This window comes from Bradyrhizobium sp. ISRA430 (genome assembly GCF_029909975.1).
In the GTDB taxonomy this organism is placed as follows: Bacteria; Pseudomonadota; Alphaproteobacteria; order Rhizobiales; family Xanthobacteraceae; genus Bradyrhizobium.
In genome coordinates, this window is record NZ_CP094516.1 from 3,387,215 (window position 1) to 3,615,739 (window position 228,525).

202 protein-coding genes, 1 other RNA gene, 1 pseudogene and 1 riboswitch (2 of these 205 only partly in view) are annotated in these 228,525 nt (G+C 64.5%); of the genes and pseudogenes, 108 read left to right on the plus strand and 96 right to left on the minus strand.

Features of this window, described 5'->3' with window-relative positions; all coding sequences use genetic code 11:
- Positions 1 to 562 carry the 5' portion of a winged helix-turn-helix domain-containing tetratricopeptide repeat protein gene (locus MTX21_RS16235; protein ID WP_280971074.1) on the minus strand. 1,013 nt of this gene lie to the left of the window's left edge, so the window shows 562 of its 1,575 coding nt (coding positions 1-562); the start codon lies at positions 560 to 562; its stop codon lies beyond the left edge, outside the window.
- 160 nt (positions 563 to 722) lie between these two features.
- On the opposite strand from MTX21_RS16235, the gene MTX21_RS16240 reads away from it, so the two are divergent.
- Positions 723 to 1,700, plus strand: coding sequence for a tripartite tricarboxylate transporter substrate binding protein (locus tag MTX21_RS16240; RefSeq protein WP_280965782.1), 978 nt, complete (start codon positions 723 to 725; stop codon positions 1,698 to 1,700).
- A 14-nt stretch (positions 1,701 to 1,714) separates the two neighbouring features.
- A complete protein-coding gene (locus tag MTX21_RS16245; RefSeq protein WP_280965783.1) occupies positions 1,715 to 2,719 on the plus strand; it encodes a methyltransferase in 1,005 nt (334 codons plus the stop codon).
- A 191-nt stretch (positions 2,720 to 2,910) separates the two neighbouring features.
- On the opposite strand, the gene MTX21_RS16250 is transcribed toward MTX21_RS16245, so the two are convergent.
- The 4 genes from MTX21_RS16250 to MTX21_RS16265 all read right to left on the minus strand — a co-directional run bounded on the left by MTX21_RS16250 (position 2,911) and on the right by MTX21_RS16265 (position 8,184).
- Positions 2,911 to 4,209 (minus strand): MFS transporter, encoded by a 1,299-nt coding sequence (locus MTX21_RS16250; RefSeq protein WP_280965784.1) that lies wholly within the window; start codon positions 4,207 to 4,209, stop codon positions 2,911 to 2,913.
- Positions 4,210 to 4,295: 86 nt separating this feature from the next.
- A complete protein-coding gene (locus tag MTX21_RS16255; RefSeq protein WP_280965785.1) occupies positions 4,296 to 5,273 on the minus strand; it encodes an NAD(P)-dependent oxidoreductase in 978 nt (325 codons plus the stop codon).
- 12 nt (positions 5,274 to 5,285) lie between these two features.
- The gene (locus tag MTX21_RS16260; RefSeq protein WP_280965786.1) at positions 5,286 to 7,145 is read right to left on the minus strand and encodes a TRAP transporter large permease subunit; all 1,860 of its coding nucleotides are present in this window, start codon (positions 7,143 to 7,145) and stop codon (positions 5,286 to 5,288) included.
- Between the two features lie 7 nt (positions 7,146 to 7,152).
- The gene (locus MTX21_RS16265; protein WP_280965787.1) at positions 7,153 to 8,184 is read right to left on the minus strand and encodes a TRAP transporter substrate-binding protein; all 1,032 of its coding nucleotides are present in this window, start codon (positions 8,182 to 8,184) and stop codon (positions 7,153 to 7,155) included.
- A gap of 527 nt (positions 8,185 to 8,711) precedes the next feature.
- On the opposite strand from MTX21_RS16265, the gene MTX21_RS16270 reads away from it, so the two are divergent.
- Positions 8,712 to 10,409 (plus strand): SulP family inorganic anion transporter, encoded by a 1,698-nt coding sequence (locus MTX21_RS16270; RefSeq protein WP_280965788.1) that lies wholly within the window; start codon positions 8,712 to 8,714, stop codon positions 10,407 to 10,409.
- Here the strand turns inward: MTX21_RS16270 and MTX21_RS16275 are convergent.
- The 3 genes from MTX21_RS16275 to MTX21_RS16285 all read right to left on the minus strand — a co-directional run bounded on the left by MTX21_RS16275 (position 10,388) and on the right by MTX21_RS16285 (position 13,750).
- On the minus strand, positions 10,388 to 10,762 hold the full coding sequence (locus MTX21_RS16275) for a hypothetical protein (protein WP_280965789.1): 375 nt from the start codon (positions 10,760 to 10,762) through the stop codon (positions 10,388 to 10,390). The two genes, MTX21_RS16270 and MTX21_RS16275, sit on opposite strands and share 22 nt — an antisense overlap.
- 121 nt (positions 10,763 to 10,883) lie before the next feature.
- Complete coding sequence (locus MTX21_RS16280; RefSeq protein WP_280965790.1) at positions 10,884 to 12,200, minus strand: Spy/CpxP family protein refolding chaperone; 1,317 nt, start codon at positions 12,198 to 12,200, stop codon at positions 10,884 to 10,886.
- Positions 12,201 to 12,325: 125 nt separating this feature from the next.
- Positions 12,326 to 13,750, minus strand: coding sequence for an FAD-linked oxidase C-terminal domain-containing protein (locus MTX21_RS16285; protein ID WP_280965791.1), 1,425 nt, complete (start codon positions 13,748 to 13,750; stop codon positions 12,326 to 12,328).
- A gap of 95 nt (positions 13,751 to 13,845) precedes the next feature.
- Between MTX21_RS16285 and MTX21_RS16290 the strand changes: the two genes are divergently transcribed.
- The gene (locus MTX21_RS16290; protein ID WP_280965792.1) at positions 13,846 to 14,352 is read left to right on the plus strand and encodes a thioesterase family protein; all 507 of its coding nucleotides are present in this window, start codon (positions 13,846 to 13,848) and stop codon (positions 14,350 to 14,352) included.
- 132 nt (positions 14,353 to 14,484) lie between these two features.
- Here MTX21_RS16290 and MTX21_RS16295 read toward each other — a convergent pair whose 3' ends face one another.
- The gene (locus MTX21_RS16295) at positions 14,485 to 14,658 is read right to left on the minus strand and encodes a DUF1328 domain-containing protein (RefSeq protein WP_280965793.1); all 174 of its coding nucleotides are present in this window, start codon (positions 14,656 to 14,658) and stop codon (positions 14,485 to 14,487) included.
- A gap of 236 nt (positions 14,659 to 14,894) precedes the next feature.
- Here MTX21_RS16295 and MTX21_RS16300 point away from each other — a divergent pair, with 236 nt between their 5' ends.
- Positions 14,895 to 17,477, plus strand: coding sequence for a UvrD-helicase domain-containing protein (locus MTX21_RS16300; RefSeq protein ID WP_280965794.1), 2,583 nt, complete (start codon positions 14,895 to 14,897; stop codon positions 17,475 to 17,477).
- Between the two features lie 13 nt (positions 17,478 to 17,490).
- Here MTX21_RS16300 and MTX21_RS16305 read toward each other — a convergent pair whose 3' ends face one another.
- Positions 17,491 to 18,579, minus strand: a complete 1,089-nt coding sequence (locus tag MTX21_RS16305) for a hypothetical protein (RefSeq protein ID WP_280965795.1) — start codon at positions 18,577 to 18,579, stop codon at positions 17,491 to 17,493.
- A gap of 136 nt (positions 18,580 to 18,715) precedes the next feature.
- Between MTX21_RS16305 and MTX21_RS16310 the strand changes: the two genes are divergently transcribed.
- The 8 genes from MTX21_RS16310 to MTX21_RS16345 all read left to right on the plus strand — a co-directional run bounded on the left by MTX21_RS16310 (position 18,716) and on the right by MTX21_RS16345 (position 24,632).
- Positions 18,716 to 19,006, plus strand: a complete 291-nt coding sequence (locus MTX21_RS16310) for a type II toxin-antitoxin system HicB family antitoxin (protein ID WP_280965796.1) — start codon at positions 18,716 to 18,718, stop codon at positions 19,004 to 19,006.
- Positions 19,007 to 19,094: 88 nt separating this feature from the next.
- Positions 19,095 to 19,511, plus strand: a complete 417-nt coding sequence (locus MTX21_RS16315) for a hypothetical protein (protein ID WP_280965797.1) — start codon at positions 19,095 to 19,097, stop codon at positions 19,509 to 19,511.
- The gene (locus MTX21_RS16320; RefSeq protein WP_280965798.1) at positions 19,511 to 20,185 is read left to right on the plus strand and encodes an OmpA family protein; all 675 of its coding nucleotides are present in this window, start codon (positions 19,511 to 19,513) and stop codon (positions 20,183 to 20,185) included. Before MTX21_RS16315 ends, MTX21_RS16320 begins: the two co-directional genes overlap by 1 nt.
- 169 nt (positions 20,186 to 20,354) lie before the next feature.
- On the plus strand, positions 20,355 to 20,873 hold the full coding sequence (locus tag MTX21_RS16325) for an Mpo1-like protein (RefSeq protein ID WP_280965799.1): 519 nt from the start codon (positions 20,355 to 20,357) through the stop codon (positions 20,871 to 20,873).
- A gap of 30 nt (positions 20,874 to 20,903) precedes the next feature.
- Complete coding sequence (locus MTX21_RS16330) at positions 20,904 to 21,935, plus strand: NAD-dependent epimerase/dehydratase family protein (protein ID WP_280965800.1); 1,032 nt, start codon at positions 20,904 to 20,906, stop codon at positions 21,933 to 21,935.
- 30 nt (positions 21,936 to 21,965) lie between these two features.
- Positions 21,966 to 22,592: an isoprenylcysteine carboxylmethyltransferase family protein gene (locus MTX21_RS16335; protein ID WP_280965801.1), complete on the plus strand. Its 627-nt coding sequence runs from the start codon at positions 21,966 to 21,968 to the stop codon at positions 22,590 to 22,592.
- A gap of 330 nt (positions 22,593 to 22,922) precedes the next feature.
- Complete coding sequence (locus MTX21_RS16340; protein WP_280965802.1) at positions 22,923 to 23,132, plus strand: hypothetical protein; 210 nt, start codon at positions 22,923 to 22,925, stop codon at positions 23,130 to 23,132.
- 198 nt (positions 23,133 to 23,330) lie between these two features.
- The gene (locus tag MTX21_RS16345) at positions 23,331 to 24,632 is read left to right on the plus strand and encodes a sorbosone dehydrogenase family protein (RefSeq protein ID WP_280965803.1); all 1,302 of its coding nucleotides are present in this window, start codon (positions 23,331 to 23,333) and stop codon (positions 24,630 to 24,632) included.
- A gap of 3 nt (positions 24,633 to 24,635) precedes the next feature.
- On the opposite strand, the gene MTX21_RS16350 is transcribed toward MTX21_RS16345, so the two are convergent.
- The gene (locus MTX21_RS16350; RefSeq protein ID WP_280965804.1) at positions 24,636 to 25,460 is read right to left on the minus strand and encodes an aspartate dehydrogenase; all 825 of its coding nucleotides are present in this window, start codon (positions 25,458 to 25,460) and stop codon (positions 24,636 to 24,638) included.
- Positions 25,461 to 25,498: 38 nt separating this feature from the next.
- The gene (locus tag MTX21_RS16355; protein ID WP_280965805.1) at positions 25,499 to 26,416 is read right to left on the minus strand and encodes a LysR family transcriptional regulator; all 918 of its coding nucleotides are present in this window, start codon (positions 26,414 to 26,416) and stop codon (positions 25,499 to 25,501) included.
- 165 nt (positions 26,417 to 26,581) lie between these two features.
- On the opposite strand from MTX21_RS16355, the gene MTX21_RS16360 reads away from it, so the two are divergent.
- On the plus strand, positions 26,582 to 27,880 hold the full coding sequence (locus tag MTX21_RS16360; protein ID WP_280965806.1) for an MFS transporter: 1,299 nt from the start codon (positions 26,582 to 26,584) through the stop codon (positions 27,878 to 27,880).
- A 21-nt stretch (positions 27,881 to 27,901) separates the two neighbouring features.
- Positions 27,902 to 28,975: a tartrate dehydrogenase gene (locus MTX21_RS16365; RefSeq protein ID WP_280965807.1), complete on the plus strand. Its 1,074-nt coding sequence runs from the start codon at positions 27,902 to 27,904 to the stop codon at positions 28,973 to 28,975.
- 95 nt (positions 28,976 to 29,070) lie between these two features.
- Here MTX21_RS16365 and MTX21_RS16370 read toward each other — a convergent pair whose 3' ends face one another.
- From MTX21_RS16370 to MTX21_RS16380, 3 genes are all read right to left on the minus strand, one after another.
- A complete protein-coding gene (locus MTX21_RS16370; protein ID WP_280965808.1) occupies positions 29,071 to 29,313 on the minus strand; it encodes a PilZ domain-containing protein in 243 nt (80 codons plus the stop codon).
- A 232-nt stretch (positions 29,314 to 29,545) separates the two neighbouring features.
- Positions 29,546 to 30,400 (minus strand): tetratricopeptide repeat protein, encoded by an 855-nt coding sequence (locus MTX21_RS16375; protein WP_280965809.1) that lies wholly within the window; start codon positions 30,398 to 30,400, stop codon positions 29,546 to 29,548.
- Between the two features lie 48 nt (positions 30,401 to 30,448).
- A complete protein-coding gene (locus MTX21_RS16380; protein WP_280965810.1) occupies positions 30,449 to 30,910 on the minus strand; it encodes a FecR family protein in 462 nt (153 codons plus the stop codon).
- Between the two features lie 608 nt (positions 30,911 to 31,518).
- On the opposite strand from MTX21_RS16380, the gene MTX21_RS16385 reads away from it, so the two are divergent.
- Positions 31,519 to 35,604 (plus strand): VCBS domain-containing protein, encoded by a 4,086-nt coding sequence (locus tag MTX21_RS16385; protein ID WP_280965811.1) that lies wholly within the window; start codon positions 31,519 to 31,521, stop codon positions 35,602 to 35,604.
- Here MTX21_RS16385 and MTX21_RS16390 read toward each other — a convergent pair.
- Positions 35,594 to 36,556, minus strand: coding sequence for a LysM peptidoglycan-binding domain-containing protein (locus tag MTX21_RS16390; RefSeq protein WP_280965812.1), 963 nt, complete (start codon positions 36,554 to 36,556; stop codon positions 35,594 to 35,596). The two genes, MTX21_RS16385 and MTX21_RS16390, sit on opposite strands and share 11 nt — an antisense overlap.
- 163 nt (positions 36,557 to 36,719) lie before the next feature.
- Positions 36,720 to 37,343, minus strand: a complete 624-nt coding sequence (locus tag MTX21_RS16395) for an ABATE domain-containing protein (RefSeq protein WP_280965813.1) — start codon at positions 37,341 to 37,343, stop codon at positions 36,720 to 36,722.
- Positions 37,344 to 37,591: 248 nt separating this feature from the next.
- On the opposite strand from MTX21_RS16395, the gene MTX21_RS16400 reads away from it, so the two are divergent.
- Together MTX21_RS16400 and MTX21_RS16405 are read left to right on the plus strand one after the other, a co-directional pair.
- Positions 37,592 to 38,443: an alpha/beta hydrolase gene (locus tag MTX21_RS16400; RefSeq protein WP_280965814.1), complete on the plus strand. Its 852-nt coding sequence runs from the start codon at positions 37,592 to 37,594 to the stop codon at positions 38,441 to 38,443.
- Positions 38,444 to 38,457: 14 nt separating this feature from the next.
- On the plus strand, positions 38,458 to 39,060 hold the full coding sequence (locus MTX21_RS16405; RefSeq protein WP_280965815.1) for a TMEM175 family protein: 603 nt from the start codon (positions 38,458 to 38,460) through the stop codon (positions 39,058 to 39,060).
- Between the two features lie 110 nt (positions 39,061 to 39,170).
- Here MTX21_RS16405 and MTX21_RS16410 read toward each other — a convergent pair whose 3' ends face one another.
- Entirely contained in the window at positions 39,171 to 39,887 is a 717-nt protein-coding gene (locus MTX21_RS16410) for a hypothetical protein (RefSeq protein ID WP_280965816.1), read from the minus strand.
- 273 nt (positions 39,888 to 40,160) lie between these two features.
- Between MTX21_RS16410 and MTX21_RS16415 the strand changes: the two genes are divergently transcribed.
- The 4 genes from MTX21_RS16415 to MTX21_RS16430 all read left to right on the plus strand — a co-directional run bounded on the left by MTX21_RS16415 (position 40,161) and on the right by MTX21_RS16430 (position 44,034).
- Positions 40,161 to 41,084, plus strand: coding sequence for an ABC transporter ATP-binding protein (locus MTX21_RS16415; RefSeq protein WP_280965817.1), 924 nt, complete (start codon positions 40,161 to 40,163; stop codon positions 41,082 to 41,084).
- Entirely contained in the window at positions 41,081 to 41,842 is a 762-nt protein-coding gene (locus MTX21_RS16420; protein ID WP_280965818.1) for an ABC transporter permease, read from the plus strand. Before MTX21_RS16415 ends, MTX21_RS16420 begins: the two co-directional genes overlap by 4 nt.
- A 257-nt stretch (positions 41,843 to 42,099) precedes the next feature.
- A complete protein-coding gene (locus tag MTX21_RS16425; protein WP_280965819.1) occupies positions 42,100 to 42,888 on the plus strand; it encodes a L,D-transpeptidase in 789 nt (262 codons plus the stop codon).
- Positions 42,889 to 43,041: 153 nt separating this feature from the next.
- Positions 43,042 to 44,034 carry a glycerophosphodiester phosphodiesterase gene (locus tag MTX21_RS16430; protein ID WP_280965820.1) on the plus strand — a complete coding sequence of 331 codons (993 nt, stop codon included), beginning with the start codon at positions 43,042 to 43,044 and terminating at the stop codon, positions 44,032 to 44,034.
- A 166-nt stretch (positions 44,035 to 44,200) separates the two neighbouring features.
- Here the strand turns inward: MTX21_RS16430 and MTX21_RS16435 are convergent, their stop codons facing one another.
- Entirely contained in the window at positions 44,201 to 46,480 is a 2,280-nt protein-coding gene (locus MTX21_RS16435; protein ID WP_280965821.1) for a fused MFS/spermidine synthase, read from the minus strand.
- Positions 46,481 to 46,665: 185 nt separating this feature from the next.
- On the opposite strand from MTX21_RS16435, the gene MTX21_RS16440 reads away from it, so the two are divergent.
- Complete coding sequence (locus MTX21_RS16440) at positions 46,666 to 48,276, plus strand: NAD(P)/FAD-dependent oxidoreductase (RefSeq protein ID WP_280965822.1); 1,611 nt, start codon at positions 46,666 to 46,668, stop codon at positions 48,274 to 48,276.
- Positions 48,277 to 48,716: 440 nt separating this feature from the next.
- On the opposite strand, the gene MTX21_RS16445 is transcribed toward MTX21_RS16440, so the two are convergent.
- A complete protein-coding gene (locus MTX21_RS16445; protein ID WP_280965823.1) occupies positions 48,717 to 48,881 on the minus strand; it encodes a Flp family type IVb pilin in 165 nt (54 codons plus the stop codon).
- Positions 48,882 to 49,036: 155 nt separating this feature from the next.
- Here MTX21_RS16445 and MTX21_RS16450 point away from each other — a divergent pair, with 155 nt between their 5' ends.
- Positions 49,037 to 49,924, plus strand: coding sequence for a 50S ribosomal protein L11 methyltransferase (locus MTX21_RS16450; RefSeq protein WP_280965824.1), 888 nt, complete (start codon positions 49,037 to 49,039; stop codon positions 49,922 to 49,924).
- Positions 49,925 to 50,037: 113 nt separating this feature from the next.
- Here the strand turns inward: MTX21_RS16450 and MTX21_RS16455 are convergent, their stop codons facing one another.
- Complete coding sequence (locus MTX21_RS16455) at positions 50,038 to 50,220, minus strand: hypothetical protein (protein ID WP_280965825.1); 183 nt, start codon at positions 50,218 to 50,220, stop codon at positions 50,038 to 50,040.
- 188 nt (positions 50,221 to 50,408) lie between these two features.
- Between MTX21_RS16455 and MTX21_RS16460 the strand changes: the two genes are divergently transcribed.
- Both MTX21_RS16460 and MTX21_RS16465 read left to right on the plus strand, forming a co-directional pair.
- Positions 50,409 to 52,238: an aminopeptidase P family protein gene (locus tag MTX21_RS16460; protein ID WP_280965826.1), complete on the plus strand. Its 1,830-nt coding sequence runs from the start codon at positions 50,409 to 50,411 to the stop codon at positions 52,236 to 52,238.
- Between the two features lie 340 nt (positions 52,239 to 52,578).
- Positions 52,579 to 53,859: a multidrug effflux MFS transporter gene (locus MTX21_RS16465; protein WP_280971075.1), complete on the plus strand. Its 1,281-nt coding sequence runs from the start codon at positions 52,579 to 52,581 to the stop codon at positions 53,857 to 53,859.
- A gap of 170 nt (positions 53,860 to 54,029) precedes the next feature.
- On the opposite strand, the gene ligA is transcribed toward MTX21_RS16465, so the two are convergent.
- The 19 genes from ligA to rsmH form a co-directional block, all read right to left on the minus strand.
- Positions 54,030 to 56,183 (minus strand): NAD-dependent DNA ligase LigA, encoded by a 2,154-nt coding sequence (ligA, locus tag MTX21_RS16470; RefSeq protein ID WP_280965827.1) that lies wholly within the window; start codon positions 56,181 to 56,183, stop codon positions 54,030 to 54,032.
- Positions 56,184 to 56,358: 175 nt separating this feature from the next.
- Positions 56,359 to 58,032 (minus strand): DNA repair protein RecN, encoded by a 1,674-nt coding sequence (gene recN / locus MTX21_RS16475; protein ID WP_280965828.1) that lies wholly within the window; start codon positions 58,030 to 58,032, stop codon positions 56,359 to 56,361.
- 15 nt (positions 58,033 to 58,047) lie between these two features.
- Positions 58,048 to 58,950, minus strand: coding sequence for an outer membrane protein assembly factor BamD (locus MTX21_RS16480; RefSeq protein WP_280965829.1), 903 nt, complete (start codon positions 58,948 to 58,950; stop codon positions 58,048 to 58,050).
- 255 nt (positions 58,951 to 59,205) lie between these two features.
- Positions 59,206 to 60,168, minus strand: a complete 963-nt coding sequence (lpxC, locus tag MTX21_RS16485) for a UDP-3-O-acyl-N-acetylglucosamine deacetylase (RefSeq protein WP_280965830.1) — start codon at positions 60,166 to 60,168, stop codon at positions 59,206 to 59,208.
- Positions 60,169 to 60,531: 363 nt separating this feature from the next.
- Positions 60,532 to 62,328 (minus strand): cell division protein FtsZ, encoded by a 1,797-nt coding sequence (gene ftsZ, locus MTX21_RS16490; protein WP_280965831.1) that lies wholly within the window; start codon positions 62,326 to 62,328, stop codon positions 60,532 to 60,534.
- An 87-nt stretch (positions 62,329 to 62,415) separates the two neighbouring features.
- Positions 62,416 to 63,738, minus strand: a complete 1,323-nt coding sequence (gene ftsA / locus MTX21_RS16495; RefSeq protein WP_280965832.1) for a cell division protein FtsA — start codon at positions 63,736 to 63,738, stop codon at positions 62,416 to 62,418.
- On the minus strand, positions 63,735 to 64,748 hold the full coding sequence (locus tag MTX21_RS16500) for a cell division protein FtsQ/DivIB (protein ID WP_280965833.1): 1,014 nt from the start codon (positions 64,746 to 64,748) through the stop codon (positions 63,735 to 63,737). Before MTX21_RS16500 ends, ftsA begins: the two co-directional genes overlap by 4 nt.
- 348 nt (positions 64,749 to 65,096) lie before the next feature.
- The gene (locus tag MTX21_RS16505; RefSeq protein ID WP_280965834.1) at positions 65,097 to 66,083 is read right to left on the minus strand and encodes a D-alanine--D-alanine ligase; all 987 of its coding nucleotides are present in this window, start codon (positions 66,081 to 66,083) and stop codon (positions 65,097 to 65,099) included.
- 89 nt (positions 66,084 to 66,172) lie between these two features.
- Positions 66,173 to 67,090 (minus strand): UDP-N-acetylmuramate dehydrogenase, encoded by a 918-nt coding sequence (gene murB, locus MTX21_RS16510; protein ID WP_280965835.1) that lies wholly within the window; start codon positions 67,088 to 67,090, stop codon positions 66,173 to 66,175.
- A 208-nt stretch (positions 67,091 to 67,298) separates the two neighbouring features.
- On the minus strand, positions 67,299 to 68,702 hold the full coding sequence (gene murC, locus MTX21_RS16515) for a UDP-N-acetylmuramate--L-alanine ligase (RefSeq protein WP_280965836.1): 1,404 nt from the start codon (positions 68,700 to 68,702) through the stop codon (positions 67,299 to 67,301).
- 170 nt (positions 68,703 to 68,872) lie between these two features.
- Positions 68,873 to 69,973 carry an undecaprenyldiphospho-muramoylpentapeptide beta-N-acetylglucosaminyltransferase gene (murG, locus tag MTX21_RS16520; protein WP_280965837.1) on the minus strand — a complete coding sequence of 367 codons (1,101 nt, stop codon included), beginning with the start codon at positions 69,971 to 69,973 and terminating at the stop codon, positions 68,873 to 68,875.
- Positions 69,974 to 70,086: 113 nt separating this feature from the next.
- Complete coding sequence (ftsW, locus tag MTX21_RS16525; RefSeq protein WP_280965838.1) at positions 70,087 to 71,238, minus strand: putative lipid II flippase FtsW; 1,152 nt, start codon at positions 71,236 to 71,238, stop codon at positions 70,087 to 70,089.
- A gap of 236 nt (positions 71,239 to 71,474) precedes the next feature.
- Positions 71,475 to 72,875, minus strand: coding sequence for a UDP-N-acetylmuramoyl-L-alanine--D-glutamate ligase (gene murD, locus MTX21_RS16530; RefSeq protein WP_280965839.1), 1,401 nt, complete (start codon positions 72,873 to 72,875; stop codon positions 71,475 to 71,477).
- A gap of 10 nt (positions 72,876 to 72,885) precedes the next feature.
- Positions 72,886 to 73,989 carry a phospho-N-acetylmuramoyl-pentapeptide-transferase gene (mraY, locus tag MTX21_RS16535; protein WP_280965840.1) on the minus strand — a complete coding sequence of 368 codons (1,104 nt, stop codon included), beginning with the start codon at positions 73,987 to 73,989 and terminating at the stop codon, positions 72,886 to 72,888.
- A 132-nt stretch (positions 73,990 to 74,121) separates the two neighbouring features.
- Positions 74,122 to 75,501 (minus strand): UDP-N-acetylmuramoyl-tripeptide--D-alanyl-D-alanine ligase, encoded by a 1,380-nt coding sequence (gene murF / locus MTX21_RS16540; protein ID WP_280965841.1) that lies wholly within the window; start codon positions 75,499 to 75,501, stop codon positions 74,122 to 74,124.
- Complete coding sequence (locus MTX21_RS16545) at positions 75,498 to 76,955, minus strand: UDP-N-acetylmuramoyl-L-alanyl-D-glutamate--2,6-diaminopimelate ligase (protein WP_280965842.1); 1,458 nt, start codon at positions 76,953 to 76,955, stop codon at positions 75,498 to 75,500. Before MTX21_RS16545 ends, murF begins: the two co-directional genes overlap by 4 nt.
- An 83-nt stretch (positions 76,956 to 77,038) precedes the next feature.
- Positions 77,039 to 78,793, minus strand: coding sequence for a penicillin-binding protein 2 (locus tag MTX21_RS16550; protein ID WP_280965843.1), 1,755 nt, complete (start codon positions 78,791 to 78,793; stop codon positions 77,039 to 77,041).
- Complete coding sequence (locus tag MTX21_RS16555) at positions 78,790 to 79,182, minus strand: hypothetical protein (protein WP_280965844.1); 393 nt, start codon at positions 79,180 to 79,182, stop codon at positions 78,790 to 78,792. The genes MTX21_RS16550 and MTX21_RS16555 overlap by 4 nt, the downstream gene beginning before the upstream one ends.
- Positions 79,183 to 79,185: 3 nt before the next feature.
- Positions 79,186 to 80,175 (minus strand): 16S rRNA (cytosine(1402)-N(4))-methyltransferase RsmH, encoded by a 990-nt coding sequence (rsmH, locus tag MTX21_RS16560; protein ID WP_280965845.1) that lies wholly within the window; start codon positions 80,173 to 80,175, stop codon positions 79,186 to 79,188.
- A 431-nt stretch (positions 80,176 to 80,606) separates the two neighbouring features.
- Between rsmH and MTX21_RS16565 the strand changes: the two genes are divergently transcribed.
- Positions 80,607 to 81,470, plus strand: coding sequence for an N-acetylmuramoyl-L-alanine amidase (locus MTX21_RS16565; protein WP_280965846.1), 864 nt, complete (start codon positions 80,607 to 80,609; stop codon positions 81,468 to 81,470).
- A gap of 111 nt (positions 81,471 to 81,581) precedes the next feature.
- On the opposite strand, the gene MTX21_RS16570 is transcribed toward MTX21_RS16565, so the two are convergent.
- Together MTX21_RS16570 and MTX21_RS16575 are read right to left on the minus strand one after the other, a co-directional pair.
- On the minus strand, positions 81,582 to 82,814 hold the full coding sequence (locus tag MTX21_RS16570; protein WP_280965847.1) for an RNA polymerase sigma factor: 1,233 nt from the start codon (positions 82,812 to 82,814) through the stop codon (positions 81,582 to 81,584).
- 23 nt (positions 82,815 to 82,837) lie between these two features.
- Positions 82,838 to 83,191, minus strand: coding sequence for a YciI family protein (locus MTX21_RS16575; RefSeq protein ID WP_280965848.1), 354 nt, complete (start codon positions 83,189 to 83,191; stop codon positions 82,838 to 82,840).
- Positions 83,192 to 83,340: 149 nt separating this feature from the next.
- On the opposite strand from MTX21_RS16575, the gene rnpB reads away from it, so the two are divergent.
- Positions 83,341 to 83,767, plus strand: an RNA gene (rnpB, locus tag MTX21_RS16580) — RNase P RNA component class A.
- Between the two features lie 199 nt (positions 83,768 to 83,966).
- On the opposite strand, the gene MTX21_RS16585 is transcribed toward rnpB, so the two are convergent.
- Entirely contained in the window at positions 83,967 to 84,428 is a 462-nt protein-coding gene (locus tag MTX21_RS16585) for a DUF983 domain-containing protein (protein WP_280971389.1), read from the minus strand.
- Positions 84,429 to 84,476: 48 nt separating this feature from the next.
- On the opposite strand from MTX21_RS16585, the gene MTX21_RS16590 reads away from it, so the two are divergent.
- Positions 84,477 to 85,853 carry a PLP-dependent aminotransferase family protein gene (locus MTX21_RS16590; RefSeq protein ID WP_280965850.1) on the plus strand — a complete coding sequence of 459 codons (1,377 nt, stop codon included), beginning with the start codon at positions 84,477 to 84,479 and terminating at the stop codon, positions 85,851 to 85,853.
- A gap of 5 nt (positions 85,854 to 85,858) precedes the next feature.
- On the opposite strand, the gene MTX21_RS16595 is transcribed toward MTX21_RS16590, so the two are convergent.
- Positions 85,859 to 86,122 (minus strand): hypothetical protein, encoded by a 264-nt coding sequence (locus tag MTX21_RS16595; RefSeq protein WP_280965851.1) that lies wholly within the window; start codon positions 86,120 to 86,122, stop codon positions 85,859 to 85,861.
- Positions 86,123 to 86,353: 231 nt separating this feature from the next.
- Between MTX21_RS16595 and MTX21_RS16600 the strand changes: the two genes are divergently transcribed.
- The gene (locus MTX21_RS16600) at positions 86,354 to 87,097 is read left to right on the plus strand and encodes a sulfite exporter TauE/SafE family protein (protein WP_280965852.1); all 744 of its coding nucleotides are present in this window, start codon (positions 86,354 to 86,356) and stop codon (positions 87,095 to 87,097) included.
- Between the two features lie 74 nt (positions 87,098 to 87,171).
- Here MTX21_RS16600 and MTX21_RS16605 read toward each other — a convergent pair whose 3' ends face one another.
- The 3 genes from MTX21_RS16605 to MTX21_RS16615 form a co-directional block, all read right to left on the minus strand.
- On the minus strand, positions 87,172 to 88,974 hold the full coding sequence (locus tag MTX21_RS16605; protein WP_280965853.1) for an ABC transporter ATP-binding protein: 1,803 nt from the start codon (positions 88,972 to 88,974) through the stop codon (positions 87,172 to 87,174).
- 549 nt (positions 88,975 to 89,523) lie between these two features.
- Positions 89,524 to 91,110 carry a DHA2 family efflux MFS transporter permease subunit gene (locus MTX21_RS16610; protein WP_280965854.1) on the minus strand — a complete coding sequence of 529 codons (1,587 nt, stop codon included), beginning with the start codon at positions 91,108 to 91,110 and terminating at the stop codon, positions 89,524 to 89,526.
- A gap of 25 nt (positions 91,111 to 91,135) precedes the next feature.
- Positions 91,136 to 92,473: an HlyD family secretion protein gene (locus MTX21_RS16615; protein ID WP_280965855.1), complete on the minus strand. Its 1,338-nt coding sequence runs from the start codon at positions 92,471 to 92,473 to the stop codon at positions 91,136 to 91,138.
- A gap of 197 nt (positions 92,474 to 92,670) precedes the next feature.
- Here MTX21_RS16615 and MTX21_RS16620 point away from each other — a divergent pair, with 197 nt between their 5' ends.
- Together MTX21_RS16620 and MTX21_RS16625 are read left to right on the plus strand one after the other, a co-directional pair.
- Complete coding sequence (locus MTX21_RS16620; protein WP_280965856.1) at positions 92,671 to 93,306, plus strand: TetR/AcrR family transcriptional regulator; 636 nt, start codon at positions 92,671 to 92,673, stop codon at positions 93,304 to 93,306.
- 79 nt (positions 93,307 to 93,385) lie between these two features.
- Positions 93,386 to 93,736, plus strand: a complete 351-nt coding sequence (locus MTX21_RS16625) for a DUF6665 family protein (RefSeq protein WP_280965857.1) — start codon at positions 93,386 to 93,388, stop codon at positions 93,734 to 93,736.
- Between the two features lie 36 nt (positions 93,737 to 93,772).
- Here the strand turns inward: MTX21_RS16625 and MTX21_RS16630 are convergent, their stop codons facing one another.
- Positions 93,773 to 94,981 (minus strand): extensin family protein, encoded by a 1,209-nt coding sequence (locus MTX21_RS16630; protein WP_280965858.1) that lies wholly within the window; start codon positions 94,979 to 94,981, stop codon positions 93,773 to 93,775.
- A 507-nt stretch (positions 94,982 to 95,488) separates the two neighbouring features.
- On the opposite strand from MTX21_RS16630, the gene MTX21_RS16635 reads away from it, so the two are divergent.
- Positions 95,489 to 96,907, plus strand: a complete 1,419-nt coding sequence (locus MTX21_RS16635; RefSeq protein WP_280971076.1) for a FecR domain-containing protein — start codon at positions 95,489 to 95,491, stop codon at positions 96,905 to 96,907.
- A 175-nt stretch (positions 96,908 to 97,082) separates the two neighbouring features.
- Here the strand turns inward: MTX21_RS16635 and MTX21_RS16640 are convergent, their stop codons facing one another.
- Together MTX21_RS16640 and asd are read right to left on the minus strand one after the other, a co-directional pair.
- Positions 97,083 to 97,649, minus strand: coding sequence for an NUDIX hydrolase (locus tag MTX21_RS16640; protein WP_280965859.1), 567 nt, complete (start codon positions 97,647 to 97,649; stop codon positions 97,083 to 97,085).
- A gap of 71 nt (positions 97,650 to 97,720) precedes the next feature.
- Positions 97,721 to 98,584: an archaetidylserine decarboxylase gene (asd, locus tag MTX21_RS16645; protein WP_280965860.1), complete on the minus strand. Its 864-nt coding sequence runs from the start codon at positions 98,582 to 98,584 to the stop codon at positions 97,721 to 97,723.
- Positions 98,585 to 98,619: 35 nt separating this feature from the next.
- On the opposite strand from asd, the gene MTX21_RS16650 reads away from it, so the two are divergent.
- On the plus strand, positions 98,620 to 100,284 hold the full coding sequence (locus MTX21_RS16650; protein WP_280965861.1) for an aminotransferase class III-fold pyridoxal phosphate-dependent enzyme: 1,665 nt from the start codon (positions 98,620 to 98,622) through the stop codon (positions 100,282 to 100,284).
- A gap of 311 nt (positions 100,285 to 100,595) precedes the next feature.
- On the opposite strand, the gene MTX21_RS16655 is transcribed toward MTX21_RS16650, so the two are convergent.
- From MTX21_RS16655 to MTX21_RS16665, 3 genes are all read right to left on the minus strand, one after another.
- Positions 100,596 to 101,255 carry a hypothetical protein gene (locus tag MTX21_RS16655; protein ID WP_280965862.1) on the minus strand — a complete coding sequence of 220 codons (660 nt, stop codon included), beginning with the start codon at positions 101,253 to 101,255 and terminating at the stop codon, positions 100,596 to 100,598.
- 127 nt (positions 101,256 to 101,382) lie between these two features.
- Entirely contained in the window at positions 101,383 to 102,072 is a 690-nt protein-coding gene (locus MTX21_RS16660; protein WP_280965863.1) for a methyltransferase domain-containing protein, read from the minus strand.
- Between the two features lie 35 nt (positions 102,073 to 102,107).
- The gene (locus MTX21_RS16665) at positions 102,108 to 103,160 is read right to left on the minus strand and encodes a glycosyltransferase family 1 protein (protein ID WP_280965864.1); all 1,053 of its coding nucleotides are present in this window, start codon (positions 103,158 to 103,160) and stop codon (positions 102,108 to 102,110) included.
- Positions 103,161 to 103,434: 274 nt separating this feature from the next.
- On the opposite strand from MTX21_RS16665, the gene MTX21_RS16670 reads away from it, so the two are divergent.
- The 3 genes from MTX21_RS16670 (at position 103,435) to MTX21_RS16680 (ending at position 105,077) form a co-directional block, all read left to right on the plus strand.
- A complete protein-coding gene (locus MTX21_RS16670; RefSeq protein WP_280965865.1) occupies positions 103,435 to 104,151 on the plus strand; it encodes a L,D-transpeptidase in 717 nt (238 codons plus the stop codon).
- Between the two features lie 180 nt (positions 104,152 to 104,331).
- Positions 104,332 to 104,691 carry a c-type cytochrome gene (locus tag MTX21_RS16675; RefSeq protein WP_280971077.1) on the plus strand — a complete coding sequence of 120 codons (360 nt, stop codon included), beginning with the start codon at positions 104,332 to 104,334 and terminating at the stop codon, positions 104,689 to 104,691.
- A 110-nt stretch (positions 104,692 to 104,801) separates the two neighbouring features.
- Complete coding sequence (locus MTX21_RS16680) at positions 104,802 to 105,077, plus strand: GIY-YIG nuclease family protein (RefSeq protein WP_280965866.1); 276 nt, start codon at positions 104,802 to 104,804, stop codon at positions 105,075 to 105,077.
- A 225-nt stretch (positions 105,078 to 105,302) separates the two neighbouring features.
- Here MTX21_RS16680 and MTX21_RS16685 read toward each other — a convergent pair whose 3' ends face one another.
- On the minus strand, positions 105,303 to 105,590 hold the full coding sequence (locus tag MTX21_RS16685; RefSeq protein ID WP_280965867.1) for a hypothetical protein: 288 nt from the start codon (positions 105,588 to 105,590) through the stop codon (positions 105,303 to 105,305).
- The gene (locus MTX21_RS16690; protein ID WP_280965868.1) at positions 105,587 to 106,378 is read right to left on the minus strand and encodes a DUF899 domain-containing protein; all 792 of its coding nucleotides are present in this window, start codon (positions 106,376 to 106,378) and stop codon (positions 105,587 to 105,589) included. The genes MTX21_RS16685 and MTX21_RS16690 overlap by 4 nt, the downstream gene beginning before the upstream one ends.
- Before the next feature lie 150 nt (positions 106,379 to 106,528).
- Here MTX21_RS16690 and MTX21_RS16695 point away from each other — a divergent pair, with 150 nt between their 5' ends.
- The 4 genes from MTX21_RS16695 (at position 106,529) to MTX21_RS16710 (ending at position 111,562) form a co-directional block, all read left to right on the plus strand.
- On the plus strand, positions 106,529 to 107,749 hold the full coding sequence (locus tag MTX21_RS16695) for a helix-turn-helix domain-containing protein (RefSeq protein ID WP_280965869.1): 1,221 nt from the start codon (positions 106,529 to 106,531) through the stop codon (positions 107,747 to 107,749).
- A gap of 28 nt (positions 107,750 to 107,777) precedes the next feature.
- Positions 107,778 to 108,425: a glutamine cyclotransferase gene (locus MTX21_RS16700; protein WP_280965870.1), complete on the plus strand. Its 648-nt coding sequence runs from the start codon at positions 107,778 to 107,780 to the stop codon at positions 108,423 to 108,425.
- A 124-nt stretch (positions 108,426 to 108,549) separates the two neighbouring features.
- Complete coding sequence (locus MTX21_RS16705; protein ID WP_280965871.1) at positions 108,550 to 110,112, plus strand: DUF4403 family protein; 1,563 nt, start codon at positions 108,550 to 108,552, stop codon at positions 110,110 to 110,112.
- 235 nt (positions 110,113 to 110,347) lie between these two features.
- Positions 110,348 to 111,562 carry an ABC transporter substrate-binding protein gene (locus tag MTX21_RS16710; RefSeq protein ID WP_280965872.1) on the plus strand — a complete coding sequence of 405 codons (1,215 nt, stop codon included), beginning with the start codon at positions 110,348 to 110,350 and terminating at the stop codon, positions 111,560 to 111,562.
- A 169-nt stretch (positions 111,563 to 111,731) separates the two neighbouring features.
- On the opposite strand, the gene MTX21_RS16715 is transcribed toward MTX21_RS16710, so the two are convergent.
- Together MTX21_RS16715 and MTX21_RS16720 are read right to left on the minus strand one after the other, a co-directional pair.
- Positions 111,732 to 112,256, minus strand: a complete 525-nt coding sequence (locus tag MTX21_RS16715; RefSeq protein WP_280965873.1) for a PRC-barrel domain-containing protein — start codon at positions 112,254 to 112,256, stop codon at positions 111,732 to 111,734.
- A gap of 220 nt (positions 112,257 to 112,476) precedes the next feature.
- The gene (locus MTX21_RS16720) at positions 112,477 to 113,043 is read right to left on the minus strand and encodes a hypothetical protein (RefSeq protein WP_280965874.1); all 567 of its coding nucleotides are present in this window, start codon (positions 113,041 to 113,043) and stop codon (positions 112,477 to 112,479) included.
- 179 nt (positions 113,044 to 113,222) lie between these two features.
- Here MTX21_RS16720 and MTX21_RS16725 point away from each other — a divergent pair, with 179 nt between their 5' ends.
- Together MTX21_RS16725 and MTX21_RS16730 are read left to right on the plus strand one after the other, a co-directional pair.
- Positions 113,223 to 113,993 (plus strand): response regulator, encoded by a 771-nt coding sequence (locus MTX21_RS16725; protein WP_280965875.1) that lies wholly within the window; start codon positions 113,223 to 113,225, stop codon positions 113,991 to 113,993.
- 14 nt (positions 113,994 to 114,007) lie between these two features.
- On the plus strand, positions 114,008 to 115,333 hold the full coding sequence (locus tag MTX21_RS16730) for an ATP-binding protein (RefSeq protein ID WP_280965876.1): 1,326 nt from the start codon (positions 114,008 to 114,010) through the stop codon (positions 115,331 to 115,333).
- Positions 115,334 to 115,341: 8 nt separating this feature from the next.
- Here MTX21_RS16730 and MTX21_RS16735 read toward each other — a convergent pair whose 3' ends face one another.
- Positions 115,342 to 115,542, minus strand: a complete 201-nt coding sequence (locus MTX21_RS16735) for a hypothetical protein (protein ID WP_280965877.1) — start codon at positions 115,540 to 115,542, stop codon at positions 115,342 to 115,344.
- A gap of 254 nt (positions 115,543 to 115,796) precedes the next feature.
- Here MTX21_RS16735 and MTX21_RS16740 point away from each other — a divergent pair, with 254 nt between their 5' ends.
- From MTX21_RS16740 to MTX21_RS16770, 7 genes are all read left to right on the plus strand, one after another.
- Positions 115,797 to 116,339 carry a transglycosylase SLT domain-containing protein gene (locus tag MTX21_RS16740; RefSeq protein ID WP_280965878.1) on the plus strand — a complete coding sequence of 181 codons (543 nt, stop codon included), beginning with the start codon at positions 115,797 to 115,799 and terminating at the stop codon, positions 116,337 to 116,339.
- A 197-nt stretch (positions 116,340 to 116,536) separates the two neighbouring features.
- Positions 116,537 to 116,665: riboswitch (TPP riboswitch) on the plus strand.
- Positions 116,653 to 117,663, plus strand: coding sequence for an FAD-dependent oxidoreductase (locus MTX21_RS16745; RefSeq protein ID WP_280965879.1), 1,011 nt, complete (start codon positions 116,653 to 116,655; stop codon positions 117,661 to 117,663). It overlaps the preceding riboswitch by 13 nt.
- A gap of 7 nt (positions 117,664 to 117,670) precedes the next feature.
- Positions 117,671 to 117,868 (plus strand): sulfur carrier protein ThiS, encoded by a 198-nt coding sequence (gene thiS / locus MTX21_RS16750; RefSeq protein ID WP_280965880.1) that lies wholly within the window; start codon positions 117,671 to 117,673, stop codon positions 117,866 to 117,868.
- A 228-nt stretch (positions 117,869 to 118,096) separates the two neighbouring features.
- Positions 118,097 to 118,879 carry a thiazole synthase gene (locus MTX21_RS16755; protein WP_280965881.1) on the plus strand — a complete coding sequence of 261 codons (783 nt, stop codon included), beginning with the start codon at positions 118,097 to 118,099 and terminating at the stop codon, positions 118,877 to 118,879.
- Positions 118,866 to 119,474 (plus strand): thiamine phosphate synthase, encoded by a 609-nt coding sequence (locus MTX21_RS16760; protein ID WP_280965882.1) that lies wholly within the window; start codon positions 118,866 to 118,868, stop codon positions 119,472 to 119,474. The genes MTX21_RS16755 and MTX21_RS16760 overlap by 14 nt, the downstream gene beginning before the upstream one ends.
- 178 nt (positions 119,475 to 119,652) lie before the next feature.
- Positions 119,653 to 121,551 (plus strand): phosphomethylpyrimidine synthase ThiC, encoded by a 1,899-nt coding sequence (gene thiC, locus MTX21_RS16765; RefSeq protein ID WP_280965883.1) that lies wholly within the window; start codon positions 119,653 to 119,655, stop codon positions 121,549 to 121,551.
- 1 nt (position 121,552) lies between these two features.
- The gene (locus tag MTX21_RS16770; protein ID WP_280965884.1) at positions 121,553 to 122,065 is read left to right on the plus strand and encodes a mismatch-specific DNA-glycosylase; all 513 of its coding nucleotides are present in this window, start codon (positions 121,553 to 121,555) and stop codon (positions 122,063 to 122,065) included.
- A gap of 242 nt (positions 122,066 to 122,307) precedes the next feature.
- On the opposite strand, the gene MTX21_RS16775 is transcribed toward MTX21_RS16770, so the two are convergent.
- Positions 122,308 to 122,745 carry a VOC family protein gene (locus MTX21_RS16775; RefSeq protein WP_280965885.1) on the minus strand — a complete coding sequence of 146 codons (438 nt, stop codon included), beginning with the start codon at positions 122,743 to 122,745 and terminating at the stop codon, positions 122,308 to 122,310.
- 152 nt (positions 122,746 to 122,897) lie between these two features.
- Between MTX21_RS16775 and MTX21_RS16780 the strand changes: the two genes are divergently transcribed.
- Positions 122,898 to 123,593, plus strand: a complete 696-nt coding sequence (locus MTX21_RS16780) for a glutathione S-transferase family protein (RefSeq protein WP_280965886.1) — start codon at positions 122,898 to 122,900, stop codon at positions 123,591 to 123,593.
- Positions 123,594 to 123,734: 141 nt separating this feature from the next.
- Here the strand turns inward: MTX21_RS16780 and MTX21_RS16785 are convergent, their stop codons facing one another.
- Complete coding sequence (locus MTX21_RS16785; protein WP_280965887.1) at positions 123,735 to 124,169, minus strand: hypothetical protein; 435 nt, start codon at positions 124,167 to 124,169, stop codon at positions 123,735 to 123,737.
- Between the two features lie 631 nt (positions 124,170 to 124,800).
- Here MTX21_RS16785 and MTX21_RS16790 point away from each other — a divergent pair.
- The 3 genes from MTX21_RS16790 to MTX21_RS16800 all read left to right on the plus strand — a co-directional run bounded on the left by MTX21_RS16790 (position 124,801) and on the right by MTX21_RS16800 (position 126,150).
- On the plus strand, positions 124,801 to 125,184 hold the full coding sequence (locus MTX21_RS16790; RefSeq protein WP_280965888.1) for a RidA family protein: 384 nt from the start codon (positions 124,801 to 124,803) through the stop codon (positions 125,182 to 125,184).
- Between the two features lie 154 nt (positions 125,185 to 125,338).
- Positions 125,339 to 125,599 (plus strand): hypothetical protein, encoded by a 261-nt coding sequence (locus MTX21_RS16795; RefSeq protein ID WP_280965889.1) that lies wholly within the window; start codon positions 125,339 to 125,341, stop codon positions 125,597 to 125,599.
- Between the two features lie 299 nt (positions 125,600 to 125,898).
- Positions 125,899 to 126,150: a hypothetical protein gene (locus MTX21_RS16800; RefSeq protein WP_280965890.1), complete on the plus strand. Its 252-nt coding sequence runs from the start codon at positions 125,899 to 125,901 to the stop codon at positions 126,148 to 126,150.
- Between the two features lie 140 nt (positions 126,151 to 126,290).
- Here the strand turns inward: MTX21_RS16800 and MTX21_RS16805 are convergent, their stop codons facing one another.
- Positions 126,291 to 126,779 carry a J domain-containing protein gene (locus MTX21_RS16805; RefSeq protein ID WP_280965891.1) on the minus strand — a complete coding sequence of 163 codons (489 nt, stop codon included), beginning with the start codon at positions 126,777 to 126,779 and terminating at the stop codon, positions 126,291 to 126,293.
- A 111-nt stretch (positions 126,780 to 126,890) separates the two neighbouring features.
- Here MTX21_RS16805 and fabG point away from each other — a divergent pair, with 111 nt between their 5' ends.
- The 3 genes from fabG (at position 126,891) to MTX21_RS16820 (ending at position 128,871) form a co-directional block, all read left to right on the plus strand.
- Complete coding sequence (gene fabG / locus MTX21_RS16810) at positions 126,891 to 127,658, plus strand: 3-oxoacyl-ACP reductase FabG (RefSeq protein ID WP_280965892.1); 768 nt, start codon at positions 126,891 to 126,893, stop codon at positions 127,656 to 127,658.
- Between the two features lie 338 nt (positions 127,659 to 127,996).
- Positions 127,997 to 128,242: a helix-turn-helix domain-containing protein gene (locus tag MTX21_RS16815; protein ID WP_280965893.1), complete on the plus strand. Its 246-nt coding sequence runs from the start codon at positions 127,997 to 127,999 to the stop codon at positions 128,240 to 128,242.
- Positions 128,243 to 128,373: 131 nt separating this feature from the next.
- Positions 128,374 to 128,871: a collagen-like protein gene (locus MTX21_RS16820; protein WP_280965894.1), complete on the plus strand. Its 498-nt coding sequence runs from the start codon at positions 128,374 to 128,376 to the stop codon at positions 128,869 to 128,871.
- Positions 128,872 to 128,962: 91 nt separating this feature from the next.
- On the opposite strand, the gene MTX21_RS16825 is transcribed toward MTX21_RS16820, so the two are convergent.
- Both MTX21_RS16825 and MTX21_RS16830 read right to left on the minus strand, forming a co-directional pair.
- Positions 128,963 to 129,229, minus strand: a complete 267-nt coding sequence (locus MTX21_RS16825) for a DUF2277 domain-containing protein (RefSeq protein ID WP_279375615.1) — start codon at positions 129,227 to 129,229, stop codon at positions 128,963 to 128,965.
- Positions 129,230 to 129,347: 118 nt separating this feature from the next.
- Positions 129,348 to 130,040 (minus strand): metalloregulator ArsR/SmtB family transcription factor, encoded by a 693-nt coding sequence (locus tag MTX21_RS16830; RefSeq protein ID WP_280965895.1) that lies wholly within the window; start codon positions 130,038 to 130,040, stop codon positions 129,348 to 129,350.
- Between the two features lie 143 nt (positions 130,041 to 130,183).
- On the opposite strand from MTX21_RS16830, the gene MTX21_RS16835 reads away from it, so the two are divergent.
- The 4 genes from MTX21_RS16835 to MTX21_RS16850 all read left to right on the plus strand — a co-directional run bounded on the left by MTX21_RS16835 (position 130,184) and on the right by MTX21_RS16850 (position 132,878).
- Entirely contained in the window at positions 130,184 to 130,591 is a 408-nt protein-coding gene (locus MTX21_RS16835) for a nuclear transport factor 2 family protein (RefSeq protein ID WP_280965896.1), read from the plus strand.
- Positions 130,592 to 130,761: 170 nt separating this feature from the next.
- The gene (locus MTX21_RS16840; RefSeq protein ID WP_280965897.1) at positions 130,762 to 131,823 is read left to right on the plus strand and encodes an alpha/beta fold hydrolase; all 1,062 of its coding nucleotides are present in this window, start codon (positions 130,762 to 130,764) and stop codon (positions 131,821 to 131,823) included.
- A gap of 18 nt (positions 131,824 to 131,841) precedes the next feature.
- Positions 131,842 to 132,189: an MmcQ/YjbR family DNA-binding protein gene (locus tag MTX21_RS16845; RefSeq protein ID WP_280965898.1), complete on the plus strand. Its 348-nt coding sequence runs from the start codon at positions 131,842 to 131,844 to the stop codon at positions 132,187 to 132,189.
- Positions 132,190 to 132,272: 83 nt separating this feature from the next.
- Entirely contained in the window at positions 132,273 to 132,878 is a 606-nt protein-coding gene (locus MTX21_RS16850; protein WP_280965899.1) for a pyridoxamine 5'-phosphate oxidase family protein, read from the plus strand.
- Positions 132,879 to 133,092: 214 nt separating this feature from the next.
- Here MTX21_RS16850 and bfr read toward each other — a convergent pair whose 3' ends face one another.
- Both bfr and MTX21_RS16860 read right to left on the minus strand, forming a co-directional pair.
- The gene (bfr, locus tag MTX21_RS16855) at positions 133,093 to 133,581 is read right to left on the minus strand and encodes a bacterioferritin (protein ID WP_280965900.1); all 489 of its coding nucleotides are present in this window, start codon (positions 133,579 to 133,581) and stop codon (positions 133,093 to 133,095) included.
- 132 nt (positions 133,582 to 133,713) lie between these two features.
- Positions 133,714 to 133,986, minus strand: a complete 273-nt coding sequence (locus MTX21_RS16860) for a (2Fe-2S)-binding protein (RefSeq protein WP_280971078.1) — start codon at positions 133,984 to 133,986, stop codon at positions 133,714 to 133,716.
- 580 nt (positions 133,987 to 134,566) lie between these two features.
- Between MTX21_RS16860 and MTX21_RS16865 the strand changes: the two genes are divergently transcribed.
- On the plus strand, positions 134,567 to 134,896 hold the full coding sequence (locus MTX21_RS16865) for a hypothetical protein (protein WP_280965901.1): 330 nt from the start codon (positions 134,567 to 134,569) through the stop codon (positions 134,894 to 134,896).
- Between the two features lie 211 nt (positions 134,897 to 135,107).
- On the plus strand, positions 135,108 to 135,389 hold the full coding sequence (locus MTX21_RS16870) for a hypothetical protein (protein ID WP_279375605.1): 282 nt from the start codon (positions 135,108 to 135,110) through the stop codon (positions 135,387 to 135,389).
- Between the two features lie 89 nt (positions 135,390 to 135,478).
- Here the strand turns inward: MTX21_RS16870 and MTX21_RS16875 are convergent, their stop codons facing one another.
- Together MTX21_RS16875 and ettA are read right to left on the minus strand one after the other, a co-directional pair.
- Complete coding sequence (locus tag MTX21_RS16875) at positions 135,479 to 136,705, minus strand: lytic murein transglycosylase (RefSeq protein WP_280965902.1); 1,227 nt, start codon at positions 136,703 to 136,705, stop codon at positions 135,479 to 135,481.
- 7 nt (positions 136,706 to 136,712) lie between these two features.
- A complete protein-coding gene (gene ettA, locus MTX21_RS16880; RefSeq protein ID WP_280965903.1) occupies positions 136,713 to 138,362 on the minus strand; it encodes an energy-dependent translational throttle protein EttA in 1,650 nt (549 codons plus the stop codon).
- Positions 138,363 to 138,596: 234 nt separating this feature from the next.
- Between ettA and MTX21_RS16885 the strand changes: the two genes are divergently transcribed.
- Positions 138,597 to 138,812, plus strand: a complete 216-nt coding sequence (locus MTX21_RS16885; RefSeq protein ID WP_280965904.1) for a hypothetical protein — start codon at positions 138,597 to 138,599, stop codon at positions 138,810 to 138,812.
- Positions 138,813 to 138,948: 136 nt separating this feature from the next.
- On the plus strand, positions 138,949 to 139,911 hold the full coding sequence (locus tag MTX21_RS16890; protein ID WP_280965905.1) for a D-2-hydroxyacid dehydrogenase family protein: 963 nt from the start codon (positions 138,949 to 138,951) through the stop codon (positions 139,909 to 139,911).
- Between the two features lie 12 nt (positions 139,912 to 139,923).
- On the opposite strand, the gene MTX21_RS16895 is transcribed toward MTX21_RS16890, so the two are convergent.
- A complete protein-coding gene (locus MTX21_RS16895) occupies positions 139,924 to 140,892 on the minus strand; it encodes an NAD-dependent epimerase/dehydratase family protein (protein WP_280965906.1) in 969 nt (322 codons plus the stop codon).
- A 157-nt stretch (positions 140,893 to 141,049) separates the two neighbouring features.
- A complete protein-coding gene (locus MTX21_RS16900; protein WP_280965907.1) occupies positions 141,050 to 142,264 on the minus strand; it encodes a L,D-transpeptidase in 1,215 nt (404 codons plus the stop codon).
- 361 nt (positions 142,265 to 142,625) lie between these two features.
- Between MTX21_RS16900 and MTX21_RS16905 the strand changes: the two genes are divergently transcribed.
- Positions 142,626 to 143,447 (plus strand): hypothetical protein, encoded by an 822-nt coding sequence (locus MTX21_RS16905; protein WP_280965908.1) that lies wholly within the window; start codon positions 142,626 to 142,628, stop codon positions 143,445 to 143,447.
- A 3-nt stretch (positions 143,448 to 143,450) separates the two neighbouring features.
- Here MTX21_RS16905 and sseA read toward each other — a convergent pair whose 3' ends face one another.
- The 3 genes from sseA to MTX21_RS16920 all read right to left on the minus strand — a co-directional run bounded on the left by sseA (position 143,451) and on the right by MTX21_RS16920 (position 146,204).
- Entirely contained in the window at positions 143,451 to 144,308 is an 858-nt protein-coding gene (gene sseA, locus MTX21_RS16910; protein ID WP_280965909.1) for a 3-mercaptopyruvate sulfurtransferase, read from the minus strand.
- 149 nt (positions 144,309 to 144,457) lie between these two features.
- On the minus strand, positions 144,458 to 144,871 hold the full coding sequence (locus MTX21_RS16915; RefSeq protein ID WP_280965910.1) for a rhodanese-like domain-containing protein: 414 nt from the start codon (positions 144,869 to 144,871) through the stop codon (positions 144,458 to 144,460).
- 157 nt (positions 144,872 to 145,028) lie between these two features.
- A complete protein-coding gene (locus MTX21_RS16920; RefSeq protein ID WP_280971079.1) occupies positions 145,029 to 146,204 on the minus strand; it encodes a VWA domain-containing protein in 1,176 nt (391 codons plus the stop codon).
- A 123-nt stretch (positions 146,205 to 146,327) separates the two neighbouring features.
- On the opposite strand from MTX21_RS16920, the gene MTX21_RS16925 reads away from it, so the two are divergent.
- Positions 146,328 to 146,573 (plus strand): GlsB/YeaQ/YmgE family stress response membrane protein, encoded by a 246-nt coding sequence (locus tag MTX21_RS16925; RefSeq protein ID WP_280965911.1) that lies wholly within the window; start codon positions 146,328 to 146,330, stop codon positions 146,571 to 146,573.
- Positions 146,574 to 146,671: 98 nt separating this feature from the next.
- Positions 146,672 to 147,514: a MoxR family ATPase gene (locus MTX21_RS16930; RefSeq protein ID WP_280965912.1), complete on the plus strand. Its 843-nt coding sequence runs from the start codon at positions 146,672 to 146,674 to the stop codon at positions 147,512 to 147,514.
- 265 nt (positions 147,515 to 147,779) lie between these two features.
- Here the strand turns inward: MTX21_RS16930 and MTX21_RS16935 are convergent, their stop codons facing one another.
- The 4 genes and pseudogenes from MTX21_RS16935 to MTX21_RS16950 form a co-directional block, all read right to left on the minus strand.
- Positions 147,780 to 149,426: a GMC family oxidoreductase N-terminal domain-containing protein gene (locus tag MTX21_RS16935; RefSeq protein WP_280965913.1), complete on the minus strand. Its 1,647-nt coding sequence runs from the start codon at positions 149,424 to 149,426 to the stop codon at positions 147,780 to 147,782.
- A 19-nt stretch (positions 149,427 to 149,445) separates the two neighbouring features.
- A complete protein-coding gene (locus MTX21_RS16940; RefSeq protein ID WP_280965914.1) occupies positions 149,446 to 150,039 on the minus strand; it encodes a GNAT family protein in 594 nt (197 codons plus the stop codon).
- A 123-nt stretch (positions 150,040 to 150,162) separates the two neighbouring features.
- The gene (locus MTX21_RS16945) at positions 150,163 to 151,089 is read right to left on the minus strand and encodes an SMP-30/gluconolactonase/LRE family protein (RefSeq protein WP_280965915.1); all 927 of its coding nucleotides are present in this window, start codon (positions 151,087 to 151,089) and stop codon (positions 150,163 to 150,165) included.
- Between the two features lie 204 nt (positions 151,090 to 151,293).
- Positions 151,294 to 152,140, minus strand: a pseudogene (locus MTX21_RS16950) (AraC family transcriptional regulator).
- Between the two features lie 183 nt (positions 152,141 to 152,323).
- On the opposite strand from MTX21_RS16950, the gene MTX21_RS16955 reads away from it, so the two are divergent.
- Complete coding sequence (locus tag MTX21_RS16955) at positions 152,324 to 153,427, plus strand: mandelate racemase/muconate lactonizing enzyme family protein (protein ID WP_280965916.1); 1,104 nt, start codon at positions 152,324 to 152,326, stop codon at positions 153,425 to 153,427.
- A 146-nt stretch (positions 153,428 to 153,573) separates the two neighbouring features.
- Here MTX21_RS16955 and MTX21_RS16960 read toward each other — a convergent pair whose 3' ends face one another.
- The gene (locus MTX21_RS16960; protein ID WP_280965917.1) at positions 153,574 to 153,963 is read right to left on the minus strand and encodes a hypothetical protein; all 390 of its coding nucleotides are present in this window, start codon (positions 153,961 to 153,963) and stop codon (positions 153,574 to 153,576) included.
- Positions 153,964 to 154,146: 183 nt separating this feature from the next.
- On the opposite strand from MTX21_RS16960, the gene MTX21_RS16965 reads away from it, so the two are divergent.
- Complete coding sequence (locus MTX21_RS16965) at positions 154,147 to 154,365, plus strand: hypothetical protein (protein WP_280965918.1); 219 nt, start codon at positions 154,147 to 154,149, stop codon at positions 154,363 to 154,365.
- Between the two features lie 314 nt (positions 154,366 to 154,679).
- Here the strand turns inward: MTX21_RS16965 and MTX21_RS16970 are convergent, their stop codons facing one another.
- Positions 154,680 to 155,336, minus strand: a complete 657-nt coding sequence (locus tag MTX21_RS16970) for a glutathione S-transferase family protein (RefSeq protein ID WP_280965919.1) — start codon at positions 155,334 to 155,336, stop codon at positions 154,680 to 154,682.
- A gap of 166 nt (positions 155,337 to 155,502) precedes the next feature.
- On the opposite strand from MTX21_RS16970, the gene phaZ reads away from it, so the two are divergent.
- Both phaZ and MTX21_RS16980 read left to right on the plus strand, forming a co-directional pair.
- Positions 155,503 to 156,726 carry a polyhydroxyalkanoate depolymerase gene (phaZ, locus tag MTX21_RS16975; RefSeq protein ID WP_280965920.1) on the plus strand — a complete coding sequence of 408 codons (1,224 nt, stop codon included), beginning with the start codon at positions 155,503 to 155,505 and terminating at the stop codon, positions 156,724 to 156,726.
- A 252-nt stretch (positions 156,727 to 156,978) separates the two neighbouring features.
- Entirely contained in the window at positions 156,979 to 158,865 is a 1,887-nt protein-coding gene (locus MTX21_RS16980) for a PAS domain S-box protein (RefSeq protein ID WP_280965921.1), read from the plus strand.
- A gap of 8 nt (positions 158,866 to 158,873) precedes the next feature.
- Here the strand turns inward: MTX21_RS16980 and MTX21_RS16985 are convergent, their stop codons facing one another.
- A complete protein-coding gene (locus tag MTX21_RS16985) occupies positions 158,874 to 159,899 on the minus strand; it encodes an AraC family transcriptional regulator (protein WP_280965922.1) in 1,026 nt (341 codons plus the stop codon).
- Between the two features lie 198 nt (positions 159,900 to 160,097).
- Here MTX21_RS16985 and MTX21_RS16990 point away from each other — a divergent pair, with 198 nt between their 5' ends.
- The 3 genes from MTX21_RS16990 (at position 160,098) to MTX21_RS17000 (ending at position 163,320) form a co-directional block, all read left to right on the plus strand.
- Positions 160,098 to 160,547 carry a cupin domain-containing protein gene (locus MTX21_RS16990; RefSeq protein WP_063698171.1) on the plus strand — a complete coding sequence of 150 codons (450 nt, stop codon included), beginning with the start codon at positions 160,098 to 160,100 and terminating at the stop codon, positions 160,545 to 160,547.
- 109 nt (positions 160,548 to 160,656) lie between these two features.
- On the plus strand, positions 160,657 to 162,150 hold the full coding sequence (locus MTX21_RS16995) for an NAD(P)/FAD-dependent oxidoreductase (protein WP_280965923.1): 1,494 nt from the start codon (positions 160,657 to 160,659) through the stop codon (positions 162,148 to 162,150).
- A 96-nt stretch (positions 162,151 to 162,246) separates the two neighbouring features.
- Positions 162,247 to 163,320, plus strand: coding sequence for a hypothetical protein (locus tag MTX21_RS17000; protein ID WP_280965924.1), 1,074 nt, complete (start codon positions 162,247 to 162,249; stop codon positions 163,318 to 163,320).
- A gap of 62 nt (positions 163,321 to 163,382) precedes the next feature.
- On the opposite strand, the gene MTX21_RS17005 is transcribed toward MTX21_RS17000, so the two are convergent.
- Entirely contained in the window at positions 163,383 to 164,174 is a 792-nt protein-coding gene (locus MTX21_RS17005) for an ABC transporter substrate-binding protein (protein ID WP_280965925.1), read from the minus strand.
- Positions 164,175 to 164,417: 243 nt separating this feature from the next.
- Between MTX21_RS17005 and MTX21_RS17010 the strand changes: the two genes are divergently transcribed.
- Both MTX21_RS17010 and MTX21_RS17015 read left to right on the plus strand, forming a co-directional pair.
- A complete protein-coding gene (locus MTX21_RS17010; RefSeq protein ID WP_280965926.1) occupies positions 164,418 to 165,602 on the plus strand; it encodes an efflux RND transporter periplasmic adaptor subunit in 1,185 nt (394 codons plus the stop codon).
- Between the two features lie 11 nt (positions 165,603 to 165,613).
- The gene (locus MTX21_RS17015; protein ID WP_280965927.1) at positions 165,614 to 168,772 is read left to right on the plus strand and encodes a multidrug efflux RND transporter permease subunit; all 3,159 of its coding nucleotides are present in this window, start codon (positions 165,614 to 165,616) and stop codon (positions 168,770 to 168,772) included.
- On the opposite strand, the gene MTX21_RS17020 is transcribed toward MTX21_RS17015, so the two are convergent.
- Together MTX21_RS17020 and MTX21_RS17025 are read right to left on the minus strand one after the other, a co-directional pair.
- Positions 168,769 to 171,036 carry a cation:proton antiporter gene (locus MTX21_RS17020; protein WP_280965928.1) on the minus strand — a complete coding sequence of 756 codons (2,268 nt, stop codon included), beginning with the start codon at positions 171,034 to 171,036 and terminating at the stop codon, positions 168,769 to 168,771. The two genes, MTX21_RS17015 and MTX21_RS17020, sit on opposite strands and share 4 nt — an antisense overlap.
- Positions 171,037 to 171,388: 352 nt before the next feature.
- Positions 171,389 to 172,561, minus strand: a complete 1,173-nt coding sequence (locus tag MTX21_RS17025; RefSeq protein WP_280965929.1) for an MFS transporter — start codon at positions 172,559 to 172,561, stop codon at positions 171,389 to 171,391.
- A 61-nt stretch (positions 172,562 to 172,622) separates the two neighbouring features.
- Here MTX21_RS17025 and MTX21_RS17030 point away from each other — a divergent pair, with 61 nt between their 5' ends.
- Both MTX21_RS17030 and MTX21_RS17035 read left to right on the plus strand, forming a co-directional pair.
- Entirely contained in the window at positions 172,623 to 173,420 is a 798-nt protein-coding gene (locus MTX21_RS17030; RefSeq protein WP_280965930.1) for a helix-turn-helix transcriptional regulator, read from the plus strand.
- Positions 173,421 to 173,728: 308 nt separating this feature from the next.
- Positions 173,729 to 175,081: a malonyl-CoA decarboxylase gene (locus MTX21_RS17035; protein WP_280965931.1), complete on the plus strand. Its 1,353-nt coding sequence runs from the start codon at positions 173,729 to 173,731 to the stop codon at positions 175,079 to 175,081.
- Positions 175,082 to 175,205: 124 nt separating this feature from the next.
- Here MTX21_RS17035 and tarD read toward each other — a convergent pair whose 3' ends face one another.
- From tarD to MTX21_RS17060, 5 genes are all read right to left on the minus strand, one after another.
- Positions 175,206 to 176,375, minus strand: a complete 1,170-nt coding sequence (gene tarD, locus MTX21_RS17040) for a D(-)-tartrate dehydratase (protein WP_280965932.1) — start codon at positions 176,373 to 176,375, stop codon at positions 175,206 to 175,208.
- 224 nt (positions 176,376 to 176,599) lie between these two features.
- On the minus strand, positions 176,600 to 176,842 hold the full coding sequence (locus tag MTX21_RS17045; protein WP_280965933.1) for a DUF3297 family protein: 243 nt from the start codon (positions 176,840 to 176,842) through the stop codon (positions 176,600 to 176,602).
- Positions 176,843 to 176,853: 11 nt separating this feature from the next.
- Positions 176,854 to 177,330, minus strand: a complete 477-nt coding sequence (locus MTX21_RS17050; RefSeq protein WP_280965934.1) for a glutathione peroxidase — start codon at positions 177,328 to 177,330, stop codon at positions 176,854 to 176,856.
- Positions 177,331 to 177,332: 2 nt separating this feature from the next.
- Positions 177,333 to 178,733, minus strand: coding sequence for an amidase family protein (locus MTX21_RS17055; protein ID WP_280965935.1), 1,401 nt, complete (start codon positions 178,731 to 178,733; stop codon positions 177,333 to 177,335).
- 180 nt (positions 178,734 to 178,913) lie between these two features.
- Positions 178,914 to 179,171 (minus strand): hypothetical protein, encoded by a 258-nt coding sequence (locus MTX21_RS17060; RefSeq protein ID WP_280965936.1) that lies wholly within the window; start codon positions 179,169 to 179,171, stop codon positions 178,914 to 178,916.
- 280 nt (positions 179,172 to 179,451) lie between these two features.
- Between MTX21_RS17060 and pqqA the strand changes: the two genes are divergently transcribed.
- The 10 genes from pqqA (at position 179,452) to MTX21_RS17110 (ending at position 189,538) form a co-directional block, all read left to right on the plus strand.
- Positions 179,452 to 179,532, plus strand: coding sequence for a pyrroloquinoline quinone precursor peptide PqqA (gene pqqA / locus MTX21_RS17065; RefSeq protein ID WP_280971080.1), 81 nt, complete (start codon positions 179,452 to 179,454; stop codon positions 179,530 to 179,532).
- Between the two features lie 116 nt (positions 179,533 to 179,648).
- Entirely contained in the window at positions 179,649 to 180,578 is a 930-nt protein-coding gene (gene pqqB, locus MTX21_RS17070) for a pyrroloquinoline quinone biosynthesis protein PqqB (RefSeq protein WP_280965937.1), read from the plus strand.
- Positions 180,575 to 181,354 carry a pyrroloquinoline-quinone synthase PqqC gene (gene pqqC / locus MTX21_RS17075; RefSeq protein ID WP_280965938.1) on the plus strand — a complete coding sequence of 260 codons (780 nt, stop codon included), beginning with the start codon at positions 180,575 to 180,577 and terminating at the stop codon, positions 181,352 to 181,354. Before pqqB ends, pqqC begins: the two co-directional genes overlap by 4 nt.
- Before the next feature lie 12 nt (positions 181,355 to 181,366).
- Positions 181,367 to 181,678 carry a pyrroloquinoline quinone biosynthesis peptide chaperone PqqD gene (gene pqqD / locus MTX21_RS17080; protein WP_280965939.1) on the plus strand — a complete coding sequence of 104 codons (312 nt, stop codon included), beginning with the start codon at positions 181,367 to 181,369 and terminating at the stop codon, positions 181,676 to 181,678.
- Positions 181,675 to 182,892, plus strand: coding sequence for a pyrroloquinoline quinone biosynthesis protein PqqE (gene pqqE / locus MTX21_RS17085; RefSeq protein WP_280965940.1), 1,218 nt, complete (start codon positions 181,675 to 181,677; stop codon positions 182,890 to 182,892). The genes pqqD and pqqE overlap by 4 nt, the downstream gene beginning before the upstream one ends.
- Entirely contained in the window at positions 182,882 to 183,868 is a 987-nt protein-coding gene (pip, locus tag MTX21_RS17090; RefSeq protein WP_280965941.1) for a prolyl aminopeptidase, read from the plus strand. The genes pqqE and pip overlap by 11 nt, the downstream gene beginning before the upstream one ends.
- A gap of 94 nt (positions 183,869 to 183,962) precedes the next feature.
- Positions 183,963 to 184,640 (plus strand): DUF4286 family protein, encoded by a 678-nt coding sequence (locus MTX21_RS17095; protein WP_280965942.1) that lies wholly within the window; start codon positions 183,963 to 183,965, stop codon positions 184,638 to 184,640.
- A 229-nt stretch (positions 184,641 to 184,869) separates the two neighbouring features.
- Entirely contained in the window at positions 184,870 to 186,669 is a 1,800-nt protein-coding gene (locus MTX21_RS17100; protein ID WP_280965943.1) for an FAD-dependent oxidoreductase, read from the plus strand.
- Positions 186,639 to 188,486 carry a 2-oxoacid:acceptor oxidoreductase subunit alpha gene (locus tag MTX21_RS17105; RefSeq protein WP_280965944.1) on the plus strand — a complete coding sequence of 616 codons (1,848 nt, stop codon included), beginning with the start codon at positions 186,639 to 186,641 and terminating at the stop codon, positions 188,484 to 188,486. Before MTX21_RS17100 ends, MTX21_RS17105 begins: the two co-directional genes overlap by 31 nt.
- Positions 188,483 to 189,538 (plus strand): 2-oxoacid:ferredoxin oxidoreductase subunit beta, encoded by a 1,056-nt coding sequence (locus MTX21_RS17110; RefSeq protein ID WP_280965945.1) that lies wholly within the window; start codon positions 188,483 to 188,485, stop codon positions 189,536 to 189,538. The genes MTX21_RS17105 and MTX21_RS17110 overlap by 4 nt, the downstream gene beginning before the upstream one ends.
- Here the strand turns inward: MTX21_RS17110 and MTX21_RS17115 are convergent, their stop codons facing one another.
- Positions 189,539 to 189,985: a DUF4399 domain-containing protein gene (locus MTX21_RS17115; RefSeq protein WP_280965946.1), complete on the minus strand. Its 447-nt coding sequence runs from the start codon at positions 189,983 to 189,985 to the stop codon at positions 189,539 to 189,541.
- A 17-nt stretch (positions 189,986 to 190,002) separates the two neighbouring features.
- The gene (locus MTX21_RS17120) at positions 190,003 to 191,508 is read right to left on the minus strand and encodes an SUMF1/EgtB/PvdO family nonheme iron enzyme (protein WP_280965947.1); all 1,506 of its coding nucleotides are present in this window, start codon (positions 191,506 to 191,508) and stop codon (positions 190,003 to 190,005) included.
- A gap of 316 nt (positions 191,509 to 191,824) precedes the next feature.
- Between MTX21_RS17120 and MTX21_RS17125 the strand changes: the two genes are divergently transcribed.
- The 6 genes from MTX21_RS17125 to MTX21_RS17150 all read left to right on the plus strand — a co-directional run bounded on the left by MTX21_RS17125 (position 191,825) and on the right by MTX21_RS17150 (position 194,663).
- Complete coding sequence (locus MTX21_RS17125; protein WP_280965948.1) at positions 191,825 to 192,445, plus strand: hypothetical protein; 621 nt, start codon at positions 191,825 to 191,827, stop codon at positions 192,443 to 192,445.
- An 82-nt stretch (positions 192,446 to 192,527) separates the two neighbouring features.
- A complete protein-coding gene (locus MTX21_RS17130) occupies positions 192,528 to 192,977 on the plus strand; it encodes a DsrE family protein (protein WP_280965949.1) in 450 nt (149 codons plus the stop codon).
- Positions 192,978 to 193,140: 163 nt separating this feature from the next.
- Positions 193,141 to 193,464: a metalloregulator ArsR/SmtB family transcription factor gene (locus MTX21_RS17135; protein ID WP_280965950.1), complete on the plus strand. Its 324-nt coding sequence runs from the start codon at positions 193,141 to 193,143 to the stop codon at positions 193,462 to 193,464.
- Positions 193,461 to 193,892 (plus strand): SRPBCC domain-containing protein, encoded by a 432-nt coding sequence (locus tag MTX21_RS17140; RefSeq protein WP_280965951.1) that lies wholly within the window; start codon positions 193,461 to 193,463, stop codon positions 193,890 to 193,892. Before MTX21_RS17135 ends, MTX21_RS17140 begins: the two co-directional genes overlap by 4 nt.
- A 53-nt stretch (positions 193,893 to 193,945) precedes the next feature.
- Positions 193,946 to 194,167 carry a hypothetical protein gene (locus tag MTX21_RS17145; protein WP_280965952.1) on the plus strand — a complete coding sequence of 74 codons (222 nt, stop codon included), beginning with the start codon at positions 193,946 to 193,948 and terminating at the stop codon, positions 194,165 to 194,167.
- A gap of 34 nt (positions 194,168 to 194,201) precedes the next feature.
- The gene (locus MTX21_RS17150) at positions 194,202 to 194,663 is read left to right on the plus strand and encodes a DUF1801 domain-containing protein (protein WP_280965953.1); all 462 of its coding nucleotides are present in this window, start codon (positions 194,202 to 194,204) and stop codon (positions 194,661 to 194,663) included.
- Positions 194,664 to 194,712: 49 nt separating this feature from the next.
- On the opposite strand, the gene MTX21_RS17155 is transcribed toward MTX21_RS17150, so the two are convergent.
- The 3 genes from MTX21_RS17155 to MTX21_RS17165 are packed head-to-tail and all read right to left on the minus strand — an operon-like array spanning position 194,713 to position 199,482.
- Complete coding sequence (locus MTX21_RS17155; protein ID WP_280965954.1) at positions 194,713 to 196,248, minus strand: SpoVR family protein; 1,536 nt, start codon at positions 196,246 to 196,248, stop codon at positions 194,713 to 194,715.
- Positions 196,245 to 197,519, minus strand: a complete 1,275-nt coding sequence (locus MTX21_RS17160) for a YeaH/YhbH family protein (RefSeq protein WP_280971081.1) — start codon at positions 197,517 to 197,519, stop codon at positions 196,245 to 196,247. The genes MTX21_RS17155 and MTX21_RS17160 overlap by 4 nt, the downstream gene beginning before the upstream one ends.
- Before the next feature lie 19 nt (positions 197,520 to 197,538).
- Positions 197,539 to 199,482: a PrkA family serine protein kinase gene (locus MTX21_RS17165; RefSeq protein ID WP_280965955.1), complete on the minus strand. Its 1,944-nt coding sequence runs from the start codon at positions 199,480 to 199,482 to the stop codon at positions 197,539 to 197,541.
- Between the two features lie 1,089 nt (positions 199,483 to 200,571).
- On the opposite strand from MTX21_RS17165, the gene MTX21_RS17170 reads away from it, so the two are divergent.
- Genes MTX21_RS17170 through MTX21_RS17195 form a run of 6 tightly spaced genes read left to right on the plus strand, consistent with a single transcriptional unit; the run spans position 200,572 to position 208,071 of the window.
- The gene (locus MTX21_RS17170) at positions 200,572 to 203,421 is read left to right on the plus strand and encodes a bifunctional transaldolase/phosoglucose isomerase (RefSeq protein ID WP_280965956.1); all 2,850 of its coding nucleotides are present in this window, start codon (positions 200,572 to 200,574) and stop codon (positions 203,419 to 203,421) included.
- Positions 203,422 to 203,432: 11 nt separating this feature from the next.
- Positions 203,433 to 204,431, plus strand: coding sequence for a phosphogluconate dehydrogenase (NAD(+)-dependent, decarboxylating) (gnd, locus tag MTX21_RS17175; RefSeq protein WP_280965957.1), 999 nt, complete (start codon positions 203,433 to 203,435; stop codon positions 204,429 to 204,431).
- Between the two features lie 41 nt (positions 204,432 to 204,472).
- Complete coding sequence (gene zwf / locus MTX21_RS17180) at positions 204,473 to 205,984, plus strand: glucose-6-phosphate dehydrogenase (RefSeq protein ID WP_280965958.1); 1,512 nt, start codon at positions 204,473 to 204,475, stop codon at positions 205,982 to 205,984.
- A complete protein-coding gene (gene pgl / locus MTX21_RS17185; protein WP_280965959.1) occupies positions 205,984 to 206,733 on the plus strand; it encodes a 6-phosphogluconolactonase in 750 nt (249 codons plus the stop codon). The genes zwf and pgl overlap by 1 nt, the downstream gene beginning before the upstream one ends.
- The gene (locus MTX21_RS17190; protein WP_280965960.1) at positions 206,720 to 207,262 is read left to right on the plus strand and encodes a gluconokinase; all 543 of its coding nucleotides are present in this window, start codon (positions 206,720 to 206,722) and stop codon (positions 207,260 to 207,262) included. Before pgl ends, MTX21_RS17190 begins: the two co-directional genes overlap by 14 nt.
- A complete protein-coding gene (locus tag MTX21_RS17195; RefSeq protein ID WP_280965961.1) occupies positions 207,259 to 208,071 on the plus strand; it encodes an HAD family hydrolase in 813 nt (270 codons plus the stop codon). Before MTX21_RS17190 ends, MTX21_RS17195 begins: the two co-directional genes overlap by 4 nt.
- Before the next feature lie 4 nt (positions 208,072 to 208,075).
- Here the strand turns inward: MTX21_RS17195 and MTX21_RS17200 are convergent, their stop codons facing one another.
- Together MTX21_RS17200 and malQ are read right to left on the minus strand one after the other, a co-directional pair.
- Positions 208,076 to 209,878 carry a glycoside hydrolase family 15 protein gene (locus tag MTX21_RS17200; RefSeq protein ID WP_280965962.1) on the minus strand — a complete coding sequence of 601 codons (1,803 nt, stop codon included), beginning with the start codon at positions 209,876 to 209,878 and terminating at the stop codon, positions 208,076 to 208,078.
- Positions 209,879 to 209,908: 30 nt separating this feature from the next.
- Positions 209,909 to 211,870, minus strand: coding sequence for a 4-alpha-glucanotransferase (gene malQ, locus MTX21_RS17205; protein ID WP_280965963.1), 1,962 nt, complete (start codon positions 211,868 to 211,870; stop codon positions 209,909 to 209,911).
- Between the two features lie 205 nt (positions 211,871 to 212,075).
- Between malQ and MTX21_RS17210 the strand changes: the two genes are divergently transcribed.
- Genes MTX21_RS17210 through treY form a run of 6 tightly spaced genes read left to right on the plus strand, consistent with a single transcriptional unit; the run spans position 212,076 to position 226,088 of the window.
- Entirely contained in the window at positions 212,076 to 214,022 is a 1,947-nt protein-coding gene (locus tag MTX21_RS17210) for a maltotransferase domain-containing protein (RefSeq protein WP_280965964.1), read from the plus strand.
- Between the two features lie 11 nt (positions 214,023 to 214,033).
- Positions 214,034 to 217,330, plus strand: coding sequence for a maltose alpha-D-glucosyltransferase (treS, locus tag MTX21_RS17215; RefSeq protein WP_280965965.1), 3,297 nt, complete (start codon positions 214,034 to 214,036; stop codon positions 217,328 to 217,330).
- Positions 217,323 to 219,470, plus strand: coding sequence for a 1,4-alpha-glucan branching protein GlgB (gene glgB, locus MTX21_RS17220; RefSeq protein ID WP_280965966.1), 2,148 nt, complete (start codon positions 217,323 to 217,325; stop codon positions 219,468 to 219,470). Before treS ends, glgB begins: the two co-directional genes overlap by 8 nt.
- 3 nt (positions 219,471 to 219,473) lie before the next feature.
- A complete protein-coding gene (gene glgX / locus MTX21_RS17225; protein ID WP_280965967.1) occupies positions 219,474 to 221,552 on the plus strand; it encodes a glycogen debranching protein GlgX in 2,079 nt (692 codons plus the stop codon).
- On the plus strand, positions 221,549 to 223,303 hold the full coding sequence (gene treZ, locus MTX21_RS17230; RefSeq protein ID WP_280965968.1) for a malto-oligosyltrehalose trehalohydrolase: 1,755 nt from the start codon (positions 221,549 to 221,551) through the stop codon (positions 223,301 to 223,303). Before glgX ends, treZ begins: the two co-directional genes overlap by 4 nt.
- 1 nt (position 223,304) lies before the next feature.
- Positions 223,305 to 226,088 carry a malto-oligosyltrehalose synthase gene (gene treY, locus MTX21_RS17235; RefSeq protein ID WP_280965969.1) on the plus strand — a complete coding sequence of 928 codons (2,784 nt, stop codon included), beginning with the start codon at positions 223,305 to 223,307 and terminating at the stop codon, positions 226,086 to 226,088.
- A gap of 3 nt (positions 226,089 to 226,091) precedes the next feature.
- Here treY and MTX21_RS17240 read toward each other — a convergent pair whose 3' ends face one another.
- Complete coding sequence (locus MTX21_RS17240; protein WP_280965970.1) at positions 226,092 to 226,409, minus strand: polyhydroxyalkanoic acid system family protein; 318 nt, start codon at positions 226,407 to 226,409, stop codon at positions 226,092 to 226,094.
- 180 nt (positions 226,410 to 226,589) lie between these two features.
- On the opposite strand from MTX21_RS17240, the gene MTX21_RS17245 reads away from it, so the two are divergent.
- The gene (locus MTX21_RS17245; protein WP_280965971.1) at positions 226,590 to 226,754 is read left to right on the plus strand and encodes a DUF3309 family protein; all 165 of its coding nucleotides are present in this window, start codon (positions 226,590 to 226,592) and stop codon (positions 226,752 to 226,754) included.
- 91 nt (positions 226,755 to 226,845) lie between these two features.
- Here the strand turns inward: MTX21_RS17245 and ligD are convergent, their stop codons facing one another.
- Positions 226,846 to 228,525, minus strand: the 3' portion of a protein-coding gene (gene ligD, locus MTX21_RS17250) for a DNA ligase D (RefSeq protein WP_280965972.1). Its footprint extends 1,014 nt past the window's final position; 1,680 of the gene's 2,694 nt are visible here — the last part of the coding sequence; its start codon lies off the right edge, out of view; it ends in the stop codon at positions 226,846 to 226,848.

Below are 228,525 nucleotides of genomic sequence, written 5' to 3' on the forward strand. Positions count from 1 at the left end.
GCCCGATCTGCTTCACATCGACCGCGCGCCCCTTGTAAGTGAAGCTGGAGTTCCGAGCAATGACGACCAATGCCTTGAAGTGAGATAGCGCCGTTATGATGTCATCGACCATTCCGTCAGCAAGATATTCCTGCTCCGGATCGGCGCTCAGGTTGACGAAGGGGAGAACGGCGATTGAAGCCTTATCGGGCCTGAGAGCCGGCTGAGGCGGTTCTATCGGACGACCGGCGATGATTGGATCTGCGCCCTCCTGTGCCTCCTGCACGCGTCCGATGAAGCGGTAGCCCTTCCGCGGCAGTGTCTTGATGAGGCGCTGCTCATCGCCGGAATCGCCGATCGCGTTCCGAGCAGCATTCAACCGGGTCGTCAGCGCGGCATCAGATACGATACGGCCGTTCCAGACAGCCTTGATAATCTCTTCCTTGCTGAGGACGCGTTCCCTGTTGCAAATCAAAAAGTCGAGCAGATCGAATACTCGTGGCGGGACGGAAACTAAGTCCGTCCCGCGGTGCAGTTCGCGTCGTTCAGCGTCAAACACGAACTCATCAAAGAAATAGCGCAAGCTGCCATGATCCGGGTTACGCGCGAGGGTGCTGGTGCCGAAAGATAATCCAACGGTGAACAAATAGTAAGCCGGAGGTTAAGCGCGCACGGACGTGGCCTGGTACGGTCTTCGCGAGAGAATTCAAATCGTTGAGCACAGGTCGCTGAAGGGGGATGCCATGAGCATTTTCAGTCGCTCGGCCGCTGTCATCAGTATCCTTCTGGGCGCCATCTTTTCCTGGAGTTCTGCTGTCATTGCCGCCGACTGGCCGCATCGAACTGTTCGTTTAATTCTGCCCGTGCCGGCGGGAGCCGCGGCGGATTTCACCGCCCGGCTCTTTGCCGAACGACTCTCCCAACGCTGGGGACAGCCCGTCATCGTGGAAAACCGGCCAGGAGCCGACGGGATTGTCGGAGTCTCTGCCTTTCTCGGCACCGATGACGACCATACCCTGCTGTATGCAATCTCGGCGGTTTTTACCGTCCATCCAATTACGCAACAAAAGTTGCCCTATGATCCGGTTCGCGACCTCGTCCCGATCTCCCCGACTTCGGATGTTGTCCTTGCAATCGCGGCCTCCGAAAAGAGTTCAATCCGCTCGCTCGACGACCTGGTCCGAACGGCTCGCGCTCAACCGGGCAAGCTGAACTGGGCCGCTTCGCCTGGTCTTCCGCCCTTCATTGCAGGCGGGTTCTTCAAGCGTTCGAAACTGGATCTCGCTTTTGTCTCCTATCGCGACATTGGTCCTGCTCTCCAGGATCTTGGCGAGGGCCGCATAGATGTATTCGTTCACGCGCTGGGTGTGATCATGTCGCAGGTGCAGTCAGGCAGAGCGCGGCTCCTTGCAGTCGCCAGCGACGTTCGCGTGCCGATTGCTCCTGATGTGCCGACCGTAACCGAAGCCGGATTCCCCGAGCTTCGAATGGATGGCGTGGTGGGATTTTACGGCAAACGTGGAATGCCCGACACACTGCGCGATCGGATTGCATCTGATGTCCGCGCCGTCGCGAGCGATCCCGGCGTTGGTGAACGACTGGCTGCCGTTGGACAGACCGCCCGTCCGGGCACCGCGGCCGAGTTCGCCGGTTTGCTGGATCAATACCGTCGACGCCTTGCCGATCTCGCGAAAACCATAGATTTCGAAGCGCCCCAGTGACGGAGGCCCGGCAAATGACATCCTGCCCTCGGCTGGATCTGCTCGACCTGATCAATGGTTTTCAGATTACGCAGGCGATCCATGTCGCGTCAGCCCTGCGGGTCGCCGATCATCTAAGCGGCGGGGCTCGTTCTGCCGGCGAACTCGCGGCGCTGACAAAAAGCCATCCCGATTCGCTATACCGATTGTTGCGCGCGCTCGCGGCGGTGGGTGTTTTTCTGGAAGAGGAAGGCCGAAGGTTCACGCTCACTCCCATGGGCGATTGTTTGCGTACGGATTCAGTGACGCCGCTCGGAGCGTGGGCGGAAGTCGTCGGAAGCCCCTATTTCTGGCAAACTTGGGGCCACCTGTTGCATAGCGTCCAAACCGGCGAGAACGCATTTCAAAATCTAAATGGCAAGAACGTGTGGCAATTCCGCGCCGAGCACCCCGAATACGGTGCAGCGTTCGATCGAGCGATGACTCAACTTTCGCGCGGCAGCGCCGAAGCGGCGATCCGCGCTTATGATTTCTCCTCGTTTCGTCATATCGTTGATGTCGGCGGCGGCCAGGGTTTGATGTTGGCCGAGATCCTGCTCGCTCACCGTGACATGCGCGGCACGCTGTTCGATCAGCCGGACGTCGTAGCGGGAGCAAAGGCTATATTGATGGAACGTGGCGTCATCGAGCGATGCAATGTCGTCGGCGGAAGTTTCTTCGAAACGGTGCCTGAAGGCGCTGATGCTTATCTAATGCGAGTGGTAATTCACGATTGGGAAGACGACGAAGCCATCGCTATATTGAAAGTGTGCCGGCGCGCAATGCGGGAAAGTGCAAAATTGCTTCTCATCGAGCGGCTCGTCGCGCCCCCAAATGAAATGCCGGCAACCAAGTTCAGCGATCTTAATATGCTGGTCTCGCCGGGCGGACGAGAGCGAACGCGCGCGGAATTTTCAGAGCTCTTTGGCAAGTCCGGCTTCGAGTTGACGCTCGTTTTTCCGGCGGGCGTCCACAACGTGATTGAGGCTCGCCCGCGCTAAGCCTCCGGCATCGCCCATCCGCGTCGGGCGGGACGAACCAAAGAAATTCTGGTTCCGCATCCAGCTTTCGAGGACCGCAGACGCCCGCTTCGAGTCCAAAAGCGGCGGTGGACGCAAGCGCGGGTCGATGACCGATTTACCACTGAGAACTGACGTGACAACGACCTGAACGTGAGCCACAAGGCGACGTATCAAGTGCCGGTTTCCGCTTGAATCCTGTGCAACCGGCCGGCCACGGCCCGTACCTTGCGCGGCGCGGCCTGCCAGATTGCGACCGCCGACAATCCGCTCACGAAAATCGCGATGGCGAAGGCGAGCGTATAGTCGCCGGCGCGATCATAGAGCAAGCCGGTCAGCCACGGGCCGGCCGCGCCGCCTGCCAGCGCCGCCAGCATGATCGTGCCGAAGATGCTGCCCTGGTGCCTGCCCTGAAAAATCTCGAACACCACCGCGCCCATGACCGAGGTGAGGCCGTAGCCGAGTGCGCCTTGCGTGAACACCATCAGATAGATGAGCCACAATGAGGGCTGGAATTTCAGCGCCATCAACGCCGCAAAGCAGATCGCAAAACCCGCGCAGCTTATCGCCCAAACCCATTCCCGCCCGACCCGGTCGGAGAGATGGCCGAGCAGGATCTGGCCGGGAATGCCGAGCAGGCTGACGACCCCGAGCGCCCACACCGCGACGTTCGCGCTGAAGCCGATGTCGAGCAGGAATTTGGTCTGGTGCACCTGCACCGCGTACCAGATGTACAGGCCGCAGAAATAGCCGAGCGCGATCCACCAGAAGCGTGCGGTCGCAAGCGCACGCTTGAGCGTCCAGTCGGTGCCAGCCCAGGCGGGATCGACGATGTTGGAGACGGGCTTTGCCGCGCCCTCGGCCGGCGCTCCATCACCGTCGGGTTGAAGACCAATGTCCTCAGGGCGCTTGCGCAGGAACAGGTTGATCGGCGCCAGCACGATCAGGATGAGCAGGCCCATCACGGTGCAGGCGGTGCGCCAGCCGGTCTGCTCGATCAGATGCTGTACCCATGGCAGCAGCGTCACCGAGCCGATGCCGACGCCGGCAAAGGCGATGCCGATGGCGAAGCCGCGCTTGCGGATGAACCAGTTCGGCAGAAACAGCGATTGGCCGGAATAGCCTAGGCAGACGCTGCCGGCGCCGACCATGACGCCGATCGTGACATAGAGATGCCAGGGCTGGCTCGTGAGCGGCGCGAGCAACATCCCGCCGCCCATCAGCGCAACGCCGAGCTCCATCACCGCGCGCGGACCGGCGCGGTCCATCAACCGGCCGATCAGCGGGCTGACAAAACCCGAGACCACGAAGCCGAAGGAGAAGGCGCCAGCCGTGACGCCGCGCTCCCAGCCGAATTCGGAGATGATCGGCGGAAAGAACAGCGAGAACGCGGTGCGCGCGTTGACGCCGATCGCCATGGTGACGAAGGTCACGGCGACCACGATCCAGCCGTAGAAGAACGGAAGCCGCATGTTGCGTTTGTTTCATCCCTAGACGATCCTTCCGACCATCTGGGGATGCCAGGGTCAAGCGCTATTCGCGCATGCCCGTTGGGCGATCACGGCCGCCTCGTCCAGCGGTCGGCATTGACGGCGCCGATGGGTATCTCACCTTTGATGATCGCGTCGACCTGCCGTACCGTTTCCAGCGACTGATATTCGATCGCCTGCGGCGTCAGCCCACCGACATGGGGCGTCGCGATGACGTTGGCAAGCGCGGCCAGCTCCGGCGTCGGCATCTGGTCGGGCGCGCGGCCGACATCCATCGCCGCGCCGGCGATGCTGTTCTCGCGCAGCGCTCGCGCAAGCGCGGCCTCATCGACGAGATTGCCGCGCGAGAGATTGATGAACACGGCATGCTTCTGCATTCGCGCGAGCACCGCCTCCCCGATCAGGTTCTCGGTCTCTTCGTTCGCGATAGCGAGACAGACGACATAATCCGATGCAGACAGGAGCTCGTCGAGCCCGACCTGCCGGATGGCGCTGTCGCTGACGGTCACGAAGGGATCCGACACCAGGATCTCCATCTGCAGCACCTTGGCGATTTCGGCGAGATAGCGTCCGATGCTGCCATAGCCGATGATGCCGATCCTGCTGCCGGCGAGCTGGCGGCCCATCCGCGCTTCCGGCTTGCGGCCGGCCTGATAATCGGCCGTCGTCCGCGATATGCCGCGCGACAGATCGACCATAAAGCCGAGCGCGAGCTCGGCGACCGCCTGCACAAAGCCGGGGCCGGCGCGGGTCACGAGCACGCCGGCCTCAGATGCCGCCTCGACGTTGACGTTGCGGATGTCGACGGCACAGCGGACGAAGGCGGAGAGGCGCGGCAATTGCGGAAAGATCTCGCCGCAGCCTTCGGTCATGCGGTCGGCCACGATGATGTCGGCGCCTTTCGCGGCGCGAACGAGGCCAGCAGCGTCGAGCGGCTGGTCGCCCTCGTGCAGGATCACCTCGGCTATCGCTTGCAAGCCGCTCAGGCTGCGCGCGCCATAATAGTTCCGGCGCATCTCCGGCGTGTGAGCCAACAGGACTTTCACGGCAACGCTCCTTCAGTAGCCGAACGCGCGCGGCAGCGCCGTGCTGAGCCATGGCACGAACGCGATCACCAGCAGGCAGAGCATCAAAAGCCCAAGATATCCCAAGATCGGCTTCACCGTCTGTTCGATCGGCACGTTCCCGATCAGGCAGGCGCCGTAGAGGCCAAGCCCCAGCGGCGGCGCGAACAGGCCGATACCCATGGCGATCACCAGCACGACGCCGAAATGCAGGGGATCGATGCCGAGCTGCACCGCGACCGGCAGCAGCAGCGGGCCGAAGATGATGAGCGCAGCGGCGCCTTCCAGTACCGAGCCCATCACGATCAGCACCGCGATCGCCAGCAGGATGAACAGCCACACCCCGCTGGTCTTGGACAAGCCAAGCATGAAATCGCCAACGGCATGCGGCACCTGCTGCAGGGTCAGCGTGAAGGCGAGCGATTGCGCGGCGGCGACGATGAACAGCACCAGGCCCGCGCGCGTCGCCGCCTGGACGAAACTGTGCCCGGCCGATTTCAGGCTGAGCTCGCGGAACACCAGACTGCCGACGACGAGGGCATAGGCCACCGCGAAAGCCGAGATCTCGGTGGCGGTGGCAAAGCCGCTCTTGAAGCCGAAGAAGATCATGAAGATCAGTCCGAACGAAGCGACCGCGCCGGTCCAGACGCCGGATACCGGCATCTGAGGCTCGGCCTCCTCGGCTGCGGCCGGCCGCTTGCCGAAGATGACGGAGACGACGATCAGCACCAGCGCCATCAGCGCCGACGGCAACAGGCCGGCGACGAACAGGCCACCGATCGACAGGTTCGCGACGAAGCCCAGGATGATCAGGTTGATGCAGGGCGGAATGGTCTCGGCCATGACCGCGGACGCCGCGAGCAGCGCCACTGCACCGCCGGGATTCTGCCTCGAGCGGCGCGCCGCCGGGATCAGCACCGATCCCACCGCGGCGACGTCGGCCATCTTCGAGCCCGAGATGCCCGAGAACAACACCATCGAGGCCACCATCACGACGTTCAGCCCGCCGCGCATGCGCCCCACCGCGCGCTGCAGCAGCTCGATCAGCCGCACCGACATGCCGTTGGCTTCCATGAGATAGCCGACGAGGATGAAGAACGGGATCGCCAGCAGCACGAAATTGTCGATGCCGCGCGCCATCTGCTGGGCGAAGATGACCCCGGGCAGCGCGCCCTCCACCCAGATGAAAATCAGCGCGGCGAGCGCCAGCGCGAAGCCGATCGGCAGACCGGCGAACAGCGTCACGAAAAATCCGATCAGCATCAGCGTGCCCGCTGACGGCACCGACGACGGCGACAGATAATCCCAGGCGAAATAGAGGGCGGTCACCAAGACGACCGCGATCAGGCCCCTCCCGATATCGGGGAGCGGCCGCGCGCAGAGAAGATCGATCGCGAACACCGTCATGAACAGCGCGCCGACGCCCATCGGATAGAACGTCAGCTCCAGCGGCAGGCCGGAGCCGGTGGTCTGGCCCGCCGTCAGCGAGCCCAGCTTGATCGCGTTATAGGCAACGTAGCCGGAGATCAGCACGATGAGCAGCGCGCTCGCGGCATCGACCAGGGTGCGCAGCCGCAACGGCAGCATGTCGCGGAAGAAGGACACGCCGACATTCTCGCCGCGCGCCAGCGCGCTCGCCGCGCCGAAGAAGGCCGATCCGACCATCAACCCGCGCGCGACGTCGTCAGACCATTCGACCGGCGCATTGAAGAAGAAACGCAGCAGCACGGAGCCGCAGACCACGACGAGATCGGCCGCCAGGAAGATGGCCGCGATCGCATCGCTCACGCGAAGAAGTAAGCTGATGCTCCTGTGGCGGCCGCCCGAGAGGGACAGGGACGCAGCGCCTGTCATCGCTGCCTCAGGCCTGGGTCGCGCGGATCATGTCGATGACCGGCTTGGCCTCGGGCCGCGCCTTGATGAAATTCTCAGTCTGCGGCATGACGCGCTTCCTAAACGCCTCACGATCGCATTCGGCCACCGCCACGCCCTTGTCGGTGAGCGCTGCCAGCGCTTCCTTCTCCACCGCAAGCCCGTGCGCGCGCGTATCGGCTGCGGCCTTCCTGGCGGCGTCGAGAAAACCCTCACGCAGCTTCGAATTCATGCGATTGAAGGTCATGTCACTGAAATAGATCGCGAGCGGCGAGAAGTTGTGCTGCGTCAGCGCATAGAACTTCGCCGTTTCGAAGAACTTGCTGGCGAGGATGGTCGGCGGATCGTGCTCGAGCCCGTCCAGCACGCCAGCCTGCAACGCCGTGTAGATCTCGCCGAACGCCAGCGGCGTTGCGGCCGCGCCCATCAGGCGCAGACATTCGGTGATGACGGGATTGGGCAGCGTCCTGATCTTCAGGCCAGCGAGGTCCTCGGGCGTCTTGACCGGCTTCTTCGCCAGCACGCTGCGCGAGCCGAAATTATAGGCCCAGGCAATGATCCGGATGTTGCCGCCCTTGAGCAGCGCGTCTTCGATTGGCTTGGCCGCGCCAGCATCGAACGCCTTGGTCTGCTGCGGGAAGCTGTTGAAGAGGTAGCCGAGATCGAAGGTGCCGACGAGCGGCACCAGATTGGCCGAGATCGACGAGCCCGACACCATGAGGTCGATGACGCCGAGCTTCACCGAATTGATGACGTCGATTTCCTGACCGAGCTGGTTGTCGGGGAAGAACGAAACGTCGATCTGCTCGCCGAGCCCGTTCGCCTTCAGGTTCTTGACTAGGTTGTCATAGTAGACGCGGCCATTGGCAAATTTGGGATCGTTCGGCAGCGAGGAAGAGCATTTCAGCTTCATCGTCGCGGCTTCGGCGCGGCCGATGATCGCGGGAGAGAGCACGAGGCCGGCGGTCAGCGCCGTCGACGATTTGATGAACGCGCGACGGCTCACAGGCACGATTGTCATGGTAGCTGTCTCTCCCAAGTCGTTTTTTGTTCGCGCCCTCGATCGTTGTCGCGGCGTGTTGCCTGGACTGTATGGCCAAAGCGACGGCGCAGGCAAGGGTAGCGCCTGTTGTCGCGGAGCGGCGCGACCTGCACATCATTGGATCGGATGTGCGATGAAACGACTATGGTTTGCCGGATTCTCGACGACGATCCGGCTGCGCCTGACGTTCGAAGCATCGCGCCCGCACATCAATCCAATTGATGCATGGATCAATGCGCAATTCACATGGATGGCGTGCGGACGATGCTTGAGCCCGGCAGGTCCCCTGCCCCATTTTGTCGCGCCGCCTTGATGCGTGACCCAGCGCACAGACCGGGACGTGGCGGCGGCGACTGACCTCCGCTCCCGATCGAATGAATGTCCGCAGGCCCGTGGCGCCTCGCGGACATTCCTGTTGATGGAGCAGAGTCTCTCTGCCGCCTTGCGATCCGGAAATGCTGTAGTCTGATCGTCCGGCCCAAGCATTTTCCGGGGACTGCACGTCGATGCCGCACGACGCTCTCACGAAGACATCATGGCCGCTGTTCGGCTCGCTCGCCTCCTATTCCTTGCCGCGCGATCTGATGGCGGGGCTGACGCTCGCCGCCATTGCCATCCCCGAGCAGATGGCCACCGCGCGGCTCGGCGGCTTTGAGCCGCAGATCGGCTTCTTCGCCTTCATGGCGGGTTCGCTCGGTTTCGCCCTGCTTGGCGGCAACCGCTTCCTGTCTTGCGGCGCGGACTCCACGATCACGCCGATCTTTGCCGGCGGGCTCGCGGCCCTCGCCGCCACCGGCTCGCCGGAATACCAGGGGCTCGCCATCGCCCTGGCGCTGATGGTCGGCGCGATGCTGCTCGCGGGCGGCGCCTTCCGCCTCGGCGGCATCGCCAATCTGCTGTCGGTGCCGGTGATGGTCGGTTTTCTCGCCGGCATCTCCGTCCACATCATCGTCTCGCAGCTCCCGGGCGTGCTCGGCGTCGAGACCCCGAGCGGACCGACTCTCGATCGCATCGGCGTGCTGGCCGGCGAGCTCGGCCGGACCAATCCCTACACGCTTTGCATCGGCTTCGGTGTGCTGGCCGTGGTCTTCGCCTCCGAGAAAGTGAGCACGAAGATTCCCGGCGCCCTGATCGGCCTCGCCGGCGCGACGCTGGCCGTGATCGGGCTCGGCCTCGAGAGCAAAGGCGTCAATGTCGTCGGCACAGTGCCGGGCACGCTGCCGCGGCCGACCTTGCCCGAGCTCGCGCCGGAGCTGTGGGTACGCCTGGTGCCGCTTGCCTTTGTCATCACCGTTGTGGTGATGGTGCAGACTGCGGCCACGACGCGATCATTCCCGTCCGATCCCGACAAGCCCGCCGATGTCGATCGCGATTTTCTCGGCGCGGGGGCCGGCAGCGTACTGGCAGGCCTCCTCAGTGCGTTTCCGGTCAATGCCAGCCCGCCACGGACGGGGATCGTCGCGGAGACCGGCGGGCAATCGCAGCTCGCCGGCCTTGCCGCGGCGGCAATCGTGCTGGCGCTGCTCGCCTTTGGCACCGGGTTGTTGCGGCACGTGCCCGACGCAGCGCTCGGCGGCATCCTGTTGTTCGTCGCGCTGCGGATCATCCGCGCGAAGCAGATCGTCACGATCTATCGGCAGTCCTTCAGCGAGTTCCTGCTGATCGTTGCCACCGCCGCGCTGATCATCGTGCTGCCGATCCAGCAGGGCGCGTCTCTCGGCATCGTGCTGTCGCTGTTGCACGGCATCTGGAGCACGACCCGCGCGAGGCTCGTCGAGTTCGAGCGCGTGCCGGGCACCACGATCTGGTGGCCGGCCCATCCGCACATCACCGGCGAACGCATTGCCGGGGTCGCAGTGATCGGGCTGCAGGCGCCGCTGTCGTTCCTGAACGCGCCCGGCTTCCGCAACGACGTGACGAAGGTCCTCAGCACCTCGGCGCCGCGGCTCCTGGTGCTGGAGGCGAGCGGCATGGTCGAGATCGATTTCACCGCCGCTCAGATCCTGCTCGACGTCTTCAAGCTGTGTCACGAGCAGAACGTCACGGTCGCGCTGGCGCGGCTCGAGTCGGTGCGCGCACAGGATGCCTTCGAACGCTTCAAGCTGTTCGAGGCGTTGCCGAAGGAGCACGTGTTCCACAGTGTGGACGAGGCCGTCCGCAAGCTGGCCCAGACAGGCTCGCGTCAGTCCGACAGCACAGGATAGTCGCGCTGCACGGCCTCCCGGATCCAGCCCGCCTGGATCGCGCGCGACAGGATCCGCGCGGTCTTGGCGTCGTTGGCCTTCATGCAGAGAGCGACGATGCGACTGACCGCATCGTCGCGCATCAGATCGTCGGAAATCTTCATCGCGATCTCCATGGCGGCACGCGCCGCCCGTTCATAGCGTTCGCCTTCACCCTTGTCGGCGCGCATCCCGGAGCCTCCGAGCGCCTCTGCGCTCGCGGTCGCAGCCAGGCAGATGGCGCGGATCCGCTCGGCGGCCGCGATATCGCCGATCGGCCCCTCGATCGCTTCGTCCCAGACGTCCTCCGGCTTCTTCCTTGCGAACCACTTCATCACCCCGCCACCCGTGGTCTTCCTGCCACCGCATTGTCGTGCTTCTGCGCCACCCAGCATAGAGAAGCGCAGTAAGATCGGCGAGGCGGTTTTTTCCGCCACGCCATGTTGCTCAACGCGCTCAGGACGTCCGGCGTGGCCCGATCGCCTCGAACTGCGCCTTCTGCTCGTCGTTCAACGTGGCATAGAAATCCTCGAGCGCAGCGCGCACCGATTTGACGCCATCCAGCATCAGATCGAGCCGCTTGTGGACCGCGGCCATGCGCGCCGGCGGCGTCATCACGTCGCTCGGCTGGCACGCCGCCTTGAGCGCATCATTGACCCTGGCACTGGTATCCTGAAGCACTTGCAGAGCGGCACGCTGGGTCTCACTGGGATGGAGCCGCGCGTCGATCTCCGCGCCTGGCCAATCGAGCCCGACAGGCGCACCGCAATTCTGCACCAGCGACGCATCGGCGTTGCTGGAAGCGACTGCGCGGCGCTGGTCCTCGGCCAACGCATTGAAACGGGCCTTTTGCTCGTCGGTGAGCGAACCATAGAATTTGTCGAGCGCGGGTTGCACCAGCTCGACGGCCTTCACCATCGCATCGACACGCTGCTGCATCGCCGCCAAACGACCGGGCGCCGTGGCCGCGACTTGCGTTGGGCATGACACGCGGATGATTGCTGCCGCCTGGATCGAGGCATTGCCGAGGTCGTCGAGATTCGCGCCCTGTGCATCCGTCGGCTGCACCGCCGCTGCGATCTGATCGATCGGCAGGCCGGTGATCTCGCGACGGTCGCTGCCGCAAAGCTGATCGAGCGGAATGCTCCTGGCCCGTCGCCGTCCGGAGGGACGTTGCGGCAGGTAGGTCGCAAGACCGTCATAGCCATAGGGGCCGAAGATGCCGGCATAGATGTCCGGATAGCCGTAGCCCCAGAAGCCCAGACCGTCGCCCCAGATGGTGTAGTCGTAGAGATCGTTGTAGGCGAAGGGCCAGAACAGCGGTCCGACCCAGCCATAGAAGCCGCCGGGGTGCTGCCACCATCCGTTGCCCGCACCGTGCCAGCCGACCAGCGCGGCCGCGGCCGCAATCTGGGCTCGCGCCGCCGGATTGCCGATCAGGCGGCCGTTCCGAAATGCGCCGGCGTGCAGCTTCAGCGCGCGAAGGTTGGCGGGACGCACGGCGGCACCGCGGATCTGGCCGAAATTCGGACCGCCATGCCGCGCGACGGCTCCGAACCTTCCCCCGCCGTGATGCCAGCCGCCGACATGCGCATGGCCGAAGCCATGACCGCCGAAGTGCCCGCCACCATGATGACCACCGCCATGACCACCGCCGTGACCGCCGCCATGACCACCACCGTGACCACCGCCATGGCCGCCTTTTGCCACTGCCGCGCCTGCCAGCATGCAAGCCAGTGCCACCGCAGCAATTCCAACGACTGGTCGCAACATCTTACGCTCCCGCAGATCCGCACCAGTGAGGCACCGGAACGTGTCGGGATTTGGAACCGGCCGGCCGATCGAAGGTTCCCGTGCCGGCCGCGTCGCGCGGCCGATCGCAGCGCAACAGGCCGGTGCTAGGCCTCCGGCACGATCTTGCCGGGGTTGAAGATATTCTGCGGATCGAGCGCCTTCTTCAGCGCCCGCATCGCATCCAGCGCCTCCGGACCAAGTTCGGCCTTGAGGTACTTCTGCTTGCCTTGGCCGATGCCGTGCTCGCCGGTGCAGGTGCCGTCCATCGCCTGCGCGCGCTCGACCAGGCGATGCATGAACTCCTCGCCGCGCGCCATCTCGTCGGGATCGTTGACGTCGCAGACCAGCGAGCAATGGAAATTGCCGTCACCGACATGGCCGACGATGGGCGATAGGAGGTTAAGCCGCTTGAGGTCGTCCTCGGTCTCGCTGACGCAGTCGGCAAGGCGCGAGATCGGCACGCAGACGTCGGTCGCGACCACGCCGACGCTATCGCCCGTCCGCAGCGCCTTCACTGACCAGTAGGCATCGTGCCGCGCCTGCCACAGCTTGGTGCGATCCTCGGGCTTGGTGGTCCAGGAGAAGTCGCCGCCGCCGCATTCCTTCGCGATCTCGCCGAAGGCCTTGGACTGCTCGGCGACCTCGATCTCGCTGCCATGGAATTCCATGAGCAGCAGCGGCGTCTCCGGCAGCGTCAGCTTCGAATAGGCGTTGCAGGCCTTCACCTGCGCCGCATTGAGAAGCTCGATGCGGGCCACGGGAATGCCGGTCTGGATCGCCAGGATCACCGCCTGGCAGGCGCCATGCACGGTTTCGAACGAGACCGCGCCGGCCGCGATCATCTCGGGAATGCCGCGCAGGCGGATGGTCAACTCCGAGATGATGCCGAGCGTGCCTTCGGCACCGACGAAGAGATGCGTCAGGTCATAGCCGGCCGAGGACTTCTTCGCGCGCGTGCCGGTCGTGATGATCTCGCCATCGCCGCGCACGACTTTCAGCGCCAGCACGCTTTCGCGCATGGTGCCGTAGCGCACCGCATTGGTGCCGGAAGCGCGCGTCGAGGCCATGCCGCCGAGGGAGGCATCGGCGCCGGGATCGATCGGGAAGAACAGGCCCTGATCGCGCAGATGCTCGTTGAGCGCCTTGCGGGTGACGCCGGGCTGGATCACGCAATCGAGGTCCTCGGCATGCACCGCGAGCACCTTGTTCATGTCGCGCAGGTCGACGCAGATGCCGCCCGCCGGCGCATTGACCTGGCCTTCGAGCGAGGTGCCGGTGCCGAAGGCGATGACCGGCACGCGATTTTTGGCGCAGATCCGCACCACGTCCTGGATGTCGGCGGTCTCCTGCGCCATCACGACGCCGTCCGGCGGCTGGTTGGCGATCCATGTCGTGGTGTGGCCGTGCTGCTCGCGTACGGCTTGCGAGGTGACGAGCCGGTTGCCGAAGCGTGCGGCAAGCTGCTCAAGCGCGCTCGCAAGGGCTTTCGGCTCCGGCCGCGGCGGATTATTGGTGATGGTCGTACCCACGGACATTCCTCCCGACAGAAGAAACCGTGGCAAAGGACATATGACCGGTCAAGTCAAGGGACCGGACGCATGGCAGGAAGAAATTGGAAGGAAACATGCCGGAGAGTGCCGCCGCAGCGCCGAACGCCGAACCGTTCCGCGCCTCGATCATGCAGATCGAGCCGCAATGGATCGACTATAACGGCCATCTTAACATGGCCTATTACAACGTGATGTTCGACCGGGCGATCGACCAGATGTGGCTGAAGCTCGGGATCGGGCCGACCTACACGAAGGAGCGCAACGGCTCGACCTTCACCGCCGAATGCCATGTGAGGTACTTGCGCGAGATCCATCTCGGCGATCCCGTGCAGGTTTCGGTCTGGCTCTTGGAAGCCGACGACAAGCGGCTGCACACATTCGAGGAGCTCCGGCACGCGACCGAGGGCTGGCTGTCGGCGACCTCCGAGAACATGTCGCTCCACATCGACATGGGCTCGCGAAAAGTAGCACCATTCCCGCCTGACATCCGTGAGCGCATCGAAGCCGTCGTCAGGGCCCACAGCGCCATAGAGCGCCCCGAGGGCATCGGCCGGAACGTGGCGATGCCCTCGAAGCGGTGAGTGAGCCGGCCCGCTGCATCTCCTCATCCTGAGGAGCCTGCGAAGCGGGCGTCTCGAAGGATGTGGGCCACAGGCGGGGGCCTCACGGTTCGAGACGCGCTTCGCGCTCCTCACCATGAGGGGCCCGTGGCGCTAGACCCTGGTGCGGCCGCGGGCCAATCCGACGACGGCCGAGACCAGGAACAGCACGACCGCGATGAAGAAGATGACCTTGGCGATCTCGATCGAGGCGCCAGCGATTCCGCCGAAGCCCAGAATACCGGCGATCAGCGCGATAATCAGAAACGTCACAACCCAGCCAAGCATGGTCCAAACCTCTGTCTGTCTGCAATCGACGCGGCTGACCACCGCGCCTTACCTGTCCAGACAATCTCGACCGCGAAATGATGGTTCCGGCCCACCCAGGGTCGAAATTCGAAGCCCCCGCAGGAACAAATCTCGCTCCTGCGTACGTGGAAAACCTCTCCCCACCGCCCCATATAGGCGGTAATCCCTGTTATGAAGGCTCCCTTCCGTCACCCCGCGGTGCCATCGTGGGGCCAATGATTCGCATGACCGAGCCGAGCAAGATCACGTCCCACAGCGTTCCCGACCACCAGCCCGCGGCCGGCGGCATTGCCGCACGCGCGCGGGCTTCGGTGGGGCCAAAGTACCTCTCAGGTCTCAATCCCGAGCAGCGCGAGGCGGTGGAGACGCTGGACGGCCCGGTGCTGGTGCTGGCCGGCGCGGGCACCGGCAAGACACGGGTTCTGACCACGCGTATCGCCCACATCCTGAGCCAGGGCCGCGCGCGCCCGGGCGAGATCCTGTCGGTGACCTTCACCAACAAGGCCGCCCGCGAGATGAAGCACCGGCTCGGCCAGATGCTCGGCCATGCCGTCGAAGGCATGCCGTGGCTCGGCACCTTCCATTCGATCGGCGGCCGCATCCTGCGCACCCACGCCGAGCTGGCGCAGCTCAAGTCGAACTTCACCGTGCTCGACGTCGACGACCAGGTGCGGCTCTTGAAGCAGCTCCTGCAAGCCGAGAACATCGACGACAAGCGCTGGCCGGCGCGCATGCTGGCCGGCCTGATCGACGGCTGGAAGAACCGCGGCCTGATGCCGTCGCAGGTGCCGAGCGGCGAAGCCGCGATGTTCGCCAACGGCAAGGGCGGCAAGCTCTATGCGAGCTACCAGGAGCGGCTGAAGATTTTGAACGCGGCCGATTTCGGCGATCTTCTGCTGGAGAACATCCGCATCTTCCGCGAGCACCCGGATATCCTCCGCCAGTACCAGCAGCGCTTCAAATTCATCCTGGTCGACGAATATCAGGACACCAACGTCGCGCAGTATCTGTGGCTGCGGCTATTGTCGCAGGCGTCTTCATCTTTCACCTCTCCCCGCTTGCGGGGTGAGGTCGATTTGCGAAGCAAATCGGGTGAGGGGGACTCTCCGCAGACTGAGCTCTTGGAGACTCCCCCTCACCCCAACCCTCTCCCCGCAAGCGGGGAGAGGGAGAAGCCCCCCACCAAAAACATCTGCTGCGTCGGCGACGACGACCAATCGATCTATGGCTGGCGCGGCGCCGAGGTCGACAACATCTTGCGCTTCGAGCACGACTTTCCCGGCGCCAAGGTCATCCGCCTCGAGCGCAACTACCGCTCGACCGGCCACATCCTCGCCGCCGCCTCGCATCTGATCGCACACAATGAGGGCCGGCTCGGCAAGACGCTGCGCACCGAGGATCAGGACGGCGAGAAGGTCACGGTCACGGGCTCGTGGGATTCGGAAGAGGAAGCGCGCGGCATCGGCGAGGAGATCGAGCAGCTCCAGCGCATCGGCGAGAGGCTTAACGAGATCGCGATCCTCGTGCGCGCCTCCTACCAGATGCGCGAGTTCGAAGACCGCTTCGTCACGCTCGGCCTGCCCTATCGTGTGATCGGCGGCCCGCGCTTCTACGAGCGGGCCGAAATCCGTGACGCGCTGGCTTATTTGCGCGTGATCAACTCGCCCGCCGACGACCTCGCCTTCGAGCGCATCGTCAACACGCCCAAGCGCGGGCTCGGCGATGCCACGGTGCAGATGCTGCACGATCATGCCCGCAAGCGCCGCATTCCGCTGTTCGAGGCGGCGCGCGCCGTGGTCGAGACCGACGAGCTGAAGCCGAAGGCGCGTGGCTCCCTGCGCGACCTCGTCACCCAGTTCGACCGCTGGCGCGCCCAGCGCGAGGTCACCGCGCACACCGATCTCGCCCAGATCGTGCTCGACGAGAGCGGTTACACCGAGATGTGGCAGAAGGACCGCTCGGCGGACGCCGCGGGCCGGCTGGAGAACCTGAAAGAGCTGGTGCGCTCGATGGAGGAGTTCGAGAACCTGCAAGGGTTCCTCGAGCACATCGCGCTGGTGATGGACCGCGACGGCGAGGCCGAGGAGGACGCGGTATCGCTGATGACGCTGCATTCGGCCAAGGGGCTCGAATTCGACAACGTGTTCCTGCCCGGCTGGGAGGAAGGCCTGTTCCCGAGCCAGCGCACGCTGGACGAGCAGGGCCGCGCGGGCCTCGAGGAAGAGCGCCGCCTCGGCCATGTCGGCCTGACCCGCGCAAGGCGTCGTGCAAAGATCTATTTTGCGACCAACCGCCGGATCCATGGCACCTGGTCGACCACGATCCCGTCGCGCTTCCTCGACGAATTGCCGGCAGCAAACGTCGAGATCACGGAATCCAAGGGCGGTTCGGCCTGGGGCGGCACCGGCGGCTATGGCGCCTCGCGCTTCGACGACATGGAGGCGTTCGGCTCCAGCTACTCGACGCCGGGCTGGCAGCGCGCCCAGGCCAACCGCAACCGGGGCCAGGGCGGCCGAGGCGGCGGCGGGCGCGGCGGCTTCGAGGAAGAGACCTCGTCGTTTTCGTCCTCGCCCGACTTCGGCAGCTTCTCCTCCCGCCGCCGCGGACCCCTGACGATCGAGGGCGAACTGGTCGCCAAATCCACCGGCACGACCTCGGAATTCTCGCTCTCCGACCGCGTCTTCCACCAGAAATTCGGCTACGGCCACGTCACCAAGATCGACGGCAACAAGCTCACCATCGCCTTCGACAAGGCCGGCGAGAAGAAGGTCGTCGACAGCTTTGTGCAGCGGGCGTGATGTGCCTTGTACGCTAAGTATATGTTTCTTCGGATTGAACGATCAGCCCTTTCGCGATCGCGCCGTTCAGCAGCGAAGAAATACCGCCAGCATCTTGCGCCGCGAAGATGAGTAGCCGTTGCTCTGCCCTACTGATACCCAAATAGAGTTCCGAAAGTATTCTACGCACCATATATCCTGCGTTGGGAGCGTCAGGCACAAGGTCCTTGTTCGCGTCGACTAAGACTACCGTATCAAACTGCAACCCGGCCACGTACTCGGGTGTGCTCAAAAGAATCTTCCGGCCTGAGTATCGGACGCGCTCTGTATCGTCCCTTGATGCAATTACAAAAACATCCGCCTCGTATTGGCTCGCGGCCGCTTTATAGGGCGCATTGATTCGAGCGACTCGGCGCGCTAACGCCGCTCCCCATCGAAGCTCCTCCGGCTTAATGGCAACATCCTCGATCTTGCATTGAGTAATGTGCCTGAGCATGATGAAAAGACCGTAGCTCTCAAAGCCCTCTACACCTGAGCTGAAGAACACATCCCCTGGCAGACTCGATACTTTGCTCTGAATATCACGCGCTAGATCCGCGAAATCAGCAGCGGGAGCTTTTCCGCGATGTACGGCGTGGCACCTGTTTAACAACGGGAGGTCTGGGGTCTCTGCTTGTAAGAGTTGGTCAATAGAGAGGAAGTCCTCTATTGTGGAACAAAAGTCGCGAAGCTGCCCAGGATCAGTCAGGCCGATCTCTTGAGCCAACTGCCCGGGGGCGGTCCGCTTAATCCAAGCCAGGCCGGCCTCCTCCGATATTGGTTTTCGGCTCGGATTGAAGCGCAGAATAGTCTTGTTCAAACGATCGACGGCCTTGATACGGAGCCTATCTAGCAGTGGCACAAACCTTTCAGGTCGCCAGAAAGACCAAACGTAGTCCTCAAAAGTGAGGGCCGGCAGGTAGGAAAGCAGTCCCTTGGTCTTGTTTTGCGCTAGATCGCAGTCTGCGGTAATTACAACGCCAAACGTTCGCCAAGGTCGCTGGTAGGCGCGATCCACCCAAACAAAAACATCCCCCTGTCGAAGGGGCGCATCATCTTGAGCCAAAGAGCAATCAAATTCCATAGTCTGTAAATACCGATTACCCCGCTCGTGTTAGTAGACGGGTCAACTAGAATTCCGCTTTAGTTGATTCGATTGAACTGAAACAGGTCTTGGCCGGTCAAGTAGCCTTAGGTCTAGGAGTAGGATTGCGGCGACTATGGCGCACTACATTGCCATCATTGAGGATGCCGGCCCGGACCATCCCGTTGGCGTATGGTTTCCGGACCTGCCCGGCTGCATTTCCGGCGGCGACGACATCGACGAGGCCTTGCACAATGCGCCTGAAGCGCTCGAGCTCTACGCACGGGATCTGATTGAGGATGGCCACCAGCTTCCCCCGCCTAGAACGCTGACCGAGCTCAAGGCCGATCCGGAGGTTGCCGACGACCTCAGGAACTACATGGTCGCTCTGATCGAATTGCCGGCCCGTGCTCAAGCTGCGGAGTGAGGACTGTTCGCCGCACCGTCGGGCTGTCGACAGTTCTGACCCGATCAGCCCTTGACCATCGCGAACTTCCCCGTATCAGATGCTAACCATGGTCCGGGGCTCCATCACACTCATCGTGCTGGCATTAGGGATGCCGTCGCTTGCCGCGGCGGAGACCATGAGCTTTGGCGATTCGATCGGGATGCTGGCCAAGAGCTGCGGCGCGGAAATCGTCGCCAATTGCCGCGGCGTCAATCCGGACTCGACCCGCCTGAAGGAGTGCCTGTCGCGCAACCGCGACGTGCTGTCGCCGCAGTGCCAGAGCGACTACCTCAAAGCCTTCGATGCCATCCAGAAGCGTGTCGCCGCGCGCGTCACGGTGGCAAACGCCTGCCAGCGCGAGATCGTCAAGGTCTGCGGCGGCTCGACCAAGGAGACCAGCAAGTCCATCCCCTGCCTGGTCTCGACGCCCAAGGGCATCAGCAACAACTGCCTGAAGGCCGTGGACGACGCGGGGTACCGGTGATGCGCGCGAACAGGTTGTGCAACACCGGAATTGGCATCGCGCTCGGCCTGGCCTTGCTCGCAGGTGCCGCCGGCGCGCAGACGGCGCCGACGCGCGACGATATCGTCGGCAAGCTCAACCATTTCGAAGAGGCCGCGGATGTCGATATTCCTGCGCTGAAGCAGCAGGTGATGGAGCGCGCGAAGACGCGCATCAAGAACGATCCGGGTCCCGTGAACCGGCCACTGATCGCGCCCGACCTCGCGAAGCAGCCTGCCTTCAACGCGCAGATCCAGTTCGACGCCGACACGCCGATCATCCAGCCGGAGTCCTACCAGACCGTCGGCCGCATCGCGGACGCGCTGGTTCACGCGTCGCTGCTGCCCTACACGTTCCTGATCGTCGGCCACGTCGAATCCAATCAGAAGACACGGGAAGCGAATGCGATCCTCAGCCAACGCCGCGCCGATGCGATCCGTGACGTCTTGGTGAACACGTTCAAGATCTCGACCAAACGGCTGCAGCCGATCGGGCTCGGCGAGGAGCAGTTTCTCGACCGCGCAAGGCCGACTTCGGCGGTCAACGGGCAATTGCAGATTCTCACCTTCGCCAAGCTGCCTGAGAACGAGCCGGCACGGCCCGCGGCCGCCGCGGCGACGCCTGCGACGAAAAAGCCGGCCAAGAAACACCACTAGAGCGCGTCCCGCTGCCTCACGGAACCCCTTGAAGTCCGGACCGTTTTGAAGCCTGTCCCAAGGCGCGACAGCGCGGTTTTGCGCGACAAAAGCGCCGGTTTGTGCACTGCCCGGTCAGGTGGTATAGGCTCATTTCGTCCTTCCCCGCCCTTATGCGCATGAGACCGAGATGGCTGGCTATTTTCAACGCCAACTGGCCGATTACGTCGAATATCACCGCGATCCCTGGAACTGCGCGATGCACGTGGTCGGCATCCTCCTGCTGTTCACCGGCGCGGTGCTGCCGCTGACGCTCGTGCAGATTCCCGTGTTCGGCGTCGAGGTGAGCCTGGCGGTGATCCTGGCCCTGCCGGTGCTGGTATACTGGCTGATGCTCGATGCCGGGATCGGGCTCGGCATTCTCGCCGCCGCGGTGGTGCTGCTTTCGGTCGCAACCACGATCGGCAATCAGGTCTCAACCGTCATGATGTGGTCGATTTTTGCCGTGCTGATCGTGCTCGGCGTCGGCGCGCAGATCGTCGGCCACAAGGTTTTTGAAGAGCGAAAGCCGTCGATGGCCGATCATCCGACTCATTTCCTGCTTGGACCTATGTTCGTCATGGCAAAATTGTTTATTGCATTGGGCTTTCGTCGCGACCTTGCCGCGATTCTCGCGCCTCTTTCGACCAATTCACTTTCAACCCGATAGCTTCCAGAAGCGGAACAGCAAACCTTCTTCATGGCTCTCGTACTGGTTACCGGTGGCAGCGGTTTCATCGGACAACATCTCGTAGAGGCGCTCCGCGGCCGCGGCCAGCGGGTACGCGTGCTCGATCTCCGGCCGCCGGCCACGGCAAGCTCTGACGTCGACTACGCCCACGGCTCGGTGCTGGATGGCGCCGCGGTCGATGCCGCACTCACGGGTGTCGATCAGGTCTATCATCTGGCCGGCCTGCCCGGGATGTGGGTCGCGAACAAGCAGGACTTCCACGACGTCAATTGCCGCGGCACCGAAGTGGTGCTGGCGGCCGCGCGGAAGCGCGGCGTCTCCCGCTTCCTGCACTGCTCGACCGAATCGATCCTGTTTCCCTATTCGAACCTCAACGGCGTTGCCGCCGAAGAGGCGCTGCAGCCGGCCGATGCAATGCCCGGCGCCTATACACGGTCAAAGTCGCTCGCCGAGCATCACGCCGCCAAGGCCGCGGCCGAAGGCTTCCCGCTTGTCATCGGCACGCCGACCATGCCGATCGGCGCCGCCGACCACAATCTGACGCCGCCGACGGCGATGCTGTGGTACTTCCTCCAGAAGAAGGTGCAGCCGCACCTCAACTTCCTGGTCAACCTCGTCGATGTTCGCGACGTCGCCACGGGCCTCGTGCTGACGATGGAGCGCGGCCGCTGCGGCCAGCGCTACATCCTCGGCGGCGATTGCGTGCGCCTCGGCCAGATCCTGCGCATGATGTCCGCGATGAGCGGCCGCCGGCAGCTTCCGATCGCGGTTCCCGGCAAGCTCGCAGAGGCCTCCGCCACCATGCTCGAATACATCTCCGATCGCATCACGCACCGGCCGCCCAATGGCACCGCCGAGGGCGTGCGCATCGCGCTCGCCGCGAGCGACCTCTCGATCGGCAAGGCGCGCACCGAACTCGGCTATTCGCCGCGCCCGATCGAACCGGTCCTGCGCGAAACCATCACCCATCTGCTCGCACGCGGCGGCCGGCACGCGTCCGGCGCTATCGAACACCACGCGCTCAGCTCGCGCGCGAGCTGAGCGGCCGCCCAACCCAAAGAACCTTTCCGCATGTCCTTTGATTTCAGCAAGCTTCTCTCTGTCGCCTGGGGTGGCTGGACCACGACCTGGCCGACGCAACTGCTGGCCTTGATCTGGCTCGCCTGGCTCGCAAGCTGGGTCGGCGCCTCGTTCTGGCAGGGCCGCACACAGAAGCAGGTGATGACGCTGGAGTCCGGCCGCTATCGTATCCCGATCCTGGTCGGCGGCATCCTGTTTACGCCGTGGACGGCGGAAGTGCTGAACGAGAAGCCGCTGTGGGTGTTCAGCAATACCGGTGTCTACATCACGGCTCTCGTAGTGCTCGCGGGCATCTCCTTCACGTGGTGGGGACGTCTGCACCTCGGCAAGTTCTGGTCGAACACCATCACCCACAAGGAAGATCACCGCGTCATCGACACCGGACCGTATGGCATCGTCCGTCATCCGATCTACACCGGCTTGATCGCCGGCATGCTCGCGACCGGCATCGCGGTCGGCACGGTCACCGCGATTCTCGGCGCGATCCTGATCTCGCTCGGCATGTGGCAGAAGGGACGGATGGAAGAGGTGTTCCTGTCGAAGGAGCTCGGCGAAGACGCCTACGGCGCCTATTGCCGCCGCGTTCCGATGATCATCCCGTTCCTGTCGCCGCGCTGAGGCGGGCGAACTCTTCAGTGCTGTCGCCGCGAGCATAGCGCGCGGCCGCATCCTCCAATGTCGTCCCGGCGAAAGCCAGGACCCATAGTCATCGGTTGTGATGGATGATGGCGGCCATCTCCCGCCCAGACAACACTGACCGGGGTAATGGGTCCTGGCTTTCGTCAGGACGACGCTGGAGAAGCAGCGTGCGCAACGGCTTTGGCGTCGTCGTTGCGAGCATGGATCGCCAACATAACTCCGCATAATCACGGTGCATTTTCCTGCCCGGAACCGCCCCCGCACCACGCCGTTATCGCCCGAACACGCAATTCGACTGAGCGTTGAACCATGTCGGATGCCTACGATTATTTCCGCGCGCACGCGATCGCCGCCGCCCGCAAGGCGCGGAGCTTGCCGCCCGGGCGGACGAAGCAAAAGCAGCGTACGGTCGCGCGCGTCTATCACCTCTTGTCCAAGGAGGCCGCGCTCGGGCCCAACGTCCAGCATCTCGACGATTTCCGCGCGGCGCGGCGCCTGGAGCGGCAGATCGGCCGGTGATCCCCAGCGGCGTCACGCCCGCCCGCCGTGATCTCTCCCATGCAAATTCGATCGGCTGCCATTCCGTCGCGACGGACGCCCGCGAGGCACCCCACAGGTTGACGTTTGGGCCGCCACCACGTTGGATGCGCGCGCAAAGCGCGGGGGCATTGGGCAATCCGGCGTTGGACAGTGCCGCACGTTCGACAGGGGATTTTTATGACCTTTTCCAGCATTTTCGCGCAGTTCGTTGCGCTGGTCGGCGGCATCGCGCTGCAATGGCGACGCCTGTCCGGCTCGGCGCCGACGCCGGCCTGGGGAGAGAAGCCGGCGATCCCCGAAGCCAAGCCGCAAGGCGCGATCCCGACGTTGAAGATGCCGACCGCGCGCGGCTGGCGCGAGGGACACAAGCCGACCGTTGCGCCAGGGCTGAAAGTCAATGCGTTCGCGACAGGCCTCGACCATCCGCGCTGGATCGAGGTGCTGCCCAACGGCGACGTCCTCATTGCCGAGGCGACGCAGATCGCGGGCCCGCCACGCACCGTGTTTCACTATGCCATGCAGGCGACGATGCGGCGCGCCGCGGCGCTCGGCGTCAGTGCCAACCGCATCACGCTGCTGCGCGACAAGGACGGCGATGGCGTCGCCGAGCAGCGCGGCGCCTTCATGGAAAATCTGAGCCAGCCGTTCGGCATGGCGCTGGTCGGCGACACCTTCTATGTCGGCAACACCGACGGCGTGATGGCCTTTCCCTATGTCGCGGGCGCCGACCGCATCACCGTACCGGGCAAGCGGCTCGCCACATTCAAGCCGAGCGGGCACTGGACACGGAGCCTGCTCGCGAGCCCCGACGGCAAGAAGCTCTATGCCGGCGTAGGCTCGCTCAGCAATATCGCCGAACTCGGCATGGACGTCGAGGAAGGCCGCGCCGCGGTCTACGAGCTCGATCTCGTCGCCGGCACGCATCGCATCTTCGCCAGCGGCCTGCGCAATCCGGTCGGCCTTGCCTGGGAGCCAACAACGTCCATGCTCTGGACCGTCGTCAACGAGCGCGACGGCCTCGGCGACGAGACGCCGCCGGACTATCTCACCTCGGTCCGCGACGGCGGCTTCTACGGCTGGCCCTATTGCTACTGGGGCAAGACGGTGGACGATCGCGTGCCGCAGGATCCGGCGCTGGTCGCCAAGGCGATCACGCCGGACTATGCGCTCGGCGGCCACACCGCGTCGCTCGGCCTGTGCTGGATGCCGGCCGGCACGCTGCCGGGCTTCCCGGACGGCATGGTGATCGGCCAGCACGGCTCGTGGAATCGCAGCACGCTGTCCGGCTACAAGGTCGTGTTCATCCCGTTCGAGAACGGCCGCCCGTCCGGCCCGGCGCGCGACATCCTCTCAGGCTTCCTGTCGCCGGACGAGAAGGAATCTTATGGCCGCCCGGTCGGCGTGGCGATCGGGCCCGACAAGTCGCTGCTGATGGCCGACGACGTCGGCAACGTGATCTGGCGCGTCACCGGCGCGTAAGCCTCACGTCCCGACGCAGAGCGTGGCGCGCTGCTTGCGGAGCAACGCGATCACGGACAGCGCCGTAATCAGCCCCGTCTTGGGATTCTCGGACGGGATGTTCTCGATGGACATCGCGAAGCGCGCGGAATCGGACTCGACCTCGATGCGATGAACGTTGCGCGTCACGGTCGGGTCGGCCCAGATCTGCACCAAGGTGCGGTCGGGCCCGACGCCTGCGAACGACAGCGCGACCGCGACATTGAGGTTGGCCGGAAAGCCCTTGGCCGCCTCGCGTGCCGTGCCCTCGAACAGTTTGAGCGGCTCCCGCAGATTGTCGATGTCGATGCCGTTCTCGACGATGAACGGCGCGCCCTTCAGACCGTCGATCGGCTTGCGGGTGACCATCTTCACCGAATGAATGGTGCCGATAGCGGCGGCATTGACAGCGTCGAGCCCGATCAGCGCGCCCGTGGGCACCATGATGCGCCCGCCATTGGCGCGCGCGAGATCGATGAGGTCGGCATTGTCGAGCAGCGCGCCGACGCTGACGACGACCGCGGCCTTGCCGCGCTTCACCGCGGGCTCGACGATGGCCCGCAGATTCCGACTCGGTGCACACTCGACCACGATGTCGGCGGCATCGCCAAGCTCTTCGATCGGCACGACCCGCGGCGGGCGGCGCAGACCTTTCAGGAAAGCCTGATGCTTGGCGGGATCGCGCACCGCGACGGCCGACAGCGTCAGCCCCTCGATGCCCTGATCGAGCGCAGTCGCGATCTTGCTGCCAATCGAGCCTAGTCCCGCGATCGCAATCCGCAAATCGTTCGAAGCTCTCTGTTCGGTCATCGCGTCCTGCCCTTTCACCAAGCCGAAGTCATAGCTCCTCAGGCCTCCCGCGCATAGCTGCGCAGGCGTGCCTCAAGCACCGCCAGCATCGCATCGCGCGCGGGATCGCGCGAGCCACGCAGCCATGCGGCCGCGAGCGGCAGCCGGCCGACGGGGCCGCTCTGCCGCGGCCGCAGCGGCACGAAACGCACGCCCGACACCGCCATCCGCGTCGTCCAGCGCGGCACGATGGCGACGCCAAGGCGGGTTGCCACCAGGTTGATGATGGTCTGCTTCTCGTCGGCGACCTGCGCGATCCGCGGTGTCAGGCCAGCCTGCTCGAACAGTTTCATCGTGAGATCGTAACTGTGCGGCCGCGAGCGGCGGTCCGGTACCAGCATCGGCTCGTCGGCGATCTCGGACAGCGCAATCGACTTGCGCCCGGCGAGCGCGTGCCGCTGCGGGAATGCGACGATCGCTGTCTCCTGGAGGAGATGGCGGAATTCGAGCCGCTTGTCCGGCCGGTCGGGCGGCCGGACAAAGGCGAGGTCGAGTGCGCCGGTCAAAATCTTCGGCAGCAGCCGGACGGTCTTGTCTTCGAGCAACTGTACCGCGACCTCCGGATGCTTAGCGCGAAAGTCGCGCAACAGCGGCGGCAGCAGTCCGGCCGCGGCGCTGTCGATGGCACCGACCCGCAGCCGCCGCGCGGTCCGTTCGCGCGAGCGGTTGCGCAAACTGCTCTCGACGGCCTCGACGCGCGCGAGGATGGCACGCGCGTCGCGCAGCAGGCTTGCGCCGTCCTCGGTGAGCGACACCGCACGCGTGGTCCGGGCGAACAGCCGCGTTCCCAGATCCTCCTCGAGCAGCCTGATCTGGCGACCGAGCGCAGAAGGCAGCATCTGGAGATGCTGCGCCGCCCTGCCGAAATGAAGCTGCTCCGCCGCCGCCACGAAGCATCGAAGCTGATGCAATTCCATTCGCCGGTCCGTGCTCCCGATTCCCCTCGCCTGATCGGATTATATCATTTTTTTGTATAAACCAGCGTCAATTGAGTCCGCCGCTTGCCTCCGCCTAGGCTCACTGCCGGCGTGGACCATGGGTCCGCCAGCATAACCATAATTCTGCATCTCAAGGAGGCCAGGGTGGCGAGCGAGCTTCAGACGCGCGTGCTGCGCAAGATCACGTTGCGCATCGTTCCCTTCATCATGCTGCTCTACTTCGTGGCCTTCATCGACCGCGTCAATATCGGCTTCGCCTCGCTGACGATGAACAAGGACATCGGGCTGTCGCCGGCGGTCTACGGCTTCGGCGCCGGCATCTTCTTCTGGGGCTATTTCCTGTTCGAAGTGCCCTCCAACATCATCCTGCACCGGGTCGGCGCGCGGATCTGGATCGCGCGGGTGATGATCACCTGGGGGCTGGTGTCGGCCGCGATGGCCTTCGTACAGGGTGCGACGAGCTTCTACGTGCTGCGCTTCCTGCTCGGCGTCGCCGAAGCCGGCTTCTTTCCCGGTATCATCCTCTATCTCTCCTACTGGTTCCCGGCGCGCCAGCGCGCCGCAGTGACCGCGCTGTTCATGGCTGCCGCGCCGCTCTCGACCGTGCTGGGATCGCCGATCTCCGGCGCGCTCTTGGAGATGGACGGTCTGCTCGGCTTCAAGGGCTGGCAATGGCTGTTCGTGCTGGAGGCACTGCCCGCGGTGCTACTCGGCTGCGTCGTGCTGGTGTTCCTGACCGACCGCCCGGAGAAGGCAAAATGGCTCGCGGACGACGAGCGCCGGTGGCTGGTCGAGGCCATGAATGCGGAGACCACGAGCAAGGCCGCGACCGCAAGCCACAGCGTCTGGCGCGGGCTCGCCGACCCCCGCGTGCTGGCGCTGTCGCTGATCTATTTCGGCACCTCGGCCGGCCTCTACACGCTCGGCGTCTGGGCGCCGCAGATCATCAAGCAGTTCGGCCTGTCCTCGCTCCAGGTCGGCTTCCTCAACGCGGTGCCGGCGACCGCCGCCGTCGTCGCCATGATCCTGTGGGCGCGGCATTCGGACCGGACCGGCGAACGCACCTGGCACGTCGTATGGGCCTGCCTGCTCGCTGCTGCTGGCCTCGCCTTCGCCGGCCTTGCGACCGGCGTCGCCACGGTGCTGATCGCGCTGGCGCTGGTCAATATCGGCATCTCCTCGGCAAAGCCGCCGCTCTGGAGCATGCCGACGATGTTCCTGTCCGGCTCGGCGGCCGCGGCCGGCATCGCCACCATCAACTCGATCGGCAATCTCGGCGGTTTCGTCGGGCCCGCCATGATCGGCTGGATCAAGGACCAGACCGGCAGTTTCGTCGGCGGGCTCTACTTCGTCGGCGGGCTGCTCGTTCTCTCCGCCGTGCTCACCCTTCTATTGTCGCGCGCACAAGCCGCACGCGTCGAACCCGTCACGCAATCCCACTGATCATCCAAACGGAGTATTCCCATGCGCACCCATTCGATTGCAGCAATCCCCGCTGACGGGATCGGCCCTGAGGTCATCTCCGCCGGCCTCCGCGTGCTGGAGGCGCTGGCAAAACGCGGCGGCGACCTCGCCTTCAACGTCAAGACCTTCGACTGGGGCTCGGACTATTACAAGAAGCACGGCGTGATGATGCCGGCCGACGGCCTCACTGAACTCAAGAAGTTCGACGCGATCTATTTCGGCGCGGTCGGCGCGCCCGACGTGCCCGATCACATCACGCTGTGGGGCCTGCGCCTGCCGATCTGCCAGGGCTTCGACCAGTACGCCAATGTGCGGCCGACCAAGATCCTGCCCGGTGTCGCCTCGCCGCTGCGCAATGTCGGCGTCGGCGATCTCGACTGGGTGATCGTGCGCGAGAATTCGGAAGGCGAATATGCCGGCATGGGCGGCCGCGCTCACAAGGGCCTGCCCGAGGAGGTCGGCACCGAAGTCGCGGTGTTCACCCGCGTCGGCGTCACCCGCATCATGCGCTATGCGTTCCAGCTCGCGCAGTCGCGTCCGCGCAAGCTGCTCACGGTGGTGACCAAGTCGAACGCGCAGCGCCACGGCATGGTGATGTGGGACGAGATCGCCGCCGAGGTGGCAGGCGAATTCCCCGACGTCACCTGGGACAAGGTGCTGGTCGACGCCATGACCGTGCGCATGACGCTGCATCCGAAGAGCCTCGACACCATCGTGGCGACCAATCTCCACGCCGACATCCTCTCGGACCTCGCCGGCGCGCTCGCCGGCAGCCTCGGCGTGGCGCCGACCGGCAACATCGATCCGCAGCGCCGCTTTCCCTCGATGTTCGAGCCGATCCACGGCTCGGCCTTCGACATCACCGGCAAGGGCATCGCCAACCCCGTGGCGACGTTTTGGACCGGTGCACAGATGCTCGAGCATCTCGGCGAGAAGGATGCCGCGGGCCGGCTGATGGCCGCCGTCGAGCGCGTCTGCGCCGCCGGTGTGCTGACGCCGGATGTCGGCGGCAAGGCGACGACCAAGGAGGTGACCGACGCCGTCATCGACGCGATCCACGGCTCGAACGTCTAGCAGGCTCAGAAGAGCGGGCGACCGGAGAACTCAGAACACCTCTCCCGTAGGGAGAGGTGGAACACGGAGAGCCGCGAGCATAATTTCATCACGCTTTAGTCCACGAACTCGACGCCAATGCGATTTCCGCTGGACCAGATCACGCGACAATCTCTGATGATGCGATCTCTCTCCAGCATCAACTTGAAGCGGGGTCTGACATAGAGCCTGTCGGGCATCTCGATGGCGGCGCCATGATCGGACAGATTGACCACGTGGCATCGCATGCTGGATCCATCGCCGGCGATATAGGCAGTCTCGATAACCGGCGTGCGCTGCTGTCTGCGTCGCTCTTCCACGGCTACGTCCCGCCCATTACCCAATACGACACGAGGTATTTCGTTACTTACAAAATTGACCGCCCGGGGGGCGCTCGAGGACCGGCACTGGAGACAAATCCAGCCGGCCCCGGCCTGCCCGAAGAACACGCGGATGAATTGCGTGTCGGCATCAATGATGCGCGCGAAACATTCAGAAAGCGCTAAAGGCTCCCGCGAGGCGCGACGACCTCAGTCGTCCCCCGACCTGGCCTCACTGCACGCCATAGCGGGCGAAGTCGTCGCCGACCTTGGCCTCGATCATCTTCGCGGCCGCGAGGTCGCTGTCGCCACCCGCTTTGTCACCCTGCCTGAGCTTGGCAAGCCCGCGTCCGTAAAGCGCGCTTGCCAGTTTTGGCTCGACGCGCAACGCCGAATTGTAATCATCGATGGCGGCGGCGGCTCGACCCATCTTCAAATGGATCAGCGCACGCGAGTCGTATGCCGCGGCGTTGTTCGAATCCGCCTGAAGCACCCTGTTGCAGTCGTCGAGCCCGGCCGCCAGATCGCCGAGGATGGCTCGGGTCCAGCAACGTCCGCTCCAGGCAAGCGTCGAATTGGGGTCGAGACGAATGGCCTCGTCGAAATCCCGCGCGGCACGATCATACCGGCCCATTTTCAGGTAGGCTTCCGCGCGATTGGCGAAGGCGCTGCCATAGTCCGGGTTGAGCTTGATTGCCTGATCGAACGCCTTGACCGCGTCGTCATAGGCACCCTTCCTCAAATAGGCCACGCCGCGGTTGTTCACCGGCTTGACGTAGCCTGAAGCGAGCTCGATCGCCTGATCGAAATCCCTGATCGCACGGTCGTACTCCGCCGTCGCGATGTAAGCATTGCCACGATTGTTGTACGCCACAGCGAGCGCGTCCGGCTTGGCATCACCCGAACTGATGAGCACCGTACAGCCGACAATACGGGCCTGAAGCGGGATGCGGTCCGCGCCGTTGCACTGCTCGATACTCTTGAGGTGGCTATTCTTCTGCAGCTCTTGCGCCATCGCCGGTGAACTGAGCAGCAGCAGAACGAGACCGGACGCGACGCTGTCGATGATAGCGAGCCTTGTCGTCATGTCCCTGTCAGGCCCCAGTGGAAATGAACGGAGCACCGCAAAATCGCTTCAGCATCCTCGGCAGATGTTCAGCTTGCGATTGACCTCCTCTTCGGGCTGCCGCGTTGTGGTCGTGACCCGCTTCTTGAGCAGTTTGCTCTTGCCCTCCTCGATGAGAGTCGAGAACTTGACGGCACCATCATCCGAAATCTCGATGTGCGGCGTCGTGCCTCGGATTCCCATGGTCGCGACAGGCGTATCGACCTTCATATCGCCCGTCTTGGCGACCTGGCCGGCAATAAACGTGACCGTGCCCTTGGAAACGTTGAAAAACGTCGAATTGGCCTTCCCCGCCGGCTCGTACACGTATTCGTCCAAGGTCATGCGAGCGTTGCTCGACAGATTGAATGACGAACCGTCGGTGAAGTTGATGTTGATCCGGCTGTCGGCCCCGGTTCGCACCACATCACCCAGATAGACGATATCGCCAACCTTGGTTTGAGCGGCCTGATCGGGAAGGTTGGCCTGCACGACGACCGCACCTGCGTGCTCGATCGTGACCGAGCCCGTCGCGGCTACGACCTTGCCGATGGGTTTTAGCGCAACATCCTGGACGCTGGGCTTCGCGGGACTGACTTGCGCCTGAGCAACCAGAACATTCGCGAATGCCCAAACGAAACCAGTCACCAAAGCCGCAATCGTGCGTCTGCACATGACCCGCCCTTTCAGCGAAGATCTCGTTCGCGTGGCCTCTTTGAACCCTGGCTAAGCCAGCACGTCGTGCATCGTCTGCATCTACGACCCAGATCGGTCCTGCCGACCAGTCCCCCAGATGGGGTACCTCTTTTTTGCCTTCGATCTTAGGCCCTGGTCATTTGCCTGGCCATCAAAAGTAGGCCACATTTTGCCCAGCTCAATCGTCAACTGTTTTTGAGATACAATGCACGCTCGCGTCGAGATGTTGCATCTCCCTGAACCTGCTATTCTTTTGACCATACACGTAAAGATCGTTTTGCTTCATCAGACGTTTCGGCGTGCAGGCCCAAGGTTGCCAACGTCAACACATTTCCCCGTGGCGTAGGCAAAACCAACAAGCACCGCGCTGAGCCTGAATTGTACGACAGGCGAGGCTACAGCCAATGTTAGTTGCGTCCGGCGTTGAGGCCAGGGATGGGGTCGCCGCGGTCCTGCCTCACCAGATCATCGGTATCGTTCAGACAGCGATTGGTTACGCCACTCTCACGCGTGACGGCGGCATAGCAACTCAAGTCAGCGTTGGCGACCCAGTCTGTCATTCTGACATAATCGAGGCTGCCGCAGATGGGCAGGTCGGAATTCTGCTTATCGATGACACCGTCTTCAATGTCTCCAGCGGAGCTCGCATCGAGCTGAGCGAATGCGTCTGCCAATCCGACGGCACCGCACGCTCGATCGTGCTGTCGGTCGACAGAGGGAGCTTTGCCTTCGCTGCCGGCCGGTTGGCAGAAAACGGCACTCTGACGGTCGACACGCCCCTTGGAAGCGTTCGCGCCCGCTCCTATTCGAGCGGGTTCGGGATTTTGACGCTTGCCGCGCTGACTTTCTCGATGATGCCGGACGCAAACGCCGCCGACCCGGACGCCACGTTCTTGGATGACGACAAGATCACCTACAAGGACATGCAGCACGGCGTCTTCGAACTCATCACCAAGGAGGCGGTGCCGCGACACATCATCGTTGAGGATCCCGGCGAGACCGTCATCCTGAACAAGATCGGCTCTTCGGTCAGCGTGAGCCAGGTTGCCAACAGCGCTGCGCGAATGGAGGAGTTGCAGGCGGCTCAACAGGACGTGCTCGCCAACCTCACGCACGGGCCAACAGGATCGGGCACACCTCCTTTCGTCGAGTCGCTTCCGGTCGAGCCGATCAATTTTGTTCCGGAGGATGAACCTGCAGCGCCGAACGTGCTTCCGCCTCTGCCGTCTTTCGTCATTCCGATCCTTGCGACCCCCCTCGTACGGCCGCCGCCGACTCTAGCCGTGCCGGCTGGGCCCATCGAAATCGACACCATCACCTTCGACCAGTTCTCGGCGACGACCGGGACTTTCACAGCCAGCAGTGCCGCGATCGGCGCCGTACTGACGTACGGCCTCAGCGGAGGGACATCCGGCAACACGACACTGAACGGCGTGACATACAATCTTTCGCAGACCGGTCCCTACGGCACCCTTTACTTGAACAGCGCATCGGGCGCCTACGCTTTCGTGCCGAACAACGATGCAATCAATGCCCTGCAGTCGCCGACGACCACAGGCTTCGTCATCACGGTTTCGGACGGCTCGCTCTCGGTGAGTCAGACCTTCACGATCGACATCAACGGCGCCAATGACGCGGCCATTATCTCAGGCAACGCCGGTGGCGCGGTGGCGGAGGCAGGCGGTGCCGCCAATGCGGCGCCTGGCACGCCAACGGCAACCGGCACGCTCACGGACACGGACGTCGACAACCCGGCCAACACCTTCACGGCGGTCAGCTCACCGACCAAGAGCACGGGCGGCTACGGCACCTTTACGATGACAACGGCCGGCGCGTGGACCTACAGTGTCGACAACACAAATCATGCGGTGCAGGCTCTGAATGTCGGCGACACCCTGACCGATACCTTTACGGTGACCAGCATCGACGGAACGCCGAAGGTCGTGACGATCACGATCCAGGGCAGCAACGACGCCGCCGTCATCTCAGGCGCCACGGTCGGTTCAGTTGTCGAAGCCAGCAGCGCGTCGCACGGTTCGTCGGTCGCGACGGGTACACTTGTCGATGCGGATGTCGACAATCCCCCCAACACCTTCGTGGCGATTGGCTCGCCGACGGCAAGCGCGGGTGGCTACGGCAGCTTTACGATCACGGCGGACGGCGCGTGGACCTATACGCTCGATAACGCCAACTGCAAGGTGCAGGCGCTCAACATTGGCGACACGCTGACCGACAGCTTCACGGTGAACACGATCGACGGCACCCCACAGGTGGTGACGATCACCATCAACGGCAGCAACGATCCGGCCGTCATTTACGGATGCAAGACCGGCGTAGTGATCGAGGCCGGATGTGTCGCCAATCAGATGCCTGGCCGCCCGACCGCAACCGGCACGCTGACCGACATCGATCCCGACAATCCGCCGAACACTTTCACCGCGGTGAGTTCTCCAAAGCCGAGCGCGGGCGGCTTCGGTACCTTCACGATGACGGCGTCGGGCGTGTGGACCTACACGCTCGACAACAACAACAGCACGGTGCAGGCTCTCAATGTCTGCGATACGCTGACCGACAAATTCACCGTGACGACCATCGACGGTACGCCGCAGGTGGTGACGATCACGATCCGTGGCACGAATGACGCCGCCGTCATCTTTGGTGACACGACAGGCTCGGTGCTCGAAGCCGGCTGCATCTCACCCGGCAAGCCGGTGGCAACCGGCGCTCTCAGCGATACCGACGTCGACAATCCGTCCAACACCTTCACCGCGGTGACCTGCCCCACTGCAAGCGACTGCGGCTACGGCACCTTCACGATGACGGCAGCCGGCGTATGGACCTATACGCTCGACAACAGCAACTGCGTGGTCGACGCCCTCGATGACGGCGATACGCTCACCGACCACTTCACGGTGATGACCATCGATGGCACCAGGCAAGAGGTGACGATCACCATCCATGGCGCCAGCGACGGCGGCCGCAATGATTTCGACAATCTGGCCACAGGGCATTCCCTCGTATCAGATTCCCCGTCCGTCCAGGGAGCTCTTCAAGGCGACAACATCGCCGGTGATGGCAATATAGCCCAGACCGTCTATGGGGACACCGGCGACGAGACCCTTAACGGCACCGGCGTGAATGGCGGATCGAGCAACGATGCGATCAAGGGCAACAACGCGGATGACGTTGTCTACGGCCCTGCACGACACACTATCGACGGCAATACCGACAACGACAGCATCATCGGCCGGCCCGGCGCGGACAAGCTCATCGGCAGCAATGGCAATGACGTCTTCGTTTTTCAGGCGGCCGCAGATTCCAGTGGAGGCCGGTCCGATACCATCAATGGTTTCGTATCGGGATCCGACAAGATCGATTTGACGGCTGTCGGCGCGCTCGGATTCGTGGTCCTGGCATTGAACTCAACACACACGCCTGTGCCGGCGCACACCATCGCCTGGCTTTACAACAGCTCGGCCAATGAAACAGTCGTGTTTGTCAACCCGACCGATCAATCTCTTCATATCGGCGACTCCAGCCTCTTGGAAATTCATCTCCAGGGCATCGCGACCATCGCGTCGTCGGATTTCATCGTGGACTCGAATGCAGCGTCGGCCATAGCTATGGGCGATGCCATTGACCCGACTGCAACGACGCAAGCTGACGCGACCACCGTTACGGTCAGCACGTCCGACGCTCCCGCTGGCACGACGGATGGTAGCGGCGCTGTCGCCTTCGACGGAAGCTCGACCGCTCAGGCAGCCGGCGTGCATCGTGTTCTCAGTGCCGAGCAAGGTCAGGTCGGGTCGAGCGACCATCCCACCTCTTCCAACTCAGACGGAATTGCGAAGCAACCCATCCTGCTGGAGCCGGCGAACGTCTCGCCGTCGACGAACTCCAGCTTTGTCTTCGAGCAAACCGGGACCACCGACAGCAACCATCAAAAGGGGAACGGTCCGGCTGGCACAGGGGTTGGAAGTCATTCGATATTGGATGTTTCTTTCGGTACGCCGAGTGCCTTGCCTGCAGCCGACCAACACGCCGACAGCGGCAAGGCTGCCGAGGCTGATGGCTCTACGAGCGCTCCCGATACGGAGAGCGCGCTTGATCCCGGCCCCTCGAACTGGTTCGAGAACGGCGGCTGCGATCATTGGTTCTCCCGTCAAGCAAACGAACACAGCCATGACCGCGCCGATGCGCCTGGCCTGCTCGAGACGCAACTGCATTCCAAGGCTCATGGAGGGTTCGGTTCAGAAGCAAACCCGCACGAACCACGAAATTCCTTTAACTTCCTCAATCCGGGTTGCGAGAAATCGAGCATCACGTTCGTGAACGAATTCCCAGCGTCGCACCATGATCACGAACATGCGGCGGCCGCTAGGGGACATGACGCGGCGCCAGATCTCGAGGCTTCGTACCCGGACGGCAACGGCCACCACGCAGGCGGTTGGGTCAACCATCCTGTGCCGCACCACGATCTCATCGTGTGACGTTGGTCTTCTTTTGTTGTCCGTCCGGTGTCGCCATGGCGGCGGTCGGATCGACCGGCACCAGATGGCGCGGGACGATGATGGACTGGCCCGGCGTGAGCGGCGCATTTTCCGGCAGCGAATTGCTTTGCGCGATCGACCATAGCGGCACGCGATGGGTCGCGGCGATGCTTTCCATGGTGTCGCCGGAACGCACGGGCAGGCGCACGCCGGAGTCCCAGAGCTCGACGAGCGTATTGGCGGGCACGAGATAGCGCAGCGGCACGGCATCGACCTGGGTCTGCGACGAGATGCGCGGCAACTGCGTCACCATGTCGACGATCTGGCGATGAATGTCGTCCGACTTCTCGATGTTGATGTGCGTGACGCGACTGTTCTCCTTCAGATCGAAGCTCGCATAATGGCCGCGATAGCCCGGCTCGGCGACAACGTCGCCGCCGCCGAGCACACTGTCGGAGAGAAAGATGTTGATGAAGCGCTCGACATTGAGCGGCACGTTGCCGGTCGCATGCGCGGGATCGATGGTGACGACGAGGCTGATCGGGATGTTCTCCTTGGCCGCCATCTCGGAGATGACGATCGAGCACAGCCCGCCCATGGAATGACCGATCAGCACGATCGGGGCCGGCTTGTCCTTGTAATTGGAGATGACCCGGTTGCCGACCATCCGGCAGAGGGTGAATTCATAGACGTCGGCCGAGAAGCCGGCGCTGGTCAATTTCTCACCGAGCCGGTCCATGCCGGTCGAGAAGATCGGGCCCATGGCGCCGCGGAACAGGTAGACCTTTGGCGCGGGCAGCTCCACTGCGGGAGGCGGCGGAGCAGGAGGCGACGGCGCGACCGTCGCAATCGCAGCACGCTTCGGCTTGGCGGGCGAAGCCGCGGCCGCGCCCGCAGTCAAGGCGAGCAGCGCGAGCGCTGCCAGCACAACCATTCGCCTTGGATCAATCATAATTCCACACCACGAGAGGCAGAGGCCTCCCTCGCGGCTTAGTGACCGCCGATTTGGCGGTTTTTGGGGCGCGGAGACGTGCCGAAAGCGCCCACCCTGCCCCGATCCAAGCGCGTGACCGGATCTTACCGAGTGATGCGGCTTTGTGTCAGCCGGTCTGCCGCTACTGCCTGTTCTTGAGGCGACTGCGATGCGCGGCCTGCTTGGCGCGGTTGCCGCAGATCGCCATGCTGCACCACCGCCGCGCGCGCCGGCGGGTGTGGTCGGCAAATAGCATCGTGCAGCTATGCCCCCTGCACGCCTTCACGATGGCGAAATCCTCCTCGCACACGAACTTGGCCAGCGCCTCGCCAATCGGCAGCAGCAGGGATTCCGACGAGCGCCAGCGCCGCGTCATCCGCAGCGCGAGGCCGCGATGGCCGTCGTCATGTCGAGGTTCGATCCGGCTGAACGCTTCGTCGCGCTCCAGCAGGCTGTTCAGCGGACCAAGTTCCTGCAGCGCCTCCGCCGTGAGCGGTGCGCCAGCATGCTTGCGAACGAAAGTCCTGAACCATTCGCGCAAGGCGCGGGCCTGATCGGCGACCTTGTCCAGTTCGCCCGGCATCGCGCGCCCCTTCAGTGCGTCCAGCTCGGCCGTCGGCACCAGCTTGGCCTGCGCCAGCCAGTCGACAAGGCCATCGCCGTTCTCGATCCAGTCGACGGGCGTATCGACCGGCGTCGCGACCGAATTCAGGAAATCGAGGCCGAGCGAGTCGGCAATGAACATGGCGGGCGGTCTGTTTGGCATGCGCGGCTTCCGGCCAGAAGGAGCATCTCATGAGTAACCTGTAAGAATGCTATTGACAAGTTACTAACGCTCTCAATAACCTAGTGACTACCTTTAAACAGGTTACGTGGCAGGAGATGAAAATGGCGCCCACAATCATCGCCGCGGTCATTGCGAGGCGGTCCGCTCCCTGAGCGGCAATTTAGCGCTCTTGCGCGCCGGGCGCCTTCGTGAGGCAGCCCCATCAACTATCCAAAACGGAGGATGTCATGACCCGCACCAGATATCGCACGGCCGACGTCGACGGCTTCAAGGTGTTCTATCGCGAGGCCGGCCCTGCCGGCGCGCCAAAGCTTCTGCTGCTGCACGGTTTCCCGAGTGCGGGCCACATGTTCCGCGACCTGATCCCGCTGCTCGCTGACAAATATCACATCGTCGCGCCCGATCTTCCCGGCTTCGGCCAGTCCGACATGCCGTCCCGCGAGACTTTCCGTTACACCTTCGACAACATCGCGCGCGTGATCGAGCGCTTCACCGAAATCATCGGCTTCGATCGCTTCGCGGTCTACGTGTTCGACTACGGCGCGCCGACGGGCTTTCGGCTTGCGCTGCGCCATCCCGAACGGATCACGGCCATCATCTCGCAGAACGGCAACGCCTATGAAGACGGCCTCAGCGACGGCTGGATTCCGATCAAGGCCTATTGGCAGGATCCCTCGCCGGCCAACCGCGACGCGCTGCGGGCACTCCTCACGCCGGAAATGACGCGCTGGCAGTACACGCACGGCGTTGCCGATGCGACCGCGGTGTCCCCGGATGGCCAGAATCTCGACAATTTCTATCTGGCGCGCCCGGGCTCGGACGACGTGCAGCTCGATCTGTTCGGCGACTACAAGAGCAATGTCGCGCTCTATCCGTCATTTCAAAGCTACTTCCGTACGCACAAGCCGCCGTTCCTGGCGGTCTGGGGCAAGAACGACCCGTTCTTCATCCCGCCAGGCGCCGAGGCCTTCAAGCGCGACAATCCTAACGCCGTGGTCCAGTTCTTCGACACCGGCCATTTCGCACTGGAAACGCATGCGCCCGAGATCGCAAAGAGCATTCGCGATTTTCTGACGTAACGGGAGCGGCGGCCATGGCACATGCGAGACGGAGTCCGGAACGGCTGAGCGCATTCTCGGACGGCGTGTTCGCCGTCCTGATCACGGTGCTGGTGCTCGAGCTTCGTCCGCCGGAAATTCCGACCTTCGCGGCGCTGCTGGCGCTGTGGCCGACCTGGCTTTCCTATGCCGTGAGCTACGTCTTCATCGCGATCGTATGGGCCAATCACCACCATCTGATGCGCTATGCCAGCGAGGCGACGCCGCGGCTGATGTGGTTCAACTTCGCGCATTTGTTCTCGGTGTCGCTCTTGCCGCTCTCCACCGCCTGGATGGCCGTGAGCGAGCTCGCGCCGCAGCCGGTCGCGTTCTACGCCGCGGTGTTCTTCCTGGTGAACGCGACCTATGTCGCTCTGATCTGGGACCTCGTCGGGCGGGCGCCCGCGGGCGAGGTCCCAGCGAGAGAGCGCAGGATCATGCGCATCCGCTCGGTGATCACGCTCGGTGTCTTCGCGGCGGCCGCCGGTGTGGCCCTGCGATTCCCGATCCTCGGGCTCGCAATGTGTTGCTGTTGTCTGCTCGTCTATCTCAAGCCCGAAGCACCGGGAGCCGAGGACGATGCGCGCAGCGAGCGCTGACCGATGTCACGAGAGTGATCACGCACAAAACAAGGCCGCCGTCGACTTGCATGTCGACGGCGGCATCTCGAACTCAGGCCTATAAGAAAGCAGGTCTCGGCTATCGGCCTTCAGTTCCGCGCCGGCGCGGCGGCCGCAGCGGAGCGCGCGGGCCTCGGCGCACCGGGCTCGGCGACCGGTGCAGCCGGCGCGCGCGAGCGCATGATCGCGGCATCGATCTCGGCGATCACGCGGCGCTGGATCGCCTCGTTCTTGTCGATCGTGATGTGACCGACGCCGGTGCCGCGCACGTCGACATTGTCGAGCTTGCCGCGGAAGCCGTTCGCGGCCCGCACCGGCTCGCCGGGACCATCGCCGATATAGATGTTGATGTAGCGCTCGGCGCCGGTCGTCAGCCTGGTCTTGAACACGGAGTCGAGGCCGATCGCGAGCTTCACCGGGACGCCGAGCTGGTTGAGCTTGGCGATCATGTCCGGCAGCGCGGTTGCACCGGAGGAATGCCCGACCAGGATGATGGTCTTGAGCCGGCCGGACTTGTAGGCGGCCGCCGCCTCATCGGCGAGCGAAGACCAGGACACGAAATTGGCGACCGTCACCGGGATGCCCTGCGCCTGGAGGCGGGCACCGATCGTGTCGAGCCCGAGCGAGAAGATGTTGAGCACGCCGCGCAGCAGGTAGACATGCGTCGTCGCGGCCGCCGAGGACGGCGCGGCCTTGGCGGTGGTCGGGCTCATGGCAACAGCGGACAGCAGGAGCAGGCACATCGCCCACACACGGATGGCGGACAACTGGCTGGCGCCGGCTGCGTAACGGCCGTTCGGTCTCATCGATCTTTTCCCTGGGGACACACGCTTCGCGATTGGCCGGAATCGTAGCCATGCCGTGCTCGCAGACGCAACAAAGAGCCGCGTGAGCGACAATCTTAGCCGCAGCGCGTGACTGTTGCGCAACAGTTGCCCGGAACCTGCCCTGGAAGGGCCTGTTTTGAGACCATTTTTCTCCGGGGAATTGCGGCCACGCAAGCGCATTCCTATTTCAGGGCTCCGCTGACCTGCCTCCCCGGCGGGTTCCAGCCTCCTTTCCCCAGCCATCCGGCCGTCATGTCCTCCATTATCTCCGTCGCCAACCTGTCGAAAACCTATGGGTCCGGCTTCAAGGCGCTGAAAAACGTCAATCTCGATATCAAGCGCGGCGAGATCTTCGCCCTGCTCGGTCCCAACGGCGCCGGCAAGACCACGCTGATCTCCATCATCTGCGGCATCGCCAATCCGAGCGAGGGCAAGGTCACCGTCGGCGGCGAGGATATCCAGACCTCCTACCGCAAGGCGCGCTCGCTGATCGGCCTCGTGCCGCAGGAGCTGCACACCGATGCCTTTGAGAGCGTGTGGGCGACCGTGAGCTTCTCCCGCGGCCTGTTCGGCAAGCCGAAGAACCCGGCCCATATCGAGAAGGTTCTGAAGGACCTCTCGCTGTGGGAGAAGAAGGACAACAAGATCCTCACCCTCTCCGGCGGCATGAAGCGGCGTGTGATGATCGCAAAGGCGCTGTCGCACGAGCCGCAAATCCTGTTCCTGGACGAGCCCACCGCCGGCGTCGACGTCGAGCTGCGCAAGGGCATGTGGGAGGTCGTGCGCACCCTTCAGCAATCCGGCGTCACCATCATCCTCACCACGCATTACATCGAGGAAGCCGAAGAGATGGCCGACCGTATCGGCGTCATCAACAAGGGCGAGATCGTGCTGGTCGAGGACAAGGCGACATTGATGCAGAAGCTCGGCAAGAAACGGCTGACGCTGCATCTGCAAGGCAAGCTCGGCGCGCTGCCGGAGAGCCTCAGCCACTACAAGCTCGACCTCTGCGACAGCGGCGCGACGCTGGTCTACGACTACGACACCAAGGGCGAGCGCACCGGCATCACCAGCCTGCTCAGCGACCTGCGCACCGCCGGCATCCGCTTCAACGATCTCGACACGACGCAATCGTCGCTCGAGGACATCTTCGTCGACCTCGTGAGGACGTCATGAACTATCGCGCCATCCGTGCCATCTATCTGTTCGAAATGGCGCGCACCTGGCGCACGCTGCTGCAAAGCATCGTCTCGCCGGTCGTTTCGACCTCGCTCTATTTCGTGGTGTTCGGCGCCGCGATCGGCTCGCGCATCAGCGAGGTCCAGGGTGTGAGCTACGGCACCTTCATCGTGCCGGGCCTCGTGATGCTGTCGGTGCTGACACAGAGCATCGCGAATGCCTCGTTCGGCATCTACTTCCCGAAATTCGTCGGTACGATCTACGAGATCCTGTCGGCGCCGATCTCCTATTTCGAGATCGTGCTCGGCTATGTCGGCGCCGCCGCGACCAAATCGATCATCCTCGGCCTGATCATCCTCGCGACCGCCGGGTTGTTCGTGCCGCTGCACATCCAGCACCCGATCTGGATGCTGGCCTTCCTGGTGCTGACAGCGGTCACCTTCAGCCTGTTCGGCTTCATCATCGGCATCTGGGCCGACGGGTTCGAGAAGCTGCAGATGATCCCGATGCTGGTGGTGACGCCGCTGACTTTCCTCGGCGGCAGCTTCTACTCCGTCAACATGCTGCCGCCGGCCTGGCACACCGTGGCGCTGCTCAACCCCGTGGTCTATCTGATCTCCGGCTTCCGCTGGAGCTTCTACGAGATCGCCGACGTCAGCGTGTCGGTCAGCATGGGCATGACGCTGGCGTTCCTGGTGATCTGTCTTGCCATCATCTGGTGGATCTTCCGCACGGGTTATCGGCTGAAGAATTAGGCTTGTTCAATGCTAGATGCGGCCAAATGGTTGCGCATTTATGACGAATTGTCGTCGAGCTGAATGCGCTGGCCCGCTCGCGAAAATGTCAGCACCGCCGGCAGCGGTATGGCGCAATGTGGCCTTGCTTGCGCCCGGCGCCACGTTAACGATGCATGGGGCAGCCCGCTGGAACCAAAGCCGGATTGCAGGCATAGTGCACGCCGGGGACGGAAAGCTGCGATGCCTGCGTGAACAGGCCGGAGGCCGAGAGTCAGATGCGTTCCTTTTTCATTGTTTTCACTTCCCTGATGCTTTTGAGCGCGGGCACCGCGCAGGCGAAGGTCGCCATCACCATCGACAAGGACAATCAGCAGATGACCGTCGCCGTCGACGGCGTCGAGCGCTACCACTGGCCGGTGTCGACCGGCATCCCCTCGCGCGAGACGCCGAGCGGCGCATTCCGCGCCTTCCGCATGGAAGAGGACCACTACTCCAAGGAATTCGACGACGCGCCGATGCCGCACTCGATCTTCTTCACCAAGATCGGGCACGCCATCCATGGCACCGATTCCGTCAGCCGGCTCGGCACGCCCGCCTCGCATGGCTGCGTGCGGCTGTCGCGCCAGAATGCCTCGACGCTCTATGCGCTCGTGCAGGAGCAGGGCGTGCTCAACACTACGGTGACGCTGACCGGCTCCGCCACGGTTGCGCTCGCGCGCAATCCGCGCGGCCGCAATGCCGTCGCGCGCGCCTCGCAGCCGGCCGGAGATCAGTACACCGCCGCCGGCGAGCCCGTGGATCTGACGCCGCAGGCACCGCCGCGCCGCTACATGCCGCAGGACGACAACTACATCTATCCGGCCGATGGCAGCGACACAGGCGCGCGCTATCCGGCGCCGCGCTCGGCCCGCCAAGTCTACGATACGCAGATCCAGCAGCAGCCGCAGCAGCAGTACTACGGCCAGGGTTACGGCCAAAACTACGGCCAACAGGGCTATTACTATCAGCAGCAGCCCCGCCAGTATTATCAGCCGCGCAGCGGCTACAACTACTATCAGAACTGACGCCATTTGAACGCGGCCTCGCCGCGTTCGACGATTTCCGCGCAGTATCTCCGGCCGCCACCAGAGCGGCGACGCCGTGACGACCGTACAGACTGGGCCGAAGGCGCCAAAAAACGCTGGGATCTCGCCCTTGCTCTTGCCCGGGAAAACATGATGCCATCACGTGCGGTGACCATAGTCGTATTCACGATTCTGTTGGTAGGCCGCGCGATGGCATCTGACTTTTCATTCGACATCGAAGCGCATCGCGGCGGGCGGGCCCTGATGCCGGAGAATACCCTGCCGGCCTTCGCCAATGCGCTGTCGATGGGCGTCGACACGCTGGAGCTCGACGTCGGTGTCACCGCTGACGGCGAGGTCGTTGTGTCGCACGAGCGCGGGCTCAATCCGGACCTTGCGCGCGATGCCAATGGCGCCTACGTCACTACCCCCGACACGCCCTTCGTGAAATTGCGGCTGGAAGAGGTCAAAAGATACGACGTGGGCCGGATCAGGCCGGACAGCGCCTATGCGAGGCAATTCCCCGACCAGCACGCCGTGCCCGGCACGCGCATTCCCACGCTGAAGGAGGTCTTCGCGCTGGTGCGCAAATCGGGCAACGGCCGCGTGCGCTTCAACATCGAGACCAAGATCGATCCGGACCATCCGGACGAGTCGCTGGGTCCGCAGGCCTTCGTCAGCAGGCTGCTCGGGCTGATCGCGACCGAGGGATTTTCCGACCGTGTCATGATCCAGTCGTTCGACTGGCGGACCTTGCAGCTCGTCCAGCAGCAGGCGCCCAGGATTCCGACCGTCTATCTCACGCTTCAGCGCGGCTCCGCGCCGACCGTCGCGCTCGACAAGGCAACGAGCTGGACGGCGGGCTTCAGTCCTGCCGATCATGCCGGCTCGCTACCGCGGACCATCAAGGCTGCGGGCGGGGCGATCTGGTCGCCCTATTTCGGCGACGTAACTGCGGCGCTGATCACTGAGGCCCACGCGCTCGGCTTGCGGGTCGTGGTGTGGACGGTCAACAAGCCCGAGGACATCGCGGGAATGATCGAGATCGGCGTCGACGGCATCATCTCGGATCGTCCCGACCTGTTGCGACGGGTGGCCGGCGAGAAGGGCATTGCGCTGCCGGCGGGGACGCCGGTCGAGCCGTAAGTCTCAAACGATCTCGTGTCCCGGACGCGGCCCGGCATGCCGGGCGATGCGAAGCATCGTCCCGTATGACGCGACGCAGAGCCGGGACCCAGGCCCCGGCTCTGCAGCGCACCGCAACACATTGCGCTGCGTCCGGGGCACGAGATTCTCTACTGTCCTAACAGCCCTACTCCCCATTCCTCAGGCGCCGATAGAGCGCACCGAGGATGTTGGAATAGTCGTCGGTCCAAACCCGCACGTTGTCGTCGGCATCGGTCTCCTCCCACTGCTTGGAGGCGGCGAGCTTGCCGACGTCCGCCTCCTCGCGTGCGGAGATGACGACGTCGGTCGAGAAGATGTAGTCCGCGTCGCGCCCGGAGTCCTCGTTGTAGACCCAGCTCTTCAAGTCGTTGGCATCGGCGATACCGACCACGACGGGCTCGAGATCGAGATGCCGGTTGGAGACGTGCATCACCACGGCGCCGTGCGGGGCGAGCTTGTCCTTGTAGATCTTCATCGCCTCCGCGGTGGCGAGATGGATCGGGATCGCGTCCGACGAATAGGCATCGACGATGATGAGGTCGTAGGCGCCGTCCGGCTCCTTCGCGAAGGTGAGGCGCGCATCGCCGATCACCGGCTTCAGGTCCGGCGCGCAACTCGAGATGTAGCGGAAATTCTTCGGATCACGCGCGGCGTCGACCATGGACTGGTCAATCTCGAAAAACTTCCAGCTCTCCCCTCGCTCCGCAGCGCAAGCGAGCGTGCCCGATCCGACGCCGATCGCGGCGACCTTCAGCGGCGCGCCCTTGCGCTCGCGGATCGCGGTGATGGCCTGACCGATGCCGCCGTCCTTATGGTAATAGGTGATCGGCTCCGGGCGGCCCGTGACCGGCGTGCCGTCATTGTTGCGGAAGCGCTCGGCGCCGTGAATCGTGGTGCCGTGCATCAGCACGTGGAAATAGCCGCCGGGCGTCACAACGATCTTGTGCACGCCGAAGAAGCTGCGCACCGTGACGACACGGCCCTCATCCGCCGGATAGATCCGCGCCAGCGCCAGCGCGAGCACGACGGTGGCAAAGATCTTCCAGCGGCCGGCATTGAGCGTGAGCGCCAGCAACGCGGCGAGCACACCGACGGCGCCGGCAACCCACACGCGGTGATCCTCGAACCAGGTCGAGAGGTCGCCCGTCGTCCAAGATGGGGCAATCAGCGCCACCGCGAGTGCGATGAGCACCAGCCAATACCATTTGACGAGGCCCGCGAGTCGCTCGTCTGCCGAGGGTCGGCAGAGCGCGGCAAGCGCGACCAGGATCGGATATTCGGCGATCCACGAGAAGGTGAACGGCGCAAGCAGGCCCGCGAACAGGCCACCGACCATGCCGCCGAACGACAGCGCGACGTAGAAACCAGTGAGATATCTTGCCGCCGGTCGCGTCCGCGCCAGCTCGCCATGACAGGCCATGGCGATGACGAAGAAGCAGAGCTGATGGCCGCCGAGCGTGAGCAGCAGATTCTGCTCGCCGCCGAAGGCCAGCAGCAGGATGACGCCGGCAATCGCGACCGGTTGGAGCATCAGCATCCATTTGTGCGGCAGCAGCGGCCGCGACTGAAACACCAGCACCCAGGTCAACAGATAGAGCGACAGCGGCAACACCCACAAAAGCGGCGCCGCCGCAACGTCGGTGGAGATGTGCGCGGTCACGGCGATGAGCAGGCCCGAGGGCACCGCGGCGAGGAAGATCCAGCGCAGCCGCGTCGCGAGGCTCGGTGCCGGCGCATTGGTGTCCCCGGTTTGCACGGCGACTGCGGTCAGTCTCGGCGAACGCAACAGCAGCACGCCGCAGCCGGCGATCAGGAGGATCAAAAGGCCGTAGCCGCCGGTCCAGAGCCGGTTCTGCGCATGCAGCGTGAACATCGGCTCCAGCAGGAACGGATAGGACAGCAGCGCGAGGAAGCTGCCGATGTTGGAGGAGGCATAGAGGAAGTAGGGATCGTGCGCATCGGGATGACCGGTGCGGACGAACCAGGCCTGCAGCAGCGGGTTGTTGGCCGCGAGCGCGAAGAACGGCAGACCGATCGAGACCGCGAACAGGCCGAGCAGCCAGAACGCATAGCCTGAACTGGGCGGCTCGCCATAGGCGGTAGCGATGCCGAGCGGCAGCGTGGCGAAGGCCGCGATCAGCAGCATCAGATGCACCACCACCGGAATGATGCGGTTCCTGACCTGCATCAACAGATGCGCATAGGCGTAGCCCGCAAGCAGCAGCGACTGGAAGAACACCATCGCCACCGACCACACGGCCGGCGAGCCGCCGAGCCGCGGCAGCACCATCTTGGTAAACAGCGGCTGCACCGAAAACAGCAGCAGAGCGCTGACGAAGATCGCGGCCGTATAGACCGTCAGCAACAGGCGGTTGCGCGACGAAGACGGCTGCTCCATGGCAGCGGGTTGCACGATCGAATCCATGCGGGCTCCGGCTTCACCCCGGCGGGCGCCGGGCGCGCGCAATGGAGCACAAGGGCCCTGAACGAGCAATAAAGGCTGTCGTGATGTTGCGGCGGGCAATGCCTGATATACACCTGATATACAGGTGTCATTCCGGCACGCGCGAAAGCGCAAACCCAGAATGGCCGTGGAACAAGTTGAACCTCATGACCGAAACCGACGTCGTCATCATCGGCGCTGGCCATAACGGCCTCACCTGCGCGGCCTATCTCGCGATGGCGGGCCTGCGCGTATGCGTGGTCGAACGCCGCAAGGTGGTCGGCGGCGCAGCGGTCACGGAGGAGTTTCATCCGGGTTTCCGCAACTCGGTTGCAGCCTACACCGTGAGCCTGCTCAATCCGCAGGTGATCCGCGACTTGAAGCTCGCCGAAAGGGGCCTGCGCGTCGTCGAGCGGCGCGCGCAGAATTTTCTGCCCGCGCCCGATGGCCACTATCTCCTCACCGGCGAGGGAAGGACGAAAAGCGCGGTCGCGCGGCTCAGCGCCCATGATGCCGACGCGCTCGACGGCTTCTCGCGCGAGCTGGAGGACATCGCCGACGTGTTGCGGCAGTTCGTGCTGCGTGCGCCGCCGAACCTGCTCGCCAGCTTTGGTGTTGGCGCGATCCGCGAGGCCATGAACGCGGTCCAGAGCGCCAACATCCTGCGTGGGCTGACGCTGGAACAGAGCCGCAGCCTGCTCGACCTCTTCACCCGCTCGGCCGGCGAGATGCTGGACGAGCGGTTCGAGCACGATCTCGTCAAGGCGCTGTTCGGCTTCGATGCGATCGTCGGCAACTACGCGAGCCCTTACGCGGCGGGATCGGCCTATGTGATGCTGCATCACGCCTTCGGCGAAGTGAACGGCAAGAAGGGCGTCTGGGGCCACGCCATCGGCGGGATGGGCGCGATCACGCAGGCGATGGCGCGCGCCGCGCGCGACCACGGCGTCACGATCGAGACGGACGCCGGCGTGCGCGAGGTAATCGTCGAGCGCGACCGCGCGGCCGGCGTGATCCTGGAAAATGGCGAGACCATCCGCGCGAAATATGTCGCGGCCAACGTCAATCCAAAGCTGCTCTATACGCGGCTGGTCGCGGCGCAGGCCCTGCCCGCCGACTTCCTCGCGCGCATTCGCCACTGGAAGAACGGCTCCGGCACCTTCCGCATGAACGTGGCGCTGGACCACCTGCCCTCCTTCACCGCGCTGCCGGGCGAGGGCGATCATCTCACCTCGGGCATTATCATCGCGCCGAGCCTCGGCTACATGGACAGCGCCTATCTCGATGCGCGCGCACAGGGCTGGAGCCGGGAGCCGGTCGTCGAGATGCTGATCCCCTCGACACTCGACGACACCCTTGCGCCCGCGGGCAAGCACGTCGCGAGCCTGTTCTGCCAGCACGTCGCTCCGGAACTGCCCGACGGCAAGTCCTGGGACGATCACCGCGAGGAAGTCGCCGATCTCATGATCGCGACGGTGGACAAATATGCCCCTGGCTTTGCGGCCAGCGTGCTCGGCCGCCAGATTCTCTCGCCGCTCGATCTCGAACGGCAGTTCGGCCTGCTCGGCGGCGACATCTTTCACGGCGCGCTGACGCTGAACCAGCTTTTCTCGGCGCGGCCGATGCTGGGCCACGCCGATTACCGCGGGCCGCTGAAGGGCCTGTATCACTGCGGTTCCGGCGCCCACCCCGGCGGCGGCGTCACCGGCGCGCCCGGCCATAACGCGGCGCGGGTGATCCTAAGGGATCATCGCTCGCTGTTCGGAACCCGTGGATAAGGCTGTGGATGAGCTGTGGGCGGGCCGTCGACCGAGGAAAATCACGCATGGATGAGGATGGTGCAGGTTCGGTCGTCACCAGGAACGTCCCCCGAATACCCTTGTCGTAGGAAGTCCGCCGCGGTCGTTCGTTCGACCGGCGAACGCTGGAGGAACATCCGCCACGGGGCGTGAGCGGAAATTCCAAACTGAGGCACGACCGGCGAGGCCGTGGATGCCTGTGCGCAGCGGGGGAAATGCTGTGGAAATCTTTTGGGGATAAGCGGCGGGATAAGTTGGTCGACAGCCATCCGAGGAAGAGGCGGACGGCTTGGGGACATCGCTGTGAAAGCCGCCGCCGAAAGCGACTACGCCCGCCAGGGGGCAATCCCCTTGCGGGCGTTGGTCAAAAAAGCCGTCTATGAAGAATGTAGCCGCCGCTGGGAAATGGAAGGCTGAAATTACTTCAAGGAGCTGCTAATCGCACCGAACTTCTCGTTCAGGGTGGTGCCCAGGCTGTTCACCACGGTGATGATCGCCAGCGCGATACCGGCTGCGATCAGGCCGTATTCGATCGCGGTCGCCCCGGATTCATCGGACCAGAACTTCTGAACCAAACGCTTCAAGACTCGCCTCCGTTTCCATTTCAAGCTGTGTTGGTTGCCTCCAACATCCGGAAAGCTACGGGATACAACCTACGGTCAGGTTAATCCGAGAACTGCAAGTTATGCGGAAAATTGGGAACAAAAACTCTAAAAATTGAATCCAGCGGAACCTTAAGATGCAGCCCTCTCCCACCCATCGCGCAAGCTTTTCAATCGGCACTGAGGCCGCGGCCAAGCGTGTCGTCGACGTGCTCACCGAGGTCTTTTTCGATGGCGACGCGGCAGTTGCCGCCTTCGAGCGGCCGGACGGACAATGGGACGTCACCCTGCATTTCGCCGAGGCGCCTGACCAGGCGTTATTGCGCGAAGTCGTTGCAACTTCAGCAGGAAACGAGATCGCAGATCAGCTCGCCTTCGATACGATCGAGGCCAAGGACTGGGTCAAGGCGAGCCTGGAAGATCTCGTCCCGGTGCCGGCGGGGCGCTTCGTGGTGCACGGCAGCCATGATCGCGACCGCGTGGCGCAGAACAAGCTCGCCATCGAGATCGAGGCGGCGCTCGCCTTCGGCACCGGCCATCATGGCACCACGCGCGGCTGTTTACTGCTGCTTGACCATATCCTGAAGAGCGCGCGGCCACGGCGCGTGCTCGACCTCGGCACTGGCACCGGCGTGCTGGCGATCGCAGCAGCCAAGGCGCTGCATCGCGCGGTGCTCGCCTCCGATATTGACCCGCCTTCCGTGCGCGTGGCGGCCGAGAACGCCAGGCTGAATGAAGTTGGTCACCATGTGCGGGCGATCCGCGCCACCGGCTTCGCCGCGCCGGACTTTGCCGAGTGCGGCCCGTTCGACCTGGTGCTGGCCAACATCCTCGCCAATCCGTTACGGCAATTGGCGAGCCCGATGACGCGGCATCTCGCCCCTGGCGCCCGGGTGATCCTTTCCGGCCTGTTGACACATCAGGCCCCTGCTGTGATCGCCGCCTACCGCGCGCGCGGGCTCGTTCCGCTGCGCCATCTGCGGATCGAGGGCTGGAGCAGCTTGTTGCTGCGCAAGGTGGGTTGAGCTGCTGTAGGGTGGGTTAGTGAAGCGTAACCCACCACTTGTCTCGCCCGTGAATGGAAAGTTGGTGGATTACGCCTTCGGCTAACCCAGCCTACGAAGCCGTCGATGCGGCGCTACTCCGCCGGCTTCTCTTCCCGGCGCGTCGGCGCGCAGTCGCCTTGCAGGGCACGCCGGGCGCGGCGCTCGGCGAAACGGTCGATCATCTGGCTGATGACGCCGCGCGGCTTCTTGGGCGTCGTTGCAGCCGGGGCGCGGCGGACCGGCGGCGAGATCTTCTCAAAGGTGAACGCTGGCATCGTGTGTCCCCTCGCCGTTGAGTAGAACCACTTGCTCGAATTTCCCTGTTATCCGGACGAAGCCTAGAGGCCGCATCCCTTTACTCCACGCGACTCAGACGGAATTTTTCAAGCACAGTCCATGCCAAATGCGCTGCAAATGCGTCTACATTGCGGACTGATCCCCTTGATCCTAGACTGAGCCTGCCATGTTCGAAGCGCACTTCCAGACATTCGAGGAGCCGGAGGCCGGCGTCGCATTGACGGCGCGGCTTGCCGCATTTCGTGAAGAGCTCGCTCGCCGCAAGCTGTCGGGGTTCGTGATTCCGCGCGCCGACCAGCAGCAGAATGAATATGTGGCGCCATCGGAGGAGCGGCTCGCCTGGTTGACCGGTTTCACGGGATCGGCGGGACTTGCGGTGGTTCTGACCCTGGAGGCCGCAGTCTTCGTCGACGGCCGCTACACGCTTCAGGCCGCCAAGCAGGTCGATGCGAAGGCCTGGGCGGTGGAGTCCTTGATCGATCCGCCGCCGGAGAGTTGGCTGACGGCGCATCTGAAGCCCGGCGACCGCCTCGGATTTGATCCGTGGCTGCACACTTTTGCAGCAGCCGAGCGCCTCGCAGGCGCCTGCGCCAAGGCCGGCGCCGAGCTGGTCGCCGTCGACAGCAACCCGGTCGACACCGTCTGGCCGGACCGGCCGCTGCCGCCGCTCGCGCCGGTCGCGGTGCACGGCCTGCAATATGCCGGCACCGCCGAAGCCGAGAAGCTGAAGCAGATCCGCAGCGAGATCGAGAAGCTCGGTGTCGATGCGCTGGTGCTGTCGGACAGCCATGCCGTGGCATGGACCTTCAACATTCGCGGCGCCGACGTCGCGCACACGCCGCTGCCGCTGTCCTACGCGCTGGTGCCGAAGGACGGCCGGCCGACCGTGTTCATCGACCACCGCAAGCTTTCCAACCTGACCCGCGACCATCTCGAGCAGTCGGCGGATGTGCGCGAGCCCGATGCGATGGCGCCGACGCTGATGGCGCTCGCCAAGAGCGGCGCCGCGATTGCGCTCGACAATGCCACCGCGGCCGATGCGCTCAGCCGGTTGATCACAGGCGCCGGTGGCAAGCCGGTGCGCGGCAACGATCCGATTGCGCTGTTGAAGGCGGTCAAGAATACGACCGAGATCGCCGGCACGAAAACCGCGCACCGGCGCGATGCCGTGGCGCTGGCGCGCTTTCTCGCCTGGGTCGACCGCGAGGCAGGAAGCGGCAAGCTCACCGAGATCGATGCCGTCGAGGCGCTGGAGACGTTCCGCCGCGACACCGGTGCATTGAAGGACGTGTCGTTCCCGACCATCTCCGGCACCGGACCGAACGGCGCTATCGTGCACTACCGCGTCACCCGCAAGAGCAACCGGCGGATCGCACGCGGCGACCTCTTGCTGATCGATTCCGGCGCACAATACGAAGACGGCACAACCGACGTCACCCGCACTATGGCGGTGGGCGAGCCGACCGCCGAGATGCGCGACCGCTTCACTCGTGTCTTGCGCGGCCACATCGCGATCGCGCGCGCGGTGTTCCCCGACGGCACCACCGGCGCGCAGCTCGACACGCTGGCGCGGCAATATCTCTGGGCCGCCGGCGTCGATTTCGAGCACGGCACCGGCCACGGCGTCGGCAGCTATCTCTCGGTGCATGAGGGGCCGGCGCGGATCTCGAAGCTCGGCACCACGCCGCTGAAGCGCGGCATGATCCTCTCCAACGAGCCCGGCTACTACAAGACCGATGGTTTTGGCATCCGCATCGAAAATCTCGAGCTGGTGGTCGCGGCAGACATTCCGGGCGCCGAGAAACCGATGAATGCATTCGAGACGCTGACACTGGCGCCGATCGACCGCCGGCTGATCGACGTCGCGATGCTGAGCCGCGACGAGCTCGATTGGCTCAATGCCTACCACGCCCGCGTGAGCGCCGAGGTGCGGCCGGCGCTGGATGAAGCGACCAGGGCGTGGCTGGATCAGGCCACGGCGGAGCTGAAGCTGTAAGCATCGTCATTCCCAGGCAGCGTGACGCATGGCGCCACGCAATTTGCGCAACTCTCTCCAACGTCACAGCCGTCGTTCCCCGCGAAAGCGGGGAATCCAGTACGCCGCGGCTTCTCCGTATCCTCGCACAGCCTCTGGAATACTGGATCACCCGCTTTCGCAGGTGATGACGGAGAGTTTGCGGGCGCCAGATCACGCCACATCCCCGTAGAACAACGGCCTCTCCGCCCATCATCATCATAACCCTCCCGGTTTCGGTATGGCCGCATTCCGAAACGCCGATATGCGTCTTGCGCGAGCGCGCTACAGTCGATTCGAATTCTTGAAGAGACGGACACGCATGCACGGCATGATCAGCAAGCCGCGGGGAGCGGCAGCGCACGGGAACATCGCGACCTCGCGCGTGATGCTGCTGTTGCTGGTCGTCATGACAGGCATAGCGCCAATCTCGCTCTACATGCTGGTTCCGGCGCTGCCGGTGCTTGCGACGACATTCGGCCGCGACATCTCGATCGCGCAGATGACGGTGTCGCTCTATATGGTCGGCATCGCCTGCTCGCAGATCATCATGGGGCCACTATCGGACAAGTTCGGCCGGCGGCCCGTGCTGCTCGGAGGGCTGGTGCTGATGGTGGCGGCGAGTGTTGCCTGCATCTTCGCGCAAGACCTGCCGCAACTGATCGCCGCGCGCTTCTTCCAGGCGCTGGGCGGCGCCGCCGGCATGGTGGTGAGCCGCGCCATCATCCGCGACATCTACGAGCGCGAGCGCGTCGCCTCCATGATCAGCCTCGTGGTCGCGGCGCTGATGATCGGACAGATGCTGTCGCCGCTGACCGGTGGCCTGATCGAGACCGCGTTCGGCTGGCGCGCGATCTTCTATGCCATCACCATCGGCGCGATCGCGGTCGCCGTCGGCATCGCGTTCGCGCTGCCGGAGACGCGCCGAAACCGCGCCGCCGGCAGCGGCTTTCGCGGCGATGTCGGCATCCTGATCAGGAACCGCGCCTTCGTCGGCTATGTGCTGTGCCAGGTGCTGGCTTCGCAGATCATCTTCGCCTTCGCCGGCGGCGGTCCCTACATCGTGGTGACGCAGATGGGCCGCAGCAGTGCCGAATATGGTGCGTGGTTCGCGACGACCGGCTTTGCCTATCTGGTCGGCAATCTGCTCTGCGTGCGCTTTGCGCCGCGGCACTCACTCGAGAAGCTGATCTGGCTTGGCCTCGGCCTGCAACTCTGCGGCAGCCTCGCCAACCTCGTGTGGAGCTTTGCGGGCTGGAACGAAGCGCCGGCATGGCTGTTCGGAACGCAGATGATCGTGATGGCGGGCAATGCCTTCGTGATGGCGAACTCGGCCGCCGGCGCAATCAGCATCCGCCCCGAGGCCGCCGGCACCGCATCGGGCGCGATGGGCTTTCTCCAGCAGGGCATCGGCGCGCTGATGTCGCAATTCGGCGCCTATCTCGGCGGCCATTCCACCACGACGCTGCCGCTGACCGCGGCGATCCTCGCGATTTCGCTACTCTGCGCCGCCACGATGATCTTCATCGTGCCGCGCCGCGAAGTGGTGGTGACCGAGACGCTGATCGAGCAGGCCGAGGAGGAAGAGCGCGGGATGATGTAGCTGTTGCTGTGCGCGACGGCCGTTGCAATACTCTCGGTGTCATCCCCCGCGAAAGCGGGGGATCCAGTACGCCGCGGCCTTTTCGTATCCTCGCACTGTCTCTGGAATACTGGATCGCCCGCCTGCGCGGGCGATGACAGCGGAGCGAGTGGGCACGAGCAGAGCAAACCTCACTCCCCGATCAGCTTCAGCCACTCTTCCTCGGTCAGCACCTTGACGCCGTGCTTGTTGGCTTCCGCGAGCTTCGAGCCGGCACCCGGACCTGCGACCACGAGGTCGGTCTTCTTCGACACCGAGCCCGACACCTTTGCGCCCAGCCGCTCCGCGGTCGCTTTCGCTTCGTCGCGTGTCATGCGCTCCAGCGAGCCGGTGAACACGACAGTCTTGCCGGTGACGGGCGAGTTGCGCTTCGGCTTCTCGGCATCGACGATCTCGACCTCGCTGGTCAGCCGTTCGACGATGCCGCGATTGTGGCTCTCGCCGAAATAGTCTGCGATGCTCTTGATCACGGTGTCGCCGATCTGGTCCAGCGCGTCCATGTCGGCCATCGCCTCCTCGTCGTCCTTGGCGACCCTGAGGCAGGCATCGTGGAAGGCGTCCCACGAGCCATAGCCGCGCGCCAGCGCCAGCGCCGTGGTCTCGCCGACATGGCGCATGCCGAGCGCGTAGATGAAGCGCTCCAGCGCGATCTTGCGCCGGCTTTCGATGGCGCCGAACAGGTTGCGCACCGACGTTGCGCCGTAGCCCTCGATCTGCTCGAGCTTGAGCTTCGAATTGCGCTTTTCCAGCGTGAAGATATCGGCGGGCTCCTTCACGAAACCTTCGTCGAAGAAATATTGGAGTTGTTTCTCCCCCAAGCCGTCGATATCGAAGGCGCGCCGCGACACGAACAGCTTGAGGTGCTCGATCTTCTGATAGGGGCAGGCAAACTCGCCGGTGCAGCGGGCGCGCGAGCCTTCTTCGCCGGTCGCCGTCTCCTCGCGCACGACGTCGGTGTGCAGCGGGCACGGGCACTTCTTCGGGAAATGGAATTCCTTCGCGCTCCTGGGCCGCTTGTCGATGACGACGTCGACGACCTGCGGGATGACGTCGCCGGCACGCTGGATCACGACGGTGTCGCCGATCCGGATGTCGCGGCCCTCACGCAAGACCTCGCCCTTGTTGCCGATGCCCTTGATGTAATCCTCGTTGTGCAGCGTGACGTTCTGCACGATCACGCCGCCGACGCCGATCGGCTCGAGCTTGCCGACGGGCGTGAATGAGCCGGTGCGACCGACCTGGATCTCGATGTCACGCAGCACCGTCATGGCGCGCTCGGCCGGGAACTTGTGCGCGATACCCCAGCGCGGCGTGCGCGAGACGAAACCGAGCCGCTCCTGCCAGTCGATGCGGTCGACCTTGTAGACGACGCCGTCGATGTCGTAGTCGAGCTCGGCGCGCTGCTCCTCGATCGAATGATGGAAGGCCAGCAACTCCTCGACCGAGTGGCACAGCTTGGTCAGCGGATTGGTCTTGAAGCCGCAGCGCTCGAACCAGTGGATCATGCCGCTCTGCGTACCCTCGGGCATCGCACTCATCTCGCCCCAGGCATAGGCGAAGAAGCCGAGCGGGCGCGAGGCCGTGATCGTGGGGTCCTTCTGCCGCAAGGAGCCTGCGGCCGAGTTGCGCGGATTGGCGAAAACGGTGTCGCCGGCGGCCTTCTGCCGCTCGTTGAGCGCCAGGAACGCCTTCTTGGTCATGTAGACCTCGCCGCGGACTTCGCAGATCTCGGGAACGTTGCGGCCCTTCAGCTTCTGCGGCACGTCCTCGAGCGTGCGGATATTGGCGGTGACGTCCTCGCCCACCGCGCCGTCGCCGCGCGTCGCTGCGGTGACGAGCTCGCCGCCCTCGTAGCGCAGCGACATCGAGAGCCCGTCGATCTTCGGCTCGGCGGAGAAATCGATCTTGTCATCGGCAAGCTTCAGGAATCGCGCGATGCGGCCGACGAAGTCGCGCACATCCTCTTCCGCAAAGGCGTTGTCGAGCGACAGCATCGGAAGGGCATGCCGGACTTTCTTGAAGCGCCCTGACGGCGCGGCGCCGACCTTCTGTGACGGCGACTCCGCGCTGACGAACTCCGGAAAGCGCTTCTCGATCGCATTGAAGCGCTGACGCAGCGCGTCATATTCGGCGTCGGTGACCGTCGGCGCGTCCTCTTGATAGTAGCGCCTGTCGTGCTCCTCGAGCTCGAGGGCGAGCCGCATATGCTCGACCTTGGCCTGCGCCTGGGTGAGATCGGCGACGTCGCGAAGCGGCTTGGCTTTGGTTTTTGCTGCTCTTGCCATGGCGCTTGAATACGACGGAGCGGGTGGGACGGTAAAGGCGGGTTGAGGTCTCGTACCCCGGATGCTGCGCAGCGCGCCGCCCCAGCGGCGTGGTGCGCGGCTGATCCGGGGCCCACGTGGCGGCATTCTGGGTCCCGGCGCTGCGGCGCGTTGCGCCGCGTCCGGGACACGAAAGTTAAGCCGTGGCCGCCCGCAGCAACCGTTCCGCCGCCGCCCTTGCCTCCGCCGTGATCTCCGCACCCGCCAGCATCCGCGCGATCTCCTCGCGGCGGTGGTCGGCGGCGAGGGCGTTGACGCGAGTGGCGACGCGCTTGCCCTTGTCGAGCGCGTCCTTGGAGATCAGCAGATGCTGGTCGGCACGCGCGGCGACCTGCGGGGCGTGGGTCACGGCCATGACCTGGACCTTGCCGGCAAGGCGGGCGAGGCGCGCGCCGATGGCATCCGCGACCGCGCCACCGACGCCGGTATCGATTTCGTCGAACACTAGGGTCGGCGCCGAGCCACGGTCGGAGAGGACGACCTTGAGCGCGAGCAGGAAGCGCGACAGCTCGCCGCCGGAGGCAACTTTCATCAGCGCTCCCGGCTTGGTGCCCGGGTTGGTCTGCACCCAGAATTCGACGCGGTCGAACCCTTGCGGTCCCGGCGCGGTCTCGTCGGTCTCGACCTGCGTCATGAACTTTGCGCGTTCGAGCTTGAGCGGAGCGAGCTCGGCATTGACGGCCTTGTTGAGCTTCTCCGCCGATTTCTGCCGCGCCGCCGACAGCTTTTTCGCGGCCGTCGCATAGCGCGAATCGGCTTCGATGGCCGCCTGCTCCAGCTTCTTCAACTGCGTTGCGCCGGCATCGATCAGCACGACGTCGGCGGCGTATTTGGCCGCGAGCGCGGCCAGCCCATCGACCGGCGTCGAATATTTGCGCGAGGCGGCGCGCAGCGCGAACAGCCGCTCCTCGATGCGTTCGAGCTCGGCCGGATCGAAATCGGTCGCCGCCAGGGCAGCCTGGAGGTGCTGATCCGCCTCCTCCAGCGCGTTGATCGCGGCGTCGATCGCCTCGACCGCGGGCTCGACCAGTGCCGGCGAATTGACGCCACGGCGCTCCAGCCGGCGTACTGCGGCCGACAGGGCCGCGACGGGCGAGTGATTGCCGCCGACCGCTTCCTGCGCCTCGCGCAGGTCGGCGGCGATCTTCTCGCCCTGCATCATGGTGGTGCGGCGCGAGGCCAGCGCGGTCTCTTCGCCGTCCTTCGGCGCGAGCTGCTTCAGTTCGTCGGAGGCATGGCGCAAATAGTCGGCCTCGCGGGCGGCGCGCTCCATGCCGGCGCGATGCTCCTCCAGCGCGGTATTCGCCGTGCGGCGCGCGTCCCAGAGCGATTCGACCGTCCCGACATCCTTTTCGAGGCCGGCAAAGGCGTCGAGCAGGCGGCGGTGGGTGGCGGCATCGACCAGCGCGCGCTCGTCATGCTGGCCGTGGATCTCGACCAGCGCGGCACCGACCGCCTTCAGGGTCTGCACGCTGATCGACTGGTCGTTGATGAAGGCGCGGGTGCGGCCGTCGGCGAACTGCACGCGGCGCAGGATCATCTCATCGGTATCCTCCAGCCCATTCTCGGCGAGGATTTTTGCGGCGGGATGGGTCTTCGGCACGTCGAAGACGGCGGTGACCTGGCCCTGCTCCACGCCATGGCGCACGAGGCCGGCATCGCCGCGGCCGCCGAGCGCCAGCGCAAAGGCATCGAGCAGGATGGATTTGCCCGCCCCGGTCTCGCCGGTCAGAACCGCAAGGCCGGGTGCGAATTCGATATCGAGCCGTTCGATCAGGACGATGTCACGGATCGACAGACGCGCCAGCATGGAACCCCAAATTTCCTAGCCGAGGCCCATCTTCTTGAAGGTCCTGCTGATCCAGGACCCCTGATTCTCGCTCGGCTCGAGACCGCCGGATTTTACAAGATTATAGGCGTCCTTGTACCAGCGGCTGTCAGGAAAATTGTGCCCGAGCACGGCGGCCGCCGTCTGCGCCTCGCCGACGATGCCGATCGCCATATAGGCCTCGGTGAGCCGGTACAGCGCCTCCTCGACATGGCGCGTGGTCTGATACTGCGTCACCACGGCCTTGAAGCGATTGATCGCGGCGGTGTAGTCGCGCTTCTGCATGTAGTAGCGGCCGACATTCATTTCCTTGCCGGCAAGCTGGTCGCGCGCGCCCTCGATCTTGGCCTTGGCGCTGGCCGCATATTCCGAGTTCGGATACTTGCGCACCACCTCTTCCAGTGCGGCGACCGCCTTCTCGGTGCGGCCCTGGTCGCGGCTGATGTCCGGGATCTGGTCGTAATGGGAGGCCGCGATCAGATATTGCGCATAGGCGGCGTCCGGGCTGCCGGGATGCAGTGTGACGTAGCGGGTGGCCGCGCCGATGCATCCGTCATAGTCGCCGCCCTGGTAGGCCGCATAGGCCGACATCAGCAGCGATTTGCGCGCCCAGTCGGAATAGGGATGCTGGCGATCGACCTCCTCGAACTTCTTGTTCGCCTGCTTCATGTCCTTCTTTTCGTTCATGAGGTACAGGCCCTCATTGTAGAGCTTGTCGGCGGGCTCCTCGACGAAGGTGTCATCCTTGGCGGTGAACTTGTCCCAGAGGGCGCCGGTGCCGCAGCCGCCGAGCGGCAGCGCGAGAATCAGGAAGGTCGCGGCCTGCGCCAGCCGACGGACCTTGATCGACGCCTTGAGCGAAACCGGAGAATATTCGCGCGTCATACGCTGTGCCGACATGAATTGAGACTCGTCGCCCTGTGATGCGGTGCCCGCCACCCCATGATCCGGCCATATCCCGTCATGGACGCAAGATTGTCCGTGGCGCCCTGCCAATGCGACCACGCCGATGTATCCAAAAAACGATCGTTAACCGACCCGGATAGGTGCGCAATTCGCCCGGATTAAGGCGGCCACGCGTCATGGTAGCCGATCATGGTTACCAGGAGTTTCGCGGGTGCCGCAGGCCACCGAATACCCGTGGCGACAGGTCCTTCAGGACACGTCCGGCCCGTAGGCCGCGGCAATCCGGCCACCGACGATGCCGCTGCCGACCTCGACGACCGGACGGGTGGTGCGGCGGGCCGCCTCGCCATCGACCACACGCCACGCGGTACGGTCGCGGAGGAGCGCGGTCAGAACAGCGTGGTTGAGCTTGTGGCCGCCGCGAACCGAGCGGTAGGCGCCGAGCAGCGGCAGGCCGGCCAGCGCCAGATCGCCGATGACGTCCAGAACCTTATGGCGCACGCATTCGTCGGCGTAGCGCAGGCCCTCTGGATTGAGCAGCCGCTCGTCGTCGAACACGACGGTATTTTCGAAGGAGGCGCCGAGCGCATAGCCTGCGCTCCAGAGCCGCGCCTGGTCGCACATCAGGCCGAAGGTCCGGGCGCGGCTGACTTCGCGACGAAAACGCTCCGGATTGAGCTCGAGCGCAAAGCTCTGCTTGCCGATCACCGGATTGGCGAAATCGATCGCAATCTCGGCGCGGAACCCGCCGGCATAAGGCCGCAGTTCGCCGAAGGAATCACCCATCGCAACCGAAACCGGTTTCAGAACCTGAATGAAACGGCGCTGCGCCGGCTGGGTCACAATCCCGGCCTGCTCGATCGCCGCGACAAAGGCCGCGGCGCTGCCGTCCATGATCGGCACTTCCGGGCCATCGATCTCGATGATGGCGTTGTCGACGCCCATGCCCCGCAGCGCAGCAAGCACATGCTCGGCAGTGGAAACCAGCGGGCCGTCACGGTCGCCGAGAACGGTCGCAAACTCGGTCGCGATCACCTGCTCGGCGGTCGCCTGAACTTCACGGTCACTTCCCTCAAGGCCGGTGCGGACAAAAATATAACCTGCATCGACAGGTGCAGGTCCGAGCGTGAGGGTGACGGGAGAACCGGAATGAACGCCGACGCCGGCCACTGTGGCTTGCGCACGAAGCGTTGTTTGCCGGCTAAATTTCATCAGGAACCGCCCCACCAAGACCCAACTGCGACTTATACAAGACCCGACTGATCGACCCCCGTCGACCGTGCGAATCTCCGTATCCCCAAGTCGTGGTGAACCATAGTCACTGCCCTAAACAGCGCCAACTCACGCTTTTTTACCGATTGTTACCCCAACTCTGCCGTATTCGCGCCAAGGCTTAACCAAATTGCGCCGACGTTGAGGGCGGCTACCGGCAGTTTTACTGAACCACCGAAAGCATAATTAATGATTTAAAATCAGTTGCTTGGGCGCACAATCCAGACCCGCATGATGCAAATGGAAAGGTCCCGGCAAGCCTCCCGCCGGGACCTTTTTTCGTCTGCCTTATTGTAACAATCCTCAGGTCGCCTGCCGCCGCAGGAAGGCCGGGATATCAAGATGGTCGTCTCCCTGTGGCGCCGGCGCAACAGGCGCGGGGCGACCATGGGCGTCCAGACCTTGCGGGGCCGGACGGCGGGCATATTCCGATACCGGCTCATTGGCCGCGATCTGCTGGGCGACGTTGCGCTGCGGCTTGCGCTCGGGCAGCGGCGGCATCGCTGGACCGGCGGTACGGGCCGCGACCGGCGGCTCGCTCTCTTCGTCGCGGCGGCCGAGGCCGACATTGGCGAGGCGCTGGAGTAGCGACAGGCGGGTCTTCTGCGGGTGCTCCTCCTCGACCTCACCGCGAGCCTGGCGAATCTCGGCCTGGGCCGGCATCGGCAGTTCCTCCAGGCGCGGCATCCGCGGCGCGCGCACCGGCGGGCGCTCGGCCTGCGGCGGGATGAAGGTGTCGGGCGTCATCGGCTCCTGCATGGCGTGCGGGGCCTGCTCAGGCTCCGGGAACAGGGTGGGCTTCTGCGCGATCGGACGCACGGTGACGTCGCCGTAAGAGGCGGGCTGCACAGGCGCCGCCGGAACGTCCGGAGCAACCGCGGCGGCGATAGCGGCGAGTGCGGCCCGCTCGACCTGGGGACGCGGCGCGATCGGGGCTGCCGGCGCGGGCGCGCCAGGCGGAATGTGCGCCTCCAGTTTCTGGGCGCGCTCGGCGAGGCGCTGATTGTCGGCACGCAGGCGCGCGGTCAGGTCAGCGAGACGGCTCTCGGCAGCCGCGGCCGGAGCCGCAGGCTGGGCCTGCGGGGCCGGGTTCGCGACGGGAGCGCTGGTCGCCTGGCTGTTGCGGGCGATCGCAGCCTGCTCGATGCCGGTGGCGACGACCGAGACGCGGATCAGGCCGTCGAGCGCTTCGTCGAAGGTGGCGCCGACGATGATGTTGGCGTCCTGGTCGACCTCCTCGCGGATGCGCGTGGCGGCTTCGTCGACTTCGAACAGGGTCAGGTCCTTGCCGCCCGTGATGGAGATCAGCAGGCCCTTGGCGCCCTTCATCGAGGAGTCGTCGATCAGCGGGTTGGCGATCGCGGCTTCAGCGGCCGTCAGCGCGCGCTTGTCGCCGGAGGCTTCGCCCGTGCCCATCATCGCCTTGCCCATCTCCCGCATCACGGCGCGAACGTCGGCGAAGTCGAGATTGATCAGGCCTTCCTTGACCATCAGGTCGGTGATGCAGGCAACGCCCGAGTAGAGCACCTGGTCGGCCATCGCGAAGGCGTCGGCGAAGGTGGTCTTCTCGTTGGCGACCCGGAACAGGTTCTGGTTCGGGATGATCAGGAGCGTGTCGACGACCTTGTGCAGCTCGTTGATGCCCGCTTCCGCGGTGCGCATGCGGCGGCCGCCTTCGAAGTGGAACGGCTTGGTCACCACGCCGACAGTGAGGATGCCCATCTCGCGCGCGGTCTTGGCGATCACGGGAGCAGCACCCGTGCCGGTGCCGCCGCCCATGCCGGCGGTGACGAACACCATGTTGGCGCCCGAGAGATGGTCACGCAGCTCGTCGATCACCTCTTCCGCAGCAGCCGCGCCGACGTTGGGCTGCGAACCGGCACCGAGGCCTTGCGTCACCTGCGTGCCCATCTGCACAATGCGCTGCGCCTTCGACATCGTCAGCGCTTGCGCGTCGGTGTTGGCGACCACGAAGTCGACGCCCTGCAGGCCCGCCGTGATCATGTTGTTGACGGCGTTGCCGCCAGCGCCGCCGACGCCGAACACGGTGATCCGCGGCTTCAATTCGTGAATATCAGGAACATTGATATTGATGGTCATGTTTGCCTCTCGATCACGCGCGCGTGGGTTCGCCCCGGCCGGCGGCCGCGGGAGTTGGTGAATTTCGAAGATTGCGGAACCGGTTCATCAGAAGCCCTCGCGTAGCCATCGTCCAACCTTTCCGAAATAACCGCCGGTCCCTGTCCTGACCTGCTGCCGCGTATGTCGCGGTTCGACATGTTCGAGATGAACATATTGCGGGTAGACCAGAAGCCCGGCAGGCACCGCGAAGGCGGCGTTCTTCGCCTCGTTGGGCAGCCGGCCGAAGCCAAGCGGCCGTCCGACCCGAACCGGCCGGCCGAGGATCTGCGTTCCGAGTTCGACGAGACCGGTGAGCTGCGAGGCGCCGCCTGAGAGCACGACACGCCCCTTGGGTTCTGCCGCGAAGGGCGAATCCTTGAGCCGGTCCCGGACCATTTCGAAGATCTCCTCGGCACGGTGCTTGACGATGGTGGCGATGGTGGCGCGGGAGACGATCTGCGGCAGATCCTGCTCGTCACCGGCAGTCGGCACAGACATCAGCTCACGCGAGTCCGATCCGCCGGTGAGGACGGTGCCATATAACGTCTTGATTCGCTCGGCATCGGCAATCGTCGCCGAGAGTCCGCGCGCGAGATCCATCGTGATGTGTTGTCCGCCGACAGCAAAGCCCGCAGCATGCACGAAATGGCCGCCGGAATAGACAGCGATCGTCGTGGTGCCCGCGCCCATCTCGATGACGGCAGCGCCAAGATCGGCCTCGTCGTCGGTCAGCACCGACAGGCCGGCCACATAGGGGCTCGCCGCCATGGCTTCGACATTGATGTGGCAGCGCTCCACCGCCAACATCAAGTTCCGCGCCACATTGGCATCGCAGGTGACGACGTTCACGTCGACGCCGAACTGGCGAGCGATCATGCCGCGGGGATCGCGGATGCCCTTGACGCCGTCGAGCGTGTAGCCGACCGGAAGCGCGTGCAGCACGGTGCGGCCCTCGCCGGTGGCGTGGCGCATGCCCGCGGAGGTGACGCGATTGACGTCGGCCGGCGTGACCGCGCCGCCGCGAATGTCGGCCGCAGCCTCGACGAGCTGGCCGGCCAGCCTGCCGCCGGAGACCGACAGCAGCACGGACTCGACTTGCACCTTGGCCATCTTCTCGGCGAGCGCGACGGCCTGGCGCACCGCTTGCTCGCATTCGCCGAGATCGATCACCGCGCCGGCCTTCATGCCGCGCGCCTGGATCTGGCTGTAGCCGATCAATTCCACCGCATGAGTGCGGCCGCGCAGGGCTTCGCTCGGCGCCGACGGCTTCAGCCGCGCGATCATGCAGGCGATCTTGCTGGTGCCGATGTCGAGGCAGGCGACGAGGCCGCCGCGGTTGTGCGGCATCGGGCGGGTCTTCGGCGTCTGGGTGCGATCGAGACCGGTCATGCGGAATCCCCGGCCTTCTTCTTCGACTTCTTGTCCTTGAACTGCTCCTCGCGCGCCTTCGCGGCGTCGTCGGAGAGCTGCACGATCAGCCGATCCGGCAGGCGCATGTCGACCGCGACGATGTCGCGGGAGAACAGCTTTTCGTCCTTGTCGAGCTTGGACAGGGCCGCGAGCGCGTTGCCGACGTCCTGTTCGGGCAATCGAACGTCGAGGCCGTCCTTGAGCCTCAGGTTCCAGCGCCGCTCGCCGACGAAGATCGCGGCTTTGGTCACCGAATTGACCTGCGGATAGCGCGCCAGCAGCGCGAGGAAATCCCTTGCCTGCGTCTCGGCGCCCTTGCCGACCACGAGCGGCAGCGACAGGAAGCGGCGCGAGACATAAGGCTCGAGTACGGCACCGTCATCGGCGATCACGGAGAGCCGGCCACCCTCCTGCCACAGCGCGAACGCCTTGCGCTCGGTGATCTCGATCATGAGCTGGCCCGGATAGAGCTTCAGCACGGTCGCATCGGCAATCCACGGATTGGCCTTGAGCTTGTCGCGGACGTCGTCGGCGTCGAGGAACAGCAGCGAGGAGCGGCCGCTGACGCCGCCGACCGCGAGGATCTCGTCCTGGCTGAGCTGCTTGCGCCCGTTGATCACGACGGAGGTGATGCGGAAGCCGGCGGAGTTGGCCAGCGCATTGCGGGCGTCGCTGACGGCGGTGATGAAATCCTGGAGGTGGCCGCCCTTGACGATGCCGAAGCCGCAGCTTCCGATCAGCAGCAGCACGGTCATGCTGATCCCGACCCGGCGCGGCAGATAGCGCTCGACCAGCGCGACCACGCGCGGCGGCGGCTCGCGCACGACGACGGCCTTGGCCTTGATCTTGGTGGCAGCGCGCTTCTCGTCGCGCTTCTCCTGCATCCACTCGCGCAGAAGTACGACCGCTCCAACAGCGGCCACCTTCAAGTCAGCTTCGGGCCTCAGCGATCTGAAAAGCGACCGGGTGAGGCTGCCTGCACCATCCATTGCACGAGCTCGTCAACAGTTTGCCCGCGACATCGCGCGGGTCCTGGCGAACATGACGTCTCGGTCTTGCCGGGCCGGGTGCTGGTCTTCAGCAGAAGAAGCCTCTCCCGTTCAAAGCGTTCGCTGGAGGCGGGAACCCCGCAACCCCTCACGCGCCGGCAGCCAAAGCGCCATATGCGCCGCCAGCGTTAACCTTCGGACTTCCTGGTAAACAAAAGGTAAAATTCGTTAACGCGGGACGCTTTTTGCCCCGCTCTTTGAGGCATTTATGCCGCGATATCCGGCAATTTACCGGTTTTAGCCCCCAAACCGGGCGCTTTCGCCCGTCGGCGGATTAACCAATCCTAGTTATTTCCGCACCCGCCGCTCGGCGAGCGCGATCAGGCCGCGCAGGAAGTCGACGAACTCGATGCCCTCGGCCTTGAGCGCCTTGGGGTAGAGCGAGGATTTGGTCAACCCGGGGAGCGTGTTGGTCTCGAGATAGACGAGGCCCTTTTCCGCGACGATGAAGTCCGACCGCGAATAGCCGGTGCAGGACATCGCGCGGTGCGCCAGCATCGCCTGCTCCTTCAAACCGGCGGTGACCTCCGCCGTGAAGCGGCCGGGGCAGATCTCCTGGGTCGACTTCAGGAGATATTTTGCCGCGTAGTCGAAATTGCCCTCGCCCGGAATGATCTCGATCGGAGGCAGCGAGATGATCGAGCCGTCCGGCCGCTCGAGCACGCCGCAGGTTGCCTCGACGCCGGCAATATAGGGCTCGATGACGTATTCCTCGAGCTTCGCCGCATTGCGGACGGCAACGAGGTCCTGCTTGGCGTTGACGAAGATCAGGCCATAGCTCGACCCGTCGCGCGCCGGCTTTGCGATAAGCCGGCCGTATTCGGCGAAGGCCTCGTCGATGTTGTCGAGCGCGACGCCTGCCGGCGGCGTCACGCCGCCGAGCGCGGCAAAATGCTTGGCTGCGATCTTGTCGAAGGCAAGGTGCGAGGAGGCCGAGCCCGATCCGGTGAAGGGCACGCCGCGTGCTTCGCACATCACCTGCAATTCGCCGTTCTCGGCGCGGCCACCGTGCAAAGCGAGCACCAGCACGCGGTCCTCTGCCTTGGCCTGATTGAGTGCTTGCTCCAGCGGAACGCCGCGCGTGCCCGGTTTGAACTCGTCCTCGAAGGGACGGGCGTGCTCTTCGAGCTGTTTCGACGAGACGACATGCACCCTGTCCTGGATGTCCCAGAACCAGAGATCAGCCTCAGGCAGCGCCTGATGCAGCGCCTGGGCCGACGCGACCGAAACCAGACGCTCTCTATTGGATCCGCCGAACAGGATGGTGATGCGCATGTTTTCAGTTACCTATCCAGTCGTCATTCCACATTGCGCAAGCGCGCAATGGGGATGTGCCGTAAGGCGCAGGCCCGGAATGACGGTGATCATGGAATCCCAATCCGCTTGATTTCCCAGTGTAGCTCAATTCCGGAATTCGCCTTCACCCGTTCGCGCACGGTCTCGCCGAGCGTCTCGATGTCATGACCGCTGGCATCGCCCGTGTTGATCAGGAAGTTGCAATGCATCTCCGACACCTGCGCGCCGCCGACGCGCAAGCCGCGGCAGCCGGCGGCGTCGATCAGCTTCCAGGCGGAGTGGCCGGGCGGATTCTTGAAGGTCGAGCCGCCGGTCTTCTCCCGGATCGGCTGCGCGGTCTCGCGATGGCTCTGGACCTCGGCCATTCGCGCGCGGATCGCCTCCGCATCCCTGATCGCTCCGTGAAAGCGCGCGGAGGTGAAGATGATGGAGGGATCGACGCCGCTGCTGCGGTAGACGAACTTCATCTCGGCGTTGGAGAAGACGTGCTTCCTGCCGTCACGCGCGACGCCGGTCACTTCGACCAGAACGTCCTTGGTCTCGCCGCCATTAGCGCCGGCATTCATGCGCAGCGCGCCACCGATCGTGCCGGGAATACCGAAGTAGAATTCGAGCCCGCCGATGTTGGCACTCGCCGCCACCTCCGCCACGCGCTTGTCGAGCGCCGCCGCGCCGGCGATGACGACGTCGCCGCTCGCGCTCACTTCGCCAAACGCGCGCGGCGCAAGCCGGATCACCACGCCGGGAATGCCGCCATCGCGCACGATGAGATTGGAGCCGACGCCGACCACATAGACGGGAATGTCGCGTGCAAGATGCGCGAGGAAATAAGCGAGGTCGTCCTCATCCGCCGGCGTGAACAGCACCTGCGCAGGACCACCGACGCGAAACCAGGTGAGCTCAGCCAGCGACTGGTTGGCAAGCAGCCGCCCACGCAAGTCGGGCATCGCGACTTTGAGCTCGGGGGTGATGTCGGGGAAGCTCATGGGAGACCACCGCCCTTGCAAGAGTTCATCTCATGTAAGGGACGCACACTACTTCCGTTCCCTCCCCCCTTGCGGGGGAGGGTCAGGGAGGGGGGTAGCCCCAAGCGAGATCGGAGTTCGTGGCGCCCCCTCTCCCCCACCCTCCCCCGCAAGGGGGGAGGGAGTGCAGTGTGCCGTGCGGCAACGAAGGAGTTACACAAGCGCATGCTCACCCCAGCGCCTTCAAATCGCCGGGCAGCGCGTACGCCCATTGCGTGATGTTGCCGGCACCTAAGCACACGACGAGATCGCCCGATGCGGCGAGCCCCTTGACGATGCCCGCGAGATCGGAGGCTGCGGGCAGCGGGATCACCTCGCGGTGGCCGTGGGCGCGCAGGCCCGCGACGAAATGATCGCGGTCGACGCCGTCGATCGGCGTCTCGCCGGCGGCATAGACCTCAGCCACGATCACCGCGTCGGCGTCGTTGAAGCAGGTGCAAAACTCTTCGAACAGTGATTGCAGGCGGGTGTAGCGATGCGGCTGCACCACGGCGATCACCTTGCCGCCGTAGGAATCGCGCGCGGCCTTGAGCACGGCCGCAATCTCCACGGGATGATGGCCGTAATCGTCGATGATCGTGACGCCGTTCCACTCGCCGGTCTTGGTGAAGCGCCGCTTCACGCCGCCGAAGCTTGCAATCGCGCTGCGGATCTTGTCGTCGGAAATGCCGAGCGCATGCGCGACGGCAATGGCCGCTGTCGCGTTCGACGCGTTGTGCCGGCCGGGCATCGGCAGCGCGAGATCGGCGATCTCGTGGGTGGTGCCGGCCTTGCGGTCGCGGATCACCACCTTGAACTTCGAGCCGCCGCCACCGGCGGTCAGATCGACCAGCCGCGCATCGGCCTGCGGGCTCTCGCCATAGGTGATGATGCGGCGATCCTCGATCCTCCCGACCAGGCTCTGCACGACGGGATGGTCGATGCACATCACGGCAAAACCGTAGAACGGCAAATTCTCGACGAAATGGCGGAACGCGTCCTGCACCGCATCGAACGTCTTGAAGTGATCGAGATGCTCGGGATCGACGTTGGTGACGATCGCGACGTCCGTCGGCAGCTTCAGGAACGTGCCGTCGCTCTCATCCGCCTCCACGACCATCCAGTCGCCGGCCCCTAACCGCGCGTTGGAGCCGTAGGCGTTGATGATGCCGCCATTGATGACGGTCGGATCGAGGCCGCCGGCATCGAGCAGCGTTGCGACCATCGTGGTCGTCGTTGTCTTGCCATGCGTGCCGGCAATCGCGACGCAGCTCTTGAGCCGCATCAGCTCGGCCAGCATCTCGGCGCGGCGCACCACCGGAACGCGCCGTTCGCGCGCCGCCATCAGCTCCGGATTGTCGCGCTTGATCGCCGAGGACACCACGACGACCTCGGCACCGTCGACATTCTCCGCCTTGTGCCCGACCGAGACCTTGGCGCCCTTTTTGCGCAGACGTTCGACATTGTAGTTGTCCGAGGCGTCCGAACCCTGCACGGCATAGCCGAGATTGACCAGCACCTCGGCAATACCGCTCATGCCGATCCCGCCGATCCCGACGAAGTGGATGGGTCCGATCTCACGCGGCAGTCTCATATAGGTTCCTCACGGTCATCGTCCGCCTTGTGCGCCCTTGCGCACTGGGTCGGACGATCCAGTACTCTGCGAAGCCTGAGATTCAATTCAGCCTGCGCCGGTTACTGGATGCCCCGCTTTCGCGGGGCATGACAAGGGGCATTTTTGGTCATTCCGGGGCAGAACCGGCGTCAGATTCCCGCGACTTTGACCACCAGATCGGCCAAACGCTCGGCCGCGTCGAGCCGGCCGGCGCCGCGGGCGGCCTCGGCCATCGCGGCGAGCCGCGCCGGTTCGGCGGCGAACGCGGAAATCTCCGACGCCAGCCGGTCCGAGGTGAATTCGGTCTGCGGGATACGGATCGCGCCATCGACTTTGGCCAGCACGCCGGCATTGGCGAACTGGTCCTGGTCGATCGAGCCGGGCAGCGGCACCAGGATCGAGGGCCGCCCGATCGCGGCGAGCTCGGCGACCGTTCCCGCACCGGAGCGCGACACCACCAGATGGTTGGAGGCAAGCCGTGCGGGCAAATCCGTAAAGAACGGCGCGAGCTCGGCATTGATCTTGAGCTTGTCGTAGACGGCGCGCACACGCGTCATATCCTCCTCGCGCACCTGCTGGGTGAGGATCAGCCGGCCCCACAGCGCCGGCTCGAGCCGCTCGATCGCGCCGGGCACGATATCCGCCATGATGCGCGCGCCCTGGCTGCCGCCGACCACGAGCAGGCGCAGCGGACCATTCGGCTCCGGCGCGGTGTACTTTACGGCCGCTGCCGCGAGGATGGCGGGCCGCATCGGCGTGCCGACCGTCGTGGTCTTTCCGGCCAGCGCCGGATCGCGATCAAGCACGCCGGGCAAGGACGTCGCGATCGCGCGGACGCGGCGCGACAGGAAACGGTTGGCACGGCCGAGCACGGCGTTGGCGTCGTGGATGATGCCGGGCACGCCGGCCAATTTAGCCGCGACCAGCGGCGGCAGCGTCGGGTAGCCGCCGAAGCCGACGACGGCGACCGGCTTCAACCGCTTGATCAGAGCGAAGGCGGCCAGCGTGCCGCCGGCAAGCGTAAGGCCGGCATAGGCGAGCTGGAACGGGTTGCGGCCTCGCGCGGTCTCGCTGCTGACGACGTCGATCATGTCCTTGCTGAACAGCCCGCTGTAGCGCAGCGCGCGCTCGTCCGTGACGAGGCGTACGCGAAAGCCGCGCCGGATCAATTCGACGCCGAGCGCCTCGGCCGGGAACAAATGGCCGCCGGTACCGCCCGCGGCGAGAAGAATCAGGGGGGAGGTGTCCATGGGCCTCCTTTTACAGGCCCTCCGCCGTCATTGCGAGCGAAGCGAAGCAATCCAGAATCCCTCGACGGAGACATTCTGGATTGCTTCGTCGCTTCGCTCCTCGCAATGACGGGTTACGCGTAGCTGCGCATCGCCTCGGCGCGGCCGCTCGCCTCGACCTCGGTGCGCGGGCGCAGCCGCGTCAGCGCCAGCATCATGCCGACGCCGTAGGCCAGCGAGACGATCGAGGAGCCGCCATAGGAGATGAACGGCAGCGTCATGCCCTTGGCGGGGATGAGCTGAAGGTTCACCGACATGTTGATCGCGGCCTGCACGCCGAACAGGATCGCAAGCCCCGACGCGGCGAAGCGCGAGAACATGTCGTCATTGGCATAGGCGCGCGACAACGCGCGGATGACCACGAAGGCGAACAGCGCCAGCATGGCGAGGCACAGGATGATACCGAACTCTTCCGCGGCGACGGCGAACACGAAGTCGGTGTGGCTGTCCGGCAGGCTGCGCTTGGCAATGCCCTCGCCCGGTCCGAGCCCGAACCAGCCGCCGTTGTAGAAGGCTTCCATCGCGGTATCGACCTGGAAGGTATCGCCGGAGGCCGGATTCATGAAGCGCTTGATGCGACCCGCAACGTGCGGAACAAAAAGATAAGCGCTGAACAGGCCGGCAGCGGCGGCGCCCGCGAGGCCGAACACCCAGATCATGCGCATGCCCGCGATGAAGAACAGTGCGCCCCACACCATCAGGATCAGCATGGTCTGGCCGAAGTCGGGCTCCATGACGAGCAGCGAGACCAGCATCAACAGCAGCACCAGCGCCATCGAAGTTGCCGGCATTTCCGGCCGTTTTGTCGACTCCGCGAACAGCCAGGCCGCGATGACCACAAAGGAGGGCTTGGCGATCTCGGAGGCCTGGATGTTGACGCCGAGCAGCGTGATCCAGCGCCGCGAGCCCTTCACCTCCGGGCCGATCGCGAGCGTCACCACGATCAGGATGATGCTGATCGTAAAGATGATCAGCGCGCTGCGCCGGATCGACCGCGGCGACAGGAAGGAGACGCCGACCAGCACAATGAAGGATGGCGCCAGGAACATCACGTGCCGGCTGAAGAAATGGAAGGGATCGAGCCCGATGCGGGTCGCCACCGGCGGGCTTGCCGCCAGCGACAGGATCACCCCGGTCAACATCAGTGCCAGGATGGCGCCGAGCAGCGGCTTGTCGACGGTCCACCACCACTCGGAAAAGGGGGTGCGTTCTTCACGGGAGAGCATGGGCGACCGGCTTTCGGACAGAGGTTGTCCATTGGTCGCCGAGGTTGGTTTACGAGGGGTTAATGAATCGCGGATGTTTTGAGATGATCTCCGCTGGGGCCGCATAACACACCGTCATGCCCCGCGAAGGCGGGGCATCCAGTACGCCGCGGCTTCTCGGCTCAATCAACGTCTCTGGAATACTGGATCGCCCGCCTTCGCGGGCGATGACAGCACAGATTGCGCGAGCGCGCCCCTCACACCACCGGCTTCACGCCCGGCAGCGCCTGCACCAGCTCGCGGAACTTGGCGCCGCGGATCTCGAAATTGCGGTACTGGTCAAAGGAGGCGCAAGCGGGCGACAAGAGCACGACGGCATCGGTGAGGCCGGATGCTTCCGCCTCGCGCGCGGCGTGCTCGACGGCAATGTCGAGAGTCTGGCTGATCTCGTGCGGGACGTCGCGGCCAAGCGTGCCGGAAAATTCCTGCGCAGCCTCGCCGATCAGATAGGCTTTGCGGATGCGCGGGAAGAAAGAGGTCAGGCTGGTGATGCCGCCTGCCTTTGCCTTGCCACCGGCAATCCAGAAGATATCGGTGAAGGATGACAGCGCGTGCGCAGTGGCATCTGCGTTGGTGCCCTTGGAGTCGTTGACGAACAGCACATTGCCGCGGCGACCGACCTGCTCCATGCGGTGCGCCAGCCCCGGAAAGCTGCGCAGGCCGTTCTGCAGGACATCCTGACCGATGCCCATCGCGAGCGCGGCGGCCGCGGCGCAGGCAGCGTTCTGCGCGTTGTGCAGGCCGCGCAGCGAGCCGATGCCCCCGAGCATGGCGACCTCGCTGCGGGCGCCGCCGGAGGCGCGCACGATGGTGCCGTGCTCGACATAGATGCCGCTCGCCAGCGGATTTTTCACGGAGATGCGCTCGACCTTCTTGCCGACGCGGTCGAGCCGGTCGGCGATGTCGCGGCACCAGCCATCGTCGACGCCGACGATCGCGGTGCCGCCTGGCTGCACGCCGGCGACGAGGCGTTCCTTCACAGCGGCGTAATGCTTGATCGTGCCGTGGCGGTCGATGTGATCCTCGCTGACATTGAGCAGGATGCCGACCGAGGGATCGAGCGAGGGCGTGAGATCGATCTGGTAGGACGACATCTCGACGACGTGAACACGCCCCATGCGCGGCGGCTCCAGCGACAGGATCGCGGTGCCGATATTGCCGCCCATCTGCGTGTCGTAGCCGGCCACCTTGGTCAGATGCGCGATCAGCGCCGTCGTCGTCGACTTGCCGTTGGTGCCGGTGATGGCGACGAAGGGCGCGTCCGGCGCATGCCGCCGCCGCTCGCGGCAGAACAGTTCGATGTCGCCGATCACTTCGACGCCGGCCTCGCGCGCCTTCGAGACGCTCCAATGCGCCACCGGATGGGTCAGCGGCACGCCGGGCGCGAGCACAAGCGCCGCGAAATTCGCCCAGGACACGTTGCGTAAGTCAGCGGTGACGAAACCGGCCTGCGCGGCCTTGGCGACGTTGTCCGCGTTGTCGTCCCCGGCGATCACCTCGGCGCCGCCGGCCTTCAAGGCGTGGCAGGACGCGAGCCCCGAGCCGCCGAGGCCGAACACCGCCACCGTCTTGCCGGCGAAGGATGTAATGGGGATCATGATGGAGCCGTCACCGCAGCTTCAGCGTCGACAAGCCGGCGAGCGCCAGCATCACCGAGATGATCCAGAAGCGGATCACGATCTGCGGCTCGGTCCAGCCCAATTGCTCGAAATGGTGATGGATCGGCGCCATCCGGAAGATGCGCTTACCTGTAAGCTTGAACGACACGACCTGCACGATGACGGAGACCGCCTCCAGCACGAACAGGCCGCCGATCACCGCAAGCACGATCTCGTGCTTCACCGCGACCGCGATCGCACCCAGCATGCCGCCGAGCGCGAGCGAGCCGGTGTCGCCCATGAAGATCGAGGCCGGCGGCGCGTTGAACCAGAGGAAGCCGAGGCCCGCCCCCAGCAGGGCGCCGCAGAGCACCGCGAGCTCGCCGGTGCCCGCGACATATTTGATCTGGAGATAGTCGGCGAAGACCGCGTTGCCGGCGAGATAGGCGATCATGGCGAAGCTGGCGGTCGCGATCATGACGGGCACGATGGCGAGGCCGTCGAGACCGTCAGTGAGGTTCACCGCGTTGCCGGCACCGACGATGACGAAGGCACCGAAGATGACGAAGAACCAGCCGAAATGCAGCACGACATCCTTGAAGAAGGGAATGGCGAGCGCGGTGGATGAGGGATCGCGGTTCAGCCGCACCAAGGCGTAGCAGGCGACCAGCGCGATGATTGCCTCGATCAGCAGGCGAAGCTTGCCGCCGAACCCGCTCGTCGTCTGCTTGGTCACCTTGAGGTAATCGTCATAGAAGCCGACGAAGCCGAAGCCGAGTGTCACCGCGAGCACGATCCAGACGTAAGGGTTGAGCGGATTGGCCCACAGCACCGTGCCGACCGTGAGGCCCGACAGGATCATCAACCCGCCCATGGTGGGCGTGCCTTTCTTGGCGAGGTGCGACTGCGGGCCGTCGGTGCGGATCGGCTGGCCCTTGCCCTGGCGAATGCGCAAATGATCGATGATCCAGGGCCCGAACAGGAACACGAACAGGGCGCCGGTGACGATCGCCCCGCCGGTGCGGAACGTGATGTAGCGGAAGACGTTCAGGACGGTGCGCACCGCACCAAAGCCCGGAAATGTATTGGAGAGCTCGATCAGCCAGTAAAACATTCAGACGGTCCTATGGCGCCTTCGCGCGCGGCCTTGGCCTCGCGCATTCGCGGGTCTTCGTCATGGGTCGGGCGACCTCTAAGAAACCGGACGGCTTCGCGCCGCGAACGGGAACAGCGCCTTCCAAGCAGTTTACGCCTTTGCCTGCAAGGCGGCCACTAGCCCCGGTACAAACTTGTTGACCCAGAACATCTTCTTGCTGCCCTTGACAACCACCATGTCGCCTGCCTTCAGGAGCGCCGCAACATCGCTCGGCCTCAGCGTGGCGGGATCATCGTGCCAGCCGAGGCCCTTACCCGGCGGGAGCGCGTCGTAGAGGTGGCGCATCAAGGGGCCGACGCAATAAACGCCGTCGATGGCGTCGAGATATTTGGCAAGGCCGGTGTGATAGGCCGGCGCGTCGCCGCCCAGTTCCAGCATGTCGCCGAGCACCGCAATGCGGCGGCCGCCGCTCATCTGGCGTGCCGCGAGGCTTTGCAGCGCCGCGGCCACGCTGGCCGGATTGCCGTTGAAACTGTCGTCGATCACGGTGATGCCGTCGACGATCTGCTCGACGCCCCGGCCGGTCATGATGCCGACGCGATCGAGCTTGGTCGCGAGCGTTGCGGCATCGAGGTGCGCGGCATGGACCGAGGCAAGCGCGGCGAGCGCATTGTAGACGCGATGCGGGGCGCCCGGCGTCAGGCTGAACGATATCTGCGTCTTGCCGATCTCGGCCACGACCTGCCAGCTCTCGCCATGCGGCGCGTGCGTGAGCTCGCGCATTTCGGTGCCTTCGCCGAAGCGCACCATCGTTCCCTTCCATTCGGGCGCGGCGATCCCCGCCGGCAGCACCAGGACGCCGTCCTTCGGCAAGCCCAGAGCGATCGACACCTTCTCCCGCCGGATCGCCTCGAGCGAGCCGAGCTTCTCCAGATGCACGGGCTGGACATTGACGACGAGCGCGACCGTCGGCCGCGTCAATTCGCTGAGCCGCGCGATCTCGCCGGTCTGGTTCATGCCCATCTCGACGACCCAGAGGCTGGCATCCGGCCGCGCGTTGCACAGCGTCAGCGGCACGCCCCAGAAATTGTTGAAGCTCGACGGGCTCGCATAGGCGTTTGGATAGGCTGCGAGGAATTCCTTGGTGCTGGTCTTGCCCGCGCTGCCGGTCAGCCCGATCACGGGCCCTGCGAAACGCGCGCGTGCGGCACGCGCGAGGCCCCAGAGGCCGTCGATCAGCGTGTCCTTCACGATGATCTGCGGAATGCGGATGCCCGCGATCTCATGCGGCACGATCATCGCGGCCGCGCCGGCTGCTTCTGCCTTGTCGGCAAACTCCCAACCGTCACGCGCGCTGGCGAAGCTCGAGATGAAGCCGCCGGTCGGAGAGCCGCTCAGCGCGACGAACAGGCTGCCGGGCTTCACCAGGCGGCTGTCCTGGGTGACGAAATCGATTGGCGTATCGGGAAACGATCCGGCAACGCCCAGCGCACGCGCCACTTCGGCAACCGTCCAAATTGGCGCGCTCATGCAACCCTCGGCGCTAATGCAGCGGCAACCGCCTCGTGATCACTGAACGGCAGCACCTGGCCGCCGACGATCTGACCGGTCTCGTGTCCCTTGCCCGCGATCAGCAGGGCATCGCCGGCTTGCAGCTCGTCGATCGCGGTACGGATCGCGGCGGCGCGGTCACCGATTTCCCTGGCGCCCTTTGCGGTCGCGAGGATCGCGGCGCGAATGGCTTCCGGCTTCTCGCTGCGCGGATTGTCGTCGGTGATGATGACGCCATCGGCGTTCTCCGCCGCGATCTCGCCCATGATCGCCCGCTTGCCGGCATCGCGGTCGCCGCCGGCGCCGAACACGACGATGAGCCTGCGCCTGGCGTAAGGACGCAGCGCCTGCAACGCTTTCGCCAGTGCATCCGGCTTGTGCGCATAGTCGACGAAGATCGGCGCACCGTTGCGCTCGCCGACGCGTTCGAGCCGGCCTTTGGCGCCTTCGAGATGTTCGAGGCTTGCGATCACATTTGCCGCATCGCTGCCGGTGCCGATCGCAAGGCCGGCGGACACCAGCGCATTCTCGATCTGGAATGCGCCGACCAGCGGCAGCCGAACCGAATAGCGCTTGCCGCAATGCTCGATCGCAAGCTTCTGCGCAAAGCCCTCGACCTCGGCATCGACGAGGCGAATGCCCTCGCCTGCGCCATCGCCGTTGCAGCCGACCGCCATCACGCGCAAGCCGCGCGTCTTCGCTGCATTGATCGCTTCCGCTGAACAGTCGTGATCGGCGGAGATCACGGCCGCGCCGCCCGGCGGGATCAGCTCGCGGAACAGCCGGAGCTTGGCCGCAAGGTAATGCGCGACGGTCGGATGGTAATCCATGTGATCGCGCGAGAGATTGGTGAAGCCGCCGGCGGAGACGCGCACGCCGTCGAGGCGATACTGATCGAGCCCGTGCGAGGACGCCTCGAACGCGAGATGCGTGATGCCCTCGCGCGCGATCTCATCGAGCTGCCGGTGCAGCGCGATCGGATCGGGCGTGGTCAGCGAGCCATAGACCGTGCGCTTCGGCGAAACGAGACCTATGGTTCCGATGCTGGCGGAAGCATGCCCGAGCCGCTCCCAGATCTGCCGCGTGAACGCCGCGACTGAGGTCTTGCCGCTGGTGCCGGTGACCGCCGCGATGGTCGCGGGCTGCATAGGGAAGAATCTTGCCGCGGCGAGTGCCAGCGCGCGGCGCGGATTGGCGACTGCAATGAACGGCACCCTGCAGGTGGCAGGCGCCTGATCGCCGACTACCGCCACCGCTCCTGCGGCAGCCGCGGCATCGATGAAGCGCGCGCCGTCGGTCTTGCTGCCGGCCAGCGCGAAAAAAAGGTCACCGTGCCTGACCACGCGGCTGTCGAGCGCAAGCCCCGTCACATCGAGGCCTGCGAGGGCCGGCTCGATTGCGGCATCATTGCCTAAGACGTCACGCAGCTTCATGGTGTTCCAGTCGAGATGCCCTGCCGGAACGCCGAATCCTCGGAAAATACCGACTCAGCACCGCCAATGGGCCATCCGGTTGATTACTGGGTTGTCCTGGATGCTGCAAGAATAAGGCGGTCGGACGGCGGCAGGTCAAATCGTGGCTCGACACCCAAGAGCGGCGCGATACGGGCGATGACCTTGCCCCCCGTCGGCACAGCATTAAAGCCCGACGTGATGAAACCATACGTTTCCTGCAAGGGCTGTGGCTCGTCCAGCATGACGAGAATCTGATATTTCGGATCGTCGGAGGGCATGATTGCGGTGAAGGAGTTGAGCACCCGCTTCTTGGCATAACGGCCGTTAATGACCTTCTCGGACGTGCCGGTTTTGCCGCCGATATAGTAGCCGGGAACATCGGCCTTCTTGGCGGTGCCGATCTCGGCATTGAGCCGCATCAGATATCGCATCTTTTCGGAGGTCTCTGGCTTGATCACACGCTTGGCCATCGCCGACGCTTCCGCTTCGCTGCGTTTCAGGAATGTCGGTGGGATCAGGTAGCCACCGTTCATCAGTGCGTTGATGCCCATCACTGCCTGCAGCGGCGCCACCGACAAGCCCTGGCCGAACGCGATAGTCACGGTGTTCAACTCGCCCCAGTGGCGCGGTACCAGTGGTGCGGCGCTCTCCGGCAACTCGGTACGCAGCCGCGTCAACTGACCCATTTTTGCCAGGAAGGCCTTGTGCGCCTCGACACCCTGGCCAAGCGCGATCCGCGCGGCGCCGATGTTGGACGAGTAGGTGAACACTTCCTTGGTGTTGATGAAACGTCCGAGCGCGTGGCTATCGTGGATGGTGAACTTGCCGTAGTGCAGGTTTCCGCGTGCATCCCACATCGAGTTCAGGTTGATTTTGCCAGAATCGAGGGCCATGGCGAGCGTGAACGCCTTGAACGTCGAGCCCATCTCGTAGACGCCGGTGGTCAGGCGGTTGATGCGGTCGGGGTCATGCGCTTCCTTGGGGTTGTTGGGATCGAAGTCGGGCAGCGAGACCATCGCGACGATCTCCCCGGTCTTGACGTTGGAAATGATGCCCGAGGCCGCCTTCGCGTGAAACTTCTCCTTCGCCTTCAACAGCTCGTCGCGCAGTGCATGCTCGACGCGCAAGTCGACTGACAGCTCGATCGGCTTTTGCAGGCGATCGGTGGCAAAGCCTGCGCGGTGGAGATCGGCGAGCCCATTGTTGTCGAGCCACTTTTCCATGCCGGCGATGCCCTGGTTGTCGATGTTGACGAGACCGATGAGGTGGGCAACCTCGTTGCCGGTCGGATAGACGCGCTTGTTCTCGCGCAGGAAGCCGATGCCGGGAATGCCGAGCTTGTGGATGTCCTGCTGCTGCTTCGGCGTGATCTCGCGCTTCAGCCAGACGAACCCCTTTCGCGACGACAGGCGCTCGCGCACCTCGGCCTCGTCGAGATCAGGCACGGTGGCAGTCAGAAGCTCGATCGCCTCGTCCTTGTCGATGATGCGGCGCGGCTCGCCGAACAGGCTCGGCGCCTTGACGTCGGTTGCGAGGATCGCGCCGTTGCGGTCGACGATGTCGGGCCGCGCGGTCGCGACCACGTCCTGCGCCGCCGCGCGCCGCGCGCCGTGCGCATCGGCGCCGATCGCGAACATCACGAGCCGGCCGCCGATCAGGGCATAGATCGACGCGAAGGCGAGGATGGCAAGCCCGACGCGCGCGCGGGCCTTCGCGGCGCGGTCGACGTTGCGTCCGTAGAGCAGGCTGCGGATCAGCCGCTGGCGCCAAGGCTCGGTTGATTTCGCGGTGGGTTTTGCGGGCGTCGCCGGGCTCATTGCTTGTCCTCGCCCTGAGACACGGAGCCCGTCACCGCGTCGGGATCGCTGGCGGCTTCGATGGTGTTGATCATGGACCCGATCGGATCGGGCTCGCCCGGCCGGAACAGGCGCGGCGGACGCTCCGGCAGATTCTTCAGCGAGTCATATTGCGTGGCGTTGATCGGCTTGAGCGGCAGATGGCGCTCGGTCAGGCCCTGCAGACGCAGCGGCGCATCGAGCTTGGCCCATTCGGACCGCAGCGCCGCGATAGCATCGCGCTGCTCGCGAATCTCCGCGTGCAGCCGCAGCACCTTCTCGGTGCGGGCGGTGGAGTCCATCTTGATCCGGTAGACATAGGCCGCCGCGAAGATCAGCGCGCCGATGACAAGGAGGTGGATGATGCGCATGCGCTAGTCACCCCTCATCACATCGGCGAGGCTTGGCCAGGACGACGGCTCGGCGTCCTCATGCGCAGGCGCAGCCGTGCGCTCGGCGGCGCGCAGCTTGGCGGATCGCGCGCGTGGATTGTGCGCGACCTCCTCCTCGCCGGCGACGACCGGCCGCCGCGTTAGGAGCTGGAAGCTCGGCGGCACTTGTGCCACCTGGGGCAGATGCCGCGAGCCGCCGCCGGTCTTGGCGCGCTCGGACAGGAAGGTCTTCACGATGCGGTCTTCCAGCGAATGGAACGAGACGACCACCAGCCGTCCGCCGGGACGCAGCACGCGCTCGGCCGCAGCCAGCGCGGTCTTGAGCTCGTCGAGCTCTTCATTGACGAAGATGCGTAAGGCCTGGAAGGTTCGCGTTGCCGGATGGATGTCGCCGGGCTTCGAGCGCACGACCCGCGCAACGATGTCAGCCAGCGCGCGTGTCGTGGCGATCGGCGCCTCCTGCCGTGCCGCGACGATGGCGCGTGCGACTTTGCGCGAATGCCGCTCCTCGCCGAAGAGATAGATGATGTCGGCGAGATCGCCTTCCGAGGCACGCGCGACGATTTCGGCGGCGGTCGGTCCGACCTGCCCCATCCGCATGTCGAGCGGACCCTCGAGGCGGAAGGAGAAGCCGCGGCCGGCCTGGTCGAGCTGCATCGAGGACACGCCGACATCCATCACGACGCCATCGACGGCATCGACGCCTTGCGCGGCACAGACCTCGGCGAGGTTCGAGAAACGGTCCTCGACAAGCGTCAGCCGGCCAGCGGAACGCTCGACCAGCTCGGAACCGCCAGCAATGGCCGTGCGATCGCGGTCGATGGCGATGAGGCGGGTTCCCGGCACATCGAGGATTGCGCGGCTGTAGCCACCGCCGCCAAAAGTGGCGTCGACATAGATCCCGGCCGCGCGGGGCGCGAGGTAGTTGAGTGCCTCACGGCCAAGCACGGGAATATGGTCGGCCGACGTCATGCGCCACACCTGCCGGGCGTCCATACGACATCGGAGGCGCGCAAGCCCATGACGTCTCGAATTATTCCCCGTCGCGGCGGTTCCACGACCAAACCCTCGTGCAGCACGCTTGCCAGCCCCGGTCGTCCAGGGCCGCAAACCCTGTGTTCCCAGCGGAAATTGTCGGGCAGCCATGGGATTTCGAGCCAAAAACGCTTTGGCCGCCTCCGGACGCGGGTCGGCTCTTCACCACTCAGTAACGGCCCTTAGCGTTAAGAAAGCGTTGATCGGCCCGTTACAAGTCGAAAAGGTTACCTTCTGGTGATGCTTCATCCACACACAACGCGCAAAATGCGTCCGTTAACTGCGCCGCCCGATTGCGTGCGGCGATGGGGTAAAGGAATAGTAAAGAGAAGGGCTTGGCCCACGTTCCTGTCCGACCTGAGTTGTATATGCCGTCCGGTTCGTCCGCGTCATCTGGATCTGATTCGAAGCGTCAGCGTGTTCTCCCGGCTCCCAAGGGCGCGGCGGGCATGAGGACGTTCGACCCGGATTCTTCGATCGTCTCGGACATCATCCCCTCGCCCAACTATGGCGAGCGCAACAAGGGGCGGCAGCCGGATATGATCCTGCTGCACTACACCGGCATGCCCGACGTCGAAGGCGCGCTGGCACGGCTGTGCACGGCAGGCACTGAGGTCTCTGCTCATTACGTCGTGCTGGAGGATGGCCGCATCGTACAATGCGTGCCCGAGGCCAAACGCGCCTGGCACGCCGGCGTCTCGTCCTGGGCCGGCGAGGACGACATCAACTCGTGCTCGATCGGGATCGAGATCGTCAACCGGGGACACGACTGGGGTTATCCCGAGTTTCCGCTGCGGCAGATCGCAGCGGTGATCGCGCTGTGCCGCGGCATCGTGCTCCGCCGCAAAGTGCCGGCGCACCGCGTGCTCGGCCATTCCGACGTGGCACCGGCGCGGAAGAAGGATCCGGGCGAAAAGTTCCCGTGGCATTCGCTGGCCAATTCCGGCGTCGGTCACTGGGTCACGCCGGCCCCGGTCGTGCGCGGCGAGAGCCTGATGCTCGGCACCATCAGCGACGAAGTGCTGAGCCTGCAACAGGCGCTCGCAAAATACGGCTATGGCATCCCCCTCACCGGCAAATACGACGCCGCAACGATGGAAGTCGTCACCGCCTTCCAGCGCCACTTCCGCCCGGCGCGGCTCGATGGCGTGGCGGATCACTCGACGCTATCGACATTGCAAGCGCTGCTCGCCAGCTTGCCAGCGGAGGGGACGACGGTCGCGTCGAAGTGACGGCGCAGGTCCCGTCATTGCGAGCGCAGCGGAGCAATCCAGAATCCCTCGGCGGAAAGACTCTGGATCGCTTCGTCGCTTCGCTCCTCGCAATGACTGAGTGTGTGGCGACTACTGCAGTTCTTTGATCCTTCGCGCATAGAGCCGCCGCAACGGTTCGAGCTGCGTCGCCTCCGTCGCAGCAACATACGCCTCACGCGCTTCTTCCTTCCGGCCGAGCCGTCGCAACAAATCCGCCCGCACTGCCGGCAGCAGTTCGTAGCCGTCAAGCCCGCCGCGCGCCGCGATCGCGTTGACGAGATCGAGCGCACGCGCGGGGCCGTCGACCATCGAGATCACGGCCGCATGATTGAGCTCGATCACCGGCGAGGGACTGATGCGCAGCAGCACCTCGTAGAGGGCGGCGATCTGCGGCCAGTCGGTATCCTCATAGCTCGGCGCGCGGGCATGCAGCGCGGCAATCGCGGCCTGCACCGCATAGGCTTGCGGCCGGCCCGGCGCGCGCAGTGCCTCATCCACGAGCTGGAGGCCTTCCGCGATCTGGTCGCGATCCCACAGCGTGCGGTCCTGCTCTTCGAGCAGCACGATGTCGCCGGATGCGGTTTCTCGCCCCTCGCGCCGCGCGTCATGGAGCAGCATCAGGGACAACAGGCCCTTGATCTCGCTACGATCCGGCACCAGTCGATCGAGCAACCGGCCGAGCCTGATCGCCTCGACCGCGAGATCGGGCCGCATCAGGTCTGTGCCAGACGTTGCCACGTAGCCTTCGGTAAAGACGAGATAGATCACGGCGAGCACGCCGCCGAGGCGCGGCTCCAGCGTTTCACGCTCCGGCACCTCATAGGGAATGCCGGCGAGACGGATCTTCTGCTTGGCACGGACGAGACGCTGCGCCATCGCCTCTTCACTAATGAGGAAGGCACGCGCGACCTGCGCGGTGGAGAGGCCGCAGACGGTGCGCAGCGTCAATGCGACCTGGACCTCGATCGCGAACGCCGGATGGCAGCAAGTAAAGATCAGCCGCAGCATGTCGTCGTCGAGCATCGTCGGCGGCTCGTCGGGCGCCTCTGCGTTGAGCTCGAGCTCGTGCATCAGCGCCTGCTCCTTGCCGCGGAAGGCAACCCGGCGGCGGATGCGGTCGATGGCCTTGTTGCGTCCGACATTGACGAGCCAGGCGCGCGGATTGTCGGGCACCGCGCATGCCGACCAGCGCTCCAGTGCGACCGCAAAAGCATCCTGAAGTGCGTCCTCGGCGAGATCGAAATCGCCGACGAGGCGGATGAGCGTGGCCAACGCCCGCCCCGCCTCGTCACGGAAGATTTTTTCGATCTCGGAAGGGATCATGTCATGCGATCACCACGCCGCCGTCACTTCTCATACACCCAGATCGGCCGCACCTCGATCGAGCCTATGCGCGCGCTGGGGATCCGCGCCGCGATCTCGATTGCCGCATTGAGATCCTTGGCCTCGACCAGATAGTAGCCGGCGAGTTGCTCGCGGGTCTCGGCGAACGGACCATCCGTCGTGAGCGTCTTGCCTTCGCGCACGCGCACCGTCGTCGCGGTCGTGGTCGGCTGCAGCCGGTCGCCGGCCTTGAAATTGCCGCTCTGGATGATGGACTGGGTGAAGGTCTGATATTCGCCGAGCAGCCTCTGGCTGGTGGCGGCATCATTCTTCGCGTACTCGACCTCGTTCTGGTAGATCATCAGCAGGTACTGCATCGCTTAACTCCTGTTGCTCGGCTGGATCGCCGACATCCAGTCGAACGGGGCGCACACCAAACGACATCTTCAGGATAAATTATTTTCGCCGCCGCGTGCGGCGCGATATCGCCTTGACGAAACCGTCATAAATGCCCATGCGTAAGCGGTCAGTCGGCCGGACGGCCGCTCCGGCAAGTGTCGAAAGGCCGCCGGGGAGGAAAGTCCGGGCTCCCTTGACATGCGGTGCCGGATAACGTCCGGCGGGGGCAACCCCAGGGAAAGTGCCACAGAGAACGAACCGCCTCGCTTGCCTTCGGGCTTCGCGGGGCAAGGGTGAAAAGGTGCGGTAAGAGCGCACCGCGGTTCCGGCAACGGAGCCGGCATGGCAAACCCCACCGGGAGCAAAACCGAATAGGGACGGCTTAAGCGGGCTGTTCGCGAAAGCGATAACGCCGCGGGGCGATGTCAGGTCCGCCGTCCGGGTAGGTTGCTCGAGGCAATGTGCAAACATTGTCCCAGAGGAATGGCCGTCACGTATCGCCTGCGCAAGCGGGCGGTGCCCTACAGAACCCGGCTTACAGGCCGGCTGATGTGCAACGAGGGGTTCGATGCTGGCTGCATCGGACCCCTCACCATTTGGGCACCGTCATTCCGCGGCTCGCGAAGCGAGAGCCCGGAATCCATCGGGCCGCAGAGTTGGTGGGGAAATGGATTCTATGATGCGCAATTGCGCATCAGAGCTCGCGACTTCGTCGCGCCCCATTGCACACTTGCGCAATGTGGAATGACGACGTCAGTTAGTGCGCGCGGCCTTCACCAGCACCGGCGCAAGCTCACCGGCGTCGCGCCGGCGCTTGGCGGCCTCGAAGCCGTGCATGCCGATCTGCCATTGCAGGCCGACGATCGCGCCTTTGGTCGGCTGCAGCAGCGCGAGCGAGGCAAACAGCGTCACCGGCAGCCACACCGCGAGCTGCAGCCAGACCGGCGGCGCATAGGCGGTCTCGACCGCGAGGATCGCCGGCACCACGAGATGGCCGACCACGACGATCACAAGATAGGCGGGAAAATCGTCGGCGCGGTGGTGAAACAGTTCCTCGCCGCAATGCTCGCAGCTATCCGCCACCTTCAGGAAGCGGCCGAACACGTGCCCTTCGCCGCAGTTCGGACACTTGCCGAGAAAGCCCCGCCACATCGCCTTCGTCAGTGAGACTGAACCCGTCGCCATGACCGCACCTCTTTTGATCTGACGATCCATACAATAATATCCTGCATCCATACATTCAAAGAATATGGGCGAATTTGCATGGATTGGATCCCTACAATCGCAGAGCTGAGCGGGCCGCGGTACCAGCGCATCGTCGATGCCATGGAGGCCGACATTGCCGCGGGCAGGCTGGTGCGCGGCCAGCAACTGCCGACGCAGCGCGCGCTCGCCAAGGCGCTCGACATCGATCTCACCACGGTCACGCGCGCCTATACCGAGGCGCGGCGCCGCGGGATTCTGGAGGCCCGGGTCGGACAGGGTTCGTTCGTGTCGGAGACCAGCGCGCGCCGCGCGGTCGATCTGCCGCATCCGATTGCGATCGACCTGTCGATGAACGTGCCGCCGCATCCGCTGGAAGCGCAGCTCGACGAGCGCATCATCGCCGGCCTGGAGGCGATCCGCGAGCAATCGGGGCTGACCGCATTCCTGAACTACCAGCCGCCCGGCGGCAGTGCGCATGAGCGTGAGGTCGCGGCGACATGGATGCGCGCGCGCGTTGCGCATGCGCATGCCGACCGGCTCGTGATCTTTCCGGGCGCGCAGACGATTCTGTTCAATCTGCTCGCCCATCTCGCGCGGCCCGGCGAGGTGGTGCTGACGGAGGCGCTCAGTTTCCCCGGCATCAAGGCAGCCGCAGCCCAGCTTGGCGTCAAGCTGGTCGGCGTGGCGATGGATGAAGGCGGTATTCTCCCTGATGCTCTTGCAAAAGCCTGTCGCGCGCACAAGCCGAAGGCCGTCTACCTCATTCCGACGTTGCACAATCCGACCACCGCTACGCTCACCAGGGAGCGGCGCGATGCGATCGCAAAGATCATTCGCGATGCCGGCACCGTGCTGATCGAGGACGATGCCTATGGGCTGCTCGACCGATCGGCATCACCGATCGCGAACCTCATTCCGGAGCGGACATATCTGGCGACCACCTTGTCGAAATGCATCGCACCGGCGCTGCGCGTGGCCTATCTGGTGACACCCGACAGCGGCGCGCAGCAGCAAATGCGCAGCCATTTGCAGGCCACGGTGCAGATGCCGGCGCCGTTGATGGTCGCGCTGGTGACGCACTGGCTCGAGAGCGGCATCGCCGACCGCATCATCACCGCCATCCGCAACGAGGCGATCGGCCGTCAGCAGCTCGCGCAACGCACACTGAAAGGCTTTCAGTTCCTGGCCAAGCCCGCCGCGCACCATCTGTGGCTTCGATTGCCTGAGGGCCGCGACCGGCTCGACGCCACCGCGCATCTGCTGCGCAACGGACTCGCCGTCATCGCCAGCGACGCTTTCGTGGTGGATGGAACGCCGCCGCACGCGGCGCGCGTCTCGCTCGGGGCCGCGCGCAACCGATCGGAATTGACCGAAGCACTACGCATCCTGATCGGCGCGCTGCACAAGCCCGCCGAAACCAGGCAAATCGTTTAGCAACGCTAACGATGACGGCGGTGGCGGGGATAGACGACCGGAGCGCCGGCCGGCGGATAGAGCTGCGATGCGTAGGCATCGGCCGGTATGCCGGTCAGGCCGCGCGCCGCTCTGCCTGCGGGCGTGAGCTGCCCGCCATTGAGCACGTCGCGATCCGGATGGGCGGCCTGATAGGCCGCGGGCTCCGAGAGCTGAGCCTCTGCCAAAGTCGGCATCAGCGCCGCCGCAGATAACAGCGCGGCCGCAACGGCAATCTTCGTGCGAGTCATGGTCGTTCTCCATCATCTCATTCGGGACTTGGCCAATCGGAGCGCACCATGGCGTCGGGCGGGTCCGCCGAATTGAAGTACGGCCATCATGTAGGTGCGTCAGTCGCGAAAGCCCGGCCGCCGGGATCACGCTTGCGTGCGATATGGAATTGACCTCTCCAGCCGCACCCGTGCTATGCGAGGGATGGCGATCAACAGTTCGGGATCGTCCATTGCAACAAGGAAAGTCTGTTGGAAACGCTCACCTATGCGCTGCTGCTGTTCGGCGCGCTGGCCGGCGGCTTCGTCTCGGGACTGGCTGGATTCGGCACGGCGCTGATGGCGCTCGGTATCTGGCTGTACGTGCTGCCGCCCTCGCTCGCGGTGCCGCTGGTCCTGATCTGCTCGGTGATCGCGCAGACCTCGACGCTGCCGTCGATGTGGAAGAGTTTCGATCTCTCGCTGGTCTGGCCGTTCCTGATCGGCGGCCTCGCCGGCGTGCCGCTGGGAACGATGATGGTCGCCTCCGCCGATCCGAAGGTGTTCAAGCTGAGCGTCGGCATCCTGCTGCTGATCTTTCCGAGCGCGCTGTACCTGAACAAGCGGCCGCTCGCCTTCAAGTTCGGCGGCCGCGCCGCCGACGGCGCGATTGGCTTTGCAGGCGGCATCCTGGGCGGCCTTGCCGGTCTGTCGGGGCCGCTGCCGATCCTTTGGGCCAATCTGCGCGGCTGGAACAAGCACGAGCGGCGCGGCATCTTCCAGCTCTTCAATTTCACCGTGCTTGCAACCGCGCTGGCGGTGCAGACGGCGTCAGGCCTCGTCGCGCTCAAGGTGGTCTGGCTCGCGCTGATTGCCTTTCCCGGCACGCTCGTCGGAGCATGGGCCGGCGCCCGCGTCTATCACGCACTGAGCGACAAGCATTTTGGCGATGTCGTGCTCGGCCTATTGTTCCTGTCGGGCGTCGGCCTCGTCTGGAACAGTCTTGGCGCGCACTAAAGCGCGATGAGATCAGAATCGTCATCGCGCTTCGGATTGTTGTTTCGGCACGTAGCAGAGCGGCAAGTGCTGCCCTACTCCGCCGCCGAGATCATGCGGCCGAACTCGGTCGCCTGGCGCTCGAACAGCCCGCGATAGATGCCACCCGGCTTGGCCGCGAGCAGCGCGTGAGTGCCCTGCTCGACGATCTCGCCGCGGTCGAACACCAGGATGCGATCAAGGCCGCGCACGGTCGACAGCCGGTGCGCGATCACGATCGAGGTCCGTCCCTTCATCAGCCGCTCCATCGCCTCTTGGATCAGCGCCTCCGATTCCGAATCAAGGCTCGAGGTCGCCTCGTCCAGGATCAGCACCGGCGCATCGGCCAGGAAGGCGCGCGCCAGCGCCACGCGCTGCCGCTCGCCGCCCGACAGCTTCACGCCGCGCTCGCCGACCAGCGTGCCGTAGCCCTTCGGCAGGCGCAGGATGAAGTCGTGCGCGTTCGCCAGCCGGGCCGCCTGCTCGATCGCCTCCATGCTGGCACCGGGCCGGCCATAGGCGATGTTCTCGGCGAGCGAGCGATGAAACAGGATCGGGTCCTGCTGCACGATCGCGATCTGGCTGCGCAGCGATTGCTGCGTGGCGAGCGCGATGTCCTGGCCGTCGATCAACACGCGCCCACCGGTGACGTCGTAGAGCCGCTGCACCAGCTTGACGAAGGTCGTCTTGCCGGAACCGGAGCGGCCGACGAGGCCGATCCGTTCGCCGGCGCGAATCGTCACCGACAGGCCGTCATAGAGCGGCGCGCGATGGCCGCCATAATGGAACGTGACGTCGTCGAACACGATCTCGCCGCCCTCGATCGCGATCGGCCGCGCATCCGCGGCATCCGCGATGCCGATCGTCTCGTCGTGGATGGCAACCAGTTCCTCCATGTCGTTGACCGAGCGCTGGAGGTTGTTGATGTGCATGCCGACGTCACGCAAGTACGCGTGAATGACATAGTAGCTCGTCAGCACATAGGTGACGTCGCCGGGCGAAGCGCGCCCCGCCATCCACAGCAGCACCGAGCCGCCGATCACCGATCCGCGGAGGCACAGCAGCAGCGAGAGCTGCGACAGGGCGGTGTAATTGTAGCGCAGCCAGGTCCGCCGCACGCGCACGCGCCAGCGGTTGATGACGCGGGCGAGCCGCGCATCCTCGCGCGCCTCGGCACCGAAGGACTTCACCACCGCATTGCATGTCAGTGAGTCCGCCAGCGTGCCGCCGACCTTGGTGTCCCAGGCGTTGGAGACGCGAGCGGCCGGAGCGATGTAGCGCGTCGAAAACCACACCGTCATCGCAACATAGATCACCGCGCCGAGCGCGATCACGAGGCCAAGCGAGGCCCAATGCACACCGAGCAGGATCATCGATCCGATCAACACCAACAGCGAGGGCGCCAGCGCCATCAGGATGGTGTCATTCAACAGGTCGAGCGCCCACATGCCGCGGGTGATCTTGCGCACCGTGGAGCCGGCAAAGGAGTTGGCGTGCCAATCGGTCGAGAAACGCTGCACGCGCATGAAGGCGTCCTGCGCGACATCGGACATGATCTTGAGCGTGAACGGCACAATCGCCTGCAGGCCGGTGAGCCGCAGCACCATCGAGGCCGCGCCCAGCGCCACGATCGCGCCGAATGCGACCAGTGCCGCATGGCGCGCGTCGGGATCGGAAGGGCCGCGCGTCAACGCATCGACCAGATGCCCCGAGAACACCGGCATGAACAGGTCGGCGATGGTCGCGCCTAACAGTCCGCCGGCCACGACGAGGCTTCGTCCCGGCTGCTTCAGCCAGTGCCGGAACACAAAGGGCAGCACCACGCGAATGGCCGCGGGCTTTTTTGACAGAGCGGTCATGGCATCATCCGGCCGCTTGTGCCGCGGGCCGGCTCCATCGATGGACGCATACCGGCCACGAAGGCCGAAACGGCGTCGCGTAAACCTGACTTAAAGTTGGGAAGCGGAGCGATCGGGGCTCTTGGTCGAAACCTTGGCCCAATCGAAGCTGGCGGAAATGGCCTCTAAAAGGCCGAGTAGATACCGAGCCAGAACATCATCGAGCGCGGGCGTGTGATCTGCGAATGCGACGAAATCATGCAAATCCCTCCCCGGTTCGGGTCAATGAGGGCGCTTTATAGATGTGTCGCTTTCGATTTACAACACGGCTCGCGCGCGATCACGCACGAGTGTTGCAAATTTAATGCGCGTCGCCGTTTTGATGCCCGCTGTCATGCCCCGCGACCCGGCTACGCCAAGGCTTCGCCGGGCTTGAGGTCTTGGGGCGCCGAAGCTTTAGCGAAGGCGGCAGGCGGGGCATCCGGTATTCCAGAGACGCCTGACGTCCCTCGATCTGCCGCGGCGTACTGGATCGCCCGATCGAGTCGGGCGATGACACCTTCTATGTGCCTAATGCGCGTCGCCGCCGCTGCCGAACGGCGAGGCCGGCTTGTTCAGCAGCGTGACCAGGACGCTGAGGCCAAGATAGAACAGCGTCAGGATGAAGAAGGCATCGCCAAAGCTCATCACCACGGCCTGGCGGTGGACGAGCTGCGAGAGCTGCTTCATCGCCATCAGCGTGGAATCCCCAAGCCCCTGAAACTTCTGCATGAACATGTTCAGGGTTTCGGTCGCGGTAGCGTTGCCCCAGGTCACGCGCTCCTGCAGGCGCGTGATGTGCAGGTCGGTGCGGTTGTTGAGAACGGTGTTGATGACGGCGAGCCCCACCGCGCCGCCGAGATTGCGCATCAGGTTGAACAGGCCGGAGGCGTTCTTCACCAGGTCCGGCCGTAGCGTGCCGAGCGCGATGTTGTTGGTCGGCACCATCGCGAACATCATGCCGATGCCCCGCAGGATCTGCGGTATCAGGAGCTCGTAGAAGTCGAACTCGCGCGTGATCCAGGTCATCTGGTAGGAGCCGATCGCGAACACGATCAGGCCGAACGCGATCATGTAGCGCATATCGAGTGACGCCATGAGCCGGCCGACCAGCGGGGCGACCAGGAACATGGTGATGCCGGACACGAACATGGTCTCACCGATCATCAGCGCGCTGTAGCCGCGCACCTCGGCGAGATAGCGCGGATAGACGTAGGTCAGGCCGTAGAGGCCGATGCCGATGCAGAATTGCAGGGTGCAGCCGACCGCGAAATTCCGGTTGGTGAAGGTGCGCAGGTTGACGATCGGCTCGGCCGCCGTGAAGACCCGCCAGAAGAAGGCAATCGCCGAGATGGCGCAGATCCAGGCGCAGATCGCGACCGAAGTGTCCTGCATCCATTCATATTGCGGACCTTCCTCCAGCACATATTCCAGAGTGCCGAGGAAGCCGGCCATGAAGATCAGTCCCCACCAGTCGAAGCGGTCGAGCAGCTCGAAATGCGGCTCGTCGAAATCGACCAGCGCGAGCACGCCGATGGTGATGCCGATGCCGGGCACGACGTTGATGAAGAACAGCCAATTCCACGACATCGCGTCGGTGATGATGCCGCCGACCGTCGGCCCGATGGTCGGCGCCAGCGTCGCGACGAGGCCGATGATGGGGCCGACGATGTGGAATTTGGAACGGGGGAATACAGTGTAGGCCGAGGCGAACACGGTCGGGACCATTCCGGCGCCGAGAAAGCCCTGCAGCGCGCGCCAGAGGATCATCTCCTCGCTCGTGGTGGCGAAGCCGCAAAGCAGGCTCGAGACGGTGAAGCCGGCAGCCGAGCTCGCAAACAACAGCCGCGTGCCGAAAGCGCGCGACAAAAATCCCGACAGCGGGATCGCGATCACTTCGGCGATCAGATAGGCGGTCTGGACCCAGGAGACCTCGCTCGAGCTCGCCGACAGGCCTGCCTGGATTTCGCTGAGGGAGGCCGAGACGATCTGGATGTCCAGGATCGACATGAACAGCCCGAACACCATGATGATGAAGGCGAACAGCCGCTTCGGCGCGATGCGCTCCGAAGCGGGGTCCACCATCATGGCAGGCGAAGCAGTGGTGGCGTTGGCCATGGTCGAGACCTGCGGCACTGACGCGCTACTGCGGATGGATCATGGTGGGATCGTCGAGATCGACTTCGCTGTCGGCGTCGGCCGCGCCCTTGTTGGTGTCGACGGTCGCGTAGACCGACATGCCGGCGCGGAGCAGGTTCTGCCTGGCAACCGACCTCGGCACGCGAATGCGGACCGGCACGCGCTGCACGATCTTGGTGAAGTTGCCGGTGGCGTTGTCCGGTGGCAGCAGCGTGAACACCGAGCCCGCGCCCGCCGCGATGCTGTCGACGACGCCGCTGAACTTGCGCATGCCGTAGGCGTCGACCTTGATCGTCACGGGCTGGCCGGGGCGGATGCGCTTGAGCTGCGTCTCCTTGAAGTTGGCGTCGATATAGACCTCGTCGAGCGGCACGATGTTGCCGAGACGCTGGCCGACCGCGACGAAGTCGCCGGTGTTGACGAGGCGGTTGGAGAAGATGCCGTCGACCGGCGCACGCACCGCGGTGAAGCCGAGGTCACGCTCGGCCTTGGCGAGCGTGGTCTTGAGCTCAGCGAGCTGTGCCTGCGCTTCGGCCTGCTGCGCCTTGGCGACGTCGACATTGCTGATCGCGACGTCATAGGCGGCCTGCGCGGCCTTGACCGCGGCGGCGCCCTGGTCGCGTCCGGCTTCCGAGGTCTCGAACGTGGCGCGGGAGGCAAAGCCCTTGCTGCTCAATGCCTGCTGGCGCTCATAATCGAGATCGGCGCGCTTGAGGCCGGCTTCGGCTGAGACGAGCTGCGCCTTGGCCTGCACGACCTGGCTGTCGAGCGCGGCGACCTGCCGGCCGATGCGGTCGATGGTGGCCTGCTGGGTCGCGATCTTGGTCGCGGCAGCATCGACCGCGATCTTGTAGTCGCCATCGTCGATGCGGATGACGATGTCGCCGGCATGCACCGGTGTATTGTCACGGGCGAGGATCGAGGCGATGTGGCCGGCAACGCGCGCGCCCAACATGGTGTTGTTGGCGCGGACATAGGCGTCGTCGGTGGAGACATAGAAGCGACCGACCAGCGCGTAGTAGCCGGCATAGCTCGCCGCCGCGAGCGCCAGCAGCACGCCGGCGCCCATCAGGACGAATTTGCGCTTGCCGGATCTGGGAGCGCCGCCTGCGGCCTGCGGCGCGGGTGCGGTCGGCGCCGGCTTGTCGGTCACGGGGGTCTCCGGCACCTCGACGGTGTGGCGCCTGACTTCCTCGGCCACGTGAGAGCGCAACTGCTCGGCCAGTTCCGTCGCGACCTCCCCGTCTCCCGGCTCCGGCGCATGGTCCGGCGCTTGGTCCAACGGTCGGTCTGCCGGTTCCTGACGAAGGACACGGGCAGCCTGATCTCTCGATGCGGCCATAAAGGCCTCCCCAATGAAAAAGCGCGAGCCGGCACGCGCCGTCGGGTGGCCCGCCCTTCTCGCCCATCCTAAATATCATTGACCGAACCGTTCGGTCAATATAGATTGTTCCGCACCTAAGGACTGTAGCGACGAATCCTTTCCTTGGGCCGCCATCGTCCACGACCCCGAGATAAACCTTTCGAGACCCTAAACCAATGGTTGCAGCCGATCGCGAACATCTGCGTCTTGTCTCCGAAGAGGACAGCTCCAAGCGGCGCCAGATCCTGGATGGCGCCCGCAAGGTATTCATGAATCTCGGTTTCGACGGCGCCAGCATGGGCGAGATTGCGCGGGCGGCCGCCGTCTCCAAAGGCACACTCTACGTCTATTTCGCCGACAAATGCGCGTTGTTCGAGGCAATCCTCGAAGAGGAGGCGCTGCAGCACGGCCAGGTCGTGTTCAATTTCGATCCCGCGCGCGATGCCGAGACCACGCTGAAGGAGTTCGGCTCGGCCTACATCCACCTGCTCTGCCGGCCCGGCGGCGGATCGGCGATCCGCACCGTGATGGCGATCGCCGAGCGCATGCCCGATGTCGGCCGCCGCTACTACGCACGCGTGCTAGACAAGACCATCAACCGGCTCGCCGAATATCTCAGGGCCCATGTCGCCTCCGGCGATCTCAGGATCGACGATTGCGACCTCGCCGCCTCGCAATTCATGGAAGTGTGCAAGGCCTCGCTGTTCCTGCCGTTCATCTTCCAGGCCGCGCCCGCGCCCTCGGAGGAACGCATGGCTGAGGTGATCAACAGCGCCACGCGGATGTTTCTGGCGGCGTATGGAGTGAAGTGAGAGAGAGCCACGGCCGTAGCGCAGGGCGTATCTCTAACCACGTCATTGCTAGCGTACCCCGCGACGCTATACATAAGCCATGTCCCGCGATCTTCACCCTCTCCGCACGCCGGTCGACGTTCTCAATTATGAGATCGCCCAGGAGCAGGCCTCTGCGTTCGGGCGGATGGGGCGCGCGCTGGAACAAGCGCTCGCGAAGCTGCGCGAATTCGATGCCAGCCATCCGCCCTCGGATGCGCCGGCATCGACGCGGCAAGCACGGCGCGCCCTGGTAATGGAGGCCGGTCACGCGCTTTGGATGTTCGTGGTGCAGCGGGAGGCATGCGGCATGCGCGACAGCCGTCCCGTCATGCGCGACTACAACGTGCCGGGCGAAGTGCAGCACTGCATGGGGCTGGCCCCAGTTGCCTCGACGCGACCTGCAAAGTGACTTGCCCAATCCAACGATCGCACGCGCACGCCCGCCCTACTCATCGGCGAACTCGTCTTCCTCGTTGACCTTGTGCTTGCTCTTGCGGCCGAGCGAGCCCGTCACGTAGGGATCGCGCGTGTTCGCATAGGGATTGCGCCGCTGCGCGCGGGCGGCGACCTCGTCGCCGGAGACCGCGGCCGGCTGGCAGATCAGGCGGCCGCTGGCGCGCCGCATCAGGTCGACGTGGATGTGATCGTAGTGATAGACGTTGGAGCCCGGCGCGAGCACGGTGGTGAAATGCGCGCACGCCCCTGATTGCACGTCGCGCAAAAAGCCCTGCTCTTCCGGCAGTCCGCGCCAGCCGTCCTTAACCGAGACGCGACGGCCGTCGGCGAGCACGAAGGCGGCGATGTCGAGCGCGTTGCCGAAGGCGTGCTCGGAAATATGGGCATGCGGATTGCCGTTCATGCCGCGGCAGGAATAGGCAGAGATCTGCTTGATCTCGACCACGCGTTGGCCGAACCAGCGCGTCGCCGACGGCTGCACGGTATCGGCCAGCCAGCGGTCGAGCTCGGAGACGATCGGGCAGGCGAGCGTCGCGGTCGGCTTCACTGCGACCGGCCCGACGGCTGTGACGGGATTGCCCTGCACAGGACCGAGACGCGGCGGCGGCTGTTGCGCGGGAGCCTGCGAATAAGGTGCCGCCGGCCGCGCCGGATAGCTCGGCGTGTTCATGTAGCGCGCAGCACCCGCAGCATCGGTGCCGTCGGGCGGCAGATCGATCTCGTCCTCCTGCGGCGCCACGCCGGGCGCGCTCAGCGAGACCGGGCCGGACGATGCGCCATAGCCCGACGGCTGGCGCGCGGTGCTCTCGGGATAGCTCGACCGCTGCGGATACCCGGACGACGTCGGATAAGGCTGGCTTGGCGGATAGCTCGACTGTTGCTGCGTCACCGGCCAGCGCGGCTGGTTGCCGATGCTCGCGGGCGGGCGCAATACTTCGTCGGCAAAGCCATAGCTGCTCGAGGCTTCGCCGATCGCGGCGACCTTCAGCGGAAATTCGGCACCGCAGACACCGGGGCCGGAGATCGGCTCGACGCGGACGATGTCCGCGCTCTCCTTCACCGCGCCCGATTTCAGGCACGCGGCTTCCGCCTCGGCCCGCCACGGTTCGCGTTCGGCCTGGAAGAAGCCGCGTCCGCAACCCGCGAGCGAAACAAGGACGATGGAGCCGACGAGATACAAACGAACTCCGCGCGTCATGCACGCACGTTCGGTGAATTTACTTAAAGACTCTTCAACGCATTGATTTCAGCCTTCTTTAACCATGCAGGGCGGGCGCACGCTGGATCAGCGGCAGCACGGCTTACTTTTTCAAGAAGCGACTCTCTGTTAACCATATTGGTTGCGCGCAAATCGGCGCGATCAGCGGGAGCATCCCAGGGAGCAACGTCATGACGTTCGTCGGAAGACTGAGCGTTGTCACTGCGTACCTTGCCATGGCCTTTGTCGCCGCCATCGTGCTCGGCATGATCTAGAGGCCTTCAACCGACCGCATCACGGACTTGCCCGAGAAGACCCCCGCATGGAGAGCGGGGCCTGCATGGTTCGAGAGGCGGGCAAGAGCGCGTTCCTCACCATGAGGAGTGAGAGTGGGTTTGAACGTTCGATAATCCCGTGCGACAGACGTTCATCGGCCATTCAGCCGGCCCCGGCTGAAATCGGTCGATCTCGCCTCGCGTTCTCACCGGGACTTCATCAGTGGCATTTTTGGTGGCTTGGCGCCGCTTCGTGTTCGCGCTTGCGCTGCTGGCGTCGCCGCTGGCCGGCGCGAGTGTCGCGTTCGCATCCGATACAATCGAGGTTGCGCAGGCTCAAACCCAGCCACAGGCGCAGCCGGCACCCGAGCCCTCCCCGAGCCCGGCCGCTTCGCCGACACCTGCGGCTGATGCGCAGCCTGCCGAGGAGCCGATCGGCAACGTCGCGACCGTGACCGGGATCGCCACCGTGATCCGCGACAAGAACTCCTATCCGCTGAAGGTGCGCGACGACATCTATCTCAACGACATCGTGCAGACGGCATCGAACTCCTCGCTCGGCATCACCTTCAACGATTCCACCACGTTCAATCTCTCCGCCAGCGCCAAGATCACCATCGACAATTACGTCTATGAGGATGGCGGCAAACAGAACGCCGCGATCTTCGACATCGGCAAGGGCACGGTCGCGTTCGTCGCGGCGGCGGTGGCCAAGACCGGCGACATGAAGATCACGACGCCGACGGCGACGCTCGGCATTCGCGGCACCACCGGCGTCGTCGACGTGCCGGCGACCGCGAGCACGACGGGAGCGACTGCGAACAACGTCAACATCAAGCTCTATCCGGACGCTGACGGCCGGGTCGGACATATCGATGTCAACGACCGCACCAGCGGCACGCGGCTCGGCGTGCTGACGCAAGGATCGAGCGGGTTTGCGATCCGGCCAGGCGCGGGCGGCCCCGGCGGCGTGCGCTTTGCCGCGGTACCGATCACGATCGCGCCGCAGCAGGTCGCACGCGACCGCGCCTTTGTGACCCAGGTGCATCTGGCGCAGACCACGGGCCGGCAGATCGTCACCGAGCAGCGCGATTTCCGCCGCGCCAATCCGACCGCGAGCCCGCGCATCCCGCGGCCGCTCCAGCAACAGCGTCCGGCGGCGCCGGGACAACAGCCGCAGCGTCCGAACGGCCTGCCGGGTCAGAACCGTCCGGGTCAGCAGCAGCCGGGCACGCCGAACCGTCAAGGCCCGCAGCAGCCGCAACGGCAAGGCACGCAGCCGTCGCAACAGCGTCAAGGACAAGGCGGCGCCGTGCAGCCAGGTACGCCGCGCACGGGCCAAGGTCAGCAGGGCCAGCAGCAGGGTGCGGGACAACCGGCAGGCGTGCCACGCGCCGGCCAAGGCACGCAGCCGCGCGGCGCGCCGCAGGCCCAGCCGCCCCGCAACCGACAGCCCCCCTCGCAGCCCGGCGGCGCCACTCCGCCGCAACCCGGCAGGGCGCCGCAGCCGCAAACGCCGCGCAGCGGATTGCAGCCACCGCCCGCGGCTCAGCAACCAGGCGGCGTGCAGCGCCAGGACCTCCAGCAGCGCCTGCCCGGCGCTCCGCGCAAGCCGGCGCCTGCGCCGAAGGAGAAGAAGGAGCGGAGGTGAACATGCTCCCCCTCCGTCATTGCGAGCGCAGCGAAGCAATCCAGAATCCTTCCGTGGGGGGACTCTGGATTGCTTCGCTGCGCTCGCAATGACGACTTGGAAGGAGCTGGCGCTACCCGAGCCCTCCAACTTGCGGATGCTTTCCTCACCTGCAAACAGGCGCGGTAAAAAGAGCTTACGCCTCGCCGCGCAGCCAGGCTCTCACCCTTTGCAACAGGCCATGACGCAGCTCCTCGACGGATGCCGCTTCCGCGGCCGTCAGCGTCTGCATGGCGGCATCGACATCGCCGGCAGCAAGCGGCGGCGTGGCCTCTGTATCGGCCGTCGCGAGGCCGGCGGCGGCGAGCGCGATCGGGCCGATCTCAGTCAGGAAGGCGCGCTCATATTCGCGCGACAGGCGCGCGATCGCATTCTCGAGCGGCAGCCAGTCGACCGCCTTGATGTCGTTCGTCAGCTTGCGGACGGGACCGCCCTCGGCCTCCATCCGCCAGAAATGCACGACCTTGGAGCGTCCGCCCGACTGGTAGACGAGCGTGCCCAGGAATTCATGGATGGCGACGTCGTGGCCGGTCTCCTCCAGTACCTCGCGGTGCGCGGCCTTTTTCGGCGTCTCGCCATCATCGAGCTTGCCCTTGGGCAGGACCCATTCATTGCGCTTGCGCTGCCGCACGACTGCAACCAGCGGCGTCACGCCACGCCGCAGCACAATACCACCCGCCGCCAGCACCGGCGCCCGCGCCATCACTCGTTACCTGTCGTGTCGTCGAATCGTCCCCGCGGACGATATAGGCGGCCGACACGGCGGATTGAAGGCTACCTTCGCCTGAGCAGCGCTTGACCTGCGCGGATGCGCGTGCCCTCGGCGATGCCGTCGCAGAATGTAAAATCGCCGGGCGCGAGGATGATGATGGTCGAGCCGTGCTCGAACCAGCCGAGCTCCTCGCCCTTCGTCACGCTGACGTTGCAGGAGAAATTGACTGGTCCCGGCGTCTGCGCGTTCAGCACCATGTCGAGGAAATGCAAGCGGATGCTCGCGACCAAGATGGCCGCGACCGGCACCAGTGTCACGGCCTCGCCGGTTGCGAGATGCGTGCGGATTACCACGCGCTCATTCTTGCAGAACAGGCGCTCGACCCGCTTCAACGCGATCGGGTTGACGTTCCAGACGTCGCCGTGGATGAGCGTGACGCGTTCGATATGCGCGTCATAGGGCGCGTGGAAGCGGTGATACATGCTCGAAGTCAGCCGCAGCGTGACGAAGGAGCCGTTGCGGTGCTGGTCGACCAGTGCGGAGTCGCCGACGAGGTCGAGCAGCGAATAGGGCGCGCCCTTGACCTGGAACAACTCGGTATCGGCAATCCGGCCGTGGGCGCCGACGATGCCGTCCGACGGGCTTGCGACGACCGCGGGATCGGGATCGAACGGCCGCAGGCCCGGCTTCAGCTCGCGGGTGAAGCAGTCGTGCAGGCTCTTGAAATGGTCTTTTCGCGCCTCCGACAGATCGAGGTCGGAGAACAGCTTCCACAGCGCGATCGAGCCGTCCCGAACCAGCGGGTTCTCGATCTTGGAGAACCAGCCCATGAAGCGGGTCAGAGCCGCGCGGGGGATGCGGTTGGTCAGCAGGAAATTGATGTCTTCCTGCTGGGTGAAAGAGGCGATGAGGGCTTTGACTGTCATGAATCTGTCAGCTCGTAAGGTTAGCGCTTGTTGTCATGGAAACGACACTCCCGATTCTCTCTTTGTCCGTGGCCGCCGCAGCGTCCGCTGCCGCCGCCTTCCCGAAGATCAAGGCGCGGATCGAGCTGTCCCGCGCCAAGCACCGCTCGCTCTCCGGGCACTCCAAGATGTCGCGCCGGGTGGCGCGGCTGATCCCGTTCTACGAGTTCGATAGCAACGACTACTTCGCCTGCGACGGAGCGCCGGCGAACATCGCAAGCCAACGCAAGGACGGCTTCTTCCGCCTCGCTGCCCTCTACGCCGAGCGCTACCCCAAGGGCCGCGCGATGACAAAGGAAGCGGCGGAGAAGATCTCCGACCTGAACTTCACCGAGAGCTACCGCGTGCCGTTCCAGTTCTCGCGCCTCGTGCGCGAGCACCTGGGCACCTCGACCTTCATGGAGTCGTCGAGCGGTGTCACCGTCAAGGATGTCGACGGCAACGTCTCCTACGACCTCACCGGCTCCTACGGCGTCAACATTTTCGGCAACGACTTCTATAAGGAGTGCATCGAGGGAGCCGAAAAACGGGCGCATGCGCTCGGACCGGTGCTCGGCCCCTACCATCCCGTCATCCTGGAGAACGTGGCACGGCTCTGCCAGATCTCCGGCCTCGACGAAGTCTCCTTCCACATGTCCGGCACGGAAGCTGTGATGCAGGCCGTGCGGCTGGCGCGTTACCACACCAAGCGCACACACCTCGTCCGCTTTGCGGGGGCCTATCACGGCTGGTGGGGCGACGTGCAGCCCGGCGTCGGCAACCCGGTTACCGCGCACGAGACCTACACGCTCGCCGAGATGTCGGAGAAGACGCTGCACGTGCTGCGCACGCGGCGCGACATCGCCTGCGTGCTGGTCAATCCGCTGCAGGGGCTGCATCCGAATGCCAACGCTCCCGGCGATTCCGCGCTGGTCGATTCTTCCCGCGGCGGCAACTTCGACCGCCAAGCATACACCAAGTGGCTCATGAGGCTGCGCGAGGTCTGCACCGAGCGCGGCATCGTGCTGATCTTCGACGAAGTGTTCGTCGGCTTCCGCCTCGCGGCCGGTGGTGCCCAGGACTATTTCGGCGTGCGCGCCGACATGGTGACCTACGGCAAGAGCCTCGCCGGCGGCCTGCCGGTCGGCGTGGTCTGCGGCAAGAAGGAGCTGATGCGCCGCTTCCGCGACGACCGCCCCGCCGACATCTGCTTCGCGCGCGGCACCTTCAACTCGCATCCCTACGTCATGACGGCGATGGACGAGTTCCTGAGCCGGCTGGCGAGTCCGAACTTCCGCGTCGTCTATGACGGGCTGGAGGAGACCTGGAACGGCCGCGCGCAAAAGCTCAACCAGATGCTGGAGGGCGCCAGCCTGCCGGTACGCGTCGCCAACCTGTCCTCGATCTGGACGGTGAAATACACCACACCGTCCCGCTACAACTGGATGCTGCAATACTATCTGCGCGCCGAAGGCCTGTCGCTGAGCTGGGTCGGCACCGGCCGGCTGATCTTCAGCCTCAATTACACTGACGCCGATTTCACTGAGGTTGCCGAGCGCTTCGTCCGCGCGGCAGAGAAGATGAAGGCGGACGGCTTCTGGTGGCACGACCCGAGCCTCACCAACAAGCGCATCAAGCGGCAGATCCTGAAGGAGATGCTGGCCAAGCGCTTCGGGCGCTGAAGTCATTTCCGTCACCGCAAGCACCGCTCGTTCCTCCCCCTCTCCCCGCTCCTCGCGGGGAGAGGGTTGGGGTGAGGGCCTGCTTCCGCAATCACGATGAGAGCTGGACTCGCGGAGACTCCCCCTCACCCGAATTTGCGCTACGCGCAAATTCGACCTCTCCCCGCAAACGGGGAGAGGTGAAGCGAGCATGCGGCTCGGTTGTGTCACCTCCGAAGTGTCCTGCGGGAGTGCCAAGACGTGGATGCCCGGGACGAGCCCGGGCATGACGCAACCTATCGACATCGGAGTGTTTGGTGCGAGCAGCGTGCTCAGGCGTGCTGCTCTTCGAGCGTGGGCTCGCCGATGAGGCCCAGCGTGTGCTCGGGGTTGAGGTGCAGGCCGGGATCCATCAGCTCGCCGCGCATCAAGGCGAGCGGGGCCTTGTGATAGAGCATCAGGTCGTGGAACGGGTCAGTCAGGATCTTGGTCATCCAGACGAGGCCGGTCTCGACGTCGCGGATGAAGAACAGATGCACGGTGCGGAACAGAAGACCGCCGATGCCGACTGCGAGCCAGATCTTTGCAACCTGACGCATGAAGTCGGTCGCGCCCGCCCAGGGCTTGAACAGGCCGAACAGCGTCGGATCGACGAACAGCACCAGCGGCGACAGCGCCCAGATCGACATCAGCACCACCTTGCGCTGCAGGTTGTAGCCGACCTTGATCTCTTCCTTGTGCTCATGCGTCGCCTGGTTGATGTGGTCGTAGCCATGCGGCTCGAAGAAGAAGTGACCGGCCTGGCGCGAGGTCATCGAGACCAGCCAGCCGACCAGCGCTGAGATCACGGGATCGATGAAGATCCAGACATAGGCGAACAGGAAGCTCAGCGCGCTGACGAAGTGCAGGCTCTGATTGATGCGGCTGTGGTGGTAGTAGCGATGGTCGTCCCAGCGCTGGATGCGCAGATGCTCGAGGTAATTCTTGATCATGGTCTCCCCCAAAATGCTTTCGGGCTCGGGATTTACAGAGATTCGATGTAGGCCGTGTGACAACATCATTTTGTCATGTGACGACACGCAGCGGCGCGATGACGCACGCGAAGGCGTGAGCCAGAGCTCAAGCCGCCTTGGCGACCTCGACCTTGCGGAAGCGCACCAGCGAGAAATGGCCGAGCGGCGGGATCAGGCGGCGCTCGGCGAGCTCGATGCCATGGGCGCCGGCGAGCCATTTCGCATAGCGCGACCAGGCGAACTCGGCGGTGCGGAAGCCGAGCGGACGCACCACTGGCTGCAGCTTCTGCTCGATGAAGCGGCGCATGCCGGCATCCGCGCTGACGCGGGTCAGGATGATCAGCTCGCCGCCGGGACGCAGCACGCGGGCGAATTCATCGAGCGCCTTCTCCGGGTTCGGCACGGCGGTGACGACATATTGCGCCATCACGACGTCGAAGGAGTTGTCGGGGAATTCGAGCTTCTCGGCGTCCATCACCGCGAGGCCCTCAACGTTCTTCAGCCTCTGTTCCTTCACGCGCTGGCGCGCTTTGTCCAGCATCGCTTCCGAAATGTCGGTGCCGAAGATGCGAACGTTGCTCGCGTACATCGGCAGCGAGATGCCGGTGCCGACGCCGACTTCGAGCACGCGGCCGCCGATCTTGTTGGTCGCTGCGATCGCGGCCTGGCGCCCCTTGGCGAACACGCCGCCGAACACGAGGTCGTAGACGGGCGCCCAGCGGTCATAGGCCTGCTCGACCGTACCGCGGTCGAGGTCAAGCTGGTGGGTGCCGTCAAGGTTCATGATCTTAGCCATCGATGTGGTTCTCGCTGTGGTTCAAACGGTGGGATTCAACCGCGCACCGGCCGCCGCGCCATCACCGGCGAGGCGCGCAGCGAGCGGCTGGGCTGAAGTGAGGTGAGATTGCCGACGAACTGACGCGCACTGTTCTCCCAGGAACGCTCGAGCGCGAAGTTGCGGCAGGTCTCGCGCGACATGGTGAGCGCATGCAGACAAGCCGCGCGCAGATCGTGGTCGATCGCACCGATCGGATGATCGGCGATGACGTCCTTGGGACCCGTGACCGGGAAGGCCGCAACCGGCGTGCCGCAGGCGAGCGCCTCGAGTTGCACGACGCCGAAGGTGTCGGTAAGGCTCGGAAACACGAAGACGTCGGCAGCGGCAAGATGCGAGGTGAGGTCCGCGCCCTTCTTCTCGCCGAGGAAGACGACGCCCGGATACTTCCTTTCGAGCTGTGTCCGCTGCGGGCCATCGCCGACGACGACCTTGGTGCCGGGCAGATCGAGCGAGAGGAAGGCCTCGAGATTCTTCTCAACCGCCACGCGGCCCATGGTCATGAAGATCGGCCGCGGCAGATCGAGCCGTGCCGGATTGTCGGGATTGAACAAATTGGTGTCGACGCCACGCGTCCAGAAGCCGAGCCGCTTGAAGCCGCGCGCGGAGAGCTCCTGGCGCAGCGAGGGCGTCGCCACCATGGTCATGGCGGCAGCATCATGGAAGTGGCGCAGCACGGCATAGCCGACTGCTGCCGGGATGCCGGTCCGCACCGAGACGTATTCGGGAAAGCGCGTGGTGTAGGAGGTGGTGAAGGCGAGCCGGTTGCGGCGGCAATAGGCACGCGCGGCCCAGCCGATCGGGCCTTCGGTCGCGATATGCAAGGCTTCCGGCGCCGCCTTCTCGATCCGCCGCGCGATCTCCTTGGCCCTCGGCAGCGCGACGCGCAGGCCTGGATAGGTCGGCAGCGGCCATGACGGAAAGCCGTCGGGGGTCAGGAATTCGATATCGACGTCAAGCGCCTTGGCGGCGCCCGCGAGCGAAGTCAGCGTCCGGACCACGCCGTTAACCTGCGGATGCCAGGCGTCAGTCGCGATTAATACCCGCATGGGAAAATCCCGAGAGTTTGATGATTCTCGGCTAGCGACCTTCAACGAAGGATATTTCAGGCGTGTGACGTCACATAAGTGTCGGCAGAATGTTTTGTTGGGATTGGGACCGCGGCAGCCACGAAACTGTCATGAAACAATTCTTGCCGCGACGAAACCGTTTTCGATTTTCAGCGCAAACGTCCCGAAACTTCTTTCCGTTAGTGATTTGGGCAACGGAGCACTGGAAGCGGTGCCGCGGTGATCAACAACACCGAGCAAACAGGGGCGATCAATGTTCAATCTGGACACGTTCAAGACGTATTCGCGCGCCGTTGCCGTTGGCGCAGTTGCGATCTCCGCGATCGCGTTCGCCGGCCCCGCCAAGGCGGCGCCCGTGCAGCTCTTCCCCTTCTTCCAGCCGCTGCCGCCGATGACCGCGCCGCAGCCGGCCCAGCCGTATCAGCCCTACCAGGCTACGCCCTATCAGGCCGCGCCGTCCGAGGATCAGGATCAGGTCGAGATGCCGGCGCGCTTCCGCCGCCAGACCGTTGCTTACGCGACGCGCGAGGCGCCGGGCACCATCATCATCGATACGCCGAACACCTATCTCTATTACGTGCTCGGAGGCGGCCAGGCCATTCGCTACGGCATCGGCGTCGGCCGCGATGGCTTTACCTGGTCCGGCATCCAGTCGGTGACCAAGAAGGCCGAGTGGCCGGATTGGACCCCGCCGCCTGAGATGATCGCCCGCCAGCCCTATCTGCCACGCCATATGGCCGGCGGTCCCGGCAATCCGCTTGGTGCCCGCGCCATGTATCTCGGCGGCACCATCTACCGCATCCACGGCACCAACGCCCCCGAGACGATCGGCAAACACGTCTCCTCCGGCTGCATCCGCATGACCAATGAGGACGTGACCGATCTCTACTCTCGCGTCAGCGTCGGCGCCAAGGTCGTGGTGCGGCCGATGACGGAACGCCGCGCGGAGCTCGGCAGCGCGACGCGGTAAGCGACAGGACATTGTGACGCAAACGGCCCCGGAACCCACCGGGGCCGTTTTCGTTTGCATGGAGTTCTCTGAGCAACATCGCCAGAGACGCAGACGCGCGATCTTAGGGAGGCGCAGATGCAACCCGGCCAGCAAGTGCTGAGAAGCCGATGGGCGTGCTCGATTGCTGCCGTCGGATTGATGTGGCTGTCAGCGCCCGGGTCTGTCGCGCAGCAATCAACCGCGACCACCGATGAGGCGGCCCATCAGGCCTTCAACAATTCTTGCCGCACCTGTCATTCCGTGAAGGAGGGCGACAATCGTCTCGGCCCAAATCTCAACGGGATCGTCGGACGAAAGGCCGGCTCGCTGCCGGACTACAACTACTCCCCCGCGATGAAGGATGCAGGCTTCGTCTGGGACAAGGACAAGCTCGCGCGCTTCATCGTCAAGCCGGACGAGGTCGTGTCGGGCAACAAGATGCAGCCTTATGGCGGCATTTCCCCGGACGAAGCGGCCAAGGTGGTCGCCTATCTGCAATCGGCGTCAGAGCAGCGGTAAGCAGACGAGCGCGCAAATTGACACCGGCGGCACTTGCCCAAGATCGCGATCGCCAGTTAGCCTCATCCTGAGGAGACCGCGAAGCGGTCGTCTCGAAGGATGGGGCGGGCATGACGGCCGAAGGCGCGTACCTCTACATTCTCAAATGCGCGGATGGCAGCTACTACATCGGAACGACGCGGACCGAGCTTGAGCTCAGGATTGCACAGCACAACGCCGGCACATTCGGCGGCTACACCAAGTCACGCAGGGCCGTGACGCTGGTCTTCTCGCAATGGTTCGATCGGATCACCGACGCGATCGAATGCGAACGCAAACCCAAGAAATGGAGCCGCGCCAAGAAGGAAGCTTTCATGCGCGGCGATTTTGCTGAGCTCTTTTGCTGAGCTCCACGAGTCGGCGACGCGTGGGTCTCATCATCCTTCGAGGCGCCCGCCTATGGCGGGCTCCTCAGGATGAGGGTACTGAATCGCGGCAAGCAGACCGTCGCTCTTGGGCCGCCATGCTCGGCCTGTTCGAGGAGGTCTTCGGGCAGAAGCTGCGCTGATGCGAACGGCCCCGGCGACACCGGGACCGTTTCGTTTTGCGCTGATGATCGTTGCCATCCGCGCCTACCCGCGGCTAGCGCCTCGCTGGTCCGAGATCAGCTTCAGCCACGCCGAGGAATGAAACGCGCTCATCAAGAGATACATCGGCACCATCCCGCCGAGCGCCGACCCGTGCCCGGCGGAGCAGAGCATGTCCGTCGGGCCGCCGAGAACGGCGGTCAGGAAGGCCATGATGGCGAAGGTCGGCGTGGCCGCGAGACCCAGCCACCTGGCGAGGTCGTGCACGGCCGCGGCGTTTTTGCCATCACGGCTGGCGCCGGCGGCCGGGCTGACGGGATAGGCCTCGGTCACGTATTCGTGCCCGCAGCTTCGTCGCGGAATGCTTTCTCTCCGGCATCCGATACCTCGACCCACTTCTTGTCGGGCGCGGCGCCTTCGACGTAGCTGTCGTGCCAGTTCCACCACTTGTAGGTCGGGGTCTGGGGATAGCCCTCCGGCGAGTTCTCCCACACCTCCTGCCGGCCGAGCGGCGTGATGTCGAGGTAATTCCAGGTGCCGCCCATCTGCTCGTCACCGCGGCTCTTGATGAAGTAGGTGCGGAAGACGCGGTTGCCGTCACGAAAGAACACGTTCGTGCCATGCCATTCGTCGACGCCGAAGTCGGCATCGAAGCTGTCCGTGATGGTGACCCACGGCATCGTCCAGCCCATCCGCTTCTTCAGCCGCGCGATGTCGGCCTGGGGCGCACGCGAGGCGAAGACAAGGGTGGTGTCGCGGGCGTTCAGGTGTGCGACATGGGCGACCTGGTCGGCCACCATGGAGCAACCACGGCACGCATGATCGGGCCAGCCGAACACCCCGGGCTCGAAGAAGGCGCGGTAGACGATGAGCTGCCGCCGGCCCTGGAACAAATCGAGCAGACTGACCTTGCCGCCGGGCCCGTCGAATGCGTACGTGTCCACCGCCATCCACGGCATTCGCCGCCGCTCGGCGGCCAGGGCGTCGCGGGCGCGGGTATGTGCCTTTTCTTTCACGAGCAGTTGCTGACGGGCTGCCTCCCAGTCTTGCGGCGATACCACCGGCGGTGTGTGCATGGCAGGCGGTCTGTCGTTTCGTCCGTTTTCAACTGATGTCGTCATGGCTCTCCAAACCTCTCGATTGGGCGATCGGCCCGCGCCTCGCTGTGACAGACGCAAGTCCGCTCGCCCCTCACCGCACATTGTCGGTCGTGAGCTATTTGTGGCACCGGACGGTCGCGCGGTGGGAGTAACAAGTTTGGCGGGATTGCAATGGAGTCGCTGATTACCGCCGCGGCGCGTGCGCTCGACGCCGGTGATCCGCTCGGCGCCCTCAACCGCGTGGCGTTGCGCAACGATGCTCCTTCGCTCGCGCTACGCGGCATCGCAATGGCGCAGCTCGGCGATCTCGCGCGGGCCAAGACGCTGCTGCGGAGCGCCGCACGCGCCTTCGGTCCGAAAGAGGCCGTCGCGCGCGCAAGATGCATCGTTGCCGAAGCCGAGGTCGCGCTCGTCTTGCGCGACCTGAACTGGCCGGCGAAGACGCTCGCGGCGGCGCGGGCCACGCTCGAAAGTCGTGGCGATCTCGTCAATGCCGCCCATGCAGGTCACATCGAGGCTCGCCGCCTTCTTCTCGTCGGGCGCCTCGACGAGGCCGAGCTCACGATGGCCGGGCTCGGCACTACGCCGCTCCCGCCTGCCTCGCAGGTCGTCCACGAGCTCGTGGTCGCAGGCATCGCATTTCGGCGCCTGAGGACGAAAGTCGCGCGCGCGGCGCTCGGCCGCGCGGCTCGCGCAGCCCAGCTTGCAGGCATCCCTGCGCTCTCGGCCGAAGTCGAAAGCGCAAATCTCGTTCTCGACACGCCGGCGGCCCGTCTGATCGCCCGGGGCAAGGAGCGTCCGCTGTTGCTCGCAGAGGTCGAGGGGGTGGCAAATTCGGCCGCGCTTGTCGTGGACGCCTTCCATCATACCGTACGCAGGCAAGGTCGCATTGTCTCGCTCGGCACGCGGCCGGTCCTGTTCGCGCTTGCCCGTATCCTGGCGCAGGCATGGCCGGCGGATGTATCGCGCGAAGCGCTCATTTCCGGCGCGTTTCAGGCGCGGCATGTCGATGAATCGCATCGCGCGCGGTTGCGGGTCGAGATCGGTCGGCTCCGCGCCAAGCTCAAGACGTTGGTCAATGTGAGCGCGACGAAGCAGGGCTATGCGCTGGCACCGCGCACGACGCGGCAGGTTATCGTGCTGGCGCGGCCCGTCGAGGAAAAGCACGCTGCCGTGCTCGCCTTTCTCTCCGATGGCGAGCCCTGGTCGAGTTCGGCGCTCGCGCTGGCGCTTGGAACGAGCCCGCGTACGGTGCAGCGGGCGCTCGACGAGCTCGCGAGGTCGAACAAGGTACAGTCGTTCGGGCACGGGCGGGCGCGCCGCTGGATGACCCCGCCTGTCCCGGGTTTCCCGACAGGCTTGTTACTCCCGGGGCCGCTGCTGAAGACGTAGGATGGATCATCTCACAGGGATCAAGCACATGAAGCGATCAGCCGCCGAAATCATCAGCGAGTACGGGCCTTTCGCAGGCGTCGAGAGTGTGCACGGCGTCACCTATGACGGCGCGCATGTCTGGTTCGCGTCCGGCGACAAGTTGAATGCGGTCGATCCGGCAAGCGGCAAGATCGCACGCTCCTTCAATGTCGCCGCACATGCGGGAACGGCATTCGACGGCCGGCACCTGTTCCAGATTGCCGAAGATCGCATTCAGAAGATCGACGCCGCGACGGGTAAGGTGCTCACCACCATCCCCGCGCCGGGCGGCGGTGGCGATTCCGGACTTGCCTGGGCCGAGGGCTCGCTCTGGGTCGGGCAATATCGTGAGCGGAAAATCCATCAGGTCGATCCGGAAACGGGGACGGTTCTGCGCACCATCGAGAGCAAACGCTTCGTGACCGGAGTCACCTGGGTCGACGGTGAGCTCTGGCATGGCACCTGGGAAAACGATGAAAGTGACGTGCGGCGGATCGATCCCGAAACGGGAAGCGTGCTGGAGCAGCTCGATATGCCCGCCGGCACGGTCGTCACGGGGCTGGAATCCGATGGCGGCGATCGCCTCTTCTGCGGTGGCGGAAGCCGCGGCGACGTGAAAGCGGTCCGCCGTCCCAAGCGTGGCGCGCCGCGATGACGCGATGATTACCCGGCGCGTTCGCAGCCGTTCATCATTCGCCCCAATTCCACCCTATCCATGCGCTCTAGCGGCCTCCTCGTCTGCCCTGTAGACTCCAGCCCCGGGGTGGCTTGGGGGATTGATGCGACCAACGTTGTACTTGAAGACTGTGCTGATCGCCGTCGCCGTGATCGCGGCGTCGTTTTTCATCAGCCTGAAGGCGATGGACTGGCTGTCGTCCCCCGCGACGGGGCCGGCGCCCGCGGTCGCACAACTGCCACCGCTGCCGCCGGTCTCGAAAAGCTCGATCGTGGTAGCGCCGGTGGCCATCGCGCTGTCGGCGATCCGGGAACAGGCCGAGAAAGCCGCGCCGCGCAATTTCGCCGGCAAGGCCGACAATCCGATCTCGCAGATCCTGGAGAACGCCGACATCGGCTGGTCTGCGATGCGTGGGCCGATCTCCACCGTCGGCGACAAGGACGTGCTGACGCTGTCGACGCCGCTCAGTGGCAAGCTGAACGTGACGGGATCGCTGTCGTCGAAGGCGACCGGCGCGCTCGGCGAGGCGCTCGGCAGCGTGCTCGGCGGCAATGCCGCAAAGCAGATCGGCGCCGTCAACATCAAGAACCTGAATGCCAGCGCCGAGATCAAGGGCAACGTGGTCATCACCTCGCGACCGAAGCTCGCGGCGGCCTGGCATCTCGAGCCCAACCTCGGCGCCCAGGTCAATCTCGGCGATACCAACCTCTCGGTCGCCGGAGCCAAGGTCAACGTGCCGGCGCAGGTGAAGCCGCTGATCGACAAGACCGTCGACGAGCAGCTCGACGCCGCCGCCGAGCGTATCCGCAACGATCCGAGCCTGCGCGAGAACGCGAAGGCGCAATGGGCCAAGGCATGCCGTTCGATCCCGCTGCAGGGCTCCGGCTCCTCCGCCGCGCTGCCGCCGCTGTGGCTCGAGATGAAGCCGATCCGTGCAATCGCCGCACAGCCGCGCGTCGATGCAAAGGCCGTGACGCTCCTGCTCGGCCTCGAAGCCGAGACGCGCGTCACCGCGGCACAGACCAAGCCCGATTGCCCGTTCCCCGACAAGATCTCGATCGTGCCGCCGACCGGCACCGGCGTGAACATCGGCGTGCCGATCGACGTGCCCTTCGCCGAGATCAACAAGCTCGTCGCCGCGCAGATGGTCGGGCACACCTATCCCGAGGACGGCTCCGGCCCGGTCGACGTCACCGTGAAGAGCGTCAACGTCGTCCCCTCGGGCGACCGGCTCCTGATCTCGCTCCTGGTGCGTGCCAAGGAAAAGAAGAGCTGGTTCGGCCTCGGCGCGGAAGCGACCGTGCACATCTGGGGCCGCCCGATGCTCGACCAGGCGCAGCAGACGCTGCGGCTTGCCGATATCCAGCTCGCAATGGAGTCCGAGGCGGCGTTCGGCCTGTTGGGTGCAGCCGCGCGCGCGGTGGTGCCGCACATGCAGCAGGCGCTGGTGCAGAAGGCGACGCTCGATCTGAAGCCGATCGCCGCCAACGCGCGCGAGAAGATCGCCGCCGCGATCGCCGACTACCAGAAGACCGATGACGGCCTGCGCGTCGAGGCCAAGATCGACAGCCTGACGCTCGCCGACATCGCCTTCGATTCCAAGACGCTGCGCGTGATCGCGGAAGCCGGCGGCTCGCTCAACGTGTACGTGTCGAAGCTGCAGTAACCGCCTTCTCTCCGCGCGCGCACTGCAAATGGATTATTCGCGGAAAGAGCCCCTCACCCGGATCGCATCTTCGATGCGATCCACCCTCTCCCACAAAAGGGAAAAGGGTGAACACCGTCGCCCCCTTCCCTTTTTGCATTCTGCTACGGCGTGGATCGCTTAGCTGGAGCGGCGGATTGCGGCTAGAACCGGCCCGCAACGAAGCCCAAACAACAACGCACAAGGGAGAACAACCATGCACAAACTCTTCGCCGCAGTCGCGGCCGGTCTCGCCATCGCCGCAACGGGCGGCACGGCGCAGGCGCAGATTTCCGACGACGTCGTCAAGATCGGCGTGCTCACGGACATGTCGAGCCTCTATGCGGACGCCACCGGCAAGGGCTCGCTCGCCGCCGTGGAGATGGCGGTTGCCGACTACGGTGGCAAGGTCGCCGGAAAGCCGGTCGCGGTGGTCGCGGCCGACCACCAGAACAAGCCGGACGTCGGCGTCAATATCGCCCGCAACTGGTACGACAACGACAAGGTCGACGCGATCTTCGACGTGCCCACCTCGTCGGTGGCGCTGCCCATCTCGGCGCTGACGCGCGAAAAGAACAAGATCAACATCAATTCCGGCGGCGGCTCGTCCGACATCACCGGCGCCCAATGCTCGCCCAACACGGTGCACTGGACCTATGACACCTATGCACTGTCGAACGTCGCCGGCAAGGCGATGGTCAAGCGCGGCGAGGACACCTGGTTCTTCGTCACCGCCGACTACGCCTTCGGCATGGCGCTGGAGCGCGACGCCGCCAACGTTGTGAAGGAGAGCGGCGGCAAGGTGCTCGGCGACGTACGTCATCCGCTCAACTCGTCCGACTTCTCCTCCTTCCTGCTCCAGGCCCAGGCCTCCAAGGCCAAGGTGGTCGCGCTGGCCAATGCCGGCGGCGACACCACCAACGCGCTGAAACAGGCGGCCGAGTTCGGCCTGACGCAAGGCGGCCAGAAGATGATCGCGCTTCTGCAGGAGATCACCGACACGCATTCGCTCGGCATCAAGGCGACGCAAGGGCTGATCGTCACCGACGCGTTCTACTGGGACATGAACGACGAGACGCGGGCCTTCTCCAAGCGCTTCAACGAGAAGGTCGGACATATGCCGACCATGATCCAGGCCGGCCTGTATTCGGCGACGATGCACTATCTGAAGGCGATCGACGCCATCAAGACCGACGAGGCACCCAAGGTGATGGCGCAGATGCGCTCGACGCCGATCAACGACTTCTTCGCCAAGAACGGCAAGATCCGCATCGACGGCCGCATGGTCCACGACATGTATCTGTTCGAGGTGAAGAAGCCCGAGGAGTCCAAGGGTGAGTGGGATCTCTACAAGCAGATCGCCACCGTGCCCGGCGACGAGGCATTCCGCCCGCTCGACAAGGGTGGCTGCCCGCTGGTGAACGGGCATTGAGTGAAGGATAATTCTCAGTCATTGCGAGCGAAGCGAAGCAATCCAGAAATGCATCCGCGGAAATAACTCTGGATTGCTTCGTCGCTTCGCTCCTCGCAATGACGAAGAGACACGATCGCGCGCCCGGTGAAACCGGGCGTGCTTGGTTTTGGCGATCAGCCGAGCCGCATTACTCCGAGTACTTGAACTCGGGCATGTTCTTCAGATCGTCCTTGCTCGCGTTGAACACGGCGTGATCCGGATACCACTTCGACGACTTGGCCGGAGCCGCAGCGGTCTTGTCGGTGCCGGTTGCAGCGCCCGTCGTCGTGGAGGCCGGGGGCTTGGCACCAGTCGGGCTCGTGCCGGTGCCGGTGTTGTAGGCCACGGCCTCTTCGGAGAACTTCAGCTTCTCGTAGGGTATGGCGACCAGATGCTCGCCCATGCCGAGGAAGCCGCCGACGCCGATCACGGCCATCTTGATGGCGCCGCTCTTGTCCATCAGCAGGTCGTTGATCGAGCCGATGTTCTCGTTGGAGTCGTTATAGACCCTCAGGCCTGCCATCTTCGATGCACGCCACTCGTTCGACGCCGATGTGGTCGTCGCGGACGCAGTCGGAGCCTTGTCGCCGGTGGCGGTCGGCGATTGTGCAAACGCGACGGTCGCAAGCAACGCGGTCCCGGCGAGGCCGGCCGCGATCGATTTGATCAACATGTGTCCTCTCCTTCAGCAAGAAAACTCGTGTGGAGAAAACAGCCTTGCGCAGTCGCAGTTCCGAACGTGCGGCAATTTCGTCGCATGCACTGTCATTTGCCGCTGCGTTGCGATGAAAGTTCCTGTGTCTTGAACGTTCGTGACGCACGGTTCCCCGACGATCATGCGCCCTGGGAAGAAGCGAGATCGCGGCGAGGAACGCCGACCTGCGTCGCTCAGGTCAGCTCTTGTAGTCGATCAGCAGTGCGGAGAATTGCGAGCCGTTCGACGAGCTGGTCGCGTTGCCGGAGGCGCCGTAGGACGATGTCGATGACTGCGCCTGCTGCAGCGCCTGGAGAAATTGCTGGAGGATCTCGGCCGTGGTCTGGTCGCTTGAGGTGCCGCTCGTCGAGTCCGTGGACGAGGACTGGTCGGAGGAGCCGTCATCCGACGGCGGCGGGCCGGGCGGCGGAGCGCCGGCGCCTTGCGGGCCCTTGGCGAAGGCAGCCTCGAACACGCCCTTGAGTTCGTCGGCCTGGTCCGAGGTCAGCGTCCCGTTCGACACCTCATTGGAGATGAGGTCGTCGATCTTCGACTTCATCTCGTCCTTCGACGGCCGCGTGCCGCTGGACTCGTCGCTGCCGCGGCTCTGCTGCAGCGCCGTGTCGATGTCGTTGAGCGCCGTCGAGAGTGCGGACTGATCCGACGACGAGATCGTGCCGGCGGAGACTTCCGATTGCAATTCCTGCTGTAGCCGCTGTAGCGGCGACTGGTAGCTGCTGCTTGCGAGCGACGAGATCGTGCTCATGATGGCTCCGGGGTTTCTACGGTATCTTGCGCGACGGCTTGACGGTATGGTTAACGGTCTTAACGAGATCTTGCCGGTCACCGGCCAGGCTGTTGCCGGGTGTTGCGAGCAGGCCAGCCGGAAACAAACTGAAACAAAAATCTTCGCCATTCGGCCCGAATCTTGGACAAACAGAGGACATGGCCATTCCCTCGCCCAACATCCTGGTCGTCGAGGACGACCGCGAAACCCGGACGTTGATTGCGAAGTACCTGCGCAACAACGCCTGCAACGTCACCGCCGTCAGCGACGGCCGCGAGATGTCGCGCGCCATGGCCGACCACCGCGTCGACCTCATCATCCTCGACGTCATGCTGCCCGGCGAGGACGGCCTCAGCCTGTGCCGCAAGGTGCGCTCGGAGGCGCAGACGCCGATCATCATGCTGACCGCGCGCGGCGAGGACGTCGATCGCATCGTCGGCCTCGAGATGGGCGCCGACGACTACCTGCCGAAGCCGTTCAATCCGCGCGAGCTGCTCGCCCGCATCAACGCGGTGCTGCGCCGCCAGGCGGCGGCCCAGGCCGCAAGCTCGATCGAAGGCGCAAGCACGCTGACTTTCGAGGGCTGGCGCATCGACCTGCGCCTGCGCGAACTACGCAATCCCGAGGGCGCGCGCGTCGCGGTGACCAGCGCCGAGTTTGACCTGCTCAGGACATTCTGCGAGCGGCCCGGCCGCGTGCTCTCGCGCGACAGCCTGCTCGACCTCACACAGGGGCGCAACACCGGTTCGTTCGAGCGCTCCATCGACGTGCTGGTCAGTCGCATCCGCCGCAAGATCGAGCCCAATCCGCAGGACCCGACCATCATCAAGACGGTCCGCTCCGGCGGCTATTTGTTCACGCCAAGAACTGAAGCAATAAGAACTGAAGCAATGCGAACGGAAGCGGTCACGACGCCCCTGAGCAACTAAAGGGAACGTCGGCCATGAATCCGTTCGGGTTCTTCCACCTCAAGGGTATCGGCGGACAGATCGCCGCGCTCGTCCTGGCTTCGACGGTTGCGCTCCATCTCGTCGTCACCACCGCCTTCCTGATCAGCCGTCCGGACCGCCCCGACACGCCGCCCGACGGCGGCCATCAGCTTGCGGACGCCGCGCTGCTGCTCGCGTCCGCAAGCGGGAGCGAGCGGCCGCGCCTCATGAGCGATCTCACACGCGCGTTCCCCAGGCTCGGCATCGAGACGGTGGCGCCCGGCACGGCGAGGATAGTCGAGGACAGCGAAAGTGCGCACCTGCACGGAATGCGCCGTCATCTCGGTCGTGCCTACAAGGTGGTGCAACTCGCCCCGGACGGCGGCATGCATCGCGTCGGCGTGGAGCTACCCGACGGCACCATGATCGCGGGCCGCGTCGACAACGGTCCGCGGCCGTGGTTCTGGGGCGGGCCGTGGCTGATGACGCTGATGACCGCCTTCATCTGCGTCACCGTGCTCGGGCTGTGGGCGGCGCGTGCGCTGGCGACCCCGCTGTCGTCCTTCGCCAAGGCCGCCGAGAATTTCAGCCTGGACGGGACGTCCGAGCCGCTGCCCGAGCGCGGCCCCGAGGAGATCCGCCAGGTCGCGCGCGCGCTCAACCGCATGCATGAGCGGATCGCACGGCTGATGTCCGATCGCACCCGGATGCTGGCGGCGATCAGCCACGATCTGCGCACCCCGATCACGCGCTTACGGCTGCGCGCCGAGTTCATCGAGGACGAAGGCAACCGCAAGCGCATGCTGATCGATCTCGACCAGATGCGCTCGATGCTGGAGTCCGTGCTGTCGCTGCTGCGCAACGACCGCAAGGTCGAGGCGGTGACGCTGGTCGACGTCGCGAGCACGCTGCAGCTCATCGCTGACCAGTTCGGCGACATGGGCCACGTCGTGCATTATGACGGCCCGGCATCGGCAACCGCCGCGGCACGTCCCGACGACCTCCACCGCGGCATCACCAACCTCGTCGAGAATGCGGTGCGCTTCGGCGCCGAAGTGACGATCCGGCTCGATGTCGAGAGCACCCTTTTCAGGATCGATGTCGAGGACGACGGCCCCGGCATTTCGGATGCGCGCAAGCAGGAGATGCTGGAGCCGTTCGTGCGCGGCGACGACGCGCGCACCATGGACGACTCGACCGGGTTCGGGCTTGGCCTGTCGATTGCGCGCGCGATCGCGCTCGCGCATGGCGGCGAGCTGTCACTGCACGATCGCGATCCGCACGGGCTGATCGTGCGGATTCAATTGCCGATGTGGCAGCAGCCGCGGCTCGCGGCGTAAGGAGCAGCTTAAGCGGCGAGCGGCGGATGCTCGACCGCGTGGTGATCGTAGATCGCCACCGCCTCGAAGCGATAGCCGCAGACGTTGCACTTCCAGAGATAGGAAACGCGCCCTTCGCCCGGCTCGATCCAGTCCGGAAACGGGATCGGCGTGCCGCACTGTGCACAGGGGTTCTGCTTGGGGATGTCGCCGATGTCTGCTCTTGTCATGGACGTCCTCCCGTATTGCTGATCTCAACTACTCGTTTTTGGGCGGATGCGCGACCAGACAGGCCTGCTGTCGCGTAACGCGCTCCGCCGTCTGTCGCGTAACGCGCTCCGCCGTCCGCACCCTTAACATAGGTTTAAGTCGTAAAAACGACGAACCGGCCAAAATCGCCCGATCGGGACGTTTCGCCACATCATCGCCGCGTTCCCGCGGCCTAACGCCCGGGCGCAGGTTCATTGTGCCGAGGAACGTTTCGATGAAAATTTTTTATATTGCTGCGCTCGCGGCGGCCGGATTGATGCTGGCGCAGACGGCAAATGCCGGTGAAAGCGAATACGCCGAGATGGTCGCAGCGCATGCCCGCGCCAATGGCGTGCCGGAAGCGCTGGTGCACCGCGTCATCATGCGCGAGAGCCGGTATCAGCCGAGCCTAATCGGCCGCGGCGGCACGATCGGGCTAATGCAGATCAAGCTCGCGACCGCCCGCGGGGTCGGCTACACCGGCGATGCCGCCGGCCTGCGCGACCCCAACACCAATCTCACCTACGCCGTAAAATATCTCGCAGGTGCCTATCACGCCGCCAATGGCGATCACGCGCGAGCCATTCGTTATTATGCAGGCGGCTATTACTATGCCGCAAAGCGGCAGCGGCAAGACCAACACCAGCAGGTGGTGCAACAGGCGAGCAGCGAGACCCTGCTCGAGCCGAACGGCAATCCGCAGCCGATGTTCGGCGCGCCGCCGCACCGGAAGCTGGCGCAGGGCGTGCGCAACGCGCGGGCGCAGGAGCTGAAGTAACCTTCGTCTCGCGGACGCGCTACAGCGTTCCCGGCGATGCGAAGCATCGTCCGGTGCGCTGCTACGCCATCAACAAAACAATTAGCCCGGCTCAGCAGCGCACCACGCCGCGCAAAGCGGCGCGGCCAGCGCTGCGACCGGGGCACGAGAGGTTCCCGTCAAGTGCGTTGACACAGGCCGTCACTGGCATACATTAGAGCCGTTCCGAGGGGTGCTCCGAGGAGGAGCTGAGATACCGCTAAATGGGCAAATCCGCCCAGGACCGCGGTGACCCTTTGAACCTGATCCGGGTCATGCCGGCGAAGGGACAGGGATGTACCAGACCACCAAGCGACCGGATTCTCCGGTATCCATCATCGGCGCAGGCATTGCTGGAGCTTGGCAGGCGCTTTTGTTCGCGCAGGCCGGCCACACCGTGACTCTACACGAGCGCGGTGACGCCGGGATGACCGACTCCACCAGCCATTGGGCCGGCGGCATGCTCGCACCCTATTGCGAGGCGGAGGTCGCCGAGCCCATCATCAGCCGGCTCGGCCTGCGCGCCCTCGATATCTGGCGGCGCGAACTGCCGGACACTCCGTTCAACGGCTCCCTCGTCGTGGCGCATCCGCGCGAGCGCAACGATTTCGAGCGCTTTGCGCGGATGACCGAGGGCCATCGGCGGCTCGATGCCGCCGGCCTCGCCGCGCTCGAGCCATCACTCGAGGGCCGCTTCCGCGAGGCGCTGTTCTTCCCGACCGAGGGCCATGTCGAGCCGCGCCGGGTGCTGCCAAAACTGCACGAGCGCATCCGCGCCGCCGGCGGCACTATCAGGTTTTCCAGCGACGTCAGCAGCAAAGATCTCGACGGCATCGTGATCGACTGCCGCGGCCTCGCCGCGCGCGAGGAACAATCGGAGCTGCGCGGCGTCAAGGGCGAGATGATCCTGATCGAGACCAGCGAGGTGCAGCTTGCGCGCCCCGTGCGGCTGATCCATCCGCGCTGGCCGCTCTACGTCATTCCGCGCGAGGACAACCTGTTCATGCTTGGCGCAACCTCGATCGAGGCCGAGGACACCGGCGTCAGCGTGCGCTCCGCGCTGGAGCTGCTCGGCGCGGCCTATGCGGTGCATCCGGCCTTCGGCGAGGCCCGCATCGTCGAATTCGGCTCCGGCCTTCGCCCCGCCTATCCTGACAACCTGCCGCGCATTGGTGTTCGCGGCGACAGGATCGCGATCAACGGGCTCTACCGCCACGGCTTCCTGATCGCACCGGCGCTAGCCGAACTGACGCTCGCCTATGTCGAGCGCGGCCAGATCGACAATGAGGTGATGCAATGCGGGTGATCGTCCAATGCGTTTGATAATCAACGGCGAGCAACGCGAGGTGACTTCTGCAAGCGTGGACGCGCTACTGGCCGAGCTCGACTACGAAGGCACGCATTTCGCGATCGCGCTGAACTACGATGTGGTCCCGAAAAGCCGCTGGGCCGAGACAGAGCTCAAGGCCGGCGACGAGATCGAGATCATCACGCCGCGGCAAGGAGGGTGAGGTGATGAGCGTACACACTCTCCCCACGTCGCTCGCGCAGGCCACATACTCCGGCGTCATCGCCCGGCTTGACCGGGCGATCCAGTACGCCGCGGCTTCTCCGTATTACGGTACGGCCTCTGGAATACTGGATCCCCGCTTTCGCGGGGATGACTGCTCCAATTGCAGCGACACCAACCGTCACGCGTTCGTGGGGATGACAGCGACATTTGAGGAGACACCTCGAACATGGTGACCTTCTACGGCAAGCAATTCGCCTCCCGCCTCCTGATCGGCAGCGCGCTGTATCCCTCGCCGGCGATCATGCAGGCGGCGATCCGCGCATCTGGCGCCGGCATCGTCACGGTATCGCTGCGGCGCGAAGCGGCCGGCGGCAAGACCGGGGACGCCTTCTGGAATCTGATCCGTGAGCTCGACGTCGCCGTGCTGCCGAACACCGCCGGCTGCCGCAGCGTGCGCGAGGCGGTGACGACGGCAAAGCTCGCGCGCGAACTGTTTGCTACGTCCTGGATCAAGCTCGAGGTGATCGCCGACAACGACACGCTGCAGCCCGATGTCGTTGGCCTCGTCGAAGCCGCCACCATCCTGATCAAGGACGGCTTTGAGGTGTTCCCCTATTGCACCGAGGATCTCTCGGTCGCAAATCGCCTCGTCGATGCCGGCTGCAAGGTGGTGATGCCATGGGCCGCGCCAATCGGCTCGGCCCGCGGCATCACCAACCGCGATGCGCTGAAGCTTCTGCGCGAGCGGCTGCCGGATATCACGCTGGTGGTCGATGCCGGTCTCGGCGCGCCCAGCCACGCGGCGCAGGCGCTCGAGCTCGGCTACGACGCCGTGCTGCTCAACACCGCAATCGCAAAGGCCGCCGATCCCGTCGCGATGGCCAATGCCTTCCGTCTCGGCGTCGAGGCCGGCCGCACTGCTTACGAGGCCGGGCTGATGGACGCCCGCGACTTCGCCTCCCCCTCCACCCCTGTCGTTGGGACCCCGTTCTGGCATGCCGTATCCTGATCCCTTCTATCCCGTCGTCGACAGCCTCAAATGGGTCGAGCGCCTGACCAAGCTCGGCGTCGGTACGATTCAGTTGCGCGCCAAGAACCTCAACGACGCCGACGCGCTCCAGATCGTCAGCGACGCGCTGGCGGTGACGAAGGGCACGCAGGCAAAACTCGTGGTGAACGATTACTGGCGTGCGGCGATCGTCGCCGGCGCGCAGCATCTGCATCTCGGCCAGGAGGACCTGGCCGACGCCGATGTGAAAGCCATCCGCGAGGCCGGGCTGACGCTCGGCGTCTCCACACACGATGACGACGAGCTCGCCGCCGCGCTCGCGGTCAAGCCCGACTATGTCGCGCTCGGACCGATCTTCTTCACCACGCTGAAGTCGATGCGCTTCGAGCCGCAGGGCATTCCGAAGATCACCGAATGGAAGAAGCGCGTCGGCAACATCCCGCTGGTCGCGATCGGCGGCATCAAGTTCGAGCACGCCGCGGAGATTTTTGCCGCAGGCGCCGATTCCATCGCCGTCGTCAGCGACGTCACCCAGAACGCCGATCCCGATGCCCGGGTGCGGCAGTGGCTCGGCCTTTCCGTGGAGGCGGCGTGATGCCTGTTCTTGCCCCACACGCTCTGCCGTCATCGCCCGGCTTGACCGGGCGATCCAGTACGCCGCGGCTTCTCCGTATTACGGCACGGCCTCTGGAATACTGGATCCCCGCCTTCGCGGGGATGACAGCGGTACTTGTTTCTCGTGCAGCGATGCCAACGAATTAAAGGAGGATCCCATGAACATCCGCTCCAACCCGAAAAAGACCGTGCCCGCCGTCACCACCGGCCCGCTGCCCTCCTCGCGCAAGATCTTTGCGACGCCCGAGGCCGCGCCTGACGTGCGCGTGCCGCTGCGCGAGATCATTCTCTCCGAAGGCGCAGGCGAGCCGAACCTGCCGGTCTACGATACTTCGGGTCCCTACACCGATCCGAGCGTGACGATCGACGTCAACGCCGGCCTCTCCCGCAACCGCAAGGCCTGGGTGCTGGAGCGCGGCGGCGTTGAGGAATATGAGGGCCGCACGATCAAGCCGGAGGACAATGGCGGCGTCTCCACCGAGAAGGCCGCGCGTGCGTTTAGCGCCTATCACAAGCCGCTGCGCGGCCTCGACGGCCACAAGGTGACGCAGCTCGAATTCGCCCGTGCCGGCATCATCACCAAGGAGATGATCTACGTCGCCGAGCGCGAGAATCTCGGCCGGAAGCAGCAGCTCGAACGTGCCGAGGGCGCACTTGCCGACGGCGAAAGCTTCGGCGCTTCGGTGCCCGCCTTCATCACGCCGGAGTTCGTCCGCAGCGAGATCGCGCGCGGCCGCGCCATCATCCCCTCCAACATCAATCACTCCGAGCTTGAGCCGATGATCATCGGCCGCAACTTCCTGACCAAGATCAACGCCAACATCGGCAACTCGGCGGTGACCTCGTCGGTCGAGGAAGAGGTCGAGAAGATGGTGTGGGCGATCCGCTGGGGCGCCGACACCGTGATGGATCTCTCGACGGGCCGCAACATCCACACCACCCGCGAATGGATCCTGCGCAACTCGCCGGTGCCGATCGGCACCGTGCCGATCTACCAGGCGCTGGAGAAGTGCAACGGCGATCCGGTGGCGCTCACCTGGGAGCTCTACAAGGACACGCTGATCGAGCAGTGCGAGCAGGGCGTCGACTACTTCACCATCCACGCCGGCGTCCGCCTGCAGTACATCCACCTCACCGCCAATCGCGTCACCGGCATCGTCTCGCGCGGCGGTTCGATCATGGCCAAGTGGTGCCTGGCGCATCACAAGGAGAGCTTCCTCTATACCCATTTCGACGAGATCTGCGACATCATGCGCAAGTATGACGTCTCGTTCTCGCTCGGCGACGGCCTGCGCCCGGGCTCGATCGCCGATGCCAACGACCGCGCGCAGTTTGCCGAGCTCGAGACGCTCGGCGAGCTCACCAAGATCGCATGGGACAAGGGCTGCCAGGTCATGATCGAAGGCCCCGGCCATATCCCGATGCACAAGATCAAGATCAACGTCGACAAGCAGCTCAAGGAGTGCGGCGAGGCGCCGTTCTACACCCTCGGGCCGCTGACCACCGACATCGCGCCGGGCTATGACCACATCACCTCAGGCATCGGTGCTGCCATGATCGGCTGGTTCGGCTGCGCCATGCTCTGCTACGTCACCCCGAAGGAGCATCTCGGCCTGCCCGACCGCAACGACGTCAAGACCGGCGTCATCACCTACAAGATCGCCGCCCACGCCGCCGATCTCGCCAAGGGCCACCCGGCCGCCCAGCTTCGCGACGACGCGCTCTCGCGCGCCCGTTTCGAATTCCGCTGGACCGACCAGTTCAACCTCGGCCTCGATCCCGACACCGCAAAGAGCTTCCACGACGAGACCCTGCCGAAGGAAGCCCACAAGGTCGCCCATTTCTGCTCGATGTGCGGCCCGAAGTTCTGCTCGATGAAGATCACGCAGGACGTGCGCGACTACGCCGCGACGCTGAACGATCCGACCGCCGTCGGCGCATCGATGGCCGGCACCATCGAGGATGGGATGGCGAAGATGAGCGAGAAGTTCAAGGAGATGGGCAGCAACGTGTATCTGGATGCGGAGAAGGTGAAGGAGAGCAATCGGGCGCTGTGAGGTGCCTGACACGACGCTCGAACGACTCCCGGACCAGCTCCGCGAAAACCTTCGCCTCGTTTTCGTCGGTACCGCCGCAAGCACACGATCAGCGCGGGATGGGCACTACTACGCCCATCCCGGCAACCGGTTCTGGCGGGCGATCCATGAGGCCGGGATCACACCGCGGCGCTATCAGCCGAGTGAGTTCGCGGCGCTGTTAGATTTCGGGATCGGCTTCACCGATCTCTCCAAGTCGGGCGCCGGGATGGATCGCCAGATCGAGGCAGCATCGATCGACGTGCCGGGCTTCAGGGCCAAGATCGAGAAGTATCGCCCGAGGACCATTGCGTTCACGAGCAAGAAGGCGGCGAGCCTGTTTTATGGCAGGCCGTCCGGCGTGATTTCGCTGGGGCGGCAGCAGGCTGACGCGCAATTTCCCGACGTGTTCGTGCTCGCCTCCCCATCCGGCGCCGCGTCCGGCCATTGGACGCTGGAGCCGTGGCGTGACCTTGCGGCGTGGATTGCAGCGTAGGGTCGGTTAGCAGCAACGCCCACACTTAGCCGTCGTCCCGGCGAAGGCCGGGACCCATACCGCGGAATCCATCAGTTGCGAATGTTCGCAGTACCGGACCACGAGTCTTCGCCAAACCGCTTCCTGGGGTTATGGGTCCGGCCTTCGCCGTGACGACACCGTGGATTTGGCAATACGGTGCTAAAAAACACGACGCCGCTTTGTGAGCGGCTAATCCACTCTACGCGGTCACGCCCGCCGCCTCACCCCGCATACGCCCGATCCAGATCCGCGATCACGATCTTCTTCATCTGCATCATGGCCTGCATGACGCGACCCGCCTTGGTGCGGTCGGGGTCGCCGAGGTAGCGGCCGAGCGCGGTCGGGATCACCTGCCAGGACAGGCCGAACCTGTCCTTGAGCCAGCCGCACCTGGATTCTTCACCGCCGTACGCGGTGAGCCGGCTCCAGAAATAATCCACCTGCTCCTGCGTCTCGACGCTGATGAAGAACGACACCGCCTCGTTGAAGCGGTGTTGCGGCCCGCCATTGAGGGCGTTGAAGCGCTGCCCTTCCAGCTCGAACACCGCCATGAAGTCGCTGACGGTCTCGACCTTGGCGTTGGGAAACACCGATTTGTAGAAAGCGACGGCTTCCGGGACGTTGTTGTCGAACCAGAGAAACGGCGTGATGGAAGTCATGTTTCGGGAATCCTCGGGTTTGAGATGGGACGGACAGGCGCGGGCCTGCCCGTAGGACGAACGGGAGGCCGGGCGCCCGACAGGCGGCGGATCATTTTTCTTGGCGATCCTGTATGATTGGCCTGGAGTTACCCGGTTGAGGAGCGCCGCCCATGCTGACCCTCTACTCCTACCCCGAACTTTTCGGTGTCGCCGACAACAACGGCTATGGCCTCAAGGTCTACGCTTTCCTGAAGCTGGCGGGCGTGCCCTTCGTGCACGAGCACGTGTTCGACGCCTCCGCCGCGCCGCGCAGGCAGCTTCCTTATGTCGTCGATAACGGCGAGACCATTGGCGACAGCGAGACGATCATCGCGCACGCAATCGCAAAATATCGCCTGACCATCGATGCCGCGCTTTCGCCGGACCAGCGCCGGACTAATCATTTGGTCACGCGCATGCTCGACGATCTCTACTGGGTGATGTCGTATTCGCGCTGGCAGGACGATCGCTACTTTCCGGCGTTCCGCGACGCCTTCATCGCGCAGCATCCGCGGATCAATGCCGAGGGGCTGGAGAGGGCGAAGGCCTACAACGCGCAGCGCTATCATTTCCAGGGCATCGGCCGCTACACGCCCGAGCAGGCTTACGCGCGGGGCCTCACTGACCTGAAGGTGCTGGCCGAGATCGTGCCCGCGCACGGCTTCGTCCATGGAGCGATGCCGACCAGCATCGATGCCGGCATCTACGGCTTCGTCGCCAACATCTATTTCTTCCCGATACCGACGCCGCTGAAGGCGTTCGTCGATGCCCACGAGAATCTCGTCGCGCATTGCGCGAGGATTCATGCGGCGGTCGGAAAATCGTAGGGTGGGTTAGCGAAGCGTAACCCACCTCTTCTCTCGCGGCGGATGGTCTGTCGCTTGTGGCGTGGTGGGTTACGCCTCGCGCCATCGCCTGTTGAACGACGGCGCTCGTGATCGGCTAACCCACCCTAGACACCGGTGCTGTTACCGCATCGTGATCGCAAGACCGCTGAGGTCCGCGTTCGCCATGAGGCCGACTTGCGTGCCGGCGAGCTCCAGCACGGCCCCCTTCTGGTTGGTCAGCACGATGGCCCGCGCGCCGGCCCCCACCGCGAGGCCGGCCCCGGCGGCGCCGTAGACGCCGGCGACGTCGGAGGGGCGGTAGATGTTGGAGACGCGGCCGCGCAGCACGGTCCTGGAGCCGCCGAAGACGAGGCCGTAGTCGAGGCCGCCGGTCGAGAGCGCATAGGAGCGGCCGCGGAAGTTCAGGACGCCCGAGCCGCCGGAGCCGCCGATGATCCAGCCCGCCTTGTAGATCGTCAGCACCACCGTGCCGCTGTCGGCCTGGGCCGCGGTCGAGAGGCCGGCAAGAGCGGCGATGGCGACGAGCGCGGCGCGAAAGGTGGATGCGATCTTCATGGAGGGCTCCGGAGGCTGTTCTTCAAGGCTGGAATCGAATCAGACGAGGCAAATCTATCCAATCGATCGCGGCGGCAAAATGATTGGGGTACTTCTCTCCCTCTCGCCGTTCTTACGGGGCCGAGACGAGCTTCGCTCGCTCTGAGAGGCCTGGGGTGAGGGGCTCCATCCACGATTGCGGTGATCAACGGACTCGCGGAAGCTACCCTCACCCGCATTGCATTTCGATGAAATGCGGCCTCTCCCCGCAGGCGGGGAGAGGCGAAGCTTCGCGATCCTCAGTGGCATCATTGCATCGTGCCGCTGTTTTGCCCGACGTGTCAAACGTCTCTCCCCGCATCCGCCTATGCTGAAGCTTCGGCGGACAAGCGCGACGGAAGGCGAAGCAATACGATCATCGGCGCCATGACAGCGTCTGTTGCGGTTTTGCTCGACCTGTCAAATGCCTACACGACGTCACCGGCAGCATGCATCGGGCGGGCGTTTCTACTTTGCATGGGGTTGTTTTCGAGATTTTTGTTGGGCGCGAGATCGCGGCCTCCGCAGGCGCCGGGAGCGAATGCGGTTGCAACCGTCCCGCATGTCGCTACGCTCATGCGGGTTACGCGACCGTCCTGATCCGAGGTGACCCATGCCGATCCAGCATTTTGCGCCCCCGCCGCATGTCAAGGCGCCGCCGCTGTCGTTCGCCACGCGTGTCGGCGATCTCCTGTTCATCTCGGGCATTCCCGGCTTCGATGCCGACGGCGCGCTGCCTGACGGTTTCGAAGCGCAATTCGGCAACGTCGTCATCAACATCAAGCGTGTGTTGACCGAGGCCGGCGCGACGTTCCGCGATCTCGTCAAGGTCAACGTGCTGCTGACGCGCGCCTCCGACGTCGCGACGATGAACGCGCTCTATGCCGGCGCGTTCGGCCCGCCGCCCTATCCGGCGCGCACCACCTGCGTGGTGCAGGCCCTGCCGAACTCGAAGATGTTGATCGAGATCGAGGCGGTGGCGTCGCTGGCCAAGTGAGCCGCGCTCAGCGCGTGTGGCTTGCCGGGCACGCGGCCAAACCAAGTGCCCGACTCCGTCTGACATGTCCGTGAACGGCCGCTCCCCGGCTTGCAACGGACCTGCTTTTGCCGCACGAAATTTCGGTTCACCCTTCCCCACAAGGAGATACTTCATGCGTCGCGTTCTCGCGCTCTGTGCCGCTGCCGGCATCGCCACGTCCGCCTTTGCCGCACCGGCCTCGGCGAAGGTCGGCTATTACGTGATCCGCTGGGACAACACCGGCATCTGCCAGGTCTGGAACGAGGACCTGAAGTACAAGCCGTTCGAGTGGGGAGCTTCGACCTACAAGGTCGTGAGCAAGCCTCTCCCGACATTCGCGGCCGCTTCGGATATTCAGATCAAGCTGCGCGCGGAGCGCCGCTGCACGCTCTAAGCCAACGACGAGGCGGATCGAACTGGAAGGCGGGTTGCGCGCGCAGCCCGCCTTCGCTTTTTGGCCGGTCGCGCCGTCTGGCTCAGGTGTAACGCGACAGCGATCGAAACGCGGCACCTCACGCGTTAACGCTGCGTTTTCCGGCCAAATTCCAGCATTTCCTGCGCGCGCGGTTTGAACCTGATCAGCTTGCGGAACTACTCACGTCTTGTCCGGGGCGCACTCCCCCCAGCGTCCCGCGCCACCCTCCCCATCATTGTCGGGAGGTGCATCACATCTTTCATTTAAGGAGCTGATCCATGCGTCGTATTTCCATGCTGTGCGCTGCTGCCTGTCTTGCCGCTACCGCCTTCATCGCCGCAAGCCCGGCCGAAGCCGGCTATCACCTGATCCGCTGGCAGGACACGGGCTTCTGCCAGATCTGGGATGAGAGCATCCCGTCCACGCCGTGGCCCGCCGACTACGCCCGCGTCAGCGCGTCCGTTCCGACCTTCGTCGATGCGCTCGCGGTCAAGGACCACGCGCTGCGCAACGGCCACTGCACCTGGTAAAATCGCGATCGAGCGCAGGCATCGTAGGGTGGGCAAAGCGAAGCGTGCCCACCGCTTAGAATCCGGGATCGGCGGCACGGTGGGCACGGCGCAAATGCGCCTTTGCCCACCCTACAAGATCTACAAGATCTCGCTTGTCGCTATCCCGCGTCCTTGTGCGCGCCAGGATGGATCAGGATGTCCCGCGCGGCGGCGAGGTCGATGAAGGCCTGCGCACTGCCACCCTGATCGGGATGCATGCCCTTGGCGGCGCGGCGATAGGCCTGGTTGATGTCCTCGCAGGTGAGCTGCACGGCGAGCGGCAGGCCGAGCGTCCTGCGGGCGCGCTCCTCGTTGGAGAGCTTTTTCGGCAGCGCGTTGCGGCGCCCGAAGCGCGGCGCGGTCAGATCGTGGATGACCTCGAGGATCACGCCGACGCGGCGTTGGGCTGCCAGCGTGACGCTGTCATCGTCATTGTCCACGGCCTGGCGCAGCACCGGAAGCGCCTGCTCGGCCGCCTGGCGCAGCATCGTGTCGGTGCTCATCCGCGCGATCTCGGCCACGAGCCGGCCCGCCTCCGCCCAGTCGGCAGAGTCCGCCGACCGCAGGCGTTCGAGGGCGATTTTCCAAGGTTCAAGTCGTTCCATCATGCGCGCAACGTTTAGCAACAGAGATCAGTATGCCAAGGTCGCCGTTTCCGACCCCTTAATTTCGAGTTAGCCTTTCATGAAACTTCGAAACGAATCCGGGAGGAAAATGTCATGGCATTGCTCGCAAACCACATCGCGGTCGTCACCGGCGCAGGATCCGGCATCGGCCGGGCGATCGCGGCGGGCTACGCACGCGAAGGCGCACAGGTCGTGCTGCTCGACGTCAATGCCGACACGGTTGCGGAAGCCGCAACGGAGATCCAAAAAGCAGGCGGCAAAGCCGAGAGCTTTGCGCTCGATGTCACCAGGCGCGAGGACTGTTTTGCGCTGGCAAAGCAGGTCGCCGACAAGGTCGGACAGGTGTCGATCCTCGTCAACAATGCCGGCATCACCCGCCGCAATGCCTTCACCGCCGGGACCGAGACGGTGGCGAAGGACTGGAACGACATCATCTCGCTCAACCTCAACGGCGTCTTCAACATGACGCAAGCGTTCCTCAGCCCCTTGCGCGCGAGCAAGGGCCGCATCGTCAATATCGGCTCGATCCAGTCCTTCGTGCATCTGCGCACGCCGAGCTCGGCGGCCTACACCACCTCCAAGCATGGCGTGCTCGGCTTCACCAAGGCGCTCGCGGTCGAGCTCGGCAAGGAAGGCGTGCGCGTCAACGCGATCGGCCCGGGCTTCATCGAGACCAACATCAACGCGACTGTGCGCGCCACCAATCCGGCGCTGGTGCAGGCCTTCGTCGATCACACCCCGCTCGGGCGCACCGGCAAGCCCGATGACATCGTCGGCCCCGCGATCTTCCTCGCGTCGGATCTGTCGGCTTACGTCACGGGCACGATCGTGATGGTGGACGGCGGGTATCGGACGGTGTGACGGAGCGACGCGTTCGCCACTTGTGCAGTGTCATCGTCCGCGAAAGCGGACGATCCAGTATTCCAGAGACAGTGACGAATACGGAGAAGCCGCGGCGTACTGGATGCCCGCCTCCGCGGGCATGACACCTGCTTTGTGGCGCGAGATCGGCCCGCATCGCTATGCATCCCGTGCCAATCGCGGCGGCTTCGCGGTATTCCTGGGGTCAATTGGTGTGCTGCCCCGGCAATTAACCAATCGTTAACCAAACGCGCCCACCGTAGATCTACGGCTTGGGGGTCGTTTGTTCTCGATCCGCTTCCAATGATGGAAGCGGGCGTTGGTCGGGAGGTGTGTTGATGACCACTGTTCATGTCGCGACGCCGCAGGGCGCGCAATTCCTTGCCCCAAACCAGATCGTTCCGCTGCTGATCGGCGCGACCGTCGACGAGGTCGAGCGCGAGCTCGTGCTTCAGACGCTCGCCCGCTGCGACGGCAACCGCACGCGCGCAGCCCGCGTGCTCGGTCTGTCGGTGCGCACGCTGCGCAACAAGATCAGGCTCTATGCGGCCTCCGGCATCGAGGTGCCGGCGTATCACGACTAGCACGTGACGCCACGCAAAAGCGCCTCGTGCTGCCAATTGATGTTGACCAAGCCCGACGCGCTGCGCGGGCAGAATTGCTGCTGTCGTCAAACGCCGCTAAGTAGCTTGCTTCCGGTAGAGGGAGCAGCGGTGTGGCAGACAATCAGAACCGGCAAGGACGGCAAGGACCTCAGGGGCGGCAGGGCGAGCCGGGACGGCCGGGGCCACAGGGGCATCCGGGCCGGCGCGGGCCGGACGGCGCGCGCGGCAAGCCGGGGCCACAAGGCAAGCCCGGTCCGCTTGGAAAGGCCGGACCGGTAGGCAAGGCCGGTCCGCAGGGCAAGCAGGGCGAGGCCGGGCCACGCGGACCAGCCGGACCGCAGGGGCCGGTCGGGCCGCAAGGCCCACGCGGCGAGGCAGGTCCGCCCGGTCAGTTGCCCTCGATCGAGCAGGTGCTGCCATGGCTGGAGCAGCTCTTCGATGCCTGGGACGAACGTCGCCGCCAGCGCGAGCAGGAAGCCGCCGAGCAAGCGGCGCTGGAAGCCGCCGTGCAGGACGAAGCCGATCCCATCGTCGACAACGACGGCGACGATAGCGAAAAGGACGATCGCAAGAAAAAGAAGAAAAAGAGGAAACACGGCAAGGACTAGCCGCCGCGCCCGGGACTCGAGCCTCGCTCAAGAGGATGAATCGTCCTGGCGTAGCAGCATGCCCATGCGCGGAGCAGCAGCCAAGGAACGGCTAGCCGAAGCGTAGGCGCGAACGCTCCCTCGCCCGCTCCGCCTCGACCTCCCGATCCCGCGCCGGCGCGTGGGTGTGCAGCGACGTGAGGAGGCGGCGCGCGGCGTCCGACACCTCCGCCACGGCGCGGTTGAAGGCTTCCTCATTGACTTGCGAGGGCTTGTTGAAGCCGGAGAGCTTGCGCACGAACTGCAGCGCGCTGGCATGGATCTCGTCCTCCGTCGCCGGCGGCTCGAAGTTGAACAGCGTCTTGATGTTGCGGCACATGAGTTTCTCCTCGGCTCCTCTGAAAGGCACGTCTGTTCAAGGACGATCGGCGCGGGCCCAATGCTACATGCCGGGTCCGCCTCTGTCATCGCCATCCGGGCGTCGCGGACACGGCGAGTCAGAACGGGATGGAGACGCCAAGGCGCGCGAAGAAGGCCCGCCCCTTCGGCGTGAGACGAAGCGCACGTGGAATGCGATACGGCGCGAGCGCATGCGTTTCGATCAACCGCTTCAGGATCGCATTGGCAAACGGGCCTGCCAAATGCGGAACGCGCTCGGTCCAATCGTTGCAGAGGCGCATGTGCGGATCACGGCCCGGCCTGAAGTCGATCGCCTCGGCATGACACCAGGCAAAGCCCTGCTCGGTGAGCGCGGCCTCCCGGCCGCGCAGCGCGATCAGGTCGCGGCGCACCAAACCGTCCCGCAGCGCCACGCCGAGTTGGCCGGCGAGATGGCAATAGCAGGTCCGCGCGCGCCGGAGCTCTGTCGGCGCGCCTCGCGTGCGTTCGATGTGATCGGTCCTGACGGCGAGATTGACCAAGTTTTCGATCAGGCCCGCCACCTCATCGTCTGCGATCCGATAGTACCGGAACCGCCCCTGCTGCCACACCGAGAGCAGGCGCGCCTCTGTCAGCTTCTGCAAATGCGCGCTGGCGCTTTGCGGCGACACGCCGGCCAGCGATGCCAGCTCGCCCGCGGGCAGCGCCTTGCCACCGAAAAGGGCACTGACCATGGCTTCGCGCGCGGGATCGCTCAAAGCCTCGGTGAGCCGCGAAAATCCTGACTGCACTGACCGCCGTGTGACCGCCATCAAATACTCCTGCCCCTGATCTGGGCCTGACGTCATCTCGTCGCAATCCCGCCAAGGCCGGTCATTTCAGAATTGGGTGAAACTTTGGCGAGCCGTCCTCTGCGATCCTTCGAAGATGTCGCCCGAATCCAGAGGATTACATCATGATCGACGAAGCACGCCAAAGCGATGCCGAACGCATCTGCAAACTGTGGGACGAAGCCCTCAGCAACAAGGACCTCGAAGCAGCCCTCGCACTCTATGCCGATGCTGCATCCATCGAAAGCCCGCTGGTCCAACACCTCATGAAGATCCCGACTGGCATCGTCGAAGGCAGGGAGAACTTGCGTGCCTTCATCGCGCGCGTGTTCCAGACCAATCCGCCGCAGCGAAAGCGCTTCAAGCAAGGCTTCTTCACGGACGGCCGTATCGTCACCTGGGAATATCCGCGCGTCTCTCCCGATGGCGACCAGATGGAGCTGGTCGAGATCATGGAGATCGACAAGGGGCTGATCCAGCGCCACAGGGTCTACTGGGGCTGGTACGCGCTCGGCTTTCTCAAGCACGAATGAGCCGGCCACCTGGTTCTGCCTGCCGGCGAAAATATTCCGCTTGCGCGATGCACCATCCAGGAAAATGTTTTGGCGCCCGGCCGTGCATCCGCTCTCGATCCCCGGAGCGACGCTGCTAAGATCGCGCGCGAAGCGGCCCGGATCAAAGCGGCCGCAGCGGGGAGAGAACCATGAAAGCTTCGTGCGCGGTGCTGACGGCCGCATTTCTGTCGATCTCGGTATCTGCCATGGCTGCCGATTATCCGGCACCGAAACAAGGCGACTGGATCGCCAAGGATTTCAAGTTCCACACCGGCGAAGTCATGCCGGAGCTGCGGCTGCACTACACCACCGTGGGCGAGCCGACCGGCCAGCCCGTGCTGGTGCTGCATGGTTCGGGTGGCTCGGCCGCGAGCATGCTGACGCCCGCCTTCGCCGGCGAGATGTTCGGCCCTGGCCAGCCGCTCGACGCATCGAAATACTACATCATCATTCCCGACGGCATCGGCCACGGCAAATCGTCAAAGCCCTCCGACGGGATGAAGACGAGCTTTCCGAAATACGATTACGGCGACATGGTCGAGGCGCAGTATCGCCTGGTGACGGAAGGCCTCGGCGTCAAGCATTTGCGGCTGGTCATCGGCAATTCGATGGGCGGCATGCACACTTGGCTGTGGGGCGAGAAATATCCGAAGGCGATGGATGCGCTGGTGCCGATGGCCTGCCAGCCCACCGAGATGGCGGCGCGCAACTGGATGCTGCGGCGGATCATGCTCGACACCATCCGCAACGATCCCGACTACAATGGCGGCAATTACACGAGCCAGCCGCGGATGATGAAATACGCCATCGTCACTTACGGCATCGCGAGCATCGGCGGAACGCTGGCCTATCAGTCACAGGCGCCGACGGCGGCTAAGGCCGACAAGATCGTCGACGATCGGCTCGGAACGCCCGTGACGGCGGATGCCAACGACTTCGTCTATCAGTGGGAGGCCTCGCACGATTACAACCCCGCGGAAAAGCTGGAGCAGATTGATGCGCCGCTGCTTCTGATCAATTCCGCGGACGATGAGCGCAATCCGCCGGAGACCGGCGTCACCGACGCCGCGATGAAGCGGATCAAGAACGCGCGCCTGTACCTCATCCCCGCGAGCACCGACACGCGCGGCCACGGCACCACCGGCAATGCAAAGTTCTACACCGAGCAGGTCCGGCAATTGCTGCAAACGGCACCACAGCGGACGATGTGAGGCGACCGGCGAGGCACCATGTCGACAGCTCGCTTTCGCCGGGCCGCGCTCGCGCTTCCCGGCGTCATCGAAGGTGCACATCACGGCCATGCCGACTTCCGGGTCGGCAAGCGCGTGTTCGCGTCGCTGGGCTATCCTGATGATGAATGGGGCATGGTGAAGCTGACGCCGGAGCAGCAGGCCTTGCTGGTCGAAACCGAGCCGGAGATGTTTCGTCCGGTGCCCGGTGCTTGGGGCAGAAACGGCAGCACCAATGTGAGACTGGTGAAAGCCGATCAGGTGACGCTGCGGAGCGCGCTTCTGATGGCATGGCGCAACGCCGCACCGAAATCGCTGCTCGGCTCGTGCGACATGCCGGCACGCTGATCGCGCAAGCCCATGCCGAATTCCGTTAGCAGCGAGCGTTCCAATCGGATAGCTTGACGCAAAGCACTTTCGGAGACACGCCCTTGACCGACCTTTGCGCCGAAGACCTCGCCACCATCTATCCGAAGCCTAGCCCCCGCGTGATCGCGAAAGCGCGCCCGGCGATCGATGCACATGCGAAGAAATTCATCGAGATGTCCCCGTTCTGCGTGCTCGCGACATCAGGCGCCGACGGCAGCGTCGACGCCTCACCGCGCGGTGGCGGTACGGGCTTCGTGCATGTCGCCGGCCCCAATCAGTTGCTGATGCCCGACCGTTCCGGCAACAACCGCATCGACAGCTTCAAAAACGTCGTCGAGGGCTCGGGCTTCGTGCACCTGTTGTTCTTCGTGCCCGGGATCGACGAGACGGTGCGCGTCGGCGGGCGCGGCACGCTGTCGGCCGATCCGGATCTGCTCGCCTCGATGGTGGAGTTCGGCAAACCGCCGCGCGCGGTGCTGAACGTCGCCGTCAGCGAAGTCTATTTCCACTGCGGCAAGGCGTTGATGCGCTCAAAGCTGTGGTCGCCGGAGGTCAAGGTGCAGCGCTCGGTGATGCCGAGCATCAGCCAGGTGATCCACGATCAGACCAGCCTGGGCGAGCCCGAAGGCCAGGACGCCGTGGAAGCGCGCTACAGGACGCAACTATAGGCGGCGGCCCTAAGGCGAGTCGTCCCGGACAAGCGCAGCTCCTGGCAACGCGCAACGTTGTCCAGAGCGGAGCGCAGATCCGGGACCCATAACCACAGGGAGGAGTTTTACGAAGACTCGCGATTGCCGATCACGCGCCGCAACTTCTCCCTGGGGTAACGGGTCCTGGCTTTCGCCAGGACGACGCCGGAGAATGCGGCGCTAGACGCGCGATCTAATGCCCGTTGCCTTCGAGCCCGCCGACGTGCTTCTGGGTATAGAGCTCGAGGCCGATGCGGCCGATCAGATCGAGCTGGGTTTCGAGGAAGTCGATGTGGTGCTCCTCGTCGCTCATCAGCTTCTCGAACAGGTCGCGCGTGACGTAGTCCTTGACGCTGTGGCAATAGGTGGCCGCTTCCTGATAGAGCGCCCGCGCGCTCATCTCGGCGGCGAGATCGCACTCGATGATCTCCTTGACGTTCTGGCCGATGCGCAGGGGGTCGAGCACCTGCATGTTGGGGAAACCGTCGAAGAAGATGATCCGGTCGGTCAGCTTGTCGGCGTGCTCCATCTCCTCGATGGACTCCTTGCGCCAGACCTTGGCCATCTCGAGGAGTCCCCAATTGTTGAGGAAGCGGTAATGCAGCCAGTATTGATTGATCGCAGTCAGCTCGTGACGCAGTGCCTTGTTGAGATATTCGATGACTTTTGCGTCGCCCTGCATGATTCACTCCAGCTCTTGCGGCCAACTCGGTCGGAAATCGAGTTTAGAACGCTTCTAAAACAGTTTGGGAACAAGGGCAACCGGCTACGAGGACGCAGCCCGGGATTAGCTCAGCCGACGAAGGCGAGGACTTCAGCAGGCTGCGAGGGCGAAATCGGCCGGCTCGGCCGTCTCGTCGTTGGCGGCCACCTGATGGTTGTGCGGGCAGCCGGCACAGCAGGCCTTGGCGCAGGGACCGAGCGCTTCCTCGATGATGGTTTTGATGGTGCGGGCGCAGCGGCCGCACTCGGCGCTGCAGCCAAGGCATCCATAGACCTGTTTGGCATGACGCACGGCGTCGTCGGAGTCGGCGACGGCGGCGCGGATGTCGTCATCGCTCAGCACGTTACAGGAACAGACGATCATGGAAAGCAACAGGCCCTTCGGTGATGCACCATCATCGATATTTAAGGGGCCGGCAGGATGCAAAAGGAAAAACCGGTATTTGAAGCTATTCCAAACTGGCCTGGAACCAGCCTAGAACGGCTCTAAAATGCGACGTTGCAATGGATCAAGATCGCACCGGATTCGGTCTAATCGCTGCCACCGCCTCCGCCACCGTCGCCGCCGCCCCCACAATCTCCGCCACCGCCGCTGTCACCGCTGGAGCAGCTCCCGCTATCACCCGAGCTGCTCGAACTGTCGCTGGAAAACCAGCTTCCGAGCGAGAGGCCGTCACTCGTCCCCGAATAGCTGTCGGCGCCGGCGCCCGCCCGCGACGGCCGCCGGCCGCGGTTCTGGATATGGGTGATCCAACCATAGCCGATTGCGAAGATGATTCCGGCACGATCAGGGTATTTATCATCGCGCTGCCCATCATCGTCTCCCTGGCGGACCTGCGATCGGTATCAATTGGTCGCCGCCGCAAAGGTGCCGTTCATTGATCATTCAAGCGAAGTATGGAACCTTGCCCCCAAAGAGTTCCGTGTGTGAAAGGTCGCTCCCTATGAAGAAGTCGCTCCTGGCGGTCGCTGCCGCCGCTACCCTGGCCCTGGCGGCCGGGTCCCCGGCTCATGCCCAGCGCGGCGTCGCCGCGGGCGTGGCGGCCGGCATCATCGGCGGTGCCATCGTCGGTGGCGCGCTGGCCTCTCCGTACTATTACGGACCGGGCCCCGGCTACGACTACTACGAGCCCGGCTACTACCCGCCCCGCTACTATGCGCCGGCTCCCGGCTATGTCGCCGATGATTATTATTACGGCGGCTGCGTCTGGCAGAAGCAGCGCTTCTGGGACGGCTTTGCCTGGCGCGTTCGTCGCGTGAGAGTCTGCGGCTGAGGCGCGAAACACCGGTTCATTACGGAGCGCCGTTCATCTGAGGGCCCGAAAAAGACCGCTTTTTCTGGTCACAGCTCCGTGCGCGTTTACCGTGGATTGACCATTTGCGCGCTTCGTAGTCCAACGGCCAATTCCATCAGAGTGTGCGTGAACCTTTGAAACCCTGGCGTTCCTAACTAAGGAGCGTCCATCTCCCAGGAGAGCCAAGAGCATGAAGAAGACTTTTGTTGCCGCCCTTACGGTTGCGACGGTCGCCGGTTCGCTGGTGACCGCCACTCCGCCCGCGAAAGCCGGTGACGGCGTCGGCGCCGGCATCGCGGCCGGCCTGATCGGCGGCGCCATCGTCGGCGGCGCCATTGCGTCGAGCCGTCCCGCCTATGGCGGCCCCGTTTACGTGGCCGAGCCCCCGCCGCCGGCACCCTGCTACTGGCGCCGTGAGCGGTACTGGGACGGCTACGGCTGGGTCGTTCGCCCGGTTCGCGTCTGCTACTGACCTGATCGCACGGCGCGTGAGGCGCCGCGATCGAAGCCCGGCCGAGCACATCGGCCGGGCTTTTTTCTTTGGCGGGAAACTGAGGCTCGCTAGCGCGCCGCCTCGATCGAGCGCAGCACCTCTTCGCTCGGCCAGCAATCCACTTTCAGCCCCGCCGACTTCTGATACGTCCCAAGCGCGGCGCGGGTTTGCATGCCGGCCTTGCCGTCGATCTTGTCCTTGTAGAGCCCGATGCGCGTGAGGCCACGCTGCATTGTCTCGACGTCCTTGGTGCGCAACTGCTTCGAGGCTGACCACGGTGTGGCAAACGACAGCGGGCTCGTCATGCGGTCGCTGAGATGGCCGACAAACAGCACATAGAGGTCGGAGAAATTGTATTCCTTGATGACGAAGTAGTTCTTCGTGGTCAGGAACGAGGGACCGTAAATGCCTTCCGGCTGCAGCAGCGAGGCCGGCTGTGCCTGCTCGGCGGCACTCAACTTTTGCCCGCGTACCGGCACAAAACCTTCGCGCATCCACTGGCTGATCGGCTTCGTCACCTCGGGCACACCCGCCGTGCAATCGACCTTCGCCGGCGCCTGCACCTCGTAGGCCCAGCGCACGCCGCTCTGCCAGCCCTTGTTGACGAGCTGCTGCGCGGCCGAGGCCAGCGCGTCCGGCACCGAATGCCAGATGTCGATGCGGCCATCGCCCTCGAAATCGACGCCGTGCTTGTAATATTCCGACGGCAGGAACTGCGTCAGCCCGGTCGCGCCGGCCCAGGATGAGCGCATGTCCTTGCGCGTCACCGCGCCCTCGCCAAGGATTTTCAGCGCGAGAATGAACTCATTGCGGTATGTGTCCTTACGCCGGCCGACATAGGCCTGTGTCGCGAGCACGCGGACGAGATCGTAGGGCAGCGTATAGCGGCCATAGTCGGTCTCGCGGCCCCAGATCGCGAGCATGACGGTCGCGGGCACGCCGGAGCTTTTCTCGATCTGCGTCAGCGCAGGGCGATATTTTTGCAGCAACCGCTGTCCCTCGCCCGCAAGCCGCGCGATCGAGGCTTCCCTGATGTAGTCCGCCGGCACCTGCACGAACTCGGCCTGCGACGGCGCGCCGGTCGCGGGCCGTCCCGGCAGGATCAAATCGGGCAGCTTGTAGTCCGGCTCGAGTCCGCGCGTCTGTTCGTCGAACGTCGCGCGCGACACGCCGGCCGCCTGCGCCTCCGGCCAGAGCGAGGCGATGAACTGGCTAAAGGCGGCATCGGCCGCCCGGGCGGACGACCAGCCGCAGGTGAGCACAATCACTGCAGCGATGAGCGTCCGCCGCATCATGCTGAAATCACCGCGTCAGCTTCTTGTACTTCACGCGGTGCGGGATGATGCTGTCCTGGCCGAGCCGGCGCATCTTGTCCTTCTCGTAGTCCTGGAAGTTGCCCTCGAACCATTCGACATGGCTGTCGCCTTCGAACGCGAGGATGTGGGTGGCGATGCGGTCGAGGAACCAGCGATCGTGGCTGATGATGACAGCGCAGCCGGCGAAATCCTCCAGCGCCTCTTCGAGCGCGCGCAGCGTGTCGACGTCGAGATCGTTGGTCGGTTCGTCGAGCAGCAGCACGTTGGCGCCGGACTTGAGCATCTTGGCGAGATGCACGCGGTTGCGCTCACCGCCGGAGAGCGCGCCGACTTTCTTCTGCTGGTCCGCGCCCTTGAAGTTGAATGCCGAGCAGTAGCCGCGCGAGTTCACTTCCTTCTTGCCGAGCAGGATCAGCTCGTTGCCGCCGGAGATCTCCTCCCACACGGTCTTGTTGCCTTCGAGCGCATCGCGCGACTGGTCGACATAGCCGAGATGCACGGTTTCGCCGACCGTGATGGTGCCCTTGTCCGGGGTCTCCTGCTTGGTGATCATCTTGAACAGCGTGGTCTTGCCGGCGCCGTTGGCGCCGATCACGCCGACGATGCCACCGGGCGGCAGCTTGAAGGTGAGATCGTCGATCAGAAGGCGATCGCCAAAGCCTTTGCTGAGGCCCTCGAAGTCGACCACGTTGGCGCCGAGACGTTCGGCGACGGGAATGATGATCTGCGCGGTCTGGGTCTGCTTCTCGCTCGCCTTCTTGAGCAGCTCCTCATAGCGCTGATAACGCGCCTTGGATTTGGCTTGACGTGCCTTCGGCGAGGACGCGACCCACTCCTGCTCGCGAGCGAGCGTCTTCTGGTGGGCAGCCTCCTCGCGACCCTCCTGCTCCAGGCGCTTCTGCTTCTGCACCAGCCAGGACGAGTAGTTGCCCTCATAGGGAATGCCGCGGCCACGATCCAGTTCGAGGATCCAGCCCGTGACGTTGTCGAGGAAGTAGCGGTCGTGGGTGACGATCAGGATCGCGCCGGGATAGTTGCGCAAGTGACCTTCGAGCCACGACACCGATTCCGCATCGAGATGGTTGGTCGGCTCGTCCAGCAGCAGCAGCTCCGGCTGGTCGAGCAGCAACCGGCACAGCGCGACGCGGCGGCGCTCACCGCCGGAGAGCTTGGTGACGTCGGCATCGTCGGGCGGACAGCGCAGCGCGTCCATGGCCTGATCGACCTTGCTGTCGAGATCCCAGAGGCTCTGGGCCTCGATCTCGTCCTGCAGCTTGGTCATTTCGTCGGCGGTCTCGTCGGAGTAGTTGACCGCGAGTTCGTTGTAGCGGTCGAGGATCGCCTTCTGCTTGGCGACGCCCTGCATGACGTTCTCGCGCACGGAGAGCTTGGGATCGAGGTGCGGTTCCTGTTCGAGATAGCCGACGCGGGCGCCCTCGGCGACCCAGGCCTCGCCCGAGTACTCCTTGTCGAGGCCGGCCATGATCTTGAGCAGTGTCGACTTGCCCGAGCCGTTGACGCCGAGGACGCCGATCTTGGCGTCCGGGTAGAACGACAAGTGGATGTTATCGAGCACCTTGCGGGTCGGGTAGCTCTTGGTCAGGCCCTGCATGAAATAGATGAACTGGCGCGCCATCGGTCCCGTGAAACCTTCGATTTGAGGAAATTTGCTGCCGCCGATGTAGCGATCCCGTCCCGAAAGGGCAATGTTTTCCGATCGTTCACCAAGGATGAATACGGAACGGACACCATGCGGACACCGATCCGGACAATTGAAACCATTTTTTAATAAAGCAGGCCAAAGCTCGCCTCAGCACTGAAAAAAGTGCCACCCGCGCAGAACGAGCGGGGAGAACAAAGAGGCCGCATCATGGCTCTGATCGAGACCACCTCCCTTCCCGTACCGGCGGAAGCCGGCCGTTCCGCCAGCCTCGTCGCGGAGATCAAGAGCTTCTGGAAGGGCTTCTTCGCCACCGCTTTCAACCCCTATCGTCCCGAGTTGCACTACATGCGCGGCCCCGGTCCGGCCTGGCGCGCCAAGCACGGGATCGATGCGCCGTTGCGCTTGAAGCCCCGCGACCTCTGAGCCCCTTCCTCCCTGCATATCGGATTTTTGAAGACGCGAGCGGCTTGCGCGCGGGTCTGATTGCGCGCAACCATGGCCGGGTTCCGACGATGGCGCCCCCGCTTACGCCATCACCTCTCGCCATGGATGAACGCTGATGACGCGGCTGCGCTGTGCAATTCTCGACGACTATTTCAACATCGCCCTCAACGTCGCCGACTGGCCGAAACTCGCCGACCGCGTCGACGTCACCGTGTTCAGCCATCCGTTCGCCTCCGAGCAGGCCGCGGCCGGCGCGCTTGCCGATTTCGAGATCATCTGTGCGATGCGCGAGCGAACCGCATTCCCAAAGAGTCTGTTCGGAGCGCTACCAAAGCTGAAGCTGCTACTCACCTCCGGAATGCGCAACGCATCGATCGACATGGAGGCTGCGAAGGCGCGCAGCGTTGCGATTGCCGGCACGCAATATTCCCGCGATCCGACCGCCGCGCTGACCATGGGCCTGATCCTTGAACTGACCCGCGGCATCGGCCGCGAGAATGCGCGCATGCATGCGGGCGAACCCTGGCAGACGTTCGCCGGCATCGAGATCGAGGGCCGCACGCTCGGCATCGTCGGGCTCGGCAAGCTCGGCAGCAAAGTCGCCGGCATCGCCAAGGCCTTCGGCATGAACGTGATCGCCTGGAGCCCGAATCTCACGCCCGAGAAGTGCAAGGAGGTCGGCGTCGGCTATGCCAGCAAGGAGGAGCTGTTCGCCAAGGCCGATATCATCACCATCCACGTGGTGCTGAGCCCGCGCTCGCGCGGACTGGTCGGAGCTGCCGATCTCGCGCGGATGAAGCCGACGGCGTTTCTCATAAACAGCGCGCGCGGACCGATCGTCGACGAGGCGGCGCTGCTGGAGGCGTTGCAGCAGAAGAAGATCGCTGGCGCCGGCATCGATGTGTTCTCGGTCGAGCCGCTACCTGTCGATCATCCGTTCCGCAAGCTCGACAATCTCGTGCTGACGCCGCATCTCGGCTACGCGACCGAGGACGGCCTGCGGATCCATTACGGCCAGATGGTCGAGGCGATCGACGCCTGGACCAAAGGCAGCGAGCTGCCGCGCAAGCTCGCCTGAGAGGGCCGCGCCTCAGGCCGCAGAGCGCTCGGCTCCCGACGTCGTCGCAAGCTCAGCGAATCCCTGACGCCATGACGGGTGCGCAGGGTGCCATCCGAGTTCGTCCTTTGCCTTGGCATTGGATGCGCCGCGCACCTGGGTCATCATCGCCACCATATGCTCACCGGCGAGCAGCCGGCCAAGCCAGGCCGGAACATGAAATGGCGGTCTTGCGCCCAATAGCCCCGCCAGCGCCGGCAACCACTCCCTGACTCGCGCCGGGTGATCATCGACAATGTTGTAGATGTTGCCGGGAACGCCATGCCCGATCGCCGCCAGAGTGGCGGAAGCGGCATCCTCGGTATTGATGAATGACCAGTAGCCGCCACCGTCGCCGACGAGCGGCACCCGTCGACGAAAAAGTTGGTCGCGCATCGCGGGCGACAGGGTGCCGGTTTCGGCGCCGTAGAAGAATCCGTAGCGTAGGACGATTCCTTCGGGAGCGGTTGACGCCGTAACGGTCCGCTCGAGATACTGGATCGCCTCGAGCGTACGGCGTAGTTCCTCAGGCGGATGCGGATCGAGCTCGTCCGTCTCGGCCTTGACCGCTCCCCCCGAGCGACTGAACGTCCAGCCGCAGAAGCTTTGCGCAATGAAACGCCGGGCGCCGGCTTCGCGCGCGGCCGCCAGCAGAATGTCGGTTCCCCTTGTGCGCAGTTCGTTGGTCCTGGCGAATGCACGGTCGAAATGCCGAAGGTCGGTTGCTGCCGCGAGGTCCGTCATCTGATGGATCACGACGTCGGGAGTTGCCGAGATTACCGCTGCGCGCATGCCGTTCGCATCGAGGCCATCGGCGATAGCCGGTTCCGCGCCCATCCGCTTGATGAGGTCAGCTTTCGCGGGGCTTCGCGTCGATCCAACGACCTGGTGCCCATTCGCGGCCAACATGGGAACAAGGTGACGTCCCAGGGCGCCGGTCGCGCCTGCAACAAAGACTCGCATTCTGCGCTCCTCGAATTCGTTGACCACTTAGGCAAGTAGTCGACGCATGCGGGGATTCAACGGCGCGAATGGACAGCCGAACCGGCAGGCGCCAAACAAAAGCGACGCGTGGCCGAAGCACACGCGCCGCTTGTCGTTCGGATAATCGTCAGCCGGCTTAGCGCACCGTCACCGGCGCCGGCAGCGGCGGCACCACCGTCGGCTGCGTGCCCGCGACCGGGCCGGCCTGGGCGGACATCGGAGCGGGCGCGGCCGCGCCGGTCGTCGGCGCAGCAGACGCAGTCGCCGTTCCCGGCGCCGGGCCGCCCGGCATCACCACCACGCGGGTGCCGACCTTGACGCGGTCGAACAGGTCCGAGACGTCCTCGTTCAGCATGCCGATGCAGCCGGAGGACACGAACTTGCCGATCGTCGACGGCTGGTTGGTGCCGTGGATGCGGTAGACGGTCGAGCCGAGATACATCGCGCGGGCGCCGAGCGGATTGCCGGGACCGCCGGCCATGAAGCGCGGCAGATAGGGCTGACGCTCGATCATCTCCGTCGGCGGATGCCAATCCGGCCACTCCGCCTTGCGGGTGATCTTCTGCACCCCGGTCCAGGTGAAGCCATCGCGGCCGACGCGCACGCCGTAGCGGATCGCGCGACCATTGCCGAGGATGTAGTAGAGGTAGGTGTTCGGCGTATCGACGACGATCGTGCCGGCCGGCTCCTTGGTCTGGAACGCGACTTCCTGGCGGCGCAGATTCGGCGGCAACTGCGCGGGCGCGGCGTCGGGCTGCTCCTCGGGCGGCAGTGAGGCAACCGTCATCGGTCGGCCGTCGCTGCCGACGGCGGGCTGCTGCCCGACCGCTCCGGTCGCCCCTGGACCATTGACCGACTCCGGAGGACGCAGGCCGTCGCTGGCGGTCGCCTGCGCCGGACGATCGGCATAGATCACCGGCGGCGGGCCATCACGGCGGCCGTAGCGAGGATCGTCGGGCGACATCACCGGGCCCTGCGGCTGGGCGGCCGAATAGGTCGGGCTACCGGCGGGACGTCCATAACGGGGATCGTCCGGCGACATCACCGGGCCTTGGGGCGGGGCCGCCGAATAGACCGGAGGCGCACCTGCGGGACGTCCGTAGCGGGGATCGTCGGGCGACATCACCGGGCCGGTGGGGCCGGGCGGCGGCAACGCCGCGGAGTTCTGCGGCACGGCGTCATCGTCCTCGTCCAGCGCGTCGAAATTCGGCACGCGATCGCCGGGACGATATTCGGACGGAGCGCCATAGCTTGGCGCCTGCTGCACCGGATAGGTCTGAGCCTGCGCGAGCGAGGTTCCCGCCGCAGCGACGGTTGCGGCAGCGCATATCGTCAGAAAATGTTTGATCATCATCGCTCTTGTATAGTCCCCAGGCCCGACCGGACCGTTAACGCGCACATGACCGAAGATCGCGGCACATTCAAGACATATCAGGGTTATTTGCCCCGATTTGGCGATTTGTGATCCGCTGCGTGACCGTTGCTCCGGTGCATCACGGGGCGGAAATCGCATCAGGCCGTAGATTGCCGGAGTCTTCCGCCGTTTTTTAGGGGAACGGCACCGAGGGGTTGCGGTAAGGTCAAATCAGCCTGATTCGTCTCGCTTTGAGCTTCGACCCCGCGCGGCGAACGCGGCAATCAGTACCGTCACCGCGTTCAGATGGCTCAAGGGCCCTGGCCGTCACCGCCAGAGCGGAAATCCGTATCCTTCGATGCTTCCCGGCTTTCGCTTCCTGTTTGCCGCGATCCTGCTGTCAACCGCCATCCTGGTGTTCGGCCTAGGGGCCGCCGCGCTGCTGCGGACGACCCACGAGCAGTACGTCAACAATCCCTCCTGGCGGAACGGCCCGCAGGAGCAGGTGTTTGCCCAAGTCTCCGCGCAGGCCCAGCCGGTCCTCGCCGCATTGCGCGCGGAGCCCGAGCCGGCCGAGCCCGTGGCCGATGAGGCCGAGCCGTCGCTGCGGGACCAGGTCCCGACGATCTCGCTGCCCGCGGTCGAGGTCGGGCCCGAGCAGCTCGCCGCGGTGACGCTTGAAGCCCAATCTCAGCCCGAGCCGCAAGCCGCCGACATCGCGCCCCTCGCCACGGCGCCGTCGGCCACGGAGACCCCCGCCGCCGAGGCGGTCAGGACGGAGGCTGCGGCCGCCCCGCCCACGGATACGCTGACCCCGGCCGACACGACCGCTTCCATCCCCGCGGACAAACCCGCGCCGGCCGCTGCGGTCGCCGAAGCACAGCCGTCCGAGGCAACGGTTGTCGTGGCCTCGCCTGCGACCGACAGCGCTACGGCCAAAGTGGCCGCGCTGAGCGAGCCAGCGACCACGGCACCAAAGGATCTGCCGGGCAACGCAAAAGCCGACAGCAGCACACCGGAGAGCAAGACGACCAAGCCGCGCGCGCACAAGGTGAAGAAGCGGCGCCGCATCGTCCAGCGCCCACCGCCGCCTCAGCCGGTGCAGCAGACGTATTATTATTTTCCGTTCGCGCAGCAGCAGCCGACGCAGGCCGCGACGGCCACACGCGCCCGCCAATAAGGCTTACGCGGGCCCGGTCGCGACCGGCGGGCCGCCGGCCTGGCCCCATTCCGACCACGAGCCGTCGTAGAGCGCGGAGTCGGTGACCCCGAGCCGATAGAGCGCCAGCGTCAACACGCCGGCCGACACGCCGGAGCCGCAGCTCGTCACGATCGGCGCATCGAGCTTGACGCCGGCGCCGGTGAAGGCGGCGCGCAGATCGTCGAGCGGCTTCATCGTGCCGGTCGCGGCATCGAACAGCAGATTGTAGGGCACGTTGCGGGCGCCGGGGATGTGGCCGGAGCGGATGCCCGGCCGCGGCTCAGGCGCCCGGCCCTCGAAGCGGTCGGCGGCGCGCGCATCGATCACCTGCTCTTTGCTGCTTTCGACGTTGGCGATCAATTGCTCCATACTGCGCACGCGCTTCGGATCATAGCTCGCCTTGAAGGTCGCAGGCTTAGGCTTCACCTCGCCGCTTTCGACGGGACGTCCCTCGGCGCGCCACTTCTTCAGCCCGCCATTGAGAATGCGCACATTGCCGTGGCCATAGGACAGGAACATCCACCACGCGCGCGGCGCGGCGACCCAGCCGCCGGCATCGTAGATCACCACCGTATCGGCATTGGAGATGCCGAGATTGCCGACGTCACGGCCGAACTGTTGGGCGCTCGGAAACATGTGCGGCAGCGGATTGGAATGATCCGACACCGCATCGACGTCGAAGAACACGGCACCCGGCAGGTGCGCGGCCAAATAGTCGTCCTTCGGCAGCGGCAGCACGCCCGGCAGCTTGAAGGTGGCGTCGAGGACCTTCACGTTGGCATCGTCAATGTGAGCGGCGAGCCAGTCGGTGGAGACGAGGGGATCGGTGGGGGTGGTCATCAATGCATTTCCTTTTCGTCAGCGCGAGCCCGGAATCCATTCATCCACAAACCCCGTCGCCCGATGGATTCCGGGCTCGCGACTTCGTCGCGCCCCGCAATGACGGGTGGAGCCCGGAATCACGGGTGGAGCGAGTGTAGACCACTCGATCACCCCTTCTTCTTCGGCTCCCACTTCTCCGTCGGGCCGCCGGCGTCGCGCCAGGCGGCGTAGCCGCCGGCGATGTGGGCGACGGGCTTGAGGCCCATGTCCTGCGCGGTCTTGGCGGCGAGCGCGGAGCGCAGGCCACCTGCGCAGTGGAAGACGAACTTCTTGTCCTCCTGGAAGATCGGCTTTGCATAGGGGCTCTGCGGATCGATCCAGAATTCGAGCATGCCGCGCGTGCAGGCGAACGCGCCAGGGATGCGGCCGTCGCGCTCGATCTCTCTGGGATCGCGGATGTCGACGATAACGACGTCGCCGGTCTTGGAGATCTCGATCGCGTCCTTGGCTGTGAGCGTCTCGATCTCGGCATTGGCCTCGTCGATCAGCGCCTTGATGCCGCGGCTGATGGTCTGGGGCATGTGCTTCTCCCTCTTTTCTCTCTCGTCGTTCCGGGCGGTGCGCAGCATCGAACCCGGAATCCATTTCTCCACCAACGCCGCGGCCCGATGGATTCTCAGATGCGCAATTGCGCATCATAGTTCGCGACTTCGTCGCGCCCCGGAATGACGGCGGTGGCTAGTGCGTCAACTCCTTCATCGCGCCTTCGAGACCCTCGATGGTGATCGGGAACATGCGATTGGCGAAGATGCGGCGGATGATAGTCGTCGATTCCGAATAGTCCCAGTGCTTCTGCTGCACCGGATTGAGCCACACCGCATGCGGATAGGTGCGGATGATGCGCTCGAGCCAAACCGAGCCGGGCTCCTCGTTGACGTGCTCGACCGAGCCGCCCGGCACCATGATCTCGTAGGGCGACATCGAGGCGTCGCCGACGAACACGACCTTGTAGTCGTGCGGATATTTGTGCAGCACGTCCCAGGTCGGCGTGCGGTCGGTGAAGCGGCGCTTGTTCTGCTTCCACACGCCTTCATAGAGGCAGTTGTGGAAGTAGAAATACTCCATGTGCTTGAACTCGCTCTTCGCCGCCGAGAACAGCTCTTCGACCTGCTCGATATGCGCGTCCATCGAGCCGCCGATGTCGAAGAAGACGAGCACCTTCACCGCATTGCGCCGCTCGGGCCGCATGTGGACGTCGAGATAGCCGTGATTGGCGGTCTCCCGGATCGTGGTGTCAAGATCGAGTTCGTCCGGCGCACCGGTGCGCGCGAATTTGCGCAGACGGCGCAACGCCACCTTGATGTTGCGGATGCCGAGCTCGACATTGCCGTCGAGATCCTTGAACTCGCGCTTGTCCCACACCTTCACGGCGCGGTTGTTGCGGTTCTTCTCCTGGCCGATGCGCACGCCTTCCGGATTGTAGCCATAGGCGCCGAACGGCGAGGTGCCGGCGGTGCCGATCCACTTGCTGCCGCCCTGGTGGCGGCCCTTCTGCTCCTCGAGCCGCTTCTTCAAGGTCTCCATGAGCTTGTCCCAGCCCATGGCCTCGATCTGCTTCTTCTCCTCCTCGGTGAGGTACTTTTCCGCGAGCTTCTTCAGCCACTCCTCGGGGATCTCCGCCTTCTCCATGGCGTCGAGCAGGCTTTCCAGTCCCTTGAACACCGTGCCGAAGACGCGATCGAACTTATCGAGGTTGCGCTCGTCCTTCACCAGCGCCGAGCGCGACAGGTAATAGAAATTCTCGACCGTGTAATCCGCGAGGTCGGCATCCAGCGCCTCCATCAGCGTGAGGTATTCGCGCAGCGTCACAGGGACCTGCGCATCGCGCAATGAGGTGAAGAATTGCAGGAACATGAGTGACAGATTGCCCGTCGGGTGGCTGCCGTCAAGGGGCGCCGTCCGCCCCTCGAAGCTGGACCGGGGCACTATTTGCTCTAGAATTGAGCCGCTTGAGGCTTGGCTTTGGGGATCTTTATCATGGGAATCATCGCAGCGCTGATCATCGGCGCGATCGCCGGCTGGCTCGCCGGGAAAATTGTCCACGGGGCGGGATTTGGCCTGATCGGCAACATCGTGGTGGGCATCATCGGCGCGCTGGTCGCGAGCTGGGTGCTGCCGCAGCTTCACATCGAGCTCGCTACCGGCACCTTCGGCGCCATCGTGGACGCCACGATCGGCGCGGTGATTGTGCTGGTCATCCTTTCGCTGATAAAACGGGTCTGAACGCTTGACCGAACCCAAGGAACGGCCGCTTCGAGCGGCCGTTCCTTTTGTCGGCCCGAAGCCAAAGGCTCGCGCCGACGATCAACTAAGGACGCGCAATGAAATTTACCGGCACCAAGGACTATGTTGCGACCGACGATCTCAAGGTCGCGGTCAACGCCTCGATCGTGCTGGAGCGGCCGCTGCTCATCAAGGGCGAGCCCGGCACCGGCAAGACGGTGCTGGCCGAGGAAGTGGCGAAGGCGCTGAACGCGCCGCTTTTGACCTGGCACATCAAGTCCACCACCAAGGCGCAGCAGGGCCTCTACGAGTATGACGCGGTGTCGCGCCTGCGCGACAGCCAGCTCGGCGATGCGCGGGTGTCCGACATCAAGAACTACATCAAGCGCGGCAAACTGTGGGAGGCCTTCACCGCCGAGCAGCGCCCGGTGCTGTTGATCGACGAGATCGACAAGGCCGACATCGAGTTTCCGAACGACCTGCTGCTCGAGCTCGACCGCATGGAATTCCATGTCTACGAGACCGGCGAGACGATCAGGGCGAAGCAGCGCCCGATCATGATGATCACCTCCAACAACGAGAAGGAGCTGCCGGACGCGTTCCTGCGCCGCTGCTTCTTCCACTACATCAAATTCCCGGACGCCGAGACCATGGGCCGGATCGTCGACGTCCACTTCCCCGGCATTAAGAAGCGCCTCGTCGAGGAAGCCTTGCGCATCTTCTTCGAGGTGCGCGAGGTGCCCGGCCTGAAGAAGAAGCCGTCGACCTCCGAGCTGCTCGATTGGCTGAAGCTGCTGCTCAACGAAGACATGAGCGTCGAGCAGCTCCGCGAGCGTGATCCGCGAAAACTGATCCCACCGCTGCACGGCGCGCTGCTCAAGAACGAGCAGGACGTGCACCTGTTCGAGCGGCTGGCGTTCCTGAGCCGGCGGGAGGTGTAGGCGGCTGGGATGCCTCGTAGGATGGGTAGAGCGAAGCGAAACCCATCGCGTCCAACGCAAACGCTGCGAGATGATGGGTTTCGCTTCGCTCTACCCATCCTACAAACTATTGGCTTTCGCCAGGACGACATTGGAGGGCGTTGGCGCGCTCTCTCGATTTCGTCATTGCGAGCGCAGCGAAGCAATCCAGAATCCCTCCGCGGAAAGGACTCTGGATTGCTTCGCTGCGCTCGCAATGACGAAACGAGGTTGCGGCGAATTCGCGCTACGCCACCGCCGCATCCGGAATGCGCGCGGCTTCCATGGGCTGCTTGCCGCGGATCAAGTCCGAGGCACGGTCGGCGATCATCATGGTCGACGCATTCAGGTTCGCCGAGATCATGCGCGGCATCACCGAAGCGTCGATCACGCGCAGGCCTTCGAGGCCGTGGACTCGAAGCTGGTCGTCGACCACCGCCCAAGTCGAATCCGCAGGGCCCATGCGGCAGGTGCAGCCGGGGTGGAAGGTGGTGGTACCGCGCTGAGTTGCGGCGTGCAGGAATTCGTCGTCGGTGTTGACGTTCGGACCGGGGAAATCCTCGTACGCGTAATAGGGCGACAGCGGCGCGGATTTCAGCAAGCGCCGCGCGAGCTTCATCCCGCCCACGACGACGCGACGGTCGAGCTCGGCGTCGAGATAGTTGGTCTGGATGATCGGCGGCGCAAACGGGTCAGCCGAGCGGATGCGGACATAACCGCGGCTCTCCGGGCGCTGCTGCCATGAGGCGACCGTCATCCCGGGCTCGTCCTCGAGCTGGCCCTGCACGCCTTCCTTGTAGGACGCCGGCGTGAAGGTGAGCTGCAGGTCGGAGCTCTCCGCGCTCTCGCCCGAATGCCAGAAGCAATAGACCATAGTCGGCGACAGCGACAGCAGGCCGCGGCGCGTGATGGCCCATTTCAGCGCCTCGACCCAGAGCGAGAGGCCTCGGCGCAGCTCGTTGATGGTCTTGATGTCCTTGACGCGCGCGACCGTACGCGGCGCGTAATGGTCCTGGAGACCCTCGCCGACCGGCAACGCGTGACGCACCGTGATGCCGTGGGCCTGCAACAAATCGGGTGAGCCGATGCCGGAGAGCTGCAAGAGCTGCGGCGAATTATAGGTACCACCGGACAGGATCACTTCCTTGTTGGCGCGCACCTCGACAGGATGGCCGCCACGGCCGCCCTTCATGTAGCGCACGCCGACGGCGCGCTTGCCCTCGAAGATGATCTCGGTCGCATGCGCATGCGTGTGCACATGCACGTTGGGCCGCTTCATCGCGGGCTTGAGGAACGCGGTCGAACCGGAGACGCGCAGGCCGTTGTTGATGGTACGCTGGCAGTAGGAGACGCCTTCCTGGGTCTTGCCGTTGTAATCGGGGTTGCGGGGAATGCCGAGCGACACCGCACCTTCCATGAAGGCCTCACAGAGCGGATCGCGCCAATCCATCGTCGTGACCGTGAGACGGCCCTCACGGCCGCGATAGAGCGCCTCGCCCTCGCCCACCCGCTTCTCCAGCCGCCGGAAGTATGGCAGCACGTCGGCGTAACCCCAACCGCGATTGCCCATCTGCGCCCAGGTGTCAAAATCCATGCGCTGGCCACGGTTGTAGATATGGCCGTTGATCGAGGACGAGCCGCCGAGCGTCTTGCCGCGCGGCGCGTAGATGCTGCGCCCGCCGGTCCAGGGCCCCGGCTCCTGCTGGTAGGCCCAGTTGATGCTCTTCATGTGGAAGGTCTTGATGAAGCCCGCCGGCAGGTGAATGTAGGGATGCCAGTCGCTGGGGCCCGCCTCGAGCACGCAGACGCTGGTAGCGGGGTCTTCGCTGAGCCGGCTGGTCAGCACGCAGCCGGCCGAGCCCGCGCCGACGATCACATAATCAAATCTATCCATGGTATCCGCCAGAAGCCGCTCAGCGCGGCTTGTCGTTGAGTTGATAATTCAGATGCGCCTGCACCGTCGGCCATTCCGCGGCGGTGATGCTGTAAACCACTGTGTCGCGCAGCGTGCCGTTGGGCGCGATCTGGTGGCTGCGCAATATGCCGTCCTGCTTGGCGCCCAGACGCTCGATCGCGCGGCGGCTCTGGTGATTGAAGAAATGCGTGCGGAACTCGACCGCGATGCAGTTCAGTGTCTCGAAGGCGTGCTGGAGCAGCAGCAATTTGCACTGCGTATTGAGCGGCCCACGCTGCGCGCTCTTCCCATACCAGGTCGAGCCAATCTCGACGCGACGATTGGCGGCATCGATATTCATGTAGGTCGTCATGCCGACGATTTTCCCTGCGGCATCGAACACGGTGAACGGCAGCATGGAGCCGGCGGCCTGGAGCCCGAGACGGCGGTCGATTTCCTTGCCCATGTTCTCCGGCAGGGGAATCGCGGTGTACCAGAGTTTCGAGAGCTCGCCGTCCTTCACGGCCTCCACCAGCCCCTCGCGATGCTGATGCGACAGCGGCTCGAGACGGGCATGCTGTCCGCGCAGGGTAATGGGATCCGGCCAGGGCATTGAAGGTGTCTCCTTACGTCATTGCGAGCGAAGCGAAGCAATCCAGAATCTTTCCGCGGATGCATTCCTGGATTGCTTCGTCGCTTCGCTCCTCGCAATGACGGTAACTACTACAGGCATTGCTCACTTGTTTAGAAAATTAAGTGGCAAACCGACGCGCGGCCAGTCCATGGCGATCAGCTCGCCCCTGCCCGACAGCGTGATGTAGGCGGTCTTCAGCTCGGGGCCGCCGAAGGCGATGTTGGTGGTGACGCGGTCGCCGGTCGGCACCTGCTCGACCAGCGTGCCGTCGGGCGCGATCACCGAGATGCAGCCGGAGACGAGGGTCGCAACGCAGACATTACCGTTTGCCTCCACCGCAAGCGAGTCGAACATCTGGTAGCCGCCGAGGCCGCAGATCGGCTTTCCGCGCTCGCCGCGGTAGATCGCATCGCGCGGCTTGAGCGTGCCCGGCGCGGAGAGCTCGTAGGCCCAGAGCCGCCCCGTGGGCGTCTCCGCGATGTAGACGGTGGCCTCGTCCGGCGACAGCCCGATGCCGTTCGCCGGCAGCACGCCGTGCACGACCTCGACGATCTCCTTCATGCCGGGCTTGAGGTAATACATGCCGCCGACGTCCATCTCGCGCGCGCGGCGCTTGCCGAGATCGGAAAACCACAGGCCGCCGTGCTTGTCGAAGACGAGATCGTTCGGCCCGCGCAGATCGTGCTCGCCGCACTTCGTCATGACGGTCTCGACCTTGCCGGATTGCAGGTCGACGCGCTGGATCGAACCGCCGAGATAGTCATCGGGCTGCGGTCCCGGCATGATCGTGGTGCGGGTCGGGATCCAGGAGAAGCCGCCATTGTTGCAGACATAGATCTTACCGTCGGGCCCGAGCGCGGCACCATTCGGGCCGCCCGGAACCTTGGCGACGATCTCCTTGCGGCCATCGGGATAGACGCGGGTCAGGCGCTGGCCACGGATTTCGACCAGCACGACCGAACCGTCCGGCATCACGACCGGCCCTTCGGGAAATTCAAGGTCGGTGGCGAGAACGCGGACGTTGGACATTTTGGGACCTCCCGGCTGCTTGTTATGGCTTGCACGGGATGTCCGGCGCGGGCCCCGCAGGCAAGATTTGCCTGCGGTTATGACAAAGTCACTGAGCCTTGCCAAGCAAGCGGGCAGGTATGCCAGCCCTGCGCGGTAAAGCGCGATGAGGACTGTCATCGCGCTCTCGGTTGTTATTTGAGCATGATCTTTCGGAAAACCGCTTTACTCCTTGACCGGCAGCCAGATCTCGAAGCCGCCATTGCCGGTCGCGGGATCGAACCTCTCGTCATAGCGCTCGAAGCTCGGCGCGTCCGCAGCTTTCAGGCCAGAGGCCGGCAGCCATTGATTCCAGATCGTGTTGACGGTGCGGCGGATCGAGGCGACGTGCTCGGCGTGGGTGAACACCGCATAGCGCTGCTCGGGAATGCGGATGCGACCGAAGCGGCGCGGCAGGTCGGAGAAATCGGCGACCTCGACGCCAGCGATGTAGTCGAAATTGCCGGCGTCATCGCCGTTGCAGCAGACGCCATAGGCCACTTGATATTCTCCCTGGCCAATGCGCGCAGGAATGTCGGCGACCTCCTGGTGGAAACGGTGCCACAGGCCCGGGATGACGGCGCCGTTGTCGCAAGAGATGCGCTCGGTGGGGCCGGCGACGAGAAAGGTCTTTGCGGTTTCGAAACGCGGGGCTGTGAGAGTGTCGAGCATGGTGGAGTCCATGAGGATCGGCTCCTGAAGCTTGAGGTCCTTGACGCACGTTGCCGCCCTCACCGCTTCGGGCGTGGCGCCGAAATGGTCGCGGAACGCGCGGGTGAATGCTTCGTGGGAGCCGTAGTCCGCCTCCAGCGCCAGTGACAGGATATCGGGCGCGCCTTTGGCAAGGAGACGCGCGGCCTCCGTCAGCCGCCGCCCGCGCACGTAACGCATCACTGGAAGCCCGGTCGCTGTGGCAAACGCGCGCACCATGTGGAACCGCGATACGCCGCCGACCGCAGCGATCTCGTCGAGCGTCATCGGCTCGGCAAAGATGGCTCTCGACATACCAGAGTGCGCGTTGGGCAGGGTTCATGGTGTGTTGGCCCTCGTTCGAAGCGCGGCCACGATGCGCGCGATGCCGCCCGCTCCGCTTGATCGGCATTGCTGTCGTGCAAGAGGATAGCGCCGGAGCGGCCACTGGCAACGTCCAGGCGTTCATGTCTACACTCCAGAGCTTCCCTGAAACCGCTCACGAGAAAGCTGGAGGAACCGCGCCATGAAAATCACCGATGTGCGGGCACACCATATCCGCATCCCCTATGACGCCGGCGTTGCGAGCTTTCGCCAAGGCGCCTCCGCGATCACCGCCCTCGACATGGTGATCGTCGAGGTTACGACTGACGCTGGGCTGACCGGCTGGGGCGATGCCTTCGCCTATGTCTGCCCGCGCACCACGTGCAGCGCCGTCGAGGAGATGATCGCGCCGCAGGCCCGCGGGCTCGAGGCTCCTGACGCGGCCGGCATTCCGGCAGTGATGGAACAGATCCAGCGCAACCTGCATCTGTTCGGCCGCTATGGCATCACCATGTTCGCGATCTCCGGACTCGACATCGCATTGTGGGACCTTGCCGCGAAGATCAAGGGAGTTCCGGTGCATCGCCTGCTCGGGGAAATCAAGCGCACGGCCATTCCAGCCTATGCGAGCCTGTTGCGGATCGGTAAACCCGAGAGCATCGCCGCCGAATGCAGGAAGGCCCTCGCGCTCGGCTACGGCGCCATCAAGCTGCACGAGACCACGACGCCTGCGGTACTTGCCGCGCGCGAGGCGATCGGCCCCGGCATTCCGCTGATGGTCGACATGAACTGCCCGCTCACCGGCGAGCAGGCGATCGCGTTCGCGAAGACATGCCGGGATGCGCAACCGATGTTCTTGGAGGAGCCGGTCTGGCCGCCGGAGGATTTTGCCACGCTCGCCGAGGTGCGCAGCAAGAGCGGGCTCGCGATCGCCGCCGGCGAGAATGCCTGCACGGAATATCAATTCCGCCAGATGATGACGGCGGGCGCGGTGAGCCACGCCCAGCCATCGGTCATCAAGGTCGGCGGCATCACAGAATTCCTAAAGGTCGTAAGCCTGGCCGATGAGCTCGGCGTCAGTATCGTCCCGCATTCACCGTATTTCGGCCCGGGCCTTCTGGCGACACTGCATCTGTTGGCGTTGCGCGACGACGGGCTCGTCGAGATGTTCTACTTGAAGCGCGAGGCATGCCTCTGGAGTGGTCGCGCCGATGTCGATGCCACCGGTCATGTCGCGGTTCCGGCCGGCCCGGGGCTTGGCTACGAGCCCGATCTTGGCGTGATGGAGCGATATCGCGTCGCGTGATCGCTACAGCGCGATGAGATCGGGATGAATCGTCATCGCGCTTTAGGTTATTGTTTGAGCATGATCTCCGCGCAAACGCGTTCCGCGTTTGTCGCGAGGGAAAGCCGCTGCACACTTTTCCGGATCATGCTCAAGAGCGGGCGCGCCTATCTCGTCGCATCCTTGTTTCCCTCCTTGGCCGCCGGCTGCGCATCCTTTGCGGGCGGCGCATCCTGCTTCTTCTTCAACTCTTCCGCCGTCTTCGCCTGCGCGGCTTGGAGATCGCCGAGTGTCTTCTGCAAGCCGGCGACGCTGGCCTTGAGCGTATCGATCTGGCGATTGGCAGCGTCGAGCTTCTGCTGATGATCAAGGTTGAGCTTGGTGATCGTCTTCTGCAGGAAGTCGACGTTGCTCTGCAGGCAGCTCGTGCGCCGCTCCATTGTCTTCTCGACCGTGCAGATCTCGATGCCGGGCACGTCCTGCGCGCCGACCTGTGGCGGCGCGAGCGTTGCAAGCAGCAACGTCGCGAAACAAATGGCAGCACTCCTGCACGGCATGCGGGTTCCCTATCGATTCGATCACATCAATGTGCGCAGATCGCGCACAGCACGCCGAGGCTACCACACTGACACCGCATTCTCGCGTTGAGCTTGGCCCGTTCCCATGGGCGGGGAGCAATGATCAGCACGCGGGGAGACGTGGGTGCTTCTCCGCGGCTTTCTTTAGGGGAGATTTTTGGAATGGCAACGCGCGAAAGACGTTTGGCAGAGTTCGACGGCGCAGGAGAACCACCGCCCGGCATGCCGCTCGAAGTGCTGTGTGAAGATCATAGCGGAACGTATCAATTGCCGTTCGCATGCCGTTACGTCGAGGGTCGCTGGCGCAACGACGAAGCGGGAATCGCTGTGGAAGCCACCGTCATCGGCTGGCGCCTGCCGCGCGTGAAGCAGACCGCCTGACCGCGCGGCCCTGTCTCAAAATGTAACGGCGCAACGCGTCCGCTTAACCTTCGGAACGCGGCCCGAACGAATCACGTCCGAATCAGTCGGAACGCTTTGTACGCGCCTGTTCACGGCTAGATGTCGCCAAGTGCCTGCGCGCGCGTACCATATCTGCGCGACGCGCGTGCAGGCGTGAGCCGTCGCCTGCTCGCAAAAGTTAACGGCTTCAAGCGCATGGCGTCTCCGGCGGACCATAGCCGGGCGCCGGCGCATCGCGGGATGCTGGGTACCTTCCCCCGCTCCCGAAACAGGCAACGCCGCGGAAGGTCTGCCTAATATTCGACCTCGAGCTCCTCGATCTCGGCAGGTTCCTCCCGGGCCGCCGCAATCCATTCCTGCATCTCGACCATCCCCATGATGGTGTCGGCATAGGCCTTTAGCCGCGGCTCGAGCTTGACGTCATAGGTCACAAAGCGCGTCACGACGGGCGCGTACATCGCATCCGCCATGGTGCGCGTCGCGCCGAACAGGAAGGGCCCGCCGGATTTCTCCAGGCAGTCGCGCCAGATGAACCAGACCCTGTCGATATCGGCCTGCGCCCGCGACCAGATCTTGAAGCCTGGGAAATGCCCCTTCAGATTGACCGGCAGCGACGCGCGCAGCGTGGTGAAACCGGAATGGATTTCGCCGCAGATCGAACGGCAATGGGCGCGCTCGATGCGGTCGGCCGGCAACAGGCCGGCGTCCGGCCTGACCTCGTTGAGATATTCGGCGATTGCCAGCGTATCCCAGATCGTGGCGTCCTCGTGTCGCAGGCACGGCACCAGGATCGACGACGACAGCAGGAGAATTTCGGCGCGCGCGGAAGGATCGTCGGGCGCGGTCACGATCTCCTCGAAATCGAGCCCGGAAAACTTCGCCAGCAGCCAGCCGCGCAGTGACCAGGACGAATAGTTCTTGCTGCTGATCGTCAGTGTCGCCTTCGCCATATGGCTCTTCCCTCACGCTTCGCGACACCGCTGCGCCGTCCCTGCGGTGCCCAATGCTTGTGCTTCCCGCGCAATCAGCAGCAAGCGACGTGCCAGTTTTCAGGGCGCCATGCCCCGGGCTGGCGCCGATATTGCATGGCAGCACGGGACAGGTGGGCGCTTCAGTATGATGTCGATGTTCTATCAGGCCTTTCAGAACCACATGGACCTGACCCAGCCATGGCGGGCGGGGGCCTCTTCCGCGCTGAAGTACCTCAACCTGGTACCGCAGGGCATGTCAGATCAGATCATCGGCCGGCTCGCCGCAGCGCTGGAGTTGATCTCGCGCTCCACCCTTACTTATGACCGCCCAGCCTATGACATCGACCAGGTCACGGTGGGCAATCGCGAGGTCGCCGTCACCGAAGAGATCGTCTACGCCACGCCGTTCGGCTCGCTGTTGCATTTCAAGAAGGAGGACGTGCCCGAGCAGCCGCGCATGCTGCTGGTGGCGCCGATGTCCGGACACTTCGCCACGCTGCTGCGCGGCACCGTGAAGACGCTGCTCCAGGACCACGACGTCTACATCACCGACTGGCACAATCCGCGCAACATTCCGCGCAGTGAAGGCCGCTTCGGACTCGACGACTATACCGAGCACCTCATCGATTTCCTCGGACAGCTCGGTCCGCGCCCGCACATGGTCGCGATCTGCCAACCCTCGGTCTCGGCGCTCGCCGCCGCCGCGATCATGTGCGAGGACAACCACCCGTCCCGGCCGGCCACGCTGACGCTGATGGCCGGCCCGATCGACACGCGGGTGCAACCCACAAAGGTCAATGAATTCGCCAAGAGCAAGCCGATCGCCTGGTTCGAGCGCAACCTGATCAACTACGTGCCGGTGCAGTGCCGCGGCGCCTTGCGGAAAGTCTATCCGGGGTTCGTGCAGCTCACCGCCTTCGTCTCGATGAATCTCGAGCGCCACATCAAGCAGCATCTCGATCTCGCCAACCACATCGCCAAGGGCGAGAAGGACAAGGCCGAAAGCATCAAGACCTTCTACGACGAATATTTCGCAGTGATGGACCTGCCGGCCGAGTTCTACATCGAGACCGTACGCGACGTGTTCCAGGAGCACCTCCTGCCACTGGGCAGGCTGATGCATCGCGGCCGCATGGTGAACCCCAGGGCGATCGGCCGCATGGGGCTGATGACGGTCGAGGGCGAGAAGGACGACATCTGCTCGATCGGCCAGACGCTCGCAGCCCAGGACCTTTGCACCGGCGTGCGCGCCTATCGCCGTGTCCACCACATGCAGGCCGGCGTCGGCCACTACGGCGTGTTCTCAGGCAAGCGCTGGAACAACGAGATCTATCCACTCTTGCGGGATTTCGTGCACGTCAATTCGTGAGGCGCGGCGGGCGTCCGGCCGGGCGAAATGCGCCTCTACCCTCGGGGATTCGCCCAGCCCCCGTAGCACCGCCGATGACGCCCCCCGCAATCCGCACATCTCCGGATTTCGCCGCGCCGGATGCGGGCTAAAATCCCTTCGGAAGACGGCGCCTTCCGTCAGCTTTGACCATCGACTGCGGCAAGCGGAACCTGTAGCTACATTGCGTCAAGGGAACGGCCGATGCCGCGGCTGGAGCTTGGTGTTGGGCCAATGAAACCAAGGGGGCTTTTGACACTTGCCATGGCCTTGCAGGCCGTGGTGACTGCCGCGGCCCTGCTGGCGTCGTATGCCTTGATCCGCACCGCCCAGCCGCACGAGTTCGGCCCGGCGCAAATCCTGGCGCTGCTCGCAAGCGGCGGCGTCGCGCTTGTCCTCGCGCGGTTCTGCGCGCGCCGGGTCGAAAGCCGGCAGAGTAAGCAGGCCGCCGCGCAAATGGCCGGCGAGGCGGAGCTGCGCGCCGCGCTCGCGCAAAGCGAGCGGCAAACGCAGGCGGTAATCGAAACCGCATTCGACGCCTTCGTCCAAACCGATGAAGACGGCATCGTGGTGTCGTGGAGCCCGCAGGCCGAAGCGCTGTCGGGCTGGACGCGCGCGGAGGCGATCGGCCGCGACGTGGTCGACCTCGTCGTTGCCGAGCCGCTCCGCGACGCGTTCAGGCAGCGCATGACGCAGCGCCTGCCCGAGTTGTCTGAAAGCCCGATCGGTATCCGCTTCGAAGCGAGCCTGATCCACAGGAACGGCGACCAGATCCTGATCGAGGCATCGAGCACGGCGCTACGCCGCGGCGGGAGCTATGTCGTCAACACCTTCGTCAGGGACGTGACGCAGAAGCGTGCCGCCGAAGAGCAACTGATCCAGGCGCAGAAGATGGAAGCGGTCGGCCAGCTCACGGGCGGCATCGCGCACGAGTTCAACAATATGCTCACCGTCATCACCGGGACGATCGAGATCCTCGCGGAGGCCGTAAGGAACGATCCGCATCTTTCGACGATCACGAAACTGATCAGCGAAGCGGCCGATCGCGGCGCCACGCTGACCTCCAGCCTGCTCTCATTCGCAAGGAAGCAATCGCTGCTGCCGAGCGAGATCGACGTCAACGAGCTGATCGAGGAGGTCGCCAGACTCCTGCTCGCCACCTTCGACAAGAAGATCGAGATCGCGACGAAGCTCAATCGCGAGGCCTGGCCGGCGCTCGTCGACAAGGGACAGTTGAGCTCGGCGCTGCTCAATCTCGCGCTCAACGCCCGCGATGCGATGGCCGACGGCGGCAAGCTCACGATCATGACGAGCAATGTCGTGTTCGGGCTGCGTGACGCCGCGGCGGCCGGCGTCGGCTATGCCGGCGACTACGTCGAAATCGCCATTGCCGACACCGGCACCGGGATTGCGCAGTCCAATCTCGGCAGGATCTTCGATCCGTTCTTTTCCACGAAGGAGGTTGGAAAGGGGACCGGGCTCGGGCTCAGCATGGTGTTCGGTTTCGTCAAGCAGTCCGGCGGCAGCATCAAGGTCTCCTCGGAGGAAGGCCGTGGCACCACGTTCAGGATCTACCTGCCCAAGGCCGAGACCGGCACAGGCCGCGCGACCGGCGACAGCGTGCACAGGATGGTCGGCGGACATGAGACCATCCTCTGCGTCGAGGACGACCGCGAGGTGCGCAAATACGTGACGGTCCAGCTTGAGAGTTTGGGCTACAAGGTCATCGTCGCTGCCGGCGCCGTCGAGGCGCTCGCCATTGCCGCAGAAGGTACGCCCTTCGACCTCCTGTTCAGCGACATTGTCATGCCCGGCGGCATGAATGGCCGGGAGCTTGCCGAACGCCTTGTCGCCGCGCGGCCGTCATTGCGGGTCCTGCTCACCTCGGGCTACGCCTACGACTCGCTGCATGCGCAGGACCGCGCCGGCCACGGCGTGCCACTCCTGACCAAACCCTACCGCAAGGCCGAGCTCGCGCGCATGTTGCGCCGCTGCCTTGACACTGCCGTCGACGCCGTCGGCGATCCGATCCCGCTACCCTACTCGGTCCAACCCGAGGTTGACCGCTTCCTGCGCAAGCAGGCGTCCGACGAGAACGGCGCGACGCGGTCAAAGAAGTAGCGCGCCAGCTAACTCAGCCGCCGCCTCAGGGTCGCCGAGGGCGTCTCGCCGAATTTTGCGCGGTAGTCGCCGGCCATGCGGCTCAAATGCGTGAAGCCGAGATCGAGGGCGATGTCGGTGATGGAGGCATCGGGCACGGCTTGCGAGAGGCGAGCGTGGAGGTTGGCGAGGCGGATGTCGCGCAACATCCCGGAGATCGACTGGCCGAAATGCCGGCGAAAGCCGAGCTGAAGTGCGCGGATGCCAATGCCGGACACGCAGGCAAGCTGCACGAGATCGAGCGGTTCACCGGCATTGACCGCAAGATAGTCCCGCGCGGCGCGAAGCGCGCGCGGCAGGCGTTCGGCCTGTCCCGAGAACGTCCTGATCGCATCGGACAGGTCGTGCCGTTGGTGGTTGAGGAAATGATCGAGCAGCGTCTCGCGCCAGTCGGCGGTCGCGACCGCCGAAAGGCTGCGGGATGGTCCGAGGCGTTCGGCAAGCGTCATCAAAGCGTCGAGCTTCGCTCGGAGGCCGAATGCAGTGGGCGCGTTCAGGTCTATGACCGGATCGAACTCGACGGCCGCGGATGTCCGGCCCGACAGCGCCGCAGCGCGCTGCTCGACCATGCGGCGGTCGAGCAGCAGGATCGCCTGCGCGCAGTCGGTCCACACCATCCGGGTCGGAATCGTCGGGGACAACAGCGAGGCTGCCCGTCCCGGCGCGGTCGCGATGTCGCTGGCGCCCGCGCGTATCCGGGCGGCGCCCCGCAGGGGGATCTGCACCAGGAAGAAGCGTTCGAGGCAGCCGGGATCGATAATGACCGATCCGCCATAGCCGACATAGCTGATCGAAAAGCCGTCAAAGGCCGCGCAGTTGTGCCGGGCCGAGAAGCCGGACGACCGCGCTTGCATGGGCTTGAGGTCATGCGGGCAGAAGATGCGCCCGACTTGCTCGGCCGCCTCGTCGACATCAGCCGTGCTGACGCGGGCGAACTCCGCGAGCCTTTCGGTACTGGAGCGGCGCGCGCTCATTTCCAGCTCGGCTGCGGACATCACCGACCACGCTTCGCGTCACGGAATTATTTTAAGCCTATAATGGTTTCTCGTCCCCGGAAAGAGCCGCGTCGCAAAATCGTCGTGCTGCAGGGCAGCAGCCAAGTCCGGAGCCGCGTCCGGATTCGTTTAGCGGATAGACAGCGCCGTGCGCGTAGCCGAAGCTCCACCCTCGCCGGAATCCATGAGGAGGCGAGCATGACTGCACTCGAGAAGGGCATTACCGCGAACGGCACGGGCTATGGCGGCAAGAGCTGGAACATCCTGGGCCAGCTCTATTTCCCGAAAGCCATCACCGACTCCACCTTCGCGTTCGAGACCAACAGCGAGCCCGGCCAGTTCGTGCCGGTGCACATCCATCCGACCCAGGACGAGTTCATCCTGGTGCAGGAAGGCGTGCTCGACCTCAAGCTCGACGGCCAGTGGGTCAAGGCCAAGGCCGGCGATCTCGTGCGCATGCCGCGCGGCATCCCGCACGGCTATTTCAACAAGTCGGACAAGCCGTGCCGCGCGCTGTTCTGGGTCTCGCCGATGCAGAAGCTGGAGGCGCTGTTCAACCAGCTCCACAACCTGACCGACCCCGCCGAGGTCGTGCGCATCTCGGCCCTGCACGAGGTCGACTTCCTGCCGCCCGAGGCCAACGACTAGGCGGCCGGCCTCCACGTTCATTTTCGCCCGATCGCAAGTCCACGGGCCGCTCAGCGCGGCCGAGCGTGGCCGCTTGCGCCCAAAGCAACTCCAATGTGCGAGCAGTCCCATGGTCAGCCCCAAGCATGTCTGCGTGATCGGCGCCGGCGTCTCCGGCCTTGCCGCCGCAAAGGCGTTTTCTACCCGCGGTCACCGGGTCACTATCGTCGAACGTAGCGCCGATCTCGGCGGCGTCTGGGAGCCGGCACGCTCCTATCCGGAGGTGCAGACCCAGAGCCCGAAGGAGCTCTACCGCTACACCGATCGCGCCATGCCGCAAGGCTATCCGGAATGGCCGACTGGGCCGCAGGTCTATGCCTACCTCATCGACTATGCGAGGAGCTTCGGCATCGACCGCATGCTGCGGCTTCGCACCAGCGTGGCCGGCATGGCGCGGCGCGCGGACGGCAAGCCGGGCTGGACGCTGACGCTGACGGACAAGAGTGGCGCGATCACGAATGAGGATTTCGATTTCGTCGCCGTCTGCACCGGACAATTCAACGAGCCGCGCGAGCTGAACTGTCCCGGCGAAGACGGATTCAAGGCGCAGGGCGGCCAGATCCTGCATTCGTCCAAATACAATGACCCCGCGCTTGCGAAGGGGCGCCGCGTCGTCGTGCTCGGCGGATCGAAATCGGCGACCGACATCGCCGTCAACGCGGTGAAGGCGGGCGCGCGCGAGGTGACGATCGTGATGCGTGAACCGGTCTGGCGCATTCCCTACTTCATCGGCGGGCTCGTCAACTTCAAGCGCATCCTCTACATCCGAGCCCAGGAGCAGATGTTTCCCGGCTGGGGCGCGAGCCCGATAGCCCGCCTCGCTCATCGCCTCGCGGCTCCCTTGGTCTGGGCGAACTGGCGCGGGCTGGAAAGCCTGTTGAAGGCACAGCTCAAGCTCGGGGCATGCCGGATGGTGCCGAAGGAGCGCATCGAGGATGGCGTCAATTGCTCGGTGCCGATCGCCACGCCCGGCTTCTATCCGATGGTCGCCGACGGCCGCATCAAGGCGCTGTTCGGCAGCTTCGATCATTACGAAGGCGAGACTGTCGTGATGAGCGGAGGCGAGCACGTCGCCGCAGATGTCGCAGTGCTCGCGATCGGCTACAAGCTCGGCGTGCCGTTCCTGCCCGCAGCGTATCAGGCCAAGCTGGTCGATGCGGACGGGCAGTACCGGCTCTATCGTCTGATCGCCAATCCGGACCTGCCGGAGCTCGGCTTCGTCGGCTTCAATTCCTCGTTCTGCACCGTGCTCTGCGCCGACCTCGCCGCCAACTGGCTGGTCCGCTACGCTGACGGGCAACTCGCACGCCAGCCGCGGGCGCAAGAGATGCGCGACAACATCGAGATGATGCTGCACTTCAAGCGCGTCGAGCGGCCGGCCGCAGGCGTCTATGGCGGTCTTTGCGTCGCACCCTACCACTACCGTCACTTCGACGAGCTCTTGGCCGACATCGGCGCCAAGGAGCACAAGCGGAGCCGCCTTGCCGAACGCTTCCTGCCACCGGATGCCGACGCCTACGCAAAGTTCCTGGCGTCGGCGCCGGACTACCGGGCAGCGGCATGAGTTCCGGTTGAGCGGGATTTTGCATCTCGCCAGCCTCCGCCTCTGATGCTTACCATCCCCTTGGCCGTCGAATCGACAGGCCCTGGGGAACCCGCCATGGGACCGAGATGTCTTGCCGCCGCATCCTTGGCGGCTCTTGCCTTCCTTGTCGCGGCGCCCGCCGTCGGACAGCAGGACACGCTGACGCAAAGGCAGTCGGACGCGCTTGCCGCCTATGATCGCGCGCTCGGCAATTTCAAGGCGATCCTTGCCGAGCGGCGCGGTCAGATCGATGCGAAGCAGCCGCTGCCGAATCTGCCGGGACAGGCGCTCTATCTCGCGCGCGTCGCGGTGATCAGCAGCTACAAGGATCTCACGGACGCCATGCCGTCCAGAATCGGCAAGCCCAACAAATTCGAAATTCCGCCCGCCTATTTCGATGCCGACATCGAGCCGCTGGTCGACGAATACGGAAGACTGTTCGACATCATGGAGGCGCCGCCTGCCGGCGCGCAAAGCTCGGCCACTCCGTTCAAGGACGTCGTCGATCTCGCCGTTGCGATCGCGCGGACCAAGGGGCTTTCAGCGGCGCAAGCCGACGCCGCCGGCCGCATCAGCCTGGGGCTGTTCTTCGCGGAGACCAACGGCAAGCAGAACGTCCGCAATGCGCGCTCGAACACCTATATGGGAAGCTTGCAGACGGGCCCGTCCGAAGACCGCAACGGCCGCAGGAAATGGGAGGCTATCAAGCCGGCGATCGCGGCGGCCGACCCCGACTTGAGTGCGCGCGATGACAAGGAGGAAGCGCGGGCACGCGGTACCGATCATCGCTTCAATCACTGGACCGCAGTGAGAGACGGACTCATGAACGCCCATGCGGAGCTGTTCCGGGAGATCCCCGCGATCGTGAAGATGCTGCCCGATCCGATCGATCAGATGAAGCTGTTCGAGCTGATCCAGATCGTCCCCACGCCGACGCGGTCCGCACTCAGGTCGGGCAACCTGCTGGACTACAGGGTGTCCGACCCCACGGTCATGAGACATCTGCGCAACAACAGCATCTTCGCCTTCGGACAGGCCGACAGGGCGCGAACGTCGGCCAGCTTCCGCGACATCCTCGGTGCGATGTGGCTGTTCAACCGCAAGTTCGAGCGCGCGATGGCGAAACACGCGGAGATCAAAGCGCGGTAGCGCCGCCACAGCATCACGCCGTGAGGTCGCGCAAGACATCACGGCACCAAGACACGGCCGCGCTACTGCGTGCGGATCGGCGAGTCCTTCAGGCCGTTATTGTCATAGGCCTTGCGCAGCGTGCCGTTCGTCGTCGCCTCCGCCATGAACTTGGTGACGAATGCCAGTGCCTGCGGATGGCCGGGCGGCACGGCGACGGCGGTGACGGTCTTCTTGAAGGTCTCATCCAGCACGCGCGTGCCCGGAATCTTCTGCGCCATCTTGTTGAGCTGGTCGCGCGACAGCGCAAAGGCGTCGATTCCGCCGCTCTTCAGGAGATCGAAGATTTCATCGTAGGTCTGATAGCCCGTAACCTTCGCATTCTTCAGATGCGCGATTGCGCCACGCATCGTGGTGGTGTTGTTGACAGCGGCAATCTTTGTGCCGGGCTGATCGAGCGCGGCGAAGCTGGTGATATCAGAGCCGGGCCTGACGATATACGTGGCGTCCGCGACCTCGTAGATCGGGCCGAACGTCATCTTGGTCTCGCGTTCGGGATCCTTGGGCAGGAAGGTGACGTCCCAGGTGCCTTTCGCGGCGGCATCGGTGATCTGTCCGGAATTCTGGTGCACGACATATTCGACGGGCACGCCGAGCCGGGCAGCCATTTCCTTGCCGAGGTCGACCGGCACGCCGGCATAGCCGGTTTCGGTCCTGGTCGACCAGAACGCGCCACCCGCGGGGCTGATCGCAATCGCGACCCGCAGCTTGCCGGTCGGCGCAATCTCGTCCCTCAAGCCGTCGGCTAGCGCGGGCATGGCGATCGCCGCCGCCAGCGCGACGCCGGCGCAGGCCGACCAGAGTGTCGTTGGCATGTCATTATTCTCCCCGGCACGTCCCCTTTTCGCCGCGTCGTTTTCCATCGCACAGCCTTTGACACAATTGTGGTCGATCATGCGCGCTGTGAAAAGCAGTTTGTCACGGCACCTGACAAATCTGTCAGAAGCCACGCTCTTCCTTGCAGTGCAAGGCTGGAGACTGCCATGGCTATGGTGTTCCACCGCCCGTCGTTTGTTGCTAGCCTGCCACAACGACAGATAGCAATCGGGAGCCACCGAATGACGCGCGCCAGTCCCGCTCGACGCAACGGACAGTTGGGACAAATCGGGCGGGCGCTGGCCGCTGCAGCGACCGTGATTGCCCTTGCCGGCTGCGAGGACAAAAACACGTTCGTGGCGCCGCCGCCGCCCAAGGTGGACGTCGCGACGCCGATCCAGCGTCCGGTGACGCGCTATGTCGAAGCCACCGGCAACACCGCGCCGATCAAAAGCGTCGATCTCGTGGCACGTGTGCAGGGCTTCCTGCAATCGATCGACTACACCGACGGCGCGTTCGTCAAGCAGGGCACCCAGCTCTTCACGATCGAGCCGGAAACCTACAAGCTCAAGCTGGAGCAAGCGCAAGCCGCCGAGATCGGTGCGCAGGCCACGCTCAAGCAAGCCGAAACCGATTTCAAGCGTCAGGTCGAACTCGTGCAACGCCAGGCGGTCTCGCAGGCGACACTCGACACCTCGACATCCACGCGCGACAACGCCCAGGCCAGTCTCCAGCAGGCCCAGGCCAACACAAGGCTCGCCGCAGTGAATTACGGCTACACCAATGTGACTGCGCCGTTCGACGGCATCGTCAGCGCGCACATGGTCTCGATCGGCGAACTCGTCGGCGTCTCCTCCCCGACCCAGCTCGCGACCATCGTAGCGATGAATCCGATCTATGTGAACTTCACGGTCAACGAGCAGGACGTCCTGCGCATCCGTGCTGAAGCTGCGCGCCGCGGGCTGACCGTCGCCGATCTCAAGCAGTTTCCGATCCTGGTGGGCCTCCAGACCGAGACCGGCTATCCCCATGAGGGCCATCTCGACTATGTCGCGCCGACCCTCAACCAATCGACCGGCACGCTCGCGGTGCGTGGCCTCGTGCCCAACGATAATCGGGTATTGCTGCCCGGCTATTTCGTCCGCGTCCGCGTGCCCTTCGACCAGGACAAGAATGCCCTCCTCGTCCCCGACACCGCGCTCGGCAGCGACCAGAGCGGCCGCTATCTCCTGGTGGTCAACAACGAGAACACGGTTGAGCAGCGCAAGGTGCAGATCGGTCAGGTGGACAACGGACTACGCGTGATCGAAAGCGGCCTGAAGCCGGACGACCGCGTGGTGATCGCGGGCCTGCTCAAGGTCATTCCGGGCCAGAAGATCGACCCGCAAGTGACGAAGATCGAGCAGCCGCAGGCGTCTGCCAAGTAGGAGCGCCGGCCATGATCTCAAAATTCTTCATCGAGCGGCCGGTCCTCTCGAATGTCATCGCGCTTCTGATGATCCTGATCGGCGCCGTCGCGCTGTTCAACCTCGCGATCGCGCAATATCCGGACGTGGTGCCGCCGACGGTGCAGGTCACCACGCGCTATCCCGGCGCCAGCGCCAAGACCGTGATCGACACCGTCGCGCTGCCGATCGAGCAGCAGGTCAACGGCGTCGAGGACATGCTCTACATGCAGTCCTACAGCGGCTCCGACGGCACCTATACGCTGACGGTGACTTTCAAGATCGGCACCGACCTCAACTTCGCGCAAGTGCTGGTGCAGAACCGCGTCTCCAGCGCGCTGTCGCAATTGCCGCAGTCCGTGCAGAACCAGGGCGTCACCGTGCAGAAGCGGTCGACCTCGATCCTGCTGTTCGTGACGCTGACCTCGCCGGACTCCAGGTTCGACAGCCTTTATCTGAGCAACTACGCCACCATCAACATCCGTGATGAGCTCTCGCGCGTACCCGGCGTCGGCAATGTCACGGTGTTCGGCGCCGGCCAGTATTCGATGCGGGTATGGCTCGATCCGAACAAGCTGCAAGCCCGCGATCTGGTGCCGCAGGACGTCATCCAGGCGATCCAGCAGCAGAGCCAGCAGGTCTCGGCCGGCCAGGTCGGCGCGCCCCCGACGCCGCCGGGACAGGCGTTCCAGTACACGCTGAACGTCAACGGCCGGCTCGACGATCCCGACCAGTTCGAGAACATCATCGTCAAGACTGGCACGAGCGGCGACGTCACGCGGGTGCGCGACGTCGGCTGGGTCGAGCTCGGTGCCCAGACCTACAGCCAGATCTTTTCGCTCAACAATCAGCCCGCCACCGGCATCGGCGTATTCCAGTCGCCCGGCGCCAACGCGCTCCAGGTCGAGCAGGCCGTCGAGAAGAAAATGGCCGAGCTCGCAAAGGCCTTCCCGCAAGGCGTCAAATACGACACGCCGTTCGACACCACCAAATTCGTGCAGGCATCGGTTCACGAAGTCTACATGACCCTGATCGAGGCCGGCCTGCTCGTGCTGGCGGTGATCCTGGTGTTCCTCCAGGACTGGCGCGCGATGCTGGTGCCGGCGACCACGGTGCCGGTGACCATCATCGGCGCCTTCGCCGCGATGGCAGCGCTGGGCTTCACCATCAACATGTCGACTCTGTTTGCGATCGTGCTCGCGATCGGCATCGTCGTGGACGACGCGATCGTCGTGGTCGAAGGCGCCGCCCACAACATCGAGCAGGGCATGAACGGCCACGACGCCGCAATCCGGGCGATGGACCAGCTATTTGCGCCGATCATCGGCATCACGCTGGTGCTGATCTCGGTGTTCCTGCCGGCCTCCTTCCTCGCGGGTCTCACCGGCCGCATGTATTCGCAATTCGCGCTGGTGATCGCTGCAACCGCGCTGCTGAGCGCGATCAATGCGGCGACGCTGAAGCCGACCCAGTGCGCGCTGTGGCTGCGGCCGGCGGTGCCGCTGGAGCAACGCAACTTCTTCTACCGCGGCTTCAACGCCATCTATAACCGCGTCGAACGAGGCTATGCGCGGCTGATCGGCGCGCTGGTCAGGCATGCGACCGTCTCGGTCGCTGTGGCATTGGTCCTGATCGGGATCGGCGGCTATGGCCTGTCGCGTGTGCCGACGGGATTCCTTCCGATCGAGGACCAGGGCTATCTGCTCGCCGTCGTTCAACTTCCCGACGGCGCCTCGATCGAGCGAACCCAGAAGGTGCTCGAAAGGGCCACCGACCTCATCACCAAGACGCCGGGCGTGGCACAGGTCACCAGCATCGCCGGCATTTCCGCGCTCGACAACAGCGCGAGCCTCGCGAATGCCGGCGTCGCCTACGTTACTCTGAAGGACTGGAATTCGCGCGGCAAGGGCGAGGATCTGCGCTCGCTGGTCTACGGATTGAACGACAAGCTCGCGACGATCGATGAGGCGCGCGCACTGGTGCTGCCGCCGCCGGCGATTCAGGGCATCGGCAACGCGGCCGGCTTCACGATGCAGCTCGAACTGCGTGACGGCAACAGCGATTTCGCAAAGCTGCAGGCAATCACGACCGCGATGGTCAACAACGCCCAAAGCCAGAGCGCACTGCAGCGCGTCTCGTCCTCGTTCCGGTCGGCGGTGCCGCAATTCAATGTCGAGATCGATCGCGTCAAGACGCAGACGCTGCACGTGACGACGGACCAGGTGTTCTCCGCCCTCTCCACCTACCTCGGCTCGTCCTACGTCAACCAGTTCAACAAGTTCGGCCGCGTGTTCCAGGTCTATACCCAGGCCGATCCGTCGTTCCGCGTCACCGAGCGCGACATCGCCAACATGCAGGTGCGCAACCAGAACGGCGACATGATCCCGATCGGCACCGTCGCCAAGATCACGCCCGCCACGGGGCCGTCGCTGATCAGTCTCTACAATCTCTATCCGTCGTCCAGCATCGTCGGCCTGCCGGCGCAGGGCTACTCCTCCGGCGAGGCGCTGCAGCTCATGGAGCAGATCGCCGACAAGACGCTGCCGCCCGGCGCCGGCTATGAATGGACCGCGATGTCCTATCAGGAGAAGGCGGTCACCAACCAGATCTACTGGGTGTTCGGCCTTGCCATGCTGCTGGTCTATCTCGTGCTGGCTGGCCAGTATGAGAGCTGGTACGCGCCGATCTCGGTGATCCTCGCGGTGCCCCTGGCGTTGATCGGACCGACGCTGATTCTGAACGGTTTGGGAATCGACAACAATCTCTATGTCCAGATCGGCCTGATCCTGCTGATCGCGCTGTCGGCCAAGAACGCCATTCTGATCGTCGAGGTCGGGCTTGAGTTGCACGTCCGCGACGGCAAACCCCTGATCGAGTCTGCGATCGAAGCGGCCCGCGCCCGCTTCCGCCCGATCCTGATGACGTCGTTTGCCTTCATCCTCGGCATGGTGCCGCTGGTGATCGCGACCGGCGCCGGCGCCAGCGCGCGCAAATCGATCGGCATCACGGTGTTCTCGGGCATGCTGGCCTCGACCTGCCTTGCAGTGCTGTTCGTGCCGGCCTTCTTCGTGGTGGTGCAGCGCTTCGAGAACTGGCGCGCATCGAAGAAGGCGGCGACTGCGGCGCAGCCGGCTGCGGAAGTGAAGCCTTAAGCCTTCTCCGCGGACGCCTGGCGAGCCTCGCCGCTCGACACCAGCAGGACCGAGGCCTTCGACTGCCTGAGCACGGCATCGGCGACGCCGCCGAAGGAGAGATGGTCGGCCTGGATCCGGTCGACACCCATGACCACGAGATCGACATCGGTGGTAGCGATCTCGCGCAGGATGGCAGCTTCCGGCGCCCGGTTCACGCGCAAGGTCGTGGTGATATCGACTTCATAGCGGGCGGCGAGATCGCTGGCGTCCTTGAGGATGCCCGCCTCCTGGCTCAGCCCGCGGGACGCGCCGCGCTGCGCGCCCTTGTCACGGGTCGTCGCCACATAGATCACGCGGAGCGAGCCTGATCCCGCCTGCGCCAGCGCGACCGCGACCTCGGCGCCGCGCTTGGAGACGCCGCTGCCGGAGACCGGAACGAGGATGTTGAGCGTCTCGAGCATCGGGTCCTTGAGATGCCGGCCCCTGGCCGCGACGATCGCAAGCGGTCCCTCGAACTCCGCGGCGATGGCCTCGATCCTTCCGTCGAAACGATCCTTGGTCGCGGTGACCTTGTCGACGCCGACGACCAGAAGATCAAAACCCTTGCGCGCTTCATCGGCGATCGTCTCGCCGAGTTCCGCCCGCCCGACGCGCGTGATGACATCGACGCTGCCAGTATCGCCGTTGCCATAGTGCGACACCGTTTCAGCCGCTTTCTTCACCACGGCTTCATGGCTTCCCACCTCGCCCCGTCCGATCTCCTGCCCCTTCGCACGACGGCCGATATGCAGCACGGTGATCGGCAGGCCGCGCATGCCGGCAATCAAGCCCGCGATATGCGCGGCAAAGGTTGCGTTGACGCTCTCGTCCACCGCCAGCAAGGGCCGTTCGAGATTGGCGACGAAGCCGCGCCTCTCGAACTCCTCGCGTTCCAGCCGCTCATTCTCCTCCTTGTTGACCGGCAGCTTCGCCAGCGCCGCGCGCAGCGTCGGCGGCATCGCCATCGTCGTCACGATCGCCATCGTCACGATCATCGTGAACAAGGTCTGGCTGAGCACGCCGATGGAGAGGCCAATGGTGGCGATGATCACCTCGGTCGAGCCGCGCGCGTTCATCCCGCTCGCGAGCGCCAGCGATTCCCGATAATTCAAGCCGCCCATCGTGCCGCCGACGAAGGCGCCGCCGAACTTGCCGACGCTCGCGATCACAACCAGCAGGCCGGTGAGCATCAGGAGATGGGGATCGCGCAGTACCGACAGATCGGCGCTGAACCCGGCGAGACCGAAGAACACGGGCATGAAGAAGCTCGAGATCAGGCCGCGTAGGCGCTCGTCGATCTGCCGGGTCAGGATCGGGGACTCGCCGACCAGGATGCCGGCAACGAAGGCGCCGAGCACGGTGTGCACGCCGATCAGATGCGTGATCAGCGCCATGGTGCCCATCAGCAGAAGGATCACGGTGATGACCGGCGCGGTGCTGACGAGGGTGTCGTTGGCCCAGCGGATGAGCTGGAACACCAGCCGGCGGCCGATGGTGAAGCTGACGACGAGGAAGGCCAGCGTGCCCAGCACGGCCTTCGCGACCGAGCCTACGTCGAGCGTGCCTTGGGAGGCCAGGCTGAAGATGATGGCGATGATGATCCAGCCGATGGTGTCGTCGATCACGGCGGTGGCGACGATGATCTGCCCGACATTGCGGCGCATGAAGTTCATCTCGCGCACGACCACCGCGACGATCTTCACCGACGAGATCGACAGCGCCGTCCCCATGAACAAAGAGGCCACCAGGCGGGCTTGCGGATTGGGCAGAATGGCATCCGGCAGGAACTCGCCGAGCACGAAGCCGCAGGCGAAGGGAACGACGATGCCGGCGATCGAGATCGCGATCGCCGCCTTGCCGATCCTCCTGACCAGCTTGAGATCGGTCTCCATGCCGGTCAACAGCAACAGCAGCAGGATGCCGAACTGGGCGATGCCGTCGATCATCGCCTTCTGCTCGGGTGTCTTCGGGAAGATCGCCTGCTGCGCTTCCGGCCAGACCCAGCCGAACAGCGACGGCCCGAGCAGGATGCCGGCGAGCAATTCGCCGATCACCGAGGGCTGCCCGATGCGCTGCATGATCTCGCCGAGACCGCGGCCCACGGCGATCAGGAGCACGATCTGCGCCATCAGCAGGAATTCGGACGGACCGGCGGATTTGCCGCCCTCTGCGCTCGCCGTAATGGTCGTGAGGATAAGCGCCGCGGGGACGAGGCCGGCCGGTCGGAGCAGGCTCCACTGCATGCGGGTGTCGTTCCCCCTTGATCGGCCCCCGGCGAGGTGCCGGTGGCAGCAGGAGTAGAACCCGCTCGAGGCGAAGGGAGTTCCCGCCTCCACGCCAGGGGCTGCGGGCGCTTCGGCAAAAAACGCGAAAACAACCCCATGCAAAACAACCCCATGCAAAGTAGGAAGGTGCCGGCAGGAATGCGTCGAGCTACGCCGGGACGACGTTGACACGTCGGGCAAAACAGCGGCACTATTCCATCATTCCCCTCCTTGCGAGCGCAGCGAAGCAATCCAGAGTCTTTCCGCTGAGACAGTCTGGATTGCTTGGCTGCGCTCGGAATGACGATACGGCGCGAGCCAGCCTGCCCCCTCAAACCGGCTGCGGCGTCCTGATCTCGCGCGGCAGGATGATCGCGGCTGCGATTGCCAACAGGCAGAGGCCGGCAAAGGCGTGCAGCATGGAGACGAAGCCGCCCTGCTCGTAGAGCCAGGCGACCAGGCCGACGGAGGCACCAGCCGCGGTGAAGCCGACGAAATAGCGCACCGCATAGGCGCGGGAGCGCCATTCTTCCGTGGTGTACTTGCCGACCATAGCATCGTTCACCGTGACCTGCCCGAACGCTCCCATGACGATGCCGATCGAGACCACGATCAGCGGCAAATTGGACAGGCTCGCCGCCAGATACAGGAACGGCGCCAGCATGAAGGAGAGCGGCAGCGCCACGGTCTTCAGCGAATAGCGATCGAGCAGCCGGCCGATCGTGTACTGCGTCATCGCACCGAAGACGTAGACGCAGGCGGCGATGACGCCGAGCAGCGCCGGGCTCTTGGTCAGGTCCGCGAGCCGCTCCGCGAACAGCTTTGGCAGCGCGACCGTGACCGCGTTGAACGTCGTCGAGATCGCGATCACGACGATCAATAGCGACAGCACCACGCGCCACATGTCCTGCTTGGCCACCCGCGCTTGAGCGGCCGCCTGCTTGGTGCCCTTGCGGTCCTCGTGGACGACGGTCATCGCGAAGGCAAATCCGATCAGCACGGTGACCACGCCCGGGATGATGAAAGCAAGGCGCCAGCCGAGATACTGGCCGATCACGCCGGTGACCAGCGCCGACGATGCGACGCCGAGATTGCCCCAGACGCCGTTCAAGCCCATCTCGCGGCCGAGCTTGTCGGCGTAGGACACGATCATCGCAGTGCCGACGGGGTGGTAGATCGAGGCGAAGATGCCGATCGCGAGCAGCGCCGCGCCGAGCTGCGCCGGCGTCTGCACGAAGCCGACGGAGATCATGGATGCTCCGATGCCGACGAAGAAGATCAGCATCATGTGGCGGCGGCTCCAGCGGTCGCCGAGCCAGCCGGTGAGCAGCGATCCCGCGCCGAAGGCGACGAAACCGGGCGTCGCGTAAGGCAGGAGCTCGGAATAGGCCATGCCGAGCGCCGGTCCCATGATGATCACGGCGGCGGCGAAGATCAGCATCGAATAGTGATCGATGAAATGGGCGGCGTTGACGAAGCCGATCACCCGGCCGGGGCTGTTCATAGACGAATCCTCTCCTGCTCCAAAATCGGTTATATGTCGGGGCCATGACGGGATGCTGCCAATGACTGTCGTCGAAACGCCAATCAAGGAGGTCCGCGGCAACCACCGCTCGACCGCAGGCGTGCACCTGGTTGCGCGCGACTATCCCAAGGGGCTGCGTCTCGATCCGCACAAGCATCGGGAAGCGCAGCTCGTCTATGCCGCCAAGGGAACGATGCAGGTGACGACGCCCAAGGGACGCTGGCTGGTGCCGCCGGACCGCGCGGTCTGGGTCCCGGCCGGGCTCGAGCATGCCATCGACGTGCTCGCCGACATCGAAATGCGGACGCTCTATTTCGACCTGCCCTGGCTGGAGCGCGAGCAGCGCGATGAGGGCCTGACCAAGGAATTCGTGGTGCGGGTATCGCCCTTGCTGCATCAGGCAATCCTGGCGCTGTTCGATGCCCGCACGACGTCCGAGCGCACCGAGCTCCTGGTTCGCCTGGTGATGGTGGAATTACACCAGGCCGAGGACTCCGCGACCTTCGTGCCGCTGCCGCACGAGCCGCGCTGCCGCCGCGCGGCGATGATCGTGCTCGACGATCCCACCGGCCTGCACGACATCGACGCACTGGCGCGCGAGGTCGGAACCTCCGCACGCACGCTGTCGCGGCTGTTCTCGACGGAAACACAATTGAGCTTCAAGAGTTGGTGCCAGCGCGCCCGGATCGCCGCGGCGATCCAGCGGCTCTCGACCGACGCCGGCATCTCAGTCAAGCAGCTCGCCGCCCAGCTCGGCTATGCCAGCGTGCCCGCGTTCTCGGCCGCCTTCCGTCAGGTGACCGGACGAACGCCGACGGAATTTGCGGGGAAGGGTTGAGGTAAACTCGCTGTCATCGCCCGACTTGATCGGGCGATCCAGTATCCCAGAGACGTCAGTTGGATACGGAAAGGCCGCAGCGTACTGGATGCCCCGGTCAAGCCGGGGCATGACAGCGTGCTTTGGGGCGAGCATATTGCTGCGTCCAACTTCGCGCCCGTCGTCGTCCGCCTTCGCGCGGCATGGCGGCTTTCTTGGGGCGCATGACGTAGCTTAAGATGCCAAACTCTTGCGCTTGATTGTGATCGGCTTCCGCCTAAATCCCGTGTAAGCTTCCGCAGCGCACAAACCGGATTCGAAAAGCCCAGATGGCCAACGCCTTCTTCTCCGACCTGCTCGCCACGATCTCCGAGCGCGGCCGCACGCTGCTTCGCCGCGGGGATTCCTCCGACACAAAGCATGACGCCGACGGCCTGGTCGAGCTCTGCGAGGCGCTGCTGTCGGGACGGGGCGAAGCCTCGGGCACCGCCATGGCGCGCGAGGTGCTCGACCTCTACCAGGACCTTGATGCGAAAGGACGCCGCGCTTTTTTCGAGGCGCTGGTGCGCGACTTCGGTCCGGACCCCGAGCGATTGGCCAAGGCGATCGAAAAATGGCGCGCCAAGTCCGGCGATGAGGACGCCAGCTCCCTGCACTTCGCTTCCGAGCCGCGCCGGCAGGAATTGATTCGCCGCCTCAACCGCGCGCCCGGCGGCACCGGCGACCTGGTCAGCATGCGCGCCGACCTGCTCGGCATGATGAACGGGCGCACCGATCTCGCCGCGCTCGACCGCGACGTCGTCCATCTCCTTTCTTCGTGGTTCAACAGGGGGTTTCTCGTGCTGCGCAGGATCGACTGGTCGACCCCGGCCAACATCCTCGAAAAGATCATCCGCTACGAGGCCGTGCACGAGATCAGCGACTGGGACGATTTGCGCCGCCGCATCGATCCGGTCGACCGCCGCTGCTACGCGTTCTTCCATCCCGCCATGGTCGACGAACCCCTGATCTTCGTCGAGGTGGCGCTGACCGAGACCATTCCCGGCGCGATCGCGCCGCTGCTCGCCGTCGACCGCCAGCATCTGCCTATCGAGCGCGCGCGCACCGCCGTGTTCTATTCGATCTCGAATACTCAGCGTGGCTTAGGGGGCATCTCCTTCGGCAGCTTCCTGATCAAGCAAGTGGTCGAGGAATTGCGCCGCGAACTGCCGAAGCTCGACAATTTCGTGACGCTGTCGCCGGTGCCGGGGTTCATGCAGTGGGTGAAGCAGGACAAGGACCTGCCCCTGTCGGCCGACGATCGCGAGATGCTGAAGCAGCTCGACGAGCCGAAATGGTTCGAGCATGCAGACGTCACCGCGCAGTTGCGCAGCGTGCTGGAGCCGCTTGCGGCCCATTATTTCCTGAAGGCGCGTACGCCGAAGGGCCGCCTGATCGACTCGGTCGCCCGCTTCCATCTCGGCAACGGCGCGCGGCTCGAGCGCATCAATTGGCTCGGCGATCTCTCCTCGAAGGGTCTGCGCGAGTCCGCCGGCATCATGGTCAACTACCTCTACCGTCTCGACGACATCGAGAAGAACCACGAGGCCTACGCCAATGACGGCGAGGTCGTGGCCTCCGGCGCGGTGAAGAAGCTGCTCAGGGGCGAAGGGCGGCGGCTCTTGGATATGCGGCTGTCGTAGGAGACTTCCTGCTCGCGCCACATCGTCAATGCGAGCGCAGCGAAACAATCCAGACCGTCTCCGCGGAAAGATGCTGGATTGCTTCGCTGCGCTCGCAATGACGGAGTGTACTGCAGCAGCCGGGCTACTCCGCCAGCGCCCTCATCTCCTTGTAGAGATCCGACTTGCCCTCGAAGCCGATGCCCGGCAGGTCCGGCATGGTGATGTGGCCGTTCTCGACGCGCACGCCGTCGGGAAAGCCGCCATAGGGCTGGAACAGGTCGGGGTAGCTCTCATTGCCGCCGAGGCCGAGGCCGGCGGCGATGTTCAGCGACATCTGGTGGCCACCATGCGGGATGCAGCGGCTCGGTGACCAGCCATAGGTCTTCAGCACCTCCAGCGTGCGCTGGTATTCGCACAGGCCATAGGACAGTGCGCAATCGAATTGCAGCCAGTCGCGGTCCGGCCGCATGCCGCCATAGCGGATCAGGTTGCGGGCATCCTGGTGGCTGAACAGATTTTCGCCGGTCGCCATCGGACCCGGATAGAACTCGGCGAGCGCAGCCTGCAGCGAATAGTCGAGGGGATCGCCGGCCTCCTCGTACCAGAACGACGGATAGTCCCGCAGCATTTTTGCATAGGCGATCGCGGTCTCCAGATCGAAGCGGCCATTGGCATCGACCGCAAGCTGCGCGTCCTTGCCGATCTCCTTGAGCACCGCCTCGATCCGCGTGCGGTCCTCCTCGATCGGCGCGCCGCCGATCTTCATCTTGACGACGTTGTAGCCGCGATCGAGATAACCGCGCATTTCGCCGCGCAGCATCGAGAGGTCCTTGCCCGGATAGTAATAGCCGCCCGCGGCATAGACGAAGACGCGCGGATTGGCTTTGACGCCGTGGCGCTCGGCGAGCAGGCGGAACAGCGGCTTGCCGGCGATCTTCGCCACCGCATCCCACACCGCCATATCGATGGTGCCGACCGCGACCGAGCGCTCGCCATGACCGCCCGGCTTCTCGTTGGTCATCATCGCGGCCCAGACCTTGTCCGGATCGAGATTGTCGCCGGCCGCGTTGAGCAGCGACTTCTGGTCGGCTTCCAGAATGCGCGAGGCAAAGCGCTCGCGGATCAGGCCGCCCTGCCCATAGCGGCCGTTGGAATTGAAGCCGTAGCCGACGACACGCTTGCCGTCGCGCACCACGTCGGTGACGACGGCAACGAGGCTCGTCGTCATCTTGGTGAAGTCGATATAGGCGTTGCGGATCGGCGAGGAGATCGGCTTGGTGATTTCGCGGACGTCGACAATGCGGACGGACATGGGGGGTTAGCTTTCAGTAATCGAGGAGGACTTCCGTCATTACGAGCGAAGCGAAGCAATCCAGACTGTCAGTTCCTCATCCTGAGGAGCGCGGAACGCGCGTCTCGAAGGATGAATGGCCCCGCTGTTGGCCTCGCCCTTGGAGACGCCGCGCAAGCGCGGCTCCTCAGGGTGAGGGTCTTCTGGATTGCTTCGCTTCGCTCGCAATGACGGTGGTTGGACCTTTACTTCTTATCCCTGAAGTACGGCTCCACGGGCCCGTGCACCTTGATGGTGAGCGGGTTGCCGTAGCGATCCTTGGCGTTGCCCGCGGTGACGCGGACCCAGCCTTCGCTGACGCAGTACTCCTCGACATTGGTCTTCTCGATGCCCTTGAAGCGGATGCCGACATCGCGCGAAAGGACGTCCGCGTTGTAGTACGGGCTGTTCGGGTCGACCGACAGGCGGTCAGGCAATTCGTCGCTCATGATTGTCTCGCTCACAACAGTGTTTCGATTTGGTGCCGCAATCCTTCGGGCCGCGCGGTCGGTGCGTAGCGCGCGACCACCTTGCCGGCGCGATCCACCAGGAATTTGGTGAAATTCCATTTGATGGAGGCACCTAAAAGGCCGGATTGCTGGCGTTTCAAGTACTCATACAGGGGATGCGCATTAGCACCGTTGACGTCGATCTTCTCGAACAGAGGAAAAGTGACGTCGTAGTTGGTCGAGCAGAACTCCTGTATCTCGCTCGCCTGTCCCGGCTCCTGTCCACCGAACTGGTTGCAGGGAAAGCCGAGCACCGAGAAGCCGCGCGGCGAGAAGTCGCGATAGAGATCCTCAAGGCCGCGATATTGCGGGGTGAAGCCGCATTTGCTCGCGGTGTTGACGATCAACAGCACTTGTCCTTCGAAGCGCCGCATCGGCACCTCCTCGCCGGCGAGCGAGTTGGCCTTGTACTCGTAGATGGCCGACATCGTCAGCCCACGGGGTCGATCGGCGATGGCGGTACGCCGCCCGCCTCGATCGCCTCGCCCGCAAGCAGGCAGAGGTCCTCACGATAGCGCCCGGACACCACATGCACGCCGACCGGAGCCTTGCCGACGAGCCCCGTCGAGACCACGAGGCCCGGCAGTCCCATGAAGGGAATGGCGATCTGCGGCAGTTGCGCCTCCCAGACGCGCTTGAAGGACTCATCGTCCTTGCGGTCGAGATGATCCGGGAACGGCAATTCGCCGGAGACCGGCGTCAGCACCACCGCATATTTTTCGAAGAACAGCATCCATTCGCGGGTCAGCGTGGCGCGGCGGGTCAGCGCCTTCGCGTAAGCGGCCTGATCGAACGGCGTGACCTTGGCGCGGTTGCCGCGCAGGCATGCAAGCGCGCCGGGATCGCCCTCACGCTCGGCGGCCTCCAACTGCGCCTCGTAGCCGTCGCCGAGCCAGAGCTTTGTTTGCCACTCGACCGCTTCACGCATCGGCGGCGTGTTCTCGATCACATCGACAGTCCAGCCGGCGCGCTCCAGCCGCTTGCCGGCATCGCTCACCGCCGCCTTCACCTCCGGTGCGGTCGCGAGCCCATCGGGGTTGAGGCAGAGCGCGGCGCGCTTCGGCCGCTCAGGGCCTTCCAGCGGAACCGGCACCCACCAGGGATCGCGGATGTCGCGCGCCGCCATCGCGGCTAGCGAAATCCGCAAGTCGTTGACGGTGCGCGCCAGCGGCCCCGACACTGCACTGATCTGCGGACCGATCGGGCGCTCTGGCAGCGCCGGGTTGAAGGCGGGAATGCGGCCCATGGTTGGGCGCAGGCCGTGCACGCCGCAGGCATAGGCCGGATATCGGATCGATCCGGCGATGTCGGTGCCATGGGCGATGTGGCCGATGCCCGCCGCAACCGCCGAGCCGGCGCCGCCCGACGAGCCGCCGGGGGTCAGCGAAGCGTCGCGGGGGTTCCTGGTGTCGCCGTGCACGAGATTGGTGGTGAACCAGCGATAGGAAAAGGCCGGGCAATTGGTGCGGCCGAGCAGGATGGCGCCCGCTTTCCGGAAATTGGCGACCACCGGATTGTCCTCGCGCGCGATCAGGTCGCGCTGCAGCTTGAGGCCGTTGGTGGTGGCAAAGCCGACCTGGTCGACGTTGGCCTTGATGGTGACGGGCACGCCGGCCAGCACGCCGGGGTCCTCGCCGCGGGCGATCGCGGCATCGACGGCATCCGCCTGCTTGAGCACGTCTTCCGGCCGGTGGTCGACCACTGCATTGAGCTTGGGATTGACGGCGTCGAGCCGGGCGAGCCCAGCCGTTGCTGCCTCCCTGGCGGAGACCTTCCTGGATTTGACGAGGGTGGCGAGGTCGGCGGCCGACAGGCGCCAGAGATCTTGCATGACGTGCTCCGTTTGATCGGCGTGTTTTAACGCCGGTCACGCGGCAAAGCCATGCGGATTTCGCAGGGGCGAAGGCGTGCCGCTAAAGCGCGATGGGATCGCGCTTTAGGTTATTGTTTGGGCATGATCTTTTCGGAAAACTGCGGCACACTTCTCCGGATCATGTCTCCGGATCATGCCCTAATGCCTGGTCGCGGAGCGGTCCGGAATATCCAGAAGCGCCTCGGTAAACGGAAACTCCAGCACGATCTCGCCATCGACGTCGGTGACCTCGATGACGGCCTCGAGCAGGGCCGGCTGGGCCCCCTCCGATTTCAACACTTCCAGGATCATCTGACGGGCGACCTCCCAGGCACGATCCGGGTTGCGCAGGTCCTCGCCGTCAGGATCCACGATCAATTCGTCGCCGATGCGGGTGTTGAAGAAGTATCTGGGCATGCCTGATCCAATGGGGTCGCCTGTAGCGGATTGAAAGCCGCCTTGCACTCACAACTGGTTTATCCGGACAGGGATTGCGACCCATCGTCGTTCTTAGCATGAGGTTGTCTTGCTGTTTTTGCGTCATCTCCGCGGCGGGTTCGTGCCTTCCGTGTTTGCGGCGCAGCATCGCAGCCTGCCTACTACCTAGGTCTCGGAAGATTTCACTGGCGAACTTTTCTGCCCGCACTAACTTATGGGCGGGCGGATACGTCCGATTTCTCAGAAAAGGAGAGCCACAATGGCCTGGAAGGCACCAAGGATCGTCGAAGTGCCATGCGGCATGGAAATCAACATGTATGTGAGCGCCACCCGCAAATAAGGGCGGCAATTTCACGTTGCGCGCAGGTGGATCCTTCGGGTGCGCCACGTCCCCGGACGAAGGGATTTGTGTCAGCCTGAGATCCACCGCGACACGTGCTTCCAGGAGACGGATTTATGCTTCGCGTCGTCGTCCTGGGCGCCGCAGCGGGCGGCGGAGTCCCGCAGTGGAACTGCGGTTGCGCAGGCTGCCGTGCAGCGCGCGCTGAATCTCATGGATTGCAGAGAACCCAGGCGTCGGTCGCCTTCAGTGGCGACGGCGCGCACTGGTTCCTGATCAACGCATCGCCCGATCTCAGACAGCAGTTGAACGCCACGCCGCAGCTACACCCCAAGGCAGGTGCCTTGCGCCACACGCCGATCGCGGGCGTGATCCTGACCAACGGCGAGGTCGATGCGGTTGCGGGCCTGCTTTCGATGCGCGAGGGCTCGCCCTTCACGGTCTACGCGCATGAGAAGGTGCTGGCGATCCTGAAAGCTAACAGCATCTTCAACGTGCTGAACGAGAAGAACGTACGGCGGCAGCCGATCGGCATCAGCGAGCCGTTCGAGCCGCGGCTTCCCGACGGAGCACGCTCTGGCATCGAGGTGCTCCCCTTCGCGGTGCCCGGCAAGTCGGCCTGGTATCTGGAAGGCAAGGCGCATCCCGGCGGCGAGGTCGGCGACGGCGATACGCTTGGCCTGAAGGTCACGGACAAGTCGACCGGCAAGAGCTTTTACTTCCTCGCCGCCTGCGCCGAGGTCACCGATGCGCTCAAGTCCGAGATCGACGGCGCAGCGCTGTTGTTCTTCGACGGCACGGTGTGGCGCGACGACGAGATGATCAAGGCCGGCCTCGGCCACAAGACCGGCAAGAGCATGGGACATATCGCGATGTCCGGCGACGGCGGCGCGATCGCCCGGCTCGCTGATCTAAATATCGACAGGAAGATATTTCTGCATATCAATAACTCGAATCCGGCGCTGCTGCCCGGCTCAATCGAGCGCAAGGCCGCCGAGGAGGCGGGCTGGCAGATACCCGCTGACGGAACGGAGATCGTGCTGTGAATGCCGCGTCAATGACAGGAATGACCGCGCTCTCGATCGGCAAGGACTTGAGGCTCAATTCGGCCGAGGAGCTCGAGGCGACGCTGCGCCACATCGGCGCCACGCGCTATCACAGCCTGCATCCGTTCCATAAGTTGCTGCACGGCGGCAAGCTGAACAAGGGCCAGGTGCAGGCCTGGGCGCTGAACCGCTACTATTACCAGAGCACGATCCCGATCAAGGATGCGGTGGTGATCTCGCGCTTCCGCGACCGCGCCACGCGGCTGGAATGGCGCCACCGCATCGAGGACCATGACGGCGACGTTGGCAGCGAGGGCGGCATCGAGCGTTGGCTGAAGCTGACCGAGGGCCTCGGTCTCGACACCGCCTATGTGGAATCGACCGAAGGCATTTTGCCGGCGACGCGTTTTGCGGTCGAAGCCTATGTCCACTACTGCCGCGAAAAAAGCCCGCTGGAGGCGATCGCCTCCTCGCTCACCGAACTGTTCGCGCCGAACCTGCACGAAGAGCGCATCTCCGGCATGCTGGAGCACTACGACTTCGTCAATCCAGACATCATGAGCTACTTCAAGCGGCGCCTGGCGCAGGCCCCGCGCGATGCCGGCTTCGCGCTCGACTATGTCAAGGCACATGCGAAGACGCCGGAGGAACGCGCCGCCGTCTGCAATGCGCTGATCTTCAAGACCAACGTGCTGTGGGTGCAGCTCGATGCGCTCTACCACGCCTATGTCGAGGGCCACATTCCGCCGGGCGCATTCGTGCCCAAAGCGAGCTAAGAGGAACCAGCGATGGCCGGGCCGCGTCACATCAGCGTCAGCGAAACGAGCCGCCCCGTGCTGCCGCGGCATGCCAAGCTGAAATACGACGAGACGCGACAGGTCTGGGTGATCCTGGCTCCGGAACGGGTGCTGGCGCCGGACGAGATCGCGGTCGAAGTGCTGCAGCTCTGCAACGGCGAGCGCAGCGTCAGCGACGTCGCGGACCAATTGGCCGCGAAATACGCCGCGCCGCGCGAGGCGATCCTCACCGACGTCGTCGCCATGCTCCAGGATCTCGCCGACAAGGGCTTTCTCACCGAGGCCCGGGAGAAGACGCCATGAGCGACGTACTCGGCAATCCGACCATTCCCTCTGACGCCAGCGACAGCCTCGCGGTGCTGGAGAAGCAGCGCTCGACGGCGGAGACTTTCGGCATTCCGCTCGCCGTGCTGCTCGAGATCACCCATCGCTGCCCGCTGCAGTGTCCCTACTGCTCCAACCCGGTCGAGCTCGATCGCGCCGGCAAGGAGCTGACCACCGAGGAATGGAAGAAGGTCTTGAGCGAACTCGCCGAGATCGGCGTGCTCCAGGTCCATTTCTCTGGCGGCGAGCCGACGGCGCGGAAAGACCTCGTCGAACTGGTCCGGCACGCCAGCGACGTCGGCCTCTACACCAATCTGATCACCTCGGCCGTGCTGCTGACGCGCGACAGGCTCGGCGAGCTTGCGGATGCCGGGCTCTGCCATGTGCAGATCAGTTTCCAAGGCACCGAAGAGGGACTCTCCGACCGCGTCGCCGGTTACAAGGGCGCGCATCACAAGAAGCTCGAGGTCGCGAAGTGGACGCGCGAACTCGACCTGCCGCTCACCGTGAACGCGGTGATGCATCGCCAGAACCTGCATCAGCTTCCTGACATCATCCAGATGGCGGTCGATCTCGACGCCGACCGGCTCGAGGTCGCCAACGTGCAGTATTACGGCTGGGCGCTGAAGAACCGCGCCGCGCTGATGCCGACAGTGGCGCAGCTCGACGAGACCACCCGCCTCGTCGAGGAGGCGCGCGAGCGGCTGAAGGGCACGCTCGCGATCGACTATGTCGTGCCGGACTATTACGCGCTGCGGCCGAAGAAATGCATGGGCGGCTGGGGGCGGCAGTTCTTCAACATCTCGCCGGCCGGCAAGGTGCTGCCCTGCCACGCCGCCGAGAGCATCACCGGGCTCGAATTCGAGTCCGTGCGCTCCAACCATTCGATCGCGTGGATCTGGCAGAACTCCGACGCCTTCAACCGCTATCGCGGCACCGGCTGGATGAAGGAGCCGTGCAAATCCTGCGAGTTCCGCGACATCGATTTCGGCGGCTGCCGCTGCCAGGCCTTCGCGTTGACCGGCGATGCCGCCAACACTGATCCTGCCTGTGCGCTGTCGCCGCTGCACGAGACCATCTTCAAGCAGGCCGAGCGCGAGGCCGAGGGCGAGACCAACCGCTTCCTCTACCGCAATTTCGCCGGAGGCACGCTGGAAGCAGAGACTTCGGAGAGCGGCGAGAATGGCGCCTGACGCCGACGCGGCCAGTTCGGTCAAACGCGCCGATCCCTTCGCGCCGCTGACCTCCGAGATGCTCGACGTCGGCGACGGCCACGATATCTACGTCGAGAGCGTCGGCCGTGCCGATGGTATCCCCGCTGTCTATCTGCATGGCGGGCCCGGCAGCGGCTGCCAGCCCGACCATCGCCGGCTTTTCGATCCCGAGCGATTCTGCGCCGTGCTGTTCGACCAGCGCGGCTGCGGCCGCAGCCGGCCCAAGGGATCGCGCGCGTACAACACGACGGCGCATCTGATCGCGGACATGGAGATGATCCGCAAAAAATTCGGCTTTCCACGCTGGATGGTGGTCGGCGGGTCCTGGGGCGCGACGCTGGCGCTGGCCTATGCAGAGGCGCACCCCGAGCGCGTCTGCGGCATCGCCTTGCGCGCGACCTTTCTGGGCACGCGAGCCGAGGTGGAAACCGGCTTCACGCGCCGGCTGTCGCAGTTCTATCCTGCACTCAACGAAGATTTTCTGAGCGTACTGCCCGCCGAAGAGCGCAGCCGCCCGATTGAGGCCTATTGGCGCCGCATCCTCGACGCCGATCCCGCCGTGCATGGCCCCGCCGCGCGGGCCTGGCACGACACCGAGCGCACGCTGTCGGAACACAAGCCTGCAAAGACGCGGCTGGACCTCGCCTCGCTCAACGTGTGGCGCACGCTGCCCGCGACGCCGTTCATGGAAGCGCACTACTTCATCAACGACAGCTTCATGACCGAGGACCAGATCTTGCGCAACGCCGGCAGGCTCGCAGGCATTCCCGGCATCATCGTCCAGGGCCGCTACGACCTGTTGTGCCCACCTGAGACATCGCAGGCGCTCGCGAGGGTCTGGCCGGGCTCCGAGATTCGCATCGTGGAAGAAGCCGGGCATTCGCTCTATGATACCGGCGTGAGGGACGCAGTCATGAAGTCGATCGCGGACCTCGCGTCGAAAACCGCGCGATAGAAACTATCCCCTCATCCTGAGGAGCGCGCTTGCGCGCGTCTCGAAGACGCGGCTCCTCATCATGAGGGGCGTGGGAAGAGAAGGACAACAGGAAATGCCGCTGGCCGGAAAGGGCATGCTGCTGACGTCGATGGACATCGACGCAGCCGATGAAGCCGATTTCAACCGCTGGTACGATCGCGAACATCTGGAAGAGCGCGTCGCGATCGAGGGTTTCCTTGAGGCGCGGCGCTATGTCGCGCACGCCGCCCATCCCAAATATCTCTGCCTCTATTCGACCGCGACGCTGGACGTGCTGGACAGTCCCGCCTACCGGGCGCGGCTCGCGAGCCCGACCGACTGGTCGCGCCAGAGCATGGCGCGCTTCAAGAACATGCTCCGCGTGGTGGCGCGCATTACGATCAGCAACGGCACCGGACGTGGCGCGGCGCTCGGCGTGGTCCGGCTTCGTCCGACACCCGACAATGCTGAGATATGGCGTGATGCACTGCGGGAGAAACTTGCGCAGACAACGCGCGACGGCATCATCTCCATGCATCTGCTCGAAACCGAGCCCGGGCTGTCCGGCGCGACCGCGGAGATTCCGGCCGCGCGCAACGAAGGCGCGCGCGACTGGTTCGTGCTGATCGACGGCACGCAAGTCGGCGCCGTCTCGACCCTTATCGCCGAGCGCTTCACGGGACCCGGGGCCGCGCCGTTCCCGCTCCCGGTCTCCGTCGGCACCTATTGCCTGATGTGGGACTTGGCCAAGAGCGATATCTCGCGCGACTGACGCCGTCATCTGCACCGCGAATGCTGCACCGCCGAATGTCGCGCGGCCGTTAATGCCGTGCGCGCGCAGCTCCTATGAAACCTGGAGATCGCGGAAATTTGCCGTTGTGCTTCGGAATGGTTCTAATAAGGTAAGCCTATGATCCAATTTAGAAACCAGATCGCACCTTAAGCGTTCGCCAAGCTCAAGAAGGCCGCCGGGTCTTTGGGCCTGCGCGGACAGGGTAGGAATGAAACCGACTGATATCGCGGCCCCCGACTACTTTCACAAAGTGGTCGATTGCCAGTGGGCCTGTCCAGCGCATACCCCCGTCCCCGAATACATCCGTCTGATCGCCCAAGGCCGCTACAGCGACGCCTACATGATCAATTGGAAATCGAACGTGTTCCCCGGCATCCTGGGGCGCACGTGCGATCGTCCATGCGAGCCGGCGTGCCGTCGCGGACGCGTCGAGGACAATCCGGTCGCGATCTGCCGCCTCAAGCGCGTCGCCGCGGATTTCAAGGACGACATCAAGCAGCGCCTGCCGCACCCCGCTGCGAAGAACGGCAAGCGCATCGCGCTGGTCGGCGGCGGCCCGGCCTCGCTGACGGTGGCGCGCGATCTCGCTCCACTCGGCTACCATTGCACCGTATTCGATGCCGACCCCGAAGCCGGCGGCATGATGCGCACGCAGATCCCGAAGTTCCGCCTGCCGAATTCGGTGATCGACGAGGAGACCGGCTACATCCTCAACCTCGGCGTCGAGTTCAAGGGCGGTCATCGCATCGACAGCATGAAGGCCCTGCTCACGGAGAAGTACGACGCGATCTTCGTCGGCTCCGGCGCGCCGCGCGGCCGCGAGCTCGACATTCCCGGCCGGAAAGAAGCGGCAGGGAACATCCATATAGGCATCGACTGGCTGTCCTCAGTGTCGTTCGGCCATACCGACAAGATCGGCAAGCGCGTGATCGTGCTCGGCGGCGGCAACACCGCAATGGATTGCTGCCGCACCGCGCGCAGGCTTGGCGGCGAAGACGTCAAGGTTATCGTGCGCTCCGGCTTCGACGAGATGAAGGCCTCGCCCTGGGAGAAGGAAGACGCGATCCACGAGGATATCCCGATCCTCAACTTCCTCGTTCCCGTTGCCTTCATTCACGACAACGGCAAGCTCACCGGCGTCACCTTCCAGAAGGTGAAGGCGGAGTACGACGCCAAAGGCCGCCGCAATCTCGTTCCCTCGGGCGAGCCCGACCAGACCTTCGAATGCGACGACGTGCTGGTCGCGGTCGGCCAGGAGAACGCCTTCCCCTGGATCGAACAGGACTGCGGCATCGAGTTCGACAAGTGGCACATGCCCAAGGTCGATCCGAAGACTTTCGTCTCGACGAATCCGAAGGTGTTCTTCGGCGGCGACGCCGCCTTCGGCCCCAAGAACATCATCTGGGCCGTCGCGCACGGTCACGACGCCGCGCTGTCGATCCACAGGCTGCTCTCGGGCCAGGACATCACCGAGCGCCCGCTGCCGGAGGTGCACGTCTCCTCGCAGAAGATGGGCATCCACGAATGGAGCTATGACAACGACATCTCGGTCGACAAGCGCTTCAAGGTGCCGCATCGCGACAAGGTGGTCGCGCTGAAGGACATCCGCGCCGAGGTCGAGCTCGGCTACGACGTCAAGCTCGCGCTCGGCGAAGCGCATCGCTGCCTGAACTGCGACGTGCAAACCGTGTTCTCGACCGCGCTCTGCATCGAGTGCGATGCCTGCGCCGACATCTGCCCGATGGACTGCATCACCTTCACGGCAAACGGCGAGGAAAGCGACTTGCGCCAGCGCCTGAAGGCGCCCTCGCCGCATCCGGACCAGGACCTTTACGTCTCCAGCGACCTCAAGACCGGGCGCGTGATGGTCAAGGACGAGGACGTCTGCCTGCATTGCGGGTTGTGCGCCGAGCGTTGTCCCACCGGCGCCTGGGACATGCAGAAATATTTCATCGAAATGACCCACGCAGGATCGTCATGTCCGACAAAAAGCCGATCAGCAGCGTAAACGACTTCGTCGTCCGCTTTGCCAACGTCAACGGCTCGGGCTCGGCCAGCGCCAACGAACTGTTCGCCCGCGCGATCCTGCGCCATGGCGTGCCGGTCTCCCCGCGCAACATCTTTCCGTCCAACATCCAGGGCCTGCCGACCTGGTACGAGGTGCGGGTGACGGAAGCCGGCCATCTCGGCGCCCGCGGCGGCGTCGACATGATGGTGGCGATGAACCCGCAGACCTGGGACAAGGACGTCGCCGGCATCGAGCCCGGCGGCTATCTGTTTTACGATTCCACCAAGCCGATGCCGTCGACCAAATTCCGAGACGACATCACCGTGATCGGCGTGCCGCTGACCGCGATCACCAATTCGACCTACACCGATCCACGCCAGCGCCAGCTCTTCAAGAACATCATCTATCTCGGCGCGCTCTCCGCTCTGCTCGACATGGATCCGAAGGTGATCGAGCAGCTCATCGGCGAGCAGTACAAGGGCAAGGAGAAGCTGCTCTCCTCCAACGTCCACGCGCTGCATCTCGGCCGCGACTGGGCGCTGCAGAACCTGAAATGCCCGATCGGGCTGCGTGTGAAGAAAGCCGACAAGGTCGGCGACCGCATCTTCATCGAGGGCAACAGCGCCGCGGCGCTCGGCGCCGTCTATGGCGGCGCGACGGTATGTGCCTGGTATCCGATCACGCCATCATCGTCGGTGGCGGAGGCCTTCACCAGCCACTGCAAAAAGTACCGGCACGATCCTGAGACCGGCAAGGCAAAATACGCGATCGTCCAGGGCGAGGACGAGCTCGCCTCGATCGGCATCGTGATCGGCGCGTCCTGGAACGGCGCCCGCGCCTTCACCGCGACCTCGGGCCCGGGCATCTCGCTGATGACGGAGTTCATCGGCCTGTCCTACTTCGCCGAGATCCCGGCCGTGATCATGAACATCCAGCGCGCCGGCCCCTCGACGGGCATGCCGACACGCACCCAGCAATGCGATGTCATCGCCTGCGCCTATGCCTCGCATGGCGACACCAAGCATGTGCTGCTGTTCCCGGAAGATCCGGCCGAGGCGTTCGAGTTCGCTGCCGCGGCCTTCGACCTCGCCGAGCGGCTGCAGACCACGATCTTCCTGATGCTCGACCTCGACATCGGCATGAACCATCGCCTCTGCCGTCCGCTGAAGTGGGACGATGCGCGCCAATACGACCGCGGCAAGATCATGACCGCGGAGATGCTGGAGGAAGGCCGCGACTTCGGCCGCTATCTCGACGTCGACGGCGACGGCATCCCCTACCGCACCTATCCCGGCACGCATCCGACCAAGGGCTCCTATTTCACCCGCGGCACCTCGCGCGACCGCTATGCGCGCTATTCCGAGGAAGGCCCCGTCTACGCCGACAACATGCAGCGCCTGGTGCGCAAATTCGAGACGGCGCAGGACCTCGTGCCGCGGCCGCTGCAAGCCAATGCGGAACGGCCGACCAAATATGGCGTGATCTATTTCGGCTCGACTTCGCCGGCGATGGACGAGGCGATCGGACTGTTGGAAGCGCGCGGGCATCAGCTCGATCGCCTGCGCATCCGCGCCTTCCCGTTCCATTCCAGCGTGGCGAGCTTCCTCGCCGAGCACGATTTCGTCTACGTGGTCGAGCAGAACCGCGACAGCCAGCTCCGCCAGCTCATCGTCAACGAGAACGGCATCGACCCGGTGCGCCTCGTGCCGATCGTGCATTACGACGGCACGCCGATCACCGCCCGTTTCATCGCGAAAGCCATTGGCGACCACCAGGATCACCTCAAGGTGACCCCGCTCCGCAAGGCCGTGTCATGACCTACATTGCAAAGCCGAAGTTTCATCATCCGGGCCTGAAGAAGAACGAGCTCGGCTACACGCATCGCGACTACGAGGGCAAGATCTCGACGCTGTGCGCCGGCTGCGGTCACGACTCGATCACCGCCTCGATCATCGAGGCCTGCTACGAGCTGTCGATCGAGCCGCATCGGGTGGCGAAGATATCCGGCATCGGCTGCTCGTCGAAGACGCCGGATTACTTCCTCGGCAATTCGCACGGCTTCAACTCCGTGCACGGGCGCATGCCGTCGGTGCTCACGGGCGCCAACCTCGCCAACCGCGATTTGATCTATCTCGGCGTTTCCGGCGACGGTGATTCCGCATCCATCGGCTTCGGCCAGTTCGCGCATTCGATCCGGCGCGGCGTCAACATGACCTATATCGTCGAGAACAACGGCGTCTACGGCCTGACCAAGGGCCAGTTCTCGGCGACCGCCGACCGTGGCTCGAAGTCCAAGAAGGGCGTGACCAACACCGACAACGCCATCGACCTCGTGGCGATCGCGCTGCAGTTAGGGGCCACCTTCGTCGCGCGCAGCTTCTCCGGCGACAAGACCCAGCTCGTGCCGCTGATCGCCGCCGCGATCCGCCACAAGGGCGCATCCTTCATCGACGTGATCAGCCCATGCATCGCCTTCAACAATCACGCCGGCTCGACCAAGAGCTTCGACTATGTCCGCGAGCACAACGATGCCGTAAACCGGCTCGACGTGCTGGTCGGCCGCGACCCGATCGCGGTCGATTACGCGCCGGGCACGGTGCAGATGGTCGAGCAGCATGACGGCAGCAGGATCGCGCTGCGCAAGATCGATGCCGATTACGATCCGCACGACCGGCTCGGGGCGATGACCTTCCTGCAGAAGCACGCCGCCAAGGGACAGATCGTCACCGGCCTGCTCTATGTCGATCCCGAGGCGGAAGACCTGCACGAGCACCTCAACACGGTCGAGACGCCGCTCAACGCGCTGGAGGCGGACACGCTCTGCCCGGGCTCGGCGGTGCTGGACAAGATCAACGCCAGCCTGCGTTGATCACTTAGCGGCTGAAACGGGCTGCCTGACGCGTATCGTGATCTTCTCCGACACGACGGGCGGCGCGAACGGATAGTGCTTCGCATCGCCCAGCACGAGCTGCAGCGTGTGCGTCCCAGGCGGAAGCTCGAGGAAGGTCTCGGTCTGTCCCGCCCCGAAGTGCAGATGCGATTTGTCCTGCGCGATCGGCTCCTTGGGATCGATGGGATCGTTGACGTCGACCAATAGATGATGATGGCCGGCGTTCTGATAGTCGTCGCCGGCATGCGTCACGCCCATGTTGCGCAGGCCGAACCGGACCCAGAATCCGCTGCGGACCTTCTGCCCGTCATGCGGGGTGATGAAATAGAGCTTTGCGTCCTTGGGGGCGGTCTTGCCCTGCGAATAGGCGACGCCCGGGAGCAGGGCGAGCGCCGCCGCCAGCGCGACGCAGCGAATGATTTTCATCAAACCTACTCCAGCACTTAAGGACTGAGCGCGACGCGGAATCCATGCGTCGGGTAACGAACATTGGTATCGTAACCATCGCGGTTGGATGGCCGCACATACCGCGAATCGTTCTTCCAGGAGCCCGAACGCAGGACGTGCGAGGCGCAATCTCCACCGGTCCATGCCGTTCCGTCGCCGGGCGCACCCTGATAGGTCCTGTGCCAGCAGTCCTCGACCCACTGATCGACGCCGCCACCCATGTCGTAGAGTCCGAATGGGTTGGGCTTGAAGCTGCCGACTTTCCCCGGCTGCTCGGCGGCGAGGTCACCGCAATCCTTGCACCCGGCCATACCCGGCTGCAGCTTGTCGCCCCACCAATACTTGGTCTGCGTTCCGCCGCGCGCCGCGTATTCCCATTCGGCTTCGCTCGGAAGCCGGTAGGCCTTCTTCGCTGCCTGCGCGAGCCAGGCGGCGTATTGTTGCGCATCGGTCCAGCTCACATTGGCGACCGGCGCATCGTCGTTGCCGGCGGCGGTGAATCCACACGCCTTGGCAGCGGCGCATTCGTTCCACTCCTGCACTGTTACCGGATATTTGCCGATCGAGAACGGCTTGACCGAGACCTGGTGGACCGGGCGTTCGGTCGGATCATCATTGCTTCCCATTGCGAAGCTGCCGCCGCGAATGGCGACCATCTGGGGTTCGCGGAAGGGCGTCGCCGACGCCGGGGCGGGCGACGAAGCCAATGAAGGAGACGGTTGCGGCGTCTGCGTCGTCGCTTCGCGCGGCGAAGGCTGCGGGCTCGGGGATGCGGCCGGCGAAGCGGTCGGCGTCGCGGCCTGTTCGCCCACCCTGCCCGGCTGCGTCAGCAGATACCAGAGCACGCCGGCGGCAATGACCAGCACCATGATGGCCAGGAGAAACATCAAGGCATTCTCGCGCCGGCTTCGCGTCCTGCCGACGGCATCTGCGTCCGGTAGCACGCGATAGATCCGCACGGGATCGGTGATGTTCTTGACCTTGTGATCGCCAAGCGCCTCATAGCCGCACACCACCTTGTGCTTGATCTGCTCGTAGATCGCGCCGGAGATATAGACCTGACCGGGCTCGGCGATACCCTCGATGCGCGTGGCGATGTTGACGCCGTCGCCGTAGATATCGTCCGGCTCGACGATGACGTCACCGAGATTGACGCCGATCCGATATTCGATCCGGGAATGCTTCGGAAGCGAGGCATTGCGGCCGATGAGGTTCTGCTGGATGACGATACTGCATCTGACAGCTTCGACGGGACTATCGAAAATGGCGATGAAGCCGTCGCCCGTCGTCTTCACCAGACTTCCGTGGTGCTCGACGATGGTGGGCTGGATGAGATCCCGCTCGATCCGCTTGACGCGAACATGCGTGCCCTCCTCGTCGGCCTGCATCAAGCGACTGTAGGAAGCGATGTCACCGACAATGATCGCGGCGAGACGACGAGGCATTGCGCCGTGCGGCGGCTCGTCATGACTTCCGGATCTGAAATTGCGAATTTCGCCCACCGCGGGGACTCCACGAACCTACCAGAAGGCAGCCCCAGCATACGACTTCGAAAAGCAATCGTCTGTGAAAGCTATCACATTGATGAACTGAGACAATGTCGCAGAAATCATCCACATCAAGTTCCGGAAGGCGAAAGCGCCATGTCGATTGAACCTTCTCGACCCTGCCGATGACTAATGCGCCGCGTGGAACCATCCATCTCACTCCGCCCTGCGATCATCATGCAGCGACCTTGCGAACGTTGAACGTGTCGCACGCAGCGCGCGTCTAACAGACAACAGCTCCTGCTATGGTTGTCACGCACGCGAGGCCGTCATGAAGTTCTCTCTCTTTGCTGCCCTTACCCTCGCTGCGCTGACCGGCGCGGCCCACGCCGAGGAGGCCGACAAGGTGCGGGAGGCAAACAAGGCGGAGGCGGAGACCTTCAACGCGCGGATGTATGCAGGCGTGCCCGGCAACAAGGCCTATGCCTGCTTCGTCCGCCGCTACGATGCCGAGCACCTGGCGCGGCATCCGAAGCAGAAGGTCGCGTCGATGAAGCTGCTGGTGTCGGCTGAATACGATGAGGAAGACAAACAGCTCCACAACTCATTCCGGCTCGGCTTCAAATACCGCCATCGCTCCGGCGATTTCGATTCCAGCGGTTCATGCCACCATGTGGTGCTCGGGGACTACGGTGACGAAGTCCGTCTCGGCTGCGGCGTCGATTGCGAAGGGGGCGGCATCGAGGTGGCGCTGTCGAAGGACAACAAATCGGCCATCGTCCGGCTCGAGCGTGTCCGGGTCTGGCAGAACAACAAGCCGGACGACGAGGCCGAGCAATCGCTGGTCGCCGGCGCCGACGACAAGATTTTCCGCCTCGACCCTGCCGACAGCAGCGAATGCGCCTCGCTCGTCACCGACCGCAAGGAACTCGCCGCGCTCCGCCACAAGTGATATCTGTCCGGCCATCTCAGACGCATGATCCGCATGGCGGCGCTGCCGCTGTCGCAGCCCATGCGCAGTCGAGGGAGACGTCATGAACCGGCGCAATATCCTCTGGAGCGCGGTTTCCAGCTTGGGCGCGATGTTCGCTGCCCGAGGCGCGAAAGCTGCAACGGAGGCCAATGCGAGCGACAAGCTCAAGGTCGTCTATCACCTGAGCGATGCCGAGAAGGTCAGTTTCGTACTCGGCAACATCCAGAACCATATCGACGGCGTCGGCGGTCCCGAGCATGTGACGATTGCGCTGGTGATCCACGGGCCGGCGTTGAAGGCGTTTCACTCGGCGCACGCCAACCCCGATATCGGCAAGCGGATCGGCGATTTCTCCAAGGACGGCGTCGAGCTCGCCGCCTGCGGCAACACGATGAGGGCGCAGAACGTCACGCTCAGGGATCTGCTGCCCGGCTTCGTCAGTGCGGAGAAAGGCGGCGTGGTTCGTCTCGCCGAACTCCAGTCGCAGGGTTACATCTACTTGCGGCCTTGAAACACGATGAAGTTCGGCCGCTCACCGGGGACCACCTCTCCCCGGCGGGAGAGGTGGTCCGAGCTCTGGGTTCGCATCGCTTCAACAAGAACTCATCCCGCTTGACTCATCCATAACTCTTCGGTTATGGATTATTTCATAACCGATGGGTTATGGATTAGAGATGTCGAGCACCCCCGACCTGCTGTTCAAAACCCTGGCCGATCCGACCCGACGGTCGATCTTCGAGCGGCTATGCCGCGACGGGGAGCAGACGGTCGGGGCGCTGACGGCCCGATCCGGCGTTTCACAGCCGGCGGTCTCGAAACATCTTGGCGCGCTGAAGCAGGCGGGGCTCGTGCGCGACCGCCACGAGGGCCGCCAGACCCATTACAGCGCAGAGCCCGGCGCGCTGAATCCGCTGATCGACTGGACGAGCCAGATGGCCGGATTCTGGCAGAACCGGCTCGATGCGCTCGAATATCTCCTGAAGAGGATGGACCAATGACAGAAGCTGCGACTGAGCTGCGCTCCGTGATCATCGAACGCGAGATGGCTTTTCCGCCGGAAAGGGTCTGGCGCGCGCTGACGCAGCCGCATCTGATCGAGGAATGGCTGATGAAGAACGACTTCAAGCCCGTCGTTGGCCACAAGTTCAACCTTCGCGGCGAGTGGGGCGGCGTGCTGGACTGCGAGGTTCTCACCATCGAGCCGCATAGAAGCCTCGCCTACACCTGGAATTTCACGCACGAGGACGCGAACTTCGATCTCAGAAGCGTCGTGACCTTTACGCTCACCCCGGCGGGCGGCGGCACCCATCTGCGCGTGGAGCAGGCAGGTTTCCGGCCCACCCAGAAGCAGGCCTATGGCGGCGCCCATGCCGGGTGGAAGCAGTTCTTTGCAAAACTCGAGGAGGTGCTGGCGCGGACGGAGTGAGCTCCACGACCAGCATCCCCTACCCCACCATCTTCACTCGAGAGGAGGTCCCATTGACCTGGAATATGCGGATTCGCCAGATCCATCGCTGGCTTTCGATCGCGTTCACGCTAGCCGTCATCGCCAACGTCGTCGCCATGACCCAACAGGTGCAGGCTCTGTGGGTGGGCCTCTTGGCGCTGGTCCCGCTCATCCTGTTGCTCGCGAGCGGCCTTTATTTGTTTGCGCTACCGTATGTGGCCGGCCGCCGCATGGCGGGTGAAACAAGCCAGTGAGTTGGCCGAACGGAAGGTAGAGGCAAGCGAGATCATGAAGAAGATCGCAACAGCAGCCAAGAAGACCGGCAGCGAGGCGGAAGGGGCTTCAGCATCCCATTTGATCGACGCGAAAATCCAGGAGCTTGGCGATTGGCGAGGCAAGATGTTGAGCCGGCTCCGGACCCTGATCAGGGAGGCCGATCCCGACGTCGTCGAGGAATTGAAGTGGCGCGGCGTGCCGGTGTGGTCGCACGACGGAATCATCTGCAGGGGCGAGACCTACAAGGCCGCCGTGAAGATGACTTTTGCAAAGGGCGCGGCGCTGGAGGACCCCGCGGGCCTCTTCAATTCCAGTCTCGAAGGGAATGTGAGGCGCGCCATCGATTTTCCCGAGGGCGCGAAGATCGACGAAAAGGCGCTGAAAGCGCTCATCCGCGCGGCCGTCGCCCTGAACACGTCCAAAGCCAAATCCAAGACCAAGGCCAAAGGCAAATCTGCCAAAGCTTCGGCTTAAGAAGCTCAAGCGGGTCGAGAACTCTCCCCCGTACGGAGAGGTGGCGGCGTCAGGCCGCCGCCGGCAGCGGCCGCGGGCTCACGACGTATTCGCGCACAACCTTGTCGTTGGCATCGACCTCGATCAGCGAGACGTCATAGGTCCAGAGATCGGCGAGATGCTGAAGCACCCGCTTGGCGTCGGTCTCGTTGAGCTGCGAGCCCTTGATGACGTGGTGGTGCAGGATCAGCCGGCGGTCGCCGGACAAATCGACGTCGACCACCTCGATATTGGCGTCGATGAAGCCGACATCATGCTGCCGCGCCAGCTCACGCCGCACCCGGCGGAAGCCGCGCTCGTCGTGAATGGCATCCACCCGGATTCCGGCGCGCTCCTCGGGATCGTCGTGCAGGTGGAACATCCGGAAGTGCCGCATCAGGCGCGGACTGAGGAACTGGCCAATGAAGCTCTCATCGCGATAGTTGGCCCAGACGTCGCGCAGCACGCCCATCACGTCGCCTTTGCCGGCGATGTCCGGGAACCATTCGCGGTCCTCGTCCTCGGGCTTGCTGACGATGCGCTCGATGTCCTGCATCACAGCGAAGCCGAGCGCATAGGGGTTGAATCCGGAGAAGCGCGGATCGTCGAATTCGGGCTGGAATACGACGTTGGTGTGCGATTGCAGGAATTCGAGGAAGTTGCCGTCGCTGATGCGGCCCTGCTGGTGCAGCTTGCTCATGATGCGATAGTGGACGTAGGTCGCCGTCCCCTCGTTCATCACCTTGGTCTGGCTCTGCGGGTAGAAATACTGCGCGATGTGCCGGACGATGCGCAAGAGCTCGCGCTGCCAGGGCGCCAGCCGCGGCGCGCTCTTCTCCAGGAAGTAGAGCAGGTTTTCCTGCGGCAGGCCCAGCAGCTTGCGGCGGCGTTCGATGCTGAGCGCGGATCGGCTCTTGGCCGCTCCCTTCGGCACGGTGCGCCAGAGGTCGTTGAAGACCTCCTCCTCGTGCTGGCGGCGCCGCCCTGCCCGCTTCTCTTCGGCGCGCAGGTCCAGCTTCTTCTTGCCGGGATAGCGGTCGATGCCGTGCGACATCAGCGCATGGGCGGCATCCAGCGTGCGCTCGACCTCGATGCGGCCGTGGCGCTCCTCGCAACTCGCGACGTAGTTCTTGGCGAAATCCAGATAGTCCAGAATACCGTCGGCGTCAGTCCACTGCTTGAACAGATAGTTGTTCTTGAAGAAATGATTGTGGCCGAAGGCGGCGTGCGCGATCACCAGCGTCTGCATCGTCGCCGTATTCTCCTCCATCAGGTAGGAGATGCAGGGCGAGGAGTTGATCACGATCTCATAGGCGAGCCCCATCAGGCCCTTGCGATAGGAAGCCTCGTGGAACGCGAAGTGCTTGCCGAACGACCAGTGCTTGTAGAACAGCGGCATGCCTACGGACGAATAGGCATCCAGCATCTGCTCGGCGGTGATGACCTCGATCTGGTTCGGATAGACGTCGAGCCCGAGATCCTTTGTCGCCAACTCCTCGCAGGCGTCGTGAACGCGCTGCAGGGTGTGGAAGTCCCAATCCGCACCTTCGAACAATCGTTCCGTCATGGAGCGGCCTTCTCCTGGGTTTCGCGGCGCTGGAACAGGTCGTGGAACACCGGAAAAATCTCGCTGCGCTCGCTGACCTTGCGCATCGACAGCGGCGCGCCGGTGTTGCGCAGGCGGTCATAGAGAGTCCAGAGCGAGGAATCGGACAGATCGAAGGCACTGCCGCCGGACTCGCCGACTTCGAGATAGGCAAAGAACTGGCAGACAGGAAGGATCTTCTCCGTCAGCAGCATGCCCGCGAGCTCGCCGTCGGAATAGGAATTGTCACCGTCGGAGGCCTGGGCCGCGTAGATGTTCCAGTCCGCCGGATTGAAGCGCTCGCGCACGATCTCGTGCATGGCCTGGAGCGCGCTCGAGACCAGCGTGCCGCCGGAGGCCGGGCCGTAGAAGAAGGTCTGCTCGTCGACCTCCTCGGCGCGGTCGGTGTGGCGGATGAAGACGATCTCAACATGCTTGTAACGGCGCTTCAGGAAGACGTAGAGCAGCATGTAGAAGCGCTTGGCGAGATCCTTCATGTGCTCGGACATCGAGCCGGAGACGTCCATCAGACAGAACATCACCGCCTGCGCGACCGGCTTCGGCACCGTCTCGAAGCGCCGGTAGCGGATGTCGAGCGGATCGATGAAGGGAATGCGCTTGGCTTTCGCCTTGAGCTTCGCGAGCCGGGCGAGGAGCTCGGCGCGCCTGTCCTCATCGGTACATGCGTCGATCTCGGCTTCCAGCTCATCCATCTCGCTCTTGCGCGGACGGCGGAGCGCGATGCGGCGGGCGAGCGCAAGCTGCACCGTCCGGCTCACGGAGATGTTGGCGGGCGATCCCGAGGTGGTATAGCCGGCGCGTTGGATGCCCTCGCTCTCGGTCTCCGCGATCTTGCGCTTGGCGAGATCAGGGAGTTCGAGGTCGTCGAGGAAGAGATCGACGAACTCGTCGCGGCTCAGCACAAACCGGAAGGCGTCTTCGCTGTCGCCCTCGCCGGGACCCGAATCCTTGGCGCTGCCCTGGCCCGAGCGGGGCAGATAGTCGCCCTCGACGAACTTCTTGTTGCCGGGCAGCACCATGTCGCGCGTGCCGCCCTCGCGGCGGAAGCGCGGCTCGTGCATGCCGTCGAGCGGGATCGTGACCTCACCACCCTCCAGGACGTCCCTGATGTCGCGTTCCTGCGAGGTCTTCTTGACGGCGCCCTGCACCAGGGATTTGGCCCGACGCAAGAACCGCTGACGGTTCTCAAGACTCTTGCCGCCTGGATTCAGGCGCCTGTCAATGATGTGAATGGCCACTTTCTCATCCGCCTCAACCGGCTTGCTTCACCCGCATGTACCATTCGACCAGCCGGCGAACCTGACGCTCGGTGTAGCCGCGCTCCACCATGCGTGCGACGAACTCGCCGTGCTTCTTCTCCGTCTCGCCGTCCTTCTTCGACCCGAACGAGATCACCGGAAGCAGGTCCTCGACCTGCGAGAATATCCGCTTTTCGATCACGTCGCGAATCTTCTCGTAGGAGGTCCAGTTCGGATTCTTGCCGCTGTTCTGGGCCCTTGCTCGTAACGAGAACTTGACCACCTCGTTCCGGAAATCCTTCGGATTGGCGATGCCGGCCGGCTTCTCGATCTTGGTCAATTCCTGGTTCAACAGTTCGCGATCCAGGAGCTGGCCGGTGTCGGGATCCTTGAAGTCCTGATCCTCGATCCACGCATCTGCATAGTCGACGTAACGGTCGAACAGGTTCTGGCCGTAGTCTGCGTAGGATTCCAGATAGGCCTTCTGGATCTCGTTGCCGATGAATTCGGCGTAGCGCGGCGCGAGTTCCGCCTTGATGAATTCGAGATAACGCTTCTCGGTCTCCTCCGGGAGCTGCTCGCGGCGGATCGCCTGTTCGAGCGCGTACATCAAGTGAACGGCGTCGGCGGCGACCTCCTGCGGATCGTGGTTGAAGGTCGCTGCCAGGATCTTGAAGGCGAAGCGCGTGGAGACGCCGTCCATGCCCTCGTCGACGCCGGCGGCGTCGCGATATTCCTGGACGCTGCGCGCCTTCGGATCGGACTCCTTCAGGCTTTCGCCGTCATACACCCGCATCTTGCCGAACAGGGTCGAGTTCTCGTGCCGGCGCAGGCGCGACATCACCGAGAACCGCGCCATCGTCTCCAGCGTCGACGGCGCGCACGGCGCCGATGCCAGCTCGGAGCCCTGGATCAGCTTCTCGTAGATCTTCTGCTCTTCGGTGACCCGCAGCACGTACGGGACCTTGATCACGCAGATGCGGTCGATGAAGGCTTCGTTGTTCTTGTTGGACTTGAAGCTCGTCCACTCGGCCTCATTGGAGTGCGCCAGGATGATGCCGCTGAACGGGATCGCGCCGATGTTCTCGGTGCCGATGTAGTTGCCTTCCTGCGTCGCCGTGAGCAGCGGGTGCAGCATCTTGATCGGCGCCTTGAACATCTCGACGAACTCGAGGATGCCCTGGTTGGCGCGGTTGAGGCCGCCGGAATAGCTGTAGGCGTCGGGGTCGTTCTGCGCGTAGGTCTCGAGCTTGCGGATATCGACCTTGCCGACCAGCGAGGAGATGTCCTGGTTGTTCTCGTCGCCGGGCTCGGTCTTGGCGACCGCGATCTGGCGCAGGCGCGACGGCTGGATCTTGGCGACGCGGAATTGCGAGATGTCGCCGCCGAAGGCTTCGAGCCGCTTGTAGCACCACGGGCTCATCAGGCCGGTGAGGCGGCGGCGCGGAACGCCATACTTCTCTTCCAGCACCGGCCCGAGCTGATCGGGATCGAACAGGCTGAGCGGGCTTTCGAACACCGGGCTCAACTCGTCGCCGGCCTTCAGCACGTAGATCGGTTGCACCTCCATCAGCGACTTGAGCCGCTCGGCGAGCGAGGATTTGCCGCCGCCGACCGGGCCGAGCAGATAGAGGATCTGCTTGCGCTCTTCGAGGCCTTGCGCGGCGTGGCGGAAGAAACCAACGATGCGCTCGATCGTTTCCTCCATTCCGTAGAAGCCGGCGAAGGCCGGATAGGTGCGTATCGTACGATTCAAAAAGATACGGCCAAGGCGTGGGTCCTTGGCCGTGTCAATCGTCTGGGGGTCACCGATCGCAGCTAGTAGTCGTTCGGCCGCATTCGCGTACTTCATGGGATCGCTTCGACACGATTCCAGATATTCCGCCATCGACATGTCGTGCTGGCTTCTCGCCTCGAACGACCGAGCGAAAGCGTTGAATAGAGAATCGTTGTACATGATCCCTCTCCGCATGAGTTCCGCTACACAAGCTGAAACGAAAGCAGTTACCGGACCGTTCCTCAGCGCCCGTCTCGAATCAGCGTGAGCACATGACGATCATTGGACACCCTGGCCCCTTCTCCACGCAACGCACAACGTAGGCATTCGGGTGGGTTACGAACAGGCACTTGCCCGTTATTTATGCGAATCTATACCTGTATTCGCTAATTTCCAGCAAATGTCGCCTCACCGCAACATCCGGGCATTACCGGGGATCGTTCATCCGGCACCGCAGCATAGCCGTTCACCAACGGCAGCTTTATGACGCTCGTGCGGCGAAGCTTTGCGCGCCATGACTCCCGCTGCAACGCGGTGCGTGAATCGCTCGCAGCCTGACGGTCGCGACAGGCGCGCAGCAGTGTATCAAAATCGGTCGTCACCCAACCCGGCGACGCAGCCGTTTGGTCAACTGCAGGAGAGCTGCCGCGGCAACAGCGACGTCAGCGTCAGCACAACCATCTTGCGGCCGCGGCATTCATCAGCCGAAACATCCGCGATCAGTCCCAAACCAGACATTCATGACCGCTGCGGGGCGCACGGACGCCGCAGGCGGTGACAAGGCCGTCCGACAAATCGACGGCAAGGCTCGCACCGAGCAAGGTCACCACCGAACCCGCCGCGACAGCCAGCCAAAGCGAGACGCACATCGACCGATTTCGAAATCGCACAATTCATCTGCGTCGGCCGCACCGGCCAATTTGCGAATTGGCAGCGACGGCCGTCCCGATGTGCGTGGATACTTGCCCCAGCGTGGCTGTTCATGACCTAGCCGACGCGGCACGCCTCGCGAGCAAACACCCGCTGACGACACTCCGCTCAGCGCCAAGCCGACGCTACGCAACCAGTCTTCGACCGAACGATCCCGGCCGAGGACTTTCACGCAACATAACAACCCGCCCGGATCGCCATGATCTCAACGGAGTTTACCCAGAGTATGACACCCATACCCTTGATTGGTTCCCTCCCGGGAGCATGTTAGCTAGAGAATAGCGCGTCAGGACCGGCGCGGGAACCCCTCGCCCGCAGGCTTGGAGAGAAATAGACATCATGAATCCCGTCAAAGAACTGGAAAAGCACGGACAGGCCGTATGGCTGGACTTTCTGGCCCGCGGCTTCATTGCGAAGGGCGACCTGAAGCGGTTGATCGACACCGATGGCCTCAAGGGAGTGACCTCCAACCCCTCGATCTTCGAGAAGGCGATCGGCAGCTCGGACGAGTACGACGCCTCGATCGGCAAGGCGCTCAAGCGCGGCGACCGGACGGTGACCGAATTGTTCGAGACCGTTGCGGTCGAGGACATTCGGAGCGCTGCCGACGTGCTCCGCCCGGTCTATGACAGCCTCAAGGGCCATGACGGCTATGTCAGCCTGGAGGTCTCGCCCTACCTCGCGATGGACACCGCGGCTACGGTCGCCGAGGCGCGACGCCTCTGGAAGGACGTCGATCGCAAGAACTTGATGGTCAAGGTGCCGGCAACGCCGGAGGGCCTGCCGGCCATCAGGCAGCTCACCAGCGAAGGTCTCAGCATCAACATCACGCTGTTGTTCTCCAAGGCGGTCTATCTGGAGGTCGCCGAGGCCTATCTTGCCGGTCTCGAAAAATACGTCGCCGACGGCGGCGATCCGTCGCACGTGGCGAGCGTCGCGAGCTTCTTCGTCAGCCGGATCGACACGATGGTCGACAAGCAGCTCGACGAGAAGATCGCACGCGCCAACGATCCCAGCGAAAAGGAGCGGCTCGCCGCGCTGAAGGGCAAAGTCGCGATCGCCAATGCCAAGCTCGCCTACCAGGACTACAAGCGCCTGTTCTCTGGCCCGCGCTGGGAGAAGCTCGCCGCGAAGGGAGCCAAGCCGCAACGGATGCTGTGGGCGTCCACGGGGACCAAGAACAAGGAGTACAGCGACGTCCTCTATGTCGAAGGGCTGATCGGCCCGAATACCATCAACACGATGCCGCCGGCCACGCTGGAGGCGTTCCGCGACCACGGCAAGCTGCGCGATACCCTGGAGGAGAATGTCGACGAGGCGAAGGCCGTGCTGGAAGAGCTGGAGCGCTCGGGCATCTCGCTCGATGCGATCACCGAAGAGCTCGTCAAGGACGGCGTCAAGCAGTTCGCCGACGCCGCCGACAAGCTTTATGGCGCAGTCGCCCACAAGCGCGCCACCGTGCTCGGGCCGGCACTCGACCGCCAGCACCTGTCGCTCGGCGACGGGCTCGGCAAGGCGGTGACCAAGAGCGCTGAAGAGTGGCGCGCTTGTGCCAAGATCCGCAGGCTCTGGCAGCGCGACAAGTCGGTCTGGACCGGTGCCGACGAGGACAAATGGCTCGGCTGGCTCGACAGCGCGGCGAAGGCCGACGTCGCGGACTACGCGGACTATGCGAACCGCGTGAAGGGCCAAAAATTCTCCGACGCCGTCGTGCTCGGTATGGGTGGATCGAGCCTCGGGCCCGAGGTGCTGGCCGAGACGTTCGCACGGAAGTCCGGCTTTCCGAAGCTGCATGTGCTGGATTCCACCGATCCGGCGCAGGTGCGGGCGATGGAGGCCAGCATCGACATCGCCAACACCGTTTTCATCGTCTCCAGCAAGTCCGGCGGCACCACCGAGCCGAACGCGATGAAGGATTACTTCCACGAGCGCGTGGCTCAGGCGGTCGGTTCATCCGTCAAGACCGGCCATCGCTTCATCGCGGTGACTGATCCCGGCTCGTCGCTGGAGAAGGCGGCCAAGCAGCTCGGCTACGCCCGCATCTTCCACGGCGAGCCCTCGATCGGCGGACGCTACTCGGTGCTCTCGCCCTTCGGTCTCGTGCCGGCGGCAACCGCAGGCATCGACGTCAAGACCCTGATCAAGCACGCGCTCTCGATGGTGCGCTCGTGCGGGCCGGACGTGCCGCCGCAAGAAAATCCTGGCGTGCAGCTTGGTCTTGCGATGGGCCTCGCCGGCCTCGAGGGCCGCGACAAGGTCACGATCCTGTCGTCGAAGAAGATCGCCGATTTCGGCGCCTGGGCCGAGCAGCTCATCGCGGAATCGACCGGCAAGGAAGGCAAGGGCCTGATTCCGATCGACGGCGAGCCACTGGGGAATCCCTCGACCTACGGCAACGACCGCTTCTTCATCGACATCCGTACCGAGGGCGAGGCGGATGCCGACCATGACGCGAAGCTCACCGCACTCGAACAGGCCGGCCATCCGGTCGTACGCATCGTCATGAAGTCGATCGACCATCTCGGCCAGGAGTTCTTCCGCTTCGAGATGGCGACGGCGGTGGCTGGCGCAATCCTCGGCATCAATCCGTTCGACCAGCCGGACGTGGAAGCGGCCAAGATCAAGACGCGGGAGCTTACTGCGGCGTTCGAGAAGACCGGCGCGTTGCCGGCCGAAGAGCCAGTCGTCAGCACGGACGAGGCCGATCTCTACACCGACGAGGCCAACGCCGCAGCGCTGCGCGCTGCCGGGGCGAACGGCGACCTCACCTCCTGGCTGAAGGCACATCTTTCCCGCTCCAACCATGGCGACTATGTCGCCCTGCTCGGCTACATCGCGCGCGACAATGCCACCATCGATGCGCTCCAGGCGATGCGGCTGGAAGTGCGCGAGAAGCGTCATGTCGCGACCTGCGCCGAGTTCGGCCCGCGCTTCCTGCACTCGACCGGGCAGGCCTACAAGGGCGGGCCCGACAGCGGCGTGTTCCTCCAGATCACGGCAGACGATGCCAAGGACCTTGCCGTGCCGGGCCAGAAGGCGAGCTTCGGCGTCATCAAGGCGGCGCAGGCGCGCGGTGATTTCGACGTGCTCACCGAGCGCGGCCGCCGCGCGCTTCGCGTGCACCTGAAGGGCGGCCTCAAGAAGGGTCTCGCGGCGCTCAACGCCGCGCTGTCGGACGCGCTCAACTAGGGAATATCGCGATGCAACTCGGCATGATCGGCCTCGGCCGGATGGGCGGCAACATCGTTCGCCGCCTGATGCGCAACGGCCATTCAACCGTGGTCTATGACAAGGACGCCAACGCCGTCGCCGGCCTCGCCGCAGACGGCGCGCAAGGCGCCTCCACGCTGGAAGAGTTCGTCGCGAAACTCGAGCGGCCGCGCACGGCCTGGGTGATGCTGCCGGCCGGCCGCATCACCGAGACGACGATCGACGCGCTTGCGGGCGTGATGCAGGCCGGCGACGTCATCATCGACGGCGGCAACACGTTCTGGCAGGACGACGTCCGCCGCGGCAAGGCGCTGAACACGCGCGGCATCCATTATGTCGACGTCGGCACCTCCGGCGGAGTCTTGGGGCTGGATCGCGGCTATTGCATGATGATCGGCGGCGACAAGGCGGTCGTCGACCGGCTCGATCCGATCTTCGCCGCGCTGGCGCCCGGCGCCGGCGACATTCCGCGCACGCCGGGACGCGAAAACCGCGACCCCCGTATCGAACAGGGCTACATCCATGCCGGTCCGGTCGGCGCCGGCCACTTCGTCAAGATGATCCACAACGGCATCGAATACGGCCTGATGCAGGCCTATGCCGAGGGCTTCGACATTCTCAAGAATGCCAATATCGAGGCGCTGCCGGCGGATCACCGCTTCAACTTCGATCTCGCCGATATCGCCGAGGTCTGGCGGCGCGGCAGCGTGATCCCGTCCTGGCTGCTCGATCTCACCTCGACGGCGCTCGCCGACAGCCCGGCGCTGTCGGAATATTCGGGCTTCGTGGAGGATTCCGGCGAAGGTCGTTGGACCGTGAATGCGGCGATCGACGAGGCCGTGCCGGCCGAGGTCCTGACGGCGGCCCTTTTCGCACGTTTCCGTTCCCGCAAGGAACACACCTTCGCCGAAAAAATTCTCTCGGCGATGCGTGCGGGCTTCGGCGGCCACAAGGAGCCGAAGAAACCGGACGCGTCGAAGCCCGAGTAAGAAGCTGAAGTAAGACGCAACAATACGAAGGCCAGTTGTTCGTGACCAAAGACCCGCAGCCAAAGCGCAAGCCGGAAAATTGCGCCTTCGTCATCTTCGGCGTCACCGGCGATCTGACCCATCGGCTGGTGATGCCGTCACTGTACAATCTCGCCGCCGAGAACCTGTTGCCGGAAAAGTTCTGCGTCGTCGGCGTGGCTCGCAGGGGCATGTCGAATGACGAATTGCGCGACAGCCTGATGAAGGGCCTGCGCCAGTTCGCGACACGCCCCGTCGACGACGTCGTCGCCCAGCAACTCCTGCAATGCGTCACCTTCGTCGAGGCCGATGCGAAGGATCCTCCGTCCTTCGATCACTTGCGCGAACACCTCGACGCGCTCGAATGCTCGCGCGGCACCGGAGGCAACCGGCTGTTCTACCTGGCGACGCCGCCGGCGGCGTTCGCGCCGACCGCGCGCGAGCTCGGCCGCACCGGATTGATGCAAGAGAACGGCGCCTGGCGCCGGCTCGTGATCGAAAAGCCGTTCGGCACTGATCTCGCCTCGGCGCGCGCCTTGAACGCCGAGCTCCTGAAGATCATGGAAGAGCACCAGATCTACCGGATCGATCACTACCTCGGCAAGGAGACGGTGCAGAACATCATGGTGCTGCGCTTTGCCAACGGCATGTTCGAGCCGATCTGGAATCGCAACCACATCGACCACATTCAGATCACGGTCGAGGAAAAGCTCGGCGTCGGCCATCGCGGCGGTTTCTACGACGCCACCGGTGCACTGCGCGACATGGTGCCGAACCATCTGTTCCAGCTCATGTCGCTGGTCGCGATGGAGCCGCCGTCCCGGTTCGACGCCCATGCTGTGCGCTCCGAAAAGGCCGAGGTGCTGACCGCGGTCCAGAAGCCGAGCGAGGAAGAGGCGCTGAGAAGCTCGGTCCGCGCGCAATATCTGGCCGGGCGGATCGGCGACGACGATATTCCGGACTATCGCAAGACCGCGGACGTCAAGCCCGGCAGCACCACCGAGACCTATGTCGCGCTCAAGCTGATGATCGACAATTGGCGCTGGGCCGGCGTGCCCTTCTACTTGCGCACTGGCAAGGCGCTGGCCCACAAGCGCACAGAGGTCGCGATCAAGTTCAAGCAGGCCCCGCTGTCGATGTTCAGCGGCACGGCAGTGGACCGCCTCTCGCAGAATTTCCTCACCATAGGCATCGCACCGACCGAGACCATCGAGCTGCAATTCAATGCCAAAATTCCCGGACCGAGCGTCACGATCGACGGCGTCGAGATGAAGTTCCGCTACGGCGACTATTTCAAGGCCGATCCCAGCACGGGCTACGAGACGCTGATCTACGACTGCATGATCGGCGACAACATCCTGTTCCAGCGCGCCGACGGCGTCGAAGCTGGATGGGAGGCGGTGCAGCCGTTCCTCGATGCCTGGAAGAGGGCCGGCACCAACGGTATCGAGACCTATCGCGCCGGCAGCGAAGGCCCGGCCTGCGCCAATGAGTTGCTGAAGCGCGACGGGCGAAGCTGGCGAAAGTATTCGTGATGGCTGCGGCCGACCAGCCGAAATTGATCGTCGAAGCTGACGCCGAGGCGCTGGCGCAAGCCGCAGCCGAACGCGTGATGGCGCGCATCGCGGCCAACCCCGGCCGTATCGCGATTTGCCTCACCGGCGGATCGAGCCCGAAGCAGCTCTATCAATTGCTCGGGAGCGAGGCCTGGCGCGGCAGAATTCCCTGGGAGCGCGTGCACTGGTTCATCGGCGACGAGCGGTTCGTGCAGGACGGCGATCCCCTCAACAACATGGCGGTGGCACGCGCGATCTTCCTCGATCACAGCGCACCGCCTGGCCACATTCACCCGATCCCGACCGCGACCGAGAATCCCGATCGCAGCGCCGAGGCCTATCAGCGCGAGTTGCAGCTCTTCTACGGCGCGGATCGGCTCGATCCATCGCGCCCGCTGTTCGACATGGTCCTAATGGGCGTGGGACCGGACGGCCACACCGCCTCGCTGTTTCCGGGCTATCCTGCGCTCGATGAGACCGCGCGCTGGGTCGTCGGCGTGCCGACGGCCAATGTCGCGCCTTTCGTGCCGCGGGTCTCGCTCACCCTGCCCGCTCTCGCCTCATGCCGCGAAATGCTGTTCGAGATCGCCGGGCACGACAAGCAGGCGATCTTGACGCGCCTCGTCAATGGCGAGAATCTGCCGGCGTTACGCGCGCGCTCGAATGGCGAGACCGTCTGGCTGGTCGACCAGGCCGCGCTTCCGGAGGGGATTCGTGGCGGGCGTTGAAGCACCTTGTGCGTTGATCGTGATGGGCGTGTCGGGCTCGGGCAAGAGCACGGTCGCGAAAGCACTCGGCAAACGGCTGGGCTGGCGTTTTGAGGACGGGGACAGCTTTCATCCGCCGAGCAATGTCGAGAAGATGCGGGCGGGCCACCCCCTCACCGACGAGGACCGCTGGCCCTGGCTCAACGCCATCGCCGACGAGATTGCGCGGGTGTGCAAGGCAGGCGAACACGTCATCATCGCCTGCTCGGCGCTGAAGCATGCCTATCGTGACGTGCTGTTACGTGGACGCGACGACGTCCGGTTCGTCTTCCTCAAGGGCACGCAGGAGTTGATCGCCGACCGGCTCGCCCATCGCAAGGGCCATTTCATGCCGCCGGAGCTATTGACCAGCCAGTTCAGGACACTGGAGCCGCCGGAAAATAGCGAGCACGCGATCACGGTCTCGATCGACGAAACCGTCGAGGCGATCGTCGGGGATATCGTGCGGCAGTTGAAATTCGACGGCGAGAAGCACGAGGCCATGTCATGACGCCGATCTCGCTCGTGGTCTCCGACGTCGATGGCACGCTGCTGACCAAGGACAAGACGCTGACCGACCGCGCCAGGGCCGCGGTACGGCGGCTGCACGCGGCCGGCATCGGTTTCACCATCACTTCGAGCCGCCCCGCGATCGGCATGCGCTTTCTGATCGAGCCGCTCTCGATCACCCTGCCGGTCGGTCCCTTCAACGGCTCTTCGATCATCGATACACAGATGAACCCGGTCGAGCAGCACCTGATCCCGCGAACGGCGGCCGAGCGCTGCCTGCAGATCCTCCGGGAATTCGGCGCCGACATCTGGCTCTTCACCGCCGACAAATGGCTGATCGACAATCCCAAGGGCAGCTACGTCGCGCATGAGGTGCACACGATCCGCGCCGACCCGACCATCGTTGCGGACTTCACGCCGTACCTCGCCAGTGCCTGCAAGATCGTCGGCGCAAGCGCCGATGCGGCGGGGCTGGAGGCCTGCGAGAAGGTGATGCAGGAGGCGCTCGGCAGAGAGGCGACCGCGGTGCGTTCGCAGACCTATTATCTCGACATCACCCCGCCCGGATTCAACAAGGGCACCTTCGTGCAGGCAATGGCGCAGCGCCTCGGGATTGCGACCGACGCGGTCGCCACCATCGGCGACATGCAGAACGACCTCGCGATGTTCCGCGCCAGCGGCTATTCGGTCGCCATGGGCAATGCCGCCGACAACGTCAAGCAGCAGGCGATGCACGTGACCGCGACCAATGAGCAGGACGGCTTTGCCGCGGCGATGGAGATGATATTGAAGCGGAACGGAAGCGGCTGAACCGCTACTGCGAGCGCTGCATCGCCGGCTTTTCGCTTTCCTGTCGCGCAGCCGACAGGTTGTGGGCAGTGTTGACCAGCGCGATGTGGGTCAGCGCCTGCGGGAAATTGCCGGTCTGGCGTCGCGCGTCGGGATCGTACTCCTCGGCCAGGAGTCCGACGTCATTCGCAACCGCGACGACGCGGTCGAACAACATCTGCGCCTTGTCGAGATCGCCCGCCAGCACACAGGCGTCGGCCAGCCACAGGGTGCAGGCGAGGAACGCACCCTCGAGCGGCTGCTGCTCCTCGGACACTTCGCGCGGATCATGCCGCAGCACGAAACCGTCGCGCATCATGCATTTTTCGACGGCGGCGATGGTGCCGCGGACGCGCGGATCCGTTGCCGGCAAAAAGCCGACCGAGGGCAGCAGCAGCACGCTGGCATCGAGCAGCTTCGAGCCGTAAGATTCGACAAAGGCATTCTCTCCTGCGTCGAAACCCCTGTTGCAGACGTCGCGATGGATGGCTTCGCGCAAGGTGCGCCAATGCAGAAGCGGCGCCTTGAAGCCGAAGGTCTCGGCGCTCTTGATGCCGCGGTCGAAGGCCACCCAGGTCATCACCTTGGAGAAGACGTAGTGCTTCGGCTCGCCGCGTCGCTCCCAGATGCCGTGATCGGGCTGGTCCCAGACCTCCGCGAGGTGGTTGAGCACAGCACATTCCAGCGCCCAGCTCTCCTCGTCGAGCTTCAGCTTGGCCATGCGTGACTGGTGGAACGCGTCGATCAACTCGCCGTAGACGTCGAGCTGGAGCTGCGCATGCGCGGCATTGCCGACCCGCACCGGCTTCGCCGCCTCATAGCCGTCGAGCCAGCCCGCCTCCCATTCGAGCAGCCGCCTTTGGCCCCAAATGCCGTACATGATCTGCATGTTCGACGGCGAGCCGGCCGCCGCGCGCAACAGCCAACTATGCCAGGCCGCGGCTTCCTCGGTGTAGCCCGAATTCATCAGCGCGAGCAGGGTGAAGGTGGCATCGCGCAACCAGCAGAAGCGGTAGTCCCAGTTCCGCGTCCCGCCGAGCTTTTCCGGCAATGACGTGGTCGGCGCCGCGACGATGCCGCCGGTCGGACCGAAGGTCAGTGCCTTCAGCGTGATCAGCGAGCGCACGATGAGATCGTGGTAGTCGCCATCCCGGCTGCACTGGCTGCACCAGCCGTTCCAGAAGGTCTCGGTCTCCTGAAACGCGATCTCGGGATCGATCGGCTCGGGTACTGCGAGATGCGAGGGGCCATAGGTCAGCACGAAGGGCACGGTCGCGCCGGCCTTCACCTCGAATTCGGCAACCGTCGTCAGATCCTTCCCCCTTGTCTCGACCGGCGTCCGCAGCACGGTCATGTCCTGGCCGCAGACGGCCAGCAATGCGCCGTCCTCGGTTCGCCGTACCCAGGGAATGTCGGCGCCGAAGCCGAAGCGGATCACGAGCTGCATCCGCATCTTCACCATGCCATTGATGCCGCGCACCAGCCGCACGATGTCGGACGCCTTGCCCCGCGGCGGCATGAAATCGATCAGCGCGACGCTGCCGCTCTCGGTCTCGAAACGTGTCTCGAGGATCAGCGTGTTGCCGAGATAGCGCCTCGACGTGTTCGTGGCAGGGTCATTTGGCGCGATCAGCCAGCGACCGTTCCTGTACGTCCCGAGGATAGCCGCAAAACAGGCGTCGGAATCGAAGGCCGGCCAGCACAACCAATCGATCGAGCCGTTGCGGCCGACCAGCGCCGCAGTCTCGCAGTCGCCGATCAGTGCGTAGTCCTCGATCCTCACCGACAATTCGTTGCCATCCTGCGAAGGGACGGGAACTCAACTCCCGCCGACTGACGAACGTTCCCGCGTCGCCGCCTTCAAAGCCGCGAGATCGACGCGTGAGGCAATCCTGTCGAGCGCAACCGGCAGCCGCTGGCGCCAGTTCGGGTGCTCATCGATCGTGCCGGGAATGTTGGGCTGGTCGATCACGCCCAGCAGATCTTCCAGCGATACCGCCAACAGCCGCGACGGCGTGCGCGACAGGAAGGTGAGCACCGAATAGAGATCGTTGGCGTGAATGCCGTTGACGCGCAGGATCTCGTCGAGCATGCCGAGCGCATGCCAGCGCGCCTCGTCGTTCTCACCGGGGTCGATTCCGAGCGAAAGCTTCATCTTCAGATCGCTGAAGGAGCGCCAGCCGGCATAAGTGCAGAGATCGTGCGTGTTCAGCGTGACCAGCGCGTTGGGCCTGTAATGATCGACGTTGCGAAAATGACCGGCGTCGTCGCGCTCGAACATCATGACGAGATAGGACCAGATGCCCCAGTCCTGCATGGTCTCACGGAAGCCTTCCGGCACGGTGCCGAGATCCTCGCCGATCACGATGCATTTGTGCCGCGCGCTCTCGCGCGCCACCGCCGCCAGCAGCGCCTCGAACGGCATCTGCACATAGGCACCATTGTCCGGCTTGAAGCCGCGCGGCACCAGATAGAGCCGCTTCAGGCCGAGCACGTGATCGAGCCGGATCGCGCCGGCATGGCGCATCGAGGCGGCCAGCATCGCGGCAAACGGCACGAAGGACTGCGCTTCCAGGCCCCCCGCATTGAAGCCGGCAAGACCCCAGTCCTGGCCGACGGTGTTGAGCACGTCGGGTGGCGCGCCGACGGCGAGATGGCGGGAAATCGCCATCTGCTCGTTCCAGGCATCGAAGCCGTTGGACTGCACGCCGACGGCAACGTCGAGATAGAGCCCGACCTTCATGCCGAGCTGGGTCGCAAGCACCTTGGCCGCCTGCAATTGCGACTCGGCGGTCCATTGCGCGAATTCGACGAACTCAACCTCGCGCTTATCGGGACCATTGCGCAACTCGGCGAGTTTCGTCTCATCCGGCTGCCGCCATTCCCGCGGCCATTCCCACCAGGGGCCGGCGAAGCGATGCCGCAGCACCTCGAAGCAGGCAAAGCGTGACAATAGCGGTGCGCGCTCGGAGCGGAATGCCGCAAACTCCTGCCGGCGCGTTTCGCTCGCCTTCTTCACAAAACTGTCAAAGGCGGCGCGCAGGCCCCGCCATTTCAACGTCGCCATGTCGGCGTAGGGCACGCGGTCGCCTTCGCGCAGGCGCGCGGCAATCGCGGCAGCATCCGGGAGCAGGTCGGACGAAAACTCGGGGATTTTTTCAACGTCGATATAGAGCGGATTGAGGAACAGCCGGCTGTTCGGCGAATAAGGGCTGCAATCGCTCGGATGGTCGTCGAACAACACATGCAGCGGATTGAGGCCGACGCCGTCGGCGCCAAGCTGCCGGGCAAGCCGGACGAGACCGGCAAGATCGGTGAAATCGCCGATGCCCCAATTGCGATCGGAACGAACACTGTAGAGCTGCACCGCGAGCAGCCAGCCACGATCGAAGTCGCCCCCAAAGGCGCGCTCGGGGGCCACGATCATCGGCACTTCTTCCGTCGCGCCGTCAGCATCGGTCAGTGTCAACCGGTGATAACCGGCCGGCAGACCGGCCGGCCAAGCAATCACCGGCTCGCGCGTTTCGCCTTGCGCGATTACGTTGAAATTGCCGGTGATTTTCCATTGCAGCGGCAACGCGCCGGTTGCCGTCAGTTCGGTACGTGCATTCGCCAGGGCGCGAACCACGACCGGCCCATGGGCGAAGCGGTAGACACGCTTCTCCGGCAGGGCGTCGAGGATGGATTTCAAGGCGTCGGGCGCAGTGACCCGCAGCTTTCCCAGGGCGTCGATGAATTCGGACTGGACGCCCTTGATTTCGGCTTGAGCTAAAAGATCCATTCGGCACGCAGTTTGCAGGCCACCCTTTTGCCGGGGGCATCGATTTTGATGAAGCGAAGGAAGACGTTAGTCAGGGGTAACTCGCAGACCGCACCTGCCGTTCCCAGGCGGAACCAATGACACACAAGCGGCTTTCTATATAGGTACCGAGCGTCGGTTCCCGACAAGGGAAGCGGGATCCTGTTTTGTTGTCAATGGCATCACCGTGAACAAGACAATTCAAACCGTCGAGAGCGCCGCAGCCCGCAGCGCTTTCCTCATTGAGGACGTCTATCCGTTGATCGACGGGGGCCGCTTCGCCGTGAAGCGGATCGCGGGCGAGCGGGTCGAGGTCTGGGCCGACATCTACCGCGACGGCGACGCCGTGATCAGCGCCGCGCTGGTCTGGCGCCGCGAGCAGGATCGCGACTGGCGGCACGAGCCGATGAGCCAGCACGGCAACGACCGTTGGTTCGGCGCGTTCGTCCCGACGGAGCCCGGGCTGTATCTCTATGCCGTCCAAGCCTGGACCGACGAATTCGCCACCTGGCGTCATCGGCTGGAGCGGAAGCAGCTTTGCGGCGCCGACATCACGCTCGACGCGATCGAGGGCGCCGGCCTTCTGACCAAGGCGCATGGCGTGCGGCGGGACGCCGCCTCGATCATCCTGAGACAATGCGAGGACTATCTTCAGACCGGCGAGGTCGCGCCGCTGCTCGCGGCCGAGCTGAGCGAGGCCATGGCCGAGAGCCAGTCGCGCCCCGACCTGACCCGCTCCCCGCTCTTCCCGCTGAGCGCCGAACGTGACAAGGCGCGGTTCAGCACCTGGTACCAGATGATGCCGCGCAGCCAGAGCGCTGTGCCCGGTCGGCACGGCACGCTCAGGGACTGCATCGCGCGCGTGCCTGACATCGCCGCGATGGGATTTGACGTGCTCTACTTCACGCCGATTCACCCGATCGGCCGCACGCGGCGCAAGGGCCGCAACAATTCCCCGATCGCGACCGAACACGATCCCGGCTCGCCCTATGCCATCGGCGCTCCCGAGGGCGGGCATGATGCCCTGCATCCCGCGCTCGGCACGATCGAGGATTTCCGGGCGCTGATCGCAACTTGCCTCGAATATGGCGTGGAGCTCGCGCTCGATTTCGCGGTGCAATGCTCGCCGGATCATCCCTGGCTGAGGCAGCATCCGGAATGGTTCAAATGGCGGCCGGACCGCTCGGTGGGCACCGCGGAGGGCCCCTATCCCGATATCGTCATCCCCGACTTCGCCTGCGTCGACAGAATCGCGCTGTGGGGCGCGTTCCGCGATGCAATGCTGTTCTGGATCGATCATGGTGTGACCATTTTCGCCATCGACAATCACGACACCGCGCCGCTCCCGTTCTGGGACTGGCTCATCCGCGACATCCGTCGCCGGCACCCCGAGGTCATCCTGTTCGCAAAGACATTCACCCGACCGAAGCTGATGAAGGGGCTCGCAAAGCTCGGCTTCGCGCAGTCCTTCACCTACTTTCCCTGGCGCACCCAGAAGTGGGAGCTGGAGCAATATCTCGGCGAGCTCGTCAATTACCCGGAGCGGGATTTCTATCGCCCGAACCTGTTCGTCAACACACCTGACCTGTTGCCATATCATCTGCAGAACGGTGAGACCTGGATGTTCAAGTCGCGCGTTGCGCTGGCAGCGACGCTGTCGGGCAATTATGGCATTTACAGCGGGTTCGAGCTCCTGGAACACGGCGCCATTCCCGGCCGGGAGGAGTATCTCGATTCCGAGAAATACGAGATCCGGCAGCGCGACTGGAACCAACCCGGCAACATCAAGAGCTATATCGCCGAGCTCAATCGCATCCGCAGCGAAAACACCGCCCTTCAACAGACGGCCAATCTGCGGTTCCTCGGCATCGAGGACGGCGAAACGGTCGCGTTCGTGAAGCAGGCGGGTGATCCGGCCAGCACCGTCGTGGTAGTGGTCGCCCTCTCGCGCCGTGTGCGCGAATTCTGGCTGCCGCTGGGCGACGTCACGGTTGACGCCGGTGGGCAGCGGCACCACGTTGCGGTCCTCGAAAACCTCCTGACAGGCGAACAGTCCCGCATTGAATGGGGCGGGATCAGGTTGCGTATCGATCCTGACCTTGATCCGGCGCTGCTGTTTCGCTGCCTGGCGTAGGGGCGCACGCCATGAATGTTCTTTCCTCCGTCGACGTCAACAAGAAGATGGAAGCTGCCGAGATCGTGGACGAGCTCTGGTACAAGGATGCCATCATCTATCAGCTCCACGTCAAGGCGTTCGCCGACAGCAACAATGACGGCATCGGCGACTTCACCGGGCTGACCGAGAAACTGCCCTATCTCCAGGAGCTTGGCGTCACTGCACTGTGGCTACTGCCGTTCTATCCCTCGCCCGGCCGTGACGACGGCTACGACATCGCGGACTACGGCGCGGTCAATCCCGATTTCGGGACGATGAAGGATTTCAAGCGTTTCATCCAGGAAGCGAAGCGGCGCGGCCTGCGGGTGATCACCGAGCTCGTCGTCAACCACACCTCCGACCAACACAAATGGTTCAAGCGCGCACGACGCAGCCATCCGGGCTCGAGCGCGCGGAACTGGTATGTCTGGAGCGACACCGACCAGAAGTACCAGGGCACGCGGATCATCTTCACGGACACGGAGAAATCCAACTGGACCTGGGACACCGAGGCAGGCGCCTTCTACTGGCATCGCTTCTTCTCGCATCAGCCGGATCTCAACTTCGACAATCCGCGCGTGGTCAGCGCCATCATCCAGGTGATGAAGCGCTGGCTCGATGCCGGCGTCGACGGCTTCCGGCTTGATGCCATTCCCTATCTCTGCGAGCGCGAGGGCACTTCGAACGAGAACCTTCCCGAGACGCATACGATCATCAAGCGTCTGCGCCATGAGCTGGACGCCTACTCCAAGGGCAAGCTGCTGCTGGCCGAGGCCAATCAATGGCCCGAGGACGTGCAGGAATATTTCGGCCGCGGCGACGAGTGCCACATGGCCTATCACTTCCCGCTGATGCCGCGCATCTACATGGCCATCGCGCAGGAGGACCGCTTCCCGATCACCGACATCCTGCGTCAGACGCCGGACATTCCCGCGAGCTGTCAATGGGCACTGTTCCTGCGCAACCATGACGAGCTGACGCTGGAAATGGTCACCGACGTCGAGCGCGACTATCTGTGGTCGACCTATGCCAACGATCCGCGCGCGCGCATCAATCTCGGCATCCGCCGGCGCCTGGCGCCGCTGATGGACAACGACCGGCGCAAGATCGAGCTGATGAACTCGCTGCTATTGTCCTTCCCCGGCACCCCGATCATCTATTACGGCGACGAGATCGGAATGGGCGACAACATCTATCTCGGCGACCGCAACGGCGTGCGCACGCCGATGCAGTGGAGCCCGGACCGCAATGGCGGCTTCTCGCGCTGCGATCCCGCACGCCTCTACGCGCCGCTGATCATGGATCCCGTCTACGGCTACGAGTCGGTCAATGTGGAAGCGCAGTCGCGCAGCCTGTCGTCACTGCTCAGCGCCACCAAGCGGCTGATCTCGGTGCGCAAGTCGACGCTCGCCTTCGGTCGCGGCACCATGACATTCATCCGCCCCGCCAACCGCGCAGTGCTCGCCTATGTCAGGCAGTATCGCGACGAGGTGATCCTCTGCGTCGCAAATCTTTCGCGCGCAGCCCAAGCGACCGAGCTCGACCTGTCACCGTGGAAGGACCGCATCCCGCAGGAAATGCTCGGCCGTACCCGCTTCCCGGCGATCGGCGAACTACCCTACATGATCACGCTCGGGCCTTACGGCTTCTACTGGTTCCAGCTCCTGGAGCGCGACAAATCCGAGGCGGTGGTGCCGCGCGCGGTGCCGGAATTCGAAACGCTGGTGGTACCGGTCAACTCGACCTGGGTCTCGCTGGCACGCGAACGCAGCGTGTTCGAGCGCGACGTCCTGCCGGGCTTTTTGTCGCGGACGCGGTGGTATCCGGAGCATAACCCCAAGCAGATCCGGCCTACGCTGACTTCGGCGGTGCCGTTCTGCGACATCGGTGACAACCGACCCTGGATCGCGTTCTTCGAGGCCACACAGCACGACACGTCTTCGCGTTACGTGCTGCCCATGCAGATCGAGTGGGTGCGCTTCGACCGCGAACGCTTCAACCCGAGGGCGCTCGCCGCCGTCCGCCAGGGCGCGCGCGAAGGCACACTGCTCGACGTGGCCACCGACCAGATCTTCATCGGCCTGTTCCTGCGCAACCTGTCGCAGAATCTGGTGGTGGAGGAGAACAATCTGCGGCTGGAGTTCAAGTCGACCAGCCTGTTCGCCGACTACACAGTCAAGGAACCCGAACGCATCCGTACGATCGAGCAGTCGAACAGCACCGCCCTCGTCGACAACCAGTATGTCGCCAAGATCTACCGCCAGCTCGAAAGCGGCATCAATCCCGAGATCGAGATCAACCGCTATCTGACCGAGGTCGCCCGCTTTGCCAACACGCCGGCACTGCTCGGCAGCGTCGAGCTGGTCGAAGGCGATCAGCGCAGCGCGCTCGGCGTCCTGCACGCCTATGTCGAGAACCAGGGCGACGGCTGGGCCGTGACCGCATCCCATCTCGACCGCTATATCGACGAGCAGCGTCTGCTGACGGCGAGCCAGATGTCCCACGACAGCCAGGAGCCTGCGTCCTACCTGCACCACCTGGTGCAGACCGGCCGGCGCCTCGCCGAGCTGCATATGGCGCTGGCTGACGCAAAGACCGGCGACCTTGCTCCCGAGCCGATCGACGCCATGCAGGTCAAGCACTGGATCTCCGATCTCAAGACCCGCGCCGACCGGCTTTGCGAGCTCCTGGCCGAGCATCGCGAGGCCCTCCGAGAGGCCGACCGCCCGCTGGTCGACCAGCTCGCGGCGGCGCGCGCGAACCTGTCCGACCGGCTGACGACGCTATTGCCATCGGACCTCAGCGGGTTGAACATCCGTCATCATGGCGACTTCCGCCTCGGGCAAACTCTGATCGTGAAGGACGATATCTTCATCATCGACTTCGATGGCAATCCGTACCTGCCGCTGGCCGACCGGCGGCGCAAGGCGCCAGCCGCGCGCGACGTCGCCGGCCTGATCCGCTCGATCGAGCTTGCCGCAACCGCAGCCCTCCACCGCGCGCTCGCCGGGGCGCACGACGAGCAGGGCCGGCTTGCAGCCGCGCTCGGCGAATGGCGCGAGCGCGCGACAGCCACATTCCTGACCGCCTATCGGGAAGGCATGACAAACCGGCAGCTCTGGCCAAATGATCCGCAATCGGCGGACAGCCTGTTAAGGTTTTTCATACTTGATCACGCATTCGATGAGGTGGAGCATGAGCTGTCGCACCGGCCGGAGGGGCTCAACACACCTCTGACGGGGCTGCTTCGCATTCTGTCCAATCCCGAGAGCGAAGCACATGCCTAAACTGCCCGCCGAAGCCTACGCGATCATCGAGGGCCGCCACTCCGACCCCTTCCACTATCTTGGACTGCACCCCGAAGGCGACAGAAGCGTGGTGCGCGCCTTCCTGCCCGAGGCCTCCAATGTCGAGGCGATCGGCGAGCACGGCGAGGTGGCAAAGCTCGACCGCGTTCACGACGCCGGCCTGTTCGTCGGTGCCCTCCCGAACGGCTCCAGGCATTATCAATTGCGCGCGAAGTTCGGCGACAGCGTCGTCGAGTTCGAGGACGCCTATCGCTTCCCGCCGATCCTGACCGACTTCGACCTCTACCTGCTCGGCGAAGGCACCCATCAGCGCCTCTACGACAAGCTCGGCGCGCATCCGATGACGCTCGACGGCGTTGACGGCATCGGCTTCGTGGTGCTGGCCCCGAATGCGCGGCGCGTCAGCGTGGTCGGCGATTTCAATTTCTGGGACGCGCGGCGTCATCCCATGCGGGTGCGCGGCATCGGCTATTGGGAATTGTTCATTCCGCACGCCAAGCCGGGAGATCACTACAAGTTCGACATCGTCGGACCGCACGGCCACCAACTCCCGCTGAAATCCGATCCGCTGGCGTTCGCCACCGAGGTCCGGCCAAAGACGGCTTCCATCGTCTTCGACGAGGCGCATCTGCCGCGGCCGCGCCCGGCGCCCGACGGCATCAACGCGCTGTCGGCGCCGATGTCGATCTACGAGGTCCATCTCGGCTCCTGGCGGCGCAAGAACGGCAATGAATGGCTGACCTATCGCGAGCTGGCCGAACAGTTGCCGGCCTATGTCCGCGACATGGGCTTCACGCATGTCGAATTCCTCCCCGTGAGCGAGCATCCCTTCGACGGCTCCTGGGGCTACCAGCCAACCGGCCTCTATGCACCGACCAGCCGGTTCGGCTCCCCGGACGACTTTGCCGCCCTCGTCGATGCCTGCCATCGCGAAGGCATCGCCGTGCTGCTCGACTGGGTGCCCGGCCACTTCCCCGACGATCCGCACGGGCTCGGCCATTTCGACGGCACCTCGCTCTACGAGCATGCCAATCCGCTTCAGGGCCGGCATCTCGACTGGGGCACGCTGATCTACAATTACGGCCGCACTGAAGTGATGAACTTCCTGGTGTCGAACGCGCTGTTCTGGCTGGAGCGCTACGCCATCGACGGCCTGCGCGTCGATGCGGTCGCCTCCATGCTCTACCTCGACTACAGCCGGCCGCCGGGCGCCTGGATTCCGAACCAGTATGGCGGGCGGGAAAACATAGAGGCGATCGCGTTCCTGCGCCGCTTCAACACCGAAGTGTTCGCCCGTTTCCCGCAGGCGACCACGGCGGCGGAGGAATCGACCGCATGGCCACAGGTCTCGCGCCCGGTCGAATTCGGCGGGCTCGGCTTCGGCTACAAGTGGAACATGGGCTGGATGCACGACACGCTGAACTACATCAGCAAGGACCCGATCTACCGCAAGCATCATCACGGCGAGATCCTGTTCGGCCTGCACTATGCCTTCTCGGAGAACTTCATCCTGCCGCTGTCGCATGACGAGGTGGTGCACGGCAAGCGTTCGATCCTCGGCCGGATGCCCGGCGACGAGTGGCAGCGCTTTGCCAATCTGCGCACCTATTACAGCTTCATGTTCGGCCATCCCGGCAAGAAGCTCTTGTTCATGGGCGCGGAGATCGCACAAGGCAACGAATGGAATCACGACCAGTCGCTCGACTGGCATCTGCTCGAATACAAGAACCATTCCGGCATCCAGGCGCTGATCCGCGATCTCAACCGGCTCTATCGCGCGGTGCCGGCGCTGCACCAGATGGATTGCGACCAGGCCGGCTTCGAATGGCTGATCACCGACGATGCCAACCGCAACACCTTCGCCTGGATGCGCAAGGGATTCGACGAACACTCGCGCTGTCTCGTGATCGTCAACTTCTCACCCAATGTCTATCGCAACTATCGCGTTCGCGTGCCGTTTGCCGGCAAGTGGAAAGAGGTGTTCAATTCGGACTCCGCCCATTACGGCGGCAGCAATGTCGGGAACGTCGGCGAGGTGCTCGCCGTTGACGGCAAGACGCCCGAGCTTCGCCTCACCATTCCGCCCCTGGCCGCGATCTTCCTCGTTCCGGAAAGCTGACCCATGCGCCTGACCGCCGGATCGTCCGCACGCCTCGGTGCAAGCTGGGACGGACGCGGCACCAATTTCGCGCTGTTCTCCGCCAACGCGCAGAAGGTCGAGCTGTGCCTGTTTGACAGCCAGGGCCGCCGCGAGCTCGAGCGCATCGAATTGCCAGAACGCACCGAGGACGTCTGGCACGGCTATCTCAATGACGTTTCGCCGGGCCAGCTCTACGGCTATCGCGTGCACGGACCCTACGAGCCCGAGCACGGCCACCGCTTCAACGCCAACAAGCTGCTGCTCGACCCCTATGCCAAGCGGCTCGCCGGACGCCTGGTCTGGAGCGACGCGCATTTCGCCTACCGCACCGGCAGCCCGCGCTGGGACCTGTCCTTCGACCGCCGCGACAACGCGCGCGGCATGCCCAAGGCGGTCGTAGTCGACGAGACCTTTAACTGGGGCCGTCGCGAGAGCAGGCCTCACATCGCCTGGGAAGACACCGTCATCTACGAGGCTCACGTCAAAGGCCTGACGCAGAAGCGCGACGACGTGCCGCCGAACCTGCGCGGTACCTATGGCGGCCTGTCGTCGCCCGCGATGATCGAGCACTTGAAGCGGCTCGGCGTCACCACGGTCGAGTTGCTGCCGATCCACAGCTTCGTCGACGATCGTATCCTGGTGGAGAAGAAGCTCGCCAATTACTGGGGCTACAACACGCTGTCCTTCTTCGCGCCCGAGTCCCGCTACGCCCAGGACAATGCGCTCGACTCCTTCCGCACCACGGTCGCGCGCCTGCACGATGCCGGCATCGAGGTGATGCTCGACGTCGTCTACAATCACACCGCGGAAGGCAATCATCTGGGGCCGACGCTGTGCTACCGCGGCATCGACAACGCCTCCTATTACTGGCTGAACCGCGAGAATCCGCGCTACTACGACGACTTCACCGGCTGCGGCTCGTCGGTGAACATCACCCATCCGCGCGTACTTCAGATGGTGATGGATTCGCTGCGCTACTGGGTCGAGGTCTGCCATGTCGACGGCTTCCGCTTCGACCTCGCCACCACGCTGGCGCGCGGCCCGAACGGCTATGATCGCGGCAGCTCGTTCCTGACCGCCATCCGGCAGGATCCGGTGCTAGCCACCGTCAAGCTCGTGGCCGAGCCCTGGGACCTCGGGCTCGGCGGCTACCAGGTCGGTGCATTCCCCTCGCAATGGTCGGAGTGGAACGACCGCTATCGCAGCGCCATGCGCCGCTACTGGAGTGGTGAAGGCAGCCTGATCGGCGACATCTCCAGCCGCATGACGGCGTCCTCCGACCTGTTCAACCACGACGGACGGCGGCTGCGCGCCAGCATCAATCACATCACTGTCCACGACGGCTTCACGCTCGCCGACCTCTTCAGCTACAATGAGAAGCACAACGAGGCCAATGGCGAGGACAATCGCGACGGCTCCAACGACAACCACAGCAACAATTGCGGTGTTGAAGGCCCGACCGACGATCCCAATATCCTCGGTCTGCGCCGCCAGCTCCGCAAGAACGTGCTGGCCTGCCTGATGTTGGCGCAGGGCGTGCCGCTGATCCTCGCCGGCGACGAGGTCGGCAACTCGCAATCCGGTAACAACAACGCCTATTGCCAGGACAACGAGATCGGCTGGATCGGCTGGGACAATCTCGGCAAGGAAGGCGAGGACATGGTCGATTTCGTCGCCCATCTTGCCGAAATCCGCCGGCGCTTCTCGCAGCTCCGCAGCCACCGCTGGCTCGATGGCCGTCCCACGGAGGGCTCATCCTATGGGGTCTTGTGGCTCACCCCGGCCGGCGAGGAGATGAAGGAGAGCGACTGGAATTTCCCCGAAGGGCGCTTCCTCTCTTATGTGATGGGGCCGATGGAACCGGGCGGGCCTGCGATCTTTATTGTCCTGAACGCCGCGCCCGAAGAGATCGCATTCAAGTTGCCCAAGATGACCGAACACAAGAGCTGGCAGCAGATCCTGAACACGACTGAGGCCAAGCTGAACACGATCGAATTCCAGCCCGGAAGCGACAGTAAGGCGCCGCCGCGCTCCGTGGTCGCCTTCGCGGGCGCGCTATGAGGCCCTCCTTCGGTGCAAGATCGACCAAAGACGGCGTGTCGTTCCGGCTCTGGGCGCCCGCCGCCAGACGCGTCGACCTCCTGCTCGACCGCCGACATGCCATGCGCCGGCGCGACGACGGCTGGTACGTGGCCGAGGTCCACGGCCTGACGGCCGGCAGCCGCTACAAATTCAGGATCGACGACGAGATCGACGTGCCCGATCCGGCCTCGGCCTTCCAGCCCGAGGACGTGTTCGGCCCGAGTGAGGTGATCGATCACGCAAGCTTCGCCTGGCGCGCAGATGCTTGGCGCGGCCGCCCTTGGGAAGAGACGGTCCTGATCGAGACCCATGTCGGCACCTTCACGCCGCGAGGCACTTACCGTGCCATGATCGACAAGCTCGATCATCTGGCCGGCACCGGCGTCACCGCGCTGGAGTTGATGCCGCTGGCCGATTTCGCCGGCCGCCGGGGCTGGGGCTACGACGGCGTGCTCTGGTACGCGCCCGACAGCGCCTACGGCCGCCCCGAAGACCTGAAGACGCTGATCGACGAGGCGCATCTGCGCGGCCTCATGGTGTTTCTCGATGTCGTCTATAATCACTTCGGCCCCGAGGGAAATTACCTCAGCCGCTACGCGCCGACCTTCTTCACGGACGCGCACACGCCCTGGGGCAGCACGATCGACTATCGCGTGCCGCAGGTGCGGGCCTTCGCGGTCGAGAATGCGCTCGCCTGGCTCAGCGACTACCGTTTCGACGGCCTGAGGCTGGACGCCGCCAACCACATCATGGCGCTTCCCGGCGAGTCGTCGATGCTGCACGATCTCAGCGTCGCCACCGGCGAGCTCGCCAAGGCGACGGGGCGGCACATCCATCTCGTGCTGGAGAACGGCGACAACCGCGCGAGCCTGCTCGACGCCGCGCAGGAGCCGCCCAACGGCAAGTATCGCGCGCAGTGGAACGACGACTATCACCACGTCTGGCATGTGATGTTGACGGGGGAGCTCGCCGGCTACTACGCCGACTATCAGACGCCGCGCCTCGATCTTGCGCGCGCGCTGGCCTCGGGCTTCGTCTATCAGGGCGAGATCTCCGAATTCTGGGGCAACAAGCCGCGCGGCGAGCCGAGCGGCGCGCTGCCGCTGGCGACCTTCGTCAATTTCCTCCAGAACCATGACCAGATCGGCAACCGCCCGCTCGGCGACCGGCTCGAGAGCCTGGCATCGCCGCAAAAGGTCGAGGCCGCGCTCGCCGTCACGCTTCTCGCTCCCATGATACCAATGCTGTTCATGGGCGAGGAATGGGGCTCGACGGTGCCCTTCCCGTTCTTCTGCGATTTCCAGGGCGGGCTTGCAGATGCCGTGCGCAAGGGACGTCGGCAGGAATATGCCTGGGCTTACGAAAAATATGGCGACGAGGTCCCAGACCCGCTCGACCCAGCAACGCCGCAATCGGCCGTGCTCGACTGGACGTCGCGCACGCCCGAGCAGCAGGCACGACTGGCTCTGGTGCGGGAGCTGCTCGCGCTTCGCCGCAGGGAGATCGCACCACGGCTGAAGGGCGCGGTCTTCGGCAACGCCGAGACCACCGACAATGGTCTTTTGACCGCACATTGGCGCATGGGGGACGGCGCGATGCTGCGCCTCACCGCCAATCTCTCGGACCACGAGATCACGCATTCCAGCGAGAGCGCAGGCACACCGATCTGGGGCAGTGCAGCCGGCGACCGCCTCCCGCCCTGGGCAGTGCACTGGCGTCTCGGAGGTTAGCATGCCTCCCGCTAGCCCCCTTGCCACCTATCGGCTTCAGCTCACCGCAGATTTCGATTTCGACAAGGCCGCCGAGGTTGTCCCTTACCTCAAAGCGCTCGGCGTCACGCATCTCTACGCCTCACCGGTGATGAAGGCCCGCAAGGGCTCGACCCACGGCTACGACATCGTCGATCACAGCCAGCTCAATCCCGAGCTCGGCGGCGAGGCCGGCTTTGCGCGGCTGAGTGAGACGCTGGTAAAGCATGATCTCGGCCTGATCATCGATTTCGTACCCAACCATGTCGGCGTGCATTTTGCCGACAATCCCTGGTGGCTGGACGTGCTGGAATGGGGACAGGCTTCGCCGCATGCGGTCTCGTTTGACATCGACTGGGACCAGTTGCCCTACCGCGCCCGCGGCGGCGTGCTGCTGCCGATCCTCGGCGTGTCCTACGGCGAAGCGCTCGAGCGCGGCGAAATCGAATTGCGCTACGATCCCAACGAAGGCAGCTTCTCGGCCTGGTATTACGAGCATCGCCTGCCGATCGCGCCGGAGCGCTATGGCGAAGTGCTGCGGATGGTCGTGAAGGAGGCAGACGCCGCCGAAACAGACGCCGGCAAGCGCCTGCTCGCGCTCGCCACCCGCTACACGGGGCTGCGCCGCCCCAACCGCAAGGAAGCGCCTGCGTTCAAGGTCGAGCTCAAGGAGAACGCTGATGGCGCAGACATCATCGTACGCGGCCTTGGCGCCTATCGCGCCGCCAAGGATCGCCCGGCGCCGACACTGGCGCTGCACCATCTGCTCGAACGCCAGCACTACAAGCTCGGCCACTGGCGGCTCGCCTCCAGCGACATCAACTATCGCCGCTTCTTCGACATCAACGGGCTCGCCGGCCTGCGGGTCGAAGATCCCGGCACGTTCGCGGCCACGCACCGGCTGGTAAAGCAACTCGTTGCGGACGGCAAATTGCAGGGCTTGCGCCTCGACCACATCGACGGCCTGCGCGATCCCGCGCAATATTGCCAACGGCTGCGCCGGCTTGTGCGCGACGCGCAAGGCACCACAAAGCCGTTCTACACCGTGATCGAGAAGATCCTGTGCGAGCACGAACGCCTGCCGCGCTTTGCCGGGATACAGGGCACCACCGGCTATGAGTGGATGAACGTCATCATCCAGGTGCTGGTCGACGCCAGGGGACTGGAGGCACTGAACGAGACCTGGCGGCAGGTCAGCAACCGCGCGCCGCGGCTTGCGCCTTACGTCAAGGAGGCCAAGCGACGGGTGCTGGAGACGCTGTTGACCAGCGAATTCACCGTGCTGACGCGGCTGCTCGCGCGCATCGCCAACGGGCATTACTCGACCCGCGACTTCTCCGAGGACAGCCTGCGGCAGGCGCTCGAGCTCTATGTGCTGCATTTTCCGGTCTACCGCACCTATCTCACGACGGGCGCACCGAGCGCGCATGATCGCAAGCTGATAGACGAGACCATCGAAAGCGCGCGGGCGGAGTGGTTCGCCGCGGACGACGGCATTTTCGACTTCCTGCGCGACGCCCTCACCATGGACCTGCTGAGGCCGGACCGGCCGCGGCACAGCACCCCGCGCGTGCGCCGCTTTGCGCTGAAGGTGCAGCAATTCACCGGACCGATGATGGCGAAGTCGCTCGAAGACACCGCCTTCTACCAATTCCACCGGTTGCTCGCGCTCAACGAGGTCGGCGGCGATCCCGCGAGCAACGGGCTTGCGCTCCCCGCCTTCCATCAGACCATGCAGGCCCGCGCCAGGGAATGGCCGCACGGCCTAACCGCAACCGCAACGCATGACACCAAGCGCGGCGAGGACGCCCGCGCTCGGATTGCCGCGCTCAGCGAAATCCCCGGCGAATGGACCAGCGCGGTGGCGCGCTGGAAGGTCATGAACGCGCCGCACCTTGCCCTCCGCGGCAACATGCGCGCGCCTTCGGCGACGTTCGAATACATGCTCTACCAGACCCTGCTGGGGGCCTGGCCGCTGCAGGGGCCTGGCGCCGACTTCACCGAGCGCATCCAGGCCTATGCGCTCAAGGCTGCGCGCGAAGGCAAGGAGGAGACGAGCTGGCTCAACCCGCACGAGGCCTATGAGCAGGGTGTGCGCAGCTTCGTCGAAAAGATCCTCGATCCCGCACAGTCCGGCGAGTTCCTGGACACGCTGCAAACCCTGGCGCGGCGCGTGGCACTGCTCGGCGCGTTGAATTCCCTCAGCCAGATCACGCTCAAGGCGACGCTGCCGGGCGTTCCGGATCTCTATCAGGGCACCGAATTGTGGGACCTGTCGCTGGTCGATCCCGACAACCGCCGTCCCGTGGACTTTGCCAGCCGACATGCGGCCCTGGCGTCACTCGAGGCTCCGGACTGGAGCCACCTGATCAAGACCTGGCCGGACGGCCAGCTCAAGCTCGCCTGGACGCGGCATCTGCTCAGGCTGCGCACTGAGCTCGCCGACGTCTTCGGCCATGGCGACTACCGGCCGCTGGAGGTCCGCGGCGCGCATGCGGATCATGTCATCGCCTTCGCCCGCCGGCGCGGACGCGCAGCGGTGATCACTGTGGTCGGACGTCTGTTTGCACCCTTCACCCAGGTGGGACGCGAATGGCCTGCGTTCGAAGGCCTCGACGCGACCGTCGACATGACCGGCTACACCGCACCTCACCTCACCGGCAACCAACTGCCGATCGCGCAGGCCTTCCGCGATTTTCCCGCAGCAGTGATCGGGGCGCGCACCGCCAGCATCGCGAAGCCGGCCCGGCAGCGCGTCCTCGCCTGAACTCTATCTTTTGTCGTCCTTGGTCAACAGCAATTGTCCGCGCTTGCGGATGGTGGCCTGCGCCATCTCGGCGAAGCGCTGCAACAGCCATGGCAGCACCACCTCGACCCGGACATGATCGTCGGCAACGTCGATCTGGCCGCTCGCGATCTGCCCAAGCGCGCGAACGCGGAAGTTCATGCTGTCCCCGCTCCAGCGCTCTTCTTCGACCTGCATCACGGGAATGCTGGCCGCCGCACGACCGAGTCCGGATTTGAGCCGGCGCACCGCCTCCTCGCGGCCGAGACGGTGCGGAATTGAAACGACAAACGGTGCTGACATGGTCCGCCCCGCGCTGAATGATCCTCACGTAGTCATGCCGACCGAAACGGCAAAGGTTCCAAGGAAATCGGCTCTGCGATCGCGTTTCACAACCGGAACGAACAAACTTGCGGCAAGTTGCCCCCAGCGGAGGACAAGTGCAAGCGACCCTTTTTGACCAAGGGCTGGAGGAGATTTGGCATGACGATCGGTACGATCATTCTGATCATTTTGATCATCGCCCTGCTCGGCGGCTTCAGCGGCATCGGCGGCGGCCCGTTCTACGGCACCGGCTATTACGGCGGCGGCGGCCTTGGGCTTATCATCGTCATCCTGCTGATACTGCTTTTGCTGGGACGAATCTAGCCGCACACATGATCTCGTAGGGTGGGTTACGCTTCGCTAACCCACCTACGAATTTCGCAAATACAACGCGAAGGGTGCTGTGCGGCGAGCCCTACTTCACCTTCGCCGTCAGCTTCTTCATCGCCGCCTTGATCGACGTCGCCGCATCCTCGTATCCCTCCCATGCTTTCGAGCGCGCGAGCAAGCCAGGGACGGTGCGCAGCGTATATCGCTTCGGATCAAGATCGCTCTTCACCTGCGCCCAGGTCAGCGGCATCGAGACCGTGGCACCCGCGCGCGCACGCGGCGACAGCGGAGCCACTGCCGTCGACATGCGGTCATTGCGCAGGTAGTCGAGGAAGATCTTTCCATTGCGCAGCTTCTTCGACATATTGAGCAGGTAGCGCTCGGGATCGTTGTCGGCCATCCACCGGCAGATCCCTTGCGCGAAGGCCTTGGCCTCCTTCCAGCTCACCTTGTCGCGCGCGCCGTGCAGCAGCGGCACCACCACATGCAGGCCCTTGCCGCCGGTGGTCTTGCAAAAACTCTCCATGCCGACATCGGCAAGCCGCTGCCGCATCTCCTTTGCCGCCGCGACGACGCCGGCGAAATCGACATCCGGCGCCGGATCGAGATCGAACACCAGACGGCCGGGCGTGTCATAAGCGTAAGGCGCGCAATTCCAGGGATGCAGCTCGACGCCCCCGATCTGCGCCACGGCCGCGAGCCCCTCGATGCGATCGATCTGCAAATACGGCTTGCGATCGCCGGAGACCTTTGCGAGCTCCAGCAGGTTCGAGGTCCCCTGCATGGCGTGGCGCTGGAAGAAGGACTCGCCCTTGATGCCATCGGGCGCCCGGATCAGGGAGCACGGCCGTCCCTTCAGATGCACGATCATCCACTCGCCGACGGCTTCGAGATAGCGCGCGAGGTCCAGCTTGGTGACCGGCTCGCCATCGCCGTCGTCGGGCCAGAGCTCCTTGTCCGGCTTGGAGATGACGACACCCATGACCTCGGCATTCTCTGCGGCCGGCTTCGACCGGACGCCGGATGTCGTCTTGGCGCGCGACTTCTTCCGTGCGCCGGGAGACGGCTCCGCCAGCTCTGTATCGACAGGGGTTTCGGCCTCGACCTCCTCGGCCGGCTTATCCTGCCGCAGGCCCTTGAACGCCGCCTGGCGGATGTTGCCGTCGGCGGTGAAGCCGGCAAACTCGATCTCGGCGACGAGCTCCGGCTTCAGCCAGTGCACGTCGCGACTCTTCTTCGGCGCGTTCTTGCCGCCGAAGGGACTCTCGTTAGAGGTCACCTCCTTGAGGAGCGGCATGATGCGCTTGACCTTGTCGGCGCCGAAGCCTGTGCCGACGATGCCGACAAAGGCGAGGTGATCACCACGATGCACGCCCGCCATCAGCGAGCGGAATTTGCCGTTCGTGGTCTTGTAGCCGCCGATCACGACCTCATGGCCGGCGCGGCATTTCGACTTGGTCCAGCTCTCGGTACGGCCGGAGCGATAGGGTGCGTCGAGCCTCTTCGACACCACGCCTTCGAGCTCGAGCTTGCAGGCGGACCGCAGCACCGCGTCGCCCCCGCTCTCGAAATGCTCGACGAAGCGGATCTGTCCCGACTTCCTCTTGCGCGCCCCCAACAGCTCCTTGAGGCGGGCCTTGCGCTCGCCAAGCGGCAGCCGGCGAAAATCGAGCCCTTCTGCGAACAGGAGATCGAAGACGAAGAAGATGAGATCACCGGTCTTGCCGTCCGACAGCGCCGCCTGAAGCGAGGAGAAGTTCGGAGC

Coding starts and splice junctions, on each gene's coding strand:
- MTX21_RS16780 (WP_280965886.1), top strand. CDS start 122,898: ATGCTGACCCTCTACTCCTACCCCGAACTTTTCGGTGTCGCCGACAAC.
- MTX21_RS16260 (WP_280965786.1), bottom strand. CDS start 7,145: ATGACAGGCGCTGCGTCCCTGTCCCTCTCGGGCGGCCGCCACAGGAGC.
- MTX21_RS16655 (WP_280965862.1), bottom strand. CDS start 101,255: ATGATCAAGAATTACCTCGAGCATCTGCGCATCCAGCGCTGGGACGAC.
- MTX21_RS16890 (WP_280965905.1), top strand. CDS start 138,949: ATGACGCGGCTGCGCTGTGCAATTCTCGACGACTATTTCAACATCGCC.
- MTX21_RS17110 (WP_280965945.1), top strand. CDS start 188,483: ATGACCTACATTGCAAAGCCGAAGTTTCATCATCCGGGCCTGAAGAAG.
- MTX21_RS17045 (WP_280965933.1), bottom strand. CDS start 176,842: ATGAGCGACGAATTGCCTGACCGCCTGTCGGTCGACCCGAACAGCCCG.
- MTX21_RS16605 (WP_280965853.1), bottom strand. CDS start 88,974: ATGACCGCTCTGTCAAAAAAGCCCGCGGCCATTCGCGTGGTGCTGCCC.
- MTX21_RS16250 (WP_280965784.1), bottom strand. CDS start 4,209: ATGCGGCTTCCGTTCTTCTACGGCTGGATCGTGGTCGCCGTGACCTTC.
- MTX21_RS16245 (WP_280965783.1), top strand. CDS start 1,715: ATGACATCCTGCCCTCGGCTGGATCTGCTCGACCTGATCAATGGTTTT.
- MTX21_RS17025 (WP_280965929.1), bottom strand. CDS start 172,561: ATGAACAGCCCCGGCCGGGTGATCGGCTTCGTCAACGCCGCCCATTTC.
- murF (WP_280965841.1), bottom strand. CDS start 75,501: ATGAGCGCGCCAATTTGGACGGTTGCCGAAGTGGCGCGTGCGCTGGGC.
- MTX21_RS16990 (WP_063698171.1), top strand. CDS start 160,098: ATGACTGCACTCGAGAAGGGCATTACCGCGAACGGCACGGGCTATGGC.
- MTX21_RS17000 (WP_280965924.1), top strand. CDS start 162,247: ATGGGACCGAGATGTCTTGCCGCCGCATCCTTGGCGGCTCTTGCCTTC.
- MTX21_RS17005 (WP_280965925.1), bottom strand. CDS start 164,174: ATGCCAACGACACTCTGGTCGGCCTGCGCCGGCGTCGCGCTGGCGGCG.
- MTX21_RS16290 (WP_280965792.1), top strand. CDS start 13,846: ATGCCGGAGAGTGCCGCCGCAGCGCCGAACGCCGAACCGTTCCGCGCC.
- murD (WP_280965839.1), bottom strand. CDS start 72,875: ATGATCCCCATTACATCCTTCGCCGGCAAGACGGTGGCGGTGTTCGGC.
- MTX21_RS16915 (WP_280965910.1), bottom strand. CDS start 144,871: ATGCCCCAGACCATCAGCCGCGGCATCAAGGCGCTGATCGACGAGGCC.
- MTX21_RS16480 (WP_280965829.1), bottom strand. CDS start 58,950: ATGTCGGCACAGCGTATGACGCGCGAATATTCTCCGGTTTCGCTCAAG.
- MTX21_RS17155 (WP_280965954.1), bottom strand. CDS start 196,248: ATGACGGAACGATTGTTCGAAGGTGCGGATTGGGACTTCCACACCCTG.
- MTX21_RS17115 (WP_280965946.1), bottom strand. CDS start 189,985: ATGAAAATCATTCGCTGCGTCGCGCTGGCGGCGGCGCTCGCCCTGCTC.
- MTX21_RS16345 (WP_280965803.1), top strand. CDS start 23,331: ATGACCTTTTCCAGCATTTTCGCGCAGTTCGTTGCGCTGGTCGGCGGC.
- MTX21_RS16935 (WP_280965913.1), bottom strand. CDS start 149,426: ATGGATAGATTTGATTATGTGATCGTCGGCGCGGGCTCGGCCGGCTGC.
- MTX21_RS16340 (WP_280965802.1), top strand. CDS start 22,923: ATGTCGGATGCCTACGATTATTTCCGCGCGCACGCGATCGCCGCCGCC.
- MTX21_RS16275 (WP_280965789.1), bottom strand. CDS start 10,762: ATGAAGTGGTTCGCAAGGAAGAAGCCGGAGGACGTCTGGGACGAAGCG.
- MTX21_RS16705 (WP_280965871.1), top strand. CDS start 108,550: ATGCGACCAACGTTGTACTTGAAGACTGTGCTGATCGCCGTCGCCGTG.
- MTX21_RS16870 (WP_279375605.1), top strand. CDS start 135,108: ATGAAGAAGACTTTTGTTGCCGCCCTTACGGTTGCGACGGTCGCCGGT.
- pqqD (WP_280965939.1), top strand. CDS start 181,367: ATGGCCGGGCCGCGTCACATCAGCGTCAGCGAAACGAGCCGCCCCGTG.
- MTX21_RS16800 (WP_280965890.1), top strand. CDS start 125,899: ATGCGTCGTATTTCCATGCTGTGCGCTGCTGCCTGTCTTGCCGCTACC.
- MTX21_RS16860 (WP_280971078.1), bottom strand. CDS start 133,986: ATGATCGTCTGTTCCTGTAACGTGCTGAGCGATGACGACATCCGCGCC.
- fabG (WP_280965892.1), top strand. CDS start 126,891: ATGGCATTGCTCGCAAACCACATCGCGGTCGTCACCGGCGCAGGATCC.
- MTX21_RS17135 (WP_280965950.1), top strand. CDS start 193,141: ATGTCGAGCACCCCCGACCTGCTGTTCAAAACCCTGGCCGATCCGACC.
- MTX21_RS16710 (WP_280965872.1), top strand. CDS start 110,348: ATGCACAAACTCTTCGCCGCAGTCGCGGCCGGTCTCGCCATCGCCGCA.
- pqqE (WP_280965940.1), top strand. CDS start 181,675: ATGAGCGACGTACTCGGCAATCCGACCATTCCCTCTGACGCCAGCGAC.
- pip (WP_280965941.1), top strand. CDS start 182,882: ATGGCGCCTGACGCCGACGCGGCCAGTTCGGTCAAACGCGCCGATCCC.
- glgB (WP_280965966.1), top strand. CDS start 217,323: ATGCCTAAACTGCCCGCCGAAGCCTACGCGATCATCGAGGGCCGCCAC.
- MTX21_RS16760 (WP_280965882.1), top strand. CDS start 118,866: ATGCCGTATCCTGATCCCTTCTATCCCGTCGTCGACAGCCTCAAATGG.
- MTX21_RS16940 (WP_280965914.1), bottom strand. CDS start 150,039: ATGCCCTGGCCGGATCCCATTACCCTGCGCGGACAGCATGCCCGTCTC.
- MTX21_RS16945 (WP_280965915.1), bottom strand. CDS start 151,089: ATGTCCAACGTCCGCGTTCTCGCCACCGACCTTGAATTTCCCGAAGGG.
- pqqA (WP_280971080.1), top strand. CDS start 179,452: ATGGCCTGGAAGGCACCAAGGATCGTCGAAGTGCCATGCGGCATGGAA.
- MTX21_RS16335 (WP_280965801.1), top strand. CDS start 21,966: ATGTCCTTTGATTTCAGCAAGCTTCTCTCTGTCGCCTGGGGTGGCTGG.
- MTX21_RS16665 (WP_280965864.1), bottom strand. CDS start 103,160: ATGCGGGTATTAATCGCGACTGACGCCTGGCATCCGCAGGTTAACGGC.
- MTX21_RS16775 (WP_280965885.1), bottom strand. CDS start 122,745: ATGACTTCCATCACGCCGTTTCTCTGGTTCGACAACAACGTCCCGGAA.
- MTX21_RS16885 (WP_280965904.1), top strand. CDS start 138,597: ATGGCTCTGATCGAGACCACCTCCCTTCCCGTACCGGCGGAAGCCGGC.
- MTX21_RS16675 (WP_280971077.1), top strand. CDS start 104,332: ATGTGGCTGTCAGCGCCCGGGTCTGTCGCGCAGCAATCAACCGCGACC.
- mraY (WP_280965840.1), bottom strand. CDS start 73,989: ATGTTTTACTGGCTGATCGAGCTCTCCAATACATTTCCGGGCTTTGGT.
- MTX21_RS16440 (WP_280965822.1), top strand. CDS start 46,666: ATGACCGAAACCGACGTCGTCATCATCGGCGCTGGCCATAACGGCCTC.
- tarD (WP_280965932.1), bottom strand. CDS start 176,375: ATGTCCGTCCGCATTGTCGACGTCCGCGAAATCACCAAGCCGATCTCC.
- pqqB (WP_280965937.1), top strand. CDS start 179,649: ATGCTTCGCGTCGTCGTCCTGGGCGCCGCAGCGGGCGGCGGAGTCCCG.
- MTX21_RS17050 (WP_280965934.1), bottom strand. CDS start 177,330: ATGTCGGCCATCTACGAGTACAAGGCCAACTCGCTCGCCGGCGAGGAG.
- ftsZ (WP_280965831.1), bottom strand. CDS start 62,328: ATGACCATCAATATCAATGTTCCTGATATTCACGAATTGAAGCCGCGG.
- MTX21_RS16795 (WP_280965889.1), top strand. CDS start 125,339: ATGCGTCGCGTTCTCGCGCTCTGTGCCGCTGCCGGCATCGCCACGTCC.
- lpxC (WP_280965830.1), bottom strand. CDS start 60,168: ATGAAATTTAGCCGGCAAACAACGCTTCGTGCGCAAGCCACAGTGGCC.
- murC (WP_280965836.1), bottom strand. CDS start 68,702: ATGAGACTGCCGCGTGAGATCGGACCCATCCACTTCGTCGGGATCGGC.
- MTX21_RS16415 (WP_280965817.1), top strand. CDS start 40,161: ATGTCCTCCATTATCTCCGTCGCCAACCTGTCGAAAACCTATGGGTCC.
- MTX21_RS16390 (WP_280965812.1), bottom strand. CDS start 36,556: ATGATTGATCCAAGGCGAATGGTTGTGCTGGCAGCGCTCGCGCTGCTC.
- MTX21_RS17240 (WP_280965970.1), bottom strand. CDS start 226,409: ATGTCAGCACCGTTTGTCGTTTCAATTCCGCACCGTCTCGGCCGCGAG.
- MTX21_RS16845 (WP_280965898.1), top strand. CDS start 131,842: ATGTCGACAGCTCGCTTTCGCCGGGCCGCGCTCGCGCTTCCCGGCGTC.
- MTX21_RS17035 (WP_280965931.1), top strand. CDS start 173,729: ATGGCCAACGCCTTCTTCTCCGACCTGCTCGCCACGATCTCCGAGCGC.
- MTX21_RS17130 (WP_280965949.1), top strand. CDS start 192,528: ATGAACCGGCGCAATATCCTCTGGAGCGCGGTTTCCAGCTTGGGCGCG.
- sseA (WP_280965909.1), bottom strand. CDS start 144,308: ATGACCACCCCCACCGATCCCCTCGTCTCCACCGACTGGCTCGCCGCT.
- MTX21_RS16735 (WP_280965877.1), bottom strand. CDS start 115,542: ATGACAAGAGCAGACATCGGCGACATCCCCAAGCAGAACCCCTGTGCA.
- malQ (WP_280965963.1), bottom strand. CDS start 211,870: ATGGATCTTTTAGCTCAAGCCGAAATCAAGGGCGTCCAGTCCGAATTC.
- MTX21_RS16805 (WP_280965891.1), bottom strand. CDS start 126,779: ATGATGGAACGACTTGAACCTTGGAAAATCGCCCTCGAACGCCTGCGG.
- MTX21_RS16555 (WP_280965844.1), bottom strand. CDS start 79,182: ATGCGCATCATCCACCTCCTTGTCATCGGCGCGCTGATCTTCGCGGCG.
- MTX21_RS16660 (WP_280965863.1), bottom strand. CDS start 102,072: ATGGCTAAGATCATGAACCTTGACGGCACCCACCAGCTTGACCTCGAC.
- MTX21_RS16730 (WP_280965876.1), top strand. CDS start 114,008: ATGAATCCGTTCGGGTTCTTCCACCTCAAGGGTATCGGCGGACAGATC.
- MTX21_RS16280 (WP_280965790.1), bottom strand. CDS start 12,200: ATGTTGCGACCAGTCGTTGGAATTGCTGCGGTGGCACTGGCTTGCATG.
- MTX21_RS16980 (WP_280965921.1), top strand. CDS start 156,979: ATGAAACCAAGGGGGCTTTTGACACTTGCCATGGCCTTGCAGGCCGTG.
- MTX21_RS16790 (WP_280965888.1), top strand. CDS start 124,801: ATGCCGATCCAGCATTTTGCGCCCCCGCCGCATGTCAAGGCGCCGCCG.
- MTX21_RS16570 (WP_280965847.1), bottom strand. CDS start 82,814: ATGATCCCTTCCGAGATCGAAAAAATCTTCCGTGACGAGGCGGGGCGG.
- MTX21_RS17245 (WP_280965971.1), top strand. CDS start 226,590: ATGACGATCGGTACGATCATTCTGATCATTTTGATCATCGCCCTGCTC.
- MTX21_RS16325 (WP_280965799.1), top strand. CDS start 20,355: ATGGCTGGCTATTTTCAACGCCAACTGGCCGATTACGTCGAATATCAC.
- MTX21_RS16970 (WP_280965919.1), bottom strand. CDS start 155,336: ATGGCGAAGGCGACACTGACGATCAGCAGCAAGAACTATTCGTCCTGG.
- MTX21_RS16350 (WP_280965804.1), bottom strand. CDS start 25,460: ATGACCGAACAGAGAGCTTCGAACGATTTGCGGATTGCGATCGCGGGA.
- murG (WP_280965837.1), bottom strand. CDS start 69,973: ATGGACACCTCCCCCCTGATTCTTCTCGCCGCGGGCGGTACCGGCGGC.
- MTX21_RS17020 (WP_280965928.1), bottom strand. CDS start 171,036: ATGCAGTGGAGCCTGCTCCGACCGGCCGGCCTCGTCCCCGCGGCGCTT.
- MTX21_RS16700 (WP_280965870.1), top strand. CDS start 107,778: ATGAAGCGATCAGCCGCCGAAATCATCAGCGAGTACGGGCCTTTCGCA.
- MTX21_RS16830 (WP_280965895.1), bottom strand. CDS start 130,040: ATGGCGGTCACACGGCGGTCAGTGCAGTCAGGATTTTCGCGGCTCACC.
- MTX21_RS16545 (WP_280965842.1), bottom strand. CDS start 76,955: ATGAAGCTGCGTGACGTCTTAGGCAATGATGCCGCAATCGAGCCGGCC.
- MTX21_RS17150 (WP_280965953.1), top strand. CDS start 194,202: ATGAAGAAGATCGCAACAGCAGCCAAGAAGACCGGCAGCGAGGCGGAA.
- ettA (WP_280965903.1), bottom strand. CDS start 138,362: ATGGCGCGCCAGTTCATCTATTTCATGCAGGGCCTGACCAAGAGCTAC.
- MTX21_RS16625 (WP_280965857.1), top strand. CDS start 93,386: ATGTCCCGCGATCTTCACCCTCTCCGCACGCCGGTCGACGTTCTCAAT.
- ftsW (WP_280965838.1), bottom strand. CDS start 71,238: ATGCTCTCCCGTGAAGAACGCACCCCCTTTTCCGAGTGGTGGTGGACC.
- MTX21_RS16330 (WP_280965800.1), top strand. CDS start 20,904: ATGGCTCTCGTACTGGTTACCGGTGGCAGCGGTTTCATCGGACAACAT.
- MTX21_RS16505 (WP_280965834.1), bottom strand. CDS start 66,083: ATGCGCATCACCATCCTGTTCGGCGGATCCAATAGAGAGCGTCTGGTT.
- MTX21_RS16840 (WP_280965897.1), top strand. CDS start 130,762: ATGAAAGCTTCGTGCGCGGTGCTGACGGCCGCATTTCTGTCGATCTCG.
- gnd (WP_280965957.1), top strand. CDS start 203,433: ATGCAACTCGGCATGATCGGCCTCGGCCGGATGGGCGGCAACATCGTT.
- MTX21_RS16355 (WP_280965805.1), bottom strand. CDS start 26,416: ATGGAATTGCATCAGCTTCGATGCTTCGTGGCGGCGGCGGAGCAGCTT.
- MTX21_RS16550 (WP_280965843.1), bottom strand. CDS start 78,793: ATGAGCCCGGCGACGCCCGCAAAACCCACCGCGAAATCAACCGAGCCT.
- MTX21_RS16905 (WP_280965908.1), top strand. CDS start 142,626: ATGCTTCCCGGCTTTCGCTTCCTGTTTGCCGCGATCCTGCTGTCAACC.
- MTX21_RS16900 (WP_280965907.1), bottom strand. CDS start 142,264: ATGATCAAACATTTTCTGACGATATGCGCTGCCGCAACCGTCGCTGCG.
- MTX21_RS16995 (WP_280965923.1), top strand. CDS start 160,657: ATGGTCAGCCCCAAGCATGTCTGCGTGATCGGCGCCGGCGTCTCCGGC.
- MTX21_RS16920 (WP_280971079.1), bottom strand. CDS start 146,204: ATGTTCCTGCAATTCTTCACCTCATTGCGCGATGCGCAGGTCCCTGTG.
- MTX21_RS17095 (WP_280965942.1), top strand. CDS start 183,963: ATGCCGCTGGCCGGAAAGGGCATGCTGCTGACGTCGATGGACATCGAC.
- MTX21_RS16375 (WP_280965809.1), bottom strand. CDS start 30,400: ATGACGACAAGGCTCGCTATCATCGACAGCGTCGCGTCCGGTCTCGTT.
- ligA (WP_280965827.1), bottom strand. CDS start 56,183: ATGGCAAGAGCAGCAAAAACCAAAGCCAAGCCGCTTCGCGACGTCGCC.
- MTX21_RS17060 (WP_280965936.1), bottom strand. CDS start 179,171: ATGCCCAGATACTTCTTCAACACCCGCATCGGCGACGAATTGATCGTG.
- MTX21_RS16740 (WP_280965878.1), top strand. CDS start 115,797: ATGAAAATTTTTTATATTGCTGCGCTCGCGGCGGCCGGATTGATGCTG.
- rsmH (WP_280965845.1), bottom strand. CDS start 80,175: ATGACGTCGGCCGACCATATTCCCGTGCTTGGCCGTGAGGCACTCAAC.
- MTX21_RS16410 (WP_280965816.1), bottom strand. CDS start 39,887: ATGAGACCGAACGGCCGTTACGCAGCCGGCGCCAGCCAGTTGTCCGCC.
- MTX21_RS16610 (WP_280965854.1), bottom strand. CDS start 91,110: ATGGCCAACGCCACCACTGCTTCGCCTGCCATGATGGTGGACCCCGCT.
- MTX21_RS16320 (WP_280965798.1), top strand. CDS start 19,511: ATGCGCGCGAACAGGTTGTGCAACACCGGAATTGGCATCGCGCTCGGC.
- MTX21_RS16745 (WP_280965879.1), top strand. CDS start 116,653: ATGTACCAGACCACCAAGCGACCGGATTCTCCGGTATCCATCATCGGC.
- MTX21_RS16960 (WP_280965917.1), bottom strand. CDS start 153,963: ATGCCGTGCAGGAGTGCTGCCATTTGTTTCGCGACGTTGCTGCTTGCA.
- MTX21_RS16405 (WP_280965815.1), top strand. CDS start 38,458: ATGGCACATGCGAGACGGAGTCCGGAACGGCTGAGCGCATTCTCGGAC.
- MTX21_RS16985 (WP_280965922.1), bottom strand. CDS start 159,899: ATGTCCGCAGCCGAGCTGGAAATGAGCGCGCGCCGCTCCAGTACCGAA.
- MTX21_RS16300 (WP_280965794.1), top strand. CDS start 14,895: ATGATTCGCATGACCGAGCCGAGCAAGATCACGTCCCACAGCGTTCCC.
- MTX21_RS17105 (WP_280965944.1), top strand. CDS start 186,639: ATGTCCGACAAAAAGCCGATCAGCAGCGTAAACGACTTCGTCGTCCGC.
- MTX21_RS16590 (WP_280965850.1), top strand. CDS start 84,477: ATGGATTGGATCCCTACAATCGCAGAGCTGAGCGGGCCGCGGTACCAG.
- MTX21_RS17010 (WP_280965926.1), top strand. CDS start 164,418: ATGACGCGCGCCAGTCCCGCTCGACGCAACGGACAGTTGGGACAAATC.
- asd (WP_280965860.1), bottom strand. CDS start 98,584: ATGACAGTCAAAGCCCTCATCGCCTCTTTCACCCAGCAGGAAGACATC.
- phaZ (WP_280965920.1), top strand. CDS start 155,503: ATGATGTCGATGTTCTATCAGGCCTTTCAGAACCACATGGACCTGACC.
- MTX21_RS16895 (WP_280965906.1), bottom strand. CDS start 140,892: ATGCGAGTCTTTGTTGCAGGCGCGACCGGCGCCCTGGGACGTCACCTT.
- MTX21_RS16620 (WP_280965856.1), top strand. CDS start 92,671: ATGGTTGCAGCCGATCGCGAACATCTGCGTCTTGTCTCCGAAGAGGAC.
- MTX21_RS16650 (WP_280965861.1), top strand. CDS start 98,620: ATGGAAACGACACTCCCGATTCTCTCTTTGTCCGTGGCCGCCGCAGCG.
- treY (WP_280965969.1), top strand. CDS start 223,305: ATGCCTCCCGCTAGCCCCCTTGCCACCTATCGGCTTCAGCTCACCGCA.
- MTX21_RS16310 (WP_280965796.1), top strand. CDS start 18,716: ATGGCGCACTACATTGCCATCATTGAGGATGCCGGCCCGGACCATCCC.
- MTX21_RS17140 (WP_280965951.1), top strand. CDS start 193,461: ATGACAGAAGCTGCGACTGAGCTGCGCTCCGTGATCATCGAACGCGAG.
- MTX21_RS16315 (WP_280965797.1), top strand. CDS start 19,095: ATGGTCCGGGGCTCCATCACACTCATCGTGCTGGCATTAGGGATGCCG.
- MTX21_RS16955 (WP_280965916.1), top strand. CDS start 152,324: ATGAAAATCACCGATGTGCGGGCACACCATATCCGCATCCCCTATGAC.
- MTX21_RS16680 (WP_280965866.1), top strand. CDS start 104,802: ATGACGGCCGAAGGCGCGTACCTCTACATTCTCAAATGCGCGGATGGC.
- MTX21_RS17015 (WP_280965927.1), top strand. CDS start 165,614: ATGATCTCAAAATTCTTCATCGAGCGGCCGGTCCTCTCGAATGTCATC.
- MTX21_RS16305 (WP_280965795.1), bottom strand. CDS start 18,579: ATGGAATTTGATTGCTCTTTGGCTCAAGATGATGCGCCCCTTCGACAG.
- recN (WP_280965828.1), bottom strand. CDS start 58,032: ATGCTGGCGCGTCTGTCGATCCGTGACATCGTCCTGATCGAACGGCTC.
- treZ (WP_280965968.1), top strand. CDS start 221,549: ATGAGGCCCTCCTTCGGTGCAAGATCGACCAAAGACGGCGTGTCGTTC.
- MTX21_RS16500 (WP_280965833.1), bottom strand. CDS start 64,748: ATGGATGGTGCAGGCAGCCTCACCCGGTCGCTTTTCAGATCGCTGAGG.
- MTX21_RS16430 (WP_280965820.1), top strand. CDS start 43,042: ATGCCATCACGTGCGGTGACCATAGTCGTATTCACGATTCTGTTGGTA.
- MTX21_RS16825 (WP_279375615.1), bottom strand. CDS start 129,229: ATGTGCCGCAACATCAAGACGCTGTTCAACTTCGAGCCGCCGGCGACG.
- MTX21_RS16720 (WP_280965874.1), bottom strand. CDS start 113,043: ATGAGCACGATCTCGTCGCTCGCAAGCAGCAGCTACCAGTCGCCGCTA.
- bfr (WP_280965900.1), bottom strand. CDS start 133,581: ATGCAGGGCGACGCAAAAGTCATCGAATATCTCAACAAGGCACTGCGT.
- MTX21_RS17170 (WP_280965956.1), top strand. CDS start 200,572: ATGAATCCCGTCAAAGAACTGGAAAAGCACGGACAGGCCGTATGGCTG.
- MTX21_RS16265 (WP_280965787.1), bottom strand. CDS start 8,184: ATGACAATCGTGCCTGTGAGCCGTCGCGCGTTCATCAAATCGTCGACG.
- thiS (WP_280965880.1), top strand. CDS start 117,671: ATGCGTTTGATAATCAACGGCGAGCAACGCGAGGTGACTTCTGCAAGC.
- MTX21_RS16965 (WP_280965918.1), top strand. CDS start 154,147: ATGGCAACGCGCGAAAGACGTTTGGCAGAGTTCGACGGCGCAGGAGAA.
- MTX21_RS16240 (WP_280965782.1), top strand. CDS start 723: ATGAGCATTTTCAGTCGCTCGGCCGCTGTCATCAGTATCCTTCTGGGC.
- thiC (WP_280965883.1), top strand. CDS start 119,653: ATGAACATCCGCTCCAACCCGAAAAAGACCGTGCCCGCCGTCACCACC.
- MTX21_RS16420 (WP_280965818.1), top strand. CDS start 41,081: ATGAACTATCGCGCCATCCGTGCCATCTATCTGTTCGAAATGGCGCGC.
- MTX21_RS16835 (WP_280965896.1), top strand. CDS start 130,184: ATGATCGACGAAGCACGCCAAAGCGATGCCGAACGCATCTGCAAACTG.
- MTX21_RS16690 (WP_280965868.1), bottom strand. CDS start 106,378: ATGACGACATCAGTTGAAAACGGACGAAACGACAGACCGCCTGCCATG.
- MTX21_RS16925 (WP_280965911.1), top strand. CDS start 146,328: ATGGGAATCATCGCAGCGCTGATCATCGGCGCGATCGCCGGCTGGCTC.
- MTX21_RS16295 (WP_280965793.1), bottom strand. CDS start 14,658: ATGCTTGGCTGGGTTGTGACGTTTCTGATTATCGCGCTGATCGCCGGT.
- MTX21_RS16755 (WP_280965881.1), top strand. CDS start 118,097: ATGGTGACCTTCTACGGCAAGCAATTCGCCTCCCGCCTCCTGATCGGC.
- MTX21_RS17125 (WP_280965948.1), top strand. CDS start 191,825: ATGAAGTTCTCTCTCTTTGCTGCCCTTACCCTCGCTGCGCTGACCGGC.
- MTX21_RS16575 (WP_280965848.1), bottom strand. CDS start 83,191: ATGCAGTACCTGCTGATGATCTACCAGAACGAGGTCGAGTACGCGAAG.
- MTX21_RS16365 (WP_280965807.1), top strand. CDS start 27,902: ATGCGCACCCATTCGATTGCAGCAATCCCCGCTGACGGGATCGGCCCT.
- MTX21_RS16695 (WP_280965869.1), top strand. CDS start 106,529: ATGGAGTCGCTGATTACCGCCGCGGCGCGTGCGCTCGACGCCGGTGAT.
- MTX21_RS16595 (WP_280965851.1), bottom strand. CDS start 86,122: ATGACTCGCACGAAGATTGCCGTTGCGGCCGCGCTGTTATCTGCGGCG.
- MTX21_RS16615 (WP_280965855.1), bottom strand. CDS start 92,473: ATGGCCGCATCGAGAGATCAGGCTGCCCGTGTCCTTCGTCAGGAACCG.
- MTX21_RS16425 (WP_280965819.1), top strand. CDS start 42,100: ATGCGTTCCTTTTTCATTGTTTTCACTTCCCTGATGCTTTTGAGCGCG.
- pgl (WP_280965959.1), top strand. CDS start 205,984: ATGGCTGCGGCCGACCAGCCGAAATTGATCGTCGAAGCTGACGCCGAG.
- MTX21_RS16450 (WP_280965824.1), top strand. CDS start 49,037: ATGCAGCCCTCTCCCACCCATCGCGCAAGCTTTTCAATCGGCACTGAG.
- MTX21_RS16640 (WP_280965859.1), bottom strand. CDS start 97,649: ATGGCGCGGGCGCCGGTGCTGGCGGCGGGTGGTATTGTGCTGCGGCGT.
- MTX21_RS16670 (WP_280965865.1), top strand. CDS start 103,435: ATGTTCAATCTGGACACGTTCAAGACGTATTCGCGCGCCGTTGCCGTT.
- MTX21_RS16455 (WP_280965825.1), bottom strand. CDS start 50,220: ATGCCAGCGTTCACCTTTGAGAAGATCTCGCCGCCGGTCCGCCGCGCC.
- MTX21_RS16930 (WP_280965912.1), top strand. CDS start 146,672: ATGAAATTTACCGGCACCAAGGACTATGTTGCGACCGACGATCTCAAG.
- MTX21_RS17055 (WP_280965935.1), bottom strand. CDS start 178,733: ATGCAAGATCTCTGGCGCCTGTCGGCCGCCGACCTCGCCACCCTCGTC.
- MTX21_RS16875 (WP_280965902.1), bottom strand. CDS start 136,705: ATGATGCGGCGGACGCTCATCGCTGCAGTGATTGTGCTCACCTGCGGC.
- MTX21_RS16630 (WP_280965858.1), bottom strand. CDS start 94,981: ATGACGCGCGGAGTTCGTTTGTATCTCGTCGGCTCCATCGTCCTTGTT.
- MTX21_RS17165 (WP_280965955.1), bottom strand. CDS start 199,482: ATGTACAACGATTCTCTATTCAACGCTTTCGCTCGGTCGTTCGAGGCG.
- MTX21_RS17100 (WP_280965943.1), top strand. CDS start 184,870: ATGAAACCGACTGATATCGCGGCCCCCGACTACTTTCACAAAGTGGTC.
- MTX21_RS16785 (WP_280965887.1), bottom strand. CDS start 124,169: ATGAAGATCGCATCCACCTTTCGCGCCGCGCTCGTCGCCATCGCCGCT.
- MTX21_RS16565 (WP_280965846.1), top strand. CDS start 80,607: ATGCCGTCCGGTTCGTCCGCGTCATCTGGATCTGATTCGAAGCGTCAG.
- MTX21_RS16725 (WP_280965875.1), top strand. CDS start 113,223: ATGGCCATTCCCTCGCCCAACATCCTGGTCGTCGAGGACGACCGCGAA.
- MTX21_RS16460 (WP_280965826.1), top strand. CDS start 50,409: ATGTTCGAAGCGCACTTCCAGACATTCGAGGAGCCGGAGGCCGGCGTC.
- MTX21_RS16865 (WP_280965901.1), top strand. CDS start 134,567: ATGAAGAAGTCGCTCCTGGCGGTCGCTGCCGCCGCTACCCTGGCCCTG.
- MTX21_RS16815 (WP_280965893.1), top strand. CDS start 127,997: ATGACCACTGTTCATGTCGCGACGCCGCAGGGCGCGCAATTCCTTGCC.
- MTX21_RS16585 (WP_280971389.1), bottom strand. CDS start 84,428: ATGGATCGTCAGATCAAAAGAGGTGCGGTCATGGCGACGGGTTCAGTC.
- MTX21_RS16465 (WP_280971075.1), top strand. CDS start 52,579: ATGCACGGCATGATCAGCAAGCCGCGGGGAGCGGCAGCGCACGGGAAC.
- glgX (WP_280965967.1), top strand. CDS start 219,474: ATGCGCCTGACCGCCGGATCGTCCGCACGCCTCGGTGCAAGCTGGGAC.
- treS (WP_280965965.1), top strand. CDS start 214,034: ATGAATGTTCTTTCCTCCGTCGACGTCAACAAGAAGATGGAAGCTGCC.
- MTX21_RS16385 (WP_280965811.1), top strand. CDS start 31,519: ATGTTAGTTGCGTCCGGCGTTGAGGCCAGGGATGGGGTCGCCGCGGTC.
- murB (WP_280965835.1), bottom strand. CDS start 67,090: ATGAGCTTCCCCGACATCACCCCCGAGCTCAAAGTCGCGATGCCCGAC.
- MTX21_RS16270 (WP_280965788.1), top strand. CDS start 8,712: ATGCCGCACGACGCTCTCACGAAGACATCATGGCCGCTGTTCGGCTCG.
- MTX21_RS16400 (WP_280965814.1), top strand. CDS start 37,592: ATGACCCGCACCAGATATCGCACGGCCGACGTCGACGGCTTCAAGGTG.
- MTX21_RS16395 (WP_280965813.1), bottom strand. CDS start 37,343: ATGCCAAACAGACCGCCCGCCATGTTCATTGCCGACTCGCTCGGCCTC.
- ftsA (WP_280965832.1), bottom strand. CDS start 63,738: ATGACCGGTCTCGATCGCACCCAGACGCCGAAGACCCGCCCGATGCCG.
- MTX21_RS16435 (WP_280965821.1), bottom strand. CDS start 46,480: ATGGATTCGATCGTGCAACCCGCTGCCATGGAGCAGCCGTCTTCGTCG.
- MTX21_RS17195 (WP_280965961.1), top strand. CDS start 207,259: ATGACGCCGATCTCGCTCGTGGTCTCCGACGTCGATGGCACGCTGCTG.
- MTX21_RS16715 (WP_280965873.1), bottom strand. CDS start 112,256: ATGTTGATCAAATCGATCGCGGCCGGCCTCGCCGGGACCGCGTTGCTT.
- MTX21_RS17030 (WP_280965930.1), top strand. CDS start 172,623: ATGACTGTCGTCGAAACGCCAATCAAGGAGGTCCGCGGCAACCACCGC.